The sequence below is a fragment of the Gloeocapsopsis sp. IPPAS B-1203 genome (genome assembly GCF_002749975.1).
Taxonomy (GTDB): domain Bacteria; phylum Cyanobacteriota; class Cyanobacteriia; order Cyanobacteriales; family Chroococcidiopsidaceae; genus Gloeocapsopsis.
The window spans coordinates 1-230686 of the sequence record NZ_PEIG01000001.1; the positions used below are offsets into that span (position 1 = coordinate 1).

Consider the following 230686-nt stretch of genomic DNA (forward strand, 5'->3'; position numbering starts at 1 on the left):
TCATGTTAGTGTTCCAAGCCGAGCACAACATCCTGATGCACCCGTTCCACCAGTTAGGAGTAGCAGGAGTATTCGGTGGTGCACTATTCAGCGCCATGCACGGTTCACTAGTCACCAGCTCGTTAGTGCGTGAAACAACCGAAAGCGAAAGCCAAAACTACGGCTACAAATTCGGACAAGAAGAAGAAACATACAACATCGTAGCAGCACACGGCTACTTTGGACGTCTAATCTTCCAATACGCTAGCTTCAACAACAGCCGCAGCTTGCACTTCTTCCTCGCAGCATGGCCAGTAGTCGGCATCTGGTTTACCTCCTTGGGCATCAGCACCATGGCGTTCAACCTCAACGGCTTCAACTTCAACCAGTCAGTGATAGACTCACAAGGTCGCGTGATTGGCACATGGGCAGACGTGCTCAACCGCGCTAACTTGGGTATGGAAGTCATGCACGAGCGCAACGCTCACAACTTCCCTCTCGACTTAGCAGCAGGCGATGCTACTCCAGTTGCTTTAACTGCTCCTAGCATCAACGGTTAATTGGTAGTCATTACCTCAAGATCTACAAAAAGCGCTCCTGTATATAGGGAGTGCTTTTTGTTGTTAATGCAGCAATCTCATATGCTAGAGGTTATCCAGAATAGTTAGGATAGTTGTGGAGTAATTAAGGAGAACGACAACGGTTTACGCACGTCCTTTAGCGCGTTTAATTGAACAACTACAGCGCTTACCTGGAGTTGGACCCAAAACTGCCCAGCGCTTGGCATTACACATTTTAAAAAGACCAGAAACCGAGATCCAAGCTTTGGCGCAAGCATTAATTGATGCCAAACAGCAAGTAGGCTTATGTTCAGTTTGTTTTCATTTGTCAGCTGAGCCAGTATGTGAAATTTGTCGCAATACGAATCGTGACGATCATACTATTTGTGTTGTCAGTGATTCTCGCGATGTCATTGCTTTAGAGAAAACGAGAGAGTATCATGGCAAGTACCACGTGTTAGGTGGTGTGATTTCACCTATGGATGGAATTGGACCAGAACAGCTGACAATTCAGTCTTTAGTTCGGCGAGTTAGCCAGCAAAAACCCAAAGAGATTATTTTGGCTATTAGCCCTAGTGTTGAAGGGGAGACTACTACTTTATATCTGGGTCAGCTATTAAAGCCATTTACTCGAGTTACGCGAATTGCTTTCGGTTTACCTGTAGGTGGCGACTTGGAGTATGCAGATGAAGTCACTCTTGCAAGAGCACTTGAAGGTAGACGAGAACTAGATTAAAAGCAAAGCTAAATACTCTTGTGTGGGTGCTTATACATTGTTAGAGCATCATCTTTTTTACTAAATGCTACCAATTTTACTAGTTTATAGGTGAAGTGAAATGGGAACCTTAGAGAAAATTCAATAGAGACGCTCTATCTTTAGTATCCATAAGATCTGCGTAAATGAAGACAAACCTACGTGAAAAAACTGATTTCCTCTGGCTCAGAATTAAGGATACTGTAAGTGTCAGTACTACTTGAGCAAAAGCTGATTTAGATAAAATTGGTATGTTTTTACGAACTTGGATGATAGCAAAGCTTGTCGTTTTTACATCTGATCAGCACAGAAGTTTAGTCGTACATAACGGAGACAGATTAAGCTTTCGAGGCAGCAATGACTTTTTGCCACAATATTTTGAGATAATGCCAAGCATAACTTAAACCGTGATTATTAGGGAGTTGGAGTGTTACTTCTTTACGATTGATGATCTCTACGTTGTACAAAGCAGAAAGTTCTCTAGTGAACCATTTTGATTTAGAGCCGCCAAAAATTTTGGTAGTTGACGACCACGCCGCAAGCCGGATGACTGCAGTTGCTCTTCTTGCAGTAGAAGGATACGAAGTTTTGGAAGCAGACAGTGGTGTCACAGCACTAGATCTGGTGATACGAAGTCAGCCTGACTTAATCTTGCTCGATGTTATGATGCCAGGAATGGATGGTTTTGAAGTTTGCCGTCAACTCAAGCAAGACGAACAGACTCGCTTGATTCCTGTCATTTTTATCACTGCTTTAAATGATAGGCGATCGCGTATTAGCGGAATCGAAGCTGGAGGAGATGACTTTCTGACAAAACCTTTTGATCGGCTAGAATTAGCAGCCCGTGTCAAATCACTTGTACGACAAAAAAGCTTAAACGAAGATTTGGATCATGCAGAACAGGTGCTGTTTTCCATTGCTCAGGCAATAGAAAGTCGAGATCCCAATACTGGTAATCATTGTCAAAGATTGGTGGAGTTGAGTAAAGCTTTTGGAGAATATCTCCAGCTTTCGCGAACACAAATGCGTAATTTGCAGTGGGGAAGTTATCTGCATGATATTGGTAAAGTCGGAATTCCTGATGCGGTATTGCTCAAGCCAGGAAAGCTAACGATAGACGAATGGGAAGTTATGCGCCAGCACGTCCTGATTGGGGAAAAAATTTGCTTGCCTTTACGGACAATGCAGGGAGTTATTCCAATCATTCGCCATCATCACGAGCGTTGGGATGGCTCTGGCTATCCTGATGCTTTGGTAGGAGATGCGATTCCGTATTTGGCTCAGGTGTTTCAATTAATTGATATTTACGATGCTCTCACTAGCGAACGTCCTTACAAACGAGCTTTATCGGGCGAAGCAGCACTGCAAGTCATTGAAGAGGAAACAACAAAAGGTTGGCGCAATCCTGAACTTGTTCAGCAGTTTACTGAGTTTATTCGTATTGCCTCTCATTAAAATACGAGAAAAGTGTTGATTGACGATAGATGTAGCTCAAGAAGACTTGATATTAAGCAGCAGCTTGATCTAATTAGCTGATATCATTAACCCGACGTATAAAATTTATAAGCTGGTGCTCATAGCCACTCAATAGCTCATTATGGTAGCGGTAGCAATTTTAGCAGCAGGACGTGGAACACGCATGAAATCTTCTCTCCCGAAGGTACTGCATCCTTTAGGAGGACGATCTATAGTAGAACAAGTTCTTCAAAGTTTACAGGCAATTTCACCAACACGATGTCTCGTTATTGTTGGCTACCAAGTAGATCAAGTAAAAGCCTCTTTAGCCAAGATAGACAACGTATTTCCATTTGAATTTGTAGAACAAACAGAGCAGCTAGGAACAGGTCATGCTGTTCAACAAGTCATACCGTATTTAGAAAACTTTACGGGTGATTTACTTGTACTTAATGGCGATGTTCCTCTGTTACGAACAGAAACGCTACAACAGTTACTACAAACTCACAAAGAACATCAAAATGCTGCCACAATCCTCACTGCACAATTACCAAATCCGCAAGGGTATGGGCGGGTATTTTGTGACGAAGGTAATATTGTCCAACAAATTGTAGAAGACCGCGACTGTTCTGCTGCACAAAAACAAAATTGTCGCATTAATGCTGGTGTTTATTGTTATCGGTGGTCAGACTTAGCTGATGTATTACCACGATTGCAATCTAATAATAATCAAAAAGAATACTACTTGACAGATACCGTCAATTTCTTAAATCCTGTAATGGCAGTTGATGTCGAGGATTATCAAGAAATTCTAGGAATTAACGATCGCCAACAGCTAGCAACTGCTTACAGTATTTTGCAAGAGAGAGTCAAGTCAAAGTGGATGGCTGCAGGTGTCACACTGATTGACCCAGACAGTATAACTATCGACGACACTGTACAAATTCAACCTGATGTCATTATTGAACCACAAACGCATTTACGAGGACAAACAGTGATTCAATCAGGTTGTCGCATTGGACCTGGTAGTTTAGTTGAAAATAGTTCTTTGGAAGAGAATGTCAGCGTGCTGTACTCTGTGATAACCGATAGTCGGGTTGCAGCAAATACTCGGATAGGTCCCTACGCTCACTTACGCGGTCATGCATCAGTTGGTGCAGGATGCAAGATTGGTAATTTTGTTGAGTTGAAAAATAGTCAGCTAGGCGATCGCACGAATGTGGCTCATTTATCTTACTTAGGAGATGCCACACTGGGAACGCAAGTCAATGTAGGTGCAGGTACGATTACAGCTAATTATGACGGTGTACAAAAGCATCCTACAAAAATTGGCGATCGCTCTAAAACTGGTGCTAATAGTGTTTTAGTTGCACCGTTAAATATTGGTAATGATGTCAACATCGCTGCAGGTTCAGCAGTAACAGAAGATGTTCCTGATGATTGTTTAGTCATTGGTCGGGCGCGTCAAGTTATTAAACCAGGTTGGCGGTTGAAAAGAAGGGGTCAGGATTTAGAGGGCAGGGATCGGGGAGAAAAAGAGTAAGATTCCTCTAGTAATGTGGGGTAGGCAAGATGCCTACCTATTAATACTAAAAACTGCAATAGGATGGAAGAATTACTAGAGCTTAGGGAACTACTACAGCAAGGCAAGGTTGACGAAGCTTTGCTATTAGTAGATGAGTTGGAAGACATGAGCCTAAGTGACAAAATTAATAAAATTGACAGTTATGGCGTCATACTACTAGTGCATCTAATTAAACAGCAGGCAGAAAAGCGGTCAACCCGCTCTTGGGAAATTTCAATTGAAAATGCAGCCCGAGAAATCAGCAAACTCAACAAATGTCGCAAAGCTGGTGGATATTACTTATCACCAAAATAATTAAGTGAGATCCTGCAAGAAGGATACCAAATTGCACTCAAGCGAGCATCTGTAGAAGTATTTGAAGGACGTTTTGAGGCTGAAGAAATAGAAAATATGGTTGATCGGCAAGCGATTTTGTTGCAGGCGATCGCATTACTTTAGCAATAGCTTGTCAAATCGTCACCGATCCATTCCAACGTATCGCCTACTTGTTCGCCTGTATGATAAGCAGCCAAGAGCACTTCACTTGTTTTTCCCCAGGCGATCGCACCTGTGGCGTCAATTGCAATCGCGCCTAAATCACGTTTATGTTGGAATGCTTCAGTAAACGAGCGTTGCATTGCTTCTGATAAAGCCAAACCATCAGTGACACGAATAACGATCCGTGGTGCTAGACATTCATCAATAATATCTTCGCCAATTCCAGTACAACTTACTGCAGCGTGGGCTGTTGCATAATTACCAGCAGGCATTGCTGAATCACTGACACGCCCAATGCGCTCAAAGCCTTTACCGCCAGTTGAAGTTCCTACTGCTAAGCGTCCTTGGGTATCGAGTGCAACAACGCCAATTGTGCCACGTCCTGCATTACTCGATTCTACTAATTCTTTTTCGGCAACGACTCCTGCCATTTTTTTCTCAAAATTATCTTGTCTTTCCTGAAGCCACTCTTGTAACCGCAACTCAGTCAAAGCATCATAACTAGGAATTTGCAGTTCGCGTAACAACTCTGCCGCACCATAGTCTGATAACACGCGATCTGCTGAAGTTTGCAAATTATTAGCAAGATCAATAGGGTGCTGTACTCGCGAAACATTAATCACACCACTAAAGCGCTGATAACTGCCATCCATCAGCGATGCACTCATCCTAATCTGACCGTCAGATTGCAATACCGAACCAGTACCAGCATTAAAGCGGGGATCGTCTTCTAATAATTGACAGCCAAGAACGACAGCATCAGTAGCCGCTGCACCCGCACGTAACAGTGCATAAACTTCTTCAATCACTGCGTAGAGCGATCGCCGAATAATTTCTACTCCACCTTTACTTTTGAGGGAACTACCAGCCCCGCCATGAATAATTAACTTTGGTTGCACTCGTCATCCTAAAATTTTAGATTGGTGATTTTAGATCTTAGATTATCTAGAGAAACGATTTAGTAATATCTGGTAAATATTGCTCAAATTTTCTAGTTATCAGGCTTGGTAAATGGTAAATGGTAATTGGTCATTAAATTTAGTGTCTGTGTAGCTAAATGCTGATTGCCAAGTGCTAAAAGCTTTCTTATTACCTATTACCCGTTACCTGTTACCAGATTAATCTGCACTTGAGCGCCGACGGCGACAGCGTTCAGAGCAATATTTTACATCATCCCAACAATCTGCCCATTTTTTCCTCCAAGTGAAGGGACGTTGACAAACTGGACACATTTTTGTGGGTAAGTCAGATTTTGTGCGGGTACGAGCCATGTTAGGTTATCGATACATTGTTACTTTAATTTTAAGAAATATTACTGAGCAAGTGTTATGTCAGCAACTGCCCGTTGTTCTGGAGTGCGAATAGTTTTAGTAGAGCCAGCAGGGGCTTTAAATGTAGGGGCGATCGCTCGTGTGATGAAGAATTCTGGACTAGAACAACTAGTGTTAGTCAATCCACAATGCGATCCCCTGTCGCCAGAAGCACGGCTGATGGCAGTTCATGCAGCAGATATATTAGAAAGTGCAGTTCAAGTCACAACGTTACCAGAAGCTTTATTTAACTGTACGCGAGCGATCGCTACAACTGCACGCGATCGTGACATAGGAATTACACTAGAACATCCGCGTCATGCACTGCCGTGGTTAATTGAACCACAAAACACTGCACTCATTTTTGGACCAGAATATCGCGGCTTGAGTAACGAAGAATTAAAATACGCGCAACGCTTTATCCGCATTCCTACAAGCGATCAATATCCATCACTCAATCTAGCTGCATCTGTAGCAATTTGTAGTTATGAATTGTTTCAGTGTGTTGTGCAGTCAAACGTTAAAGAAACACCTGACTCGGATACGGTTTCCTTTGATGCCTTAGAGGGATATTATCAGCAACTTGAGCAAATCTTGCTGGAGGTTGGTTATCTCTACCCACATACTGCTGCGAGTCGCATGCAAAAGTTTCGCCAAATTTTTAATCGCGCGCAGTTAACAACATCTGAAGTAGGAATGCTACGAGGGATACTCTCTCAAATACACTGGGCGTTGCAGCAGAAAACTGAGCAAGAAAGGTAAATCTGACATTATACCAGTACAAATGAACTATTTTGCGTTATTTTAAGCGCAATTGATGCCATTTCTTTATAGATTGGTATAAACTAAGTTGCCAACGCCACATATTTCCTAAAAATAAAGCGCAGTATTAGGGTGCTTGAGGAGTTAACTGTGAAACAGCTGTCTGCTACAGAGTTGAAAGTCTCACACAAAATCCCAGTTTCAGATGGTACAACCACAGCCCGACGGGAAGTCAGTCGTTCCTCGGCTAGCAGTCAGCAAAAGATGAGAAGTAGTAGAAATCAAGCAGCAACTACTAAAACGTCATCTGCACAGCCATCAGCTTCAACAACAGCTAGTAGCAATCGTAAATCAGTTGACTTGCCACTGAGTCCACAAGTTATTAATCGTAGTTCTAGGGTAAATCAACCAAATTATACAAATCAAAACGGCGTTCAGAATGTAGATGTTAGAGAACCATTCATGCGAGTAACACTACCTCAGGAAGTCAATGAGAAAAAACGCGTTGTTGTGAATAAAGCGTTTCCCAGCACTAGCACTCATGCAGTTATGCCTCGTTCGCACGGAGAAAAACGCACTCATCGCCGCAAAACCACCATCTTGACAAAATCAATACTTTATACGTTTAGGTTACTCATTTTAGGTGTAGGCATAGGAGCGATCGCAGGAACGTTGTTATCAGTATTAGATCCTACAAACCGCATTAAAGCAGAAACGCCAACTGCAGAAACACACTCAGAAGTCACAGAAGTAGCTATAGTTCCAGGCTCAAGGTTGAAGTTAACTCAAGAGATGAGTTCGTTGAAAACGACAGTAGAACAGTTAGCCGCAAAACAAAAAAATTTACTACCAGGAGTCTTTTTCGTTGATTTAGATACTGGTGGCTATTTGGACGTTAATGGTAACACAACTTTTGCTGCTGCTAGCATGATTAAAGTACCGCTCCTTGTGGCATTTTTCCAAGATGTTGATGCAGGGAAAATTCGCTTGGATGAAAGCCTAACGCTAAAGAAAGAGTTAATTGGCGGAGGATCGGGCGATATGCAATATAAGCCGCTAGAAACAAAATTTACAGCGTTGGAAACTGCAACCAAGATGATTGTGATCAGCGACAATACAGCAACCAACTTGCTGATTGAGCGCATGGGTGGAGTAGCAGCGTTGAATGAGCGGTTTTTGAGTTGGGGTTTGACAGCAACACAAATTCGCAATCTTCTGCCAGATTTGGAAGGCACAAATACGACAAGTCCTAAAGACTTAGCACATTTAATGGCATTAGTCAACGAAGGAGACTTGATGTCAATGCGATCGCGCGATCGCATGCTAGATATTATGCAGCGTACAGTAACTAACACTTTGCTACCACGCGGTTTAGGTGAAGGAGCAACAATTGCTCATAAAACTGGTGATATTGGTTCTTTGGTAGGCGATGTTGGTCTAGTTGATATGCCGAATGGTAAGCGCTATATTGCCGTAGCAATGGTAAAACGTCCCCACAATGATGGTCGCGCTCAAGAGTTAATTCGTCAAATTTCGCGGGCAGCCTACCAAGAATTGAACAAGCCCAACTTAGAGCAAATTCTCCGGACAACACCTTTTGTAACAACTTCTCCAGCAGCAAATTCAGCAGAAACAGGTAGTTCTTCTACTGTAACGCCTGAAACACAGCCATCTACTTCTAACTAACAAAGCAAGATCTCGCTTGTGGCAAATGCTTCCGCAATCAATAGACTAAGCTATTTCGCAGTAGAAATCTGCCAGAAAACGTCATAGGAACACCCGTTCCATCTAAAATTGTCTCTCCACTATTTTCTTGTCGCGCATGGATGTGAAGATGAGGTTCGGTTGTATTTCCTGAATTTCCTACCTGGGCGATCGGTTGATTTACGCTCACGAATTCTCCTTGATTGACAACAATGCTTCCACTCATCAAATGAGCAACTAATATTTCAACGCGATCGCAGGCGATTAGAACATAGTTTCCTGCAGGATGTTGTCGATCTGTTTCTGGTGGAATTAAGTCAGGGAAACTATTAATAGCATTTATAACTTTTCCTGTACATGGGCTGTAGACAGTGTCCTGAAAGATCGCATATTTTGTTAGTTCTGTTGGGTAAAGTCCATTTGCTCTAGTGCCAAAGCTATTAAGTTTTACAAGATCCAGTGCATATTGTTGAGCGCGGTTTGTATTGTGGTAATTAATAATCGAGCTATTTCCACCATGAGCTACATAATATGTACCGTCTTTTAATGGGAAAGCAAATTCAACAGGTTTGTCATGAAAAGAAAAGCCTTGCAAAGTCAGAAAACTGAAATAAGCAAATATTATTATGATGAAGAAATTAACACCCAAAGAAGATAAAGATTGATATTTTTTGATTGGATAAAAGGGTAAATGCCGAACTTTTTTATATGACCTAAGTACTGCTATGAAAAATAGAATGACAAGAATAAATCTTAAGTAGTAACTTAACCAATCCCATCGTCCTGAGAAGAAAATATAAATAGTGTAGAGCGTATTTACTAATATATTGAGTAACCAATCAAGCTTACTTTTGGCTTCACCCCTCCACAACATAGAGAAAAAAATAGTAGGAAGGAGGAGATGGGTAATTAAAAGCAATCCTATTTCAATCAGCATGTTACTTGAACGGCAATTCTGCACTTTAGATGTTTAGGCAAGAAGATATTACTTGAGACAAAGGAGCAACAGATGTTCAATGAGTTAAAAGTTGCTTACCTGCTTTCGCTTATTATTGCAATCTTGACCTTTGTCGCAGCTGCAGGTGGACTTGTTATTCAAGATCTGTATCGAGACAACTTGTTTGTTACTTCTGGATGGTTTGGAAATGATTTGGTAACGCTAGTTGTTGCATTTCCTATTTTAGTTATAGCTCTCATACTGTCAGCACGAGGTTCACAGCGGGCGCAACTCGTGTGATTGGGAATGCTGAACTATACGCTTTACAATTTTGCCTTTTACCTGTTTGGGGCAGCTTACAATCGCTTTTTCCTCATTTATGCAGCGCTATTCACGCTATCAATTTTTGCGCTGATCTTTGGGCTAGTAGGAGTTAATGTCAAAGAAATTAGTCAGAAATTCCGTGCTAAAACACCAGTGAAATTGATTAGTGCTTATATGTTGTTTGTCGCGATCGCCCTTGGTGGATTTTGGATTTCGCAGGCACTGAATTTCATTTCCACTGGGCAAGTTCCCCAGATAATTGTCACAGTAAATGGCTCTACTAATATTATTGCGGCTTTGGATTTATCAATGGTAGTGTCAATATTTCTCTTAGGTGCAATCTGGCTACGGCAACACCAGCCTTAGGGTTATGTGCTGGGAGTCATTGCCAATATCAAAGGTGCTGTTTATACGTTAGCATTGACTGCTGCTACGATATCTGCTGCTTCTGGTGTCGCAGATATGACATTAGTTCCTTTATGGGGATTTTTGTCGCTAGGTAGCTTCATTGCAAGCTTGTTGCTTAGAAACTTGCGCTCTCATGGTTAGTGGCTCAAGGCATATTTAATGACTGAGTGACTTCTTGCGGTGTATCAACAGTATCTAAAACAGACCAGATGTGCTGAAGTAGTGGTTCTAATCCTTGGCGAGTAGCAGCAGAAATGAGAAAAAGGTTGTTACTGTAATGTGCAAATTTCTGAGAAATTTCTCTGATCGTATCTTCATCAACAGCATCAATTTTATTCAACGCTAAAATTTGTGGGCGATCGGGTAGTCCGCGTCCGTATGCGTGTAACTCTTGCTGAATTGTTTGATAATCAGTGACAGGATCGGCAGCAGTAGCATCAACTAAATGCAGTAGTACGCGAGTACGTTCAATATGACGCAAGAAATCATGACCTAACCCTGCTCCCTGATGAGCACCAGCAATTAAACCTGGAATATCAGCAAAAACTGTGCCATCACCTGTTGGTTTACGAACGACACCCAAATTAGGGATTAGCGTTGTAAAGGGATAATCAGCTACTTTGGGGCGGGCTGCGGAAAGGGCAGCAATTAACGTTGATTTACCGGCGTTAGGAAGTCCGATAATTCCAACTTCGGCTAATAACTTTAACTCAAGGCGCAGCAGGCGTTTTTCTCCTGGTAAACCTGGAAGTGCATACTCAGGGGCGCGATTGCGATTACTCAAAAAATATTTATTTCCGAGTCCACCTTTACCACCAGCAGCGACGCACAGTGTTTGTCCTGGCGTGACTAAATCGCCTAATAGTTCGTTTGTTTCTGCGTCGTAGATAACAGTACCGCAAGGAACTTCAATAATGCGATCGCTTCCTGAAGCCCCTGTCCGATTATTTGGTCCACCACGCGAACCATTTTCAGCTTGGAAACGATGTGCATATCGAAAGTCTAGTAAAGTTTGTAGATTTTCCGCTGCAACTAAAATAACTGAACCTCCATTTCCCCCATTTCCCCCAGAAGGTCCTCCTGCTGGCACGTATTTTTCACGACGGAAAGCTACAATTCCATCACCTCCTGAACCTGCTTCAACTTCAACTTCTGCTTGATCGATAAATTGCATAGTTTTTGGGAATGGGTAATGGAAAAGCACTTAGCACTTAGCATTTAGCCTAACAAAAGCTAATAGCCAATAGCTAATCGCTATTTAATGACCAATTACCAGTTACCAGTGTTAATGACTAACAATATTCTGTGACATCTTCATGACACTCATCAGCAAGATAGGACAATGCACGAAAGCGTAATCCGACAAGTTGCTCATAAAGCGGGTTCAGCTTACACAGAGGGGGAATGTGGACAACTTTCTTGCCAAAAAGTTTGACATCGCGCTCAAACGGGCACTGCGGTGGAATCATTTTACACAAGAAGCGGGCAACTTTAGGATCGTGAATATCGAGTCCATCAAGCCAATCACGCACAGGATGCAAGACATCGATCTGTGTTTGTTCGGTGGTTGGTAAAGACGTTGCATCAACATTTGCGGGAAGATCGCATAACGTTTGACGCAAAGCAACCAGTACCGTTTCTTGTAACTCTAAAGCTTGGCAGAATTGATGAATAATTTCATCTTCGATCGAGGAGTAAGTACCATCGGCGATCGCTACCATCACAGCAGTCCGTAAAAAATTTTCTGCCGCAGTTGGATCGTCTTTTAAAACAGCAGCTAACTCTTCTGGGGTAATTTTTTCAAAGGATTCTAGTTTTGAATCAATAGTAAGCTCTTGAGTTAAAGCAGTAATGAGTTCTTGCTCTTGGGGATCGAAGTCACCATCCGCCCAAGCGATTGACAGTAATCCTCGTAACCAGGCTACGATTTGTTCGTTTGTGTAAGGAGATTTGACAACGCTTGTCATAGTATAAATAATAAATAATTTTCCGAGACTATCCTAGCGCTGGTAGTAGCCTATCTGGCTGTAAACTAGAAAACCGAGTTGCTGAATCTATAGGCATAAATTTGTGACGCTACCAGAGTTTGGATTATTTCTCATTTCGATCCTAGCGAGTGTGGCTGGGCAATGGCTGCTCAAAGCAGGCGCTATAAAACTAGGTAGAGTAGATGCGAATAATTTTGTTAGCCATGTGTTGGGGATAATTACAATTCCAGAATTACTTGCCGGATTAACGTGTTACGCTTTAGGCGCGATCGTCTATATTTTAGTGCTGACTCGCGTTAAACTCAGTGTTGCAGGTCCGGCGGTGGCTTTGGTATATGTCTTTTCGCTGCTGATTGGATATTTTGTCTTTCGAGAAGCGATTCCTTTCAGCCGAGTAGTTGGGTTAGGACTCATTATCTGTGGCGTTGTTCTCGTGATTTGGAAAAGTTAGAGATAGCGAGATAATACCTCAACGGTAGCTTGTCCAGTTTTTGCCCAACTGAAATTATTTGCTCTAGCACAACTTAGTTCAGAAAGATGCGATCGCAATCCAGATTCCGTTGCAATTGCTTGCATTGCAGCAGTAATTTCTGCAGTGTTATAAGGATCGACTAGTAGGGCGGCGTCTCCCGCAACTTCGGGTAATGAAGAAATATTCGAGGTAATGACTGGAGTTCCACACGCCATAGCTTCTAATACAGGTAGCCCAAAGCCTTCCCACAAGCTGGGAAACACAAGTGCGATCGCTTGATTGATAATTGTCGGTAAATCTTGATATTTTACATAGTCGAGAATTTTGATGCGATCGCTGATATTAAGTTCGGCGGCGGCTGTTTGTAGTGCAGGAGTATAGCGAGGATCGAATGGTCCTGCTAACCATAGTTCATAATCGCATGGCAATGCCGCAAAAGCAGTAATTACTCGATGTAAGTTTTTGTAAGGATCGTGGCGTCCAATGTAGAGGAAGTAGTTACTCGTCGGTAAATCAATAAAGCGAAAATGATTGACGTCATGCGCTAGCAGAATTGGGGTAATCTTATTTGCACTAATACCAAAAAAGTCTGTGATGTCTTTAGCTGTGGCTTGGGAGATGCAGAGAATATGTTCAGCTTGCTTTAAGACTTGTGGGACATAGTAACGGAAGTACGATGTTAGAGGAGAACGATTAGGAAAATGCAGTGGAATCAGGTCGTTCACATTAACGATGTAACGGCATTGAGTATATAAAGGTGCTTCTGGAATTGGAGAGAACAGAAGATGCGATCGCAGTTTTTTGTAAATTTGTGGCAGTTGAAACTGCGTCCATGATAAACGACGGATATGACCGCGCCAACCTTGCTCTGCAGTTTGATTAGAAGGAACTATATAGCAATTGTGTGCAGTAATCTGCTGATTAACGAGCAATGTATGATCAATTTGCAAATGAGGTATCAGATTTAATGCATAAGTACTTGTTCCAGTAGGGCGACTTAGCAAATAGGATAAATTTATGATTAATTTTCCTGGCATTACATTTATCAATCGCAATTTATTTTAAGTGGATATTTCTTAAAGTTTAATATTAGCAAGATAATTTTTAGATATTTCTTTTTTATTGTTGCTCTTATCAAAAACTTACTTGTTAGATAGATTCTCAGCAATATTTGCTCCCATAAAGGTCGGTGCTTTTGATAGTAATAAATTTGACTGCGTCGATATTCAACAGCCATTAAATCAGAAATATTTCGAGACGAATAACCCCTAATATGCAGTAAAGACACTTGGGGTGCATAAATTATTTTCCATCCTTGCTCTTTCACTCGCAGGCACAGATCAACATCCTCAAAATACATAAAAAATCTTTCGTCAAAACCTCCTACTAACTTAAAGATTTTCTTTCTAATGAAGAAGGCTGCACCAGTGACAAAGCTTACTTCGCTTTGAGTGCTTATATTTTGCTCATCTAGATTATTTTTACTTTTTATAAGAAACTCTTGCCAAATACTTAATACTGAATGATTTGAAGACTGTAGCGTTCCATCAAAGTTTAAAATTTTTGGACCAACAACTGCAATATTTGGTTCTTTTTCTAACAATTCGACTAAAGGGAATAATATATCATCTTTTATCAAAGTATCAGGATTTAAAAATAGTAGAAATTCACCTTGAGCTAGATTTACACCTGCATTACTTCCTGCACCAAACCCCGTATTTTCTTGTTTATGAATAGTGAGTCGAGGAAAATTCTGTTTGACTAAAGCGACGCTACCATCTGTAGAGCAGTTATCGACTATGATGATTTCATATTTAATACTCTGTATGTATTTCTGTATTGACTTTAAGCAATTTACTAATACTTCTCCAGCGTTATAATTAACAATAATGATAGAAACTCTTACTTGTTCCATTATGATTGGACTAAAATCATATTATGCTGAGATATCCGCGTTCAATAATAATGTGAATTTACCAAAATACGCGCTATGCTAGTTCAATTTGGCAGTCATCACCAATAAGAAATCGCAAAGCTTTAGGACGTCTTGCGGCTACTGTCAGTTGAGCACATTGTCCAATGACACTATCAATAATTCGTTGATGAATTCGATCAATTCTTGCGCCTTGGAGAACAACGCTGTGTTCAATGTCCGTTTCGATGATCGTTGCTTGATCGGCAATACTACTGTAGGGACCAATGAAACAGTTTTCTAAATAGCAATTACTACCAATGATGACTGGACCGCGTATTGTGCAGTTAATGACTTTAGAACCAGGACCAATTTGGACGCGCCCAATAACTTGACTATGCACATCTACTTCGCCAAGATTGGAGGTTTTGAGGTAAGTATCGAGAATCAGGCGATTAGCTTCTAAGAGATCGTCTTTTTTTCCTGTATCTAACCACCAGCCTTCAAGTTGACAAGCTGAAACTTGTTTTTGCTGATCGATTAAACATTGAATTGCATCAGTAATTTCTAATTCTCCTCGTGCAGACGGTTGAATGCAAGCGATCGCTTCATGAATTGTGTGAGAAAAGAAGTAAACACCAACTAAAGCAAGGTTTGAAGGGGGAACTTGTGGCTTTTCGATTAACTCTAAAACGCGCCCGTATTCATCGACTTTAGCAACACCAAATGCACTAGGATTCGCTACTGGACGCAGTAGAATTAAAGCATCGTGTTGTTTTTGGGTAAATTGCTGGAGAAAGTAGCTTAAGTCTCCTTGCTGAATTAAGTTATCACCCAAGTACATGATAAAGGGGTCATCCTTCAAAAAAGACTGGGCAATTTGAACTGCATGAGCAAGACCAGCAGGTTTATCTTGCAGGATATATGTAATATTGGCACCAAAGCGATCGCCGGTTCCTGTTTTATTTTTGACCTCGCCTCCCGTTTCTGGACTAATAACAATACCTATATCAGTAATTCCGGTAGCAACGATTTCTTCGATACCGTACCAAAGAATTGGTTTATTGGCGACAGGTACAAGTTGCTTTGCGCCAGTATAAGTCAGAGGACGCAAGCGTGTCCCTTTACCGCCGGAGAGAATCAGCGCTTTCATAACTATTTGTGTAAAGTTCTGCTAGCATTTTCCTAAGTCCTTGTCGCCAGTGAGGCGATGGAGTTCCCAGAACTTTGGTTATTTTCCCACACGCGAGAACCGAATAAGCAGGTCGTTGCGCCAAAGTAGGATATTCGGGGGTAGTAATAGGAATTACGCGCTGGATTTTGAGAGGAAAACCGAGTTGCTGGGCTTCTTCAAAAATCGCGATCGCAAAATCGTACCAGCTAGCAACACCACTGTTGGTATAGTGATAAATTCCAGTTGGAATATTAAGTTCAAGTAATTGGACGATCGCACAGGTAATATCGCCTGTCCAAGTTGGACTCCCAATTTGATCTGCGACTACACGAATTTCTTCGCGTTCTGTACCCAGTCGCAGCATAGTTTTGACAAAGTTATTACCGTAGCTACCGTATACCCAAGCCGTCCGTAAGATAGTGTATTGATTGCATTCGTCTTGAACTGCTTGTTCCCCACCGAGTTTTGATCGTCCATAAGCCCCTAAGGGATTTGTCGCATCGATTTCTTGGTACGGGTGACTTTGACGACCATCAAATACGTAATCTGTAGAAATATGAATCAGATGTGAATTGAATTGTTGTGATTCTGCGGCTAAGATACCAGGTGCGATCGCATTAATTATAGTTGCGAGTTCTGGTTCAGTTTCAGCTTTGTCTACGGCTGTATATGCCGCAGTATTGATAATGATCTGAGGTTGGACTTTGCGGATAATTTGACGCAGGCTATCAGGTTGTGTCAAGTCAATTGTAGGGCGTCCTACCGCAGTAACATCTGCTACGGGTGCGAGGTAGCGTTGCAGTTCTTGACCTAATTGACCTGTGTTACCAATCAGTAAAATTGACCATCTCATGCAGTTAATTTAAAACAGTCTTGCCATGCGGATATCATAGCGGATTGTGTGGGAACTTATTGTGAGCCTGGCGAATAAATTCGCGGCTCAATAGACTAAGTTCACCTCCGTGGACTAACAAAAGCAGCATAAACTTATGAAGATAGGTTTTGTTTGTGTAGCTGTGGTTTTAACCGAATCAGCTTTTTTCTGACTTGATCAAGCAAAGACTTCAGCTTGGTGAAACGGTTGACCTGCTTGGTCTTTCTGTGAAAGTATGGGTGGAGTTGAAATAGACCAATCAATTGCAAGATCTGGGTCATTCCACAAAATACAACGCTCGTGCTGTGGTGCGTAGTAGTCTGTCGTTTTATAAAGAACTTCAGCGCTAGGAGAGAGAACTAAGAACCCGTGGGCAAAACCTGGAGGAACCCACAATTGGCGTTTATTCTCAGCACTCAAGATACAACTAATCCATTGACCAAAAGTGGGAGAACTTTTGCGGATATCTAAGGCGACATCAAGGATCGTACCAGCGATCGCGCGGACTAACTTCCCTTGAGGTTGCTGAATTTGGTAATGTAATCCCCGCAGGACATTCTGTTGCGATCGCGAATGGTTATCTTGAACAAAGTGTAGCGATAGTCCCACTTTATCGGCAAAAGCTTTCTCATTGTAGCTTTCAAAAAAGAAGCCGCGATCGTCACCAAAGATTCGAGGCTCAATCATCAAAACTTCAGGTATCTCAGTCGGTAATATATTCATCTTCTTATTGTTGCGCTTCTCACAGACAGACCAACCCAGCTAAATACGCCATAGATGCCTGCAGCTAGAATAACTATGACATGCATTACAATACCAGCAGTCAGCATGCGGTAGGAATCAAATCCGAGTAAAGTAAAACCAAACACCCAACCCGCTTCTAAAGTGCCGATATTACCTAATGTACTGATGGGTAGTAACTGAGTTAAGTTAGCTAAACTCGAACCTAATACAACTTCTGAGAAAGACATGGAGAAGCCAAGGGACTGTAAAACGACCCAAAACAAGATAAATATTGCTAACCACAACAAAATTGAGTAGCTAAAAAGTTTTAAGTGAAGCGAAAGTTGGCGATAAATCAGCAACTCATTATAAAAACTTTTAATTAAATTATTGACCTTTATAAAAAAATTATTAATTCCTTTATAAGTAGTTACTCTTGCTCTCGAAGTACGTGCTAGTTGCTGATTTTTTGTCATGAATATGAATAAGCCTATAACAAGTGCGATCGCTACTAAACTCAAAACTAAAGAACTTAGCCAAAAGCTAGCGATTCTCCCCTGAAGTACAGCAACTCCAACCCCTATACTTACGATACTTGCTAGTGCTAAAGCATCATGAATGCGTGTTAATAATAGTGATGCTACTGAACTAATGTAAGGATAATTTGAATAGCGCTTCAGTAACAAAGGTAAACTTAATTCTCCCGATCTTACAGGCAAAATATGATTAAGGAACTGATATATACAAGTAATTTGAAAAATTAAAAAAAAGGGGATACTTGTTTTAACTGAAAGCAGTTCAAAAAAACGCAATGCTCTTAATATTTGAGTAATTCCTACCAAAAAGAATAGTTTTATTACACCTTCCAAACCAACCTGCGACAATGCAGACAAGACATCAGAAGGTTTTAAAATACTTCCCAAAACAACTATCAAACAGACAGTAAAAAATATACTCCAAACTTTTTTACTACGAACTAAACTATAAATCATTGTGTTATTTAGTTTGAGCTAAAATCACCGTCCACGGTAATAGAGATTTTACGCTTAATATCTCAAATTTCGTTTTTACTAGTTTGATAAAACCTCTACGCGACCAGTGTTGAATATGTCCAGGGCTGTTACCAAACTCAGTAAAATAAGCACCTCTTAAAAAATTGAGTGTTCTAAATATTGGTTCTCTAGGAACGCTTAGAATACAGTATGGTGCAGCAACGCTAGCTAGTTTTTCTAAGCCTAATTGAGGATGTTCTAAATGCTCTAAGACTTCACAACATACAACTAAATCTGCTTGGTCTGTAGCCTTTTGTAAGTCGTATATACTTTTTTTCTCAAACGAGAGTCGAGAATAATCAACTCTACTTTTTGCAATATCAAGAATTTTATCTGAGATATCTGTGCAGTGCAAAGAAGCGTTTGTTTGACTCAGTATTTGAGTGACATGACCTTCGCCACATCCTACTTCAAGAATAGATTTAGGATGTATTTGACTGATAAGTTCAATAATAGCTTGATCAAACTGATATAGTAAATACCTACCAACTGGATTCTTCATTTCATACTTGTTCGATCCAGTGCCAACAACTATACCGTCTTCTATTAATGGGAGGTGCTTTTGATTCATGGCAAATAGTCTTAATTAATGATACAGTTGCAGATTTTCATCAATCACTTCAGCAACCTGTTGTTCTACACAGTCCGAGTGAGAATATCGTGTTAATAGCTCTGCTAGTACTCCTAGAGAAATCAATTGAACAGATAGAATTGTGGACAATATACCAAAAAATAGCAGTGGGCGATTTCCAATTGGACCTAAACCAAGGAACCATAAAATGACGAGATAGATAATTATCGCACTTCCTAAAAGACCAAAAAAAAGTCCTATCTTACCGAATAAATGCCCTGGTTTATATAAGTAACGAGTAATCACAAGTACAGTTAATAAATCAATAAAACCACGCGAGTAACGTTCCCATCCATACTTAGATTTTCCATATTGTCTGCGAAAGTGACAAACTCCTACTTCTCCCACTCTAAATCCTAGACTATGAGCAAGAACTGGAATGTATCTATGTAGTTCTCCGTAGAGTTTTATGCAGTCTAAAACTTCTTTACGATAAGCTTTAAAACCACAATTAAAGTCATGTAGAGGAATACCAGCAATTTTTGCTGTTACCTTGTTATATACCTGTGAAGGTAATGTTTTAGAAATAGGATCATTTCTGTTTTGACGCCAACCTGAAACTAAATCAAAGCCTTGTTCCAACTTGTTTAAAAACTTAGGAACTTCAGCCGGATCGTCTTGGAGATCGGCATCAATAGTAAAAATAACACTGCCTTTTGCTTTTTTAAACCCAGCAAAAAGTGCTGCTGATTTACCAAAGTTTCTGCGGAGTTTGATGCCCTTAATTTGTGTAGGATATTGATGAATTAAATCTTTAATATGAAACCAAGAATGATCGACACTTCCGTCATCTACAAAAATAATTTCATATTTGCTAACCCTTTCTTGAAACATCACTCCGCGAATTTTTTCTGACAAAGTAGCAATCGTTGCTTCTTCGTTGCATACAGGAATGACAAAACTAATACCGATACCAGGTGACATATTAATTTAGTTCTTTAAATGGAGTTGTCTGATACAGTTTGTAAGTATTTTGTAGCTTGATCCAATTTGATTGAGGTGCACTAGCGTAGGCAAATAATGTTTGGTCTTCTGGTGAAAGGCGGACGTATCCTTTCCAACCCGAAAATTCGTAAGATGTATCTAGTGCTTTAGCAACATCTAGACGAGGAAAACCCGTGAGTGCAAAACCACGTATTATGTTGTTTTGATTTAAGATGGCAATGCAGTTGATGTCCCGATGTTGGCGATCGCCCGCCCAACCCTCTACTTTAGCTATGTCAGGTGTTAGCTTAGTTAGATTATCGAAAACCCCTGGCAATACCTGTGGAGTTGAAGGTTTTAGTAAATGAGAGCTAAGCTGTTGATTAAATGGACACAAGCTGTCTGCTTGAAAAGGTCGATGAAATGGAACTAAACGGTTTTGTTTTAGAGCATCTGTTAAATTTAGAAATTGCTTAGGAGCGGGACTAATAACCTGCTTGATAATGTTTTTATCAGTCACTCCGAGTTGAACTGACAGAGTTACCAACGGTTGTAAAGAAGCTGCACGCGCGATCGGTTGAGATGCTTCAGTTCCAACTCTGTACATCGACAGAATCAATACAGTTAGCCCTGCTAATAGTGGTGTTAGTAATTGCCAATAAGTATTACCATGTCGTAAAAATTTTTGCAACCCTATCGCAACAAGCACAGTCAGACTTAGCCAAAACAAACTTGGTAAAGAGGCATAGCGCGATTGAATTGCCGATGCCATACCAGCTCCCGAACGACTCACTGCTGCCATCAATGCAGTTCCGATGACATAACCTTGTAAGACTAGCCACGGTAGCCAAGAAGTGCGAATGATTTTAGCTTGTGGATTTAACCAGTAACCTGTACAGCAGATAGCAATTATCAAACCAACAATACCGATGCTACAGGCAGTAACAATATCAAGGGTAAAAACTGCACCTAAATATGTGGGAATGAATATCAGGATATCGCTAACGCTTCGTGATAAAGGCGGATGATAACCAGGAGTTTTGTAAGTAAGGAGATATATACTGCAAATGGCGATCGCACAACCGACGTACAACAACACAACCCGTATCGGTAAGCGCATCAAAACAACAGCAGCGCATAATACTGGTAATACAGCGATCGCAGTACTATAAGTCAGAGTGCCTAGTAAAGCAAAAAATAAGCTACCAATTGCCCAAAATATTTTTTGTGAGCATACAAGCTTTGTTAAGCAAAAGATAGAAGCAGTAACGAACAGATTTGCTCCTATCCAAGCCACACCACTAAAGCCTCGCATCCAATTATGTGCTGCAGCAGGTGTAAAGCAAAAAATTGAGATACACAACAGCACTACAACAAATAAACTGCGAGAACGTCGTAAATCATTGGGTAGCAGTGCCGCTAAAAGTATAGCTTGCCCTATGGCAAATAAAAATGTGATGCATGATAAACCTATATTTGAACCTTTTGTAACAATTATGTTGAAAGCATAAATGACTGCAGGAATTAAAACTAAATGCTCGTTAGAACGAACTAACCAGTCAGTAGGTCGAGATGAAAAGCCATCAGTTGAATAAAAATGACTAATGATGTCCCAGTAGTCATAGGTGGAAATTTCGCCTGATTGTGTAATCCAGTAAAAAATGTAGGCAGCTGGTAAAACAATGACGATCGAAGCGACAGCTAAATGGAATTGTTTTTTGCTGAAAGTCGGAGCAAGGCTGCTTTTGTAAGGCATACGATCTGTTCCACACACCTAAAAAACGTGGCGTAGCGTAACTGTATCCAAGTCTTCTGACTCACTCGCCGTACATTGGAGTTGAGCTATCTAGGGTTCATAATACATTGCTCAAGATAATATCAAAAATCGTATACAAAACTTACATTACAAACCTGGTATAGCTGCGAATTCTTCAGTTGAATGTGGGAACAGCTGCATCACAATATGCAAAACCTATGTTTTGCACAATCAGAAAGCTTTTTAAGCTATATATCTATTAAGTTGACAAATACTTATAGATTTACTATCAACTATTTAAACTATTTATTAAAGTTTTATGCTTTGTTTGGTTTAAGTATTAACCTCATTCACTAGCTGCTTTCTTAATACAGCTACTACCTAGTGACAACTATTTCAGGTGTAGTGGTTAACTGCGTAGCTTCTTTAGTTTCAGAATCATAAGCCCAAGCCTTAAGAATTACTGAACCTTCAGGAAGTGTAGCAGCATCAATATTTATATTCCAACCAGAGTTAGCAAAAGCAGAATTATTTAAAATCTTGACAATATCTGGTCTTTCTACATTGACAGGGGCTACTGCAACAACAGTATCATTATCTCCATAGGTGATAATGACGTTATCTGCTGGTCTTCCTTTGTTTGCAAGAATAGCCCACCCATAAACATTTATAGGGTTAGTTCCAGATACTTCTACTCTGGTAGCATTAGAACCATTAACAGCATCAAAAAAGCCTTGAGCACCTGTAGAAGTCGTTGTGAAATTAATTTCTCCTACATTAGTTACTCCAGGAATATTGGCAGTTGGTGACGGGTTAGCTGAATCTGGAGATGTAGTAGTGGTTTGATTAGTAGGACATGCAGCTAAAGTAAGTGATATAGCTGTAATTAATAAATTGGTTGGATGTAGCAACTTTTGAATTTTAAGCATGATTTCCTTGCTTACCTAATAAATTGGTTATGCTCTTAAAAAGTAGTTGATATAACTCTTTCAAGCAGCTAACAATATAAATTAAGTATGTATGCTCAAAGTGGCTTTTATTTTATGTTTATAAAAGTCTACTATATAAATTGATGAAATTATATTTTCTCCAAAACAAGCTATTTTTGTATCTGTAGTGACTCCATTGTTTTTCTGAGAATAACAATAAACTCTATTTGATTTTTTTGAAGTAACTCAATTTCAAGTGGTAATGATAAAGAATTTCGGCAATAAAGCAAGAGTTCTAAAAATTCGATTTGCGTCCAAACATGAAAATGGATGCTGTAGTTTATAGCAAGCAAGTTTTCAGCCCTAGTTGCAACGTTACTATCTGCTGCTTTTTCAACAAGTCTTGCCCATTCTTCGTAATGCGATCGCTCTGACCAGCTTCCTCCTTCTTCATAGTCGCGAATGATGTGTTCTAATGGAGTTATGGGGCGATCGCAATCAAATGTGTAGCGTTTATCTGGTACAGCCATATATAAAACTCCACCAGGTTTTAAAACTCTTAGCCAATTTTCTAGAGAAAATATAGGGTTTTGACAATGCTCGATCACATGATTCACGATGACAAAATCTAAAGAATCATTAGGTACAGTCGTCAAAACTTCGCCATCATCGATAATATCTGGTTCTACTAAGTTGTGTGCTGCGAGTTCTGGATATTGTTGTCTGAGTTCCTCTACTGATATCCTATCTACATACTGAATGTTTACTTCCGCTGGAACTTGTAGTGGTGAATGTAAAGCTCCAATTTCAATACCATGACCAGTTAAATATTTAGCAGCAATTTGTTGGCGTAAATCACTCTCTACACTAGCAGTACTAGTTGCTGGCTTATTCGTTGTAGATGCAAGTAAGTTTAGCTTACGTGCTAATGTACTAACTGGAGCAGTCAATGTTTTCAGTTTCATCTATAACTCGACTTTGTTGTATGGGTAGTATCACTTGTTTTATGGTGGTTAACAGCTAATAGTTAATAATGAATTATTAATCTACCAACCGTTGACCATTAACCGAAACAGCCTTTAAATTAGGTTTATTTTCACCCACTTACTTAACTGAAATTTAGGTTCAATTCTGTCTATGAGTTTAGATTACAAGTGAAATGGAAGGTTGATTAAGAGAATTAGATTTTAATGCTGTAATCTTCGCGATCGCGTGTTAAGTTTGGGTTGTAGCACGGATCGTTGTCAACTATTTCTTGCCATTTGCTCAGTAGATAATCAGCTTCTTTATGAAGTCTAGTAATTTTTTCTGGAGTATCTTCATAACCTCTACTTTTAGATTCATAGTGGTATAAAACTACATGAGGTAAATAAATATTCCTGTAGCCTAGATTGCTCATTTTGAGACATAGGTCGATATCGTTGTAAGCAACAGCTAAGGTTTCATCAAATCCGCCAATTTCTACAAAAACTTCGCGCCGACACATCAAACACGCACCAGTAATTGCAGAATAGTTATTGATAGTTTTAACCTGACATACGTAACCAGGGGTTGTTGCAGGAAAGTAACGGTGACTATGCGCAGCAACACCACCCAAACCAAGAACAACGCCAGCGTGTTGAATTGAATTATCAGGATACAATAAAAGAGCGCCTACTGCTCCGATTGATGCTCTTTGTGCTTGTTCTACCATTGCTTCGATCCAATCGGGTGTAACGACTTCAGTGTCGTTGTTTAAGAATAGTAGGTAGTCTCCTTCAGCTTTACTAGCAGCGTAGTTATTGAGTTGAGAATAATTAAAGGGAACATCAAGCGGATAACATTTGAAGTGTTCTGGCTGTTGTTCTAACCATTGCGAGATAATATTTAAGGTCTTTGCTTCAGTGCTACCGTTATCTATAACAATGACTTCGTAATTGGGGTAAGTACTTTTTTGAAAGATTGATTCTAAGCATTTATTTAAAATAGTGCCTAAGTTGCGGGTGGGAATAATAATACTGACACGTTTATAGTGAGAGATCTCATACCGCACGCTGTAGTTTCCTGGAAACTCAGGAAGTCCAGTGACTTTTCCAGGTTCATTGCGTCGCGTTAAGGCTTCGGCGATCGCCTTTTCTGCTGCAAGTTGGGCATATGATTTGACACTGGCTACACCCGCTGCAGTCGATTCAGGATGAATTCGCCAGTGATAGAGTATTTTCGGGATGTGAAAAATATTGGCTGTTTTTTCAGTTAACCGCAAAACGAGATCGTAATCTTGGCTACCTTCATAACCTACACGAAAGCCACCAATTTGCTCAATTAGCGATCGCCTGTAAGTTCCCAAATGACAAGTATACATCCGTGAGAGAAAAGAATCAGGACACCACTCAGGCTTAAAGAAAGGATCTTTCAGACGATTTTGTGTGTCAATCTTGTCTTCATCAGAGTAGATCATATCGGCTTCTGGATGCCGATTGAGGAGTAAAGCTACTTCATACAAAGCATCTGGCGTCAGACAATCATCGTGATCGAGTAAAGCAACAAATTCCCCTGTAGCTAGCTCTAAGGCAGAATTGGAAGCCTGCGAGATATGACCATTTTCTGCTCTAAAAACGACTTTAATTCGAGCATCTTTATTTGCATATTCCTCTAACACTGACTTAACGTACGGTTTAGTCGAAGCATCATCTGCAATACATAATTCCCAATAGGGATACACTTGCTCTAGAACAGATGCGATCGCCGCTTGTAGAAACTGCTCTGGAGGATTGTATACTGGCATAATAATGCTGATAACAGGTTTATAAGGAAAAATTCCCACTGTTTCAGCCATTTTTTTGAGATCTGCTGCTCTGGGAAAATTCTTACTTAACCATCGCGCATATTGTTCTTGATATGGTGCGGCGATTGTTTCAACTTCAGTCGTTGTTGGTGCAATGTCTAGCTTATAATAAATTTTCTCTAATGCTCGTGAGAGCACATAACGTGTACCTTTAACCCGTAATACTGCAAAATAATGCTTAAGCCGTGATAATAAACTGCGTGACTTGACACTAGTACTTGCAAGGCTGAGTAGCGTTGCTTCGTTACGTGTAGCACTGTATGCCCAGGCGTTGAGATGAATTTTTCCGGCTGGGAAATCAGTAAAATTTAGCTTCACACTCCAACCAGAATTTTGGTAAGCTGTAATACTGAAAGCTTGTGCAACATCTGCTCTTTCTGAATTAACTGGAACTACTGCAACCAGTTGACGGTTTTTACCGTGAGTGATGATAACGCAATCTGCGGCTTTTTCTTCATCAGGCAAAATTGCCCAGCCTCTGGCAATAAGCGGTGTGAGATGAGGCACTTCAATTGCGGTAGGGTTGACGCCATCAATGCTATCAAAACATCCATGTAATCTTTTTGGCGCAGCGTTAAATTTAATTTCCTTAAGATCGCGAACTCCAAGCAGATCGCTTGCAGCACTACTAACTGGTGCTAGGGCAGTATTCTGCATATTTGGTATATGTTTAATACGTACTAATTACTTTAAGCTAAAGTGGAAGTTTCGCAACTTCCATTGACTATTTATTAGTTGCTACTTTCATCCTTTTTTTCAGGCTGAACCATGCTGTCCGTAGCTTCCAAAATTTGCTCGTATGCATTGAGGCAATAGTAGCCTCAGCTTGTTGCCGTTCCACTTGAGTTTGGGCTAGTTGGGCTTGTGTTTGTCCAAGTTCTGCCTGCGTTTGGGCTAGTTGGGCTTGTGTTTGTCCAAGTTCTGCTTGAGTTTGGGCTAGTTGGGCTTGTGTTTGTCCAAATTCTGCTTGAGTTTGGGCTAGTTGGGCTTGTGTTTGTCCAAGTTCCGCCTGCATTTGCACTTGCGATTGCTCTAATTCTGCCTGTATTTGTGCTAGTTGCGTCTGCGATTGTCCCAATTCTGCTTGAGTTTGTATTAGTTGCGCGTGCGATCGCTCTAGTTCACTCTGAAGACGCTTGCCTTTTTTTTCTGATTGACATAAATCTACCCAATCCTGAAAAGCCCATACTTTATATGGAGAATTCCTGACTTTTTGCATCGTTTCTAATTGATGCTCTCGATCAAGTTGAATTGCTTTAGCATTCAGTTCTTGATATACATTCAAAGCTTCAGGAAAGTAATAAGCAACTAATGTAGCTCTATGCACGTTTGCTTCTTGCACGCGCAGTAGTGAACGTTCAAATATATCAGGTGCAGGGGTGGCTAGCGCCACTTGAAATTTGTGATTAATGGCTTCAATATTTTTTTCAAGTTGATTGGCTATACTGTAAACACTAGTTAGAATACAGCGATCGGGAAAGCGATCGTAAAAGTTTAAAATTTTCTGGTTATAGTGAATCCATAGTTTAACTGCTAAGTCGGGGTGAGAAAAAAAGATCGTATCATTCTCTCCTCCTCGACGATATAAAGAATCGACGACCTCCCAAGGAGAGCGATAAACTAGAATAAATTTTCCTTCTGGTAGTAAATCTGCCCAAAAATTGAGAAAAAGAGTCGTTCTAGGATCTTTCCATCCCCAATATGGACTTTTAGAATTTGTGGCAATAAGTTCTTTGGCTTGGTCTATATACTGTTGTTCGACCTCTACTGTTTCTGTTAATGTCCATCCAGCATCATCTATTCCCTGAGAGCGCAAAACTGTTTTGTGAAACTCGAAAAAATCAATATTTTCAAAATGACCTTTTGCATTGCTTTCGTTTGCTCCTAACAGTCTTTCACCAACATCTACTCCTGCACTTTGAAGTATTGCCGCTGTCAGTGATGTACCCGAACGATGCATCCCAGTAATGATAAAAGCAGTTTTGTCTGAATTAACTTCAAACGATTGCATAGACTTCTAACTATTTACGGATCAGATTTTAGAATAAAAATATTCTAGAACTTTCTCAACAAATTCAGTTCATTTTATCAGCGTTGGTAACTAAATTTGCTGATCCGAGTGACAGAAAGTAGTATGACGCGCTTTTACTACACTACGTCATCAAAGTTTTAGCCTTGAAAGGGAACTTGACGTCGTTCAAAGGCACAAATGGCTTATTGGTTCGGCAGATGCAACTTTCGCAATACCAGTTTTATTAGTTCTCTGGAAAGTGCTGCTACTTTGAGAATTATGTATCCATTTAGGGTTTATAAACCTGTGCCATTAGACTTCTTGCATGAATCAAAAAACTACCCTTGTCATTCTGAACTACTCTTGTCATTCTGAACGAAGTGAAGAATCTCAGAGATATTTCGCTTCACTCAATATGACATATGGAGTATTCGCGCCAGAGGTCTATTCAATAGAGTTCTTGCAAAAGCCGAAAAATTATAAATGTCATTCCCAGCGGAATGTAATGTAGCGCAGAATCTCGCGAGATGTTTCGCAAGGCTCAACATGACAGTTTAAATACTTATGTACTATGCTGCTAGTCTAAGGGCAACAAATGATTTGTACCAAAAAAGGGTGCCTGATTAGACACCCTTCACACAGTCATACAAGTATCTTTCTAACCTAAAACAAGTAGGCTATTATTCGGGTTGTCAAAACTCACGGGATCGCCAAGAAAAATATCCGTACTACCAAAACTTCCAGCATCGACAAAAGTTGCAATGAGAGTTGCATCTTCTGGAGTAGTACCGCCAGTTGAATCGTAGTAAAGTTGTCCGATATCACCTTCACCACCACTAATTGCGTAGATAGAAGCAGCGCCACCAGGTAACGTATCAGCTAATATTGCTGCCTCAAGAGAAGCGGCTGCGACAAAATCACTTGAACTTAACCCATTATCTTCAATAAATTGTAAACCTGTAAATGCCGATGGGTTCAGAACAATAATATCTCCCCCTTCTCCTCCGTCGAAGCCAGTAATGATATCACCGCCATCAGTGATAGCGTTATAGCCAAAGCTAGTAGGACCACCACCACTAGTCAGTACATCAACGCCAGCACCACCAATCAAGGTATCATTAGCAGCACTACCAACAAGGGTATCGTTGCCTAAATTACCAAACAGCAAGCTGTCCGTATCAAGCTCAGCAACAAGAGTAGCATTACTGATGAGATAGTCACCACCTTGACCACCATAAAGTGTATCTCCACCCGTAGTAGTAGTCAAAACATCATCTCCTAAGTTGCCATACAGGACATTACCACCACCTGTGGCATCTAAAATATCGCTTCCCTGTCCACCAAACAGGGTGTCACCGCCATTACCAGTAAGAGTATCGTCTCCTAGGTTGCCATATAGTTCAGCAGCGCCACTACCAGTGTCTGTGAGTTCATCATTACCCTGACCGCCGTAGAGAGTGGGGCTACCCTCTTCAGTAGATGCAGCAGTTAATGTATCATCACCTTGATTACCAAATAGGAGATCATTACCACTACCTGTCAGATCATCATCTCCTTCGCCGCCATAAAGCGTATCATCACCATTACCAATGAGATTATCGTCTCCTGCGTCGCCGTACAGCTGAGCAGCATAATCACCCGTGGCTGTGAGCACATCATTACCCTGACCACCGTAGAGGGTGTCATTACCTGCTGCTGTCAAGTTATCAATGCCTAGATTGCCAAAAAGCAGACTGCTACCACCTGCAAAACTTGTTAATTCGTCATCTCCTTGACCACCATACAGAGTTGCATCTCCAGTAGCAGTTAGAGTGTCGTTTCCTTCGTTACCGAAGGCTTGATCGCCTGCACCTACTGTAATCGTATCGTTACCTGCAAGACCATTAACGATATCTGGCTCTGCAGTAAGATTAGGAAAAGTGCCAAGGGTTGGAAAAGTGTCATCTCCAGTGGTTAAATTGATAACTGCCATTAAAGTTCACTCCTAATTAGGTTGTTGATATGAAATAACTGTGTTTCAGCGAAGTAACGCACGCGACAATGAACCTGAATGTCAATACTCCAGGTATCGTAATGAGGGGCTGAACCTACGGACGTCTCCAGGTTGCCTTACTTAACTAAAATCCAGAACAAACCTAACCGCCGTCATTGCGTGTATCCAAGCGCAAATTTACGGATAAACAATTTTCTTACGACTAGATAAATTCAGTACATCTACTGTGGCAGTCTTAAATTTCGCGTGCTTTCATCTACAGTTTTTTTATCTCCGTGAATTTACGGTGGACAAGAACTTTAATACCTTATTTAAAAAACGGGGTTTTCGTGCTATAGAATGCGATGCGTCAATATATCCAAAGCGCCGTAAACTTTCCTCACCCTGCAACATTAAGCTATGCACAATTTCTGCATCGGCTTGCTGCCATCGCCCAATTGTGGGTGGAATTATAATTTCTAAGTCAGGCATCTCGCGCTCAAGCGGAACTTGTAAAAACTTCCACAATTGCCGAACCGTTGGCAATGTTTGCAAGACTAACTCTTCATATTGAAGACAAATGTAGCGTTTTCCTAAAAACTTATGACCAAAATCAGCTGCAAAATTATTAACTTTAAGCCACAGTTCAAACGAGTCTTGAGGATTCATCTGTGTAATATCTCGACCTAATACTGCAGCCCCATGCTTGCGCAGCTGGTTTTGATTTCCCGAAAATGCCATATCACGACCATCGCGGACGATATGGATAAAGCGCATTTGAGGAAAATGACGATAGACGAAGGGTAATAAATAGATTGTGCGGGGATACTTCCAACCCCAATTGATGCTAGCTGGCATATGCGCGCAATGCTTTTCAATGCATTCTAAAAATTCTTCATCCATAGCTGCTTGCTCTGATGCTGTTAAATAAGCATCTTTGCCATTGTGGGCGATGTCAATCCACTTATCACAAAACTCAGTTAGAGCTAGGGCATCTTCCGATCCATTCAAGATTTTGCCCATATCCACACCTGCATTGTCAACTGCTCGCGTGAAGACTCGCGTTCCAGAACCCCCAGTACCGCCAATCACAATAGGGGTATTACTCGGAATCATGACTCATCTCCTGACACTAATTTGGATTTTAAGATGCCCTCCGACTGAAGTCGGGGCTATCCAGGCAAAGTGTACCTTCGTACACTAAAACAACATTTTTATGAGTAAGTCCACGGAGGCGAACTTTGTTTATTTAGCGGCGAATTTATTCGCGATTCTCGTTATGCAGGAGGTTTCAGGATTAGGATGAAGAAATAGAACTCGCATTTATTTGGCAATCGGAGACAATATTTTGACTGTTATCTAATACATTGCATTCAATATTGATAGGTAATGCAAAAAAACCTAATGAAGGTGGATTACCAACGACTGCTAATGGCAACATATCAAAGCGGCGATCGAGTTGCGTTATGCTGTGATCTCCTAATTCGGCAACTCCAGCAGAGACAGTATAATTTCCTGGAGACATATAACACTGCCAACTAAATTCAATAACTACCATACTTTTTGCTAAAGTAGGAGCTAAGTCTTTTTTAGAGTGAAAAGTATTAGTTCCAATAATAGGAATACCTTTTAAATCTTTGATAGCAAAACCTACAAATGGACGAGCAACTTCACGATAAAAATAAATTGCGATCCGTACAGTAATTATGTCTGCCCATTCTACAGTTTGAGTCGTTGTCCCTTGAGAATTGACAACTTCTACGCTAATGACTTCTGCACCACCAAAACCAATCCTCGATTCACCTATTTGATTGTCATTTTTTTCTTCATACTTTTGTTGAAAACTTGCTAAGTCGGTATTTTGATCGGCTTCTCGTTGAGCAATTAAGCTTTTGTATGATAAAGCAACTTGGCGAGGTTCGCCTTGAGATATCATCAAACTCTTGTCGAGTAAGATGGCGCGATCGCACAGTTGCAGAATACTTGTCAGATCGTGAGAAACAAATAAAATTGTTTTCCCATCTTGATAAAATTGCTCAATTTTTCTAAAGCATTTGCGCTGAAAAAGAATATCTCCTACAGATAGCGCTTCATCAATAATGAGTATTTCTGGATTGACATGAGTTGCTACTGCAAATGCTAGCCGGACAAACATACCGCTAGAATAAGTTTTGACAGGTTGATCGATGAACTCTCCAATGTCTGCAAACGCTGCAATTTCATCAAATTTATTTTCAAGTTCTTCTTGGGTCATCCCTAACAAACGACCATTAAAAAAGACATTTTGACGACCCGTAAACTCTGGATTAAAACCACTACCTAGTTCTAGTAACGCTGAAATTCGACCGTTGACTGTTACTGCTCCTGTCGTTGGTGTTAGAGTTCCTACAATAATTTGCAGTAAGGTACTTTTACCAGAGCCATTTTGTCCAATAATGCCCAAAGTGTGTCCTTTAGGAATCTCTAGGTCAATACCCCGCAATGCCCAAAATTCTTCTGCTCTACTTTTCCCTGGTAACAGTATTTCCTTAAGTCGGTCAACGGGGTGAGGATATCGCTTATAGCATTTCGAGACATTTTTTAATGAAATTGCAATTTCTTCAGCCATTGTTTCACTTTTACCCCTCAAAACTCCCACACATCAACTGCTAGTCAAACAAAATTACCAGGTTCGACTTGCAGCGATCGCATTTATTTCCCCAGTTCAATTAACTTAGTCATGCGACAAAATGATAACTCTACCTACCTCCAACATGATTTGATTCTAGAGTACGTCAGCAAATGCAGGACGCAAACGTCGATAAATCAGCAAACCAACATAAAAAATGACTGCGGATAACATCGTAGCCACTCCCAATTCTCCCCAGTGTCGCACTTCTCCTTGCAGGATAATGTCTCGATGAGTCTCGACAATTGCGGTCATTGGATTGAGCCAAAATACCCAATTTCTCCATCCTTCAGGAATCAGCGATGCTGGATAGATAATTGGTGTTGCATAAAACCACAAATTCATCACAACGACCAAGGTTTGTGGTATATCTCGGAGAAACACCGTCAGTCCAGCAGCTAAATATCCAATACCAGCTGTTAATAGTAATTGTGGTATCCATATCAGTGGTAGCAGCCAAAGCGTAACGTGAACCATCTGTGTTGTTATTGCCACGAGTAAAATCAACACTATCAATCCCAAGGAACTTTCAATAAAGGCAGCACAAACAGGGACTAAAGGCAATAGTGCTAGCGGAAACACCACTTTCTTGACTAAGTTTGATTGGTTAATAACACAGGTTGCTGCTGGTAAAAATCCATTCAAAAATGCGGTCCAGGGTAGCAATCCAGCAAATAGCCATAGTCCGTACATGAAGTTATTTTCTGGTAAACCCTCTAGACTCAGCCTGACCCGCAAAACAATGGAAAATACATAGGTGAAAATTAGTAACTGCGACAGCTGATTGAGTAAAGGCCATAAGTTGCCTAAAACTGAGCCTTTGTATCTTGCCTCTAGTTCTCGCAACACTAGTATTCTGAGTAAATCTAGCTTTGCCCACCATTGCTCACTAAATGGGAGTAATTTTTTAGTTTTACTAGCTTTTCGGACAACGCCTTTGATTGTTTGTCGCAATTTTCACATCCTCGCTCACTACCAACACACCACATTTTTTGAGACGATTTTGATTGAGTTTACCTCTTATACTGAATAAATCAGGTAGTTCGCTTAGGTTCTACTAAGCACAAGATTGTATCGGAAATTTTCTATAACGCAATACTTAATTAAGGTATATAGCATCAGTGTTGACAGCAAAAGTCATCACCAGTCAACAAAAATCATCGAAATCTAGTGACGACTAGCACTTGGAGCCAAAGATTCCGCTACACTGGGTCATGGTTCACTTGCGTTGTAAGTTGGCATGGAAATCGGACAACAAGTTAAGGTCTGTCGTTTAAGAGATCGAGTATCACCACTAGTTATCAAGCGCCTAGGCAAAATCGGTACTGTCAAAGGCTTTAAAATGCTTGATGGTAGTAATGTTGGCGTCGTCGTTCAATTTGAAGACCAATTTGCCACTTGGTTTTTTGAAGACGAACTCAAAGTTATGCAGTAGGGGTGATACTGGGGGTAGCTGTCCCTAGATATACATAACTAGAAAACCCCCTTAAATGAACACTGCTTAGGAAATATTGTAATGGCGCTGATATTGACCTTTTTAGGGAGTGGTGGCGATCGCCAAAAGATTGCGATCGCTGCTGCCAAAAAATTCGCAAACGAAGGCAAACGCGTCCTCTTGACAGGACGAGACACTGGACCTGGATTGAGTTTACTACTCAACACCTCACTCAGTTCTACACCACAGCAAATATCTCCCAACCTCGAAGCGGTACAACTTAAAACCTCTGGTTTGCTAGAACGCAGTTGGGAGGAAGTCAAGAAGTTAGAAGCGCAATACCTGCGCACGCCCATTCTAAAAGACGTCTATGGACAAGAACTGCCAGTTTTACCAGGAATGGATAGTGCGTTAGAACTTAATGCCCTACGCGAATACGATGCGAGTGGCAAATATGATGTTATCCTCTACGAGAGTAGCGGTGACTCTACCACACTGCGAATGCTAGGCATGGCAGAAAGCTTGAGTTGGTACGTGCGACGCTTTCGGCAATTGTTTACTAATTCTGATTTAGGTAAAGCAATTGCTGAATCGCCATTTATTCAACCTTTAATTAGCAGTTTTTTCAATGTTAATTGGACGGCAGATAACTTTGCTCAGCCTACCAATCAAATTAATAACATCCTAGAACAGGGCAAAGCTGCACTTGCTGATCCAAAACGTGTTGCTTCATTTTTAGTAACAACTGATGACCCACTTGATATTGCAAATGTTCGTTATTTATGGGGTAGTGCTCAACAAGTAGGTTTAATTGTTGGTGGTGTTATTCTCCACTCGGCTGATACGACAATTGCCAATTTATCAAATGAATTTGATCCGTTGCCCGTTACAGTTGTTACTGGTCATACTTTAGATGACACGCAACTAATGAACGCTTTACCTGATTTTGTCCAGCAGGCACAACAAGCTCCTAAACCTATAGAAATTATGGTTGCAGCGAGTCAAGTACGTCTATTCTTACCTGGATTTGATAAAAAAGAAGTCAAACTGACGCAATCAGGTCCAGAGATTACAGTAGAAGCAGGCGACCAGCGGCGCAACATTTTTTTACCTCCTGGTTTAAGTGGCAAACAAATTGCTGGTGCTAAATTTCAAAACAACTATTTGACAATATCTTTCTAGAAGCTGTCAAGTAAAATATTATGTCTAACTCAACTCCTCCACCCTTTCAACCTGCTGATGAACCACTCAATACAACACCAGATGCGGTGAATATTAATCCTAGTCAACCAGCACCAATAACACCAATAGAACGTAGTGCCAAAACTCGGCAACTACTAGGAATGAAAGGTGCTGCGTCAGGAGAAACATCAATTTGGAAAATCCGCCTGCAACTGATGAAGCCGATTACGTGGATTCCCTTGATTTGGGGTGTAGTCTGTGGCGCAGCTTCTTCGGGCGAATACACTTGGACACTAGAAAATGTCTTAAAAGCAGCAACCTGTATGCTACTTGCAGGACCATTGCTGACTGGTTATACGCAAACACTTAATGATTTTTACGATCGCGAAATTGACGCAATCAACGAACCCTACCGCCCCATTCCTTCGGGAGCAATTTCAGTTCCTCAAGTCGTCAGCCAAATCTTACTATTACTTGGTGCAGGGATTGCTTTAGCGTTTGTCCTCGATCGCTGGGTGAGTCATGACTTCCCGACAATTACAACGCTGGCGCTGGGTGGTTCATTTTTAGCATACATTTACTCAGCACCTCCTTTGAAACTTAAGCGCAATGGCTGGTTGGGGAATTATGCTTTAGGGGCAAGCTACATTGCTTTACCTTGGTGGACAGGTCATGCTTTATTTGGTGACTTGAACTGGACAATTGCAATTCTGACTTTGATCTACAGTATGGCCGGATTGGGAATTGCTGTTGTGAATGACTTTAAAAGTGTAGAAGGCGATCGCCAATTAGGATTAAAATCACTGCCAGTGATGTTTGGTATCAACACCGCCGCTTGGATCTGTGTTGCCACGATCGACTTATTTCAAGCAGGAATTGCCGCCTACTTGATTGGTATTGGTGAAAACTTGTACGCAGCAATTCTACTATTGCTATTAATTCCCCAAATTACTTTCCAGGATATGTATTTCCTGCGCGACCCACTTAACAATGACGTTAAGTATCAAGCAAGTGCCCAACCGTTTCTCGTACTAGGAATGCTTGTTGCTGGCTTAGCACTAGGTCATGCAGGTGTGTAAGAGGAGTGAAGATTGAGGGGCGAGGGGCGAGGGCATCCTTACAGTTGAATTCAGGGGTTTAAGAGCAAGAACCATTTTGCACTGCTTTTCCTTGAATAAGTCTGCGTTTGTCGTATCCATTTTAGGGTTGGTTCTTAAGTTCCCTCTGACCCCAAACCTCTGATCTCTTCTAATCTTCGTGACGTAACTGCCAGGCGGCACCAATTGCAGCCCCTGCGCCAGCAATGAAACCAGTACTAATTCCTTGTAAAGTATTCGTGACAGGATCTTGAGTTAAGCACTCGCTTGTCACATTAGCTGCCTTTAAACACTGTTTGCTTTCTGCCCAGCTTGCAGTTCCTCCTAAAATGACTCCAGCGGCACTACAAGAAACAATTAGTAATAAGAGACGCTTTGCTTTTCTATCCATAGATGGACGCTAAAAATAGTAAGTTGCGGTATATATTACCTAATTTACCCTGAAATTTCTAATTTCAATCAATTTGTAAGTCAAAAAGTAAGCGAGCATAAATATCTAAAGGATCGTTGATTGCTTGCAAGGTGGCGATCTCGTTCTGAAGTGTCTGCAATTCAGTTTTTAGAGGAACCGGAATAGATTGCTCAAATGAATAATCTTGAACCAGTAGCCGCAAACCACTTAATGCTAAAAGTCTTGCGTCAAAAGTACGGACTTCAGGATATTCTTGTAATTGCCAATCGTTGCCTAATTTGGCTTGCTTTGCGGCGTACTGAATTGCCATATCCAGACCACCGATTTCGTCAACTAATCCAACTTCTTTAGCTGCTACACCCGACCATACCCGCCCTTGAGCAATTTCTGCTACTTTTGACACTGGTAAGTTACGCGATCGCGCAACTCTGTTCAGAAAAATATCATACAATCGTTCTGCTGTTCGCTGCGATCGCGTCAGTTCTTGCTCAGATAGAGGACGAGCAATTGTTTGGCTATCAGCGTAGCGACCTGTTTTAATCGTGTCCCAGGTAATACCATTATCATTAGCAAGCTGTTGGACGTTAAATCGCAGTCCAAAGACACCAATCGAACCTGTCACAGTATTTGGTTCAGCAAAGATCCGGTTAGCATCAGTCGCAATCCAATAACCACCAGAAGCAGCGTAGTCACCCATTGAGACAACAACAGGTTTAACTTGGCGCGCGAGTTGTAGCTCGCGCTGAATTTCTTCGGAAGCTGTCGCACTACCACCGCGACTATTTACCCGCAAAACAACGGCTTTAACCTGATCGTCTTGGCGAAGTGTGCGGATTGTCCTCGCAAAGCGATCGCTTCCTACTTGTCCAGTACCACCTTGCCCGTTAACGATTGTTCCTTCGGCATAAACAACAGCAATCTTGTTACGATGATTGCGTTCTGCCTGCCTTCTACTCAACTGTGCATAGCTTGGTAAGCTGATTTGCCGAAATGTACGACTTTCTTTTGTTTCTCCTGTTAACTGCTTTAATCGTTGCAAAACCTCATCAAAATAACCAACTTGATCGACCAAACCACTTGCTTGTGCTTCATCGGGTAATAAAGTGCCTTGATTATCAGCGATCGCTTGTAATTGCGTTCTATTTACCTGGCGACTGTTACTGACTGCATTGAGCCATTCTCCCCAGACATCACTTAATAGGCGTTGCAATTGTTGGCGGTTTTCGGGACTTAATTGCGATCGCGTAAAAGGTTCAACCGAACCCTTAAATTTACCTACCCGAATTACTTGGACGCCAACTCCATATTTTTCTAAAGCATCAGCAAAAAATACAGGTTGACTACTTAATCCATTGAGTTCCATTGCACCCAAAGGGTTCACAATGATTGTATCGGCGACTGAACTCAAATAATAATCTTTCTGGCGCCATTCTGTATTATAAGCAACAATTGTTTTTCCAGAAGCACGAAATCTTTCTAATGCTTGACGTACTTCTTTCAACGTAGCAAAGCCAGCACTACTACTTTCACCAGTGCTGCGACTACCATCAAGATACAAGCCAACAATTCGATTATCCTGCTGCGCTTGTTCTAAAGCGTCTAATACTGCACGCAAATTAACCTGATTACTGTCTTCTCCCGATAAGGTTTGCAGAATTGCACTCGTGTTGGAACTCGCTTGCGCGTCAGTAATATTTAAAGACAAATCAAAAACAAGGACTGATTGCTCTTTTAGTTGTGGTCCGGTATCTCTAGATGCTACGACAACAAGTAACAACAGTAATCCACCAGTTCCTACACCAACAAAGATTAACAGTCCTAGTAACGTTCCGATAATACTGGCTATGGTTTGTTTGAAAAAGTTACGCATTGAAAGGAGCTATAGCGTGTTTCCACACTAGTTTAATCGAGTTGACAGAAGACTTAGAGAAGAGGGTATTTTGAGTTTTGTGTTTTGAATTTTGAATTAAAAGGATTGTCTCAACCCTCTTAAACTTATAACTCATAACTCTCTTAGTCTCCCGCCTACCCGCTTACCCTCTGCTAACTTCTCTCTGTCTCTTGCTGCGATCGCGCAGTTTTGAGAACTTCTACAAGCTGAGTTAAAGCGTACTCTAATTCAAAGCCAGGATCGCTAGCAACCCAACCATCAGGAGTAAGATATCGGGTTTCAAAGTGGAGATGAGGACCTGTAGAGTTGCCAGTGCTGCCAACCAGTCCAATCACAGTGCCTTGTTCTACTTTCTCACCAGGTTTGACAAAAGTTTCAGATAAGTGAGCGTAGAGTGTTTGGTGTGGAAGAGGGTCTAAAGGTGATTTTGCTGCATTTTTATTTTTAGATACTTCGTGTTCGAGGACAACCGTTAAACCATAGCCACCTAAAAAGTCAGACAGCCCAACCTTTCCTTTGTAAGCTGCTAGTACTGGTGTGCCCATCGGCGCACCTAAGTCTGTTCCGGCATGAAAACGGCGATCGCCTGAAATTGGATGAATTCGCCAGCCAAATAAAGAGGTTATTGGGGCAGGAATTGTCAGAGGAAACAGTAAACCAGTATTTCTTTGACTGAGTTGTCCTTGGCGTAGGGTTCGGTTGTAGTAAGTTTGCGTACTAGGAGAGATACTTTGATTAACAAGAGCGATCGCTTGTTGAATATATGCAGGTGGTCTTTGGGCATCACTTGCTTTTGTTACCTGCGTGCGACTAGCAATTTGATTACTTGCTGGTGTTCGCGTAGCAACTTGAGGACGATTAGGTGTACTGCAAACACTTGTAGTACCTTGCCCGCTGCGGACAACAGCACGGCATCCTGTAGAGCGTTCTGACAATACTACTGCACTAGGTGGTTCATAAACCTTAGTAGCACCAATACTGTAATCTGTTGGGTCGATGTGAGATTTACCAGAGTCCGACGTAGGGTTAGTAGCTGTTTTTTGGCTAGTAGTACGACGCGGTTGTGTCTGAACTGTGGGTACAGCAGGAGTTGATGCGTTAGGAACCGTAGAAGTAGCTGATGAAACTTCTGGCTTGACTGGAACTGCAGGAGAAGCTAGTTTTTGGCGCAATCTTTCGACTCTGGCTTGATGCGCATCGGCTGCTGGTGCTGTCGATAGGGCTGGTTGTGATTCCTTGATTGGAATAACTAGATCGATACTTTCCTGTGCAAATCCTGGTTTGTGACTGAGGAGGCTAACTATACCAAGAGTCAAACTTGGTAATAGCAGCGAGTGCCGCCGAAAATAAGATGAAGGCGTATTGGCATTTTCGTTCCGCTGGTTCATTCATTCCTCTCAGTTGCTGTTGGTTCGCCTTGGTGGAAAATTATACTGGTTTGTCTTGTCTCAGGGAAGAGGGGGTGATTAGTTTTGAGTTTTGAGTTTTGAGTTTTGAATTAAGAAAATACATTGATAAATCTGGGAAAAGTTTTGAATTGTTCGCTTTCCAAAGGCGCCGGAGGCAATTATTCTTAAGTTTTGTTAGCGTAGCGGTGCGTTAGCACGTTTTGAATTGAAGAAAATAACTCATAACTCAACACTCTTAATGAGTAACTCTCTTAGGCTCAACACTTCACACCTTCCCGTCTCCCAGTATCTCAGTTTTAAAAATCGGTTTCCTTGGTTTCCTCATAACCTAATCGAATTGCCCCGACTGGCAACAAGACTTCTGTACTATCTTGGTCTAGACGCACTCGCAAGTTGCCATTGACAGCGACGCCAATGATAATTCCTGAGTGCCCATTAATCGTAACAGTACGACCTATACTTGTCAGGAGTTGTTCGTAGGCTGGGAGGATTTCACTTCCTGCTTCGCATCCGGCTGTTATTCCCAAAATTGTTGCTGCTGCAAGCATTTCTAAAGAAGTTATGGCTGTTTCGGTTTGATGCATCACAAATGAGCGCAAATTTATTCCTGTTTTGGGAACAGAGTTAGCCCAATTAATGCCAACGCCGATAACAGCTTGAGTGATTTTTCCCTCACAAATTTTAGTTTCAGTTAAAATTCCACCAAGTTTGCGTCCACATAAAATCAAATCATTAGGCCACTTCAAGGTGACAGGAATACCGCGATCGCGTAAAGCAGTCGCAATTCCCCAAGCGCTACTCATTGTCAATTGATAGCTGCGAACAGCATCAATTTGAGGGGCGATCGCATAAGAAAGATATAACCCTCCTTCTCCAGAAGTCCATTGGCGCCCCCATTGTCCTCGTCCTGCAGTTTGCTGTTGTGCGATCGCAACTGTAGCTGGTTTAGCTCCCTGGCTCAACAGTTGCCATAAAATTGTGTTTGTTGAGGAAACAGATTTGTAGAGATGTATAGAATAGCGCTGCAATGCTTCTCGATCGACAGCTGTTAAAATTGCTTCCAACTGTTGCTGATTCAAACTCAGAACGTCTCCCTAGCTGTAAAGTAGGTTAACTAACATTGAATATTTAGTGAGGTAGGCTTCCAGTCTGCCATCTCGATGCAAGATTTGACTTGCTGAGTTATCCACCTACTAGTTGTAGTTATAACTAAATAATATTGTTTGATACATACTTTAGTAGACTAATCAATGCATACTTGGCACTGGCAAACTTGGGAAGGCTTACCCTATCTTACCTGTAGTATTTTAGAACCTTGGGCACATGGCTTTTTTACCCAGCAGTTTTGGTCGCGTTCTCCCGCAGAACTTGTGGAGGTATTGCAACCAACTGCAGAAGTTTATCGAGTAAAACAGGTGCATGGCAACGTTGTGCTAACTCCCTCAGAAATTACCCAAACAGCAAGTGCAGAAGAATCTTTACTACCAGCTGATGGCGTTGTGACAGAACAAGCAGTGCAGTCAGCGTGGGTAGCTAGTGCTGATTGTACTCCTGTGTTGATCGCTGATGCTCACACTGGGCAAGTTGCAGCAGTACATGCTGGATGGCGCGGCACAGCAGCTAAGATAGTTACCGTGGCGATCGCTCGTCTACAAGCTCAAGGTAGTCAATTATCCGATTTGCGTATTGCCTTAGGACCAGCAATTTCGGGTGCAGTCTACCAAGTTTCTACTCAAGTAGCGGCTCAAGTTGGCGCGACTGTGCATGAGTCTGATGATGAAGAGTTGATTTTAAATATATTGCAGCGCTTGCCCGATGCGCCAATACTGCCAGATCCTGAACCTGGACGCGTGCGATTAGACGTGCGACGCACAATCGCTCTTCAGTTGGAATATTTGGGGATTAACCCAGAACAAGTGGCGATCGCTCCCTATTGTACTTATCAAGAACCACAATGTTTTTTTTCTTACCGCCGCGATCGTAAAAAAAAGGTTCAATGGTCGGGAATTGTAAGTAAGAAGGCAAAATAAAAAAGATTTTGCTGTAAATTTTACTGTATAATTTGTTTTAGTTTATCAAAAAATTTAAGTAATAACCGAAACTAATGACTTACGTAGAGCATTCGTTATCCGTGCTTAACGAATACTTTGCAATTTTTTGGCTAATATTCACAATATTTTTATAATAAATTGGTGTTTATTTAGCTAAGCTATAAACATATTCAGGGATAACTAAATTAAACTCTATATACCGAACTAGACGCCTTTAGAGAACAACCTCTAGAGGCGTTTATAATTTGATAACCTAGTTAATTGCGAACAGATTTCTAAATTTAAAATGCCAAAGACTACATATCAAATATAGTAACCATCTTGGCAAAAGATTTATGCAAGTTAAATGCGTTACATTGATCGCATCAAATTTAGTATGACACTTGCCTGTTTTTGCAGCAGTTTCTAAATATTAGGTTAGCACGATTTTAGGTCATTCTACTTAGCTATTAAGGCTATAGCTAGCCTAACGCGAGGTCGTAAGTTAATTAAGGTGACTTTTTAAGATGACTAAATCCAGGTTGAAATTACCATAACTAGTGTGACGAAGGAAGTAACAAACACTACAGTAATAACTTCATGAATTTCATTATCAAAAATCATAATATTTCCTTTTAGGTTTAACTTACTTAGCTATTCCAGGGTAATTAATTTTCCTTTTTAAATAGCTTGTAGAAAACACTGAAAATTATATGAAGAATTATTTAAGTATTAGCGATATAATATCAAGTAAATTGAAGTTTTGCCAGGTCGTCTTCATGAGATTTAAATTTAGTTCAAATAGAAGTTTTACTAACTTGTAAATAAATTCAGAACGCTACTTAGTGTCTGATCCCTAATAACGACATTAAAGTTTTGTTGTGAGTTCGCTTGTAGCGATTTGCCGTTTGGAGAATTTGGAAGCGAGTCAATATGAACTTCCGCTGTTTGTGCTAATAGATTTTTAGAAGCAGGAGCAAGCATCCACAAGTCTAGTATGTCTATAACACAACTCCAATAAAGAGCAGTATTTCTTTTCTCTTCGTCAATATCAGTCCTTGCTAACTAAAAAAGGCAAAAAAGTAAAATAATAGAACTAAAGACAACCTAAATCACAAATCTGAGAGAGTATTTCCTTGAAAGGATCAAAGTTTTGAAATTGGGCGAGTATTGTTATCCATAACCGACTTGTGCTGGTTTGATGATGTTCAACAGCTGAACGTAATTTGGGTAAGAACTACTACAAGTCTTTCACAGGAATTTCGTAAGATTTTTTGTAAGAATAGGATGTGGAAGTAGCCCAAACGTGTGGACGGGCGGGGTTTTTATCCCACAACTCATATTTCGTTTGCTTCACCAACCTTAAAGTGAGGCAGAAAACTATGATGACTGAAGATTGCATAATAGAAGTCAGGTAGCAATCTGCGAGGCAATATTATGTCTGAGGCAGCAAAATCTCAGCAAACCGTTAATGATGTGACTACACTCTTACAAAAATATGCGGCAGGGAAACGAGATTTTAATAATGCTAATTTGAGTGATGCTCAGTTGTTTCAACAGAACCTTAAGGGTGTTGACTTTAGCTATACCGATTTGAGTCAAGCAAACTTAAGCAATGCGAATCTTAGAGGTGCTGACTTAAGCTATACCGATTTGAGCCAAGCTGATTTGAGTCAAGCTGATTTAAGAGGCAGTTTACTGCTTGCAGCAAATCTACGTCAAGCTAAACTCCAACATGCCAAACTAGAAGGGGCAGATTACGATCGCAATACGCATTTTCCGGAAAATTTTGACCCAGCGCAAGCGGGGATGAAACAGAGATAATGGGTAGTTGGTAATAGGTAAATGGTAATTGGGAATGGAAGGTTACAGATAATTGCAAAATGCTTGCATGACATTAGCAGCCGTTGCAGTCCAACCAACGATTCCACCTTGGGCGCAAATCATTTCTAGGGTAGATTGTTTGAATTGAGGAAAGTAGCTAGCGGTAGCATCTTCAACAAGTAAGCATTCAAAACCGCGATCGTTGGCTTCGCGCATTGTTGTTTGAACGCAGACTTCGGTGGTGACTCCTGTGATGATTAAATGTGTAATTTCTTGTTTGTGTAAGTGCAATTGCAAGTGAGTATTGTAAAAAGCGCCTTTACCTGGTTTGGAAATTACAGTCTCACCAGCAATTGGTTGCAGTTGAGGAGTAATTGCATTTCCTGGTTCACCCAAAACTAAAATACGTCCCATTGGTCCTGTGTCACCAATTTTTAACTGGCTATTTCCGCGACGCAACTTTGACGGCGGACAATCTGATAAATCAGGTTGATGACCTTCAATTGTGTGAAATACAGGTAATTGAAGTTTACGGAAGATTTCGAGTAAGTTTTTGATGGTGGGGATAATTGCGCTTAAATGGCTTACCTCATTGTGCAATGCTTCCCCAAATCCACCAGGTTCTAAGAAGTCGCGCTGCATATCAATAATTAACAGTGCCACTTTTTGTGAATCCGATGGAAGTTCATAATCGTAAGGTTGTGCAGCAATTAAGACCATAGCACTACTGGTTTTTCCCAAATTGCTAAAACAATGCAGCCAGTTTCACTAGTAACGGTGTGACTTGTACCAGGAGGATTAATAACTAAAGTTCCTGTCTGATGATTGCCATTGCGATCGCTTTGCGAACCGGATAACACGAAAATATGTTCAAAACCAACGTGTTCGTGTTTAGGTATAGTGGCACCAGGTTGATACCGTAATAGCGCTGCTGTTGCCCCCTGTTCGCCGTCTTGGTAAAAGCGATAAATATCTACCCCAGGACGAAAAGGTTCCCACCGTAAATCGTTATGCCATGCGGCAATATTGAGTAAGTTTTTGAGTAGTAAGACTTGTTGCATATTTATAGGGGTGAGGGGTGAGTGTCTGGTAACTAGTAACTAGTAACTTAATGTCCTGCCATGCGTTGACCGATGGTGGTAATATCAGCATCAGAGATTGCACTTTCGTAGACAAATTTGCCTTCACTAATGACAACTATGCGATCGGCAAGTGTCAGAAGTTCGTCTAAATCTTCACTAACTAGTAGTACTGCAACGCCACGATTACGGGCGGCGACAATTTGAGTGTGAATATATTCGACAGCACCAAAATCTAGACCAAAACAAGGATTTGCGGCGATGAGTAAGTTGATGCGATCGCTAGATAATTCACGGGCTAATACAGTACGCTGGACGTTACCGCCAGAGAGATTACCAACAGGTGCATCGACTGAAGGGGTTTTTATTGAAAAGGTACCTACCAAACTTTTAGCGGCTTCCCGCATCGCTTTGAGAACGAGTAACCAACCACCTGTAGCTTGCGGCGGAAGATCAAATGTGCGTAGTGCTAGATTTTCAGCAACACTCATATGAGGGACACACGCATTGCGTAACGGTTCTTCTGGAAGCGCAAATACACGATGACGAAACATCTCACTTCGAGTAGCAGTATAAGTTTCGCCGTTGACCAATATTTGCCCTACTGTCGCCGGACGTTGACCCGCTAAGACTTCGACTAATTCGCGTTGACCATTCCCAGAAACTCCTGCAATTCCAACAATTTCGCCACTGTGGACAGTTAAATTGACATTACTCACCGCAGTTAAACCATTATCTTTGTTGGCGTGGATGTTTTTGATTTCTAAAACCGGAGTTGTTGCAACCGATGGTGTCTTATCAAGCTGCTGCGTTTCGCGGCGTTCCCCTAGCATCATTGTTGCTAAGTCGGACAGTGATAAATCCTGGACTAAGCCATGACCAGCGAATTGTCCTTTGCGCAGTACTGTTACTTCATCAACAAATGCCATAACTTCGCGGAATTTGTGGCTGATCATCAATACACTCAAATTTCCCGCTTGCACTTCATTGCGGAGTAAACCCAAAACTTCATCAGCTTCTTGGGGAGTCAATACTGAGGTTGGTTCATCTAAAATCAGGATGCGACTTTGTAAATAGAGTTGTTTGAGAATTTCTAGCTTTTGCTTTTGTCCCGCAGCTAACTGCATCACCGGAGTATCAAGATCAACTTGAAACGGTGCGCTTTGCATAAACGCCTTGAGATGTTCGTACTCAGCTTTCCAGTTAATCAAGTTGCGATCGTCGTACCGCGACAATACCAAATTTTCTGCAACTGTCATTGCAGGGACTGAAGTAAAGTGCTGGTACACCATCCCGATACCATATTTGTGCGCATCACGAGGACTAGAGATCGGACGCGATCGCCTGTCAACTAACACATCACCTGTGTCAGGCGTATAAAACCCCATAATGCATTTAACTAGTGTACTTTTCCCCGCACCATTTTCTCCTAAGAGTGCGTGAAACGTTCCTGGCTTAACGTGTAGCGAGACATGATCTAACGCTGTCATAGCACCAAATCTTTTTGTCATGTTTACCACTTCTAAATCGGGTGGTAAGTTTGCTAGATTGGTAGGCTGTTGATTTTGAATTACAGAGTCTGTTAATCCTGACATCGGTTTTCCTCAACGAGTGCGAATAAATTCGCTGCTACATCAACAAAGTCCACCTCCGTGGACTTACGGTCAAAAGATTTGTTTGTAGTGTACGGTACACTTTGCTTGAGTAGCCCCGACTTCAATCGGAAGGCATCTGAACCCTGATTGCTTCGATAAACGCTTGCGAATCGGCAACTGCACCGAAAACGCCACCCTGCATTTTGATCATCTTTAAAGCAGCTAAGTAGTTACCATAGTCTGTTGCACCTGTGCAGTCGGATAACAGTAAACATTCATAACCGCGATCGTTGGCATCGCGCATTGTCGTATGAACGCAGACATCGGTTGTAATGCCAGTGAGAATAATGTTTTGAATACCTTTACGTTTTAGAATCAGATCTAAATCAGTTGCGTAGAATGAGCCTTTTCCTGGCTTATCGATAATGACTTCTCCTAGAAGCGGTGCAAGTTCAGGAATAATGTCCCATCCTGGTTCGCCACGAATAAGAATTTTGCCACAAGGACCTAGATCGCCAATACCAGCACCAATTTGTTGCGATCGCCAGCGTTTGTTTTCTGGTAAATCTGATAAATCTGGTCGATGTCCCTCACGCGTATGAATAACATGAAAACCTTTTGCCCGTGCAACCTCCAAAACTTTCCGAATCGGTTCAATGGGTGCGCGAGTCAACAATAAATCATATCCCATGCGATCGACATAGCCGCCAATTCCGCAAAAATCGGTCTGCATATCAATAATCAGCAGTGCGGTATTTTCAGGGCGCAAATCTCCATTAAAAGGATATGGATATGGATCGGCTTCAACAAAGTGTCCCATAGTTAGTTAGGTGGTAATGGGTAATAGGGAATAGGTAATGGGGAATGGGTAGTGGGTAATAAGTATTTTTCCAATTAGCAATTAGCAGTTACCAGTTACCAATCAACTTGTCATTTCTTTGAGAAGTTCTCCTTGATAAGTTCGTGTGGGAGGGGGAAAGCCACAAGCAGTTCCATCTTTGTGAATTACTTCGTCTTCCCAGGGGAGGCGATAGCAGCCGTTGACTAAATCTTGCATATATGTATATGGACAATCTTGTGCGCCGCCTTTGACTGCAACATAGCCGCGATGTCCAAATTGATAAATATTATTTTCTACACCCCAATGAATGCGGGCTTCACGGACTAGATCGGGGCGTACCTCGGCAGTGATAATTTCATCAGGGCGATCGCTTCCCATTACCAAGGGCGTACCGTCAAAATTAACGAACATACCTTCACCCATCGAGTCAAACGTTCCATCGCTACCGCACATACAAACTGAGGCGGTGTACATGAGATTGCAAAATGCATTGGCTTGGTTAGTAACTCGCCAGCTATGACGAATTGGTGCAGTGTAACCCGCAGTCCGAAGCATAATTTCTGCACCCTTGTAGGCACATTCGCGTGCCATTTCAGGGAACATGCCATCATGACAGATGATGAGTGCGATCGTGCTGCCGTGAGGACCAACGCATACAGGAATTCCTAAATTACCTGGTTCCCACGGTTCAACAGGTATCCACGGATGTAATTTGCGGTAATAAAGCTTGAGTTCTCCTGTATCATCAATAATAATGCCACTATTGTAGGGATTTCCGTGGGGATTGTACTCCATAATCGAAAAACAGCCCCAAATACGGTTATCTTGGCAAGCTTTTTGAAATGCGGCAACTTCAGATCCATCCAAACGACACATAATTTCTGGATTCGTGTCCATCGATAAGCCGTGGAGGGAATATTCGGGAAACACAACTAAATCCATCGTTGGCTGATTGCGGCGGGCTTTAGCAACCATTTGACAAATGCGATCGCACTGTGTTTTCAAATCATCTGGAGTCACAACATTGGGTAGTTGTAGCTGAACAAGACCGATAACAACTCCGTTGGGTGATTTATTGAGTCCACCAAGTCCACTCATATCAAATTTCCTTTTGTTGCAATATAGTTGCGCCAACCACCCCAAGAAGTAATTTCGCGCTGGTTTTCACAGAGAATTGGTTCGCCTAAAACTCCGAGAACTTCAGAACCGTCATCGAGGACAACTTTACCAATACAAAGTCCAGGAGGTTCTTGCAGTAGCACTTGTACAAGTCCGCTTGGGGGAATTTGCCAAATTTCTAGAGCGATCGCATTTCCGCCACTAGCAACACGCAGCATAGCAGGATGTTTATTATTAATTGACCAGAGACGATACACTGGTGCGGTTTTGGCTTCACGGTCAAAGATAGCGTTGACGGCGAGGAGGTTAGAGTTGAGTTCTAAGCCACGCATTAATGTGCCGTTGACGGCGAGGAGGAGGTGTTGCATGGAAACGAACCACAGAGGAGGGCACTGCGTTGGGCGGCTTTGCCGACTTGAAGCAATTGTCCGTAACGCAGAGGACACAGAGGAAGAAGTCTGGAGAGGGGCAAGGGTGAATTATGAATGAGGTTAACTCAAAACTAACTCTTACTCTGATAATTCAAAACTCAAAACGTGCTAAGGCACCGCTACGCTAACAAAACTCATTGCCCTAAAGCCCCTGGTGCGCCATTGAGGGTACGTTTGGGAGAACAGGTGAGAATCATGATCAGGAGGGTGAGAATGTAGGGGGATGCGTTGAAGAGGTAGTAGTAGGAATCGATGCCGACGGATTGTAGTGCAGGACCGATCGCTTGTGTGCCACCGAAGAGGAGAGAGGCGTATAAACATTGCATCGGTCGCCAACGGGCGAAAATGACAAGGGCGACTGCCATTAAGCCTTGACCGCCAGAAATGCGTTCGTTCCAACTTCCAGGGTAGTAGAGAGATAAATAGGCACCGCCAATTCCTGCGAGGAAGCTACCGACAACAATGCACAACATTCGGACTTTGAAAATGGAGATACCCATTGCTTTAGCAGCATCAGGACTATCACCAACAGCGCGGATATAGAGTCCCCAACGTGTTGAACGAAAGAACCATTGCATTAAAGGTGCGATCGCGACTCCGATCAGAAACAATGGACTAATCTGCAATGCAGATTGAACTTGTGGTAAATTGCTCCATGCCCCAAATTGTAGTGCGGGAAGTGCTGGTGCAGAAGGTTGAATGAAGGGTTTACCTAAGAAAAAGGCAATTCCGCTACCAAAGATAATCATCGCAATTCCTACCGCAACATCGTTGACTCTGGGTTGTTGCGATAACCAACCGTGAATCACGCCTAACATCATTCCGGCAACTCCTGCTGTTATGACACCTAACCAGGGCGAACCTGTCAGGTATGCGATCGCATAAGCACTCATTGCCCCTGTAAGAAGGGTTCCTTCAAGTCCTAAGTTGATTTTGCCGCTTTTTTCGGTGAGGCATTCGCCTAAACTGACAAAGAGAAATGGGGCGCTACCGCGTAGTGTTCCGGCGGCGATCGCAAGTGGTACTCCCCACCAGCCTAATGCTTCGGTTGCCATTTTCTGTCTCCTAACTTGGATCTCAAAGGGGAAAGGGTTTACAACGCTACACCGTCACTGCTGAACTGCGTTTGACTTGTGACTCCTTAAAAAACTTGCCGTAGAGTGATTCACTAAACAGAACGATTAAGAATACTAAACCTTGAAACACAAGAACTGTGGCATCAGGGAGATCGTGCGATCGCTGTAAACTTCCGCCACTAGCAAGTATTCCACCGAGTAAAATAGCAACTAAGGTTGCAGCTAAAGGATTATGTCGGGCAATAAAGGCAACTAAAATGCCACTATATCCGTAATTTGCATTTAAAGACTCATTGGCACGTCCGTGGACTGCGGCAACTTCAACCATACCTGCTAATCCAGCACAAGAACCTGCTAAAAAGCAAATCATCATTGTTAGTTTCCCGACAGGAAGCCCTGCAATACGGGCAGCGCGGATATTTCCACCTGCAACACGTGCTGCAAAACCAAATGTTGTCCGTTGAATTAAGAGATAGGCAACAACACAAGCAACGAGTCCGTAGATTAAACCGTAGTGAACGCGAGTTCCTGGAATGTCTCCCAACATATTAATCGCTGCGATTGGGTAGCTAGAGGGTTTATTCAGCGAACTAGGATCGCGCATAGGTCCGCCGACAAGATGATTTAAAAGAGCGATCGCAATATAATTCAACAGCAGACTACTAATTGTTTCATTCACACCGCGATAATGCCGTAATGCACCTACAGCCCCAATCCATAATCCCCCACAGAGAATTGCTGCGATCGCCATAGCAATTTGGACAACAGTCGGTGGTGCGGTTGACAGGGTTAATCCTGCAGCGACAGCCCCTAAACCACCGACAACAATCGCGCCTTCATTACCAATAATGATTAATCCTAAACGTGCCGGAAGTGCGGTACACAAAGAACTTAGCATCAAAGGAGCAGCCCGCAGTAAAGTATTCTGAAACGCCCGCCAACTGCCAAATGCTGAGCGATAAATTGAGGCATAAACACCAAAAGGATCGACACCAGCCAACGCACAAAAAATGCCAAATAGTAATAACGAAAATAGTAATGCAGCTAGTGGTATACAAATTGCTTCGAGTGTGCTGTGCCATTTGTGATGGTTAATCATAATTTTGGTAACTGGTAATTGGTCATTGGTCATTGAAAATGAGCGAGAAAAAAATACTACAATCGATACTGGTTAGTGGTTCTATCCCATTACCTATTACCGATTACCCATTACCTAACTACTCACATTTCCCACAACACCCGTGACTAACCAATTCATCTTTTCTAATTCTTGATCTTGCTGCTGAAAATCTTTACCAGCAGGGATAACAACTCTTCCCGTGTTATCTTTCATTTCTCCTCGGTAAACAATCATGCTACCATCCATAAATTCAGCTTTGGCAGCATCCGCGCCTTGCCTAGCATCTGCACTGACAGCATTACCGTAGGGCGACAACTTCAAAAAACCATCTTGCAAGCCACCGCGCACGAGATGAGGAATTCCTCCATTCATTAGCGTTTTACCTTCGCGAATCATCTCTACATAATTTGTGTAAACTTGCGTCCAATCCCACTCAGCACCTGTAAGATATCCTTTGGGTGCTAGCTCTGCTTGATTAGCATGGTAGCCGCTACAAAAAATACCGCGCTTTTCTGCAGTTTCCATGACGACTTTAGGACTGTCTACATGGCAAGTTACGACGTCAATGCCTTGATCTGCCATACTATTTGTCGCTTCTGCTTCTCTAACAGGTAATGCCCAATCTCCTGTAAAAATAACTTGCGTCGTTATTTTTGGATTGACGCTACGCGCTCCTAGTGTAAAGCTATTAATGTTACGCAAAACTTGGGGTATGGGTTTTGCAGCAACAAATCCTAATCTCCCTGTTTGCGAAGTGTGTCCGGCGACAACACCAGCGACATACTGCGCTTCATCTATGTAACCAAAATAGCTACCTACATTATCAGGATGTACGCCTTCTTGGTAAAGTCCCCCGCAGTGAAGAAATTGGACTTCGGGGTATTCTTGGGCAATTTTGAGAATATGTGGATCGTAGTAGCCAAAAGATGTTGGAAACAAAACAGTAACGCCGTCTTCCTCAATCATATTCCGCATTGATTCTTCTACTGCGGTTGTTTCGGGTACATTGGCTTCATCAACAACCGTCACACCTGGTAATTTAGCAATTCCTGCTGCACCTTCTGCATGAGCTTGATTGTATCCATAGTCATCTTTAGGACCAACATAAATAAAGCCAACAACAAGATTATCTCCGCCACCAGTTGCAGTTGCTTGCGTTTCTGGAGTTGGCGAACATCCAGTTCCTAGTTTGGCAGTTACTCCAAATGCAGTTGTTGCTAAAAGCCCACGCACAACTTGACGACGAGATAAATAAATTTTTTTACTCACTCTAACTCTCCTTCATGAAAGGATCGTGGATGAAGCTTGCCAGCGAAAAATTGCTTTCTTCTTTGTTAGGAGAGCTTATCAGCCTTTATTGGTGAAGGAAATACGAAAAAGTTCGCTAAAGGTTCGTTCAAAGTGCGAGGAATGTTGTCCAAGTAACAAAGGTCAGGTTAAGAAAACCCTAAAATTTGTATTGACAAAACTGCTGTAAGTATTACCAGGGATAGATGCTAGCAACTGATAATTGTTGATGAGGCGGACATTACACAACTATCCAAGTAGGAACTTCAGCACAACTAGGAATAATATACCTGCATATTGACGAAATGAAAACTGCATCAAAAATTACTTTTGCCAATTCTTGACACCAATTTAAAAAAATGCTGGTGTTCTCCACTCTCCTGAAGCCCTTCTACTTCCCTACATGTACAAAACAATTCTGGGTATGAATAGTGATGAAGCACTAGCGATTGTTGAAAAAGCTTTAGCTGAAGAACCTTTAAGTAAGTTACAAGCATCTGTATTTCGCTATGCATGGGAAGAACAACCATATCAAGAAATTGCTAAAGAACTCGGTTATGAGGTTGGCTATCTCAAACAAACAGGTTCACAATTATGGCAAGTTCTCAGTCGCGCTTTTGGTGAAAAAGTCTCTAAAAGCAATGTACAGTTAGTCCTTAAGCGTAAAGCAAGAGAGTTTGTTGATAGTCACTCTTCACAGCCTAAAAGTTCTATTCAAAATCCTCAATGTGATTGGGGTAATTCTCCTGATGTTTCTATCTTTTACGGGAGAAATGTAGAATTAGCAACATTGGAACAGTGGATTATCGGCGATCGCTGTCGTTGGATTGGCTTGTTTGGAATGGGCGGAATTGGCAAAACCTGTCTCGCAGTAAAGTTAGCCCATGAAATTCACAGTCATTTTGATTACATCATCTGGCGGAGTCTGCGGAATGCACCACCGATTTTAGACTTATTGGCAGATTTAATTCAATTTCTGTCGCAGCAACACGAAACTGATTTACCAAATACCCTTGATGGTTGCATTCTACGTTTATTACACTACTTGCGCGCTCATCGTTGTTTACTGATTTTCGATAATGGCGAGACAGTGATGCGATCGCCTAAGAGTGATGATTACAATCAGCTACTTAAATGTATTGCTCAAACTCTTCATCAAAGCACATTAATTCTCACAAGTCGCGAAAAGCCAAGCCCAATCGCGGTGGAAGAAGGAGAACTTTTACCTGTGCGATCGCTGCAGCTTTCAGGTTTAAATGAAAGTGCTATTAAGAAAATCTTTCACACTAAAGGGGATTTTACTGCGTCACATCCAGAATGGAAACTATTAATTGACCATTATGCAGGTAATCCTTTAGCTTTAAAAATTGTTGCTGCAGGTATTCAGATTTTTTTTGATAGTAGTATTAGCAACTTTTTAGAACTCCTGCCCCAAGGTACTATCCTTTTTAAGGACATCAGAAATTTATTAGCAAGTCAAATCAATCATTTGCCAGAATTAGAACAACATATTCTGTACTGGTTAGCAATTAACCGAGAACCTGTAACTTTATCGGAACTCAAAACAGATATCATTCCCCAGATAGCTTTAGGTGAATTATTAGATGCGATCGCTGCTTTAGAAAGAAAATGCCTAATTGATAAAGTTGCACCTACGTTCATTGAAAACGGTCGATTTACGCTCCAGCCTGTAGTCATGGAATATGTAACCGATCGCTTAATTCATCAATTTTGTGAAGAAATTACTCATAAAAATCTACATTGTTTTAATTCGCACGCGCTTGTTAAGGTAACAACAAAAGATTATGTACGCGAAACACAAAAACGCCTCATACTTCAACCAATTACAGATAAATTAATTAGTAATAGTAGTCAAGCAAAGCTAGAAACAAAATTTCAAAAAATTCTTTGTGAGTTGCGTGAGACTCAACAAACAACTGGTTACGCAGGTGGCAACATACTCAATATACTTTGCTATCTACAAATTAATCTTAGTGGTTGGGATTTTTCACAAATTAGTATTTGCCAAGCTTACCTATGTCGCAGTAATTTACAACAAGTTAATTTCACCTCAGCAAACTTTGCTAAATCTGTTTTTACTGATACCTTTAGTCAAGTTTTATCGGTTGCTTTTAGTCCTGATGGTAAGTTACTCGCGACAGGCGATGTCAACCATGAGATTCACGTCTGGCAAGTTGCTGATGGAAAGATACTTACTTCTTGTAAAGTCGATGCAGGTTGGTTGTGGTGTGTTGCTTTTAGTCCAAATGGTCGCTGGTTAGCAAGTGGTGCTAATTGCACCGTAAATTTGTGGGATGTACAGACAGGAGAATGCATTAAATCATTTCCAGGATACACTGACCGCGTATTTTCTGTTGCTTTTAGTCCTGATGGACATTTTTTAGCAAGTGGTAGTGAAGACCGTTTAGTACGAGTTTGGGATGTCAAAACTGGTGAATTATTGCATACTTTTGCCGGACATACCGATGAAGTGCGTTCGGTTGCTTTTGCACCACAACATTATGCACACAGTCGTCAAGGAATGTTGTTAGCTAGCGGTAGTTTTGATGGTACTGTGCGTGTTTGGAATCTTAATACAGGCGAGTTGCAAATTGTAGAACATCAACAAAAGGTGTGGTGTGTCGCTTTTAGTCCAGATGGTCGTATCATCGCAAGTGGCAGTAGCGATCGCACAATTAAACTTTGGGATATCAGAACCAGAACAAATATTAAAACTCTAACAGGTCACTCGCAGCAAATTCGCACCGTTGCGTTTAGTCGTGATGGACAAACCCTTGCCAGTGGCAGTGACGATCAATCAGTACGCTTATGGAACTATCATACAGGCGAAGTCTTACGAGTACTTAAAGGACATACTAGTTGGATATCAGCTGTCGTATTTAGTCCCAATACCTACCTATTAGCTAGCAGTAGTGAAGATCGATCCGTGCGTTTGTGGGATAGCCGGACTAATTTTTGTCTCAAGACTTTACAAGGACATAGCAATGGCGTTTGGTGTGTTGCTTTCAGTCCCGATGGTACTCAACTTGCAAGTGGAACCCAGGATCGCTTAATTCGCTTCTGGGATACAACCACAGGTAAACAGTTAACTAGCTTACAAGGACATACCGGCTGGATTTGGTCAGTTGCGTTCCATCCTGATGGAAATATCTTGGCGAGTGGTAGCGAAGACCGCACAATTAGATTATGGGATACTCAGACACGACAACATCTAGCAACGCTCAAAGGACACGCTGATGCGGTGTTTGCCGTCATATTTAGCCCTGATGGTAAAACACTGTTTAGTGGTAGTCTAGACGGTACTATCAAAATTTGGAATATACCTCAAGCGTCTCAGCAAACTTGGCAAGGACATCGCGGCGGTGTGTGGTCAATTGCTTTAAGCTTAGATGGAACGCTACTAGCAAGTGGTAGTCAAGATCAAACGATTAAACTTTGGGATATTAAAACAGGTTGCTGCATTAAAACGCTATCTGGACATACGAGTTGGATTCGTGCGTGTGCCATAAGTCGCGATCGCCAATATCTTGTCAGTGGTAGTGCTGACGGCGTGATTAAAGTTTGGCAAATCGAAACAGGGCAATGCATTCAAACGCTACAAGCGCATCAGGGTCCAGTATTATCAATTGTTTTTGAGCCTAGTGGCGAGAACTTTGCAACGTGTGGTACTGATGCAACAATCAAACTTTGGCAGTGGCATCCTGCCTGTACAACTTTAAAGACTCTACACGGACATAGTAAATGGGTTAGGTTCCTAGCTTATAACTCAGATGGACTTCTTGCAAGTTGTAGTCAAGACGAAACAATTAAGCTTTGGAATTTTAAGGGCGATCGCAATGTCAGCCACAAAACACTACAAGTTCCTAGACCTTATGAGGGCATGAATATTACAAATGTTCAAGGTTTAACTTCTGCAACTATAACTACACTAAAAATGCTTGGTGCTGTTGATTCAAATACTACAATAAAATCGATAGATTAGTAGAATCAGGATTATATTCTACCTGCCCAATCTTTTCCACCAGGAAGTTGAATTAATATCTCGTTAATTACTGTAGATAACTCTTTTTGCGAGTAATCGTATGTCAGTGTTAGCAGCAGAATTGCTTGTCTACTCATTCCCTCAAGCTCATCTACAATTGCTAAAGCATCTGCGTAACGTCCTTCTAAAATACTCTTTTTAAGGTCTATAAGTTCCTGCGTCATGTTGACTGCCTGCAAAACTCACAACTTATTGCCTAAAAGCATTTTCATTGTATTTCATTTTAACTTGGCAAATGAATTCGCCGCTGAATAAACCCTGTTCACCTCCGTGAACTACAAATAATATCGTTTCACTTTAAAGTTGCGACATCTGGGCAGCAGAGGAAGCAGAGGGGCAGAGGAGAACTTATTTGTAGTTGTCATATTGTGAAATGGTATAAGGCATGCTCTACCTCTTCAAAACTCTTCTTTTTAGTGTGTCTCGTCAGCTTTGTTTTGATAGACCCGACTTCAGTCGCAAGGTATCTACAATTTATATTTTATCATTTTAATATAATCATGATATCATCCTGATAACAATTACAGCATAGAGGTGACTCATGGAGCCGATAAGAGAAGTTCCAGCGTTTAAGGTTAGTGGATTTGTTGCCTTGGGCGTGGTTTTAGCCTTAGCGATCGCTAGCATATGGCAACTTTGGTCAGGAATACATGAGTTAACAGCAGTTTTGGGTAGAGATCTTAGAATTAATGATGCTACGTCGTCAACAAGCAAGCGCAATTATTGATGCCCGCAGGCAATTAGTTGAAGGTGCAGTTGGTATGGTAAACGAAGCGCTTAAGCGATTGAGCGAACAACAAATTATAGAATTAGATGAAGAACGTAAAGCGAGTATGATCAACAATTTACTCGTTGTTTTAACCTCAGACCAGAACGCTCAACCTGTGGTAAACACTGGTAGTTTGTATTCATGAGCCGGAAAAAAAGGTTTTTACTGCGATTGGATCACAGGCTTTATGAGGTCATGGAAAAATGGTCTGCTGATGAGCTAAGAAGTGTCAACGCTCAGATCGAGTATTTGCTGAAAGAAGCAGCACGTAAATCAGGAAGATGGCAAGAGGGCAAGCATCGCAATACTGATTCTCATAAGGAAGAATAAGGCTTCTTCCTCTTTTTCTTGCTTTGTACTCGATACCAAGTATACTTATTTAAGAATCTTTATCAATAACTGTTGTACTAAGTTCCACTTAGTACTTAAATCAAGTGTTAAACCTTGTAAAGGCAATTAATTAAAATATGCTATGTCAACCTACACTTAAAAGCATAAAGACACGCTACGCTATCCTACAGTGGCTAATGGCGGAGCTATGACATTACAAGATTTTAGAATCATCTTTGTCAGGCGGAAATAATACAATAAATAAACATATATTGTTAAACTTAGTAACAAAGCTGAAAACACTGGGGTATTGTAACGGCTATGGGTCGAATTGGGGTACTATTACTCAATCTAGGTGGACCGGATCAACTAGAAGATGTCGGACCGTTTTTGTTTAACTTGTTTTCTGACCCAGAAATCATTCGTCTTCCCTTTCCTTGGTTACAAAAACCCCTAGCTTGGTTTATTTCTACTCGGCGAACGAAGCTGTCGCAAGAAAACTACCGCCAAATTGGAGGTGGTTCACCGCTACGTCAGATCACCGACGAACAAGCCGCAGCATTGGAAACACAGTTACGCAACCAAGGACACGAAGCCAAAGTATACGTCGGGATGCGTTATTGGCATCCATTTACTGAAGAGGCGATCGCCCGCATCAAACGCGATACTATCGAACGCTTAGTAATATTACCTTTATATCCTCAATTTTCAATCAGTACCAGTGGTTCTAGTTTCCGGTTACTACAAAGACTGTGGCAAGAAGATCCGAAACTTGAAAAAATTGAATACACTGTGATTCCTTCTTGGTATAAGCAGCCAGGATATTTGCAAGCAATGGCGCAGTTAATCGCCCAAGAACTCGATCAGTTTCCTAACCCTGATGCAGTTCACGTCTTTTTCAGTGCACATGGTGTACCCAAAAGCTATGTTGAAGAAGCAGGCGATCCTTATCAACAGGAAATTGAAGAGTGTACTGAATTAATTATGCAGACGCTCAATCGACCTAATGCCCATACGCTAGCTTATCAAAGTCGTGTTGGCCCTGTAGAGTGGTTGCAACCTTACACAGAAGATGCACTCAAGGAACTTGGCGCGCAAGGTGTAGAAAACATCGCAGTTGTTCCAATTAGCTTTGTTTCTGAACACATTGAGACACTGCAAGAAATCGATATTGAGTATCGTGAAGTAGCAGAAGAAGCAGGAATTCATCACTTTTGCCGCGTTCCCGCACTAAACACTCACCCTGTATTTATTCAGGCGATGGTTGACTTGGTAGAAGAAGCGGTGAAGAACCCCAGCCTGAAGCTGTCGCAAGTGACTCAAATGAAGAAGAAAGTCAGAATGTACCCACAGGAACGTTGGGAGTGGGGGATGACGACGACAGCAGAAGTCTGGAACGGGCGTTTAGCGATGTTAGGCTTTTTAGCGTTAGTGATTGAGTTGATTACAGGACGCGGGTTACTACACTTTGTCGGAATTCTATAAAACTTTGTGTTGGATCATCCATAACCACGCCTGCTATTGGAGAGCTTGCCAACTGCATAATCCAGCCTTTCTGTCTAGCCCTGTTTACTCTGGTAGCAGGGTGTCGAGGATTTCTAGTGATTGGCTACAAGTAACAGAAGTCTTTTGTTAGGGCGTAGTTGGGATATTGTTGGTAGAGTGCGATCGCACTACTAAATTGTAGTGTGTATAAGTTTACAATTTTGTAAGCGTTCACGGCGTCTAACAAGTCACTGCACCGGAACGCCCTAACCTGTTGCTGAGTTGTAAAGATTATCTGCGTTCGGTGAGTTCATGAGGTTGTGATAGACTCGGCATCAGACAAGTAGTTTGTGCGAGCAATGCCTGTAGAAACAAAAGCTCAAGTAATATCTCTGCTTCAAGAATATCAACAGGAATTACATCGCTTTGGAGTTAGACGTTGTGGTGTTTTTGGTTCATTCGCGCGTGACACTGCAATCCACGATCAAAGCGATGTCGATATTTTGGTTGCTTTTGAGCCAGACCAGAAGACTTTTGATAACTTTATACACCTATCCTTTTTTCTAGAAAATCTTTTTGGCAGAGCAGTTGATCTCATCACTGTTGAGTCACTAAGTCCCTACATTGGTCCGCATATTTTGGATGAGGTGGAGTATGTCTCCCTCGGCTCGTGAGTATTTACAACACATTCTTGATGAAACAACCTACATCATGACGAGTTCAACGAGTTTAGACAAAACGCAATTTGTGCAAGATGAAACGCTCAAGCGTGCTTACGTTCGTAGTATTGAAGTAATTGGCGAAGCTGTCAAACAGTTACCAGATGGGTTGCGTCAAAAATACAATGCTATCGAATGGCGGGCTATGGCAGGAATGCGCGATCGATTGATCCACAACTATTTCGGCGTTGATTATGACATTGTTTGGGATGTTGTAATTAATAAAATCCCTGGATTGGACGCTGAAATCAAGCTAATTCTCAAGCAAGAATATTCATAGATTGAGGTATGGTGCTGAATACAGAAGGAAGAGTGTTTGCGGCACAGCCCAACAACCCCAATCCACCCGACCTGTAAGAGTTTGAGATTATCTGCCGCCGCTGAACACGACCATTATGCAGACGCTCAATCGACCTAATGCCCATACGCTAGCTTATCAAAGTCGTGTTGGCCCTGTAGAATGGTTGCAACCTTACACAGAAGATGCACTCAAAGAACTGGGTGCGCAAGGTGTAGAAAACATCGCAGTTGTTCCAATTAGCTTTTCTGAACACATTGAGACACTGCAAGAAATCGATATTGAGTATCGTGAAGTAGCAGAAGAAGCAGGAATTCATCACTTTTGCCGCGTTCCCGCACTGAACACTCACCCTGTATTTATTCAGGCGATGGTTGACTTGGTAGAAGAAGCGGTGAAGAACCCCAGCCTGAAGCTGTCGCAAGTGACTCAAATGAAGAAGAAAGTCAGAATGTACCCACAGGAACGTTGGGAGTGGGGGATGACGACGACAGCAGAAGTCTGGAACGGGCGTTTAGCGATGTTAGGCTTTTTAGCGTTAGTGATTGAGTTGATTACAGGACGCGGGTTACTACACTTTGTCGGAATTCTATAAGACTTTGTGTTGTCTTACCAACATTCTCGATAATCTGCGATAAACTGCTGCATCCGAATCGGTTTACGATGTAAAATCTGCTCGACATCTTTAGTAACTGTTGCTGCAAGTCCTAACCGCGCTGTTGTGTAGATGGCAATCATGACAGCAATAAACGGAAAGGTTAGACCTCGTTGAGACATTCTGATAAAAAATTGGAGAATAGACGGGTTAGTATAAATAACTGATTTGCCAAGTACCTTGGTGAAAAGCTCCGCGACTTGATAGTAGTCTAGTGCTTCATCTCCAGTTAGTGCATACGCTTGGTTATCGTGCCCAGATTCAGTTAATGCTTTTACCGCGACAGCGGCAATATCGCGCACGTCAACAAAACTTGTCTTACCTTTACCTGCGGGAATAAATATTTCATTGTGTTTGATATCCTCTTGATGCGTAGTGCTGAGGTTTTGCATAAAGAAACTAGCCCGCAAAAATGTGTAGGATACGCCGACTGATTTGATATATGACTCAATCTTCGCGTGAGGAACAATGAGGTTATCTTCTGCGCCTAGCAAAGATAAAAAAACAATATGTTGAACGCCCGCTACTATAGCTGCATCAATTGCAGGGTTGATATATCGTTTGACTTGTGCGATCGCCGGAGGACGTACTAGAAAAAGTTTGCTAACACCCTGTAATGCAGGACTCAATGTATTGTGCTGCTGAAAGTCAAAAATGACGTACTCCACTTGAGAAGTTAATGTATCATCAACATTTTTTAAATTTCGTACCGCAGCTTTGATGTGATACCCTTCATGGTAGAGCAAGCGCACCACTTCACGACCGACATTACCAGTTGCACCTGTAACTAAGATTTTACGATTCATTGTTGTTTGTACCAGCGGTGTAGATTTCTCATACTACGCACTGCTATCAATAACGATATCAAGGCGATTAAGCCTCCAACTTGCGGTGCATTCACTGCTAAAAAGATTAGGAGAATACACAAAGCATCTTGCAAAAAAGCAACCCACAAAGGAAAACCGCGTAGGTGGTAAAACCAACCAGCTTGGACGAGTTGTAATACAAAGGCAAGTAACGCGCCAACAGCACCAAATAACCAATTTGGAAGTGACGCGCCAGTTGTTACACTCACAGCTAAGATTGCACCCACAAACGGACTAAATAGGAGTTGGACTAATTGTAAAAGTCGCTGACTTAACCGTTGTTTACTACCAACAAGTTCGATTAAAGAGCCACTAATTAATAAACTCGCGATCGCAACTGAAGGAATATACGTAAGTAGTGGTAAGCCTAAGGAAAAATCATCATGCAAGACAGCCACAATCAACAAGGGCACGGCAATACGCATACTAGCTGCCGCTGCCGCAGATAGTGCGGCTAAAAGTTCGAGCATGAGGACAAACGCAAGTAGTAATTAGTAACTAGTAACTGGTAATTGGTCATTAAAATAGCAATTAGTTATTGGCTATTAGCTTTTTTAGGCTAAATACTAACAGAAGAAGTGCTTTTCTATTACCCATTACCTATTACCTATAATCATGCCCGCTGACTTAAATATCAAGTCGTTGATAAATTTGCTCTAGGTGTTTCAAATGTTGCTTAGGATGAAACACGTTTCGATTTCTTCTGGGGATAGCGACTGAGTTACCCGCGCATCATGAACAATTAAATTATGAAAATCGCCCTGCGGTTGATTCCAGGCTTGATGGGCGCACGATTGCACAACAGCATAAGCTTCTTCGCGACTCATACCCTTGTCTACGAGTGCTAGTAGTACTTTTTGGCTAAAAATGACTCCACCATAACAATTCATATTCCGTTCCATGTTTTGCGGATATACGAGGAGGTTTTGTACTAGGTCAATAATTTCCTTCAGCATAAAATGGGTCAAAATGCAAGCATCTGGTAGAATGACTCGTTCTACCGAGCTATGCGAAATATCGCGTTCGTGCCATAATGCAACATTCTCGATCGCAGCGACAGCATGAGAACGAATTATCCGTGCCATTCCGGTTAAACGTTCCGAACGAATTGGATTGCGTTTATGGGGCATTGCAGAAGAACCTTTTTGCCCTTTAGCGAAGAATTCTTCAACTTCTAAGACGTCTGTGCGTTGGAGGTTGCGAATTTCTACAGCAAAGCGTTCGATTGAGGCAGCTAGCAGGGCTAATTGTTGAACGTAATCGGCGTGAATATCGCGAGAAATAATTTGTGTTGATGCCGTATCAGGTTTTAAGCCAAGTTTCTCACAAGCGATCGCTTCTACTTGGGGGTCAATATTAGCGTATGTTCCAACCGCACCAGAAATTTTCCCTACTGCAATATCTTGCCGTAACCGCGTCAGCCGTTGTTGATGACGGATAACTTCTGCAAGCCAACCTGCGAGTTTAAATCCAAAAGTCATCGGTTCAGCATGAATGCCATGCGATCGCCCTACCATGACTGTATAGCGGTGTTTTCGCGCTTGGGTACGAATTGCACCAATTAAATCTTGCACACGCTGCAAGATGACATCAAGACTTGCAACAAGTTGCAGCGCTAAAGCCGTATCTAATACATCCGAACTTGTTAACCCTAGATGAATGTAGCGCCCTGCATCACCTACATACTCGTTGACATTTGTCAAGAATGCAATAACATCGTGGCGAACTTCAGCTTCAATTTCTAAAACACGCTGCGGATCAAAATCTGCCTTGGCTTTGATTTCTGCAACGGCATCGGTTGGAATATAACCCAGTTCTGCTTGTGCTTCACAAACAGCAATTTCTACCTGCAACCAAGTCTCTAACTTGTATGTTTCCGTCCACAATTCGCCCATTTCGGGCAGAGTATAACGCTCGATCACGCGTCCGCCACAATGAATACAACCGTCATATTTTACCGTTTAAATCGCTAACCTTGTCAGCTAATGTCGATTTGACTAATACTGAATTGGTGATTAAGTTTAAACAAGATTCAGCTTCAACAAAAAAATGTAAGTGTAGTTTTTGTTTGGGTCATATTCGACCTCAATGTGCTACTACGCTTAGCATACAAAAAAGCCTCCGGTGACGGAGGCGGTGTTTTCGCAGTTAAACTTTTGAAATGTTGGAATTTAACCAATCAAACCTCGAATACCGACAACCGCGATCGCACCAGCAATAGCAGATGCAGCTAATGAAGTCGCAGCAGCGCTAAATAACCACCAAGCCGCGCCAGCCACAGCTTTTTTGGTTTCTTCAGCTTGTTTCTGTGTCTGCTGCTTTAATAAAACAAGACGGCGTTGGACTTCTTCTTGCACTGCTTGCGCTCTTTGAATCACACTATTACGAGCTTCTTCAACTTGATTGATAATGCGATTGGCATCAGCTTCTGAGATATCCTCGCGAGAACTCAAAACAGAAACTAATGTTTCGCGATCAAATTGACTTAAGCGATTCTGTAGTGCTTCAAATCCTGCTTGTGGATCGTCAAATACTTTTTGGAAATCGGCTTTGATACCTTCATAATTCAATTCAGGACGATCTAGGGAATTGAGGTACTCCCGTGTTTTACCAAGAACACCATTAATCGTCGATTGCACTGTTTGCTGAACTTTTTGCACTTGCTCAACCAATTGATTGCGGACAGACTCTACTTGATCTACAATCTCGTTTGCTTCTTCTTCGGAAATATCTTCGCGTTGAGATAACAAGGCAACTAATGTTTCGCGATCAAATTGCTGTAAGCGATCGCCAATATTTCCTAAACCCGCACGCGGATCGTTAAGCAACACTTGTAAATCGCGTTTGATTCCCTCAGGATTGAGTTCCTCTTTGTTTGTATTTTTCAAGTAACCTTCTAAAGTAGCCCCAAAATCTTGCGCTTGCTTTTGCGCGCGAGTAGCTAAACGACGCGGTGCTTTAACAATATTGTTGATACTTTCTTGGACTCGATCGATTGCTTGATTAACTTGTTCTTCGCTCAAGTCTTCGCGCTGACTCAACAATTTCACTAAAGTTTCACGATCTACTTGTGCCAGGCGATCGCGTAGTGCTAATGAACCTGCTTTTGGATCGTCAAGTAATTTTGTCAAGTCTCGTTGAATACCTTCAGGATCAAGTTCCTCTAAATTAGTATTGCGTAGGTATTCACTAATTTTCGCAGTAGTTTCCTCGTACTGTTTCTTGGCTTTGTCTGCTGCTTGTTGTGGTGCTTGCAGAATCCTTTTACGTACCGATTCGATTTGATCGATATTTTGATTAATTTGCTCTTCGCTTAAGTCTCCTCGCTGCGATAATAATTGTACCAATGTATCGCGGTCAAATTGTGATAACCTTGCTCTTAAAGCACCTAATCCTGCTTGCGGATCTTCTACAAGTTTTTGGAAATCGCGCTTGATGCCTTCAGGATTTAATTCTTCTTTGTTGGTATTACGCAGATAATCTTCAACGTTTTGCCGGACTTCATCAGCTTTGGCTTGCGCCTGTTCTTGTACTTCTTTAGCACTATTGAGAACCGAATCGCGGGTACTTTCCAGTTGTCCTACAATATTATTTGCCTCTTCCTCACTTAAGTCATCTCGCTGTTTGAGCAGTTCTACCAATGTGTCGCGATCAAATTGCTTTAAGCGATCGCTCAATGCATCAAACCCAGCTTCGGGATCTTCTAATAATATTTTGAACTCTTGCTCAATTCCTTCTGGATTGAGTTCTTCTTTACCCGTAGAACGTAGATAATTTTCTACTCGCGATCGCAGATCTTCTGATTGTTCTTGTGACTCGGATTGTTGTACGGTATTGAGTACCTCTATGCGAAGACTTTCTATTTGTTCGGCAATATCGTTGATTTGAGACTCAAGCAAGTCTCCTCTTTGTTGCAGTTTTTGCACAACATAATCGCGGTCAATTTGTTCTAACTCACGGCGTACTTTTCCAGGGGCAGCATCTGGATCGTAAATAACGTCTTTGAATTCTTGTTTAATTGTTTCGCGATTAAGATGCCATGCATAAGAGTTTAGCAAGTAGTTATCTAAATCGTTACGAATTAAACTGAAGGCTTGAGGCATGTCGGCAACTTCCTCGCCAGCTTGTTTTGCTTTGTCTGCAACGTCACTGCTAGCTTCTTTGGCTTTCTCTGTAGTTTGACCCAGAACTTTTTGCAACTGCGCTGAAACTTTTTCAATATCTAAATCTGAAAGATCAGTTCTAGTCAGTAGTGCGCCAACCAAGGCTTCTACACCAAGTTGCATAGTTCTACCCATTGCCCCACCGCTTTGTTCCTGCTTCTGTGGTTGCTCCGACTTCTGTTCTGAACCAATAAGTTGCTGTAGTGTATTACCTATGTCGCTAGAACGCAGTTGTTCTGCGGTTGCATTTTGCAGGAAGTTAAGTACTTTTGCTTGAGGATTACTCTGTTGACCAAGTGTGTTCTGCCAAACACCTTCTAGCTGATCGGCGATCGCATTTACATCTTGTTTTGATAAATCTGTACGACTACTTACCAAATCAACAAAAGTTTGACGGTCAATGTTTTTAAGCACATCACCATCAGCAATTGATGGTAAGTCTGCATCTTTAAGAATTTTCTGAAATTGATTGCCAATTTCTTCAGCATCCAACTTAGGTAATTGCAAGTTAGCCAAAGAACTTTGCAACGTATTTTGAATTGCACTAGGGTCAAAACCTGAAGTTAATTCCCGACGAACGGCCGCTGTAATCTCTTCAGCAGTAGATACTGCTTGACCTTTTGCCACGTTAGCACCCACTGCAGTTGCTGCTGTTCCCATAAGTCCTTGCAAACCAGAGGTTGCTGTACTCACAACCGAACCAATTAGAGAACCTACTGCTGTTGAACCTAGCCAAACTAACAGTGAAAAAAACGTTGCCCAGATAACTACGCCAATAATCGCACCTAGCAAAGAACTCTCAACCAAGCTCAGTTTAACTGCTAGGAAACAAGCAACAAATAGCGCAATAGTAACTGTAATTAAAGTCCAAACTCCTACGACCCCTCCGATTTTGCGAATTCCTAAGTCTGAATCATCAGAACTTGTCCCTCCTCCTAAAGATGAAATTCCAAATGCAACTGAAAAGTTGGTCAGTAGCAGTTGAAATGCAAATGCCATCACGACACCCGCTACTAATGCAACTAAAAATTGAGGACCTGAAAACATGACAGATGCTTCTTCGGGAGTGAGAATTTCCTCTGTAACTATTGGTATCTGCGCTAATCCTGATTGAGTGATTTCTCTGCTAATTGCGATCGCTGCACCTTGAAGCATAATATTTACCTCATGAAGAAATAAGCGCACAAGTGATTGGTATTGCGCCGCTAGCGTAGTGTTATTATCCAGATTTATAGATTGACAAATTTTACTAATTAAATCATCTCTCTGAAGTTTGACAAGATGAAGGTTGCTTCTACAAACTTCGATAGAATTAAAGATAACTGTGTGTGTCCCTAAGTTATTTTACTTATAAAGTATTGTCGGAATAAGTTATAGGTGATGTAAAACGAAGATGGACTTAATTGTCATAATGAGTACGTAAATAAAATCTATGTAGGTAATCTGTATTTGATAAGTTTTGTTTAGTTATACATTTGTCTATCAGTCTTTTTTTATTAACCTAAAGCCTAAAAAAGCTTTATCAAATAGTTAATAACATAGTTGCATTTTTAAATTTTACTTAATATTTATTTAACCAAAAACAGCTAATATCGCAAAACTGTAACTGCACAAACATTACCAATTCGTGTTTCTTACTTTGTCATTGAGAGACTTCACAGCTAGTTTATGTTGTCGGGCTTGAAGCTGTTGGCATTTAGACAGTTGGGAGAAAGACTGTTGAAACTATGTTCGTCATTCTATCTAACTCCAATACTATGCCACGGAGACTAGATAAGGATGAGGACAACAGATATTGTTAATCCACAACCTTATTTTGTCGCACGCGACAAGCAGACTAAAAGCGCTTAAAAGTTATCGTGATTAGCGATCGCATCCTTAATTTTGTGCAATACGTCATCTACAGGCATAACACCTAATTCTCCCGCTGCACGAGTACGAATACTTAAACTATTCGCTTCGACTTCCTTTGCGCCAACAACTGCCATGACAGGAATTTTTTCCTTTTCAGCATTGCGAATGAGTTTACCAAGTCGCTCATTACTCGTATCTGCTGCCGCACGGATACCAGCTGCACGCATTTTTGTTGCTACATTCATGGCAAAATCTTGCTGCGCTTCACTTACTGGTAACAACCGCACTTGTGCTGGAGCTAACCATAATGGAAAATCTCCTGCATACTCCTCAATCAAAATCCCGATTAGTCGTTCCAAAGAACCAAAAGGTGCGCGGTGAATCATTACCGGACGTTTGCGCGTACCATCTTCAGCAACGTACTCTAAATCAAATCGTTCAGGTAAATTGTAATCAACTTGCACAGTACCAAGCTGCCACTCGCGTTCTAGGGCATCTTTAACAATAAAGTCAAGTTTGGGACCGTAAAATGCAGCTTCTCCGACACCCTCAAAGTGATCCATCCCCAAAGTTTCTACAGCACGACGAATCGCGTTTTCAGCTTTGTTCCATGCATCATCAGAACCAATGTATTTATCTGAATTTGGATCGCGGAAGCTGAGTCGGGCTTTAAAGTTTTGATCGAGTCGCAAACTTTTAATCACAGACAAAATCAAATCTACGACATTCAAAAATTCATTATCTAGTTGTTCTGGTGTCACAAACAGGTGTGCGTCATCCTGAGTAAAGCCGCGTACCCGCGTGAGTCCGCCAAGTTCTCCAGATTGTTCATAGCGATATACCGTGCCAAATTCTGCTAAACGCAGTGGTAGTTCTCGGTACGAACGTAACTCACTTTTATAAATCTGGATGTGGAAGGGACAATTCATTGCTTTTAAAACAAAGCCTTCCTCTTCCTTTTCACCCATCATCGGGAACAAGTCGTCTTTGTATTTTTGCCAGTGACCTGATATTTTGAACAATTCCACTCGACTAATGTGTGGAGTGACAACAGGTTGATAGCCTCGATTAATTTGTTCTTGCTTCAAAAAGTCTTCTAAAACACTACGCAGAATAGTTCCTTTTGGCGTCCACAATGGTAAACCAGGACCAACATCATCGCTAAAAACAAAGAGTCCTAATTCTTTCCCTAGCTTGCGGTGATCGCGCCGTAGTGCTTCTTCTTTACGGCGTTTGTACTCGGCAAGTTGTTCTGGAGATTCCCACGCCGTGGCATAGATTCGTTGCAACTGTGCTTTCGTTTCATCACCACGCCAGTACGCCCCAGCAACACTTTCTAGTTCTATTGCTTTGGGGCTAAGTTCACTCGTATTCTCAAGGTGGGGACCTGCACACAAATCCCACCACTCATCTCCTAAGTGGTAAATTGTAATCGGCTCTTGCTTGATATCATCAAGAATTTCTAGCTTGTATGGTTCGTTAATTGCTTTAATCCGTCGTTGGGCTTCTTCACGGCTAACTTCTTCGCGAACGACTGGCAATTTGCGGTTAATAATTTTCACCATCTCTTTTTGGATGGCTTTTAAGTCTTTTTCGGTAAATGGCTCTGGATTGTCAAAATCATAATAGAATCCGTTCTCAATCCAAGGACCAATCGTTACTTGCGCTTTGGGAAACAACTTCTGTACTGCCATCGCCATGATGTGAGACGCAGTGTGACGAATTTTCTTCAAAGTCTCCGATTCACTGGTACGCGGCAATTGAATCTTAGGTTGCTGCTGTGCGGGAGATTGAGCAGATGACATTTGTTGAACCATTGGCGGTAACTGAAATTAAGCGATCGCAATTCTCACTGCCTCTATCTTATCGGTACTTATCATTAACTCGCAGCAATTTATGCTCGTTCTTCCAAATTACATCCCTTGGCAGAATGTTAACAATTGTAAATAAAGTTAAGATTAAGAAATAGGAGAGTAATTTAGTGTTTGCTTTATGCTTAACTCCAATCTACCAGAGCCTGAATTGCTCAAAACCATATTGCAACCGCTGCTTGAGGACTTTCAGTATTGGTTTGGGCGATCGCGCCATCTTCTAGAAACCGAGCAAATCGCTTTTCTAGATGAGCAACAACAGTTTGACTTGCTTGAGCGCGTTAAGCAAGCACAGCAGGAGGTCAACTCAGCACAAATATTATTTAAAGTGACAGGGGGACAAGTGGGTATCGATATGGCAGTAATGATGCCTTGGCACCAGTTACTGACAGAATGCTGGAAAGTTGGAATGCGGTTTCGCTCGGAGCAGTCTCATAAATGAAAAAGAATATCAGACAACTCTTAAGATTTCTGAGATACTCATTATAAATGATGGTTGATTAGCTAAAATGCTGCCCTGCAAAATCAACTGTTTAGACAATAAAACCATAATAAATCTGCTGGCTGCCTTGGAGAATAATGCAATGTTACACCTGCTTTACATTTTAGCTTTTACAATTCTTGCCTTAATTGCCGTCAGTAACTTAATTCGCAATCTTTTAATGTTCAGCCGAGAACGTGACAGAACTTATCCAGCGAGATCGCCTCAAAACAGCCAAGGTAGCTATTCTGCTTCACCTCGTTCTGTACCGCATCCAGAGCTACTGGATACGGCAGGAAACATCATCAAAGATCCGCTGTTGGTCATTCGCTCAATCAGTGTCGAAGATGCACGTCAGCAACTAGACGCTCTCTATGAGTCTTCTCCTGGCTACAAAGGTGAAAACCAAGAGGAAGCATAACTCAATCTCAACTTATTTAAAAAGCAATTGGCAGTTAGCTAACAGCACTAACAGTTCATTTTGCTTGAGTTGAACTGTGACTTAGAGTTATCAAGCTATTGAGTCAATTCACATCAAATCAGAAGTATTTAGATTAGGACTTAGTGTTGCAATTTCCAGAAAAATTTCTTTGGGGTGCTGCCACCTCTGCTTATCAAATTGAAGGCGCGTGGAACGAAGATGGTAAGGGAGAAAGCATTTGGGATACTTTTACACACCGTCTTCATACAATACATAACAATGAAATTGGCGATATTGCCTGTAACCACTATCATCAAATGCCCGAAGATGTGGCTTTAATGAAAGAACTAGGACTACAGACGTACCGCTTTTCGATTTCTTGGTCGCGGGTATTGCCACAAGGCAAAGGTGCAATTAATCACAAAGGACTCGATTTCTACGATCAACTAGTAGATCAATTACTAGCAGCAGAAATTATCCCAAACGCTACGCTATTTCATTGGGATTTGCCTCAAGCATTGCAAGATCGAGGTGGTTGGAATAATCGCGACAGTGTCGAGTGGTTTTGCGAGTATGCACAACTAATGTTTCAGCGTTTAGGCGATCGCGTTCCATTGTGGTCTACGCACAACGAACCTTGGTCACACGCTTTTCAAGGATATAGCTTTGCAAATCATGCTCCAGGAATTGCCTGTGCTGCCCAAGCATATCAAACTGTACATCACTTATTGTTATCGCATGGCAAGGCAGTACAACTATTTCGTCAAGGAGGTTATAAAGGGGAAATTGGTATAGTTTTAAGCTTTCGGCATTACTTAAGCGCCAGTGACAGTGAAAGCGATCGCGCTGCGTGTCAACGCGCGTATGAAGACAAAGTATCAATGTTTCTGCAACCACTATTTCGAGGATATTATCCAGAAAATTTAATCGATTGGTTAGGTACGCAAGCTCCGCAAATTCACGATGGCGACTTAGAATTTATTCAGCAACCAATTGATTATTTAGGTGTGAATTATTACTACACATTGTCAGTATCTTTTGCATCGAGTGGTGGTTTACTCAAGCTCAAATCTGTGCCTTTTTCTGCGCCAGGTTGGGGTCATACTGAAATGGGCTGGGGTGTTAATCCAGAAGGCTTAAAAGCAGTATTGCTTGATATTAAAGAAAACTACGGCAATCCTAAGATTTATATTACTGAAAATGGCTGTGCATTGGAAGATCAACCGGATACCACAGGATTTGTTGCTGATTGGGGACGTATAAATTATTTGAGAGATCACTTACGAGCAATACACAAAGCAATTCAAACAGGAGCGAATATTCAAGGCTATTATCTTTGGAGTTTTCTAGATAATTTTGAGTGGTCGCATGGATACCGACCGCGCTTTGGTATTGTGCGCGTAGATTTTGAGACGTGTAAACGTACTCCGAAACAAAGTGCTTACTGGTATCAAGAAGCGATCGCCCGAAATGGCACAGAGTAGCCGCTAGGAATCTAGATAACTTTGAATAATCTCTACTGCCCGTCCAACTCCATCTTCTGCACGAATGCGATCGCCTAAAGCAAGAGCATTGTTCGTCATAGTTTCATTGCAAATCACATTTTGAATTGCTGCTACAAACTGATCGCGAGTGAGTTCTTTTTGAGGAATTGGCAAGGTTCCTACACCTAAATCTGCAACTCGTTGTCCCCAAAACGGTTGATCGACGCCGAAGGGAATCACTACTGAAGGAACACCTGCCCGTAAAGCTGCGGCTGTTGTACCTGCGCCACCGTGATGAACTACCGCACAACACAGAGGAAACAACCAGTCATGAGAAATGTTGCCAGTCATTGGAAATACATTATCTGGTAAATCAACACCTTGTAAACCTCCCCAATTCGACAAAATACCGCGCTGTTTTGTTTGCATCAAAGCGTCTAGTATCAAATTTGTGACGACTTCTGGACTTCGTTCGCTCATGCTACCAAAGCCAATGTAAATTGGTGGCACTCCTGATTCAATAAAATTAACTAAATCTATTGGTGGTTGCCACTGGGAATCTTCTAAAAACCAATAGCCCGTAACATAAGCCCAATCTGACCAATCTTTCGGCTTGGGAACTACAGTCGGGCTAAAACAATGAAGAATTGGTATTTGCTGCTGTTGTAAATGAGAGTAAAGACCTGCGAAAGGTACTGGTGGTAAGTTTAAATTCTGCCGCCAGTAATTAATTTTTTTTCGCACTGATTGCCAACGCAGTTGTTCGTGAATGACATACGTTAACCAGTTGTAAGCGCCACCAACATTGATGGGAGTTGTGTAAAGTGGATGGGGAAATGCTCGTGTACGAGTTAATGGATTTGTAAACGCCGCAAAGCACGGTACTTGTAGTTTTTCAGCAATATGATAGCCAGGTAAGGCAACTTGAGAATAAATAATGGCTTCTGTGTCTTGACAGCAGTTCCAGCAATCTTCTAAAAGTTGTTCTAGGCTATCACAGAAGATTTGCCAGTAATCAACATTTTTTGCTAAAGCTTGAATATATTCTTGAGGATTTGTGCCTACTGCTGCAAAGTCTAATCCATGACTGCGCACGAATTGTGCAAATCGAGCATAAGACACAATTTGTATTTGATGACCAGCTGCTTGTAACCCTAACCCTAATGCTATATAGGGCTGCACATCACCTCGACTACCAATCGCTAAGATCGTTATTTGCATATTATTTTCTGGTCATCTTGGATTAAAAATAGGTATACCGATTCTTAATTAAAAGAATTCACGGGCAAATCTAACGGGAGATAGAGGAAAACTAGTCAAACTTCGTGTTTGCTCATGATTGTGGTTTATGCTAAGACTTGTATGAAACATTTACATTTTTTTCAATCTATCTTGAACTTATATTTTTTGCTGAGTCCTAGCTATACAGAATAGTTGACAGAGTTTGTCGCCTATCTAAAGGAGGAGGCATTATTATGGTTATTTCGCTAAACATAAATAATTGTAAAGAAATTCTCAGAATTCACCCACGCCACTAGGAGAAATAATGCAGGGAATTCGCGTTGCTAATGCCCCTTGTTCTTGGGGTGATTTGGGAGTGCAAGGACTTGAGGGTGAAAGTATTGGTTATCAACAAATGTTGGACGAGCTAGTGGAAACTGGCTATGTTGGTACTGATTTAGGTGACTGGGGATATATGCCTACAGATCCAAATCAGTTAACAGCTGAACTTGAGCGCCGTAATCTCACAATCATCAGTGGCTATGTTCCAGTAGCTGTGAAAAATCCAGAATCACATCAACAAGCTGAAGCACAGGCTCTCAAAATTGCCCGATTGCTGTCGGCAGTGGCAAACACAAGTGATAGTCAAAAAAGCCGCCCTTTCATGGTGGTAATGGATGAAATTGGTGCTGTCCCTGTACGAACGCAAAATGCAGGAAGAGTTGAGCCAGGAATGGAGTTAAGCGACGAGGAGTGGGGTAAATGCATTGCAGGGGCTGAGCAGATTGCACGCGCAATTCGGGATGAAACAGGAATGCGGACAACGTTTCATCATCATTGTGCTTCTTATCTAGAAACACCAAAAGAAATTGCCCACTTTTTAGAGCAAACTGATCCCAATTTGATTGGCTTAACTTTAGACACTGGACACTATGCTTATGGTGCGGCTACAGATGATGCGCAGTCTGTATTAGAAGCTTTTGAGCGCTTTGGCGATCGCATCTGGCACGTACATTTTAAAGACTGTGACTTTGAACTTGCCCAAGCCTCCCGCAACCAAGGTTGGGATTATTTTGAGGCTGTGCGTCGCGGGCTATTCTGCGAACTTGGCAAAGGTGGCGTTGATTTTCCTGCGGTAGTTGCTTGGCTGCGCGAACATAACTATGACGGTTGGATTGTTGTCGAACAAGATGTACTTCCTGGCATGGGAACTCCTAAACAAAGTGCTCAGCGCAATAGAGAATATTTAAAGCAATTAGGATTGTAAAAAGTTAGCATCACCGCTCTTTGAGTGGAGTTATGAGTTATGAATTTTGAGTTTTGAATTTTAGAAAACATTTGTAACATTCTTAACTCAACATTCTTGAAAGCCTCCAATGCTTTATTCCCTGACTTTAGGTATGGGATTCAACTCAACACTCAAAACTCAACACTCAAAACTCTTTTCCCTTCTACTATGGAGAGTTCTATTGCCGACTTTTTGAATCGCTATGTTGTTGTCGCAAGTTGAGTAAAGAAACCGTTACATGGTTATGAGTATCACCTGTGGAGGCATCGGGTATCTTCTTTTTGAGTCTGCGAACAAATTCACGAATGACATCTGATTGAGTTCGCTCAACTTGCATGCAGTATTGCCTAAGTATTTCTAACTCATCATCGGAAAGCCTAACAAACAGTCCTTTTTTCATGATCTTGTGTTATCAAAATGATATACATTTATTATGGGTTACTATTAGTACGGTCTCCACCAACAAAAACTCAGCTAACAAAAATTGCCAGCTGTGTTGATGTGTCCTATCGCTAGTATAAATAGTGACTGACATGGTAGAGGCAGAATAATTAGCAAAACAGCGTTGTTTTTTGTATGCATGCGTCGGTATTAACCCGCAGACTGTAGTCAACTCCATCACAATTATCAACATTGTTTGGATTGAAACAGCACCTGAAAAATAACGAAAAGTAGTCCCCTGAGTATATTGCAATCTTGATTTGAATTTCTGTACGGAACCCAACCGAGGCAAAATTCAGGGCAAGAATCAATTTCCTCCAATATCAAGCCATTGGCAGCGATGAGTATATAACTTGGGCTATTGTCTGTAAGTGCGATTGCAGCGAACAGCCCCTTCTGTGTACCTAGCCTTTGCTTTCCCCGTTCGGCGAAGCTGTTGCCTAAGCTTAAGTGGTTGAGTGCTTAAAAATGCGGTGTTACCGCAAGGGTCAGAGGTCAGGAGAGTTATGAGTTATGAATGTTAAGTTTTGAGTTAAGAAACTTATGTTGCAAAAGTGTTGAGTTAGGCAAATTCTTTTAAGTCAAAACGTGCTAACGCACCGCTACGCTAACAAAACTCAAAACTCAAACTTTAATAATGTCCTAACCACATTGACCATTGCGATATCTCGCAGCCACGACAACCAAATTGCCAGCAAAGGTTTTTATTTCCGAATCACACAACTTGTTAAGTCAAGAGGATTGAAGAGGGTTATGAGTGCAAAGTGGTCAGTCAAGACACAATTACCAGTTCATTACACTGTATTTGAGAGTTTCGACCTATTCAATCCTGAAAACAACGCTCTGTTGTTCGACGGGCAGAATTCGAGCCTGCAGTCTTTGCGTCGAGTCGTTGTCGTCGATGATTATGTTGAACGTCTCCACGGAGAACGCATTCGCCAGTACTTTCAGTATCACGAAATTGAATACCGCCTGATCTCGCTTTCGGTGTCTGAAGATAATAAATCGATGGATACGGTTTTCCAGGTAATCGAAGAACTAAATGCTTTTGAAGTTGCACGGCGATCAGAGCCAGTGATTGCGATCGGCGGTGGCGTACTGATGGATATTGTTGGTTTAGCTGCTAACCTTTTTCGACGGGGAATTCCCTATATCCGTGTTCCTACAACTTTATTAGGAGTCGTCGATGCCGCAATCGGTGCCAAAACAGCGGTAAACTTCCAAGGTCATAAAAATCGGATCGGTACATTCTATCCTCCACTTGCCGCAATACTTGATACAACACTGTTACAAACTTTAAGTGACAGACAAATTAGTAATGGTATTGCGGAGATTCTCAAAATTGCACTTGTCAAAGATACAGAATTATTTGAACTATTAGAGAATTATGGTGCGGCAATGCTAAGTAGCAAGTGCCAAAATCCAGAAGCCATGCCAATTATTCGGCGTTCCGTACAAGGCATGTTAGAAGATTTAGAATCAAATCTCTGGGAGGAGAAACTCGAAAGACTCGTAGATTACGGTCACACTTTCTGCCCTACACTGGAGTTGAAAGCTGTACCAAAACTCTTACACGGAGAAGCTGTTGCGGTTGATATGGCAATTTCTGTGATGCTTGCCTATCAAAGAAGTTTAGTCACTTATCAAGAAGTCGAACGCGTTTATAATTTTATGCGCAGCGTGCGTTTACCATTACTACATCCGATTTGTACGCCAGAACTGCTATATGCAGCATTACAAAGTACAACAAAACATCGCAACGGGCTACAACGCTTTCCATTGACTGTAGGAATTGGTTCAGCACAATTTTTCCACGATATCACCTACGATGAAATCAAAACAGCCGTAAAAGCGATCGCACAATTAGAACCAGACGCAGCAATGCAAACTTCCTTGTAATTCATATCAACTTTATCGCTTTTGCATTCAAAGACATGACTACAGTCAACGAGACGATCGAATACAACGAGCACCTCAGTCAATATATTCGTAACTTATTTGTTGTTGAAGACGACACTTTACAACAAATTCGCGAACGACCAGCAAAAGAGGGTTTACCTCCCCACGACATTAATCCAGAAGAAGGGCGCTTTCTGCAACTACTAGTCCGTGCGAGTAATGGCAAATCAGCAATAGAATTTGGCACGCTTGTAGGATATAGCAGTATTTGGATTGCCCGTGGCTTAGCACCAGGAGGTAAACTATTCACGTTCGAGAAAGAACAGATGTGCGCGGACATTGCTAAGGATAATTTTGCCAAAGCTAACGTTGCTCACCAAATAGAGATTCTTTGTGGCGATGCTCATACCTTAGTTGATTCCGTTGCTGCTCAAGGACCTTTTGATTTTGTGTTCATCGACGCGGAGAAGACAGGTTACATTGATTACTTTGATTGGGCATTAGAAAATACGCGTCCTGGTGGGTTTATTGTTGCTCATAACGTATTCCTCCACCGCACCATCCTTGATTCAGACACAACTGATGAAGGAGTCAAAGCAATGCAGATGTTCCACAAACACGTTGCTACCTCTAACCGTGTTATGAGTACTGTATTTCCGGCAGGAGATGGAACTCTTGTTGCGGTAACTGCCTAAATCTGTTTTCTAGGTAATTATGGAATCAGTACAAACTCCCCGCAAGCAAGCTTTTGCTTTACTCAAGAGCCTTGGTACTCTGACTTTACTTTTATTAGTATTTCCATTTTCTTTGAGCGTTGTTGTCCTTACGCTGTTATGGAGTTCGCTAACCAGCTTATTTCAACAGCGTCGCGTACAGGCAAATCCGCGGAGGATTTTGCTCACTGGTGCCAAGATGACAAAATGCTTAACTCTAGCGCGATCGTTTCACGCAGCTGGGCATCGCGTTTTCATGGTAGAAACCAAAAAGTACTGGTTATCAGGCAATCAGTTTTCTAACTGTGTAGAAGCTTTGTACACCGTTCCTGCACCTCAACACGATACTGAGGGCTACATTCAGGGGTTACTGAACATTGTCAAGCAAGAAAAAATTGATATGTTCATTCCTGTATCTAGCCCAGTTGCTAGCTATTATGACTCTTTAGCCAAACCAGCATTGTCGCCCTATTGCGAAGTATTTGCGTTTGATGCTGAGACAACTAAGCTACTAGACAACAAGTTTACTTTTAACCAAAAAGCACATTCTGTAGGACTATCTGCGCCAAAAACATTCTTAATTACCGATCCAGATCAAGTTCTCCAATTTGATTTTGCTGCTGATGGAAGTCAGTACATTCTTAAAAGCATTGCCTACGACTCAATCAATCGCTTAGCTTTGCTGAAATTGCCCTGTGCTGCTGAAGAAATGGCTGGATATGTTTACAGTTTGCCAATCAGCGAGGAAAATCCCTGGATTATGCAGGAGTTTCTCAGAGGGCAAGAGTATTGTACTCACGCTGTTGTTAGAGATGGACAGTTACTGCTTTATGCTTGTGCCAAATCCTGCGATTTCTTGGTTAACTACGAGCACGACTACAATCCCGCAATTTTAGATTGGGTAGGTCGCTTTGTCAAAGAACTCAACCTGACAGGGCAAATTTGTTTGGACTTTATTCAAGCAGCAGATGGTACAGTTTATCCGATTGAATGTAATCCGCGAACAAGTACCTGTATCACTATGTTCCACGACCAACCAAAGGTAGTGGCAGATGCTTATCTCAGTAGTAGTACACAAGCACCAAAAGAACCTGTGCAGCCTCTACCTGATAGTAAGCCTACTTATTGGACATTTCACGAGCTTTGGCGGTTACTAAATATTAAGTCTTGGAGAGATTTTCAGTATCGGCTCAGCATTATTTTCAATGGTATAGATCCAGTTTTTCATCCTCGCGATCCATTGCCATTTCTCGGAGTCAATCACTGGCAAATTCCTTTGCTAATTCTCAACAACGTACGTCAATTAAAAGGTTGGGAACGTATTGACTTCAACATTGGCAAGCTGGTGCAGTTAGGTGGTGACTAATTGATTCAGTTATGGAAAATAGACTGCTCAAAGAGTAGAACTCTTGCAATCGAAAAATTATGAATGTTATTCCCAGCGGAATGTCATGTAGCGCAGAATCTCGCGAGATGTTTCGCTTGGCTCAACATGACAGTTTAAGTGCTTTTGCAAGAAGTCTATTGACTAGTGACCAGTTATTCCTCCATATATATTCACCCCACAAAAAACGTACAACCCCTCAAATCTTAATTCTTAGCGGAGTTTTAATGACAACTACACTCGCTCAAAAAACTAACAACATGGAAGCCAAAAAGAAAGTTTTTGGCATGATCCAAGCTTTCTGGGAAAGTCAGTGTTTATATGTGGCAACACGCCTAGATATCTTTAATATATTGTCTGAAGGATCGCAAAGTATTGAAACCCTAGCGGAAAAGACTGCAACTAAGGTTGACAAACTTTACATTATATTACGTGCTTTAGGGCACTTAGGAGTGCTGGAAGAACAGCCAGGAAGAGTTTTTGCGGCAACAGAAGTGTCTGAACTGCTAGTCACAAATGCTGGACCTTCGATTGGGCATTTTGCGATGCACATTATTGAACCAGCACAGTGGGATGCTTGGAAAGTGTTAGAAACGTGCTTACATACTGGTGAAGTGCCGTTTGAGCGTGCTAATGGCAAAACGGTTTATGAGTTTACACGAGATGAAGATTGGAGTGGCGATGTTTTTATCAAAGCTATGAGTTTCTTAACCGATCATGCTGTTGATGCATTGCTCGATGTTTTTGATTTTAGCCGCTTTAATACAGTTATGGATGTCGGTGGTGGTCAAGGCGGACTCATTTCTAAGATTGTTAAGCGCTTTGGCTGTAGAGGTATCTTATTTGATTTACCGTATGTTACAGAAACAGCACCCGCACACATTGAAAAACAAGGCGCTGCAGCTGATGCAGTTCAAATCGTAACAGGTGATGTTTTTAAGGGATTGCCTACTGGGGCTGATGCAATTGTAATGAAGTATTTCCTATCTTCGTGGAAAGATGAAGATGCACTCGCGATACTGCGTCATTGTAAAGCAGCACTACCAAAACATGGCAAGGTAGTTTTATTGCAGTGTATTGTTCCAGATTTAGGTGAGCCGACAGTTTGCCCTGATGGTATTATTCCATCACTATTTGCGACACAGATTATGGTGGCAGTTCCTGGTGGTGCGTGGCGTACTCAGAAAGAATATGAACGCTTATTCACAGCAAGCGGTTTCCAACTTGAAAATGTCGTGCATACGGGAACTAATCTCTCAGCATTGGAATTTGGTTTAGTAGGTTGAAATTCAGAAGCTAGGGGCAGGTATCCTGCCCCAATAGTATGCTAGCTTTCACTGCAAACAAGTGTTTGAGATTGCTCTAACTCTACTAAAAGTTGTTGCCAATTTAGTCCTGCTAAGTTATCTCGGATGATGTGGGCATCTCCAACACGTTCTACTGGACCAAGTCCCAAAACCCACATTCTGGCAGCTAATCCGGCGGCAACTCCTGAACCAGCATCTTCTACAACAAGACATTCGTGTGGCAGCAATCCCAACTGACTAGCAGCATACAGAAAGACATCAGGGGCTGGCTTATGATGTTCGACACTGTAACCGTCAGCGATCGCATTCAATCGCTCAGCAATTCCTAAGCGTTGACACACAAGGCGAGCGTTTTTACTCGATGAACCAATCGCAACTTTAATATCCGCAGCTTGAAGTTCATCTAATAAAGCAAGTGCCCCTGGAAGTAAATCGGCTGGCGTGAGATTTTGAATTAATTGCTCATAGTAACTGTTTTTGCGAACCATCATCTCTTGAAGTTCCGCTTCACTCACAGCGCAATCGCCTAACATATGTAATAGCGAATCGCGGCGTGACAATCCCCGCATTTGCTCGTTAGCTTGACGATTGAAGGCAATTCCAATTTCGTCTGCGAGTTGTTTCCAGGCTAAGTAATGATACTCTGAGGTATCTGTTAAAACACCATCCAAATCAAAAATGACGCCTCGCAGTGGAGTTATCGTACAGCGATCGCTCAGTGCCATATTTGGTTTGACTTGATTCAACCCCTCAGAAGATATTCCTGATACTTCCGGTTTTTGTGTTGTCATAATTACAGCATCGGGTGAGATGTCAAACTTGTACCACCGTTGACGCCATTGCAGCTTAAACTGCAAACGGGTCCAGTTTGATGGTAAATGAGATTGATCGACAATTGGTCCTGCTTCAGTCAAACGGACACCAGCAAAACCAAAGACAACAGCTTGCCATATTCCACCAGCTGATGCTGCATGAACGCCTTCACCTGCATTACCACGAACATCTTTGATGTCTACTAGTGCTGCCCGCATAAAATGTTCGTAAGCTGTCGTAGGTTCATCTAATTCACAAGCCAAGATTGCATGAATTGCAGGTCCTAAAGAAGAGCCGTAGGTGTGATCGGTACGGGGAGTATAATAATCCCAATTTGCTTGTAACAACTGACGCCGCTGTTGGGCGGTCATTTCAGTTTTCACCGGAGTATCTCGTAACAAGTACAGCAGCATTAAAATATCTGGCTGCTTCAAAATCTGCTTTTCATTTGTCCCTTCAACGCCGAGAATGGCTTGCATCGACTGCGTACGCCATTGATAATCCGTCCAGTCAATGTCTTCTAAATCAAAGAAGCCCTCAAATTGCTCAATAACGTTTGTCTCTGTCGGTTGAACTACTAGCATATGGCGGATAATATGCGACCAACGCTTTGTCCGCTCTGGTCTAATATCTAACTTCTGCGCTAATTCTGCTGCTCGTTCTGGATAATGTTGATGCAACCAATTATAGACAGCTAAAGCTCTTTCCAAGTGCCACTGCGCCATGCGGTTAGTAAAAGTATTATTATCAACGCGCTCGTGGTTTTCATCTGGACCGATGACATCGCGAATTTCATAGCATTGGCGATCGCCGTTCCATTCAACGCGGCTACCCCAAAAAACTGCGGTGTCGAGGACAATTTCTGCACCCTCGCGTTGCATCCAATTATCATCGTGTGTTGCTTGCCAATAGTGCCAAACCGCGTAAGCAATATCTGTATTAATATGAACTTCAATATCACCACACCAAATGCGTACAGGTTCCCCATCAGGACCAAATACCCAACGTGGAGTCACTTCATCACCTGTATTTGCACTTTCCCAGGCATACATTGCACCTTCATATCCTGCTGCTTGGGCTTTGCGTCTGGCACCTTCCAAGGTGTGGTAACGATAAGACAGCAAGTTACGGGCAATTTGTGGTTGTGTAAACGTAAAGAAGGGAACGATAAAAACCTCAGTATCCCAAAATACGTGACCGCGATAAGCAAAACCTGATAAGGTTTTTGCCGGAATGCTGACGCGGTTGTTGTGCCGTGGTGCGGCAGCGAGGATTTGAAACAGATTGTAACGAACAGCAATTTGGGCTGTGGAGTCGCCTGCGATTGCAATGTCGCAGTCTTGCCATAGATCGTCCCATACTGCACCGTGAGCTGCAAGTAAAGTTGTATAGCTTGGTAAACTCGCCAGTCTTTCTTGGGCTGCTGACACAGGTTGGTTTGCTTCGAGTGAAGTAAAAACAGTCACAATTTTTTCTAAGGTGACAGTCTTGCCTGGTTGTGCCTGAAATGTTGTTGTTAACGTTGGACTACCAGTCTCTCCTATCAATTTAACAGTTGTTGCTTCCGAACACGCTAATTGAAACGCCATCCCTAGCTCAATTTTTGAATGGCTACAGCGCTGATGTAACCAGGCGTTATTATTGCTACCCCCTTGTTCAAGCCAATCCCAATGTTTGACGCCGTGATTATCTACGTTACCATTGATGCTAGCTTCGACCGCGATCGCTCCCGTAAAGTCTACAGGCGTTATCTGGCAGTGCAGCACCAAAACATGGTCGTCTGCCATACTAATCATGCGTTCAAAGTGGAACTTTACGGTATGCCCACCAGGACTACGCCACAACACGTCACGGCTCACGATACCCCAGCGGAGGTCTAGCTGGCGCTGATAATCTAAGATCTCGCCTTGACTGAGACAAAAGCGATCGCTCCCTATGTATACTGTCAACGGCAACCAATCAGGACAGTTGACTAGTTCCGTATGCATAACCGGAACATCATCGTACACGCCATTAATTAGGGTCGCTGCACTGGTATTTGGGTAGCCCTCTTCAAAGCTGCCACGCGTGCCTAGATAACCGTTACCTAAGGTAAACAAAGTTTCCTTATGGTGCAGTTCTGCTGGGTCAAACTGAGTTTCAAAAACATTCCAACCGCTGTAGTCCATGACTAGATCATCTCGCTGTGGGTATCGTACAATACAAAAATATCTTTCTATAGCATTCCCCTTTAGATAGATATCCGCAGGGAATTTACGAAAACCGAAGTAAAACTATACAAAACGCAATAAAGTGTTATTAAAATTTGCAAGTGACAGTGGCTAGTGCACACCAGTGTTACTTAAATTGATCAGTAATAGTGAAAGATCGAACTAATCACTAATCACTCCTACACTTAAGCTTCAATAACAACTCTAAGGTTTCCGCGTTTTCTAGCAACGCGACACGCAGTAGTATTGCCCGAACGCTCAAATTCCAAGTCTAGTAAAGTAGGACCAACGCGTAAGTTGTGTACCGACAGAGTGTTGATTGATTCTGGTAAAGCAGGATCAATGATTCGCAAACAGTTGTTTTTAGCATCAGGGACTAAGTTCACCATCATTTGTAAAAGCTGAAAAATGCTTCCTGTTGCCCAAGCTTGTGGCGAACAAGCTACTGGATACTGTACTGGGTCATTATCATTTGTGCGTTCATAACCGCAAAACAGCTCAGGTGGGCGCTGATAAGGCTGGCGTTGAGTCATTTCTAGAATACTTTGAGAAAGCTCAAGAGCCTGATCGATTAATCCTAGCGATCGCACGCCCATAGCAATCATCGAGTTATCGTGAGGCCAAACTGAGCCAATATGATATCCCATGGGATTATATGCTGGGGACAAACTACTTAAAGTCCGAATACCCCAACCGTTGAACATGTCAGGTCCTCGCAACCGTTCAGCTACGCTGTAGGCTTTGTCTGGGGTGAGAATGCCCAAGTGTAGACAATGACCAGGATTAGAAGTGATGCTATCAACTTGCTTGCCTTCACCATCTAAAGCTAAAGCACAGTAATCTTGGTCTTTCATCCAAAAGTCACGATTGAATCGCTCTTTAAGAAGATTGGCATCTTCCTGCCAGCGTTCTGCTAGGTCGATCCGCTTTTTCATGCGCGCTATTTCTGCTAACCGCACTTTTGCTGCATAGACGTATGCTTGGACTTCACATAAAGTAATAGAACCACTTGCTAAGTGCCCGTGACGGTCTACGATACAGTCGCCTGAGTCTTTCCACCCTTGGTTAACTAAGCCACGACGAGAAGTCCGAAAATAGCTAAGATAGCCCGTTTTTGCGCAATTGCGGTCAATCCATTCCATTGCCGCTAGTGCGTTCGACCACAGTTGCTCTAGGGTTTCGTTATCGTGTGTCCAGGCGTAATACTCTGCGTAGAGCATCAACCACAAAGGAGTTGCATCTACTGTGCCGTAGTAAGGTGTATGGGGAATTTCTTGGCAACGTGCCATTTCACCCATACGTAACTCGTGCAAAATTTTACCTGGTTGTTCTTCGCGCCACTCATCTTCTATTTTACCTTGATAAGCAGCAAGAATGGTAAGTGTTTCCCGTGCGATCGCAGGGTTCAACATTAGCGTTTGAGATGCTGTAATCAGTGAATCGCGTCCAAATAGTGCGGAAAACCAGGGAACACCGGCAGAGACAACTTTGCAGCTACCAAATCTTTTACCGATCGATTGTCGCAAGAGATACAAATCTTGCTCAGCGCGTTCAATTGTTCGGTTAAAAATGACTTTATCCGAACGAATTTGCGTAATATGGTGTCGCCAACTTTGCTCTTCTAATAACTCAGCAGCTTTCGCCTGTACTAATGTCATGGGAGCACTGACAGTTGACGCTTGCTGACTGTTAGTCAACATTTGAAGCCGATAGCCCAACTTTTGTGTTTGATGAGAAGCTAGTTCTATTTGCCAAATTGCTGTGTAGCCTTTGAAGGATTTCGGCTGTAGGTATTGGAACTGAATTCGCGATTCCATCAACGTTCCATCCAAGCCTTGATAAGCTAGCGTTAGGGCGTCTTGGTAGCACAAGAGGTAAGCCCCATCACGAGATGATGCATCTTCTGGGGGTTTGGTTGTTGGTTCAGCAAGGCGTAAGAGCCTACCGCGTTTTTCCCGCTGAAAACCTCGAATTTCAAATAAATCAATAAAATCGGCATCAAAGCTCAGACTTAGCTCAAAACTAGCTGAGCTGGTACTATAATTCGTAATTTCAATTTCTTCAAACAGCGCTCCTCCTAGGGCAATTTCTCTGCGAATTCCCAGGGCATCAGATTTTAAACGATCCTCAATTGTTGGATTCGTACATAAAATCGACAGAGAAAAACCTTTATCAGCAGTACTACTCAGTAGTACCGGCGATCGCCCTTCAATTTGCAACTCTAGGCGACTGAGAAACCGAGTATCATTGCAAAAAAGCCCCATGCTTGCTTTTTGTTCGTCTGTTGCCCCCATACAACCAGAAATATTTCCTAGCGTATCAGTGACTAGAAATAAATCGTCATCTTTGACTGTAAGCGTTGGTTGCGGTCGCTCACTTAGGACACAAGGCCACTCAGGAATCGGTAACTGTTGTGCAGGAACAAAAATTCTCCCGTCTAGTTCGAGTTTGTCTGTTGTCATCAGCGTATCTGGTGTCATGCCAAATATTTCCGATTCCACAATGATTTACATTTCTCGGGCTGTTAACTGCTTCTACAGTGTTTAACCTATCAAACAACTGCTCATAGCAATCCTTACATAACCTGATTACACGACCGAAGTAAGTTATACAACTTACACTCAAGATGAAAAATTGACAAGATTCTTCATGATATCTGGTTTCTGTTTTAACTAATTAGCGACTGACCTGATTGAAAATAGGCGATAGTTAGCCTTTCACTTTACTTTATTTCTGAAATTCAACTCATTATTTATAAACTATTGTAAATATATTTAATAATAATAGCTAAATTATAGTTGGGTTCTACTAGCAAGCAAGGAGTCAAAAGCCAGAGGCGATCAACAGTGACTTTTGACTTTTCGACGTTTACATTTTGGCTGACACTACTTAGTTGTCAAGACATTACCATTTGAAACGCTTTTTCGTATTCATCTGTCATCGATTGAACACTAAAATGGTTCACAATGTAATCTCGGCAAGTCTGTCGGTCAAGCTTAATTGCTTCTGGAATTGCCTCAATCATTTTCTCCAGTGAGTGGCAGACAAAACCAGTTTTGCCATGAGCAATAACTTCTGGTACCGAGCCAAGTGCCATACCAATAACTGGCGTACCTGTTGCCATAGATTCAATCATCACCAACCCAAAAGGTTCGCGCCAGGTGATGGGAAAGAGTGTTACTGTAGCTCCACTTAACAACTGTACTTTCTGTTCGTGGGAAACTTCGCCTAAATACTGAATTTGTTCGCCATCGATTTCTGATTCTATCTGTTCATGATAAAAGTCACGGTCAACAGCATCAATCTTACCAGCCATTTTCAGTGGCAAGCCAGCTGCTCGTGCGATTTGAATTGCTTGTAGCGGTCCTTTTTCAGGGGAAAGCCTGCCAACAAAAGCAAGATATGCAGGTTGCGCTGGTTCAGCTTGAAACGGATAAACAGACGTATCAATACCGTTGTAAACCGTATGAATGTAGTTTAAACCTAGTCGAGGTTCTCTTTGTGCCTCACTGATACTGATATAGGGTTGCCAAGCAAAACGGCGGAACATCTTTTCGTTATCAGGGGTAAAGATCCCATGCATTGTGTGGACTGTTGGCGTTTTGCTAAAACTTGTGTATGGCAGTGCTGCACAACCAACATGCGAATGAATGATATCAAAATGATGGGCTGAGCTATAGACTTCAGTCAGCATCAATTGCTCATAGATACCAGGTTCTTTAATGCCAGGGTCCAGCCGTAAAGCTTGTTCGTGTACTGACACTAAATTTGCTGTTGTAATCGAGTCACCAGAGGCAAACAAAGTTACTTCATGACCACGGCGGACTAATTCATCTGTCAGCAAACTGACAATAAGTTCAATGCCGCCATAGCGAAAAGGCGGAACACGCTCCCATAAAGGAGCAACTTGGGCAATTTTCATTACAAGGTATGCACCAATAACAGGGTCATCAACCGGACTGGCGTTAAGTATAATGCCAGTATAATTTGCTTATACTTAACAAAGCATTACCGTCTCTATGCAGATATACCATTAGATGGATGTCGTAAGTATAAGTTTTTCAATAACAATCTAAATTTTCAGCATTGTAGCTTGAGTTGCCCTACTTTGAGCAGGAGGATATTTGTCATCACAGATGATGTAAAGAAACTGCAACAAAAGCGATCGCTCTTGGGTAATCGCTAACTTCTTCAAGTAAATCGCAATGATTAGCAACGCGATTGCACCAAGATCGGTAGGATAATTTGAGAAGAATGTTATTTCATCTGAAAATGGTAACGCTTCCACTACAAAAACTTACAGTAGTGGAAATTAATTCGTTTCCAGATCGCTATGATGGCGAAAGAGAGCGGTGGGAGATTCAGGCGCAGTGAGAGAAAAAGACCGCATGAGCATCAAAACTTCAGTGCTGAGTGAGCTGCTGCAAGCCGTACCTCAATTGCGCGCCCAGATTTATTTCAAATCTTCTTTAACGGCTCTGTCCCACGCTATGGAAGATCAAGTGTTGGCGGCGACTGTTGAGAATCCGTTACTAATTGCTAGCTTCCAAAGAGAAAGTTTTTATCGTCAAGAAGCAAATCGTTATCGGCGACTTGCCCGCCAAAGTAATCAAGTCTATGTTCTAGCAGCAGCAGAAACTGATTTTAGCAATGCCTCAGAAGACTATGAAACAATAGCTTTTGATCCACAGCAAGATGCCCTACGGCACGAATGGCATCTAGTCGTCATCGCGCGGCATTACACAACTTGTTTAGTGTGCCGCGAACGACAAAACCCAGCTCTAGAACTCTATTCAGCCGAACTGCCAGTAAGTTTTGACCTAGATCCAGCACGCCAATTTGAGGGAATTTGGACTTCAGATCGAGAAGTTAGTCACATTGCTGCGGACATATTACTACAACGGATTTTGGCATATAGACCTGAATTACAGGCTAAAATTAGTCAAGCACAGCGCTACTTTGGTCTTTTTCGCTTTTCTAGAAGTGCGGCTTCTTCCGCCAAATCAACACGCCAAGCGATCGCCAAGCAACACAGTTCGTCTGAGCAGGTTGACTCTGATCCTTTTGTCCAGCGATTGGTGACATATCTTCAAGCTAGTCAATACAAACTGCTCAAAGCCTACGGTTCAATTGCTTTGCAAGAGCGTAAAGAACGATTGGTAAACTCAATCACTGCAGCAATCCGTCGTGGTAGTGATACCGGTCAACCGCTACACCCTCAAGAAATTTTGAAGGTGGCAGTGCAGCAGTTAGGACAAGCAGTTTATGCAAGCCGATGTATTATTTATCGGGCACAATCAACAGATGCTACAGCGACAATTAGTCATGAGTTTGTCAGTTCCTCAGTATCTTTGCTCAGTGAACAAACGGTACCTTTACAGCACAACCCTTTGTTTCAAACAGTCATACAGCAGCAAGAGCGAGTTTATATTGCTGACGCACAAACAAACGAACAAATTAGCACTCAAGCTTTAGCAGCGTTTGTTGAGCAAGCAGCTATTCGTTCTTGGCTAATAGTACCGATACTGTATCAAGGTAAATTACTGGGAATTATCGAGTTGCATCACTGTGGCGCAACAACTTACCAATGGCAAAAAGATGATGTCGCCTTGGTAGAAGCGATCGCCACTCAAGTTGGTGCTACCCTGATTCAAGCTGAAGCTTACACTAACTTAGAAGACTTAAATCAGCAGCTAGAAGCTTTAGATCGCACCCGCAGCAACTTAATTGCGATTACTGGTCATGAGTTACGCACACCGCTATCGACTATTCAAGTTTGTTTAGAAAGTCTGGCAAGCGAACCTGATATGCCGCTCGAACTACAACAAGTTATGCTGAATACTGCTTTAGCAGACTCAGAGCGGATGCGGAAATTGATTCAAGATTTCCTGACATTATCAAATTTAGAAAGCGGGCGGATTCAGTGGCACTTAGAGTCTTTACCCTTAGAAGAGTGCATTAGTCTGGCAATTAGCCGTATTCGTACGCGGACAATCGCTGAAGATTTACCAGAAATAGTTATTCAAGTACCTGAAACATTACCACTAGTAAGAGTTGATGGCGATTGGCTTGTGGAAGTTATTGCTAAACTACTCGACAATGCTTGTAAGTTTACTCCAGCCGATGGTCAAATTGCGATCGCTGCCCATTGCTACGACAGCCAAATGCTTGAGGTTACTATAGCTGATACAGGGCGTGGTATCGAACCTAAGCGTTTAGAAGTTGTTTTTGACCGCTTCTATCAAGAGGAAGGTGCACTACGTCGTACAGCGGGTGGTACGGGTCTAGGATTAGCAATTTGTCGTCAAATTGTGAATAATTGGGGCGGTCAAATTTGGGCAAAATCTGCAGGTAAAAATCAAGGTAGTCAATTTCACTTTACAGTTCCTATTAGTGAAAATCGCCAAGAGCAGTAAGTTAGGGGCGAGGGGTGAGGAGGAGCCGCTTTTTTCGTGCGGAGGTGTCCCCCGTTGTAGCAAGTGGCGTCAAACTGGCGTTGAGGGGTGAGTGATTAGTTTTGAATTTTGTTCGCGAAGAAAGGTGCCGAGGCAATTATTTTGGGTTTTCTTAACTTATAACTCAACACTTCACAACTCATAACTCTCCAAGCTCAACTGTAACAGTTCCTAACATAGTAGTGAGACAGGGGCGATCGCGGTGCTACGATGCCCTAAAAACCTCAAGGAAGTTAACTTATGGCAGAAGAACTTTCGGGTCAAACACCAATTTTCGGTGGTAGCACCGGTGGCTTATTAACAAAAGCATATCGAGAAGAAAAGTACGTTATTACGTGGACTAGCCCTAAAGAGCAAGTATTTGAAATGCCGACAGGTGGTAGTGCCATCATGCGGCAAGGCCCAAACAAGCTAGAACTGCCACGTAAAGAGTATTGTATTGCTTTAGGAGGTCAGCAGTTACGAGCAAAAATGAGGATTACAGATTATAAAATTTACCGCGTTTATCCTAACGGTGAGGTTCAATATCTCCACCCAAGTGATGGTGTCTTTCCAGAAAAAGTTAATGAAGGACGTCAAAAAGTGGGTTACATTGACCGTAACATTGGCAAAAATCCCGATCCAGCTAAGCTAAAGTTTAGCGATACCAAGACCTACGAGGCTACAACACCAAGATCTAGCGAAGCTGGCAAAGGCACTCAAGATACGAAATCTGGCTCACTGCCTCGACAAGGTATTGAGATGTAAAGTGTCATTGTCCAATTCCTGATTGAATTAAGAATCAGGATGAGTTACTTTAACTCAGCCGTTTCGGGATGGGAACTAAATTGAGGTTGAACAGCAATCTCAAATGAGAAAACTAAGTGCAACTAAAGCAGTGCATCAATTGTGTTAAATTTCCTAGTTTTAATCATGGAAATTCTCCAATTGCCAACTCCTGAACCCTGACCTCTCAATCATGAGTAGGAGCCAGAAGTTAGAGTAGCTAAAAGCACAACTCTACCTTCTGGCTTTTGTGCTTGAAAAATTTAATGACAGCTTAATTCGTGGCTGATAACTCATCATTATGGTTTTTCCCGATTTTTCCCAGTTTTCAGCCTTGGCTCAGCAGGGCAACTTTGTGCCAGTGTATCAAGAATGGGTTGCTGATTTAGATACACCTGTTTCTGCTTGGTACAAAGTCTGCTGGAATCAGCCGTATAGCTTTTTATTAGAATCGGTAGAAGGTGGAGAAAATATTGGACGTTATAGCTTTGTCGGATGCGATCCTCTATGGATTTTAGAAGCAAGAGGAAATCGTACAACACAGCGTCATCGAGATGGTTCGGAGATTGTTTTTGAGGGCGATCCCTTCACAGCTTTGGCAGAGTGTTTAGCACCTTATCATCCTGTTAAGTTACCTCAACTTCCTCCAGGAATCGGTGGATTGTTTGGTTTCTGGGGATATGAGTTAATTCGTTGGATTGAACCGCGAGTTCCAGTACATCAAGCAAGTGAAACGGATTTGCCTGATGGATTGTGGATGCAGGTCGATCATCTTCTGATTTTTGATCAAGTCAAACGCAAAATCTGGGCAGTTGCTTATGCTGATTTACGCGAGGCGCAAGGTAATCTTCGGCAAGCTTATCAAAAAGCTGAAAGCCGTGTTGCTCAAATGGTCAATAAACTACAGCTTTCTTTATCATCCCAAAATACAGTTTTAGAATGGACTCCACCAGGTAATAGTAATAGCCCCAAGCTGGATTATACCAGCAATACCTCGCGCAGTGCCTATTGTGCCAATGTCCAAAAAGCAAAAGAATATATTCATGCAGGAGATATTTTTCAAGTTGTTCTCTCACAGCGACTCTCTACTCATTACTCAGGCGATCCGTTTTCGCTGTATCGTTCTCTACGCTTAATTAATCCTTCACCATACATGGCTTACTTTCACTTCCATGACTGGCAGATTATTGGTTCTAGTCCAGAAGTCATGGTAAAAGCAGAACGCGATGATAGTGGTAGCCTGATAGCAACGGTACGACCGATCGCCGGAACGCGCCCTCGTGGTAAAACACCGCAAGAAGATGCTGCGTTAGCTGAAGATTTATTACAAGATCCGAAGGAAGTTGCAGAACACGTAATGCTTGTGGATTTAGGACGCAACGATCTTGGGCGTGTTTGTCAAAGCGGTACGGTAAAAGTTGATGAATTAATGGTGATTGAACGTTATTCTCACGTCATGCATATTGTCAGTAATGTTGTGGGAAAACTTGCTTCTGGACAAAGTGCTTGGAATTTACTTAAAGCTTGCTTTCCTGCTGGAACAGTCAGCGGCGCACCAAAGATTCGGGCAATGGAAATTATTTATGAACTTGAAAAATGTCGTCGTGGTCCTTATTCTGGTGCATATGGTTATTACGATTTTGAAGGACAACTCAATAGCGCGATCGCTATTCGCACAATGATTGTCCGCAACCAAACTGTGAGTGTTCAAGCTGGGGCTGGTTTAGTTGCTGATTCTAACCCTAATCGAGAATATGAAGAAACCCTGAACAAAGCAAGGGGACTTTTAGAAGCAATTCGCTGTTTGCGAATCAAATAGGGCAGGCAAGATGCCTACCCTAAGGTTAATATTTAGTTTGGTAGATCCACTCAGGAATCTCGCATACTGTATTCTGTACCAGCTTTATCAGAGGTGATAACCAAGGTTGTACCCAAGATCAAAAACGTGAAGCAAGCAACGTAAAATGCCAAGGAACTGTTGTTAATGCTTGCACTTGCCGCATAGCGTTCGTAATCTTCTACGAATCTTGCTGCTGCCATGCCAGTATAGTGTAGAGATAAAATTCCAGCACCCATAACCAAAGCACTTATAATTAGCTGTGGCTTTTTGTTAACATTCTGAGTCTGGCGGCGGAATTTGATCGATAGCTTTAATGCTACTAGCGATACCACAACTGCAAGTGCTACTGAAAGTAAAAACAAAGTAGGATCGTAGCTAATTGTTGCACTCATTTGCATTGCTGCCATACCAAGGTAATGCATCACACCAATACCAACACCCATAAAAACTGCACTGGTTAGCAAAGTTGGTAAACCTACGCGAGGACGGCTCACAAGTGAGAGTGACAATCCAGAGGCAAATACTGCTGCTAATAATGAGATGATTGTCATCGGCAGATTATAACTGACTGGAATTTGTTGTGCTGAGCTATGTAATGAGAAAGCAAGCATGCCAATAAAGTGCATTGACCAAATGCCTGTTCCCATTGCGATCGCACCTCCTACAAGCCATACTTTGCGATCGGCACCTTTGGAAGTTGCTACTCGACCTGCAAGATCAAGTGCTGTGTAAGAAGCAAGTACAGCAATAAATGCTGAGACAATAACTAAATAAGGATTGTATATAACTGTCATGTTTCTATATTTTGTTTAGCAAATAGTGTAGGATATTCTCTATTTCGTAGGTAGTTCAGAGTTTTTAGATTCGCTGCTAACTACGTTTGGATAATGACTGAATCCGATATGTTTGCTAAATTTAGCATCTAGTTTTATAACTTCTCAATAGAAATTATACTGATGCATCTATTCTTTATTTTAAGGAAGATAGTTTGAGTTAGGTGAATCTACGCAAATCAAGTTAAGTAAATAAAAATAAATGTAACTATAGGTTAATAGTTAATGGCAGTAAAGCAACTATTAACTAGCATGAAATATACAATCAAGAATTACGTTCACCTATTTATTTTTGTTCATCGGGATACAACAATGAAATTTTACATTGTAGATGTATTTACACAGGAAAAGTATGCAGGTAATCAACTAGCAGTTTTCATTGAAAAAGGTGTACTTTCAACTCAACAAATGCAGAAGATTGCTAAGGAAATAAACTATTCAGAAACAACTTTTATTACGTCAACAGATATTCGAGAAGGAGGTTATGATGTACGGATTTTTACACCAGAGCAAGAATTACCCTTTGCTGGACATCCTACTTTAGGTACCGCTTATATATTACAAAAAGAAATTATTAAACTAGCAGTTAATCAGATTCTTTTAAACTTACAAGTTGGGCAAATACCTGTAACTCTTCATTATTTAAATGATAGTGTAGCAGAATTATGGATGCAGCAAAAACCACCAAGCTACCATCAAACTTTTGCAGCAGATGCACTGGCTCAAGTTCTTAATTTAGATTCAACAGAGATTGATGCTAGATACCCAATTCAAGAAGTTTCGACAGGAATACCATTTATCATTGTCCCTTTAAAAACACACTCAAGTTTAAAGCGTATTAAGATTAACAGAGATAAATACTTTGAACTAGTAAGTCATACCAAAGCAAAAGCAATTCTTGTCTTTTGCCCAGAAACCAACAAATCTGAAGATGACTTGAGTGTTAGGGTATTTGCTGATGCTGTTGGTGTTCCAGAAGATCCAGCAACAGGTAGTGCAAATGGTTGTTTAGCAGGATATTTAGTGAAATATGCCTACTTTGGTGCTGACTCAGTTGATTTACGAGTTGAACAAGGATATGAAATAGGTAGACCTTCGCTGTTATTATTAAAAGCGCAACAAACTAATACAGAAATAGAAGTTTTTGTTGGTGGTAGTGTTGTTATGGTTGCTAGCGGTGAGTTTATTTAAGCACCAATGAATTCAGTATTACTTGATTTAAAAGAACGTTTACATTCTCATTTGCAAGAAATAGTACGCGATCGCGATCCTTATTTAGCAACAGCAGGGCATTTTTTTATTCAAAAATACATCTATCAACAGTTAGAAAAATACGGAAGTGTAGAAAGTTTTGATTTTACTGTTAGAGGGAAAACCCATCACAACTTTATTTTGAATTTGCCTGGTAAACAAAGGGGCGATCGCGCTCCTATTCTCATTGGCGCGCACTATGATACTGTTCCAGGAACACCAGGTGCAGACGATAATGCGACAGGTGTTGCAGTTTTATTGGAATTAGCAAAAATCTTTGCTAGCGAACCTGCGAGATACCCCCTTCGCTTGGTTGCCTTCGATTTAGAAGAATACGGTTTAGTTGGTGGTTCAGGTGCTTCAGAGTACGCAGCTCATTTACGTCAACATCACCAACCACTACGTTTGATGATTTCATTAGAGATGTTAGGTTACTGCGATCGTACTCCAGGTTCACAACAATATCCTCTGCCAATATTAGAACGTTTATATCCCAATTGTGGCGATTTTATTGGCTTAATTGGTAACTTGCCTACAGTTCCTGATTTAATTCGCCTGAGTAACAGTATAAATAAAGCAGGAGTTTCGAGTCAGTGGCTACCTATATTCAATAAAGGTTTAATTGTTCCCCAAACTCGGTTGAGCGATCATGCTCACTTCTGGGATCAAGGCTATCCAGCAATAATGATTACAGATACAGCGCTGCTACGAAATCCTCACTATCACAAAGCTAGCGATACAATCGAAACGCTTAACTTAGATTTTCTTACAGGTATTTGTTATGGACTAGTACAAGGATTACGATATTTATGATGCTGATACAATAACCAAATTCATTGACCAGTATGTCTAAGGTTCATCAAAGAATGAGGGTAGACTATCTATTAATTATTTTAAAAAATTATCTAGCCTACCACTCGATCGTAGTTTAATTCTAAGAATTAGATATGGCTCTACAATGCTATTTTTATAGCAGCCTCCTAATTCAGATGATATACATCATAATGCAAACTACAGCGCTTGATTGCAAGCTTGCTGAGCTTGAATTATCTCTCTAGTAGCTCCACCACTAGGGCTTGCAGTGGGAATAGGCTCACAAGCCGAAGTTTCAGAGGTACCTGCTGGGTTGGTAATAGCTGAATCGTCTGGTGTTGGGTTTGTAGAGCTATCTGGTGTGGGAGCCGTTGTATCATCAGAACCTGGAGTTGTTACACCTTCAGGAGTTGTTACGCCACCTGGAGTAGTTCCTGTATCAGGAATCGTAGAACCATCTGGTGTGGGAACCGTTGTATCATCAGAACCTGGAGTTGTTACACCTTCAGGAGTCGGGCTTGCACCAGTACCAGGAGGAGTCGTAGAAGCATCTGGTGCAGGAATTGTGGTAGGTGTCTCTTCCAATTGAGCCTGCAACATTAGTTCTTTTGGTCTGGCTTGTGCAGATACACTGCTTGTTATTAAAAAAGCAAGAACAGAACTACCTGTCAAAGTTGCTTGAGCATATTGGTTTTTTTTCCTTGTATATTGCCTACTTTGTCTGAGGTTAGAAATTACTGCTTGGCATAGCACCTCTAAGTTGAGTCAATTCCTAGTACCTTAATGCAATTTCCTCATTCTGCCTACGAAGATTTTTGATCTAGACTTAAGTAGCAAAAGACACTAGCGGTAAGTTAGTTGTTTGATAGACCTCCTCATTAATCAAGACCCAGCCATTATTTTACTTACATTATTTTGTATTAAATAATACATTTTATCTAAAAAGCTGTTAGAAAAAGATTAGAAAAACAAATCACTCGTCGGCACTCAGAATAGAGACTTTCTGACGTTAGTTAAGACTATAATAGTTAAAAAAATGGGGCTGTAGCTCAGCAGGATAGAGCGAGCGCCTCCTGAACTATCGGGCACCATAGGGGAAACTTTATGTGTGAATGTGGTCAAAGTCGGTGAACCCTAAAAAGCTAGCATTTGATGTTATACACCTAGATTAATTTAGGTTATAGACGTCGAAAAACTTCATGGGAATACCGAGCCAAGCCCAATTGTGGATTTGAGGTTACATTTTTTTGATTAACTTCAATCCAAAATCTAAGATTGGGAAGGTGTAGAGACTAGACGATCGCCACCTAAGAGCGTTCATGCTTATGGTGAAGGTATAGTCCAGAGAGTGAGGAAACTTACACAAATCTGAAGCGCTAGGTCGCCGGTTCGAATCTGGCCAGTCCCGTTGCCTGCTAATCTAAATAATCGTGCTGTTGAGTAAAAGTAGCTATTTGAGGAAGCAACGTTATTCGTCCTTGAACAGACGTAAATCTAGAAGCAGGACAGCTAACAATGCAAGGAAAACCTCTGCATTCGCAGCGATGTCGTTTCAGTGTCTTATGCTAGTTCTACCACTGATTCTTTTGTTGAGTTATCAAGAAATCAAAGGTCGGTTTGAACAGCCTCAAGCCATATTGGTACTTGGCGGTTCTACTAGACGAGAAAAGTTTGCAGCGCAATTCGCGCGACAGCATCCAAATATTCCAGTTTGGATTTCTGGCGGAACCCCAAAAGACTACGCACAAGATGTGTTTACCAACGCTGGGGTTGATTTGAATCGTCTACATTTAGATTATCGTGCTGTAGATACGGTGACGAACTTCACCACACTAGTTGATGAATTTCAAGCTCAAGGAATTAGCAAAATCTATCTAGTGACTTCTGACTACCATATGCGTCGTGCCAAAATTATTGGCAGTATTGTCTTAGGAAGTCGAGGAGTAGAATTTCAACCTGTATCTGTACCATCAGACGAATCTCCCGAACCTGTAGAGAAAGCGATACGGGATGGAGCCAGAGCATTGCTTTGGTTAACAACTGGTCGTACAGGTGCTTCTCTTCCTAATTTAGGAAGAAAGGAGTAGTTAGTAGCTAGTGGTTAGTTTGGAGTTTTGAGTCCTAAAGAGTTTTCAGTTTTCAGTTTTGAATTGTTCGCGTAAGCGTGCTGGAGGCAGTTATTTTGAATTTTATTAACTCATAACTCAACACTTCACGACTTCTAGTATCCCCTGCTCTCCTGCTTTCATTGCACCTCTACTAAGCAGGTAGTTCTTGAATCAGAACAAAAGGTTGGACAATTAGGCTATTAAATCGTTTTGTGCGATCGCCATTCCAGTCTGATAGTTGACTAACTGAAGGTTTGTGAATCAATTGCTCCTCAATCCAGCTTTGTACTGAAGTAACATTATCGCTTGCAAGCGCTACGCCAACATCAACTAGATCGAGTTGTTCTGTGACAACAATCACCGCATCACGCTGCACATGAGGAATTAACCAATTCCATTCTGCTTCATCTAAACTTTCTACTAATTCTGCTCTTAAATCTTGCATTACTCAAAAAGTTATTTGCCTTTATGCTTATCTTACTATTTTAACAAGGATGGTAATTGATAGTGAGTTGTTTTTATAGTCATATATAGTGTTTCTATTTGAGTTACGAACAGCTCCTTGAGCTTGCTAACTGTTCATTGCTAATTAATAGGAGAAAACTTATTCATTGGCTTAACCATTAGCTATTAGCTCCTTTGCTAACACATTGTTAAGTTCACGAATCATTCATAAGCATTATATTTATACTTCTGCTTTCATCTCATCAATCTCAAACAAAGTTACAATGACTCCTGCTAAAGGAATTGCAATAAAGATACCTAAAATTCCAGCAACTCTTGCTCCTACTAACAAAGCAAAAAACACGACAACAGGATTAAGATTAAGTGAATCTTGCATTACACGCGGAGCGATTAAATTATCTTGAATTTGTTGTAAAATAATACAAGCAGTTAGAACGTTAAAAGCCAACCAAACACTTTGCGATAAAACAATTAGAGTAATGATGCTGACACCTAGAGTAGCTCCAATACCAGGAATAGCATCAAAAACTCCTACAATGATTGCTAAGACCAATGGAAAAGGAACTCTTAACACCACAAAAACCAAAAAACTAGCAACGGTTAAAAATACCATTAAGATGAACTGACCTCTGAAAAAACCTAAAAACTTGCGCTTAATTACACCTGTTAAACGCGATCGCTGCTGGTTTGGTACAAATTTTAAGAGCAGTCTCCATAATCTTTCGCCGTCAAGTAGCATAAATAAGGCAACAACTGCAATCAAAATCATGATGACTAGATTAGCTAAAAATACTTGTAAGGTAGCCAAACTAGAAAAAATTAATCCTAAAGCTTGATTGCGTATTTGTTCTTCAATTCCTTCTAAATTTACTTGTAAGTTACGTTCGCGTAAAAAAGCTTCAGCTTGACCAACTAATGGTGCTAGAGAATTCAAAAAAACTGTTATGCTATCAATTAATTGTTGACCTTGATATAGAACAGCTAAACCTACAGTAATCGTTAGACCAGCAATCACTACAAGGCTGAGTAAAAAAACAACGATAACAGCCAAACCATGAGGTAAAAAGCGTCGCAGCCATTGCACTGGGTAGCTTAATAAAAAAGCTAAGATTGCTGCTGAAGTAAAGATGATAATAACAGTTTGAAAATAGTCTAAAAGTAAAATTAAAGCCCAACCACAAGCAAACAGTAACAAAAAGCGAACTAGAGCCGAGTTGTTTAGTCTGTCCCAAAAATGTTTTACAGGTGGTTCACTCATGAATATAGGTCAGGCAATACTAAAAATGATAGTTAGCGACCTAAGTCGTGTAGAGAGGCGATCGCATTTGCACATTGTTGTGTTACTGCAAGAAGTTCTGCTTTGTCTGTTGAACTTGGTGGCGGTATAGCCTGACCGATTCGGACTGTAACTGGTACTGAGCGAGGTATTGCTGAACTTTGAATATTTTGAGTTCCCCATAAACTAACGGGTAGAAGTGGTGCGTTTGTTTTAGCGGCAATTAAAGCTGCACCGAGTTTTGGTTCTGTAATTCTGCCATCAGGTGTGCGAGTACCTTGTAAAAAAACACCAGCAGCCCATCCATCTTCAAGATACTTCACAGCTGCACGGATTGCACTGCGATCGGCAGAACCGCGTTTAACTGGATAAGCACCGTACAATTCAATTGCTTTACTAAAAACAGGAATACGAAATAACTCCTCTTTTGCCATGTAAGCAACAGGTCTTCTCACACAACATGAAAGAATTGGCGGGTCGAAGTCACTTGCATGATTACTGACAACTACTAAAGGTCCATTTTTGGGAACATTTTCTGTACCATAAACACGACCGCGAAAATAAATGCGGAGCATGGGGTTAACTACTGACCACTTGAAGGCGTAGTAGAGGAGCAGACTAACAAAAGGTTCGCGGCTTCGAGCCATAAGCAAGGGTGAGGGGTGAGGGGTGAGGGATAAGGGGTAAGGGGTAAGCTTAAGAGAGTTATGAGTTAAGAATAATTCTTTTAATAAATGCCTCCGGCACCTTTCTTCGCTTTCCAAAACTAGTCACTCACCCCTCGATCCTCACTCCTCATCCCTAATTAATTGCTAAGCAGAGAGATCTGCAGCACTACTAATATTCTTTAAGATTAATTCAGAGTGGGTGCGTTTGATCAAACCAGTTAGCACATTACCAGGACCAATTTCCACAACTTGCTCAATCCCCTCGTGACGGAAGCACTCAGAAGTTTCACGCCACCTAACAGCACCAGTCATCTGACGACGCAAGCGTTCTTTGAGCACGTCACCGTCAATAGATGGAGTTGGAGCAACGTTTGACAGTACAGGTACTTGAGCCGAATTAAAAACAACTGATTTGATAATTTCCTCAAAGTCAGCAGCAGCAGTAGCCATTAAAGGTGAGTGAAATGCTCCTGATACGTTTAGGGGAACAGCACGCTTTGATTTTACCTGTGATAGCACTTTGTTTACGGCTTCAGGTGTTCCCGAAATCACCGCTTGGGCGGGGCTGTTGTCATTTGCTAGAACAACATCGGGAGTTTGTTGAATTTGCTGTTCAAGTTGGTCGCGGTCGAAGCCAATCAAAGCTGCCATCATACCACCAGCAGCATTGTCCATCAATTCGGCTCGCCGCTTGATCAAGGTTAATCCTGCAGCCCAATCATAAACTCCTGCAGCGTATAGGGCGACATATTCTCCTAAACTGTGACCAGCAACAAGATCAGGATGTTGACCTTGTTGTTGCAGCAAGTCAGCAAGAATACTTTCAATCACATAAAGACAGGGTTGAGTGTAAAGTGTACGGGAAACTTTATCGTCCTCGCTTTGACAAATTTCAGTCACTGACCAGCCCAAGATTTCTTCAGCTTGGGCAAATTTTTGTTGAGCTGCGTCTAGTTCTAATAAATCGATTCCCATACCAATTTTTTGGGAACCTTGTCCTGGAAATACCCATGCAGTCTTAGTCATGTTTATAGCAGTTAGCGGTTAGCGATTAGCATCAAAATTTTCTGTGCCCCATTCAAAGATTGCAGCACCCCAAGTTAACCCAGCACCAAAACCAGAGGTTGCAATAATGTCACCAGGTTTGATTTTACCTGCACGCACAGCTTCATCAAGTGCTAAAGGAATAGAAGCAGCTGAAGTATTGCCATGATAGGCAAGATTGCTGATGACTTTGTGGTTGGGAATATGCAGGCGTTCGGCTACAGCGTCGAGGATGCGTTGATTTGCTTGGTGTAGTAGTAGCCAATCAATTTGCTCGACTTTGAGATTAGCGCGAAACAGTGCCTTATCGATGACCTCTGGAACACGCTGTACTGCAAAGCGATAAACCTCTTTCCCATTCATTGTAATCGGTTGGTAATTTCCTTTAGCAACATCAATTTCATTAATGAGTGGTTGAGGCTGTGGGCTATAGGCAAGATTAAGGCATTGATTTTGCGTGCCGTCACTTTTCAGTTCAAATCCTAGTAAGCGATCGCGCCCAGTGGCTTGCATCACTACTGCTCCCGCACCATCGCCAAACAAAACACACGTTCGTCGATCTTCCCAATCCACCCAGCGTGAGAGAATATCTGCTCCAATTAAAAGAATATTTTGGTAAACACCAGTTCTGATGTACTGTGCAGCAGTCACCAGTCCAAACACAAAACCTGAACAAGCTGCTGTCATGTCGAAGGCAACGGCTTGAGTAGCGCCTAAAGCTGCTTGAATCTGACACGCACTGCCAAATAAATCGTCAGGAGTTGAAGTTGCCAGAATAATTAAGTCAATGTCTAGTGGTGTAATTCCTGCCATGACGATCGCCTGCAAAGAGGCTTGAGTGGCGATCGCTTGCAAAGAGTCATTCGCTGCTGCTAACCGTCGCGAACGAATTCCTGTTCGTGTTGCAATCCATTCATCTGAAGTTTCCACGAGCTGACTGAGTACTTGGTTGCTTAGGGAATTAGTCGGTACTGCTGAACCACTCCCTGTAATTGCTACCCCAAAATTTTGCAACATTCTTCTCCATAGTTCAGATGTGGGTTGTGAAGATTTTAGAGAGTTAGTGATTGGCGATCAGTGGCTAGCAGCTAAAGCAAGTCTTTAGTCGATAGCTTTGCCAACTCCTTGTCCAATTTCTACTTCCTGCCTCTACTCTTCACCTAATTGGCTACTAATTGTTGATGGCTTGCCGCCTCTACTTTGTGATTGAATTCGCTCAAGTACTTGGTTATCGATTGCTTCTTTTGCTAAGCGAATAGCATTAAAAATTGACGGTGCTTGGGAACTGCCGTGACTGATGATACAAACTCCAGCTACACCAAGAAGCAATCCTCCACCGTGTTCTGCATGATCAATCCGCTGCTTGATCCGCTTTAGGTTTGATTTGAGTAGAGCTGTACCAATTTGTCCGTGCAAACCTTGAGGTAACTCTTCTCTAAGAATTTGAATTGCGACCTCTCCGACAGCTTCAGCAAACTTCAACAAGACATTACCAGCAAAACCATCACAGACAATCACATCAAATCGTCCGGAAAGGACATCTCGACCTTCCGCATTTCCGATAAACGAAATATTATTATTGACTTTCAGTAATTGGTGAGTCTTCACTGCCAAGTCGTTTCCTTTAGATTCTTCCTCGCCGATGTTTAACAACCCTACCTTGGGCTGCACGATTCCTAATACGTATTGACTGTAAATCGTTCCCATCAGCGCAAACTGCTCTAAAAACTTAGGACGACAATCTACATTTGCTCCCACATCAAGAATGAGTACTGGCTTACTGGCAATCATTGTTGGCAAAACTGCACCAATAGCAGGACGATCAATCCCTCGCAGGCGTCCCAAGCGTAGCAAAGCAGCTGCCATTGCGGCTCCGGAATGACCAGCCGAAACCACAGCATCTGCTTGTTTTTGTTTTACTAAGTCCATCGCTACATTAATTGAAGCCTTTGGTTTGCGTTTGATAGCACTAAGCGGCTCCTCATGCATTTCTACCGTTCCTTCTGCTGGAACGATGGCGATTTGGTCTAAACGATTTTGGTGTAAAACAGATTTAATTTGCTGGGGATCTCCCACCAAGACAACTTCTACTCCTAATTCCTCCCGTGCCCGCAGTGCGCCAGCAACAATTTCGGTAGGAGCATAGTCCCCCCCCATAGCATCAATTGCGATCCGTGCGCGAGTCGCTCCCATTGCTCAAAGTTCTAGAAACCTACAAAATTCTATCAGATTAAGCGTTATCGGTTGGGAATTAAAAGTTTTGGAGGAGATGAATATCTCACTCAGATACTTCTACAGCAGGGGTTAGAGCATTTTAGTTCAAATTAGAGAAATTCAACAAAGTAAGGAAAAAGATGTTGTAGAGTTATTTTTCACTCTGCAGCTCTTAAGCTACTTGTTTCTTTTCAAGCTTGAAACTCTTTACCTTAGTTGATCGACACGTAATAGAGTTAAAATCATCTCCTGAATTGGAATTGACACTTCAGGTTTTGAATTGAGCACTGCTGAGGATCAAGAATGCTGCAGCTATTCGGGTCAGGACTGGTTTCACTGTGGTTGGAAATGGCAGGGTTGCAACCTAAGCCTGTAGACGCTTTGGAATTTTTTACTCTAAATAGTCGTCCTGGTTTAGTTCTGACACCTGATACTCATCCTTTTGCAGCCAACACTGTACAAGAGTATCTGCGCCAATTGGAGACGACTGGGTTAGTTAGTAATGCTCAAGGCATCTGGCTGCAGTCTGGACCAGTACTACTTGCAAACAATCAAGGAACTGAGCCTTTACCTGCCGCTTCGATTACCAAAGTAGCAACTTCACTTGCTGCTTTAAAAACTTGGGGACCAAATCACCAATTTGAAACTCTTGTTGGAGCAACTGGACCAATCAATAATGGTGTCTTACACGGAGATTTAGTCATTCAAGGAGGAGGCGATCCCTTTTTTGTCTGGGAAGAAGCGATCGCACTCGGTAATAGTCTCAACCGCATGGGGATCAAGCAGATTACAGGAGATTTAGTCATTAGTGGCAATTTTGCCATGAACTATAAAACAAATTCTTTACAAGCTGGTCAATTGTTACAACAAGCGATCAACGCTACAGCTTGGTCGCGAGAAGCAACCGCGCAATACTTAACAATGTCTCAAGGAACACCCCGCCCACAAGTCGAGATCGCGGGTACTGTTCAAGTCGCATCTTTACCAAATCCCAAACAAATCTTACTCATACGTCACCGTTCGTTACCCTTGTCGGAAATTCTCAAGGAAATGAACATCTATAGCAATAACGAAATGTCGGAAATGCTAGCCCAAAATCTGGGAGGGGCGCAAGTGGTACAATCTACGGCAGCTACTGCTGCGGTAGTACCGCCACAAGAGATTCAATTAGTGAATGGTTCAGGCTTAGGAGTCGAAAACCGCATTTCACCAAGAGCCGCTTGCGCAATGTTAATGGCAATTCAACGCGAGTTACTGCCTTCCCAACTGAGTGTTGCCGATTTATTTCCCGTCTCAGGGCGCGATCGTCGCGGCACAATGGAAGCACGACGCATTCCCCAAGCTGCTGTGATTAAAACAGGGACTCTTCGTGATGTTAGTGCTTTAGCCGGAGTTATCCCTACACGAGATCGCGGTCTGGTTTGGTTTGCCATCATCAATCGCGGCACTAATGTCGAAGGCTTACGTACTAGACAAGATCAACTCTTGCAACGCCTTTTAACACAATGGCAAGCTGCCTCTACAACTCCTGCGGCAATTACGCCTAGATCTTTAAACAACACTCCTACCCCACTTGGTGCAGCAAGTCGCAATGAAATCTTGTCTGGAGGTTAAACATAAATGTAAGCAATTAAGCTAATTGCTAATTGCTAATCGCTTAGTTAAGGAATGATCTCAGTTACAACTCTATTACCGCTACCACTCCTAACAACAAGACTTTCATCTTGAAGTTTGCCTACGGCTTTATCACCAGTAAAACTTACAGGCGGTTGACTTTGACGGTAAACAACATTACCTTGGGCTTCAACTAACTGAGTCGGAATTGTCCAAGTTAGCCTTTGAGAGTTAATGGTCTGACCTTTCTGTCCAGATCCTGCAACATCACCATTAAGATAAGCAATCTGCTTTTGCAAATCCATTCGCCCTTGTTTTGCTGTCATCGTCATTTTTTCTTGATGATGTACAATTCGGACTGGCTGATCGGTGGTAACAACTTCTGTATTCAGATCCCAGACGGCGGAGTTGCTGGCAACTTGTACGGGTGGATTGACAAGTGCAAGTTGGGCATTTTGTTTTAAGGTAGCGACGTTAGTTTTTAAACTGAACTCACCAGAATTAGCAGTTGATCTTGCTGTAATTTTTTTGTCTTGATAACGGTCAATTGCGATCGCGCGATCGGCAATAAATTTTTCCTCCTCAATCAACCACGTCAAATGTTCAGTTCGCAGTTGTGTGGCAGGATTAGTTGTATTAGCAACAACTTTCCCTTGTAACTCAACGTGCTGTTTGCGGGTAAACACCCGTGCTTCTTGGGCTACGGCTTGCACCTGTTTATGACTACCAGTGATTTGGTTGCGGACGATCAATAAATCTTTTTCGGGAAGCCATTCTAATTCATTCCCACGCAGTACTAAACCACTTTTAGGATCTGTCGCAACAATTTGCCCTTTGAGGAATAGCTGTTTCCCATCTTGATGAACTTCCCCTTCCTGGGCTTTGATTTGATATACAGGCTTACCATCTTGGAATAGCTCGCCTGTAGGATTTTTGACCTGTGCTACTTGTTGATCTTGACTGTATAACGCTTGCGCAGCATTAACTTTCCAGACAGTCCGCCCTTGTTCGTCTGCTTGTTCCAAATCAACGTTATTGAACGTTAATTCAGTGTCAATTTTTTGTACTGTCGTCGTGTCTTCAGATAGCTTGTTCGCAGTTTGATTTTGACTTTGACAACCCATAGCTGCTAGTAGCAGCACTACTACTAGACGTTGTGCCGTGAAGCCACGGTGAATAGAAGATAAGAGATAGAAACGATTCATATTTCTATCTTCGCTCGTTATTCTTCACTCTTGCGAAGTTGGAATAATATTTGGTATTCCATCAGGCGCAAGTCCCTCTTGTGAGGGTTGTTCAATAATATTCATTGTGGGAATGGGACGATAGAGATAGTCTTGTCTTGGAGTTTTCTGAATATCGTCTTTGATCGACTCTAAATCAATGTAGCGATCTGAAACATTAATCAAGCTATCGCTTGTCATTGTCCGTAAACTGACAACTTCGACTCGCGCCCCACGATAGCTAACCGCATTTGCCGCATAAGCGAGATCGCCATCGCCACTAACCAATACTGCGGTGTCGTAGGAATCGACTAATGCCATCATGTCCACAGCAATTTCAACGTCTAGGTTTGCTTTCTTCGAGCCATCCGGTAGCTGGACTAAATCTTTAGCAATGACTCTGTACCCATTACGCCGCATCCACAATAAAAAACCTTGTTGCTTTTCGTTGGTACGGTCTACGCCTGTATAAAAAAACGAGCGCAACAACCGAGAACCACCAGTCAGCCTGCATAAGAGTTTTGTGTAGTCAATTTCGATACCTAACTGCAGCGCAGCGTAAAACAAGTTAGATCCATCAATAAAAATGGATACCCTGCCTCGATTCTCTAGCACCTGTTCGGGCGTGAAAATCGCATCCGATTCAAAATTTAACATGATTTGTTATGCCTCGATGTTATTAAACTTTTTTATTTATAAAAAATGATTGTTTTAGATAAAGTATGTTACACCAGACTGTTATATTTTACTGACAATTTATATTAAGACTTGATTATGTTTTGCCATTATAAAGTTGTCAGTATTAATATATTCAGTAAATTACTAAATTGTTTGTAGCAACTCAAGCCTTTGAAAAACAGGTTTTGGAGTACCTAATTTTTGCTCTACGCTTAATAGTCCCCACTGAGAGTGGGTCTTAAATGGTGTCAAAGTAGCAATTTGTGTTTTTTCATTGAAATTTATTGCAAAACCAAGTTGTTGATAAATCTCGCTTGACACGTTTGGAATAATTGGTGATAGCAAATATGCTGCTAATCTAATAGATTCCAATACAGTGTATAGCACTTGCTCTACTTGTTGCTGATGTCCTTGTTTATAGAGTGTCCAAGGTGCTTGTTCGTCAATAAACTTATTACCAGCCCGTACTAAAGACAAGATAGCATCACAAGCTTGGTTAAAAGCTAACGCTTCATAATTCTGTTTGACTTTTTCTCCTAAAGCTGAGCCAATTGCCTTTAATGGATGGTCTGAGGATATATCCTCACTAGAACAATCAGGAATATTTCCGTTACAGTATTTTTTCACCATATTTAAGGTGCGGTTTAGCAAATTGCCTAAATCATTGGCTAAATCTGCATTTAGTACATTAATGAAGCGAGTTTCGTTAAAATCTCCGTCTTTTCCAAATTCGATTTCTTTAAAAAAGTAATATCGTACGGCATCCGCACCATAACGCTCAACCAAAGCAATGGGATCAAGAGTGTTGCCAAGGCTTTTACCCATTTTTTGACCATCTTTAGTCAAAAATCCATGTCCAAAGACTTGGTGAGAAATAGGTAGCTTTGCAGATATTAGCATTGCAGGCCAGTAGACGGCATGGAAGCGGAGGATATCTTTGCCAATTAAATGTAAATTAATTGGCAGCCATTGACTAAGAACATTTTTTAAACTGGGTTCGTCGTCTGTATCGAGTAATGCAGTAAGATATCCAACCAAAGCATCAAACCAAACATAAATGGTTTGTTTTGGATCGACTGGTACGGGAAAGCCCCATTGTACGTTTACCCGTGAAATTGAAAAGTCTTGTAGTCCCTGACTCACAAAACTAAGGACTTCATTACGGCGACTTTCGGGTTGAATAAAATCTGGATGTTGTTGGTATAGTTCTTCTAACTGGGACTGATAGCGCGACAGGCGAAAAAAGTAATTTTCTTCATCACGCCACTCAGCTTGCTTATTGGTGTGGATTGGACAGCGATGTCCATCTAGTAGTTCGCGTTCTTCTTTGAACTCTTCACAAGCAACGCAATACCAGCCTTGTTGTCTACTTTTGTATATATCTCCTTGATCCCAGACGCGTTGAAAGAAATCTTTGACGATCGCTTCGTGTTTGACGCTTGTTGTACGGATGAAGCTATCGTATTGAATATCTAGTTTTTCCCATAAGGCAACAAATCCCGCCGCAATTTCATCGCAGTATGCTTGTGGCGATCGCTCTTTGCTTTGTGCCGTACGCTGAATCTTTTGTCCGTGTTCATCGGTTCCTGTCACTAACATGACAGACTTGCCTTGTAACCGCGCAAATCTTGCTAGGATATCGGCCGCGATTGTTGTGTAAGCACTACCGATGTGTGGTAGGTCATTCACATAATAAAGTGGTGTTGTCAGCGCGAATTTTGTTGTTTTACTCGCAGATATCATGCAAAGTTTATAAATAAATTTGAAATTTTCTTTATCATACCTCAGAGTCTCTGAGTGTGTATTTTTGTTACCAAATTCTATTAGGTAATGGGGTCTCCTAGCGCTAGGATTAGGAAATAACAGAGTAAAATGAAGCAGTTATAAATAATAGCGAACTATCAAGATAAATGCTGTATAGAAAACGTAAAAATAGATGATTATATCAATTTTAAGGAATTTATCCTTAAAAAGATACCAGAAAATGATATCTCTTCCAAGCTTCTAACTAAAGATAAACAAGTTTGTGACAGTTCTTACTTCTGGTACTCACCGCCAAACATAAATAAATGTAACAATTTAGTTAAGTAAAGCTAATTAGCTTTACTAACATCCTAAAAAGCACAATCGATATTGCAACGCATGAGTGCAAACAACGCCTTGCAGGTTTCTCAAGGGTTTCTCACTGCGGTGGGAACTCAAATGTTTCGTTATTACGAGGATCGCATTCCTCGTGGTGGTCCTGTACTCTTGGTGAGCAATCATCGCAGTTTCATGGATGCACCAATTCTTATGACAACTCTAGAACGACCAATTCGCTTTGCCTGCCATCACTATATGGCTCAAGTGCCAATTATGCGAGAAATTGTCACAGATTTGCTAGGATGCTTTCCGCTAGAGGCAAAAGGAAAAAGACAACAAGGCTTTTTTGAGCAAGCGTTAAGCTTGTTAGATACTTCCCAAGTCGTTGGCATCTTTCCTGAAGGGACGAAACCGATGGTAACGTTCACACAGCCCGATCATTTAGGCAAGTTTCATCGTGGTTTTGCGCATTTAGCTTTACGGGCTACTACATCTAGTGTCGAGTCACCAGGACAAAATTTGACGATTTTACCAATAGCGATCGCATCATTAGAGGAAGTGAACACTTCAGCAGTACCTTTAAAGTTACTCAGTTTATTTGATCCTTCTGAACCTTTATTTAACCAGTCTAGTTGGCATCCATTAGTCATTTATCGTCGTGTCGCAGTTTTAGTTGGTCGTCCGTATTGGATTTCACAGCATCAGCAGATGGAATACCAAGGCAAGCAGGCAAAAGAAATAGTGGCTGAACTAACTCACTACTGTCAAGACGAGATAGCACAACTGTTACGTCAAGGATTTTATTAGGGATTAAAGATATTGCAATGGTTACTTTATGGTAGGAATCTAGCACTCGGATTTTTTTGTGTATTCGATACGTCATAAATTTTTAACATTTAATGACTGAATAAAGATTAAAGTTCGATATCATTCCTGTCCCTTGACCTTTGACTTATTCACAGCAGATTTTTAAGTTGATTCAAATTTAACAATGTCAGAAATAAATAGAAAACCTGTTTTTTTGACACCTAACAAAGTTCAACCGCATTATCCTTTGTTTGTATTTTTACCTGGTATGGATGGAACTGGGAGATTGCTGCGATCGCAAACTGAAGGTTTAGAAGTTGCGTTTGATGTGCGTTGTTTATCAATTCCTCTGGATGATTTAACCAGCTGGGAAGATCTTACTCAACAAGTTGTTGATTTAATTGAGCTAGAAATTGCCAAAAATCCTCAACGACAAGTTTATTTATGTGGGGAATCATTTGGTGGTTGCCTGGCAATCAAAGTTGCACTATACTCACCACAGCTTTTTGACAAGATTATTTTAGTCAATTCAGCATCTTCTTTTCATCGTCGCTCTTGGTATAGTTGGGTATCGCAGTTAATTAATGTCGTACCTCGTTGGTTGTTTCCCTTTGGCGCATTAGGACTTCTAGCAGTCCTCGCCTCCCTTGATAGAATTGCTCCAGCAGATCGCCAAGATATGCTTCATACAATGCGTTCTGTTCCACCAGAAACAGTTTTGTGGCGGATAACTTTGGTAAAAGAGTTTGATGTCAGTGATGTACAGTTACGCCAGTTAACTCAACCTATTTTAGTTGTTGCTAGCAAGCGCGATCGCCTCTTGCCATCTGTTGCTGAAGCACACCACCTCTGTCAAGTTTTAGATAATGTCAAAACGGTATTCTTACCTTACAGTGGACACGCTTGCTTAGTAGAAGAAGAGATTAACCTTTACGACATTATGCAGATAGAGGATTTTCTAGATAATGCGAGTCAATCAGAATTACCGTATGTAGTTGATTATTAAAACGATAACGACGAGTGTTAATCGGGTTGCAAGTGAGAAAAGGAATTTCCACTAGAATTTGGAGTTTTCTCTTCTGCTTTGACTTCAAACGTTGCGTTACAAGCTTGGGGTTGTTCTAACACTTGCAAGCAAAGTTCGGCAATTGAATCGCGGCTAACCTTACCCTTAATATTGTCGCCCTGATCGAAAGTTAATGATTGTACTCCAGTTTCCTCGGTTAGAGCACAAGGACGAATAATTGTGTAAGGAATACCACTGTGTCTTAGAGATTCTTCTCCGCGTAATTTCCAAGTTAAAATGCCACCTAGTTGATCGTTTAATCTTACCGCTGGAGGTTCTTCCTCTAAGTTAATTCCTGGGCGCCCAGGACGAGTTACTCCCGCTGAGCTAATTAAGATAAACTGTGGTAACTTAGCACCACCATAAGCTTTGATTGATTCGACTTGTAACGCAAAGCCACCAGGCGTAAACCGTGGGTTGAGTTCGCCATCATACTCAAACTTACTTAACATTAATTGCAACGAAGCAATTCTACTTGCATCAATTGCAGGCGCATCTTTTAAGGTTTTGGCACGAAATACTGCAGTTAAATCAGCAAAGGGAATACAGACATCCATCCCAGTATTGCTAACTGTATCGAAGGAATAGGAATAAGCTGTACCATCCCACTTAGTATCTATACGAATGAAGCACTTATAACGTTTGCCGTCACCTCTAACACGTAGTTTAATACCTTGATAGCCAGATAAATTTAATGCTGGCTCAAAGTTTTTAGTTCTGACAGAAGCAAAGCCACCTGAATTTGCAGTAGATACATGACCAGTAAACAATGCAGTATCTTCAACAAATCTAATTTCACTTTGACTCACACCACCCATGACAACATCATCCACTGCACCCCAAATGCGTTTTAACTCCTCGGAGGGATGTACGAAATCAAAGATTAGCTTTTCATCAGCTGGAATTGTCGTAAGATGTTTTGCCGCTACTTCGACTAAGTTCTTGACACCTAAGTATTCTACAGCTTCTGGAGTATCGCCAACGATTTCAGGTTGGTAAAACTTGATACCTTGATTGTATTTCGCACGATCTGGGGTGTCTCCTTCCACAGGTTGAACGCGCACTGCAGTACAACAAATAACTGCTGTGACATCTGCCATCATTTCTAAGCTGAGAGTTTCTGGCTTTGTGATGTCGCCAACATAGAGTTCAACACGATCGCCGAGTATTTCCTTTGCTTTTTCAGCATTGCGGACAAGCGATCGCACTGTGTAACCGCGATCAACAAGCCGTTGCACTACGCGCCGACCAACACCACCTGTCGCCCCAGCGACCAACACGACTCCCACTCGTTTTTCTCCTGTTGGCACTACTTGAGAATCTTGAGATCCTGGAATCAAGCGCTGTAACCACCCGATAAAAGGAATCACCTCAAAAAAGGTAAGGGTTTGTACAAACTTACCTAAATCCCATTGAGAACGATTTGTTTGAGTCATAGTTAACGTCCTCTTTGCTGTTTTTAGTCTAACTGTTTGTACACGAGTCAGGGTTTAATCATGTTTTACCTCATTACCAATTTGCTTGACACTTCAAACAAGTGTATATACACTTAAATTTATGCAAGACCAATCAATCAAAACCGTTGCTACTGAGTGCACCTGCTTAAATCTGCGCAAAGCATCGCGTGTTATTACGCAATTGTTCGATCAAGCGCTACAACCGAGTGGAATTTTGGCAAATCAGTTTACACTGCTAGCCGCCCTCAGCCTTGCAGAAAGTGTATCAATTACGCGCTTAGCGCAAGAGTTGGTGATGGATCGAACAACACTAACACGCAATCTTAAACCCTTAGAACGCCAAGGTTTGATTCGCATTGAACCAGGTCAAGATCAGCGAGTGCGAGTTGTGAGTTTAACCGAAAAAGGTCAAGCAGCTTTAGTCAAAGCACTTCCGTTATGGAAACAAGCACAAACTAAGGTCATTGAGGAATTGGGTCAAGACCGTTGGCAGGCGTTATTATCCAATTTGTCTGACACAGTATCCTTACTCCGCGAAAGTTAATTTTTTTGAAAAACTGCGTGTATATACACTTAATTATCAAGGAGTTCAGGTGAAAATGAGTCAACATTCAATTACCCAGCGCTGGTTCTTTCTTGTGCTGTCACTTTGGGGAAGTGCGGTTTCACTAGGAGGGTACTATGGTTTTTTCTCCAAGATTGACTTAATTTGGATTGCGCTACTCGTAGTGACGGGAATAACAATTCCAGTTGCAGTGTACTACTTCAACGTAGATTTTCATACTTACATTCAATCGCTCGATTTGAAGTATTTAACCGTTTTCCACCTATGGCGGATTCCGGCTGGGCTGTGGTTTTTGTATTGTGGAAGTCAAAATCTGCTTCCAGAAAGGTTTGTAAATAATGCTGGTTATGGTGACTTAGCTGTAGGGTTATTAGTCCCTGTAGTTCTCTTACTAAGATTTCGCGGTAAGTATACGATGTTTCACATTTTTAGTGTCTTAGACTTTGCGATCGCCGTAGGCACAGGTTTAACATTTAATTTATTGCAAGTACCACTAATGGAGAATATCGCGACATTTCCAACAGTGATGATTCCGCTTTTTGGCGTTTGTATTACTGGCGCACTCAGTATCATGACTTTAGATCGACTGATTGGGAAAAGGCGATCGCTTTTAGCAACCTAATCACAATCCCATCGCCCTGTAACTTGCTATTCGTAAATAGGGCGTTTTTGCCTGTTAAGATGTAACTGATTCACATATTTATAAATCGTCAATCGTGACTGTTAAGCCAGACTGGTTGCGAGTCAAAGCGCCTCAATGGGAGCGTGTTGGCAGCGTTAAAGAAATTTTACGGGATTTAGCACTCAATACGGTGTGTGAAGAAGCCTCTTGCCCAAATATTGGCGAGTGTTTCAACGCGGGTACTGCAACATTTTTAATTATGGGACCAGCGTGTACCCGTGCGTGTCCGTATTGCGATATAGATTTTGAGAAAAAGCCTAAAGCCCTCGATCCTACTGAACCGGAACGACTTGCAGAAGCAGTACGCCGGATGCGACTGAATCATGTTGTGATTACCTCGGTGAATCGCGATGATTTACTTGATGGTGGGGCATCACAGTTTGTAAGGTGTATTAAAGCAATTCGCGAAGTGTCGCCACAAACGACGATTGAAGTACTCATTCCTGATTTGTGTGGCAACTGGGATGCTTTAGAGATAATTTTACAAGCGCAACCAGAGGTATTAAATCATAATACAGAAACGATACCTCGGCTGTATCGACGAGTACGTCCGCAGGGAAATTACGATCGCACTTTAGAATTACTGCGTCGTTCTCGCGATCTAGCTCCTTGGGTTTATACTAAATCAGGTTTGATGGTTGGGCTAGGAGAAACTGACGCGGAAATTCGCGCTGTAATGGAAGCTCTCCGCGCTGTTGATTGCGATATTCTGACACTAGGACAATATCTACAACCGAGTCAGAAACACCTGAATGTTGCTCAGTTCGTTACGCCAGAACAGTTTGATGCTTGGAAACAGTTTGGCGAAGAGTTAGGTTTTCTGCAAGTTGTCTCTTCCCCCTTAACTCGCAGTTCTTATCATGCAGAACAAGTCAGAGAATTGATGCAACGCTATCCACGTAGTCGATTTTAGTTAGTGATTAGTAGTGAGTTTGATTTCTCCACAGATAATGGGAGAATTCCTCCAAAATTAATTGCAGTTTTGGGTGCTGGTGCTTGGGGTTCAACTTTGGCAGACCTCGCATCTGCAACAGGGCATAATGTGCGTTTATGGTCGCGTCATCTTGACCGTAGTCTAGCAGAAACCGTTGAAGGTGTAGATATTATCGTTTCGGCAATTTCGATGAAAGGCGTGCGATCGGTTGTCGAACAAATTCAATCTTTACCATTTGCACCAGAAACAATTTTTCTGACAGCGACTAAAGGTTTAGAACCAACAACGACTTTAACTCCAGCACAAATTTGGCAAGCTACATTTCCCCACCATCCAATTGTCGTTCTTTGCGGTCCCAATTTATCAAAAGAAGTTCAGCAAGGTTTGCCTGCTGCAACGGTTGTAGCAAGTACAAATATTACTGCAGCAGAAGTTGTGCAAACGGTGTTTTCTTCTAGTCGGTTTCGTGTTTATACCAATACTGATCCGATTGGAGTAGAACTCGGTGGGACAATCAAGAATGTCATTGCGATCGCCGCTGGTGTCTGTGACGGCTTACATTTGGGAACAAACGCTAAAGCTGCGCTTGTGACACGGGGACTTACTGAAATTATTCGGATTGGTGTTGCTTGGGGTGCAAAAATTGAAACTTTTTACGGTTTATCAGGATTAGGAGATCTACTTGCAACGTGTAATAGTCCTTTAAGTCGTAACTACCAAGTTGGTTATCAGCTAGCGCAAGGTAAAACTTTAGCAGAAATTCTCGAACATCTAGAGGGAACAGCCGAGGGTGTGAACACGACGCAAGTTTTAATCAAAAAAGCGCATCAGCAACACATTTCTGTACCAATTACAACTCAAGTTTACAGATTATTACAAGCAGAAATTACACCACGACAAGCATTAGAAGAATTGATGTTACGCGATATCAAACCAGAATATAACTTTTGAGAATTGCAATGATATCTGTCAAAACAGCTTGCTTGATTCAATTATCTGCGATCGCACTACAAATCTTCATTCGATAGCGGAGGTAACAAAGGTTCTAGCTGAGTCAACAGCCTCACAAGTTCTGAGTTGACGATATTCTAGAGAATATCTTGTTGAATCTCATCGTAGCGATGAATAAGAATGTTTCGTAAGCCGACAATCCTGCGCCAGTCAATTTCTGAATGTGTGCATCGAAAAGCTTCAGATACTCTACCTGCTGCTTCGCCAAGAATTTCTAGTTGTCTCTCTACTGCACTTTGAATTAACAAGCTTTCCTGATAGTTCTCAAAAGAGAGGTTAGCAGTAAATTCCTGGATGCGACGAACTGCCGATATCATATCCCAGAGTGCAGCAGCATCACGGTTGCTTGCTTGCATAAATCACCTGGTGAGTTTTCAAAATCTCAGATCTACGATAGGGATTTTTTAATCCGCGTTTATCTACTAAATCCACTTTTCGTTGAAACATCGTTTCAAGCTCTTGCTGCATGTCTAGCCAGTCAAACAAACTCCAACCATGATGAGGAGCTAGTGTTATTAAAACATCAACGTCGCTATCAAATCGAAAGTCATCGCGTAAAACTGAGCCAAACAAAGCAAACTCAACAATTTTCCATCGCTGACAGTAATCGGCAATTTGTGATGGTGAAGCCTGAAGACGCTCACTAATTATAGTTATAGTTTGGATTGCTGTAGTCATTATCTCTTTATTTACTTAAAGTACTTAAAGTTATATGCATTATCTGCTTAGTCTTTGCCATCACTCGGATTAACTTCCCATAGGCAAATAATGTAGTGTTTTGTGTTGCCAAGAAGTACTAATGGTAAATGGCTTATATAGAGCGGGATTATTAGGCTGCGCTTATTGCAGCACTTTTTTTAAGAAGAATCGGCTGTGTCCTTCCGGAAAGTCTGGTAGCTCACCAAACACAGTGTATCCAAGTTTTTGATAAAACTCTGGTGCTTGAAAGCTAAACGTATCTAAATAGGCATATTGACAGCCGCGCTTAACTGCTTCCTGCTCCGCAGCAGCTAGAAGAGAGGTACCGCAACCTCCTCCTCGGTAAGTTTCATTTATCCAAAAAACATCAACATACAACCACTGCCAATATGTTGAGCCAACTAAACCACCAACTAAGTTATCATCTTCATCTCTTAAGAACACAGTTAATTGCCGAAAATTGCCGTCACCAGCACAACGACTGTTGAATTGGATCAATTGTTGAACAATAAATTCAGTCTCATCATGCTTTGGTTGCTCGGCTATCTCCATCTTGAGTTGTGGCTTCATCGCAATTTCTGGTGTACGCAAAAGCTTTCCCCATTGTAGAATCACCGCAATCGCCCGATTGACATCTCAAAAAAAGCGATCGCTTCTGCATGTTAGTGTCTTCATTCTATGCATAGACGAAAACCAATGTAAATCATTGACTTAAGTTGATAGTTAGTGAGTAGTATCCATAAAAATCAATGATTACGATTAATAAACTTCACAATAGACAATACTAATAAACAAAAGTTATAGAAACTATCGTAGATTCCACTGAAGCAATAATTTATTTTTAACCCTCAAAAAGTTAAAATTTTATTTAGATCAAATAACTAAATAACGAAAGCATCACTTAGTACTATTGCAGTTTCATAAGCATCATGCTTTAGAGTGAAAATTTTTAGTCGTTTCGAGAATTAAAGGTAATTCCAATGGAATTTCTTATCCAGAGTGTCTGGGTTGTACCTTGCTATGCCTTAATTGGCGGTCTTTTGGCTGTACCTTGGTCGCCAGGAATACTACGGCGTACGGGACCAAGACCCGCAGGATATGTCAATTTTATAATGACATTTCTGGCATTTTTACATAGCTTACTTAGCTTGCCAGCAACTTGGCATCAACCACCCCAACAAATATTTATACCTTGGTTGAATACTGCGGGTTTAGATTTAACGATCGCAATAGAAGTCTCTTCAGTTAGCGTCGCAGCACTTGTTGTTATTACTGGTATCAATGTACTAGCGCAAGTTTACGGCTTTGGCTACATGGAAATGGACTGGGGTTGGGCAAGGTTTTATTCCCTACTCGGTTTATTTGAAGCTGGATTATGTGCCTTAGTATTGTGCAACTCGTTATTTTTCAGCTACGTACTCTTGGAAATCCTCACTTTAGGAACTTATCTGTTGGTGGGTTTATGGTTTAGCCAACCGTTGGTAGTTACAGGTGCAAGAGATGCCTTCTTGACAAAGCGTGTCGGTGACTTATTTCTATTGATGGGAGTGTTGGCGCTGCTACCTCTTGCAGGAACTTGGAACTTTACCGAACTTGCAACTTGGGCGGCTACTGCAAACGTCGATCCGACAGTGATAACACTTATTGGTCTAGCATTAATTGCCGGTCCAATGGGTAAATGCGCGCAGTTTCCGTTGCATCTATGGTTAGATGAAGCAATGGAAGGACCTGTTCCTAGCACAATCTTACGGAATTCAGTCGTTGTCGCTAGTGGTGCTTGGGTATTAATTAAATTACAACCCGTATTAGCGCTATCCCCTGTTGTCATGTCTGCATTGGTAGGGATTGGTGCAGTGACTGCGGTTGGTGGTTCTTTAATTGCGATCGCCCAAATCGATATCAAGCGCTGCCTATCATATTCAGTTAGTGCATACATGGGCTTGGTTTTTATTGCCGTTGGTACACAACAGAGTGAAGCGGCGTTGTTATTGGTACTAACTCATGCTGTAGCGTCTGCGCTGTTGGTGATGAGTACGGGTGCAATTGTTTGGAATAGTGTCACCCAAGATGTGACGCAACTCGGTGGCTTGTGGTCGCGTCGTCCTGTGTCTGGTATGGCTTTTATTGTCGGTACGTTAGGGTTAATTGGTTTTCCACCACTAGGTAGTTTTTGGGCATTACTCAAACTTGCATCTGCGCTATGGGAAACACAACCCTGGCTAGTGGGAGTCATTATCGTCGTCAATGCTTTAACCGCATTTAGTTTAACTCGTGAGTTCGGTTTGGTATTTGGTGGTAGATCTAAGCAAATGAGTGAGCGATCGCCAGAAATTCATTGGCCTATGGCATTACCTATGATTATCTTGCTCGCTTTCACGTTACATCTTCCTTTAGTATTACAAAGCTTATCACTGTTACCTAGTTGGGAACTACTCAATAAAGATGTAGCTTTACTCTTAATTTGGTCGAGTATCTTTGGCTGTAGCATCGGTGGTTTGATCTACCTTGGTAATACAATTACTAAACCAGTACGTCTGCCGTGGAAAGGTTTGCAAGACCTCATTGCTTATGATTTTTATACACCAAATCTCTACCGTCTCAGCATTGTTTTTAGTGTTGATTTAATTTCAAAAATCACTGATATTGTTGACCGCTTTGTTGTCGATGGCATTGTTAACTTAGTTGGATTGATTTCAATCTTTGGTGGAGAAGGATTGAAGTACAGTACTTCTGGTCAAACACAATTTTATGCTTTTACTGTGTTACTGGGTGTAGGTTTATTTGGAGTTTTGATGAGTTGGCAATTTTGGGGAGATCAGTTTTTGAACTTGATGTATTCATATATTTCCTTAATTCTCAATTTCTGAGTTCTATTATGTATCTGCAGACATCTTGTCTGCAACAAAACTAGAAAAACATCATCAAAAATTTTAAGGTAAATATCTTATGCTCAGTGTTTTAATTTGGTTGCCTATTTTAGGTGCAGCACTTATAGCATTCCTTCCTAAAAATATTTCTACAGAACGCATTCGCCTTGCAGCACTTCTTGCCGCTGGTTTCACCTTGGCATGGAATATTTTTCTACTACTCAAGTTTGATATTACGAGTCCAGGAATGCAGTTTTTAGAAAACATTCCTTGGAATGAAACATTAGGGTTAAGCTATCAACTTGGAACTGATGGCTTATCAATTCTGATGCTGGTACTTAATAGCTTGCTAACCTGGATTGCAATATATAGCAGTGCCAAGCAAACTGAACGCCCGCGACTTTTCTACTCATTGATTTTGCTAGTTAGCGGTGGGGTAGCAGGTGCATTTGCTGCACAAAATCTCTTGCTGTTTTTCTTGTTCTACGAACTCGAACTAATTCCTTTCTACCTACTAATTTCAATTTGGGGTGGTGAAAAACGAGCATACGCTGCCATCAAGTTTTTAATTTACACTGCTGTATCTGGTGCATTAATTTTAGCCGCATTTCTAGGTATGGTGTGGCTTACTGGTGCTTCCAGCTTTGCTTACGATACTCTGACAACACAGGCTTTATCTTCAACACTGCAGGTAATACTGCTAGCAGGCATCATTCTCGGTTTTGGTATCAAAATTCCCTTAGTTCCCTTTCACACCTGGCTACCTGATGCTTACGTCGAAGCTTCTGCACCGATCGCAATTTTGCTGGGTGGAGTTTTAGCTAAGTTGGGAACCTATGGAATTTTACGCTTTGGTATGGGTTTGTTTCCTGAAGCCTGGGCAACTATCGCGCCAACTTTGGCAATTTGGGGTGCAGCGAGTGCTATTTATGGGGCATTAGCGGCGATCGCACAAAAAGATATCAAACGCATGGTAGCCTTTAGTTCAATCGGTCATATGGGCTACGTATTGTTAGCAGCGGCGGCTAGTACTCCCCTAGCGCTTGTTGGTGCGGTTTCACAAATGGTTAGCCACGGTATCATTCTAGCAATCTTATTTCACTTAGTCGGAGTCGTCGAAACTAAAGTTGGTACTCGCGAGTTAGATAAGCTAAATGGATTAATGAGTCCAGTGCGCGGTTTACCAGTGATTAGCGCCCTCCTCGTTTTAAGTGGTATGGCTAGCGCGGGTATTCCTGGAATGACAGGATTTATTGCCGAATTTATTGTATTTCAGGGCAGTTTCTCTGTTTTTCCGATCCAAACGATTTTGTGCGTTGTTGCAACAGGTTTAACCGCAGTTTATTTTGTCATTTTGCTTAATCGTACCTGTTTTGGAAAACTCGACAACAATCTCGCTTACTATCCTAAAGTCTTTTGGTCTGAAAAAATCCCAGCTTTCATTTTGGCAGGCTTAATTATCTTTTTAGGAGTACAACCAACTTGGCTAGTGCGTTGGAGTGAACCCACAACAACTGCAATGGTGGCAACAATTCCTGCACTGGAAGAAGGGGTTAGAAGCGTTAGCGCAGCGGGACGAAGTCCGGAGCGAGGGGTGAGTGAGTGGCTAGTGGCTAGTGAATAGTTCAGAGAAATTGCACAAATACTACTTCTAATCTCAATTACCAATTACCAATTACTGATTACCAGTTACCATGACCGCAACAATTCAACCTCCAACTACTAAACTACCACCATCGCAACACGAATTTGCTCAGGTTATTCACCGCTTAGAAGCTGGTGGGGCTATGTTACCCGATACACCAGAAAACTTGATGCAAATTATCGGAATCTATAAAGCTTATGCTGTGCCAATGGATTTTTATTGGCGGGACTTGCTGTATATTGCTGAACGTGTCTTTCTAGAGCCTTTTCCGTTTTTTAAATACTTCATTCCCAAAGAGTATTTGGAATTGCACAATCACTATGCAGGTGAAGACGCTGATTTAAGAATTTGGCAAAAAGGCAAAGCCACTGCGCATCCTGAACTACTTGCGTTTATAGAGAAGGGTGAAACCTTCAAAATGCCCAAACTGTTGCATCATTTGTTTCACGATCGCATCAATATGGAATTTGCGGAAGAGTGTATGCGCTCAATGCTGTGGCATCGGGGAATGTATGCGCCTTACAATAAGTTTGATTCTTACTTAGATAGCGAAGAGTACAAAGCGAACGCAGATAAAGCAATTAAAGCCTACTTCCAGGGTAATCCCTTGATGTTGGGGATGTATAAACTGTTTCCTGATATGTTTTTGGAACAGTGTCGCCAGATGTCGTATTACAGCAATCTAGGCTTATTCTGGGAAGTGATGGCACCAGTATTTTTTGAAATGAGCGATCGCTACGATGCTGGTGATTTTAAAACTGTACCCGATGCAATGAATTTCTTGGTAAATGGCATCTTTGCAGTTGCAGGGCGTCCAATTTATCATCATGTCTATATTCGTGGCGAACGCTACGAGATTATTCCTAAATCAAAAGGCTTTACATGGCTATACGAAGCTGCATTACCGTATGTCGAAGCCGTTTTCTATCGTACTTCACCATTTAGAGGAACAAAGTCATACAATGCGCAAGCAAGACAAGTTCCCGACGATCAAAAAGATTTTCACTATGGTATTCTCTACGCTGATGTCTTCCCTGTTGGCACTGCGGGTATTCCTCCCACATTGTTGATGCAAGATATGTTGCATTTTCTACCACAATACTTGGTTGATTACTATCACCAACACTGTCGCGGTGAAGAAGATATGCTAATCCAATTAGGCATCACTTTTCAACGTTCCATGTATTGCGTAACATCTGCTGTTATTCAAGCATTGCGGACTGCATTGTTGTATCCTTTAGACGACCCAAATCCAAAGCACTTACAAGCAAATCGCGACTTTTTTGAAGCCCAATTAAATCGCTTTACGCGCTCAGAGTACGGTATTCGCGATGCTGCACGTTTACGAGATATTCAACAGCAAGATTATCGATAGAAAACTTTCAGCTGCACTCAGAAAATCAAATATATTTGTGTCCCCTCTATTTTATTGAGGGGTCATCATATCATAAAAAATCACTATTAGCCTTTTTGCGAATACTTTTCAGTGTATGTACAGTTGTCAATTTCAAAATATTTTTAATAGTATTGGAATCATTTACAAAGCTCTTTTGAAAAACCTATATATGTGGAATATTGTTACAAGTGCGTTAACGGGCGCTATTGCTACTCAAACAGGAGAAATTACAAGTAAACTCATATCCGAAATGTTGAATGAGGCTGAAATATCTAACCATACCTCAAAAGTGACACAAGAAGTCATATTTATACTAAGTAATATTCAAGGAATGAATCAAGCTCACAGCAGAGACTTAAAGAGAGCAACACCAATGTTTAGTTTACGAGATGGAACCATTGTGAAGTTCTATCAAAATCTAGCTTTTGACCATATATTTTTATCAGATGTGGATGGTAAGTTAATTTATGGGGGTTATATTAGCAGAATACAGGCAAATGATCTTACACAAGCTCTAAATACAATTAGAGTAAATTTTACTTAAAAGTATATTCGATAAATTATGAATTTCAAGAATTGGATTTTATATCAATTTAGCTAAACTTTACTTAAACTCTAATTAAAGAGCAAATTCTATCAAATACAATAATGCAGAGTAAGCAATATAGCTTACCCTATTGTTGTATCAACTAAAATATAGCTATTCCCCGCAATAGAGGGCTTATATGCAGCCTACAACCGAACGACTACGCTGGACAACAGCTGACTTAGAGTTGTTGCCGGATAACGGCAATCGCTATGAGATAATTGACGGGGAGTTGTTTGTGGCAAGAGCGCCGCACTGGAATCATCAACGGGTTTGTGGCAATATCTACCAAGAACTTAATATTTGGTCACAAGAAACAGGTTTAGGACAAGTAGCGATCGCCCCTGGGATTATCTTTTCTGATGCTGATAATGTAATTCCCGATGTTGTTTGGGCGAGTAATAAGAGATTAGCCACTTTGTTAGATGATGCTGGACATCTGACTGCTGCACCAGAATTAGTTGTAGAAGTGTTATCCTCTGGTGGTGAAAACGAACGCCGCGATCGCGAAGTGAAATTAAAACTGTATTCATCAAGAGGCGTACAAGAATATTGGATAGTTGATTGGCAAAAACAACAAATTGAAGTTTATCAGCGCGAAAAAGCTGCTTTAACCTTGATTGCAACGCTGTTTGCAAATGATGAACTTACTTCGCCAATACTCATAAATTTACAAATTCCTGTCAAACAAATATTTGCTTAATCTAAAAGCTACCTGTGAATCATTGCGATCGCACGTTTAACCAGTTCGTTTCGATCTATCTTTTGCTCAATCTGTCGCGCTTCGTATATCCCTTCTGCGGCTTCAATTGAGGCTTGATCAATAGCGCTATCCACCGCACCTGCAATCACTTCACGCAACTCTTTGTTGTTAAGGTACGTTCCTTTGCCTGATGGACGTGTATTAAGATCTTTAATTTCCCTAAGACTGTTGCGAATCGATATATCCCAAGACTTGGTAGTACGCTGCTCAACTTGTTGTTTAATCAGGTGCAGCAGTAAAACTTTAGCATAAGAACGAACGTTTCTAGCAACGCCTTTTTTTCCCATTTCTTCCAAGTCTTCAACCAAAGCATAAGCACCTTCAATATCTTTATGAATAAGAAGTTCTTTGAGTTCTAATAATTCTTCCATATCGTCTTATTTCGGGTTGTGCTTTTGTTGGTGCAAAAATTACCTTAAAAGGGTGAGTCCTACCCACCCTTAATAATCTATCCCATCAGAATAACGGTATCAATGACGTGAATAACGCCATTATCAGCTTCAATATCGGGCGCAATTACCGTAGCATTTTTCACCTCAAACCCATCACAACAATCAATCTTAATCGGTGAACCTTCAACAGAAGTCACCGAATCAACTTTGGCTAAATCAGCCTTCATCAGCTTACCTGAAACAACGTGAAACGTCAGAATCCTAGTTAATTGAGGAATATTCTGTACCAATGTTTGCACTGTACCAGGTGGAAGTTTCGCAAAAGCGTCATCATTCGGTGCAAAAACCGTAAAAGGGCCAGGACTTTTGAGCGTTTCTACTAAACCAACCGCTTGTACAGCTGCTACTAAGGTATTAAACGAACCTGCACTTACCGCAATATCAACAATGTCTGCCATGAACTTACCTTGTTCAGAACTATTTTATCTTTTGTATTAGTAATTAATTTAGCTTACTTGTTATGACAGTATTCGTAATGTATTAAATTTGCATAAGGAATTAATTTATATTTCTCATTAGACAAAATAAAAACCTTTATTGTTGAACGTTGTAGCTGATTACCAGCCTAAAACACAAGTATTTATTGTACTTATTACCCTCGCAGCACCTAATAGCGATCGCCAACCAATTTTGCAATAAAACTACACTATTACGTTGTTTAGGGATTATTGATAAATAAAACTTAAGAGTACTATTTGCTGAGAATAGGCACGCAAAAATTACCTCTAGAAATCCCTATGCATAGCATTTAATTTTTCATTAATAACTTGTGGTTTTAGGTGAACCAATTATTAATTAAAGATGATAAAGTTACATTTAACGCACAGCTGACTGTGAGAAAGAACAGCTAGTAAATGTTTTGACATTAACTGAGAGAGACATTAGCTGCAAGTTTTTTACTAAAAGTTGTAGCAGTATTCTAGTGGGTGCATCTCGTAACTCAGTGAAAGTAATAAATTTTTAGGATTTCCTACTAAATAGGAATTTTAATAAATAGCTTATTGAGGTCATAAAGTTTTCTTGGAGAGAGTATGAGCGAATTTCCAAAGCAATCTCGTCGTAAGTTTCTTTTAACGGCTGGAGCATCTACGGTAGGGTCAATTTTCCTTAAAGGATGTTTAGGAAACCCGCCTGGAACAACGGTTAGCACAACTCAAGTTCAACAAGTAGCGGCTACAAATATTGATCCGGCACAGGCTCCAGAAACTCCCAGAATTAAGTTAGGCTACATCCCAATTGTAGAAGCGGCTCCCTTAATTGTGGCAAAAGAAAAAGGTTTTTTTGCTAAGTATGGAATGACTGAAGTTGAAATATCAAAACAAGCAAACTGGGGTTCAGCTAGAGATAACGTTGAAATTGGTTCAGCAGGTGGTGGCGTGGATGGCGGACAATGGCAAATGCCGATGCCTTATCTCATTTCTGAAGGTAGAATTACCAAAGGCAATGTCCGAATTCCAATGTACGTTTTATGTCAGCTAAATACACAAGGAAACGGAATTGCGATCGCCAATAAACATCAAGCCCAAGGTATTGGACTAAAACTTGCAGGTAAAGAATCATTATTCGCGCAATTAAAATCAGCAGGAACTCAATTTACAGCAGCTTATACTTTCCCGCAAGCTAATCAAGATTTATGGATTCGCTACTGGCTAGCAGCAGGTGGCATTGATCCAGATAGTGAAGTGAAATTATTGACAGTCCCCGCCGCGCAAACCGTCGCCAACATGAAAACAGGAACAATGGATGCATTTAGCACCGGCGATCCTTGGCCTTACCGTATTGTGACAGATGGTATTGGTTACATGGCGGCATTAACCGCAGAGATGTGGAAAAATCACCCTGAAGAATATCTAGCAATTCGGGCGGAATGGGTAGACAAACATCCCAAAGCAGCAAAAGCTTTATTAAAGGGAATCATGGAAGCCCAACAATGGTGTGATAACTTTGATAATCGCCAAGAACTGACACAAATTCTTTCGAGCAGAAACTACTTTAATGTCCCAGCGGAAGTGCTTTTAGATCCGTTTATGGGCAAGATCGATATGGGCGATCGCGTGATCGATGACCGCTCAATGGCAACACTCTACTGGAAAGACGAACGCGGAAGTGTTTCTTATCCTTACAAGAGTCACGATCTTTGGTTTTTAACCGAAAGCGTCCGCTGGGGCTTTTTACCGCCCGATACATTAACAAATGCTAATGCTTTAATCGATAAAGTCAATCGCGAAGATTTGTGGAAAGAAGCAGCACAAGAACTGAGTATCGCCGCCGCAGATATTCCCACTAGCACTTCACGCGGTGTAGAACAATTTTTTGATGGTATCTCATTCGATCCAGCAAATCCTAACGCTTATCTTCAGAGTTTAAAAATTAAGCGAGTCAATGTTTAAGGGTAACGGGTAAACGGTAATAGCTTCAAGATTTCCAATTACCAATTACCAATTACCAATTACCAATCACCAATTAGGAGAACAAAGTTAATGACAACGTTACGCACCCGTCCAGCTAGAGGTTTACAAAATCCTTGGATATCGCGGATTAATAAACAATTTCCCGATCTTATACCGCCAATCGTTGCGATCGCCATCTTCCTAATAATCTGGCAACTATTTTCTTTAACACCTGGTGCAACTCTACCTGGACCGATTCAAGTTGTTCAAGATACCTGGATACTGATTTTTTGGCCTTTCTTTGACTTGGGTGGAACAAATGTAGGTTTATTCTGGCAAATTCTTGCTAGCTTACAACGAGTCGCAATTAGTTATGTATTAGCGGCAATTGTTGGCATTGGCTTAGGCATTTTGATCGGCACAAGTAAATTAATGTCCAAAGCGCTAGACCCGATTTTTCAACTCTTACGAACAGTACCACCGCTAGCATGGGTTCCCATTTCCCTCGCCGCATTACGCCAAAACGAACCCGCAGCATTATTCGTAATCTTCATCACCGCAATATGGCCTATCTTAATCAACACAGCGGTAGGCGTGAAACAGATTCCCCAAGACTACAACAACGTTGCCAAAGTACTGCAACTCACCCGCAAAGAATATTTCTTCAACATTCTCATTCCCGCAGCGTTACCCTACATTTTCACAGGTTTACGAATCGCGATCGGCTTAGCTTGGCTAGCAATTATCGCCGCAGAAATCGTTATGTCCGGTATCGTCGGCATCGGCTTCTTCATTTGGGAAGCATACCAAAACAATAACGTTAGTGAAGTGATTTTAGCCCTCGTTTACATCGGTATTGTTGGCTTACTCCTCGACAAATTAATGGCATGGATTGAAACCCTAATCGTACCCCAAGGACAAAAAACTTAATCCCAATTACCAATTACCAATTACCAATTACCACTATGTCTGTATTCGTTGCTGTCGATAACATTGATAAAGTCTTTGATTTAGCTGGCGGTGGGCAATACGTAGCCCTCAAAGGAATTGACCTGCAAATCAAAAAAGGCGAATTTGTTTCCTTAATTGGTCACTCTGGCTGCGGTAAATCAACGCTATTAAATATGGTGGCGGGATTAGATTTACCCTCCGATGGTGTCGTCACCCTTGAAGGACAACGCATCACCAAACCAGGACCCGATCGCATGGTTGTCTTTCAAAATTATTCATTGCTACCGTGGCGTACCGTCCGCGAAAATATCGCCTTAGCAGTAAATGCAACGATGAAAGATTTACCCGCAGGCGAACGACGTGCGATCGTCGAACAACATATTGATATGGTAGGGTTGCGTCCTCATGCAGATAAACCCCCAGAGATGCTATCCGGCGGACAAAAACAACGAGTAGCGATCGCCCGCGCTTTAGCAATTCGTCCCAAATTACTCTTACTCGATGAACCTTTCGGGGCGCTAGATGCATTAACACGGGGGAACTTGCAAGAACAACTCATGCAAATTTGCGAGGAAAACCACGTTACCGCAATTATGGTGACGCACGATGTCGATGAAGCCGTATTGCTATCTGATCGCATTGTGATGTTAACCAATGGACCCGAATCAAAGATTGGTCAAATTCTCGAAGTTGATATCCCGCGTCCGCGCAAGCGCATGGAAGTTGTCGAACATCCTAGCTACTACAGCTTGCGCAGTGAGATGATTTACTTCCTCAACCAGCAAAAACGGATTAAAAAAATTCGAGCACGGAAAACGGCGGCGATTTCCCGTCACGGCTTAGAAAAAGTCAATCTCGAAATCGGTTTTGTTCCCCTCACAGCTTGCGCCCCTTTAGCAGTAGCGAAAGAAAAAGGCTTTTTTACAAAGCATGGTTTGGACGAAGTGACTCTGGTACGCGAAACAAGTTGGCGGGGAATTGTTGATGGTATCAGTGGTGGCTATTTAGACGCCGCGCAAATGCCTTCAGGAATGCCAATGTGGTTAACTTTAGGAGGCGAAAACCGTCCGTTACCTGTTGCAACATCGCTAACAATGACGCGTAACGGTAACGCGATTACTCTCGATAAACGTTTTTACGAGCAAGGCATTTACACCTTATCTGATTTCAAAGCATATCTGCATTCAACTGCCAATCAACAGCATCGCATGGGCATGGTGCATCCAAGTTCGATGCATAACTTACTACTACGTTACTGGCTAGCCGCAGGTGGTATCGATCCCGATCGCGATGTTTCTCTCAAAACAATTCCTCCCGCACAAATGATCGTAGATTTACAAGCTGGAACAATTGACGGTTACTGCGTCGGAGAACCTTGGAATATCCGCGCTGCGGAAGAAGGCGTTGGTTTTACTATAGCTACTGACTTAGAAATTTGGCTAGGACACCCTGGTAAAGTTCTCGGCGTCCGCGAAGATTGGGCAGCAGCGTATCCTAACACGCATATTGCCCTAGTTAAAGCACTCTTAGAAGCTTGTCGCTACTGTGGAAATCCAGCGAATTCTGAAGAAGTCCGCGAAATTGTGGCGCGGCGGGAGTACGTCAGCACAGATCTTGCTTATGTTCAAATCGAAGATCCGAATACCTCAACGTGTAGTCTCGATCGTCCGATGCGAGAGTATGCGCATCACCAATTTTATGCAGACTCAGCGATTAATCGTCCCAGTCGTACCGAACAACTGTGGATTATGACGCAACTGGCGCGTTGGGGTGATACTCCATTTCCCAGAAACTGGGTAGAAATCGTCGAACGCATTTGCAAAGTTGGTGTGTTCAGTACTGCTGCTAGAGAATTGGGTTTAGATATCAGTTACACTCGTCAGCCGATCAAGTTATTTGACGGTAGTGTCTTCAATGCTGACGATCCAATTGGCTATCTCAACGATTTAGCAATCAAACGCGATTTCTCGATCGCTGAAGTTGTGCTTGATGCGCGACGTCCGCTTGTCGCCGCTTAAGCCTCAAAAATCAATCCAAAATCCGAAATTTACAATCTGGAATTACAATGTTTAAGCGCACTTTTGCCTATACCGAGACAGCAAGTCAAACCGTGTCAGTTGCAACGCAACGCGAACCATTTTTGGTGATGGAAGATGTCTCGAAGGTTTATCCCACATCAAAAGGTCCTTATACGGTTTTAGATGGTGTTAATCTCACGGTTGCTGAAGGTGAATTTATCTGTGTTATCGGTCACTCAGGTTGTGGTAAATCAACACTCCTCAACATGGTTGCAGGGTTTAATCACCCAACTTCAGGAGAAGTGCGGCTTGGTTCTAAACCAATTACCAAACCAGGTCCCGATCGCATGGTAGTCTTCCAAAACTACGCTTTACTTCCTTGGCGGACAGCGTTTGAAAATGTTTACTTAGCAGTTAATGCAGTTCACCCTAATAAACCTCAAGCCGAAAAAAGAGCGATCGTCCGCGAACACTTAGCAATGGTAGGACTTAGCGAAGCTGCGGATAAAAAACCACCACAACTCTCAGGTGGTATGAAACAGCGGGTCAGTATTGCACGGGCTTTGGCAATTCGTCCGCAAGTATTGATTTTAGATGAACCTTTTGGCGCGTTGGATGCGATTACTAAAGAGGAACTACAAGAAGAATTGCTGAAAATTTGGAACGATCATCGCTGTACAGTTTTGATGATTACGCACGACATTGATGAAGCTTTATTTTTAGCAGATCGCTTGGTAATGATGACAAATGGTCCTCACGCAAAAATTGGGGAAGTTATGGAAATTCCCTTTCCCCGCCCACGCGATCGCGCCCGCATTATGGAAGACCCGCAATACTACAAGTTACGCAACTACGCGCTTGATTTCCTCTACCATCGTTTTGCTCACGATGAGTAGTGGTTGTATTTAATACGTGCTTCGTGTTTTTTTTACCGCCATTATATTCCTAGTTCGCAATATAGTGGCATTTCCTCAATCTTATGCTGTTTTAAGGATATTCATGCAATCTCCTCAAGCCCTTACTCCTGTTGCAGAATATTTCAAAGTCTTATCTGAAGTGAGTCGATTAACAGTTTTAAGCAGTCTCACTTCAGGGGCAAAAAATGTCACCGAAATTATTACAATAACTGGACTCGGACAAGCGAATGTTTCTAAACATTTGAAAGTGTTACTACAAGCAGGTATTGTAACTCGCACTCCTCAAGGTGGTAGTGTCTATTACCAAATTGTCGATCCAATCGCTTTCGAGTTATGTGAATTGGTGTGCGATCGCCTTTCGATTCGGATCAATGAACAAGCAAAACAAATCGCAGCATTGCAGAGTTTACGCGAGCGCTCGTCTTATAGTAATCGTGTGTAAGTTACGAGATTTTTTGGAAACGAACCACAGAGGAGCCACTTTCGTGCGGAGGTTCCCGCGCCCTGTAGAACTCCGCGTGAGCCATGGCAAAGTTGCGGGGGTGCCCCCCGTTGTAGCAACTAGCGTAGCAATGGGAAACGCAGAGGAAGAAATCTTAAAGGTTAGTGTAGCTGGATTCTCATCTTGAGAAGGAGAGCTATCCATCAGAGGCTGAAGTTCCTCAACTACCAGCAGCTGCCATGGACACTCCCCTGTTGTATGGTCAACTGATGAACCAACTGAGTCAATGGGTAAACGCTAAAGACGTGCGTCATCTGCAAGGAGTCTCTGAAGCCGTTGGGGCGATATTGCCGTCTCAGAAGGCTTGTCTGGTCTATTGGTTGCCGTACCTGAGTCATCGAGACTGTAGTGCTTGAGCTAGTCTAGAGCGGATTCATTATTTGCTTGAAAATCTGCACATTTGCGCGGAGCGCTTCTACACCACTAAGGGGTTCTGAATTAGAACGTGTGCGCGTGCAGTACCTCCGCGTCACAGATATAGGCGATGCCCGAATAATCGTCGAAAAACTTCACTGCGACTTCATCCGAAATCTTCAGAGCCATATCCCGATTGGCGGTGAGTACCTCGATCTTTATGTTCGAGTAGGTGTCGGAAACGCTGGGTTGTCCCGGCGAGCGCACGTTGCGACTGCCTTTACCGCCAGCGGCCACCACCGTATAACCGGTAGCCCCGGCTTCGTCGATGATCTTGACGATCTGTTTGAGCAGCACCTTTTCCGTGACGATGACGAGCTTGCTGGCTTTCTGGGTCATGTGGGTTACCTCCTGACGCGTTCTGTTGCGACAATTCAAGGCAAGACTCTATGGTTTTGCTTTGAACCATATTTTTAAGTTTATGCCAAAGAGCGGCGCATCCACTCCCCTCTGTTGAGCAAGATTGACTCAGATTAGCGGAAGCATTTTATAAAAAACACTTATCCTTTTGGCGCTATGACCACCATTCAACATCAGATTGCAGGGGGCACTAGGGACGAGGATGCCGTTTGCAGTACCGTCCACTGGTAGAGTAATCAAACTTCGATTCACCATCCAACAGCGGAGCAGCTTTGGAATATCATCACCCTCACCGCAGATGTTTTAGTAGTCGGCGGCACGGGGGAAGCCGATCGACGTGGGGCGATTCCTCCCATATGCAAACTAATGCGTGGCAATTGACGGACTAGTCATGCAGAATTCACACGAAATTGAATCGAAAAAACCAAACATCAGCTGGAGTAGCATCAGCCGGCGGCTGATTCCTCCGCAACCGCCAGAATCAACGAGGGTTCATAGGAATCAGGTGCGGTATAACCGAGCAGGTTTAATTTATAAGTTTCGGTTATCAAAAGATTTGGCAAGTTTGAAGCAATACTTTGTCAAAAATGCTGCTTGTTAGCTAGGCATTGCATAAACTTAAAGATATGATGTTTGCTTGAAGTATAGGCTTATATCTATAAAATTCAGCGCAAGCAGCTCAAAGACACAACTACTGTTTTGAAGCCACTACACAGATCACACAGGTGGATTTTCGGCAGGTGTTCCGTGCGATACAGGCAAGCAACCTGTAAGCGATACACACAAGCAGTATGAAGCGAAAACCATGAATAAGTTTGAATCGAGGCAGTCACAGCTAAACTTGGATACGAATGAGGGGTGGGTCGTGCAGGTGTATGGCAGTAATCGCCGCTTGCTCTGTGTTTTAGAACCCTCCCACGGTTGGATCTTCTTGATCGGTTGCAGTGTTGGTTTACTGCTTTCAGTAATTTGGATTAACGCCGCTCGCTACAGTCCCCCCTTAGATCCGACCCCACCAACAGAGTCACCCGCATTGCAGGTGGATTGATACGACCCATCGTAGGGGCGAGGTATTCTCCTTGAGACATCGTAATTTGGTCTCAAGGCGACCATGGTGCGACCCCTCACAGCGGCGGATTAGCTAAGGCAACATCTGCACGAGTTTTGGATGGGTCGATGGAATCGGTTGGCGAGAAGAGACAGACGCTCTCTGGTTGCACTTTCTCAGGTGCGATCGCGGATCTCAGTGCCCCGCAGATCCAACCAGGTCAGCTAAACCAATCTAGTCAAGGCGGTCGTTTTTGCGACTGGGGTGTTGTAAAGGTCTAGCCAGGTAAGTTGTGCGAGATTTTTGAGCAGCGCAATATCAGCTACTGAGGTGTTGAACAGTAAAAGTTCTTCAAGTTCATGCAAGTGAGCTAGGGGGGAGATGTCTTCGATGGGATTGTTGCCCAGAAAGAGCGATCGCAATTTACATTAACCAGAGGCGGAGATCGCCAAACAAAAGAAAAACTTATGATTTGAATTTGACATTGCGTTTCAAATCCATGTTATGGAGCGCAAAAATCTGTCCATTTTAGGATAGGCTTAAACACATAGAGATTCATGTTTTGATAGATCAGGATCTATGGAGGATGGTGCAGGACAGCTATCACCTTCCAGCCCCGTTAGGAGAGCGGCCATCTCTAAACACCCTATCGACAGGTTCTCGCGTAACGCCTGTGCTATATGAGGTGAAGCACTTCACCCTTACTTTCTTCAACTTTTTAAAGCTCACTTATCACAATAATCGCCGCTCCTTGTTAGAGGAGGCGGAAGGAGGTTTTAGTGGATTTCTTGTCCGATTTTTTGACGAAATTCGGGGCGCAGTTGCAGTCACCAACGCTCGCCTTTCTGATCGGTGGTATAGTCATTGCCGCCCTTGGTAGCAAACTGGAAATTCCAGATGCGATTTATAAGTTCATTGTCTTCATGCTGCTCATCAAAGTCGGTCTGAGCGGCGGCATTGCGATCCGCAATTCCAATCTGACGGAGATGCTGTTGCCCGCGCTGTTCGCCGTGATAACGGGGATGCTTATCGTATTCATCGGGCGCTACACGTTGGCCAAGCTGCCGGGCATCAGAACCGTGGATGCCGTTGCGACTGCGGGCTTGTTCGGTGCCGTAAGTGGCTCTACCCTCGCCGCCGGCATAACGGTACTGGAAGCGCAAGGCATCGAATACGAGGCCTGGGCCGGCGCACTCTATCCCTTCATGGACATCCCAGCGCTCGTAACTGCGATCGTCGTGGCCAGCATTTATACCAGTAAGAAAAAGTCTCTCAGCGAGCAGCACCGTACCGCAGGCGCATCTTTCAGTACCGCAGACGCATCTTTCAGTACCGCAGGCGCATCTTTCAGTACCGCAGGCGCATCTTTCAGTACCGCAGACGCATCTTTCAGTACCGCAGGCGAGTATCCCAGCAGGCAGGAGTATCCCACAAGCAGGCAGGAGTATCGTAGCCAGCAGCGCATTACCGCAAGCGGGTATCCCAGCAAGCAGCGTGAACGGGTCAAAATATGGCCCATCGTGAAGGAAAGCCTCGAGGGTTCTGCCCTATCGGCACTGCTACTCGGCCTCGCTCTAGGTCTGCTAACCCGACCGGAAAGTGTCTTTGAAAGCTTCTACGAACCCCTCTTCCGCGGCCTACTTTCAATACTGATGCTGGTAATGGGTATGGAGGCCTGGTCAAGGGTTGGCGAGCTGCGCAAGGTAGCCCAGTGGTACGCCGTATATGCCTTGGTGGCGCCGCTGCTGCATGGGTTTATCGCCTTCGGTCTCGGCATGATTGCCCACTACGTCACGGGGTTCAGCCCTGGCGGTGTCGCGCTCCTGGCCATCATTGCCTGCTCCAGTTCAGACATCTCAGGACCGCCCACTTTACGAGCCGGTATCCCGTCGGCCAATCCCTCCGCCTACATAGGCGCGTCCACAGCCATCGGCACGCCGGTTGCGATTGCCATAGGAATACCGCTCTTCATCGGGCTCGCCCAAGCCCTGATGGGCAGCTGAATCCCAGATGGGTCGCTCGCTGACGGTGGCGCAAACGGTTCTGGAACACTCAGAGTGCCAGTGTCGCTTTCGAGGACTATCAAGCCGAGTTGGAGAAGACATCTGAGCAGATTCCACTCGAGTGTTCGGTCACACGCCTGGCAGACCGAGGCTTTAACCATAAGCACCTGTTGCAATGGCTGCAGGTCCATCAGTGGGAGTGGGTCATGGGTGTGGTCAGCGCTATGGCGGCATTGCGATCCGCATTTTCAGGATGACTTGTCGGCGGGCTTTGACGTGTCTCAATCTCGCCTTTAAGACGCCCAACGGCTGAGGTCACTGGTCATGCTCCTCGACACACCTGATTGCCGTCCTCGTGGGGATGCCCTTCTCAACTTGACTGGCACGGTGAGCGGGGTTGAGTTTTCGGCAACTGGAGCTTGGAGAGATTGCTCGGCGGTGCGATCAGCGACTGAGCTTGCCTACTTTTACCCCACTGCCCCAGCGAAGCCCCCCGAAAGCCTATGCCCTGAAGCACTACCAGCAAACCCGAGACGCTCGCATTGAGTTCTCGCCAGTGGTGCCGTTCTCATGACCAGACCCTTGACCGTGGACGACATTTTCTGCACCACTATGGAAAGAAATAGTGAGAAATTTGCCTGAACAATTCTTAACTGTTATAAATAAAAAATAGTAATTAATTAGGATTTCTACTGACATGAAACATGACAGCTTGAGGAATTCCAGCCCAAAGTGGTGTATTGATGTTTGCTTGTCTTAAGCCTTCAGCAGTCCAATTATTGCTGTTTCTTAAAACTGAATAATGACCTTTCGCCTCATAATAGCTAGCTTCTGATTCATCACTACGCACGAATAATATTATTTGACCCTGAGGGGTTAGTTGAAAAGAGTTTTGAATAAATTGTACAGTGTTTAGATAGTTTGAGTTATTGACTCCTACGCATTGAATATCATGTCTTTGGGGTATTTCTTGATAACCTTCTACTCGCATGACGGAACCACGGGAAAAGAATAAGGCTTGTACACCGAGTGGAAGGATTTCCTGGATTTGACTAGGATTTGTTGGATAAAAGTCGCGATCGCCCCAACCAAAACCTAAATATTGATAATTTCCTGAAGGCTCTTTCCCAATTTCTTTGATGTTCAAGAATTTTTGCCAATTATAAGTATTATTCTGGACGGGTACAATAATATTAGTATGAATACCAACTTGATTTACGCAAATCATTACATCATTTTCTTGAGAAGAAATTCCCCGTTTTCTTGGAAGTAGTGAAACAACTAATAGTAAAGCAAAAAGACCTGTAAGAGTAGCGAAAGAGAAGAAAAGAACCTTTCTCAAAAACATTTTAACGGTGAGGAAGTTATCAAAAACTAAGTCTCAGTAAGGGACTTATAAAAGTGAATAGCACTCTTCAATTGGCAACTAGCTAAATGCTAACAGCTTTAGTTTAGCTGCGGCTTTAATCGCCAAGCATCTCTTGAGTAAGAATACGCGATCGCACTCATAACCATCAATACGCGATCGCACTCTTATTATTCCTATTCCGGTTGAAGATCTGGAGATTGAGGAGATGCATCTAAATTATCACCCGTTTGTGATTCTCCAGTTGCTTCGGGTAGTTTTGGGGAAGCAGGTTGTGTTGGAACTACGATTGACGGTGCTTCTTCTGTCGGTGACGGTTCTTCGGATGGTGGTTCTGTCGTAGGTTGTGGCGTGTCTACCGCAGAAGGCGACTCTGGTAATGGATCTGGAACAGGAGATTCAGCAGGAGATGGTGATGGTGTTTCTGTTGGTGTTGTCGATTCTTCTGGTTCAACGCGGTTACGCGGACGCCAACGAAAAGGCGCTGGTTCTTCTGGCGGTGTAGCTTCTGTTTGTGGGGATGGTGAGACTTCGGTGTCGTTTTCACCAGTTTGTTGAATATTACTTGGTGGAACAATCGCAGGTGCAGTTGGTTGAGTATCTTCTTCAGATAACACGTTAGCAACAGCAACCGCAGTAATACCTGCGATCGCAGCGGCTCCAATACCGAGTACAATTCCAGATAACCCTCGTTTACGTTGAGGAACAACCCGTGGTGGGGGTTCAATTGATTGTGGTTGGGGAATCATTGCAACTGTTGCGGCGGTATGAGTAGATGCTGGTTGTATTTGGATATCTGCTGCGGTGAAAGACTCTGAAGGTAATAAAGCTAGCCATTCTGCAATTGTTGCAGGGCGAAACTTGGCTTCTACTGCCATACCACGCATGACAGCTTGGTTAATTGCAATACTCAGTTGCGGTTGGATATCGCGGGGTGTTGGCATCGAAACGCGATCGCGCAAACTAGCTGCAACAGGAACCTTTGCTGTTAATAAAGAATACAATGTTGCTGCTAAACCATAAACATCAGTCGCAGGAGTACGCGGTGCGTGAGGTAGATACTGTTCAATTGGTGCGTATCCTTCAGAAACAATATTAGTATGCGTTTGTGTATGACCTGGAGTAAATTCGCGGGCAATGCCGAAATCAATTAAAACAACTTCCTGCGTGCCCTGACGTAATATAATATTTTGTGGTTTAACGTCCCGATGTAATAAATTATTTTTATGTACTACTTGTAAAGCTGCTGCAATCTGGCGAATATAGTGGATCGCTGTTGCTTCTGAAAGCGGATTATTAGGAAAAACAACTTGATCCAATGTTTGTCCAGGAACGTAGTCCATGACCATGTAAGGCAATGCGTCTTCTATAAAAAAGTCGCTCACACGTACAATATTAGGATGGACACAAGTCGCTAATCTGCGGGCTTCATCTTGAAATTGCCGATAGAAACTGACATATTCAGGATGCTGTCGCAGTTCCTCGTTGATCGTTTTAATGACGACAACTTGACCCAAGTACTGGTGAGTCGCTGTGAATGTAATCCCGAAGCCACCGCGTCCAATTTCTTGATCTAGGGTATATTTCCCTCGTTGCAATTTTTTTCCTACTAGCATAGTCAAGCCTCCCCACCGAACGATAAAGTATAAATACTGACTTCTACTTTATCGCTCCTCCTTAAAAGCGATGACCGAAACCGAACTGTAAGCGACTTTCTCCTTGATCATTAAATCCAAAATCAGCACGAATTAAACCAATCGGTGAATTGACTCGCACACCAGCACCATAGCCAAAGCCCGAGCCTGGTTTATCGCGGACTACCGCTGGTTCTCCGAGTACTGTATCTCCTGAACCTAAATCTGAAGCAAAGTCAGCAAAAACTACTCCTCCAAGAAAATCGAGGATTGGAAAGCGGTATTCTGCCGAAGCTAACACAAACGATCGCCCACTGCCAACTTCCCCGCTACCATAACCGCGTACTGAATTTAAACCACCCAAATTGAACGCTTCATACGGTGGTAAATCGCCAATTGTTGTCCCCCCTTGAACATTAAAGGCAAAAACTTCGGGTTCATCTTTGCCTCCGATGAAATCGACAGGAACATACTGACTATAATTAGCCCGCAGGCGACTCATTGAAATTGCCCCTTGACCGATGGGAATTGACTGTTCCGCGTTCAGGCTGAGTACAGAACCTTCCGTTGGATTGACAAGGTTATTCCGAAAATCTTTCGTCGCAGCAAAAGATATCGTTGTCAAATCGTCGATTCCTGTACCACTCAAGGTTAAAGGATTACCCAACTCATCTTCAGGGGAAATATTCCCTGCGCGATCGCGAATACTAGTGCGTTTGTAGTTTAATCCCATTGAAGCTTGCCAGTCATCAATCGGGCGCTGTAAAGTTACACTTGTGCCAAATTGTCCTTCTCTTGGGCGATCGTCGTTTGGCAAAGAAACATCACCATCGAAAGTTTGAGATATCCCGCGACGGCGAAACGCATTGAGTTGATACCCGAAGCGATCAGGGTTACTCTCCCGATAGGGACTAGTGAAATTTGTATCAAATTGAATGTCGCGACGACTGATTTGAACATCAGCACCGATTGAATCATTAAGACCACTAAAGTTAAAGTCTTTATAACTGACTGTCGCAAACAACCCACTATCATCATTGTAACCGCCACCCAAGTTGGCAGCACGCGCTGGAGTTTCTGTCAAGTCATAGATCACATCAACTTTTGTCGCATCACCATCTAAGGCGACGCGGACATTTTGAAATAATCCTAATTGATAAAGCTTTTGTAAATCTTGTCTCACTGTTTCTTCGCGGAAAACTTGCCCTGGTTTGACATTTAATTCGCGACGGAGAAAATCAGGTTGCGTTCTTCCTTGAATTGGCTTACCTTTGTCATCAACAAACCTGCCATCTTCATCAGAAAAGCGGAATCGAACTTCGCTAATAACTCCTTCCACAACTTCCATCGTTAGTACGCCTTGTGGGTTAGGGCGAATTGCGATAACTCGTGCCAAAGTGTAGCCATTTTGGGCATACCACTCGTTAATTTGGTCAACACTTTGATTTAATGCTGATGGACTAATTGGATTGCCGATTTGCGGTTTTATGCGTTCTACGGCTACATTTTGTCGTAAGGCTTTTGCACCCCTAAGTTGCAGCGAACGCACGATAACAGGTTCCACCTGAAACACCACATTTAAACCAGTTGCAGTCGGGTTACTACTAACTGTGGCATTTCTAAATAAATTTGTCGCTAAAATCGCGGCGACATCTTGTTGTAGCTGACTTTCACTTGTTTCTCCTCCGACACGAGTGTTAATCGCATTGCGGACAATTTGTTGTAATTCTTCGCTTGCGCCCACAATTTGAACATCTGTTGCAGTGACAAACAAATCGTTACCTTCTGCTGGTAACTGTTGCGAGTTCGCTGCTAAGCGCGTTGGATTTGCCGATGATTCTCGCGTAGGGAGAACAACCGCATTTTGATATTCTTGATAATACTGCACATCACCTTTGGGAACAATAGCTTGAGGGCTAGCCGTCGCAAGTGATGTATAAATTAGCTCTATGGCAGTCAATCCAGCCAAAGTAAAAATTGCAGTATAAGAAACACGCATAATTATTAGTCTAATTAATTTGTCTATAAGTGGTTAGTAGTGTTTCCATTACCTATTACCAATTACCCATTACCCAGTTACAGACACTTACTAGTGTTATTTTGTTTCTAGATGAATAATTTATCAGCATTTTCCCCAGGTTCTAGAATAAAGTTACTTTGCCTCAGTAATGGTCATGGCGAGGATATTATTGCTGTACGAATTCTCCAGGAATTACAGAAGTTAACTTCAATTGACATTGCTGCTTTACCTATAGTTGGTGAAGGACACGCCTACTCTCAATCGAGTATTCCCATAGTTGGGGCAGTACAAACAATGCCTTCCGGTGGATTTATTTATATGGATGGGCGACAAGTTTGGCGAGATTTAAGGTACGGTTTGCTAAAACTCACTTTGTCTCAAATTAAGGTAGTCCGTAGTTGGGCAAAGGGTGGTGTAATTTTAGCTGTAGGTGATATTGTACCGTTACTTTTTGCTTGGGCAAGTGGGGCAAATTACGCTTTTGTCGGCACAGCAAAATCAGAATATTACCGACAAGATGAATCAGGATGGCATCAACGGCGATCGCCACTTTCGCGTTTAGAAAATCTGTCGGCTTCAGTTTACCATCCTTTAGACCGTTATTTGATGAGTCACCCGCGCTGTAAAGCGGTTTTTCCCAGAGACACACTAACAACAAAAACATTACAAAAGTGGGCAATTCCGGCGTTCGATTTGGGAAATCCAATGATGGATGGATTAGAAGCGCAAAATTTATTAAAGCTAGATACAGATCCGCAGCGGTTAACAATTCTCTTACTTCCTGGTTCGCGCCCTCCTGAAGCTTATGAAAATTGGCAACAAATTCTCATTGCTGTCGCCGAATTAATTGCCGCATTCCCGACGCGATCGCTATTATTTCTCGCGGCGATCGCACCCACATTATCTTTAGAACCATTGTGTCAAAGTCTTATCAATAGAGGTTTTTCTCAAGATAACTTGACATTTAAGCAAAAAAATGCATCTGTTGTGTTAACTCAAAATGCTTACAACGATTGCTTACATCAAGCAGATTTCGCAATTGCAATGGCGGGAACAGCCACCGAACAATTTATTGGTTTAGGAAAATGTGCGATCGCCTTTCCAGGAAATGGGCCACAATATACTTATGCCTTTGCTGAAGCCCAAAGCCGTCATCTTGGTTCATCATTAACTTTAGTCGAACACCCAAAACAAGTTGCGGATGCAGTGCGATCGCTACTTCAAGATCCCCAAAAACTTGAACAAATCGCCAAAAACGGCTACCAACGCATGGGAAAACCAGGCGCAGCCCATCGCATCGCCCAATGTTTAGTTCAACAATTCAACTACCCAAATAAAGAATTATAAAGATACCATCTAAAATAAATTACAGCAGGTAAAGTCTTACGCTTTAACGCTTCAGACATTCCCTCACCTCGGACTCCGTCCCGCTGGGCTTCGCCTCGCTGGGCTTCGCTAACGCTAACGCTAACACCCCTCACTCCTCACCCCTCTCTTGATCGCCCTCGAAGTTCACAACCTACATAAAACCTACAAGCAACGCAAAAAGCTCATTGAAGCTGTACGTGGCGTTTCTCTAAACATAAATTCTGGTGAAATTCTTGCATTTCTTGGTCCCAATGGCGCAGGAAAAACGACTTGTATCAAAATGATCGCGGGTTTAATCAAACCTGATGTAGGATCGGTAAAAATTGCAGGTTCTGATCCGCATCGCAATCCGCGATCGCTACGCTTGGTAGGTGCAGTTTTAGAAGGAAACCGCAATCTCTATTGGCGACTGACTCCTGAAGAAAACTTAGAGTATTTTGGAACATTACGCGGACTTCATCGCCGTGTAGCGCATAAAAACGGACTGCAATTATTAGAAAGATTCGACTTACTATCAAAACGCCGCGCCCCAGTACAAACACTCTCACGCGGGATGCAGCAAAAGTTGGCGATCGCAGTTGCATTAGTTCACCAACCGCGATTGTTGTTACTCGACGAACCCACGTTGGGTTTAGATGTAGAAGCTAGCCAAAATGTCAAAGTTTTAGTACGCGAGATTGCACAAGAAGGCTGTGCAATTTTGTTAACAACACATCAACTTGATGTCGCAGAAGAAATCTCAGATCGCGTCGCGATTATTCAACAAGGTAAAATTTTAGCCGAGGAACGAACGCGCGAAATTATCCGGCGCTTTTCGGGTTCAACTTACATTATCGAGATAGCAGGTGAATTAGATTCCGTACAAACGAGTAAACTTGAATCTCTAGGTGTCATAGTCCAAGCCGATAGAATTATTTATGAGGGAACCTCAGAAGGTTTGTATCAAGTTCTAGCTGTTCTCAACCCTCTACCTTTAATCCAAGTCAAACAACAAGCTGATTTGACGCAAGTCTTCCTCAAAATTGTCCGAGAAAACCGTAATGTTTGAACTATTTTTAGCTGAACTCAAACGCAGTTGGATTGAGTTTACGCGCTATCCTGTTGATGCGATCGCCGGAGTTTTTATCATTACATCCGTATTTTATGGCTTATTTCTCAGTGCCCGTTACATTGCAGGTCCTAATTTACAATTTGGCGATCGCCTGGATGCGATCGTTGTCGGATATGTGCTATGGACCTTAGTAATATTTATTGTTACGAGTATTGTCAGTATCCTGCAAATTGAAGCACAAACGGGAACTTTAGAGCAAGTCATACTAACACCCTATGGTGTACCGCGAGTATTTTTGGCACGAGCGATCGCCAGCTTAACTATCAACATTGTCATAATTACAGGAATTTTACTACTAATTCTCTTACTAACAGGACGACGTTTGTATTTTCCCCCGACTTTAATTTTGCCACTGCTGACAGTTTTGTTCGGTGCTTATGGTTTAGCCTTCCTCATGGCTTCTTTAGCTTTACTATTTAAACGCATTCAGCAATTACTTGGGCTGACACAATTTGCCTTATTATTTCTCCTGACAATTCCCTCAGAAACCTGGAGTGGAACGTTATGGATTATGCGATCGCTGTTACCAATGACAATGGGTGCAGGAATTCTCCGCGATTTAATGGCACGTAATCTAAGTTTAAACTTTGTTGAAATTTCACTTGCCTTTCTCAATGGATTAGGATACTTAGCCTTAGGTTTAATCGTATTTCGTCGTGCAGAAGTAGAAGCAAAGCGCCGAGGAATTTTAGGAGGATATTAGATACTTTTTCACACCTAATTAAATGCGGTGTAGATAATCTGCTGGTACGCTATCTACTAACCAAACACTATTATCAGAACAGTAAAAAGTATAACCTGCTTGCTGCATTGCACCTGCATCAATAGCAAACACAACTGGGTGTCCGTGTCTAGCACCAACTTTACGCGCTGTTTCAATGTCTGGTGATAAATGCACGTGATGTCGCGACATTTTGTTTAATCCATATTGCTGAATCAAATCTACAGCTTTATGTCCACCGTGATACAGCACATTGGGAGGAATAGCAGGTTTTAATTGTAAGTCAATTTCTACACTATGCCCTTGATTGGCTCGAATTAAATTACCAGTAACATCAAAAGAAAAGCGTTGTTTGTCATTTTTAGCAACAACTTCATCTAACTCACTACGGCTAATCGGAAAGGCATTTTTAGCACAAGCCGTTAATAATTCATCTACGTTAACCCAGCCGCCAGGAGCTAACTTTAAACCAAGACGTTCCGGTTGATGACGCAGATGCTTGCTGAGATATTTACTAATTTTAACCTGACGAGTATTATTCATCGAAGTTAGGCATATACAAATTTAATATGCAGCCTACAAGCACGGTCGTGCTACCTACTATCAAATATCTAAAATTACCATAGCTTGCCAACCATTAGCAGTTTTTTCTAATTGAAAACGGTGTAGCGTTACAGCTTTGACATCTACGCGCTGATGATGTTTATTAGGATCAAGCTTTTCTCCTTTTGTAACTGCTTGAAGCTGGTATATTTCTTTTTGTTCTAACTTAACTTTTTGTGGACGCAGTAGTAATAATTCACTATCTTTGTAATAAATAAATTCTTGAAGAAAGTTGAATAGCAACATATCTAGCGCGTCATTTTCCAAGTTAAATGTGCGAGTTTCTTGGAGTGCGATCGCATCAATATTATCAATCATTGTATTAATTGTTGCATCACCCGCCGCGATGAATAATTCTTCTAAGTTTTCTCCCCAAACGTGAAAAGCAATGTCTGCGATCGCAACATCTTCTAAATACTCATAAGGCATATATCTTCTCACATCTTTTCAACTGATCGATAATTTCTTGTTGATATTTTTTGACTTGTCTACCAATAAAAACTAACTCTGTAGCATCTTGCTCAAATGGTTCTAAATCCCATCGTCCAGCTACAAAATTAAATAGATAAATTTGCTCGGTAAACCTTATAAAACCTTTTGCTCGATACATGTCTTTTTCTATTAATTTATCGGCAAAATCCTCAAAACATGCTCGCTTTAAAGTAGCCTGCGTTTTATAACTAAATGACTCAAACTCAGGTTGATGAACATGATGAGGTTCTGGTTGTAGTCGCTCTCTCACAATACCAAATAACAAATCTGGATCGACTTGACAGCGTTGAGTATGTAAAATTTCAGCAACTTCGTTATACGAGTGCAACTTTGTTTCGATTGCTTGCAATTGTTCTTCTGTTACTAAATCAACTTTATTGAGTAATATTGTATCTGCGGCTTCAATTTGCATTCGTGTCGTGTGACCAACACTAGGATATCTCACCATCGCATCAGCATCAACGACAGTCACTACACCATCCAATCGGACTTTAGTTAAACTTTCTTGAATATCAAATACTAATGCATCAGGTTCTGCTACACCCGTTGTTTCCACCACAATCATATCAGGATTAACTGTCTCGATGATTTCGTCAACTGCAGCTTCAAATTCCCCAAGTAGCGAACAACAAACACATCCACCACCCAGATCTGCCATTGCCACATTTTTACCTTGAATGATCTTGGTATCAATCGCAATTTCACCAAACTCGTTCATCAAAATAGCAATTTTTTGAGGAATCGAATCAAGAATGTGACGTAGCAAAGTCGTTTTACCGCTACCTAGTGAACCTGTAATAACTGTAAGTGGAATGCGCGGTTCCATAGTTTATATCTGTTTTTATAACAGCTTGCTAAAAATCAAAAGTCACCTAGCCTTTGATATTCCCAATAGGTGTAAAACGCACGACTCTTTTGCTAATTCCGGCTAATTCTGCGGCTTCAATCACTTCATCAACGTCTTTGTAAGCGCCTCCAGCTTCTTCTGCTAAACCAGCCCACGAGGTACTGCGGACGTAAATACCCCGCGTTTGCATCTCTTTTTGCAGTTTTTCACCTCGAAACGTTTTTCGCGCCTTGGTTCGACTCATCGTACGTCCACTTCCATGCGCCGTGCTAAAGAAACTTTGTGCGCCACTGGGTACACCTAATAACAAGTAAGAACCAGTTTCCATACTGCCACCAATAATCACTGGTTGACCGATATGTTGGTACTTCTCAGGAACACCCATCATTCCAGGCGCAAATGCACGAGTTGCACCTTTACGATGTACTAAAAGCGATCGCTCTTTACCATCTACTACATGACGTTCTAGTTTAGCCGTATTATGCGCTACGTCATATACCACATGCATTCCTAAATCTTCTGCGGAACGCCCAAAAATCTCCGAAAAAACTTCACGAATCCGGTGTAAGATCACTTGACGATTAGCAAACGACATATTTAAACCGCACTTCATCGCCGAAAAATAGGCTTGTCCTTCAGGCGAATCAAATGGCGCACAAGCTAACTCGCGGTCCAAAATTTTGATGCCATACTTGCTTTCCATCACCTTGAGGAAAACTTGCAGATAATCAGTCGCTACTTGATGTCCAAAACCACGACTACCACAGTGAAACATCACAACGACCTGATCTGGTTGAGTAATACCCATTTTTGCTGCTAATTCGGTATCAAAAATATCCTTCTTTTTAGCAACCTGAATTTCTAGATAATGGTTTCCAGAACCTAAAGTTCCAATTTGATTAAAACCACGATCAATTGCTTTTTCACTAATCTTGGCAGCATCCGCACCTGCAATACAACCTTGTTCTTCTATCAGTTCTAAATCTTCATCCCAACCATAACCATTTTCAACGCACCACTGTGCACCTCGTTCGACGACTTTGCGAAATTCATTACGGGATATTTTGACAAAGCCACTGCTTCCTACCCCTGCAGGAACTCGTTCATACAGCCGATCGACAATTTTTTTAATATACGGTTTTACCTCGTCATACGTCAGGTTTGTCACTACCAAACGCATTCCACAATTGATATCAAACCCGATACCACCAGGAGAGATAACGCCGCCATTTTCGACATCCATAGCCGCAACTCCACCAATAGGGAAGCCATAGCCAAAGTGTCCGTCTGGCATACACAAGGCATATTGAGTTATCCCTGGAAGTGTTGCTACATTAGTAACTTGGTCATAAACAGCATCATCCATTTCCTGGATTAATTTTTCCGTTCCATAAATACGTGCTGGAACGCGCATTCCTTCTTTGTACGAGAGAGGAATTTCCCAAATCGTATCCGAGATTTGGCTTAATGATTTAATATCAGCCATTTTTTAATTAAAGAATACTTGAAAAATAATTTAAATTAGATTTAATTTGACTTTGACGTTGTGTTGTTGAAGTGCATTATTCTCACAGATAATTTAAAATTCATTGACGATTTTTAATAGAAAGTAGAGCTAAAGTTTTCTACTTGCAGAACTCTACTTTCGGAAACTACATTCACAAACAACACCTATATAGCAATCCAATTTGAGTTTTCATTTTTGAAAACAAACCATAAAGTATACAAAAAAAACTCTTGCATGAATGCTTGACGAATAAATTAGCAGCCGAACAAAGGAAAATCTACCAGGGTGAACTTATTGATAAAAGTCTTGTTTAAGTGTACAAAGGTACACTTTGTTTGAGTAGCCCCTGACTTCAGTCAGAAGGCGTTTATGATTGTACTTGATTACGAATTTGGTTCTTCTGCAGGACGTTGTGTTGCAGGAGGATAATCTACAAATTCTTGCGTTCTTGTCGTATTTGTAGTAGCTCCTTCGGGTAGAAGATCTTCAGGAGCGACGGTTTTGTCCGCAGCAACATCCATGACACCTTCAGCATTTGTATTCGGTTTGTCAGAAGTACCTTTATGATTGGCATGACCGCTAGACATATCAATTTTCTCGCATTACATAACTGAACACACATTCAGCTTAAGATCGGGGAATATAGTGCATACCCTATCTAAGGACTTAGATTCAATCAGCCGCAGTGCTCTTATGCGATCGCATCTCAAATAGTTTTACTCTCCCACAACAGTTGCGCCCATTTGAGCTTCTTGCCAAAGCTTAGACAGTAAACACTCAACTACATAGTACAAAGTAGTCACAAAAATACCTTCTTCAGTCTCTGTATCGGATGTTAGCCAAGTACCTTGAAGAGAGACTTCGATATAATCTGCGTCACAAGCACACAGCGTAATTGTATCCTCTTTGAAGCGTCGAGCCTCAGTCTCTAGAGAATCCAACCCTGGTAAATCAGCAGGTAATAAAAACGAAGCCATGCTAGGTTCAACACAGATGCGTTTACCGACTCGGAGTGCCAAAGTAACTCGCAGTGCTACCCATTCCTCTAGTGGTTGCGTTAAGTACTCTAAACAGAAATTCTTATCAAGATATGTTAGTTTCAGCATTGTGCTTTGAAGTTCCTCCTATTTCAGGTGGAAATGGCTCAGATCGCCAAAAATGTTCGGCAAAAGCAACCGTGGGGTGCATTGGTGCTTTTGGTTTAGTGTGTAGAGGCATACCAGCTTCAAGAGGAGTGCGATCGCTTTTACGTTGGTTACACCTCTCGCAAGCCGTGACAACATTATCCCAAGTGTGTAAACCACCTCTAGATACTGGAAGGACATGATCGAGTGTCAAATGTTTGCGGCTGCTACAGTATTGACAAGTATGGTTGTCGCGTCGCAGCACTTCGCGCCGATTGACTGGCGGAACTTTCCAAATTCGCTCGACACTAGCAACTGTTAATCGAATATAAGCTGGAACTGCAAGTACAATACTTGGCGATCGCACGAACCAGCTTGTCTCTTGAACTAAATCTAGTGCTTCAGCTTTACCTGCAATTAATAGTTGAACAGCTCGTCGGACGTTAACTTTACTGATCGGAAGATAATTTTTGGAAAATACAACTACTGACTGGTCTAATACTTGATTTGCAATCATAATAACCTAGCTCCTATATAAAAACCCCCACTTCTGTACGCGAGAAGCAGGGGCTGGGAAAGACCTTTAAATCCTTTTATCTTTGTGTAGGTATAATGTGCCATCTACACCTCCCGCTCAGCTTCTTTAGTTGTAGTGCAGTTAATAGCACATTACACAAATCTGCTAAATTTTCACCCTTAACTTTTCTAGCTTGCCAATGATTTAAGCGATCGCCTCTTATTTTTTGGATAAACTTGCTACTTGTGCCTAATCTTTTCAGTTCAATAACTTTTAATTCCCACAGATCAACACTTAGGGTAAAAATCACAGAAACAGAAGTAGAGTCGGTACGTTTCACAGGAAGCTTTCTCTTGCGTGGAGGGCTTGACGAACTTTGGTTAGGATACAGCCTAATCTTGGCGCATACTGCAAAAAACTACAGGCTGGATGCCTACAGTTGAGAGTAATATTTGAACATTACTTTAAACATACTACACTTGTATTACTAACCTGTCTAGATATTTCAGGAGAAAAAATGCATACACTCACACGCACGGCAACTACAGAAATGGAAGTCACCAGCATTCGCTTGGAAAAAGAACTAAAAGATCGCCTCAAAGAACTTGCTGGTAATCAAGGTTATCAAGCGTTGATCCGAGATATTCTGTGGAAATACGTACAGCAGAAATCTAGTGACTATGTGCACTCACCAGCTGATATCCGAGCTAGTATTGCAGCAACAGCTCAGAAAGAAGAACACTGTGTGATTACAGGACAATCAATTCAACCACAAGAATCTATGCTATTGGGGTTAACTACCTACGGAGATTTGGTTCCCATCAGCATGAATAGTTTACTTATGTAGTACTTTACTGAGAATAGCTTGAAGTTTTTAGTAACTCATAGGTAGTGGCGGGCAACATACTTCCCGCCGCTCTAAAATTTCACGGAAAAACTTTATTTAAAATTTTATGTAAAAACTTTACATCTCTTAGGGAGAAACATTTTCTCATAAGCATTTTAGCTAGTTGGTTCTGATTAAATAGTTGCTCATAATCAGCGAATCTACTGATTCTCTATAGCTGCAGGCAGGATATTGTGGAGCAATAAATTCTCAGCGTTGGTTTCATCAATTCTTCTATGTTTTTTAATTATTCGTTGTCTAAATCTTTCTCAGTAGGGGCATCCTAAATAGGAAAGTATTAGCTGTGAGGTGAGCAATTGTGTCAACTCATTCATGGGCAACAGTCAATAGTGTATTGCTAAGCATAAAAATCAAGGGATGTCTAAAGTATCGTTCTGTCAATCTGTGCGACTACTACAACAGAGCAAGCCAAAAATGCAGCCGCTTTTATCGTCGCAATCTCATTGCCCAGATGAAACTAATTGCTCGCAAAAATATTCAGTTAGATTGATGCAGCATCAAATAGAATCCGCCCATCTGGGAGAACAAATCAATCAGATTATCTTGCATGACTCTGATAACGAAACGCGGCTACCGAAAATAGCACAAATTCTAGGAGAGGCTTTTCAGGTAGACTGGTGTACTATTATCACGACAGCTGACGAGCAAGATACAGCTCAAATAGTTGGTCATTGGTGCTCAAATGAGAATTTGACAGTTCCCCAGCAACCATTATTATCTTCACTACAACAATTCGCATTGGCGTCTGCATCCCACCTATTTGTATTTGACGATGTTAAGGCAGCAATGCCTAATCTCACAGCACAGCTACCACTTGAAGTAGGAGCAATTTTGGGTATACCGCTTTGGTGTGAAGGTAAAATCGGCGGTGTTATCAGTTTTCTGCGTGCACAACCTTATCATTGGAGTGATGAAGAACAAGCAAGTGCTTTGGCTGTGGCAACATCGGTAGCAATTGCCATTACTCAAATCTTACAAAATCGGTTGATCGCTTCTTTACAGCAGCAAGTCGCAACTTCAGCACAATATCAAACATTGATCAACCAAATCACAATGGCTAGCCGCAGTTCCTTAGAATTAGATCGCATTTTTCAGCTAGCACTCTCCCAAACAGCTCAAACACTCAAAGTAGATCGCGGTTGTATTCTTACTTTAAAGTACGCAGATCCTTTATTCAAAGTCCGTCAACGGCAGAAGAAAATTCCTCAAGCCATAGCTACAGTTGTCAGTGAATGGCAAGGCTGTCATGCCGACTTAGCGACGAATCGTAGTTCTATCAATCAGTTCTCGCTTTCGGAAAGTTGGTTGTGTCAGCAAGGACTACTAAACTTTCCCCAACCAATTGTTATTAATAGTCAAGAAAAGTTCTCTCAACTGAACCACCAGCAAGAAACTCCTGATGTCTTTGATGTTCATTCTTGGCAATCTTTAGCCATGCTACCACTAGAAAATCAGGGTACAGTGCTGGGATTTATTGTATTACAGCATTCATACGCTCATCTTTGGCAAGAAGACGAGCTAGCTTTACTCGAACTGGTCAGCACTCAAATCAGTACTGCGATTATTCAAAGCCAAACTCTGCGCCAAGTCCAATCTTTAGTAGAAGAACGCACGGCTCAACTACAACGCAGCTTGGAAGTTCAGGCAAAATTATATGAAAAAACTCGCCAGCAAATTGACCAGTTGCGGCAACTCAATCAATTAAAAGATGAGTTTGTGAGTACCATGAATCACGAACTACGAACGCCGTTAACGAGTATGAGCTTAGCGATTCGGATGCTACGTCAACCTGGATTACCCACAGAACGACAAGCTAAGTATTTAGATATTTTAGAGCAACAGTGTTCTCAAGAAATCAATTTAATTAACGATCTCCTCAGACTTCAGGAACTTGAATCGCATAAAGCACTCTTGAATGTAGAAACAGTCAATCTTGCCGCTCAACTTGAGCATATCGCGTGTTTGTTTGCAGATAAGTGGAAAGATAAAGGACTAGCTTTCACTGTAAATCTTCCTAAAACACCTCTACTACTCCAAACTGATGCTGAAAGTTTGCATCGTATTCTACAAGAATTATTAACTAATGCCGGAAAATATTCTGAACCCAATTCTACAGTGATTATCAACGCACGGCATCAAGATAATCAGATCGTCCTACAATTAATTAATCATGGTCCTGGTATTGCTGCAGAGGATGTTACCCACATTTTTGATAAGTTTCGTCGCGGTCAAGGTGTGACCCAACAAGCAATTCAAGGCACTGGTTTAGGGCTGGCTTTGGTAAAGTGTTTAGTACAACACATTGATGGTGCGATCGCAGTTTCTAGTACTATCAGTCAATCTGGTAATAGTGAAATTTGCTTTACGCTGACGTTACCATTAACTTTGAACCAAGCTCAAACTTAGGACAACAGTGACTCAACACAACCCTAACCTGGAACTAGTCTCAAATACCGCTGCGCTCAACAATGCGACAAGTTTGGGAGCAACAGAAGCATTGTTACAGGCGGTGAAAGTGCGAACTGAGCGCTTAGCTGAGCGACACCGGAGAATTTCTGCTCGTATTCAAATTCCTCATTCAATTGAGCAAGTTTGGCAAGTCCTCACCGACTATGAGACATTAGCCGACTTTATCCCAAATTTAGCTCGTAGCCATCGCCTTGAACATCCCGCAGGTGGTATTCGCCTAGAGCAAGTTGGTACCCAACGCTTGCTTAATTTCAACTTCTCCGCACGAGTGATTCTTGACCTAGAAGAAAAATTTCCTCAAGAAATCAATTTTCAAATGGTTGAAGGTGACTTCAAAGACTTCTCTGGTAGTTGGTGCTTGCAGCCTTGTCTGCTTGCAGAGCAAGCAGGAACGAATCTAGAGTACATTGTTCGGGTTCTACCGAAGCGTACCATGCCAATTTCGATCATTGAGCGCCGTTTAAGTAGAGATATGCAAACAAATTTGATTGCTATTCATCAAAGAGTCACAGAACTATTTACTTCTTAAATCCTGAAAATAAGTAAGTAAATCAAAATTGGGGAAACAGAGTTGCCGGATGCATCCCTAGTCTTTCCCTTGCCTTTATATCGTAAGGTACACTTCGCCTTAACAACACCATTTTGACGCCTTTAACTGGGCTTTAAATACCCCCAGGGGAATTCGAATCCTCCTAGCAAGTCACTAAAATGCCCTTGGTAACAGCATTAGAGAATTCTTAAGAAATTTGTGCCTAAAATCTGACTAAAAAGTACTAGGAGATTACCTTTGTTGACGTACCAGCAGCCTGCTCAACCGATGGTACTTGAACATTTACGTATTGGCACAAGCTAGTAGGTTCAGGAATGACTTCACCATGCAGCAGCATTCCCTCCAAATGAAATGCGATCGCCTCTTGTATCTGTTGTAAAGTCTCCTCTACGGTTTGACCTGTCGCAACACATCCAGGTAAATCAGGAACGTAAGCCCCGTAATTACTCTCTGCTTTTTCAATCACGATTGCGTATTTCATAACTTCAACCTTTTAATCCAGCTTGTCTCAAAATACTGTTGAGCAATCCAGGGGATAAATCATCAGATGGCTTTCCAGGTATCGTGACCGTCCCAGGCTTATTTGAATGGTGGTAATGTCGGTGACTCCCTCTGGTACGTACTAGTAACCCAACCATCAGCCTCTATCAGCTTGATGACCTCACGTACCTTCAACTACATATTCTCCTATCTTCAATATTGCCACAATATCACATCATATAGATATTGTACAGAATCATTGCTTGTATTAATATGATAGTGTACATAACCTATAAAGTAATTTATGTCTATGTCTGGTCGTGGTGGTTCGCGTGAAGGGTCAGGTAGACCGTCTCCCTGGAATAACAAAAAGACTGTTGCTATCCGAGTACCTGAATGTTTTGCCCAAGAATTACTAAACTACGCAAAACGTTTAGATCGGGGTGATAATACCAACAGTATAGATAACGTACATAATCAAAAAGTATTATCTATGCTTAAAGAAACCCTTAATTACCCAACCAATAGTTTTGGTAAAGGTAAAGCCGTTATCAAGGAAGTAGTATCAATTATGGAAAACGTACAGAATCAATAATCAGGAAAAGGCTAGTGAATAACATTTGGTAACACTAGCTCAAAACGCTTACCAGTGGTTTGTCACGATTGCCTAGAGTATCAACTAGCGTGACTGGCTTAGTCATTCCCCACAGATGTAGCTCTGCATATCTAAACCTAATATCTTCTAGAGGACGACGGCGAGGCAGTCTACGTTGCTCACCATAAATCCGTTTAGTTTCTGTAATTTCTGGAGTTGAATTGTCTGTTCTTCGTCCATGCGTGGTTATCTCCTTTACCAGTGTTACACGAGTTTTCTACACAAGTCGTACGAAATAAGGGACTAGTTAACTAGTCCACAATCGTACACAACACGATAACAACACTTCTGCAAAGTAGTCCAAGCTGCTTAAGTTGTCTGGTAAATACTGTATCAAGCGACAGCAATGCATTAGTATTAGGAGCGCATGTTTTCAAGAGAGGACAAATAATTTATCAGTGTGCTTCTAGTCGCTCGGCTAACCACACTTTGATAATTGATTGGCGTGACACTCCTAGACGCGAGGCTTCTTGATCAAGTGCGTCAATCATCCACACGGGAAAATCAACGTTGACTCGCTTGAGCAAATGACCAGGACGCTCGGCTGTTGATAAATCTAAAAATTCGGTAACGTCTTCCCCAGCATCAAATTTTTCGTCAAACTCACTTGCCTTCATAAATTGCTACCTCTTCTGCTCTCGCACGGCGTACTGAAATAATCCGTATTTTCAGGCTGCGATAGGTGATGACTGCTGACCAGCACTTATCCGCGATTTTCCCAACGATTAAATATCGCGGCTCGTCCTCGGTTCTTGCAGGAATCTGGATGCAATTGGCATCACTCCACAGTGATTGAGCTTCTGTAAAGTCAATGCCATGCTTCTGTTTATTTGAATCGCTCTTTTTCTCGTCAAACTCAAAGTCCAACCTGAAAAGTATAAAAAATGTATAACTTTTATACCTTAATTATACTCTTCAGCCGAACGGTTACACGAATTCTCAAGAAAAAAATTTCTGATCTAGGGTTAAAGACTGTTACCTCTGCTAAAAACACTGCTGTATATAGCTTTCAGAAGTCACCCGCGCTAATTTCAGTTTCAGAATATATAGAGCAATATAAAGTGCAGTTTTTTAATGATGGTAGAAGTGAGACTTCATGGAAAGGAGATTACTGGAAGATATTTAAGCGATTACCTCAAGACGTAACGCTAACTGTTGAGGTTCTAGAACAGGTAATTCTCTCAACCCCACCCAATACTAAAACCAGAAAACGGGCTTGCATGGCGATCGCTGCCCTAGCTCGGTTTGCTCAATTAGAATACAATCCCTCAGACTTGTCTGGTAACTATTCGCCTAATCGGGTATCTCCCAGAGATTTACCTGACGATCTAACAATTGCTCAGTGGTGGTACAAAATTACTAATCCTGGCTGGCGGTGGGTCTATGGAATGAATTGCGACCTATGGATTAAGACCCCATGAAGTTTTCCGACTTGATTTAGAGCGGCTGACAAACGGTTCTAATATTGTGTCGGTTCTGGAAAATACCAAGACAGGAGCGCGGTTAGTTTGGGCTTGTTACCCAGAATGGTTTGATGAGTTTCAACTCCAAGATGTCAGGCTACCCAATATTAGATTAGACCGACCCAATACCGCGATCGGAGAAAGCTGTAGTCACTACTTTGGGGACTTCAAGTTACCCTTCCAACTTTATACCTTGAGACACCGCTGGGCAGTGCGGACGTTGGAATTTGGATTAGATATCAGCTTGGCAGCCCAACAAATGGGTCATAGCGTTCAGGTTCATTCAAATAATTACCATCACTGGATTACTGAAGATGTACATCAGCGAGCTTTCAATGTCCTGATGCTCAGACCAGAGCGCCCCAGACCGCCAAAACTTGAATTAAAATTTCTGACTAAAATCTGACTAAAAAATAGCAGGGATTAAGCGGTTATCAACGCCTATTAATGGTATTGTGCAAAAGTTACAATTCCCTAAAAGCAGTCAAGGAAGGCAATTTTAACCTTCCTTGAACTAATCCAAAACGTATTGTTTTTATACCCCCAGGGGAATTCGAATCCCCGTCGCCTCCGTGAAAGGGAGGTGTCCTAGGCCTCTAGACGATGGGGGCGTCTGATTTGCACTTTTATTAGGATAGCGAGCTTACCGTGATTTTGTCAACACTCTTATGAAAAAAGATGCTTTTACGCCAAATCAGATGAATTTCGTAACCGCATCAGTTGCCGGCGCATTTGCGGCGAGGCTTCTAGCTCAGAAATTTCCTGTGCTTCTACGTGTGCCTGCAAAGGTTCCATATACTCATCAGCTCCACTAGCAAACGCCTCGATCAGCAACTCTAGTAAGTCTTCGCGATTACGTAAAATACATTTTTCTTCAATTAGTCGAAATTTGAGCTGAACGTTGCACTCGTAAACGCCGACTTCGACTTTGCTTTGTTGGGGTGGTATTGCATCAGATTTCATACTTTTAAATATCCAATTTTTTGTAGTAATTAAGTAAATAACTGATATATCGGTCTTAATCTAAATTCACTGGATGTTTATTTTCAACACAGATTAATAAATCTCAGCCACCTCACTTTAACTTTTCTTGACAAATTTTAAAAACCGGAAAATTAGAATCAATATGGTCAATCACTATTATTCAGCCTTTAAGCTGAAATACAATAAAGTTTCTGTAAGGAGTTTGTAAGAGTTGTCTAATTTTTTATATATGACGGTGCCAATGGTTTCTAAGTTTCACTTAGCAGACAAGTTCCATTAGCACGCTTGTATTTATTAACACCTAGCTAAATCAGAAAATAAATTCCTTATTAAAGAAATATATAGAGGAAATTTCAACTGAAGTACAATTGTAAGCTGCTCTAAACAAAAATTAGGTTGATCTAATGTTAAAAATTTGCTAGTCAGAATGTAGTAAGTAACGCAGAAATACTGAGATTTTTTTTTACTATTCTCTCTTTATTGCTATTTTGGAAAAGTAGCATTATGCGAAGTTACAGGAGATTACCAATGAGCAAAGTCATTCAAGGTAAAATTTTTGTTGTTGACGACAATATAGATACAGATCAGATTATTCCTGCAGAGTACTTAACACTAGTCCCTTCTAAGCTTGATGAGTATGAGAAGTTGGGAAGTTATGCTTTAATTGGGTTGCCTGATCGATATGGCAAGTTTGTTGCTCCAGGGCAAGCGAAGACAGAATATCCAATTATCGTGGCAGGAGAAAACTTTGGTTGTGGCTCCTCGCGAGAACACGCACCGATCGCCTTGGGTGCTTCCGGTGTTAAAGCAGTTGTAGCACAATCTTATGCACGGATTTTTTTTCGTAACTGTGCAGCTACGGGTGAACTCTACCCTTGGGAATCAGTAGAACGTCTGTGCGATGAGTTCCAGACTGGTCAAGAGGTCACGATTGACTTTGACCAAAATCAAATTACTAACCATTCCCTAGATAAAGTATACGTTCTTAAGTCTTTAGGTGAAGTTAGACCAGTTATTGATGCAGGCGGCATTTTTGCCTATGCCCGCCAAACAGGAATGATTTCACGTTAAGCGCGATCGCCTTTGGCGCTCTCGAAAAGCGCACTCGCTGAAATTATGGGCATAAACTTATGCAGATCCGGTCTAAAATGAGTTCAGTGTGATTCCTCTGTTCAATCATCCACCTATGGAAGATCAGCTTCTTAAGTCCACAACCCGCCATGTACGCATCTTTTCTGCTGAAGTGGATAAAGATGGTGAACTAGTGCCTAGTAACCAAGTTCTAACACTGGATGTAGACCCAGATAACGAATTCAACTGGAATGAAGATGCTCTCCAACAGGTGTACCGCAAGTTTGATGACTTGGTAGAGTCTTATAGTGGTGCCGATTTAACTGATTACAATCTTCGCCGGATTGGGTCAGATTTAGAGCATTTTATCCGTCATCTCTTGCAAAGTAGTCAAATTGGCTACAATCTTCAAGGGCGCGTCGTTAATTACAGTATGGGTATTCCGCAAGTTGCATTTGATGATAGCAAGTAAGCTGTCATGTAAGTACCATAAAGCACAATGTTCAGCTTGAAAGTTCATAGTCACGATCGCTATTGAGATAGTGAACTCTTATTGTATTGCTATAAAATTGGTATCCAGGGATAGCATCTTGCTCCCTGGATTATTTAGTTAAGCTTTCAAGCTAAGTTATGAAGATCTTAATAACGTAAGCTGTTGTATGAGTTTACCACCACTTACGGTCGCCCTCTTCGTCAACTCGTGCTTGCCTAATCACATCTGAAATTTCTTCTGCATCTTTAACATGATGTAGAGCCTTTTCTTCTCCATCTGGCTCATCTACTACAAAATACGCAGGAACTTCAATATGATCTCCAGTAATATCTGGAGAATCTACCGCAAGCTGCTGAGATTTTTCTTCTATCGTTTCGGGTTGCTCTGAAATAACATCGCCAGGGTTTACGGCACGATGAGTATCTTTTTCCTGTTCGTTTGCCATAAATTTGGAAGAGTAACTTTACATTAAACTAATTTTCATTACAGATTAAAGAACAACAAAGGCGATCGCATCTTTCCAGCGACATAATTTAATATATAAGTAAGCGAGTGAAAATAAACGTAACTTAAAGATTGTTGGTTAATGGTTAATAGTCAATAGAGCAACAATTAACTATTGACCGGCATGAAATGGGCGATCAACAATCACGCTCACTTAATTATAAAAAATGCTGTTTTTATTTGGCTTCTAGCGCTACTTTTTCCTATTTATGTATAACTTTCACTAGAATAAATTACTTTTACGTGAGTTATAAACCATTACTATACTATTAGTAGTCAATCTTACCTTATTTCTAATAACTCACATTCAGCTCAACTGATTAAAAAATATCTTTACTTAATCAAGCTTATATACAACATTAGGTGGAATAAGGCTAATTTTTAGTACTGGAAAATAGTACTTTTGATTGAGATTAAGAATACTCTACTCTTTTGATTAAAATATTTATTGCAATAATTACAATGTGCTGCTGAAATAAATATTTACTTGAGAAAATAGACAACAAGTAAATTAACAGATATATTATTGAGAAAATAATACATTAGCTAATTATTTTCTCAAGCAAGAACAAGAAACTATATTTGGCAAATCAAAGTCTTTATTATGGGAAACTAATACTATTCAGCTTCACTTAATATAAAAGAATAATGACTAAGGTAATAACCAAGATTAATTAAGAATTTCAGGTATCGTGCGAGAAAAGCCTATCCTATAATTAGAAAAATTGTATCAAAATATCGAAATTTCAGATTGTGAAACTTGTTCGACAGCAGAATACCAGAGGCAGAGAAATTTTGCATGAAGCTCTTGATGTGGCAATTTAGAGAGTAATCAGTTTGTAATAGTAGGACTGCTGTACAAAATTCCCAATGACTGATTGGTGCGAAAACTATGCAAAATGAAGCAGCAAGGCTCCAATGTCCAAATGAACAGTGCAAAGCTGCCAATAATGAAAGTGATAAGTATTGCCAGCAATGCGGTACATTTATACCTAAACTCTACCTGTGGGCAGTAGGGTCGGGTATTGAAGAGTATCGAGTTGGAGAAATTGCCGCTGAGCGGTATTTGCTGAAAAGTAAGCGACTATTTCTTGACACCAAGCCAGGCTTACCACCGGAAACACAGCAGTATGAAATTACGACCGCAACAAAACCCTATTTAAGGTTAATTCCCTACCGCCTTCAGGTTCCTCAAGTATATGGTTTTTTGCCAGGACAGGCTAATTCTGACATATTCTTGTTAGAAGCACCGGTTTATTCTCAAGCAACACCTCTGGCAGGACAATTGCTACCAACGCTATATGATGCTTGGCAAGATGCACGTCACTACGACAATTACATTGGCTGTGGCAAATTGCGCAACTGTGGCAACCTCTCAGCAGTGAAGGAGTCGTGTCTAGTTTACTGGATCTACAGCTACTGCGTGTGGAAGGCTCTTTGGTACGATTATTGCAACTGCGAGCAGATCAGAATTCTCAACCAACCCTAGCCGACTTAGGTCAGTTATGGCTAGAGTTAGTAGACCAGGCACGACCAAATATTGTTGAGTTTCTCAATCAATTATGCTGTTCTATGTTGAAGGGAGTCTTAAGTACAGATGCTCTTGTGACAGCATTGGATCGAGGTATTACTGAACTAGGGCGATCGCAAGCTCGAAAATTAGTTATTAGCACTTACACAGATCCTGGACCTACTCGGCAACGCAATGAAGATGCATGTTACCCTGCCAGTGGTAATACAATAACATCACCAAAACCAGCACTAGTGATAGTTTGTGATGGAATCGGTGGTCATGAAGGAGGTAATGTTGCTTCGCAGTTGGCAGTAGATGTATTACAACAAGTCAAACAACTGCCATTAGATGATATCAACTTAGATGCCACAGCACTTACTAACGACTTAGAACGTTTTGTCCGACTTGCTAACGATCGCATTAGCCAGCGCAACGACAACGAACATCGCTTTGGTCGTCAGCGTATGGGAACTACACTAGTTATGGCAGTAGAGCGTGCGCATGAAATGTATATTACGCACGTAGGAGACAGTCGCGCTTACTGGATTACTCGCACAGGTTGCCATCAATTGACCTTAGATGATGATGTGGCTTCTCGTGAGGTACGTTTGGGCTATTCACTTTATCGCAATGCTTTAGCACAAGCATCGTCTGGTTCTTTGGTACAAGCTCTAGGAATGAGCTCTTCAACAGCGTTACATCCAACTGTACAACGGTTTGTACTTGATGAAGACTGTATTTTTTTGCTATGTTCTGATGGTTTAAGCGACTACGATCGCATAGAAGAATATTGGGATACCGCAATTTTACCTGCCATCAATGGCAATATTCAGGAAGCAGATGCTGTTGCACGATTAGTTGAAATTGGGAATACGCAAAATGGCCACGATAACATTACTGTTGCGCTTGTAGGTTGTAAAGTTGAATACTCTGAGCCAGCGATACCGCTATCTGTTACTTTATTTGAGGATGTTGTTCATTTTCAGGAACACGACAAAACAACAAAAGCGATCGCATATCGTAAAGAACAAGATGCTACAGTCAATCTTACCCCTTCAAGTTCCGATAAATTGCGACAATCGCACTCAATTAAACGTCTCTTGCTACCAATGTTACTCGGAGCTATCTTGCTGTTGACGGGTGGAGGATTGCTTGCTTATTTTTTATTAGGACTCAATCGCACAAAGCAACCACTAAATTACCCAACAACACCATCTTCGATCGCATCACCCACAAAACCACCGATAACTCAATCTATTACAGCTAGCACGCTATCAGTTGGCACTTTAGTCCAAATTAATCGCCAAATTGATCTTGAGCAAAATCCAAATGCGATCGCTGCTTCCACCTCACAATCTCAAATTGCCCAAGTTCCTACAAACGGAATCTTGAAAGTAACGGGTAGAAAAGAAAACCTTGAACAAGGAGATCTACTCAGGCTAAAATTTCTTTGCGTTATTGACAATACAGCAGGACTCGACGTCAACCCCAATACGCAATTACAGCAAAATACACTTTCCCCTTTGATTCAATTAGGACAAGAAGGATGGATTCATCAAACAACACTGCTACCAAGTGTTGAAAAAACTCTAGGTCAAACAAAAAGCAATTCTTGCCCTGTTTCAACTAACCCAGCAACGTCCACTCCCTAAGAATCTCTCAAACAATGCTCCACTCTCAACGTTACTGAAAAAAAGTGAAAAGGATTCTTCGCGAGGCAAGAAAACGCGATCGCCTCGTTCTATGGTTGCAACGTAAGTGAGTAGGTGAAAATAAATGTGACTTGAGGGCTGTTATCAGTCGATGATCAATGGTCAGTGAAGTAACAACCATTAGCCAGTATATAAGTGTGCGATCAACAATTATGACCACGTATTTAAATAGATTTAAGTCACTAACAAAAAAGTAGGATTGAGATTGCTGGCAACAATTACATAAACGTTCTTATTCCAATTTCCTGACTTGATTCATGAACTATTTCTGGTTATTCATGCCTAGCAAATGTACTGTCATCATTTGCTAGTTGCTGGCGTGACGAGGAGCTAGTTGCTCTTTTACAAGAGCAGCACGTTGATTTTTTGCTGGATTGTAAGCAAAAGAAAAAGCAAGTTTGATCTATTTCTTACGAAAGATTCCTCATTTTGGCATACCATTATTATCTACCAAAGGTTAGTAAAATATCCATCATCAGGAAGTACCTTTGACATTAAAAACATAGTTAAAGTTTGATAGTTCTAAAATTTAAATATTTGATTTTGTTGAAGATAAATAAAATCACAACATAGACAATATAGCTATTTCCACTGATTACGGAAAGGGCTACGAAGCAAGTGTAGCTACACATACCAGCATTTTTCTGTCAACGTATTTCAGGAGTTCTACCATGGCACAAGAATTCAATCCAGCGCAAGATGAGAGTAAGTATACTCCTTCACCAGCGCAATTGGATTTATTAGAAGCACTTTTATCATCAGAAAATGCTACATATCCATGGAATCCTGCAGATCCAGAAGCAGCGGTTTATTTTGAAGAACAAGATCAACTTGCGATTGAATTACTATCACAAGAAGAAATTAAAACACGTTCGCAACAATTTCACTCAGAGCTGGAGAAAACTTGGTATAAAGTAACATTCAACAGAAATAATTTCTCTAATGCTAGTTGTAAACGAGATTGGCAACACTTCTTCACTGCTTTCGTACCGCAAGGTTGGTTAGAAGCGATCGCTTGTCAAGCCCAACAAGTTTGCCATAATCAAAGTTCGCTAGCAGAAAAATTGGTAGACTGCGTTCGTGGTTTACTCCCAAGTTTAGTTGAAGAAGATTTGCTAGTACTAGCTCGCCCTTTCGCATCTGCTACACACAGCGCAAAGCAAGAATCTGAAAATGCTATTAGTTACGTGCAACAGCGTAAGTGGGATGAGTTGTCAGAAATTGAACAAGCAAAAGCAAGTTTGGCGATCGCCCGTTACGCTTTAGCCCAAACGAAACTAGCACACAGTCCTTCTACCAATGGACAGCAATATTGACAAAACCTGGTCTGTTTTCGACGCACAGTTATTGTTTCAGCCATCAGGTTCAGATTATCGAAGATTTTACAAGCGTTTTCCAAACCGAGTAGCAAAGTTTTGCGATCGCGTTGGTGAGAGTACCCGCGCTTTTAATATTGCTGCTGTTAAAAATGCATACGAAACAACACCAACAACTGCTAGAAGTAAACCACTAAGAAGACCTGTAGCGTTCCACAACGCATGAAGTACCGCAGCGCTCAAATACCCTGTTCCTAGAATTCGCCAGCGCTTACGTGACTTGAGCACACTCAAACCAATGAAATAGCCAAAATAGCCGCTGTAAGCCATATGTCCAGCTATTGATCCTAATATTCGAGGAATCAATAGTTGGAAACCAACAAGTTCACCCACACCACCCTGAGCTGCTACACTGCGAGTAATTTCTGGAACATATTGCCTCAATGTTTCTACCAAAGTAAAGCTCATAGCGGAAGCTGTACCTAGTAAAATTCCGTCTAACGGTTCTGCAATACCAATGCGTTCTCGCCACGGAGATTGCAAACGTCTTCCGATGATATAAGCCCAAAGTACTGGTAACGCTTTAAGCAGTTCTTCCATCAATCCAGCACCAAAAAACATCCGTATCAATAGTTCAGGGAAGCTTACGGATTCAGCAGTTAAAGGAATCTGACCAGGAAGTAGTCTACGAAAAACAAAAATAAATAACGGTAAAATAGGACTTAGTAAAATTAGCAGAGAAGCGATCGCGACTCCTAAAATTACCCACCAAGGCTTACGCTTACCACAAAGCTGATAAACGAAGTAATAAGCAGCACCCGCCAGGTAGATTGCAACAAGTATCTGATTAAAGTATGCTGTTTCAGGTCTGCCTACCGTGGCAAACATCAAAACAACAAAGATAACTGTGAGTACTCCTGGAATGAGATATGCCTTACTTGTTAAATCCTTTGCCGTAGCTGCAATGGGAAATAACTGAGTAAAGCTGACTGAGTGTTCTGAAGATGAAGTTTCAATGAGTTGCGGTGTTTCTTCTGGAGTAGATTGTAGTGTGTGTTGAATATGAGTTGTATATTCAAAAACAAATTCGGCGCCGTTATATCCCAGCGTAATGCGATCGCCTGCGCGCAACTCTTGACATCGCTCCAAACGACGTCCATTGACGTAAGTACCATTGGCACTATTTAAGTCACAGACAAGCCAACGCCGTTGAATGCCACTATTCAACATTGGTCGGAAAACTACATGACGGCGAGATACCATGCCATAAATACTAGAATCTAGTATGATCTGACAACTATGGTCGCGCCCAACAACAACCTCTTGAGTTCTAGAGAGGGGATAGCGACGACCAATATCTGGTTCCCCTACACTGTTACGAGGTAATTGCTGCAAAAATCCCTCAGTGTCTTGTCCGGTCATGAGTTGGAATACGGTGTTGGCAACAGCATACAGCAGTTATGACTGACTGCGATCAAAATTGCCATAGTTGACTCACTACTGATGTAGTAGTGAGCTTATCCATAATTGAGGATGCTACCTAAATTGCCTAAGGCTTCTACTTACTGTTTGCAGCATTGGTATCACGCACCGCGGCATAAAACAAAAAGCCCGTTAGAGGAATACTCATTGCTAGAATAACACTTGTCACAGTTACTCCTAAATCTGGCTGCCCAGAAGAAAGTTCAAACACTGAACCTACTCCGGCGATCGCTGCTATGCATGAGCCACCAAGAAATAGCCCACTTTTAGGGGTCATTGTATTCATTTTGTAATTTTCCTAAGCGAATGGTTTAACAGCTTTTGCCGAGAAGCCGTGCTTTGATAGCTCAGCATTCAGTGCGATTTGATTTTCTACTCGATCAACAAATAATACTCCATTGAGGTGATCGATTTCATGTTGAATGCAACGCGCTAATAACTCATTAGCTTGTAATGTCCGAGGACGTCCGTTTTCATCCTTGTAGCTAATTTCAACAACTTGAGGACGTACAACATCCAAATAAACGCCAGGAATACTCAAACACCCTTCTTGCATCACGCACAGTTCTGGGCTAAGTTTCTTAATCGCTGGATTCACTAAAATTAGTGGGGGGTTGGCTGGGTTGTCTGGTTCGCAATCGATAACAATGACTTGTTTTTGAACTGCTACTTGCGGTGCTGCTAAACCAATACCATCTGCACTATACATTGTTTGCAGCATTTCTTTGGCAAGGAGGCGAAGTTCTTGATCGACTTTCGCAACTCGCTTAGCCGACTGGCGTAAAGCGCGATCGCCTAAGAATCGAATATCTAATGGAGGGTTTTTTAATTTTTGTTTTTCAACAACAACTTCAGAAGGCATAGAATTGTAACTCGCTTTTTTCCGCTAATCTCATTTTTATTTTATCAAGCCGCGATTCTCTCCATTCTCGCTTGTTCTCAAGAGAAATATCATGTGGATAACAGAATTTCGCTCAATTGCTTTCTCTTGGGATCTTGCTTGATACATAGTTATGCTGCCTGAGTTGTTGCTTGTGCCAGTAGCTTGAAGCTTATCCGGTGGTATTCAATCTCAAGCTACTGCAATGTTTTTGTCGAATAGTGTTTTGAAGGATTTAGTTGGGCGATCGCAGAGCGAAATTCCTAAAATAAACCAAGAGTCAAAGATTGATCAATTGGGAAAATAGCACCAATTCCCAACCAGAACGTGACTAAAATGCCAAATAAAAAAACAATCGTGGCAATTGGGCGGCGAAATGGATTTTGAAATTTATTGACACTCTCGATAAATGGAATACATATTAGCCCCAATGGAATAGAAACCATTGCCACAATGCCCAATAGTTTGTTAGGGACAACGCGAAGAATCTGAAAAACTGGGTACAGATACCACTCTGGAAGAATCTCTAGTGGAGTGGCAAAGGGATTAGCAGGTTCTCCCATCATAGCTGGATCAAGTACTGCCAAACCTACACATAAAGCCAGAGTTCCAAGTATGACTACTGGAAAGATGTAAAGGAGTTCATTCGGCCATGCAGGTTCTCCGTAGTAGTTGTGCCCCATTCCCTGCATCAGCTTTGCCCGTAGTTTTGGATCGCTTAAATCAGGCTTCCTAGAAATTCCTGCCACAGCTTAGCTCCTTCTTCCTCAAGTGGTGTATGTTCAGGTACGAAAACTTTGCAGGACAAATCATCCCACCTTGCTTAAGCTGGTTGAGTTAAATCTTCCTCAATTAGGGAGACAAGTTTGTCTCCTGCAAATTGCTGCTAGTATATCCCTATGGAGACAAGTTTGTCTACTTTGCTATGGTAACTTCCGAATCGAGTGCTGCCCGTCAGCAAATCTTAGAAACAGCCTCACAACTCTTCTACCAAAAAGGTATTCAGAATGTTGGTATCAACGAAGTCGTTGCTACATCAGGAGTTGCGAAAAGAACTTTATACAGACATTTCCCCTCAAAAGACGACTTAATTCTCGAAGTCATGCAATATAGAGCTAAGCAGTGGTTAAGCTGGTTTGAAGACGCCGTCACTAGCAAAGGTGGCACAGCTAAAGAGCGGCTTCTTGCAACTTTTGATGTTCTTCAGGAATGGTATGCTAATCCTGACTTCCGAGGTTGCCCTTTCATCAATGCCGTTCTGGAAATAGCAGATGCATCTCATCCGGCTCACCAAGTCTCGGTTCGGTTGAGAGAGACGATCCGCACGTACATTATGCAACTAGCCACTGAAACAGGGGTGCGCGATCCTGCTTCGTTCTCACAGCAGTATTTGCTTTTGATTGGAGGAGCTAGTCTAATGGCAACAATCGAGGAAAATCCCATTGGAGCGCAATATGCTCGGAAAGTTTTGTCTGTTTTGATTGATGCTATCTAGTAATAGCGGTATTAAAGGAAATCATTGATGTTTGTTTTTGACCACGTATCAATCACGGTCAAATTTCATACCTGTCTAGCTGTTTATTGCGAGAGTATTGCCCAGAGGAAGGTTTTAAAATAGTTAAGATGAAGGATCAACTTGATTGGCAAAATCTCCTTGAGAAATTGAGCCAAGCCTCTGATGAAGATGCGGTCGAGGCTGCTAAGTTGCTTTCCCAGCAAGACCACGAACAAAGCATTCTATCTCTGATTCAGTTTGCGAGATCAAAACAGCCGCCATACAGGAGAGAACTTGCGCTTTACGCCTTGGCTTGGATGCACAACTCTCAGTTTATTGACACCTTCATTCAAGTACTAGGAGATCTTAGCGAGGTGGAGAATGTGCGTGGTCAGGCAGCAGAGGCACTGGGAATGTTATTTGATCAAAATTCTGGACAGATATACTACCACAAAGCCGAAAGTGCATTGCTTGAGCATATTTCAGACTCATCCCCTGTTGTTCGATTTTGGTGCTGTTATGGATTAGGGAATATGAGGTCACATCGTGCTGTTGAGCAACTTAAAGCGATTCAAGCACAAGATCATGTACTGTGTCCTGGGTGGTGGTATGTGTCTAAGGAAGCTGAGGATGCTTTAGCGCGTATTGCGGGGCAAGGCAATAATGACTCCACTTTGGCTAACCTTGCGACTTTTGCTGAGGAAGATCGTGTACTTGCTGAATTGGGAATGAGTGATTATACAGCAATGCTTGAGCAAGAAGACTAGCTTTGAATAGAGCAATGTGTTAGTTGGTATGGTTTAAGTCGCTATCTGCGATCGTGATGTACTTTAACTATCAAACTTAAGTTGAATTTCAGCGAGATTGCGACTAAAGATAACATGATGGTGGAAAAGCAATCATCATGTTGAAATATGCGATCGCAGTGGGAATGTTTACTACAAAATGTTGGTGAATGGCACGGTTCCTTTACTCGTTTTTCACCGCAAGGGGAGTTACTCGAAGATACTCCTACAGTCGTTTCCTTAGAAGGGATCGACAACAATCAAACAATGCGCCAAATTATTCGACGTACTTTACCCAATCAAACTGTTGACGAGAAAGTTTTACAATACAGCACATTAGGGAAGCAGATTTTATTTTTTGAAAATGGGGCTTTTTCTCAAGGCTCGATCCAACTTGCTCCTTATTCTGAGTTTGGTGCAGAACATGGTTTAATTGTTGGCGATCGCCGCTTACGCTTAGTACAGTTATTTGATAAAACTGGGAAACTCGATAGAATTACCCTCATTCGCGAGAAACTCCCTAATGCAACAACACCAGAACGCCCAGTCCTAAAGGTTGAGGACTTAGTTGGAGAATGGCACGGTGAAGCTGTAACGCGATATCCAGATGGGCAAGTGGCTGATACTTATCCTACAAAGCTACGTGTAGAAAAAATAAGTGACACCCAAATTGTGCAACACCTAAGCATTATGCAGCAAGGTACGCAGCATACCATTAGTTCGACTGGGAAAATTTCAGGTTCGGTTTTATCGTTTGAAACAGGTTCGCAATGGAATCAAGTATTACTACTTCCTGATGGTGCTTCTGCTGCTTCTCCTCAACAAGTCCGCATTGGGCAAGTCTTTTTCTTGGAACTTGGTTGGCTAATTGATTCAGATCGGCGTCAAAGAATTATCCGTCGTTACAACGAAAAAGGTGAATGGTACAGCTTAACCTTGGTAACAGAAACACAAGTGAATTAGCGAACGCGCCGACTTGTCAAAGGTGTAGCTGAAAGTCGCATCCAAGCAAATAATATTGGTGCAAACAGCAAAGTCCATAATGCAGCGACAAAGAACAGTAACGCTTCTAGCACTAGTTGATCGTCAAGCAAGAGTGGAACTAGCAAAAGCAGAATCAACACACCTAGCCCAATCAATAGCTTAAATGCTTGTCCAGTACGCGAAATTGGTGCAGGAGAAAATCGAATATAACGATATTCAATCAAACCACCAACAATGAAACCGGCAACCGTTCCCATAACGTGCCAAACTCTTGCCGAATCTCCGGCAAAGGGAATTGCAACAAGCACTGCAACAAATATTAAACCTCCCGCAAATTGAAAAAATTTGAACGATCTCGCCGCAAAAAAGGCATCGAGTGTTGGTAAGGCTCGTAAATAAGCAACAGTAAGTACTGCGCCAATCAACACACCACCAATCACATCTCCTAAATAGTGAACGCCAAAGTACAAGCGGGATAGCATGACACCCGCAACTGCGATCGCTGTAATAACTTTTGGCATCCAATTTAAAGTCGCTAGCATTCCCCACATTGAAGTTGCTAAGGCAGTGTGCCCACTAGGGAAAGAGGACGTAAACTCATCCTTCCAGACAATAATTTGCGGATCTTCTGGGCGTGGTAATCCGATTAAGGTTCCAATAACTAAGTCAATTGTCATGGAAAAGACAACAATGCCAACTAAACTATAGGTCAGTCGCCGACCAGAAATCCAAAATGTCAACGCTGCTAGCAGCAATACACCTTGAGTATCGCCAAGATAGCTAAACAACTCAAATACCCAGTACCAGCTAGAGCTAAAAGCCTCTTGTATCCTGACAATAAGGTCAGTTCTCCATAACAAGTTTCCCAACACGTTTTCGTCAGTAGTAAATTGCCAATGTATAGCAATTATCTAACTTTTGTTGCAGAAGTAGTTACTTAATTTACATCAAAGAACATTGTCGCTGGAGTGCTTGAGTTAGTAGTACTTGATACTCGCGCTGATTGACTCGATAAGCCCCAAACCGCTCTAAGTGAGGATTCATCATCTGGGCATCAAAGAAGACAAAACGGCGATCGCGCAGTCGTTCTACCAACTTCACAAGTGCAACTTTTGAGCCATCAGAGATGCGGTAGAACATGGATTCTCCAATAAAAGCTCCTCCGATAACAATTCCTAAAACTCCCCCTGCTAACTCATCACCTTGCCACGTTTCAAAGCTATAAGCCCAACCACTTTGGTAGAGTTGCCAATAAATTTTTTGTAACTCTGGAGAAATCCAAGTTTGTTCTCGATTTGCACACCCAGCAACAACACCAGAAAAATCGCGGTTTACTGTAACAGTAAATCTTTCAGAGTTGAGTACTCGTCGTAGTGACTTAGGATAATAAAACCGTTCGTCTAAAGGAATTAGCGTGCGATCGCGGCTAGTATACCATCCCAAGACATTTGCTTCATCAGCCATCAGAAAATAGCCTTGAGCGTAACCCTCAATGATCGCAGAAACATCATATTCCATGAAGCGTAAGCAACAAGTCAACCTGTACTATACGTAAATATATTTAAACATCGCACCTTTCTTAAGAGAAGCGCATAAATATTCTTATGCAATTACCTTCTCTGCCAATAACATTGCAGTTTGGACGGTTGGTATTATTTTAGAATCTAAATAATGCTTGAATAATTGACTAACTATTCTTCAGCCGAGCGTTATCATGTCTGAGCCAATTCCACCGATTACTCTGCCTCCAGCAGAAAACCCGCAAACTGAAGGGGAATGGTTGCAACAGGTTTTGCAGCGGTGGCTTGATGAAGAATTTTTACCAGAACCAGTGAATCAGCAAATCGCCCAACGTGCTGCTCAAATCTTTGTCCGGCAAAGAATGGAAGGCGAAAATGACTTAGGTTCGTTGGTGCTTGCAATTGTGACTGAAATGCAAGCTTTTGATTTTTCGCAAAGTTTTTATGGTGAGTTTGCGATCGCTAATGCGGTTAGCGACCTCCTTTTAGATAGTTTAGGTATTGATCGCTGTTGTGGTCAATAAAGAAGAGGTCGGGGGTCAGAGATCAGAGATCAGGGCTTAAGAGTATTTGACCTTTAACCTGTCTCTCACTTCATCATTCCCCGTTGCTCCTACTCTATTACCAGCTAGATTTGACAACTCCAGGAAGTAATCCTTGGTGCGCCCATTCGCGCAATACGTGACGAGATAGACCAAAATCCCGATAGACTCCTCTAGGACGTCCTGTCACCCAGCAGCGGTTATGCAAGCGTGTTGGGGCGCTATTGCGTGGTAGCTGTTGAATTTGCCGATGAATTTCTAACTTTTCGCGTTGTGAAGTTGCTTGCTCAAACTGCTCAACTAAAGCTTCCCGCTTTTGGGCATATTTTGTGACAAGCTTTTGGCGCTTTTTCTCGCGCTCAATCATGCTTTTTTTAGCCATTTACAGTTTTTTTTGATTCCTAATTAAAGACACCATTCTCCATTGTAACTTTTTGTAGGGCATTGACAACAATTTGAGTTCACCGACCTCTGCTATATTGTGTATCTCTAGTAATAAATCAATGAGACTGGAATCTTAGACTATAATAAGTCGCCAGGAAGCTACGAATGGAACTATCTTAAAATGCGATCGCTTCTCTTGATGAGCCTAAGCATTGTTACTTGGCTCGTTCCATTACCATCATCAACCGTGCAAGCAATACCACAGCCTTCGACAGAGCCATTGGAATTAAGCTTGTTAGAACCAGGCGCGCCTTTAAGTAATAGATACGTCATTACAGCAAACACAATTTCTCAAAGCGATCTGACTGTTCCCAGTTTATGGTGGGCAAGAGAACAGTTTGCCAGTCAACTCTTAGAAAATTGGATTGCATATCCTGCTGATGGTACCAATGCTGGACGTATTGACTTGATTGTTAACCGCCGTCTTTGGAGTTCTCTAGATTACCTGCAACGTTACGAGTTTGTGAATCGCTTTGGTACGGTAGGAAGAGATTATGGTTACAACATTCGGGTATTTAACTATCGACAGGAACTGTTGGCAACATACACTTGCGAGTTCACAGTAACTCCCCAATGCCAAATCGACTACCTCAGTACAACTGGAAGATCGGGATTGCAACGATTAGGTGAAAGTCAAAATGGTGGTATGCGGCAACTAAATACAGAATTGGAGTAGAAAATATAACTTGAGGTGTTGGGCTTTACACTCTCACGATTAAAAGTGGTGCTCCTTCGTGTCTTTGAGGAGCGTTTGCGTCTTCTACAGTGATAGCAACTGCTGTGACCAAGCCTTGATTACGATAGACCTGAGGAACCTCAATATTTTCTGAAGCATTGCCGTTAGCATCCACTGCAAATACTGCCGTCAATACTGCGTCTTTGTCATCAGTTGTAAAGGGAGCACCTTGGGGTAAAACTGTCCATAAGGCGTAAACTTTGCCAGGCGGTAATGTAGGCAAGTTTTGAGCATTTAGCTCAGCTTCTAGAGTACTGGGATTGACTGTCAGCGTAGCTGATGCAGAGAGATTTGTATCCTGGGGCTGAAGTACAAAAGTTAAGGGTTCAGACGGTTGCACTTCAGTTTGTACAGCGTGCAGAGATTGCCATAGACGATAATTACTAATACCTAAAGCAGCAATTAACACTGCTGCAGCAACTCCCATTGCTTGAATCCAAGAAAACGAACGCTGTGGACGTGCGATGCTTAAGGGTTTATCTTGTTGCTGCTTATTCGCCTCCAAGATGGCTGCACGTAGATGACTTGGAGGTGCTACTTCAGGAGGAGCATATGATATTTCTAATGCTTTTTGCATCTGGGCAACTTCTTGAGCGATCGCAGGGTCATTTGCCAAAAGTTGCTCAAACTCTTCTATTTCCTCTGGACTCAAATCGCCAAGGACATACCCAGCAATTAGTAACTGTAACTGTTCTGACGGCATCGACCAAACCATAGTTGGGGCTATCTAATGTAATCCGTGAGAGTTTGACGCAGTTTGAGAAGACCCCGCCGCGCTCTAGCTTTCACAGTACCTAGAGGAATTTCTAGTCGCTTGGCAATTTCTGACTGGCTAAGACCATCATAGTAAGCCATGTGCAGAATTTGCTGTTGACTGTCTGATAACTGGGAGAGTGCTGCTTGTACCTCCTGAGATTGTTCGCTACGAAAAACTTGTTCAAAAAGAGAATCAGTAACATGCTGTGCTTCGCTGTCTCTCCACTGTCCAAAAAACTCGCGGGCTTTACTACGCGATCGCACTCGATCAATGGCTCGCGAGCGTGTCAAAATTGCCAAGAATGTTCTTAATGATCCTCGACTTGGATCGTAAGAAGACGATTGAGCAAGCTTGAGAAAAACATCCTGAGTCAGATCTTCTGCTTCTTGTGGATGACCAAGGATTTTGAGTGCTATTCCATAAACTAATCCAGCATGGCGATCGTAAAGAATGCCTAAAGCAACATCCTGACCAGCTTGTAGTGCGCGATATAGTTCTACATCTGTTTGGATTAATTTTTCAGTGTTGCCAGGTTGCTCAGAAGGCATTGTACCTACTAAGAAAGTGTACTGTATGAGGTGATTGTACGATTAATCTCATCTAAATCGAATTGAAGTGGAAAGACTTATACCATAAATATATTCACCTACAGCTTGATTGATGGATGAGATGTTTCTGGTTGAAGTGTGTAGTTTGTAAGTCGCCAATCATGAGTTGTCGCTAGTGAAGTGCCAAGTGAACCATCAGCTTGTTTGTCAAGCTTCATCCAAAGCGTACCATGCTCGCCACAAACAAATTCTTCAATCCAAGAGTTACCATCCACACATACCTCTTTAGCAGCTACCAATAACGCTCCTTGGTGAGATATTTTTACGCATCTTTGGTTTTCTAATACTCCTGTATGAGATAAAAAGTACTTGAGGCTGCCTACGCGCCATAATCGGCGATCGCATTTAGGACAATAAAACCGCTGTACATTTTTCTGCTTACTACGTTTACTAGGCATTAGAAACCTCTTATCTAGAATAGTGCTTTCAACAACCTAGTTTTTACACTGCGTAGTTAATCATTAATTGCGTTCTTGCCTGACTTCATGAGGAACTTCTCAGCATGAGGAAGTCTTGTTTAGACAATTACATTTATGTTGATTAGTCAATCAAATGTTAGATTTGGACTAGCTATCTTTCCTATCCATGACTAACTCAAATTCCTCAAACAAGCTTTCTGATCATAAACTCATGTTTTTTCACCAATAGAAGCCTTATCTCTCACAGCAAGCCAAAATTGATTACTAAACACTGAGGCAGCGCTAACATCAGGTTCAATTAATGAGCTATATTTTGCTGTGCAAAGCTAGATTGATAATCAAGCTAAAAGCCCTATAAAAGAGTCTCAACACTTTATTCTGTTTGTGTGGTAATTAGTAAACTAGCAAGATATCAAGATAGTATTACTCCCCCTTAAACACAATAAGCTTATATCAGAAAACTCTTTCCTATAAGGCTTTTAGCTCAACTCTTGTATTATTTCAATAAACTGTTGTTGCACTAGTGCACCTCTTAAAATGCATTACAAATAGATTGCATCACCTAGCAATATTTGCAACTCACTTTTACTGTTTTAAACGATGCATCTGAAGTCTCAAATTACAATTTCTTTTCACTTTCATCATCAAGAGATGAACTACTATATTCATCCTTAAAAAAGTTGGAATTTGATTGCGCAGCTTCTGAGTACTTTTTTAGTGACAACTTCAGTTTAAAATTGGCTATCTACCTCTGGAAGTGATGGTAGCAGCAATACCAATTAAATTACCTTTACGGAAGTTACCCATAAAAGTAGCTCTTCCTGTTGATAAATCTACGGTATACAAAGATCTCCCAGCAGCAATAAATCCGACATTCTCTCCATTACGAGTAGTCACAATATCAAATCCGGCAATTGGTGGTAGGTTAAAACCTAGCGATCCTACTGTCGCTAAAACACCATCGTTGGGTGGACTCTGAATAACTAAAGAATCAGAATCATAATCTAAATTATAAAGTGTGGTACTGCTAACTCCTGGTCTAGAGTTAGTATATGCAGAAGCAGTTACTCCTATTGCTTGAGGGGGATTGTAATTAAGAGGTTGATCGACGACGACTTCTCCAGTATCAACGTTGATTCTAAAATTCTCACCATTGTTTGCCACCAATCTCAATCTGTCAGCAACTGGATTGAAATCAACGCCGGATTGAAAGCCGCCACTAAAGCTTACGGATAAAGTGCTTACCAACCTAGCAACACCAGTGTCACTATTAATTGTGTATATCTTATCAGTGTCTGTAATTGCGTAAAGTTTACCATTCGCAGGACGGATGTCTATTCCTAAAACGTTTCCGTCAACTCCTTGAATTTTGGTCTGGTTAGAACGGCGAGAATTGTATTCATACGTAACTAATGTATTATCGGTCTTTAGCCCAATGATTTTGTACGCTGGTCTACTCAGCGCTGGGGCAAAAGTAAAAACCTGAAAACCTGCGGCTAAAAGTACTACTACTGCAGCTTTACCCAATCGATTAATCATTACCCCTCCATCAACTTCTCTTTGTCGTAGTGAATTGGTTTGAACGACTCTAGTACGTCGCCAACAACGAATTGGATGCACTCACCTCAAAAAAATTTCTACATTTTTCTTGAAGTCTTCACTAGAGACAAGCTAAGCGATAGATTCTACAAGGGTTCTATAGAAATGATCTATGTTCTGATTGTTTGCCACAGAGCATCATATTGTTGCTGTACGCTAGCAGTAAGTGGTAGCAAAAACTCACTGCGTTGCAATTGAGCATTAGTAAGTCGGATTTGCTCTCGATGCGTTCCTGATAATTCTGTGGTGATGGGTGAAGTTCCATGACTACGTAACGAAATTTGCTGTGCAATTTGGGGCTGCCAACAAAAATCGATCCATTGTGAAGCTAAAGTTGGTAAAACTGTACTGACGGGATTTACCCACAAATCTGCCCAAAGTGCTGTTCCAGATTGAGGAACAACTGCTGCAATTTCGCGATACCGCTGCATTACCGGTAAGACATCAGTTGACCAACCAACTGCTACCCAAGTATCACCGATAATTAACGGCTCAATATATCGATTAGAACTGTATAGTCGCACTTGTTGATGTAAAGCTTGCAGTTGCTGTTCTAAGTTTGGGATTTCATCAAGGTTTTGCGCATTATAAGATTGACCTAATCTTTTCAGTGTTAAACCAATAATTTCCCGCGACTGATCGATGACAGAAATTCGCGATCGCAGTTCAGGACGCCATAAATCATTCCAATCGGTCGGTGTCCAACCCAAAGACTGAAATTTATCTCTGTTATAGAGTATAACTGTACTACCCCAACGATAAGGCGCTGCCCAGATTTGTCCTTGGGCATCAAGTACACCTTGCTGATTGCGTCTGACTAATTCTTGCCAGCGAAGCGGTAAAGCATTCCAATTTTGTAGTTGAGTAATATCTAAAGGTTGAATTAGTTGCTGTTCAATGGCTGCTGTTAGCCAATAGTCTCCCAAAGTAATTAAGGCAGCAGGATTTGGCGACTGAGATTGCTGAGTCACAAAGGGAAGCGATCGCGACTGCGGTGTCTGATTGGCTTGCTCGTGCCAAGCTTGTAATTGGTCAAATATTTCTTGTAATTGAGCAATAGGTGTAAACTTTACTTGTGGATTTTGCTGTATCTGTTGATGAAAGCGATCAACAATAAGAGGTGGTATTGAACCACGCAAAAATTGCACTTGCAGAGTTTCACTTGCCCGTGCATTACACCCTGATAACAGTTGTGATAGTGCTAAAGTCCCTGTCCCGAATAAAAAAGTCCGTCGATCCATAATTGAATTGTTACACGCTGCGCTGCTCTACACCAAAGCCTACCAAATCAATTATGGTGGGTATTTCATCAACATTGTCGGGTCGCTGATAAGTCACAATTGTACGCAACCGCAAGTTTGGTGCTACCATGCGCATTTGATCTACTGCGACTGAGCGTCGGTAATAAGTTGTCATCTCTAAGGTTTGACGTGTAGGTTGATATGTAAATCGCCCTACTGCTGTTCCTGCTTCAGAATAACCTTCATCTCGCAAATAAAATCCTTGAATCACCTCTGTTTGCGGTTCTGTGACAACTTGTGCAGCTACAGGAGGCGGTAGCTTAATTGCTGTACTTTCAGCTGAAATGTATGCATCTGGAACAAATAAAGCTTGCAAGCTCATTGATACAGTTTCACCAGTTTCTGAGCGAGTATCGAATGAAATCGCAAATCCTGGTAAATCTTCTTGTTGGATTGTTGTTAACTGTACTTCTACTTTTATTCCTGCTTGAGCTGACAGTGCTAGAATTTGTTGCTTATCTGTTGCCGTAATTGGTTCTACTTGATACTCAGTATACGACCGTTCTATACTGCCTTGCGGCATTGAATGATAAGTACGTTCTATAGTCCATTTTCCGCTACAAATAGTAAAAAAATCTGAGAAACTAAGCATTATTTGCTAAATAGATCGCTGCTTATCTATTTTCTCTCAATCGCCTAGAGAAGAAGGATTTACTTTTATAAATTGTGCTGTCTTTGTTGATATTCTAATAGAGTGAGTATTATTACTAATTAGGCTGAGTCTTTCAGGCGATCGCTTCTTAAAATTTTACTTACTTCAGAGTAAATGTTTATATTGCATAAATCCATAAAAATCAGCATTTATCAGGATTTTATTGACAGAATTCGCTGAGAAGTTAACCGATCTACATCAATCAAGAAGTTACTGCTTTATGCTGATATTTATTTCTATTGAGAATCGCAGATTAATGTATCGCTTCAAAATCAACATTATCAAAAGTTAAATGTTTCATAAGTAGCGTTAACTTTGCTATTTTGTTGCCTAGCATAGAGAGATATATTCCTTCGGGCAATGAGGCAGTTAATTTTATGGAACCGTTACAAAAACAAGTCGTTACCTTAAGCCACAAAGTCGATACGTTATATCAAGCAATTGAAGCACTCAACGGTAGAGTTTCTGAAGCATTGTCAGAGTGTCGCTTAGCCCCTACACAAGAAACACAGCATTCTCTACACAACATAGAGGTACGTTACCCAAGTCAGGGATATAAAGCTTCAAAATCAACAATGGGACATAAAGACGTACTAGAAGACAGTAACAGTCTCGACAATCAGCGTCAAAGTGGTGAGAAGGAACTTGCACCAGAAATTCAAATTCAGCGCCTGACAGCACAGCTGACAGCTGCATACAATCGAATTGCAGCTTTGGAAGAGCAACTACTAGCACAAAGAATCCATTAAAACCAGCGCTAATTGCTAACAGCTAACAGCTAAGAGCTTTTGAGTAACGGTCTAGTAAAGCTTCGATTATCCGTAAAAGTTGAATTTGGTTCCAATCTTGAGTTAAGCAAGCAGCAATGCAGCAACCGCCAGCTGCGACACCCTCCTTGACATAACCCTGTTCATAAACCTGTAGTTGAGGATAGCGAGAATTTTTAAAACTTAGTTCTGTAGCAAGCAAAGGGACCCTACCAATAAGTTGTGCTAACTCAACGGTATTCCCAGTAGGATCTTCTGCAACCCAACGAGTAGTTCCGACAACGACTTCTTCAGGTTGCCACGAGATCTTAAACGTTTCGGCTAATGCTGGCATCAAGGCGTACACAGCCAGCATTTGTGTACCACCAGCAAGAAGCACACCTTTAGAACGACTCAATGCGATCGCCATTCCAGCTACCGCAATTTGCATCGGATCGCCCACTGCGGCGATTAGTGCTAGAGGATCTTGCAGTGATATTTCGTCTGTGAGTTGGGCACGTTGTAATCCTAATTGAACCAGTGCCCACTTTTGTTCGTGATTGCAAACGGGGTGACTGCTATTCACTTTTCCAGCGGCGTCAATACCCAATCCTGTCAAAACTGCAAGTGCTGTTGTTGTGCCGCCGACAACGCACTCGCCCAAAATAATATAATCCTGCGAGTGACGTGCTAGTTGCTCGCCCCAGAAGATACCTTGCTCCCATAAATGTTTAACTGTTGCTAGTTCCAATGCACAGCCTTGACTTAAGCATTTGGCGACAGTACCGCCCAAATCGATTGTCGGTACGCTAGGGAGGTGAGGTAATCCAGCATTAAAAAGATAAATCGGTAACGCAAGTGCTTCTGCAACAGCACGCGAAATAAAGACGGGAGAAGCACCTGCTTGTAGCGGTGGTAAAGGATATTGCGGCTGAGGCTGCGGACCATTAAACAGAAATTCTGCATCTGCGATCGCGGTATATTCTCGTGCTTGTGGAGTACTACCAGCAGCAGAAATTCCAGGAATTAATCCTGTTTCGGTAAAACCCAAAACACAAGCTAATACAGGAGAACAACCACGATACCGCCGCAGCCACTCTTTACCTTGTTCTTCTTGGGTGTAAACACGAATCATTTTATTAAACAAACAAAGTTCTCTCTAGCCACTAGCCACTAATTACTAGTCACTCACTCCTCTCCTCTATTCCTTACTCATAATCCATCAAAACCTGCACCCATTGTGGAGGGCGTGGGATAGAATTACCCAAACGATCGAGAAGGAACCAGGCTGCTAGGTGAACGACAAATAAGTAAACGATATTTTGAACAAACACGAGAGCGATCGCGCCTGCTTCAATCAACAAAACACTCGGTTGAACTAGTATTCCTAATCGCAAAAATGCCCATTCTGCAAATCTTGTCACTTGGGTAATTGTATATACCCAAAGATCTTCACCTGATAAAACCGATAATATCCAGAATCGAAAGAAGAACCCAATTGTTCCCAACAACGCACCTAGGACGATTGAAACGATCCAAGGAGCGCGACGATGCCATGCCGCACCAAGCAATACCCCCATCAAAGCAAACGGCATAATGTACAAAATACCGCGAGTTGGTCCTAAAAGTACCGATAGCAGCAATCCTGAAACTCCAGTTGCCATCCATGCCGCCCTAGCTCCCCATCGCAGGTAAACTAGTGCAATAGGTACAGGGAAGAAGATTCGTAAAAGTGGTCCTAGCGATATGTAGTAATTGATAAACCAAATTAAGCTTGCGGCACTAGCGAGAAATGCAGTTTCTACCATTTTTAAAGGAGCAGAATTGCTTCGGGCTGCTAATGGTTGACTCACAGATACTTCTGTATGTGGTAAAGCATTTTTCTCGTTGCGACTGACAGAATCACTCATGTAATTTCTTATAAAAAGATAACCATAACTTTATTCAAAAGGAATTGGGGATTAGAGATTAAGGATCAAGCTTATCTGACCTCTAAGCCGTAGCCTCTGATCCCTACATTATCAATCGTTCTAGTGCTTTTAGACTCGGAATAGAGAGTATTTGTTGTTGACGCAGGATTAACCCTTTTTTTTCTAATTTTGTGAGTACTCTTGTCACTGTTTCTCGTGCCAAGCCACTCAAACTACTTAATTCTCGATGCGGTAAGTTAGGAATTTGGATTCCTGTTTCATCTTGTATTCCTTGTCCTTCTGCCAAGAATAATAGAGTATCGGCGACGCGTGAAACACTGTCAGACTCCCGCAGTCGTAAGCGGCGATTAACTTGCCGCAAGCGTCGTGCCATCAGTTGTGATAATCGAATTCCTGCCAAAGGTTCGGTTTGAATTAAAGCAACAAAATCGTGTGCGGGCATACTGCCAATAATAGTAGGAGTCAGTGTAATTGCATCTGTTGAGCGGGGGGCTTCATCCAAAGCAGCCATTTCACCAAAGATCTCTGCTTTACCTAAGATGTTAAGCGTGACTTCCTTGCCATCGAGATTGTAAGTCCGGATTTTTACCCAACCATCGAGAATAAAATAAACTGAATTGCCCCAGTCATTTTCTAGTAAAATAACTTGATTTGCTGGATGTGTCCGCGTAACAAGATGAGCAGTCGCTTTCTCCACAGCTGTTGTAGGCATTCCTCGAAAAAAAGGTGCCGAGTAGATTGATGGATTGACAGGTTTGTGGGAGGTGTATTGGTCATCCATAAATTGATTTTGCGAGCGGCTTGCTGTGGATTTGCATTTGAATAATAAAGCTGGGAATTAAAGTTTAATCTGAGTCACAGCGATGCGTCCTGAGAAACAAACATCAACGTCGCTTCCAGGAGTGCGATCGCGCATAGCATATTCTCCTACATAAAATAAATTTTCTCCCTCAACACGATATTTTAATGGTAGTGGTTGCTTGCATGGTTCACAAAATACGACCTCTGGATCGGGTGCTCCTGGCTCTAAGTGAGGCAAATTCACATTCCAAAAAGTTCCTGATACCCAAGGGCGCTGTAGCAAATCTGCTAAAACATGAGCTGTCCAACGGGCTGCAACATCCCATTCAACATTTTTTTTACCTTTACGATAATGAGAAATCGCAATACCTGGAACTTGATGAAACGCTGCTTCCCTAACTGCAGCGACTGTTCCAGAGATGTAAGTGTCTGCCCCCATATTTCCTCCAGCATTAATTCCTGACAAGACAGCCTTGACATCGCAAAATAAATGTGATACGGCAACACGTACGCAGTCTGCTGGATTCCGGCGATCGCATATTCGGTTTGAGATCTTTGCTCGATATGAATTGGTTGAGTTGTCGTAACTTGATGACCACAACCAGAAAGATGCGCTTTGGGAGCAACTAAAACTCCTTGACCATTCACTGCTTTAAGTAACGCTCGAATTCCAGGGGCATCAATCCCGTCATCATTTGTGAGGACTAAAGTCATTTGGTAGGGCTATACAAGAGAGGTTATTGTTTTTTAAAGGTTGAAAATTTAATATTAACGTTTTGTTGACTTGTTACATTTGCAGTTTTTCAATAATTTTTGACTGAGTTTTTTACTAATTTGTTAGAAATCTCAGAAATTAAATTCATGGAGCAGTTAGTGAGTTTTTAACCTCTGACTTCTGACCTCTGAACCGAAGGTCTGCGAAGCGCGTCCCCTAACGCCTTCTGTTGCGGTAGTATTTTGAGATGAAAGCAATTGGTAGTTGGTGAATAGCTTAAACAAAACATGTGAACTCGTAAATGGATAACTTACTGCGTTTAAATTTAGTGTATGTCGGTTTTCTCACAAGCTAAAGGCTAACAGCTAATTGCTTTTTTATTCGTCGTCTATCGGGTTTGTTCCGATGAAACTCCTCAATCAATTTTTTAGTTCAATAAAGTACTTATCACGTTTGGTTGTGTTACTCATGGTGCTGTTACTCTCATTAACACTAGGGATAGCACCTGTCAATGCGACTGGCGTGTATCAAATGCCACAAGTAACCGCAGGCGATCGCAACTGGGTGATCGATCAAGCTGAAGTCATCAGCCGAATTAACGAAGGCAAAATTGGTGACGCTTTGGCAGATCTAGCGCAAGAGACAGGTAATGAAGTTAGATTAGTCACAGTTCGTCGCCTCGACTACGGTGAAACCATTGATAGCTTTACACAAAAGTTGTTCGCCAAATGGTTTCCGACACCAGAAGCACAAGCCAATCAAACTCTACTGGCAATCGACACGCTGACAAATAACACTGCAATCCGCACTGGGGACAAAGTCAAGACATTGTTATCTGATGATACGGCTCAAAGTGTGGTGACAGAAACTGTGCCAGCACCGCTCCGCGAAGGTGAAAAATACAATCAAGCCTTCTTAGACGCCAGCGATCGCTTAGTTGCCATTTTGTCAGGAAAAGAAGATCCAGGACCGCCACAAATTGCTCAAACAGTAAGTGTCGAAGGTACGTTTAAAGCAAAAGACGAAACTGACACGAACAACGCGACGATTTGGGTTATTGGTTTATTACTTGCTGCAACAGTTATTCCTATGGCAACTTACTACTTATATGTCAGATAGTTAGTCCTGAATATATTCTTGCCCAGATATTAAAGCATTCTCAGCTCGGACAAACTCGCGACCAAGATAAGCCGCATGGTCTAATAGAGTCACTGGACAGGGCTGAGTTTGCTCAAAAATTTTGACGCAAAGTTCTTTGGCAGTTTTACCAGAGTAAACTGTAGTGTGAGTTCGTTCAACCTTACCACGTGCTGGAATAACTTTACCTGTTTCAGGATCAGCTGCTAAACCGCGATCGTCAATGATATTTGTAAAATGTTTAGCACAAATAGATCGAGCTTCGCGATCCAAATAGATAATGAAGTATCCTGATGGGTCAAGGTCAATATGACGCTGTGAAAGTTTGTTATCGATTGCTGCTAAAGATTCAATCGTTTGGTTCATCGTGTGTTAACTACTTTACCAATTTTTACCCTATAACCAGTGTAATTCTTCTATCTTTTTCTGTTGAATTAAAGTAGCATTACTCAGTTGCGAATGTTAATCGTTCGATTTGTTCAGAACTTAACACCACTTGCTGTGCATCAAGGTTTTCTTGCAGTTGTTGCAGTATGCTTGCTGCAATAATTGGAATAATTGCCGGTGTACCTTGCATCATCGACGCTAGGACAACTTGATTGGGTGTCACTTCCAGATCGCGTGCGATCGCCTTGAGAACACTTAACTGGATTTCTGTCTCGCGACTTTAATACTCATCAGGAAGTGGGCGATCGCTGCGAGTATATGCTCCTAATATTAGCAGTGAACTTATTGCTTGTGCTTGTGTTGCAATTGCTCGACAAACGCTGCATGTTCGGGTGACTGCAATCCCTTGTGCACTACTGTCAGCAACGTTGCCATGTCTCCTTCGAGTAGTGATAAAACTGCTAACCATAGCCCTGGAAATACCTTACTTTGAATGATGCCATCATCTGGTTCCTGTAGGATATACTCTTCATCCTGTAACACGAACCAATCTAATTTTTGGTCTAGCACCTGCCAAACAATATATTCTTGAACACCATTGCGACGATAGACGGTTTTCTTATCATATAAATCATAAGCTGCACTACTAGCAGCAACTTCGGCGATGAGTTCGGGTGCGCCTTCGATATAGCCATCCTCGCTTAAGCGCGATCGCCCTCCTGCGGCTGCGTCAATCAAAAGTACAGCATCAGGTTGGGGTTCATTATCCCAATCAAGCCGCAACGTTGGATTATCCCCCATCCGTACACCTGGTGTCATTGCTTTATAAACTCCAAGCCAAGTGATTAAATTTCCATGCGGTTCAGCATGAGGTTCAAATCGTAGCGGCGATGGCAAGTAAACGACTCCTTCAATCAGTTCAGCTTTTTTCAAGTGTGGCATGGCATGATAGCGCCGCTCAAATTCGTACTGAGTGAGGCGATCGCCACTTTCCAGCGGTGGTAAGTTCTGTGTAGAACTCGATTGAAGGTGGGGTAAGTTTTTCACCATCATCACATCCTCAGCATTGCTGGATACCGTTTACTGTAGCAAATTTCAGTTCGACGCCTGCCGTATTCTCGTTCGATATTGCCGTCTTGCAGAAGTTTATCAGCTAAACTTTTTCCAGTTTATACTCAAACTTTTTGACTGTAAGGCAATTCTGCATTGATTGCCGCAATCTCTTCCCATTGATTCGCTTCGCGGATGAAAAGGAGATTTATAAAAGCGGTGCAAACTGTAATTTGGGGTGGCAGAAAAGCCGCGACGTTTTTTGTGACGTCTGCCCGCACCAGGATTGTAGATGTCGAATACTGAGGATAGATTGGTGTTCTAGTTTGCTAAGGCTCTTACTTGGAGCTTAGATTTTCAGCTTTTTTTACCGTAAAAATACTGCGGCAATAGTAAAAAATTAAACTCATAATATTTATAAACAAAATTTTGCAGCTATCAAGGCTTTCTTAGTTAAGTTTCCGATTATGAATCAACTACGAAACGTAGCGCTATCCATTGGGGTAGCAGCTACAGTTACTATGACTTCTTTTACTGCTCAAGCTCAGACCTGTGCTGATCGCAGCCAGACACCATTGACTAAAAGTAGACTCGACCAAATTGCTACTAACCAAGGCATAACCCTATCTCGTGTGGGAGTAGAATTTGAGGAATTTGCACTAAATACGATCAGAGCAGGTAATCCAGTACCTCAGAATAACAGACTTTTTCCTTCACCACTAAGGCAAGCCAAAGCTGGTATACGTAATGTAGAACCAGATGGAGTAGTACCGCTCGTAGTTCATATAATTCCTTTTCTTAACCCTCAAACCTACGCAGATAGCGTCTTTTACGAGTCAAAGGCAGTCAAAGGTACTTTGTTGCCTCCGAGTTATGAGAACTATCAAATTCTTGGTTTTTTGGATGTTCTTGATAGTAGTCCTGCACGTGCTGAAGGTGAAAACCCAGCAATTTTTTTCCTCACCACATCTGATATACATAAAATTAGTAAAAAAACAATTGCTGAAGCTAACCGTAGAGATATTGGAGTTTGGCATTCCATAGCGTGCGAAGTTACACCACAATCGGGCGATCTTCAGATGGGTGGCTTTAGATTGTTAAATCGTAGTGTTTATTTTTGGGATGGAAGAGTACCCACCAGTTACGGTGGTCCTGGAAGCATTGGCAGGCTATAAAAGTATCTCGAATAACTTAATGCCTGATGTGAGCTAGAACGCATCGATTACCTAGCGCAACACTAACTGCAAACATTAACATAAGGAACAATATCAAATGAAATCAAAAACAAAAAAGTGCCTTTACTTTATATTCGGCTTATGTTCTGTGGCTATCGTCTGCCCCATAATTTTTTATTCTGTAGCGAAAGCTCAGGAAAATTCGGATTGCATTACAGTTGAGCCATCGGGACAGGTCACGATTATAAATGGTTTGTGTAGTCCAAGTAGTCAAGAACAAGAATTAGGAACTATGGCTAAAGCCGAAGAATTTTTCCAGCGCGGGCGTGAGTTGGATAAAAAAGGTCAATCTCAAGAGGCAATTGCTGAGTACACTAAAGCAATCGAGCTTGATCCTAACTATGCGCAGGCTTATTTTTACCGAAGTAATCTTCTGGCTTTAGAAGGACAACCCCAAAAGGGAATTGAGGATGCACAAAAAGCTGCGGCGATCCTTGAATCTAGAGGAGAGTCAGGCGGGGCAGCAGCGATGCGGGAACATGCAGAAATGATTCGCCAAGGCATTGAAGACGGTGAATGGTGAATTTTGACTTCTGGAGGCAGAACCAATAAAGTATGGTGCTCCAGAAGGTTCTAGTATAATGGGATCTCAAATAATGCCAATATATTTTCTCAGAGCAGAAGAGACCCCTCTAGCGCAACATAGAGGGCTGGAAACAATTGATCGAAATAGTCTATTTATTTTAGTTCAAGCACCTGTTGAACCAGTTGCACAAGCCTTAAGCACTTTAAGGCAGATGAATGTCTGGATGCGCGATGCCTATGAGCGTGAAATAGACATCCACAATGAAAGCACCTTTGTTTTTCAGTTGCGGGGACATCCGTGGAGCATAGTTTATAAGCCTTATGTGCGCTCGGAGCGAGTTTATTTAACTGAAGAAGATGCTCGCAGTATTTCTGAAATACTAAATACTTCTGCTATTTATTACACTCGTAGCGATACTTGTGGCACGCTTGAATACCATCTTTACCGTAATGGTGTTTGTGTAGAAAAACTGTTTTTTGAAGAAGAAGTCTCACTGGAATTTCAGTCTCAGTTACGTTTCCTTGAAGCCAAGGATATTCGGAATGCTTACACATTTACAATCAACTTCATCTGCGAGCAGGATGCTTATGTGCCAAATATAGTTAAGGTGGAAGATTTAAAAGCAGGTCAACGTACAAATTTACGCTTTGAGGACTTGATGCCTAATGAAGTGGAACGAATGGACTACTTAGCACAAGAGTAACTATAAAAAATAAAGCGCCTGTTCCTTATGTTTGGTTTATGTTTTGTAGCTATACTTATATGCTTCCTTCCCGCTTTTGGTTGTAAGGTAACTCCGCATTAATTGCCTCAATTTCTAGTTTTTCGTACTCATTTGCTTCGCGGATATACGAACACAAAATTTGCTCTAGACGACGATTATAAAAGCGGTGCAAACTGTAATTTGGACTAGCAGGAAAGCCGCGACGTTTTTTGTGACGTCCTCCCGCACCAGGGTCAAAAATTTGGATATTGTTAGAGATCGCCCACTCAATTGGCGCATAGTAGCAAGCATCAAAGTGCAAGCAATCAATTTCTTGGAAACTTCCCCAATAACGTCCATACAAGCGATCGCCTTTGGTTAAACAAAACGACATTCCTAACGGTTGACGGGGATCGCGATCGCTATATGCTGCAAAAAACACCACTCGATGCCGATAATTTGAGTGTAATTGCTCAAAAAACTTTTTTGTTAAGTATTTGCTACCCCACCAGCCAAATTTGTCGCAGGTATCAGCATAAAAGTTGTACATCAACGGAAACATCGATTTGGGAATTTCATCCCCTATCAGTGGTTGCAGGCGTAAGCCATTTGTTGCAACGGCTTTGCGTTCGCGTTTGATATTCCGCCGTTGATTTGCATTGAATACAGCTAAATAATCATCAAAAGTTTGAAAACCTAAATTTTGCCAGACATAACTGTGATTTATCCAAGTCGTGAACCCATGACGTTCTAGTACACTTTGCCACTGGGGATCGACGTAAAGAAAATGACAACCAGAGATGTGGTTTTTGGCACAAAAAGCATCAATCGCATCAACCATTAACTCGGTGAGTTCGTCTTCATCTTCTCCTGGAGCAATTAAAAAGCGATAGCCTGTCGCTGGCGTAAACGGTGACATTCCCAAGAGTTTGGGATAATATCGCACGCCGATTCGTTGTGCTAAATCTGCCCATTGGTGATCGAAGACAAATTCACCGTAGCTGTGTCCTTTAAGATACAACGGTGCAGCAGCAATCAACGTGCAATCGCGCCACACTGTCAAATGATTGGGCAACCAACCTGCTTGAGCGATCGCACTACCCGAACTTTCAAGATTGTGCAGCCAATCCCATTCAAAAAATGGTGTTGTGAGGGGCATTGCTAAGGCATCCCATTCAGTCTGAGGGACTTCAGCAATATGATTAATCCAAGCGACAGAATAACGAGGCTGGAGTTGTTTCACCATTGTTAAATAAGAGGTCGGAGGTCAGAGGTCGGAGGTCAGGGGTTAGAGGTCAGGATTGGTCGTGAGTTGAGTTACAATTTCTTTTTCTGATTCCCGATCTCTGATCGCTGACCCCTCCTAAATAGGGTAATCTAATCTTCTAAACGCTGCCGCCGATAGTGTAAAAAGACTTCTTGGTTGATGACCTCAGCTGAGAGTAGTTCTAGGCGAGGAGCCAGTTGCTCTGAAACAAATCCTGTTCCTTCTACGGGGGTAGGAGCATCAGCGCCACCTAGAATGAGCGGACAGACAGTGAGCCAAAATTCATCGATCAAATCATCTGCAATTAGAGAAGCGACTAATTCACCACCACCAATTACTGCTAAACGTGATATGCCTAAACTGGCAAATTGTTCTAAGGCACTAATCCAATCAATTCCATTCGCTGCCGGTGCTTCACAAACCAAGATCCGCGCAAATTCTACACCTTCGTGCCAGCGTCGAGCACCAGGAGTTGTGGTGAGTAACCAGCGACTGACTTCTTGGCGAAAAAAACGTATTTGAGGATCAATTTCAGCTGATAAGGAAGCTACAATTTGCAATGGCTGTGGTGGTAAATTGTGCTGTAAGCGTTGTTGCAAGAGCTGGGGGTTAGAAATACTCATTGTAGTGCCATACGTCCGTAGAGTTCCGGCACCAAATAGTACAGCATCCGCCGCAGCTAGTTGTTTTTCTAAATGTGTTTGATCGACCGAGGAGGAAAAACGAGCAGGCGATCGCTTGACATCCGCGATTTTGCCATCTGCACTCATTGCTAAAACTACTGTAGTTTGAGGTCTTTTTTGATTGCTATGCGCCATGACTTCTACTTACTTAAGAACTGGTTGCGCAAGTGCGATCGCTTGCTTGTGCTGCTATTTTGCTAATACGTTAGTTGTAACAGTCAGGATGATAAAATTCCATACTGATTGCGGAGATACAGGTTATTATTTATACATCAATTAATAAAAATACTCTGTAACCTGATGGTATAGCAAAAGCTGACTTAGGATTAGACGTCATAATGTAAAGCATTGTACTTTAGCCAATATATGAGATAAAACATCTGGTGTGAGGTAAAAATGCTTTTCTCCACAGAACGATGTTTTTACTATTAATAAAAACATGTTTTGTTTAGCGGTCTGTAAGTAGGCAATTATTGCTATTGCGCTGTTGGGTTTTCCTTCCCAGTGAGAATCATTATGGCTAAGCCAGGTCAATCTTCGTTTCGCCGCATTTTATTGTCGAGAATTTTATTATTGAGTGTACCAGTTCTCTTAATTGGCGAGGCTGTCGCTTATCGAAAAGCACGTTCTATTTTATTGGAAACTGCACGCCACAATCTTACTGAAAGCGCAATCAGAAAGAGTGAGAGTATTGAAGATGCGATCGCCGCTCTAAAAGCTATCTCAATGATTGCTAGCCAAACACAGATTCTACAAGCAGGAACAGCAACGCAAGGGCAGCAGTATCTCAATCAATTGGCAGGGCAACTTCCAGATTACGTTCAGTGTGTGCGCCTGGTAGAGTCAAAAACTCAAAAACAAGTTGCAAGTACCTGTGGAAATGCTTGGGCTAATACGGATGCTTCGCTACCGGAAACACACGTGCAATTGCCTACGAGTACTAACCAGGTTAGTGTCAGTGCATTTTTACCTTCAGTGCCTACTGAATCTCAGAAACTACCATTAGATAGTAATAATACACGCGGTCATCTGCATCTACGCTTATCTACTCCTGTGTACACTCCCATAGGTCAACCTCGCTACACCTTGAGCATTCAAGCAACTTTAGAACAAGAACGGACGGGGCGTGGTTCATTAACAGGTTATACCGTTGTCATTGCTCAGAATGGCACAATTTTGGCACATCCGCTCGCAGAGTGTGTGGGACGAAATATTCAGCAAGAACCTGATGCTCAACGACTGCAAAGAATTGTGGCAAATGCGATCGCTGGACGTCAGGATATGCAAAATGTCTCTTTCACAAATAATGGTACAAAATTTTTGGCTGGCTACAGTGCAATTTCTAGCCCAATTGCCAACGAACCAAACCAGTCATGGACAATCTTAGCTATCACTCCTCTAGACAATGCGCTATACGGTCTACGCGAAATTAAAATTATTCTGATTGTTCTGACAGTCGGGTTACTTGGTGCGAGCTTACTTGCAACACGCTATTTAGCTCGCGATTTAGCGCGACCATTAGAAAGATTACGCGACTATGCCTTAAATCTCCAAAGTCATCATGTTGTAGAACGAGTACCCCACAATTTCAAAATTCGGGAATTTCAACAACTTGCAGAAGCTCTAGAACGAATGGTAGAGCGATTGACTGCATCTGCAGAAGAAATCGAAACAGCGTGGGAAGAAGCTCAAGCAGCTAATCAGCTCAAAAGTGAGTTTTTAGCTACGACATCTCACGAACTAAGAACTCCGCTGAATGCCATTATCGGTTGTATTCGCCTTGTTCGCGATGGTTGCTGCGATGACCGTGAAGAAGAAATGGAGTTTTTGCTCAGAGCTGATGAAGCCGCAATACACTTACTGAGTATCATTAATGATGTCCTTGACGTTGCCAAAATTGAAGCGGGTAAACTTTCCGTTATTTTGGAACCAACTGATTTACGGCAACTCCTCAAAGAAGTCATTAATTTACAAACAGTTCATATTCAACAAAAAGGCTTACAGCTTGTTGTACCTCAAGGAATGGAACCAATTCCTGTGCAAGCAGATCCAGCAAAGCTTAAGCAAGTATTACTCAATGTTATTGGGAATGCAATTAAGTTCACAGAGCAAGGCAGTATTACAATCAGCACTCGACTAGAGTCAGTTGCGGAAGTATCATCTAGTAGTCAATCACGCGTAACAATCACTGTAGAAGACACTGGAGTAGGTATCGATCCGACACTACAGCATAAACTTTTTCGCCCCTTCGTGATGGTGGATGGGACAACAACACGCAAGTTCGGCGGAACTGGTTTAGGACTTGCCATTTCGCGCAATTTAATTGAGTTAATGGGGGGAAGTATTATCTTGTATAGTGCTGGCACTGGTAAAGGAACAATGGTTGCCATTACTATGCCTGTGATGGATTTATCACCGTTTCACTCACATCATGTTGTTGAAGAATCGCGAATATTTGAACACTCGCATCCTGCTAGCTCTTAACCATTTCGGTTTCTTGGCTACTAAGTGCTAAAAAAGCAGCTTGCGCAGCAGCTTGTTCTGCTGCTTTAATTGATCTCCCTGTACCTTGACCTAGTTCTCGCCCTTGCAGCCACACTTGAGCAGTAAACCGATCTTGAATATTACCGCGATGGTTAATTTCTTGTACGCGATACTCTGGTAAAACTTTATAGTGGGCTTGCGTCCATTCTTGCAAAGCAGCTTTGTAGTTGAGTCGAGCTGGATCAGAACGAATTTGAGCTGCTAGCTGTTTGAAATGAAGATCTAGCCAAGGGCGTACCAACTCTAAATTATGAGTGCTGAGATATAAAGCTCCTAAAACTGCTTCAAAAGCATCGGCTAAACGCGATTCTTCTCCTGCTTTGTCTCCTGTCGCACTACCCGCAACTAACAAGTACAATCCTAAGTCATATGCATCAGCTAAAGTGGCTAAAATGCGATCGCTCACTAAAACTGAACGAACTGCTGCAAACTCTCCTACAGGACACTCAGGATACGTTTCCCACAGAACTTCAGCAGCAACAAGTCGCACCACTGCATCTCCAATAAATTCTAACTGTTCGTAGTTTGCCTGCGCGGAAACACTAGGATGAGTTAATGCTAAATCTAAAAGACGCCATTTTAATGGCGCTTGTGCTGATAGCCCTAGTTTTTGGACAAGATTTTGTAATTGTTTTTGACGACGTGGATAACTTAAGCTCATTGGAGGAAGTAGGCTGCAGCGTTGAGGGAGTAAATCAGGCAAAAAACAAGAAGCTATCAATCAATTCTCTACTGATTACTTATATTTTCCCATCTTCCTTTCTTCGCATCCTTAAGAAACACTTATCTGCCACTTAATATTAAATCCAGTTAATTACTCACAATTAAAGTAATGAGTATTTAGCAGCTAGCCACTCTTCACTCAATCATAGCCTGGTTATTTAACCAGAGATGATATAAGCTCGGGAGGGGAAAGAGCAAGACATAAGCCGGGTTCTGTTGCTTCCTAACAACAATGTTGCTAGCAAAGTGCGGTTATCTATCTGGGACGTCTGTTACCAGACGCCTCTAGCGGTTCTCCAATAACGGAACTGGTAAAAGACCAACCATAGTTCCTCCGACCTTGCTCCCAACTGGGGTTTACCGAGCCAGCGCCTCTCGACGCTGCTGGTGCGCTCTTACCGCACCTTTGCACCCTTACCTTTAAGAGGGGTTAGGAGTTAGGGGTTAGGGGTTAGGGTTTAATTTGTACCTCGCTCCTCACTCCTCGCTCCTCGCTCCTCGTCTATCGGCGGTATGTTTCTGTGGCACTATCCTCACGGTCGCCCGCACTGGGCGTTACCCAGCAAGTTTGGTCTTTCGGGAGTCCGGACTTTCCTCAGAACAGCAGTTAAAGCTGTTCCGCAACCGCTGCGCCTACTCTTTCCCTAAATCCAGTGTAATCTTTGATGGAGTTGTTATCTACGCGATCGCCTTTGGAGAAGATTAATTTTGTTACCATCGAACCCTTCAGGATCGTCAACAACTGTAGAATAGTTCTCAAACCAACCACGCCGCCAGAAAAAGGTCACTAGTAAAGCAGCGATCGCTCCCATTGTTACTAAACACAGTGGATATCCCCAATACCAGTTGAGTTCTGGCATGTTCCAAGGCGATCGCTCGGTATTAAAATTCATCCCATATACTCCAGCAATAAATGTTAACGGGATAAATATAGATGAAATAACTGTCAGCAACTTCATAATTTCATTCATCCGATTGCTGACAGCAGATAAATAAACATCCATTAAACCTGCAGCTAATTCGCGATAGGTTTCTACCATATCCAAAACTTGTACTGCATGGTCGTAACAGTCACGTAGATAAATTCTGACGCTTTCGCTGATCTGCGTGCTGCCATCTCGAATTAAAGAATTAATTGCGTCTCTTTGTGGCCAAATTGCTCGCCGCAACGTTAATAAATCTCTTCTTACTCGATAAATTTTTTCTAAGGTTTTACGTGTTGGGTTACTAACAACTTCTGCTTCTAAATCTTCAATTTCTTCACCATAATCTTCTAATACAGGGAAAAAACCATCAATAATTGAATCTAAAAGCGTATAAAGTAAATAATCTGCTTGCTGTTTGCGAAGTGTTCCTTTATTCTGACGAATGCGCTGTCTTACAGGTTCAAAGCAATCATGTTCTGGTTCTTCCTGAACTGTCAGGAGATAATTTTTTCCTAACACAAAGCCTACTTGTTCGCTGTAAAAGCCAATTTTGTGTTCTTTAGGAACAACCATCCGCGCAATCACAACCAACTGGCTTTCATGATCTTCTACTTTCGGACGTTGCGGAACGTTCACGACATCTTCCAATAGCAAGGGATGCAGCTTAAATACATTGCCCAACCTTTGCAAAATATCTTCATTTCCTAAACCTTGGACATCAACCCATGAAACCGAATCACTATCTAGATAAGGAACACATTCTTCTGGCGTAGTAATTTGTTTACGAGTAGCATGGACTTCATCATAGTCAATCAGTACAATAACAGGAGCAGGCGCATCTTCTTCAATACTCAAAGTTCCTGGTAAACTACCAGGTTGCTCGTAGAAGAAATCTTCGCGGGATTTTGTGTCAGGAGAAGATTGAATTTGTATTTTGACCATGCAAAAGAGGGGGTATACCCTTGATTTAAGGTTGATACAAATGGAGAGCAGAGGAGCGGAGGATCAGGGAAGATACTATTGCATGATACTAGCCGCTATTTTCTACTTTTGTAAAAAAGCAGCTTGTTGTTTTCAACAAACTGCTTGTAGTTATTAATTTATGGTACTAGGGTGAAATTACATCATGCCCATACCACCCATACCACCCATACCACCCATGCCGCCCATGCCGCCCATATCAGGAGCCGCAGCAGCTTTCTTTTCAGGTTTTTCAACGACTAATGCTTCTGTTGTGAGAACCATTCCAGCGATTGAACCAGCATTTTGCAAAGCTGAACGCACAACTTTAGCAGGATCGAGAATTCCCGCAGCAATTAAGTCTTGAAATTCGCCAGTTGCAGCGTTGTAGCCAATATTAAACTCGGTTTCTCGTACTTTTTCGACGATTACAGATCCTTCGACACCAGCATTGTCTGCCATCTGGCGCAGAGGAGCTTCGAGCGATCGCTTAACAATTTCTGCTCCAATTTTTTCTTCGTCGTTTAAGCTGTTTTTAACTTCTTCTACTTTAGTAGAAAGGTGAATCAGCATTGTTCCACCGCCAGGTACAATACCTTCTTCTACAGCTGCTTTTGTTGCGTTGAGTGCATCCTCAATCCGCAGTTTACGATCTTTAAGTTCGGTTTCTGTTGCTGCACCAACTTTAATGACTGCAACTCCACCTGCTAACTTAGCAATTCGTTCTTGCAGTTTTTCTTTATCATATTCTGAGTCAGATTCTGCAAGTTGCCGACGAATTTGACCAATACGCTTTTCGACGTCGCCTTTGTTGTCACCACCAGCAACAATCGTTGTTGCTTCTTTATCAATTGTAACTTTACGTGCTACTCCCATCATTTCTAAGGAAGCATCATCTAAACTCAGTCCAACTTCTTCTGAGATGACTTGTCCGCCTGTCAGAACGGCAATGTCACGCAGCATTTCCTTACGGCGATCGCCAAATCCTGGTGCTTTAATCGCACAAACGTTCAGTACTCCCCTGGCTTTGTTAACAACCAAGGTTGCTAGAGCTTCGCTGTCAACGTCTTCGGCGATAATGAGTAATGGTTGACCTGCACGAGCAACTTTTTCTAGTACAGGAATTAAATCTTGAATTGTACTGATTTTCTTATCAGTCAGCAGAATGCGAGGATTTTCAAAATCAACGACTAGTCTTTCGTTGTCAGTGATGAAATAAGGTGAAATATATCCTCTGTCGATTTGCATCCCTTCCACAACTTCTAGATCAGTTGTGAGTGATTTTGATTCTTCAACGGTAATCACACCATCTTTGGTGACTCGCTCCATCGCTTCTGCAATCATGGCACCGACTTCATCATCGTTACCTGCAGAAACGGTTGCAACTTGAGCGATCGCACTGCCTTCCACTGGCTTGGCTGCTGCAGCAATTTCCTCAACTAACATATCGACGGTTTTTTCCATTCCTCGACGCACGGCAACAGGATTTGCACCTGCTGCAACGTTTTTTAAGCCTTCCCGAATCATCGCTTGGGCTAAAACGGTGGCGGTGGTTGTACCGTCTCCTGCAACGTCCTTTGTCTTGGATGCAACTTCTTGAATAAGACGCGCACCAGTGTTTTCTAGTGGATCTTCAAGTTCAATTTCTTTGGCAACAGTAATACCATCGTTAACAATCTGAGGTGTGCCAAATTTCTTTTCTAGTAAAACATTACGACCTTTTGGTCCCAAGGTAATTTTGACAGCATCAGCAAGAGCGTTAACACCTCGTTCTAACGCCCGCCGCGACTCTTCATCAAATGCAACGATTTTTGCCATGTTTGTTTTCTAGCGCTTCCAATTTTCCAATTTAGCACTCTCAGACGCAGAGTGCTAACCCTGCAGAGAAAAAAAGGCTCGTTTTGTGGTAAGCAAAGCTTAAGTATTGTGTAAATAACTGATAATATCAAGTTCGGTTAATTTTATGATGAAAGTGGCTAGTGACTAGTAACTCGAAGTTAGTCAAGTTATTTAAGCCAGAAATGATATTAAGCTTGGCGCTAAGAGTATGTGGAAACATAGTCGTTGAAATTAACCTTGTCTTGAGAGTCATAGTTATGGCATTCAATTTCCAGACTTAGTACTACAGACGGTTTCGTTTTTTAAAACTAAGCTCAAAAAATAGGAGATTTCTGCTCTACTTCACTAGAGTGACCAACAATTCATCAAACCCAAGTTGCTGCTTCTTCCCAACCTAGACCTTTGCGCGCGATCGCAGGTTCACTTTCTGTGAGATCTAAGATTGTAGAAACTTGGTATCCAGGTTCAGAACCATCATCAACAATAATATCTACTAGCTTATCTAGACAGTCAAATAGTTCTGCTTGTGAAATACTAGCTTCTGTTTGTGCAGAAGAACTGAATTGACCATTGTCATCTTGAGGTAAGTGCGCCGATGTTGAAATAATTGGATTTCCCAACGCATTCAATAAAGTTTGCGACACTGCATGATCGGGTACGCGAATTCCAGTTGTTTTCCGTTTAGAATTTTGTACCAAGCGGGGAACTAACTTGGTTGCTGGGAGGAGAAAGGTATATGGTCCTGGAATCAAGTGCCGCATAATGCGATAAGCTGTATCGCTAACTCTGGCATAAGTTGCAACGTTGGATAACGAAGGACATAAAAATGTCAGCGGCTTATCGTTGGATTGTTGCTTAATTTGTCGGACGCGTTGTACTGCTGATTTTGAATTCAAATCGCAGCCGATCGCATAAACTGTATCCGTAGGGTAAAGCATCACTGCTCCATCACGGAGCATACCAACAATTTGTTCAACTGTACGTACTTGCGGAGATTCGGGATGAATAGTGTAAGTTTTAGCCATTGCGATTTCAAGTATTAAATGCTGGCAGTATTCTTAACAAGTATCACCTGTTACCTCTTACCTATTACCTTTTACCTATGACAAAGCTAGCGTATTTAGAGTGTCCCACTGGCATTGCAGGAGATATGTGCTTAGGAGCACTTGTTGATGTTGGTGTTCCTTTGGAGTATCTAATAGAACAGCTTAAGAAATTAGGTATTGCTCAAGAGTATGAGTTACAGGCAGAACCAGTTCATCGTAATGGGCAATTAGCAACCAAGGTTCACGTAAAATTGCAACATCACCAGAACGAACACACTCACCATCACGGACGACATTTACCAGAAATTGAGCAAATTATTACAGATGCTAAATTACCATCGCGGGCGCAAAAGTCGAGCCTTGAAGTATTTCGCCAACTGGCAATAGCTGAAGGAGCGGTACATGGTATTGCACCAGAAAAAGTACACTTTCATGAAGTAGGTGCAGTTGATGCAATTGTTGATATTGTTGGTACTTGTTTAGGGTTAGATTGGTTGGAAATTGATAAATTGTACTGCTCGGCGTTGCCTACAGGAGGTGGTACAGTAAAAGCAGCACATGGACAATTGCCAGTACCTGTACCAGCAGTATTAAAGTTATGGCAAATGCGGGGCTGTCCAGTTTACAGTAACGGCATTGAAAGAGAATTAGTGACACCCACTGGAGCAGCGATCGCAACGACCCTTGCAACTGATTTTGGCACTCCACCTGCTATGACGATACACAAAATAGGATTAGGCGCTGGTTCAATTGATCTGCCAATTCCTAATATTCTACGCCTGTGGTTAGGTGAAAGTAGTCAGGAATCAGGGGTTAGAGATCAGGGAGTTAACATTAGCGATCTAAGTTCTTGTGTAGAGACAATTGCAGTATTAGAAACGCAAATTGACGATCTCAGTCCCCAAGCGATTGGGTATATTTTTGAGGCTTTATTTGTCGCTGGCGCTGTTGACGTATTCGCACAGCCAATTTGCATGAAAAAGTCACGTCCTGGAGTATTACTCAGTGTTTTGTGTCATCCACAACAATTGAACACTTGTGAGGCAATTTTATTTAGAGAAACAACAACTTTAGGTATTCGCCGGTGTCTGCAGCAACGCACCATCTTACCTCGGCAAATTCAAACTGTTGATACTAAGTATGGCTCAGTACGAATTAAAGTTGCTTGGATAGAACAAGGAACACAAAAAGAAATTGTGAATGTTCAACCAGAATACGAAGACTGTGCTGGGTTAGCAAAACAGCACAACATTGCTTGGAGAGAAATTCATCGTATGGCACTGCAGATTTGGTACATGCAGCAAGATGAGCATGAGTAGCAATTTGCTCGTAACTTACGTACGTCAAATAAAGAGAATGTCATGCATATAGCGTCAGAGATGCCCTAATTTTAGTAATTATATTGCTATACAAAAAAGTCAGGCAAGCTGGTGGACATGGCACCCGAACCTCCTGACTTTAATTTAATTGCGATCTGCTCAGTCAGATTTGAGGCAATTAATCTACTGTATCACCTACAGCATCACCTGCTTTGTACAAGCTGCGTTGAGTAGCTTTACCAGCTTCGTAAGCTTTATCTTGGACATAGTCAGATGCGTTGTCAGCTGTCCGTTGAGCTTTATTTGCTACGTCTTCACCTGTTGCTTTCGCATTTTTTACAGCACGACTAGCACTTCTATTTACATCTCTAGCAGCCGCACGGGTGTTATCTTGAATATCTTCAGCAGTACGGCTAGCGCTACGAGCTGCATCGTCAGTTACATCAAGAGCATTTTCCTTGATATTCTCAGTACCACGCTTTGTTGCTTTCTGTAAACCTTTGGCAGTATCTTGAGCTTTGTCTTGAGCTGCTGCTGTACTACGTTGTACATTCTTACCAAAGTCTTCTAGGTTTTCACCTTTTTTATCTAAGGTACGCTGAGTATTTTCGGTCAAGCTACCTGTTTGATCAATAACGTTCCGTTCTGCATTCTTTTTCAAAGCAGCTGCTCGATCAGACGCAGCTTTTTCTAATCCTCTTGCTCTGGGATCTACATCACTAAACTCATTCATCGATCCTCCCTCAAAGCGGGACTCTACTGCTTCGTCAGGAACTTCCGGTCTAGGATTAGAGCTGTTTCTGAGCTGAGTTCTACTTTCAGATTGCATTCCAGATGGAACTGCTTGTCTATCGCCTGATAAGCCAGGTGTGCGAGCTTGCACCGAGTTACAAGCTGTGCTGGCAAATAGCACAAAGCTTGCTGCTACAGCAATTAATATTTTGCTCAGTTGAATTCTTTTAATTGCAGTAATGATTCTGCTCATACTGAATACTCCGTGCGATTCTGTTTAGATGAAAAGTTAACTGAATGCCCTAACTACTTGTAAGCCTGATCTATTGTCTAAATTTTGACTTAAACTTCAAATTGAAGTTAGGGCAAGTTGTTTGCGAATTGCTCTTACTTGCTTCTCAGTGCTGGATTACTTGTTGCTTCTGGTCTTCTGCTGGCTTCATTTGCTTTATCACCAACAAACTCAGAGGCTTCTCCAAAAGCTTCTTGCACTTTCTCTAAACGCTTCTCAACACGCTTTCCTAAGTCGGGATCGCGTTGAATTAGCCCGCCAGAAGCAGGTTGTTTGAAGTCTTCCGCAGTTTTGACTGGCAATTGTGACTCCTTACTAAGCCTACCTTCTGGTGTTTCTGCGCCAGGATAAAGGATTTCAGAGTCGTTAGTTGCGACTAGTTGTTCATTGAACTGTACGCTAGCTTGATTGCGCCCCGACTTAGCAGTTTTATTGTTTACCTTAGGGTCTGGAGATAAATTATAGTCTGTGTACGCATCTCCACCACCTTTATAAGGATTGTTAGCGCCACCAGCCTGAACTGCCGGATTATCGGGGTTAGCACCGCGCACGTCACCAGGACTACATGCTGTGCTAAATACTACTAAAATTCCAGCAAGTAATACTGTCAGAATTTGCCGTAGTTTCAATTTTTTGATAGTTTCCACTAACCTATTCACAAAGTCCTCCTTTCGTCTTCAAGCAACCGAACTTTTAAAGTTAACAATTTTTTAACCGTCGCGTTGGGTTTTCATAACAGTTTTTGAACACCCATTGCGCTGCAATCAACACACTAGATATACAGCAAAATGAGCCGCTTTATTGATTTTGATAGTTAACTTTAACCACTAATTGATGATGGTAAAAAACAATTAGCGATCGCTGCCTCTAGCAAAGGTCACATTATTAGTTCACTAACACGCCGTTGTTATCTAACTGTAGAGAGATTTTGCTCAACTTACGTTTCTCTGTGTTAAGACTTGTTGAGCAAAAAAAACATTACTTGTATTATTTGAACTATTACTATAAGCAAAATGTAAATAATACTGAGATCTGAGGTCGACTACACTTAAAAACTGAGTGTGCGAGAAAATGATTTTAGCGGTAGGAGGCATCTAATTCTTAAGTTACTAAAGAACTCTTTGGCATACCTTAAACCACATATTCGCTGGTTTATTGTTGGTGCAACACTATTCTTTCTTCTACAAACGTTAATTCGTCACTGGCAAGAAGTTACTACGATTCAAATTTCTGTTGCAGGATGGGCAATTTTAGCAGGTGCTTTATGTGTAACTTTTCTTGCACATGTATGGTCAAGTTTCGTGTGGACTTGGATTTTAAGAGAGCTAAATCAACAAGTCAATAACCATCACTTTATTCGTGTTTACTTAAAAACAAATATTGCTAAGTATTTGCCTGGTAACGTTTGGCATTACTATGGTAGAATTACCGCTGCTAAAGATGCAGGTGTTTCTACTAGCGTAGCCACTTTAAGCGTACTACTAGAACCCCTACTCATGGCAGCATCTGCTTTAATAATTGTTTTATTAGGTGTTTCCTTAGAAGTGGGGGATCGCCATCTTCCATTAATATTATTATCCATTTTAGGTTTAGCATCTGTTTTGATTGCCATTCATCCGTGGTTTTTAAATACAGCGATTCGCTTTTTAGGCAAATTAAAGCTAAAGAAGAACCACAATAATACAACAGACCTGCATAGCAGTATGGTAGTCAATTATCCCTTGAAACCTTTAATAGGTGAACTAGGTTTTGTTCTACTGCGAGGCACAGGTTTTTTACTCACACTGCTAGCTTTTACTTCATTGCAATTAGAGCAATTACCTTTAATAATGGGGGCTTTTAGCTTAGCATGGTTACTTGGTTTAATTGTTCCTGGAGCACCTGGAGGGTTGGGAGTTTTTGAAGCAACTGCGATCGCGCTATTAGAACATCGATTATCTCCTGGTATTGTCATTAGTGCGATCGCTTTTTATCGGTTAGTGAGCATTCTTGCTGAAACTTCTGCTGCTGGATTTGCTTGGCTAGATGAACGTCGTTTAGATTTTAATTAAGTTTTACAGGAATATTGTCTATATAAATTGCACACATTACATTAAAAATATCAAGAAAATTTGTTATCTTATTTCGCTCTTTTTCGGAAAAATTTTCATAGTATCTAATCAATTCTGCAATACAGGTTTCAAGATGAGCGCGGCAACCTTTACAAATCAATAAAATTTTAATTAAAAGCATGACTAGCGTTAATGGAGTTCCTTGAGATATCAGAGTAAGGAACATTGGAGAAGGCTCATGATGGTTTTCAGTTATTAAGTATTCGATTATTTTATTACAAGTTCTCAGAATTAATGCATCTGTTGGCTCTTTTTCATTGTAATTAGCATTCAACGTAGTTAGTTTTTTTGATAAGTTGATTCCTGAAGTATCTCCTACTTCACTATTAGTACTTGAATGAACTAAAAACTTTTCTAGTCTTTCTTTAAACTGACGATAGTTGAGATTTTTTGTTTGTTTGAGAAAAAGATTGGCATTGTTTGCATAGCTGGTAGGATCGCGCTTGGCTACAATTAACTTAATTAAACGTAGTACTTCATCTGGTAAGTTAGTAGGGTTTTTATGCTTATCTATCTTAGAAGACTGAGAAGACGCCATATACATTGCTAAATCAAATTTAAATTGATATTTTAGCCTGCTTGCCTCATTTCTTGCAGCTTCTCGTTGTTCTATTGGTTTTTTAATGTCGTTAGATTGAGCCATCAACATATGTGATGTATAACTCTTGTTCCAACGCACTTGTCCTTGCACCTGACACTTATCAGCAAATGCTTTAACTTCTGTGTAACTCTCACTACTTACAAAATCTTTTACCCACATTCTGAGATGGATTTGCGTAGGTGATGTAGTAGGTTGATTATCTGAAATATTTTCAAAAATGGCAATTAAATGTTCTACATATTGTGTTTTTTTTGTGATTTTCCAATTATTGAGGAGGATGTAGCAACACCGCTTAATTGTATTATAAAATTCTTCTTTATTATTACTAGCAATAATTTCTTGTACTGCTTGAAGATGATCTAAATTGGTTATTTTTGGAGGAAATATGAATAAATCAGTGAATTGCTGTAGTACTATCTCTGCTGAATACTGCTTAACGTTTTCTAACAAAAAGCTATAAACCGTCTCTTGAGATTGTGTCAGACTACGAGGTTGTTTATCTGACTGATCAACCACATTGTTAGTAGATTTATAGCTTGCTGAGCGTGGGGAATTCAACATACAGGTTTTTAAAGGTAAAGATCCTCCTCTATATAGAGAGGTAGCTTGTTTTACGTATATTTTCTTATCTTAGAAGTTGAGTTATTAATAATTTGAGACTTCGATACACAATTTAAATGAAACTTGATTGAAAATATGGCATATCTACCTGATGTAGTTCATCAGTAAAATTAGTGATTTATTAACTTATCAATTACTTTACTGTTTTCTAAAGTTGAGTACAGTCAGCGATCTTGCTTAGCTGTTATTTTACTTGAGGCTGAAAAATGTAGCTTCTTTACTCAGTCATCGGGTGTCGGGTAAGGGAATTGAACTGAAATAAACCGTTAACTCGAGTAGTTTGGATTTTTTCAAACAGCGGAAGACTGAATTTATTGTCGCTTCTCGATTGAGCGCGTCGATCGTCCACACAAGGAAGTCAAAGTAGGCTAATGATATAGGCGATCGCGTTGTATCTTCAAGTTCGCCAATCATTCAAGCATTGAGTGCTACATCACTTGTTGGTGGGTATCCATTACATATCCAAAGTTAGCCTCTAAAAGCTATCATCTTCAAAATAGAAGCCCCTAATAAAGGAGCTTTCAGCTAACTATGTCAAAGTTTTTAGGTATGGGGGCAGAGAGACTTGAACTCTCACGACCTTTTACGGTCAACGGATTTTCATTCTCCTGTAGCTTTCGCTACTACCTTACTAGGTTTTGAGAATTGGACTCTCTCTTTACCCTCGGCTTAACGTTAGGGTAGCTCCCGTCGAGTCTCTGCACCTTCCGAAATGAGGGGTTAGGAGCGAGGAGCGAGGATTTAGGGTTTGATAGTTACTTTTCCCTAAGATCTTCATGCTTCATGCTTCCTCTTTCGGCTTGGCTCAGGATTGCCATATCTGGAATAGATTTAGGTTTCCCTGAGTTTGAGAGCGGTCACTTGACAAGTTTCTTTGTCAAGGCTCAATTGTTTAAGTCCGTAGCGTCTACCATTCCGCCACGCCCCCTTTTGAGATTTAGGTTGTTGAGTTAACAACCGTCCCGTTTGTCTATTGCACCATTAAATTGCAATCTATGCAACAACTTTAGCAAAAAAAATTGGCGATCGCCTATGAAGTTCTCCCGATTAATGAGCGTAGCAGCTAGGGAGAAAAGCGGTAGAATAGCTAAAAACAAACGATTTACGCGGGTTCAATGGATAACTTACTACAGTACCTTAACCAAAACCAACCGATTGCGATCGCGCTGCTGTATCTTGTATTGGCGGGAGCGTATCTGCTTGTCGTTCCTCTAGCCATCATGTTGTATCTCAAGCTGCGTTGGTATAACGCTACGTCGTTTGAGCGGGGCTTTATGTATTTCTTAGTGTTCTTTTTCTTTCCAGGGTTATTACTACTAGCGCCGTTTATGAATTTTCGCCCTCAGCGTCGGCAGATTTCTAGCTAAACCATGAATAGAATTACGGTTATTGGTATTGGACTTGGCGTGTTTGTGGCGGGTGGTGTTGTCTATGTCATCTTGCAGGTAGTTGGTTTAGATAGCTTAACAGCAGGTGTTTGGAGTCAAGTTTTGTTGGTTGGTGCTTTAGTGGGATGGTTAGTTACTTATCTCACCAGAGTGTTGCGACAAGACATGACGTATCACCAGCAACGGCAAAATTACGAAGAAGCATTTTTGCAAAAAAGGTTAGATGAACTCACACCAGAAGAATTAGCCAAACTGCAAGCGGAGATTGAACAAGAAAACAAATCTCGCGATTCCTCCTCAAAGGTGTAAAGTGTTGGGTGTTGTCATTTGATCGCCGACACTATCGTTGAAAAATGAACTCAATTTCTGATTGCTTCAAACGCTTGCGATCGCGCGGTGCTTGTGCTTTAATTCCCTTCGTGACAGCTGGCGATCCAGACTTGGAGACAACTGCTGAAGCTTTGCGGGTTTTAGATGCTGCTGGAGCAGATATGATTGAACTCGGAGTACCATACTCCGATCCTCTAGCAGATGGACCTGTAATTCAAGCCGCAGCAAGTCGGGCGCTGCAAAAAGGAACGCGCCTTGAACAAGTTTTAGAAATAGTACGTCAAGTTAGTCCTACGCTGCGATCGCCCATTATTTTATTTATGTATTACAACCCGATATTGAATCGAGGAGTTGAGACATTTTTACAACAAATTGCGGATGCTGGTGTCGCTGGTTTAGTTGTGCCTGATTTACCGCTAGAAGAAGCTGAAGGGCTGCTGAAACCTGCTCAAGAGGCGGGGATTGAAGTTGTATTATTAGTGGCTCCCACGAGTTCCCCAGAACGAATTGAGGCGATCGCCCGTGCTTCGCAAGGATTTATTTATTTAGTCAGTGTGACAGGCGTTACGGGAATGCGATCGCAAATGGAAGCACGAGTTCCTGAATTACTCAAACAAATCCGCAGTTACACCGACAAGCCCATTGGTGTAGGTTTTGGCATTTCCGCACCCGAACAAGCGCGACAAGTACGTGAATCGGGCGCAGACGCTGTGATCGTCGGAAGTGCGATAGTGAAACGCTTAGCAGATGAAAACCCCCAAGCAGGATTGCAAGCAATTGGGGAGTTTTGCCAAAGTTTAAAAGCAGCAATTAGCGATTAACACTACTCATATCCGCATAGCGATCGCCTGCTGCAACTCCTTTGGGAGCAACTTCAGTAATACGTTGGAGTTCGGCTGATGTAAGTGTAATATCAACTGCGGCAACGTTTTCCTCTAGATATTTCTGCCGTTTTGTGCCAGGAATCGGTACAATATCGTTTCCTTGGGCGAGTAACCAAGCAAGTGCTAATTGTCCTGGGGTGACGCCTTTTTCGGCAGCAATTTCCTTGACTCGCTCCACGAGTTGCAGATTTTTATTAAAATTCTCACCTTGAAACCGAGGTAGATTCCGGCGGAAGTCATCAGGTGCAAAATCATCAGGGCTGGTAATTTGTCCTGAGAGAAATCCGCGTCCGAGGGGACTATAAGCAACAAACCCGATTCCTAATTCACGAATAGTAGGTAAAATCTCGTCTTCAACTTCTTCACGTTGCCATAGCGAGTATTCTGATTGTAAAGCGCTAATGGGGTGCGTAGCGTGAGCGCGGCGAATTGTTGTAGGTGCGGCTTCTGAAAGTCCAAGATAGCGAACTTTACCTTGTTGGACTAATTCTGCCATTGCGCCGACAGTTTCTTCGATGGGTACATTGGGATCGACGCGGTGCTGATAATACAAATCAATGTAGTCTAATCCTAAGCGTTGTAATGAGGCATCACACGCTTGACGGACGTATTCAGGACTACCATTAACGCCGCGAAAACTACTATCTTCGCCACGGATAATACCAAACTTGGTTGCAAGAATAACTTCTGCACGGCGATCGCGAATTGCTTTACCAACAAGTTTTTCGTTTGTACCAGAACCGTACATATCTGCTGTATCAAGGAAGGTGACACCGAGATCTAACGCGCGGTGAATTGTAGAAATTGCTTCAGCTTCATCTCCAGTACCATAAAATTCCGACATTCCCATGCATCCAAGTCCCTGTTCAGACACAGTGAGTCCTTGAGTTCCCAGATTTCGTGTTTTCATGTTGTCTCTCAGATTTATTGCAATTAATGTGCGTGAGTCTCTCTTTAGCGCTCCCTAAATCCACGCCAGTTGCACTCAACGGGGGACACCCCCAAAGGCGCACTGGCTCCCCAAAAATGGGGGACTTTTACTAGTGATTAGCTCTTAGTGGAGTAGTTAGGTGAATTAGTTTGTTGTGCTTCTAACTCCTGATAGTGTTGAATTTTCCACTGAATCACCTTCAAATTCTGCTGCAGTTCAGCAATGCGTTTTTGGACTTCAAGTTCATGCGCTTCTAAAATTGCGCGGCGATCGCTGATTGCTTCTGGTTTTTCCCGTAACAAAGTAGCAAACTGGTGCATTTGACGAATTGGCATTCCTGTAGCCCGTAAGCGAGTCAAAAATTCAATTCGAGCAATATCTGCTGCTGAGTAACGGCGATGTCCATTGCTTCCCCTATTAACTGGCTCAAGTAGCCCATTACGCTCGTAATAGCGCAGTGTATGCACACTCAAACCTGTTCGTGCTGCAACTTGTCGAATGTCCGTGTCCATGAATATCACCTTAGAACTTAGAGTGCGCTCTAAGTCAAGCCTTTTTCAGAAAAAGAGGAGCGAGGGAGTAGGAGCGAGGAGCGAGTAAAAAGATTGAATTAAACCTTTCTTCTTGATGTTTTATCTTCCTCTAACCTCTCGCCCCTTCTTTGTAAAGCGCAATAGCACGCTCAATTACAGACTAACGATGACTTGTAAAATATACAGGTTATGCAAAAATTGCATAGCAGGTTTATAGAGAAAACAGGCTAACTGACAAAGCCCAGAGAAAACGCGTAGTTTAGAGAAAGATTATGGCTGACCGTAGAGTTCATGTAGAAGAGGCAAACCGCAAACAAAGGCTAAAGCAACATCATCGCTTGTTTTTATGGCTTTCTCTCGCCGCAGGCTTAATTTTTTTACAGGGATATATGATCGCACCACTTATCCCTCGTCTGGCACAAATTTTTCAAGTTCCAGAGCAAGAGATCGGCTTTATTGTCCCAGCTTATATGCTTGCTTATGCTCTAGCAGCCCTCTTTTATGGAATCCTTTCGGATCGTTTCGGGCGCTGGCCCGTGATGCGTGCTTCGGTTTGCATCTTTATTATTTGTACCGCACTGACTGCAACAGCTCAATCTGCCTCGCAGATGGTTTTCTGGCGTCTTTTAACTGGACTAGGTGCTAGTGGAGTTATACCACTAACGTTTGCCTTGATTGGAGATTTGTTTCCCTTTCGCGAAAGAGGACAGATGTTGGGTATGGTGTTTGCTTATATGGAAGGAGGTATGGCTTTTGGCTCTGCGGGGGGAGCGATTCTTGAACCCTTTATAGGTTGGCAGGTACTATTTGTTGGGACTGCGATCGCAGCAGCAGTTATTTTGTGGCGCTTGCACCGCTATGAAGCACTGTTTGATACTCCACAGGCTGCTGAGCCACTACGCTCGATTCGTCAGGTTTTTGCAGGCTACCGCAGTGTGTTATCAACTTGGCGTGGAAAGCGAACTTATATCTATGTTTTTTTGAACGCGATCTTTCACTCAGGGGTTTATACCTGGCTAGGACTTTACTTATTGCAGCGCTACAACTTGGGAGAGGCAAGAATCGGGCTAGCAATTTTTGGATACGGCATTCCAGGTTTGATTTTTAGTCCGATGATTGGCAAAGCGGTGGATCGTTGGGGACGCAGATGGCTTATCCCACCAGGACTGGGCATAGCTGCGATCGCAGGGTTTATGATGATCTTCCAAATTCCCTTGACCTTGACTACTACCGCTATTTTGATTTTGTCTCTTGGCTATGACCTGACTCAGCCTTTATTTGCAGGAATTGTAACAGACCTAGGTTCCGCAAGAAGTCTAGGACAAACAATGGGGTTCAAAGTTTTTACACTATTTACTGGATTTGGAATTGGTAGTCTCATATTTGGTGAGGCGCTTCGTTGGGGCTTTGGTCCAACACTGGCTATTTTTAGTACAATCCAATTGCTAGCAGCCGTTGTCGCAATTCCGTTGTTTCGCTCAGAGGCTCCTAAGAAAGAGGCGGAAATTAAAGCAGTAGAAGCTTGGGATGAGCAAGAAGAATAGACAAACTTGATATCAGGGTCGAATGATACGATGCATATCAAGTGATGGTGGAGTGATTTCTGTTTGGCTGATCATGTCATGAATTTGCCCTCGATGGTGCGTTTGGTGATTGAAAAAATGCGCTACGAGTAAATCAACAGGATCGTTACAGACTCTACCAGAATTATTTGTATACTGAATTGAGCTACTTAAAAACTCCTCAGTTAAACTTGCAGCAAAGTTTTCAATCCGCTGATCTTCGGTTTGACGCACTTGCCATAATTCGTCAAAGTCGTTGTAGAGAATTGCGTCTAGATTAGTTGATGACATGGCTTTGCCCTCGAAACGCCCTAACCAAATGCGATCACCTACCATAATATGATTTAGCGTTCCGTGAATAGTTTTAAAAAATGCTGGACGAATCTGTTTGCGTTCATCATCACTTAATTGACCGCAAGTGTCGTACAGTTTGCGATTTGCTAATGTGTTGTATTTTGCTAATAATTGAAAATGCTGGGTGAGCATAGATTCTCCTTTAAGACATTGGCGAATGAATTCGCTGCTAGACAAACGAAGTCCACCTTCGTGGACTTACAATCAATTAAAACTCTTACTAAGAGTGTGCGCAGGCACACTTTGTTTATATAGCCCCGACTTTAGTCGTAGGGCATCTACAATTCATATTGGTTCAAAATAAAATTAAAGCTATGGAAGAACTGCTAACTCTCAAAGAAATGCTGCTTAAGGGTGACATTTCTGGTGCATTAGTGATGGTTGAAGAACTTGAAGAAATGGGTCGTAATGACATTATTAAAACAATTCGGAGTCATGCCGTTATTCTGTTGTTACACCTGATCAAACAGCAAGCCGAAAATCGGACAACTCGTTCTTGGGAAGTTTCAATTCGTAATTCTGTGCGAGAAATTCAGCGAGAAAATCGAGCTTACTATCTTACGTCAGAGGAGTTGCTTGAAACCTTGGAGGAGGCTTATTTAAATGCAATTGACGAGGCTTCATTAGAAGTTGAAGAAGGGCGCTATGAACCGGAAGAATTAGAGCAACGAGTGAATAAAGTAGAAATCTTACAACATGCGCTAAATTTAATTGCACCGTTGAATAGTTAGATATTTTGTTGATTGTTGTCGGCGATCGCCTTATTTAGTACGCTTTGCTAAAAAGTTCAGCATTGCAGTAGCTACAGCATCTGGCGCGTCAATTAAGAAATCATGACCGCCGCGCTTAAGAATCACAAGTTCAGCATTAGGAATACCTTGAGCAAGTTCTTGAGAAAACTTCAGTGGTGTTAGAATATCTTGCTGACTTACTAAAACTAGCGTAGGGCAACTAATTTGTGGTAAACGGTCTAAAGTATCGCTATTTATAATCGCTCGACTTTGATGATATAGCCCTTGTGGAGTCGGCGGAAAAGGATACTCCATTTGAAACTTGAGTGCTGCTTCGATAGCGCCTGGAGTTGCATAAAAATCTTCACTCACTGCCCAGGGTAACACTACATAAAAATAAGCTTCGGGATCTAGAATGCGTGGCAGATCGCCTAGTGTTTCGATAATGCTACAGAATCGGCGATCGCATGACGCAAAAGTCGCCAACAAGATTAAACTATGTAGCTTTTCTGGGTGTGCTAATGCTAATTCTTGGGCAATTTGACCTCCCATCGAATGACCAGCAACATGAATTCTACTCACACCGATGTGTTCTAGTAGTATTGCCGTATCATCTGCCATTTGTTTGATACTGTAGGGACTATCAGGCGCAGAACTTTGTCCGATACCACGATTATCTAAGCGAATGACTTGATACTGGGCGACAAGTGACGGCATTAATAAATCCCAGTGCGCATAATCGCAGGCGAAACCAGGAATTAATAATAAAGGCTCGCCTGTTCCCTGAATGTCATAGAATAATTCAATTCCGTTAGCCTGAAGTTTTGGCATAGGTGATTTTGAATTAGTTTTACTGAATTGTGTTTGCTGATTGGTTAAATAACAAGTTCCTTGATTTTTCAATATCGAGTGCTTGATCTTTAAATGCTTCTGCTTTCTCGTAAGCATGAATCGTCGCTGGACGTGCTTTAATGGTTCCAAACCAGCGCTGCAAGTGAGGGAAATTCTCTAGCTTTTGTCCTTGACGTTCATACGGTACAATCCACGGATAAGCAGCAATGTCAGCGATTGAATAGTTATTACCTGCCAGAAAAGTGCGATCGCTTAACCGTTTATTCATGACTGCATACAAACGTCCTGTTTCATTGACGTAGCGGTCTATTGCATAAGGAATCTTTTCGGGTGCATACTGACTAAAATGATGATTTTGCCCTGCCATTGGTCCTAAACCGCCCATTTGCCAAAATAACCATTGCAAGATTTCAGCACGTTGGCGGATATCTGTTGAAATCAGTTTTCCCGTTTTTTCGGCTAAATACAGTAGAATTGCTCCTGATTCAAACACTGAAATGGGTTCGCCGCCATCTGCTGGGGCGCGATCGACAATTGCCGGAATTCGGTTATTTGGGGCAATTTTAAGAAAATCGGTCTTAAACTGATCTCCCGTACCAATGTTGACAGGAATAATTGTATAAGGAAGTTCGACTTCCTCTAGAAACATTGTAATTTTGTGACCGTTGGGCGTTGTCCAGTAATAAACGTCAATCATTGATATCTCTTAATTGAGTACAAAGTTTGATGGTTGCGATATACAATTTACAGTGATTTCAGCTTTATTATTTTTTTATCTTTAACTGAAAATTTTCGTCATAATCTGCTAAAGCAGGATAAGCGATCGCTGGCGTTTTATCAATCGATAAAAGTCTTTTTTGGTAGGTTTCTAAATAATGCTGTCTTTGTTCTTCACCTACACGATTTACTGCCCAAGCGATAAACGGTGGTAATACATCAAATCCAACAAAACGAAAGATCCCATGATGAATTGGAAACAAGATATCGTCAATAAATCCATTTAATCCTGTTTCGGTGTACATAGTTTCTGAACCACCAGTAGTCAATGACAACATTGCTTTCTTACCTTGAAACGTACCATTGTCATACCATTTTCCACTACCATAAATACGTTCCATTGCGAATACTCGATCAACCCAGCCTTTGAGAATTGCTGGCACAGAAAACCACCACAGGGGAAACTGAAAAATGAGCACATCGCACCAATCTAGTTTCTCCATTTCTGAGCGAATATCGAGTGCAAAACCGTCGATTTCAGTTGCATACAATTCTTCAGTTTGTTGTTTGAAGTACTCTGGATTCTTTTGGGATGTAAAATTACGACGATCTGAGACAGGATCAAATTTCATCCTATACAAATCAGAAATTTTAACTTCATGTGCTGCATTTTCTAGTACTGCTTTGGCATGACGGGTTAATGCACCATTAAAGCTTTTTGGTTCGGGATGTGCGTGAACAATAAAAACTTTCATGCAGGTATACTCCTTACAATCCACTCGCATATTGAATCGGTAAATTCAGTTTTTCCTCTTGCTGTAATTCTTGCGCTGCACGGTAAGCCCAGTAAGGATCGCGTAACATCTCGCGCCCAAGGAGGACAATATCTGCACGTCCATTGCGGATAATGTCATCAGCTTGCATTGCGCTTGTAATTGAACCTACCGCTGCTGTCGCGATTTCAGCTTCGTGGCGAATTTTCTCTGCAAAAGGCACTTGCCAACCCGCACCGAAGGGATAGTTTTTGTAATCAGGAGAATTAAAACCCGAACTACAGTCGATTAAGTCCACACCTTCAGCTTTCAGCTTTTTAGCAAGTTCCACCGAGTCTTCGATTGTCCAACCGCCTTCTATCCAATCAGAACACGATAACCGTGCTGTTAATGGTAAACGTTCTGACCAAACTTCGCGCACTGCTTGCGTTGTTTCAATCGCAAAGCGAATACGGTTGACAAAACTGCCGCCATACTCATCAGTACGTTGATTGGCAAGAGGTGAGTAAAAGCTGTGTGCTAAATAGCCGTGGGCAAAATGGAGTTCTATCCATTCATAACCCGCTTCTAAAGCCCGCAATGCGGCGGTGCGAAACGCATTTTGAACTTCTTGAATATCTTCTTTAGTCATTTCTTTCGGAACCCGCCATAGCTTATTACCAAAAGCTAGGGGACTCGGTGCAATAGTTGTCCAACCACCTTCTTCATCTTTAAGCGAATGATCGCCTTCCCAAGGACGTGCGGAACTTGCTTTTCTACCAGCGTGGGCTATTTGAATTCCTGGTACTGCACCGTGCGCTTTGATAAATTGGTTGATGCGTTGTAGCGGTTCGATGTGCTTGTCTGCCCAAATTCCCGCATCACCTGGAGAAATTCGTCCCCGCGCTTCGACTGCGGTAGCTTCGGCAATAATTAATCCTGCACCACCTACTGCACGCGAACCTAGGTGAACTAAATGCCAATCGGTTACTACACCATCGTGCGAACTATACTGACACATTGGGGAAACACCAATACGGTTGTGTAATGTGACGTCTTTGAGTTGATAAGTATCAAATAACTGTGGCATTATTTTCCTCTTGAGCAATTAAAAGCGGATGCAAATTTTACCGAAGTGCGAACCACTTTCCATATATTTCAGCGCTTCTGGTACTTCGTGGAAAGGATACACGCGATCAACTACAGGGCGTAATTTGTGTAATGCGATCGCCGAATTCATCGCCGCGAACATCTCACGCGAACCGACATAAATGCCTTGTACACAAACGTTTTTCATCACAATTGCTGCGGTAGCAACTTCGCCTTTACCACCGCTTAAAACCCCAATCAAACTAACTTGTCCGCCGTGACGTACTGCGCGTAGCGATTCTGATAATGTTCCTGCGCCACCGACTTCAACGACATAATCAACACCTTTACCGTCGGTGAGTTCGCGCACTCGATTACCCCACTCTGGAAGTTGTTTATAATTAATTGTTTCTGCTGCGCCCATTTTGCGGACACGTTCTAGTTTCTCGTCGCTGCTTGATGTAGCGATGACTTTCGCACCTGCAATTTTGGAAAACTGCAAGGCAAATATTGAAACTCCGCCAGTTCCTTGCACCAATACTGTATCGCCTGCTTTTAAATTACCAGCATGAAAAAGCGCATTCCACGCTGTTACAGCTGCACAAGGTAACGTTGCAGCTTCCTCATCGGTAAGATGTTCGGGTACGTGAATCACGCCATCTTCATGTAGCACCACGTACTCAGCTAAAATTCCATCAATCGCACCACCTAAAGCCGATTGCGTAATTTCTTGCGTCAGTTCACCACCTAACCACTTTTGAAAGAAAATTCCGGCAACGCGATCGCCTACTTTAACTCGCGTTACACCTTCGCCTACTGCGACAACTGCGCCTACACCGTCAGAAAAAGGAATTCTTGGTAAAGGTAATTTGGGATCGTACAAACCTTTAACTACCAATAGATCGCGGTAGTTTAAGGAAGCCGCACGCATTTTCACGAGAACTTGTCCGTAACTCAGTTGAGGATCGGGGCGTTCGGTTAGTGTCAGCGCATCAATGCCAAACTGTTGAATTTCGTATACCTTCATCGTCCTTTACTGTTTATTAACCTTGACGTTAACGTTAATATAGATTGAAAAAAATTACTGGCTGTTGATTTGCTCAATACATTTTTGAATCTTAGTAATATTTGTCTCTAACTCTGAACGAAACTGCGCGAGTGCGGTCAGTTTATCATCGGTTTCTTGAAGATGCGCTTGCAGGATGGTTAACACCTTTTGCTTGGCTTTGAGTTCTGTTGGATCTTCAAAGTACAAGTCAATAACACTCGCAATCTCTTCGAGAGTTAGTCCGAGTGACTTGAGGCAATCAATTTTTTGGAGTCGCAAAAACTCAGCTTCCGTATAATAGCGAAAGCCACCTCCCTCTCGTTCACTTGGATGCAATAATCCTAGATTTTCGTAATAGCGAATTGTTCTTGGAGTTACGCCAGCTTTTTGTGCCAGTTCTCCGATTCGCATTTTTTCAGTCACTTTATTTACTGATGCACCAGATTGACGTTAACGTTAACTTGAGATTACTCGTTTTTTTCTTTGGTGTCAAGCACTTAGAAATTGCAGATGTACAGATAGAATCTGCCTTCACAAGTTGACAAACTTTTATTGATTTTGAGCTAATTTCCAGCATTCGGTGGCGATCGCCCAATCTTCTTGAGTATTGATAATTAAAACACGCACTTGAGAATCGGCAGTAGCAATATCGGTATCGCCTGGAGAATCAGCATTTTTGTCTAAATCGAGCTGTAAACCGAGAAAAGCAAACGATTCACACGCTAAAGCACGAACTTGGGCTTGATTTTCACCGACACCCCCCGTAAAGACTAATGCATCCAAACCCCCCAGAGTTGCTAGCATTGCACCAATGTGTTTGCGTAATGAATGCACATACATATCAAACGCGAGTTGGGCGCGAAAGTTACTTGATGCGATCGCACTTTGAATTTGGCGCATATCTTGAGATATACCAGAAATTCCTTTTAAACCAGAAGCGTAATTTAAAATTTCATCTAATTTATCTGCATCAAGTTCGCGATCGCGCAGCAGGTAAATCAAAATTCCTGGATCAATCGAACCACAGCGACTCCCCATCATTAACCCTTCTAGCGGAGTAAAGCCCATTGTTGTGTCAATACTCACTCCACCACGAATTGCTGATAAAGAACAGCCATTGCCCAAATGACAAATAACAAGACGTAAAGAGTGTAATTCGCAATTTAACAGCGTTGCAGCCCGATGCGCACAATACTGGTGACTAATACCGTGGAAACCATAGCGACGAATCCCTTGCTCAAACCATTCGTAAGGTCCTGGATAAAGTGCTGCGCTTAGTGGTATTCGACTATGAAAAGCAGTATCAAACACTGCAACTTGTGGTAGAGATGGTAGCAGTTGTTCAATCGCTTCAATGCCCTCAAGATTTGCTGGATTGTGTAAGGGAGCAAAATCAGATAACAGTAAAATGGTATCTTTAACTTCTGGAGTAATCAACGTTGCTTCGCGGTAATCTTGACCGCCATGTACGACACGATGACCTGCAATATCAATCTCAGCAAGATTTTCAATTGCCTGTGTTTTACCGCTCACCAAAGTATCTAATAAGTAAGAAATAACATCAGGGCGCGAGTTGGTTTCGAGTTCGGTTTCTAAAACTGCACCTTGAGCATTAATTTTGATTGCAGCTACTCCATGATGCCGACTCCAGTCTACTTTAGCTTCCCACAGAGGATGTAGAGGTGAATTGGGTAAAGTGTCACTGAGTTCATACAAGCAATTTTTTTGGCTACTAGATCCTGCGTTCAGTACAAGGATTTTCATAGAAACAGCCTTTTTTTCTTACATGACTACTGTAGCGATTGAGAAGCTTGAAGATGTGTTGTTAATAGTACACAAATGTTTCTTGCTTAGCTAACGAACGATTATGAATAGTCATAACAATTGTTTGAAAAGTTTAACGCAAAAATACTCAAGCTCAAGATAAAATCAGACTAATTTGCATTTAGTTGAAGTTAAGCCGAGATAAATACTTTCTTATCTGAAAGTTAGAGTTGAGTAATACAGCAGGTGTTTATGCTACTGTCAATTGACAGAAAAATAAAGTACACCACTGATAGAGCGTGTAAAATAGCTTTAGTCTGTCCAATACGATAGAAGGGGCGATCGCGCTGATGCTACGATCTGTTCCCAAAAGACTGACAGCAGGATTTTTCGTTGTCTTAGCATTTGCATTAGGCAATGCAGCAATTTCTTATCGCAGTACACAAAAACTGATTGCTAACGAACAAGCGATCGCCCACAGTCATCAAGTTTTAGCAGAACTAGAAACAACACTTTCAAAACTTAGAGATGCAGAAACAGGACAACGAGGCTACTTACTTACAGGAGACACTCAATATTTAGCACCCTATGTGTTGGCAAGAACTCAAACACGGGCACAAATTGCTAAACTCAAGCAATTAACAGCAGATAACTCTCAACAAGAAATTGCGCTGCTAGAACAAAAAATAGCTGCCAAACTTGCAGAACTAGAACGCACAATTGACTTAGAGCAAAAGAATGACTTTGATGCCGCAAGAAACATGGTGCTATCTGGTCAAGGAAGGCAGTTAATGAACGATATTCGCCAAATTATCGGCGAAATAGAAAAAAACGAGCGTTTAAGGTTACAACAACGCGCTCGACAATCAGACATCGGCTTTCGTGATGAGACAGTAACATCCTCAATTGCTACCTTACTGAACATCGGGCTGCTGATGCTGTTGTATTACTTGATTCATCGCTACACCAAACAACGCCAACAAGCAGAAGATTCGCTGCGAGAAGCTAACCAAACGTTAGAAACACTGATTCAATCATCACCACTCGGAATTGTGGCACTGACACCAAGTGGCAACGTGAGTTTATGGAATCCTGCGGCTGAAAGAATTATTGGCTGGAACAATCGCGAGATTATTAACCAGTACTTGCCACTTCTCGACAATCAACAACTTCGCCAGCGCATATTACAAGGTGAGGCAATTCATGATATTGAACTAAGCTGTTATAAAAAAGATGGTCAAGCGATCGCGATTTCGCTTTCTACTGCACCACTGCGCGATGCTACCGATCAGATTAATGGCATTATGGCAGTCATTGCCGATATTAGCGATCGCTATGCCGCAGAACAAACAATTCGCGAACAAGCAGCATTACTCGATATTGCTACCGATGCAATTTTTGTACAAGATTTAGACAACCGAATTTCATTCTGGAATAAAGGTGCAGAACGTTTGTATGGTTGGCTAACTCAAGAAGCTTTGGGGAGAAATGTTTATGAACTTTTGCACGCACAACCAGTAGTAGAAATTTCAGTTTCGCAAGAAAACTTGATCGCTTATGGTGAGTGGCAAGGTGAGTTGTGGCAAATAGATAAAAATGGCAAACAAATTATTGTAGCAAGCCGTTGGACATTAGTCCGCGATGTACAAGGAAACCCTAAATCAATTTTAGTTGTTAATACAGAAATCACTGAGAAAAAAAAGCTAGAGGCACAACTTTTACGCGTGCAACGAATGGAAAGTATTGGAACCTTAGCAGGTGGAATCGCCCACGATCTCAACAATGTCTTGACACCGATTTTAATGTCAGTACAACTTTTGCAAATGAAATTCAGCGATTCTCAAAGCCAAAACTTGCTCAATTCGTTAGAAAGTAATGTCAAACGAGGCGCAGCGTTAGTCAAACAAGTGCTATCTTTTGCGCGTGGTTTTGAAGGCGATCGCGTTACCTTACAAGTCAGACACTTAATATCAGAAATTACTCATCTTATTCAAGAAACTTTTCCTAAATCAATTGAACTCTTTACAGATATCTCTCCTAATTTATGGGCAATTTTTGGTGATGCTACGCAGCTTCATCAAGTGTTGATGAACTTAGTCGTTAATGCCCGCGATGCAATGCCTAATGGAGGTATTTTAAGTATTCAAGCAACAAATGTTCTTATTGATGAACAGTACGCCCAGATGAATCTGGAAGCAACAGTTGGGTCGTATGTCGCAATTACAGTTACTGATACTGGCGTTGGCATTCCACCAGAAATTATAGAGCGGATCTTTGAACCATTTTTTACAACTAAAGAAGTCGGTAAAGGTACTGGATTAGGTCTTGCCACAGCGATTGGAATTGTCAAAAATCATGGTGGTTTTGTCAATGTTTACAGTGAAGTAAGTAATGGCACACAATTTACTGTGTACCTACCAGCAACAGAAGGAACCGAAACACAAACAACTCAGGAAGGAGAAATTCTTTCAGGCAATGGTGAATTAATTTTGGTTGTGGATGACGAAACAGGAATTCGGGAAGTTACCAAACTCTCTTTAGAAACATACAATTATCGTGTTTTAACTGCTAGCAATGGAGTTGAAGCGTTAGCAATATATGCTGATCGCCAAGATGAGATTTCTGCTGTTTTACTTGACATGATGATGCCTTCTATGGATGGCGCGATTACAATTATGACATTGCAGAAGATGAATCCTTTAGTAAAAATTATTGCTATTAGTGGACTTAGTTCAAATGAAAAAATTGCGGCAACAACAGGCTCAGGTGTACAAGCTTTCTTACCAAAACCTTGTACAGCAAAAGAGTTAATAGAAACTCTCCATAGTGCAATAGAGTAGAATTTAAAAAAACCTAGAAATAGTAAGAGAAAAGAGAAAGCGATCGCCGCAGGTAATAGTTTAAAAGGGAGTAGAATTACTCATGAAAATATAAGAATAATAGCTTTTGAAAGCCAGTAGAAATGAACATGAATTAAAGGTTTATGAAAAAATATGAGTTTTGAACTGATTTTTCTTAACTCAACACTTAATAACTTCTCATCAACTGTTAACCATTAACCAACATAAAAAGTGTAATATGTAATTTTACCCATCTATTTAATAGATATTTTCCTAAAGATCATTTCCCAGCTACCGCTTAATAGTTAGTATAAGTGTGAAGAGACGACAGGCGTGAACCATCCACTATGAAAATATTGATAGTAGAGGATGACGAATTTATTACTGAAGCACTGCGCTTAGTTTTGACGCAGCAACATTATGCAGTAGAAACAGCGCACGATGGTGAAGCAGCTTGGGAGTTAGTACAAGTGTTTGCTTACGATTTGATTTTGCTTGATGTCAAGTTACCAAAATTAGATGGTATTAGTCTCTGTCGTCGCTTACGATCGCGTGGCTATCAAATGCCGATATTGTTAATTACAGGACAAGATAGCAGTCACGATCGCGTCGTTGGTTTAGATGCAGGTGCAGACGATTATTTAGTCAAACCATTTGATCGCGATGAATTGGTGGCGCGAGTCCGTGCTTTGTTGCGTCGTGGCGATCTCATTTCAGCACCAGTACTAGAGTGGGGTAAACTGCGTCTCGATCCGAGTAGTTGTGAAGTGACATACGATCAACAACTGATTCATTTAACGCCCAAAGAGTACGCGCTTTTAGAGCTTTTTCTGCGCAATAGTCGTCGTGTATATAGCTGTAGTGCAATTTTAGAGCACCTATGGTCTTTTGATAAAACTCCTGGCGAAGAAGCAGTAAGAACCCAAATAAAAGGCTTACGACAGAAATTAAAAGCTGTAGGTGCAAATGACTTGATTGAAACAGTCTACGGCATTGGCTACCGCTTAAAACCACTTGAAGCCGCGTCAATATCATCGGTATCGGAAATTGGCAAGCAAACGCAACAACAAACTTTGTTTGCGATCGCAGGAGTGTGGCATCAATTTAAAGAGCGCGTTAGTCAGCAGGTAACATTAATAGAACGAGCAATTATTGCTCTACTACAAGAAAAACTCACCGATGAACTACGGGCAACAGCAGAATACGAGGCGCATACATTAGCAGGTTCTTTGGGAACATTTGGCGTGGGTGAAGGTTCGCGTATTGCCAAAAAAATTGAACGCATATTTCAAGGAAATCAGCCGATCGAACACGAAACAGCAGGACACTTATGTCAACTAGTAACAGCTTTACGACAAGAAATACAGCGTCCTGAAACCGAAGTTGTGAAAACACATCGAGAAGAGACATCGGCCTTAGTGTTAATTATTGACAGCGATCGCTTGCTGACAGAAGAATTAGCGGTCGCCGCACACCAACAAGGAATCCGTGTAGCAGTTGCCAACAGTATCATCACTGCGCGCGAAGCAATTTATCGCGAAAATCCTCAAGTTGTGTTAATTGATATTGCAATTTCCTCGACAATCGAAGACAGTTTGCAACTAATAACTAAATTCCACGCTCAAACTCCATCAGTTCCTGTTTTAGTTTATACAGCACGCGATAGTTTTGGCGATCGCCTAGCAGTCGCCAAGTATGGAGGACGCTATTTTTTCCAAAAGTCAACTCCACCTGCACAAGTGATTGCTAAAGTCTCTCAGATATTACAAAGCAGCGATCGTACTGTTGCCAAGGTTATGGTAGTTGATGACGATCCACAAATTCTGGCTACTGTCCGTAGCTTGCTCGAACCTTGGGGCATGAAAGTAACAACTTTAGCCGATCCGCGTCACTTTTGGGAAACCCTAGCAAGTGCCCTTCCAGACTTACTGATTTTAGATATCAAAATGCCCCACATTAGTGGAATTGAACTTTGCCAAGTTGTACGCAACGATCCACTTTGGGGTAGCTTACCAATTGTATTTCTGACAGCATACAACGACACTGATGCTGTTAATCAAGTGTTTGGTGCAGGTGCAGATGATTTTGTCAGTAAGCCAATTGTTGGTCCAGAATTAGTGACTCGAATTGTCAATCGTTGGGAACGAATTAAACTGTTGCGTAATCTTGCAGAAATTGATCCACTCACAGGAGTATCCAATCGCCAAAAAGCAATTCAAGAATTTGAGACATTCCTCAAGCCAGGTAAAGCAGACAATCAATACCTTTCTTTGGCAATGATTCGCCTAGATTCCTTACAGCAAATCAATCTTATGCATGGTTATGCTAAAGGAGATGCACTCTTACGTCGTGTTGGACAACTTCTGCAACAATTCTTTCATGACGAAGCAATTATCTGCCGTTGGGCAGGAGCAGAATTTCTAGTAGGAATGTATGGTACAAGTCATAGCGATGGAAAAGCAAGATTGAGTGTAGTACAAGAAATGCTGTATCAAGAATTTATCGCTGATGGCACTGAATTTCAACTGAATTTCAGTATCGGCTTCGCACGTTATCCTGAAAATGGTACTGATTTACAATCACTTTACTCAGCAGCAATGACCGCACTTACACCGATGCAAATTGCTGCAACTTATGCTTAAGAATGCGAATAAACAAAGTCCACGGAGGTGGACTTACTAATAAAAGTTTTGTCTTAGTGTACAAAGATATACTTTGCTCTAGTAGTTCCGACTTTAGTCGGAGGAAGTTTGCAATTCGTGCTTTAAGCCGTAAATTTCTAAAATCATGAATGCTAAGACAGCGATCGCACTCAATGCAATTAAGTCTTTACCTGCTAACGTCAGTACGCTGCCAAATGAAAATAACAGAATGACGCTGGCAATAATCCAATCAACTTCGATTAAGACGATCATCCATACAGCGATCGCATTAATTGGGCGGGAGGAAGCAACTATGTAAACGGCAATTCCTACTAAAAGCAACCCAATTCCCAAAATTTTCAATTGCTCAGGTAATGTCAGCCCAAACATTATAAATGTATTAGACACTAACAGTTGAGCAATCGGTTCACTTAATAATAGCAAAATGATACCACTAAGAACACAGGCGAAACTATCAAGTTTCAAGGTTGTTTCCAAAGATGGTGTTACAACTTTTTTAAGCATGACTGTCTTGAGGATAGAAGGTTTAAACAGCGGTTGATATTGTTATTGTTCGCCGCTTACTCTGAATTATTGAAACTATTCTGAATAGAATCAATTACCACACAGGTAATTAAACTTAGGAATGTGTTGTTAGATGATAAATAGCTAGATGCCACTTTGGCGATAATGAGGCGATCGCCAAGGTTGAAGTCAGCTTGATTTAGCCGTCATTAGCAATTCGCAGTTTCATGAGGCAATAACTTCATCTCGGACAATGTGTAACCGGATAATTTTAGGACGGCTTTGCTCATCAGGAAAATGGCAATGAACTGCATCGCGTACCATCTCCCGCAGAATTTTCAAGTTATCTGCCTGAGTGAATATCGACTCACCCCATGCCCTAGCAGTATAACCACCATCGGGATCATCTTCAACCAAAAACACAATTTCAGTCATTGCTGATAATTTCTAAAACGCGTAATTCATTGTAAAGTTTGCCTGATTCGATTATCAGCGATCGCCTGTGCTGTTGTTGCTATGAGGATGGGTGATCGCTCCTCTAAAAATCAATGTATGGATCTCTTTGTCCCGAAATAATTGCTATAGCATTTACAAGTGAACGAGTAGCTTCTACACAAAGTGCAGTTTCTCGGAAATTTGCGTTTCGTTTATGTTGAAGAGTTACAGTAAGCTGATAAGCGTCTTTTACGTATTTGCGTAGTGATTCATTTGAGCCACCTAGTAGCTGGGTAGCAATATAGTCTTCTAGCATTCTTTTAGCGTCAGTTTTACTTGGGTTTACCTCATCTAAAGAAGGGTGTAAGTTTGGGTCATATACTGCTTGTGCCAAAGATATTATTGCTTCTCGGCAAAGTAGACCTACAGCCTGGTAGTCCTCTTCGTTTTTTGCATTAGCTAAAGCCTGTACTATTTTATCTATATTACGGTCAACTCTTGCCCATCCTGTTGGTTCTACAAGCTGTTGTGCTTCTCTTTGCTGTAACGACAGCGTTAAGCTGTCAATCACTGGTTGATAAAGGTTAGTAATGTAATACCGAGTTGATAGTGCTTCTCAGCGCCCAATAGCTTAGCTCACGACGGCAAATGATCCTTCACATCATAATCAAAGGCATGATCGCTCTTCTACTTCCTCAAGCGATCGCCAGCGTGAAGATAACGACTGATGCTTTGCGCGATCGCCCTCCTACCCCCTAGCCGCGATCGCGCCTTGCTAGAAGTTTGCATTTACAAATGCACTGAGATCATGCCAGCTATTTTGGGATCAGAAAGCACTAATTGCTGGAGAAAGCCAGTATCAAGTACGAACAGCTTCTAGAATCCGAGAAAAGTAAAAGCGAGTGCGTGTCATTGCTTGGCGTTGAATTGTCAACCCTTGGCTATTGAGAATTTTGACAACATCAGCTTCTTTGTGTAGATAAGCACGAGTAGCTTTACTAGGTCCTGGAAAGAAACTACCAATCTTTTTTAGCAAACTTAAAGCAGGAGTCTTAGGGGCAAAGCTGAGAATCAAGCGCGATTCGGCTAATGAACACAAATGCGAAATCATCTCTGCGGCTTGCTCTTGCGGATAGTGAATTAGCACATCTAAACAAACTACTGTATGGTATTTACCACTAAGGTGTTCCAGGTCTTGTACAGCAAAGGTAAGATTATTTGTATCAGCTAATTCTGCTACAGCGCGTTTAGCTTCGCCTATCATCTTTTCTGAAATGTCACTTGCGTAAACTCTGGCACCAGCTTGCGCTAAAGGAATACTCAAACTCCCGACACCACAACCTGCATCACAAATTGACATTCCGGCTAAATTATCGTCTTGTAGCCAGTTGAGAACTGTTTCGACGGTTTGTTGATGTCCATTACGGATATCAAGTTGTACTTTATTGACTTCACCACCGCAATAAATTCGTCGCCAGCGATCAAACCCTGTAGAGTTGAAGTAATCTTTGACTATTGTTTTATCGTCTGCTGCGTTCATAAAACCAAATTTATCATGAGTTCCCAACGCTTTAACTTACCACGGGTTAGGGGGGAAGAGAGCACAAGGAGGACAGGGTAGACGGGTAGTTGGGTAGGCGGGTAAGAGGGAAAAATAGCATTTCGTCTCTCCCACACTCTTACACTGCCACACTCCTACTCTCCCACACACCCATACTCTCTAATCTGTGCCAAGTCAGTTCTCTTGTTGTATCATCAAATCGCCAGCGTAATAGTTGGGCTACATTACTATCAATGAATTCTGGCAGGTGAATTGCTTTACGGGGTGCTGTTGTAGCAAGCGCGATCGCACTTTCAACATCACAAATACCCCAATGTACTAAATTTTGAACTCCTACAAGTAAGGGTAGTGTTGTTCCTGCTAGTGTACCGTCAACTAATTTTGCTGTACCATTAGTAACCGTAATTTGGCGTATATCCCAAGGGTATGTGCCATTGGGTAGCCCTAAAGGTGCTAAGGCATCGCTGACTAGAAAGATTTTTTGTTCGTAACCGCTTGCTTGAAGCAAAATTTTGAGCATTGTAGGACAAACGTGCTGTCCATCAGCAATTAAACCACACCAAACACCAGGATGGACGATCGCCGCACCTAACAATCCTGGTTCGCGATGATGAAGTCCTGGCATCGCGTTAAATGCATGAGTTACCATTGTTGCGCCCCTGTCAAATGCACGTTGGGCTTCATCTGCAGTTGCTTGCGAGTGACTAAGGCTAATTGTGATATCAAGTGAATGTAAATAAGCGATCGCTTCACCAGTGGTATCTAATTCGGGCGCTAAAGTGATAACTTTAACGATTGATGTATAGTCACCAATGACGCGCTGGATGTTTTCAAGAGTCAGCGGTAGTAAATATTCTGCTGGATGCGCACCGCGCTTATGGTAATTCAAAAATGGTCCTTCTAAATGCACTCCCAGAATTTTGGCTTGTTGTGGTTCATGCCTTTGCATAAATTCGGCAATAATAGCAAGCGATCGCTGAAAATTCTCGACAGAAGTTGTCACTAAAGTTGGTAGAAAACCATCAATTCCTTGTCGCCACAAGAACTTGCAGATTGCTTCTAGTTTGGGAAAATCCCCTGCTTCAATTTCGGGAAAAGCAAGCCCCAACGCACCATTGATCTGTAAATCAACGCCTCCTAAAGAAATCCAATCTCCAGCAACGTCTAAAACCTGTGCTGGGATTATTTCACTCATCGGTAAGATCTGAGTTATCCTACCGCGATCGATGCATATTTGTTGCAAGTTTGAATAACCTGGTAGCCTTGCATTGATAATATTCAAGGCGATCTTTTTTGTACCTGCCATTGATTCTTGCATCACCCTTGTTAGAAAATAACTAAACCTAAATGCAATCCCAGTTTACAGCTAGCTCCTAGCTCCTTTTATGACTCAACCGCTCATTGGTATTATTATGGGCAGCGATTCCGATTTGCCCACCATGAAAGAAGCGATCGCAGTTTGTACCGAATTTGACGTCGATTGTGAGGTGGCGATCGTCTCAGCACATCGTACGCCTGAGCGCATGGTAGAATATGCCAAATCTGCCCATCAGCGAGGTATTAAAGTCATCATTGCTGGCGCGGGTGGGGCGGCGCATTTACCAGGAATGGTTGCTGCTTTAACTCCTTTACCTGTAATCGGAGTTCCCGTACCTAGCCGTCATTTACAAGGAGTTGATTCGCTCTATTCGATTGTGCAGATGCCTGCAGGTATTCCTGTTGCTACAGTTGCGATCGGCAATGCAAAGAATGCTGGGTTACTAGCAGTGCAAATTCTTGCAACCTACAATTCTGAGTTACTCCAACAAGTGCAAGCATATCGTGCTGCTTTGAAAGCAACTGTAATAGAAAAACAAGCTCAGCTTGATGAATTAGGCTATCAAAAATACTTATCTAATTTGTAATAAAACGTATCAGTCAAAAACGATGCATTTTCTGCATAATTTTGACATAAAGAACACAAACAATTGTTTTTTCCTAGTTTCTTTATGCTTTTCTGCTGTTGGCGGGTATTTACTAACCTTTGGTTTTTGTTCCAAGCTAGCAAAAGTAAACTCCGAGCAACTGTAATTAATTATACAGATTGCTAGCTTAAAAAAATACAAGATCATAGTCTCAAAACTATCAATAATTCTTCATAAGAACTCATCTCATGACCTGATCGGTTCTGGAATTATTGGCATTTATGTAAGTACTTCAACTGCTAGTAGATGACACCTATTGTTGCAGTTTGTACGGCTAGCTCAGCATCAAGCATAAATAGCTCTTTCATTAAAGCAATGACAATGTGTTTTCGCAGTTAAGGATCGGTTCAAGGAATGAAGCTAAAACTAAAGCACAAAAAGAAATGGAGAAATGATAGAAAGCGACCGCATGCAAGCCGGTACGCTAGCTCCTCTGAGAGGACAAGCACATTTTTTACGCAGTTGCAGAAGGCAATCAAGCGGCTGTCTCCTACTTGGCGAGCCTGCATTCCGCTGTCAATTTTTATTGTATTAGCCTGGGGTTATGCTGCTGTTGCCCAAGATGCTCCTACAGCTAGTCCTGATCGCACAACACAAGACTTACTAGATCTCAGAGTAGGCTTAGACACTTTGTGGGTGTGTGTTGCGGCTTTTTTGGTATTCTTTATGAACGCTGGTTTTGGCATGCTAGAAACTGGCTTCTGTCGTCAAAAAAACGCGGTCAATATTCTCGCCAAAAACTTGATTGTCTTTGCGTTATCTACAGTTGCTTTCTGGGCGATCGGCTTTGCCCTGATGTTCGGTGATGGCAACGCTTTCTTTGGCACCAATGGCTGGTTTTTGACAGGCGCAGACAATAGCCCATCAACAGGAGATGCCTATCAAGGTGTTTTTAGTGCTTTAAACTGGACAGGCGTTCCTTTGGGAGCAAAGTTTTTGTTTCAGTTGGTATTCGCTGGAACTGCTGCGACGATTGTTTCTGGAGCCGTTGCTGAGCGTATTAAGTTTATTGACTTTTTGATTTTTAGTCTTTTACTAGTAGGAATTGCTTATCCAATTACAGGTCACTGGATTTGGGGCGGCGGTTGGTTGGCTGATGCTGGCTTTTGGGACTTTGCAGGTTCAACCGTCGTTCACTCAGTTGGTGGTTGGGCAGCGTTAATGGGAGCAGCAATCTTAGGTCCTCGCTTGGGTAAATACCAAGATGGTGTTTCAGTTGCCATGCCAGGACACAACATGAGTATTGCCATGTTGGGTTGTCTTATTTTGTGGTTAGGTTGGTTTGGGTTTAATCCTGGTTCTACGATGGCCGTTAGTCCTAGCATTGCTCATATTGCTCTAACAACCAATATTGCAGCTTCAACAGGCGGTATTGCAGCGACAATCGTTGCTTGGGTATACCTTGGTAAACCTGACTTATCAATGATTATTAATGGTATCTTGGCAGGTTTGGTAGGAATCACTGCAGCTTGTGCATTTGTGAGCTTGCCTTGGGCAGCTGTGATTGGGTTCATTGCTGGGGTTATTGTTGTTTTCTCCGTTACTTGGTTCGACAAAATCCACATTGACGATCCTGTGGGTGCTACCTCGGTTCACCTTGTTTGCGGTATTTGGGGAACTCTTGCAGTTGGTCTATTTGCCGAAGGTCCTGGGGGCGCTTTGAACATCTATGAAGAAGGTGCAGGTCCCATCCGTGGCTTGTTACTTGGTGGCGGGTTTGGAGGTTTATTACCACAAATCATTGGCGTTCTCTCAGTTGGTGGTTTTACTGTTTTAATTACAACTATCTTTTGGTACATCCTAAAAGCGACTTTAGGTATCCGAGTTACACCTCAAGAAGAAGTTGAAGGTTTGGATATTGCTGAACATGGCATGGAAGCCTATAGTGGATTCCTCAAAGAAGCAGACGCAAGTGGGATGGCTGACCCTAGTATTTACGGTGGAACACGACGTCCAGGCGATGTTTCTAGTACTTACTAAGGTTTGTTAGCGTACTACTTGTAATTTCTCCATAAGTTGATAACCGTCGCACTGCGGCGGTTTTTTATTGAACAGGTAGATGGCTGACTCTAGCACTCAATAACCCAAAATCTAAAATCCAAAATGGTGTAAGCATTTGTATGATCGATCTGTGAGATGCTCCAGAAAACGAGAGGCAACACCTGCATGGATACAAAAGCTTTTAAGCGATCGCTCCAACATTCGGAAAACTACCACCGCAAAGGATTTGGACATCAAGTAGAAGTCGCCACGCAGCTACAATCTGAATATCAAAGCAATTTAGTGCAAGAAATTCGCGAGAATAACTACACGCTGCAACAGGGTGATGTCACAATTTATCTAGCTAAAGCCTTTGGTTTTTGCTGGGGTGTAGAACGTGCTGTCGCGATGGCTTACGAAACTCGCCAGCACTTTCCGCAAGAAAGAATTTGGATTACCAACGAAATTATTCACAATCCTTCAGTCAATCAACGTTTGCGGGAAATGCAAGTTGGCTTTATTCCTGTAGAGGATGGCAAGAAAGACTTTTCGATTGTTGCATCAGGAGATGTTGTGATTCTCCCTGCTTTTGGTGCAAGTGTTCAAGAAATGCAATTGTTGAATGACAAAGGTTGCACAATTGTCGATACTACTTGCCCTTGGGTTTCCAAAGTTTGGAACACAGTAGAAAAGCACAAAAAAGGCGAACACACCTCGATTATTCATGGTAAATACAACCACGAAGAAACTCTGGCAACAAGTTCTTTTGCCGGTAAATACCTGATCGTGTTGAACTTGGCACAAGCTGAGTATGTTGCTAATTACATTCTCAATGGCGGTGATAAAAACGAATTTTTGGCAAAATTTAGCCGTGCTTGTTCTGCCGGATTTGACCCCGATCGCGACTTAGAACGAGTTGGAATTGCTAACCAAACAACCATGTTGAAAAGTGAAACTGAGCAAATTGGTAAACTTTTCGAGCATACAATGTTGAAAAAATACGGTCCTATCGAGTTAAACGACCATTTTCAAAGCTTCAACACCATTTGTGATGCAACTCAAGAACGTCAAGATGCCATGTTTGAGCTTGTAGAAGAAAAACTAGACTTGATGGTTGTAATTGGTGGTTTCAACTCTTCTAACACGACACACTTGCAAGAAATTGCCGTTGAACGCCAGATTCCTTCATATCACATTGATAGTGTCGATCGCATTGGTCCAGGAAATCGTGTAGAACACAGACAACTTAGCGGCGATTTAGCGGTGACTGAAAATTGGCTACCAGCAGGTGCGATCGCAATTGGCGTGACTTCTGGAGCCTCTACTCCTGATAAAGTTGTGGCAGATATTATTCAAAATATCTTTGATATCAAACGCAGTTAAGATTGATTTTGTCCTCTATGTGACACAATCGCTAGATAATAGTGATGCAGCATAGAGGAGCAAGTGGCAGCATATGATTAGGTCTTGGATGGTAATTGGGGCTGTAGCTTTTCTTGTTGCGCTTGCTGCTAATTTTTTTACGAAAGGCGATCGCCAATGGTTCAAACGCTTGCGTCGTCCTGGATGGTTGACGTTTGAGCCACTAATTCCCATTATTTGGACTATTATTTTTATCTGTGGTGCTTGGTCAGCATATCTTGTTTGGGAAGCTAATCCTGGTGCTAATTTTACTTGGCTATTAATGGGGTGTTATTTATTACTAGAAATAGTGACTATTGCTTACACTCCAGTCATGTTTAGAACACGCAGCCTCAAAGTGGGAACTATTATCGGTGGTACTGGTGCAATTATCGGTCTTTTATTAGCACTCACTGTCTTACCAATTTCTGGTTGGGCAGCATTATTACTTGTTCCTTATCTCCTTTGGAGTCCAATCGGTACATATACTACTTGGGCTATGATGCACCTTAATCCTGCTGATATTTAGTATTCTTCTACTGCATACACGTAATTAATTTAAATGTCATTCTTCTTTGCTAAATCTTTAATTTAGCTTACAATTTATCATTTTCTTTATATAAAATTTTTATTCTAAAAGTCTCTTATAACTTAAGCTCAAAGCAACAACTTTGAGAAATATATTTTTAAGTTAACGTCAACTATCTCTATTTTTTCCACAACTTTTGTTAGAAAAGTAGAGATTTTTTTGTCAAAATTCAACTGTATTTCTACTAATATTTAGGTCAGACAACTTATGGCAACCGTTAAAGGTACACCTAGTAACGATACACTTACTGGCACTCCATTCGCAGATTCAATTTTTGGATTGGCTGGTAACGATAGACTTTTGGGATTGGCTGGTAACGACTTTCTCGATGGCGGAGTTGGTAATGACTACTTAGAGGGAGGTCATGGTAATGATACTTTATTTGGCGGAGTGAACAACAACCCTGATATTTTTTTACCAGGTGGTAACGATACCCTCGATGGAGGTATAGGTAATGATGTTTTGAGTGGAGGTGATGGCAATGATGTTTTATCCGGAGGTGCGGGAAATGATGGTTTAGGTGGAGATGATGGTAGCGATATTTTGTATGGCGGTGATGGCAATGACACTCTCAACGCTGGCACTGTCTATGTAGAAAACAACTATTACCTTGGTGATTCTGCTACAGATTTTCTTTATGGTGGTGATGGCAACGATACATATATCGTAGGCGATCAATTTGATGACGAAATTATTGAAGCAGCCAACGCAGGGATAGATACTGTTTTTGCGTATACCAACTATCAATTAAGTGCAAACGTAGAAAACTTAATTCTACAAGGGCGAGCAACGACGGGAATAGGAAATAACCTGAACAACTCAATTACAGGTAATTTCAGCAACAATATTCTTAGCGGTGGTGCTGGCAACGATATTATCAATTTTGGCTCTGGCTCGATCTACATTGGCGATGATATATTGTATGGCGGTGATGGTAACGATACTCTCTACGCACACAGTTACAGTCGATTGTTCAATGGTTACAACTACTCTCAAGATGAAGACATTTTGTATGGAGGTAGTGGTGATGATGTTTTGTATTCTGATGTGAATTGCGTTTTGTACGGAGGTAGTGGTAACGATACACTATACGGTTACTCGTATGGTTCTCTTCAAGGAGGTGTTGGTGACGACGCTTATTTTGTTAGTCGAGAAATCGTTACAGCCTACGATCCTTTCGACGGATTTCCGTACGAGGTTATCCTTACCGTAGGTATTGGAGAAACAGCAAACGCGGGAACAGATACTGTTTATGCTTCCTACGATTACACGCTACTCAATAACTTTGAAAATCTAGTTTTGTTGAATGATGCAACAATAGGCAATGGTAATAGTTTAAATAATGCGATCGCTGGGAACAGTCTTAATAATATCCTGGATGGGAAAGCAGGTAACGACACACTCCAGGGACTATCAGGAAATGATACTTTGATTGGTAGTGATGGTGATGACATTCTCATTGGCGCACAGGGTAATGATAGATTGATCGGCGGTAGGGGTATTGATGAGCTTTATGGTGGTGCAGGCAATGATACTCTTACCTTTGGCGCTATCGATAAACGCCTAGATGGAGGCGGTGGGATAGATACTTTAGCTGTAGACGTGAGTGGTATTTTTGTTGACTTGACGATTTTGCCCAACGACAGAATTACAGGAATTGAAATTATCGATTTAACAGGTACGGGGAATAATAGCCTGAAGCTCACGCGCTTGGATTTATTAGATTTATCAAATACGACAAATCAACTCATTGTCAAAGGGAATGCAGGTGATGCTGTTACTTCCACAGGACAAGGTTGGCTTATTGGTGGTACAAGTACGGTGAACGGTATTGCTTACAATCGCTATACATCTGGTGCTGCAACACTCTTAGTCGATACAGATATCACACAGACTATTTCTTGAATTGTTATTAATTCTATAACTGAGGGGGTGGAGCTTGCTATACAATTTAGCTCCATCCGAGTGCAAGTAAGTGCAGTATTTGCCCCGTACTCAAAAAAAGCTGCATGCAATCGACAATGGTTAAATTAATTATTCAAATTCCTTGTTATAACGAGGAACGCACGCTAGGAATAACGCTTGCAGCCCTACCCCGCAAGTTACCTGGAATTGATTGTATTGAGTGGTTAGTGATTGATGATGGCAGTCGCGATCGCACTCTTGAAGTAGCTAAAACCAATGGTGTCGATCATATTGTTCATTTTCCAACAAACCAGGGACTCGCTAAAGCTTTCATGGCAGGTTTGGAAACTAGTCTCAAAGCTGGGGCAGATATTATTGTCAACACTGATGCAGATAATCAATACTGTGCTACAGATATTCCTAGACTAATTCAACCAATTTTATTACACCAAGCAGAAATTGTTGTTGGTGCTAGACCAATTTGGCAAACTAAACAGTTTTCTTTATCTAAAAAACTGTTGCAAAAATTAGGTAGTTGGGTAGTTCAAATTGCCAGTAACACTAAAGTTCCTGATGCACCGAGTGGTTTTCGCGCATTTAGCCGAGAAGCTGCCTTACAACTTAATGTATTTAATAACTACACCTATACATTAGAAACAATTATCCAAGCAGGGCAAAAAGGCATTGCGATCGCGTCAGTACCAATTCACACCAACCCAGTCATGCGCCCCTCACGATTGGTTAAAAGTACGCCGAGATATGTTATGCGATCGCTTTTTACTATTCTGCGGATTTTCATGATTTATCAACCATTGCGCTTTTTCCTCATTTTGGGTAGCCTGCCATCTAGTGTTGGAGTTTTGTTAGGAATTCGTTGGTTACTGTTCTTTTTCTTTGAAACTTCTACACGTACGCGAGTACCAAGTTTAATTCTTGCAGCTATCTTGATTTTGATTGGTTTTCAGCTGTGGATGTTTGGTTTAGTTGCAGACTTAATGGCAGCAAATCGCAGACTAGTAGAAGAAGTTCAGTTACGGATGCGGCGGATTGATGCAGAGAAGAGGAGTGAGGGGTGAGTGGAGAATGATGATTTGCTGCAACTTTCAATTGGTATAAGCACAAACCTTTTTTCTAGTACTATAAATTGCAACTAATTATGTCTCACCGTGATTTATTTGCCCGTAGTGCTTTGGCTAATATTCCTAAAATTTTGACATTACTTGATCGCAATCCACATAGCCCAACTTATGGCTGCTTTGATCGTAACTTTTGGCACTACAAAATTATTGACTTTCCTAGCGGCATGGCACAGGAATTTGTGTTACCGCTTGCCTTAGCTTACAGTACAAATGTACGAGAAAATCCTTTCTACCACCAGCAAGTTATTCGCGAATGGGTAAAAGCAGGAATTATTTATGCTGCACAAAGTGCGCACCACGACGGTTCTTGCGACGATTACTTTCCTTACGAACGTGCAAGTGGAGCTGCAGCTTTTTCTTTACTAGCTTGCATTGAGAGTTACACGCAACTAGGGTTAAAGAATCATACACTGTTGCATTTTTTTTCGCGGCGGGCAGATTGGTTAGCAAGTTATCAAGAAAGTGGGCAATTAAGCAATCATCAAGCGTTAATTACACTATGTTTATTGCGACTTTCTGAGTTATTCCAAACATCTCGGTGGCATCAAGCGATCGCTCAACGTTTAGAACTCGTACTATCGTGGCAAAGTTCTGAAGGATGGTTTCAAGAATACGAAGGCTGCGATCCTGGCTACCATACAATGACAATTTCCT

At 41.8% G+C, this 230686-nt stretch carries 225 protein-coding genes, 1 tRNA gene, 1 other RNA gene and 7 pseudogenes (1 of these 234 cut by a window edge); 103 read left to right on the top strand and 131 right to left on the bottom strand.

Features of this window, described 5'->3' with window-relative positions; all coding sequences use genetic code 11:
• The 5 genes and pseudogenes from CSQ79_RS00005 to CSQ79_RS00025 all read left to right on the top strand — a co-directional run.
• A partial coding sequence (locus tag CSQ79_RS00005; protein ID WP_502693895.1) for a photosynthetic reaction center family protein occupies positions 1-539 on the top strand: 539 nt, incomplete at its 5' end.
• Positions 540-675: 136 nt separating this feature from the next.
• A pseudogene (recR, locus tag CSQ79_RS00010) lies at positions 676-1275 on the top strand (recombination mediator RecR); the annotation flags it as partial.
• A 465-nt stretch (positions 1276-1740) separates the two neighbouring features.
• Positions 1741-2748, top strand: coding sequence for a response regulator (locus CSQ79_RS00015; protein WP_099699177.1), 1008 nt, complete (start codon positions 1741-1743; stop codon positions 2746-2748).
• Between the two features lie 142 nt (positions 2749-2890).
• Positions 2891-4291, top strand: coding sequence for a bifunctional UDP-N-acetylglucosamine diphosphorylase/glucosamine-1-phosphate N-acetyltransferase GlmU (glmU, locus tag CSQ79_RS00020; protein WP_099699178.1), 1401 nt, complete (start codon positions 2891-2893; stop codon positions 4289-4291).
• Positions 4292-4354: 63 nt separating this feature from the next.
• Positions 4355-4771, top strand: a pseudogene (locus tag CSQ79_RS00025) (DUF29 family protein).
• On the opposite strand, the gene CSQ79_RS00030 reads toward CSQ79_RS00025, so the two are convergent.
• Both CSQ79_RS00030 and CSQ79_RS00035 read right to left on the bottom strand, forming a co-directional pair.
• Positions 4768-5709, bottom strand: a complete 942-nt coding sequence (locus CSQ79_RS00030) for an isoaspartyl peptidase/L-asparaginase (RefSeq protein ID WP_099699179.1) — start codon at positions 5707-5709, stop codon at positions 4768-4770. The pseudogene CSQ79_RS00025 and the gene CSQ79_RS00030 sit on opposite strands and share 4 nt — an antisense overlap.
• 219 nt (positions 5710-5928) lie before the next feature.
• Positions 5929-6081, bottom strand: coding sequence for a DUF2256 domain-containing protein (locus CSQ79_RS00035; RefSeq protein ID WP_099699180.1), 153 nt, complete (start codon positions 6079-6081; stop codon positions 5929-5931).
• A 57-nt stretch (positions 6082-6138) separates the two neighbouring features.
• Between CSQ79_RS00035 and CSQ79_RS00040 the strand changes: the two genes are divergently transcribed.
• Positions 6139-6882, top strand: a complete 744-nt coding sequence (locus CSQ79_RS00040; protein WP_099699181.1) for an RNA methyltransferase — start codon at positions 6139-6141, stop codon at positions 6880-6882.
• A 150-nt stretch (positions 6883-7032) separates the two neighbouring features.
• Positions 7033-8568 (top strand): serine hydrolase, encoded by a 1536-nt coding sequence (locus CSQ79_RS00045; protein WP_289500089.1) that lies wholly within the window; start codon positions 7033-7035, stop codon positions 8566-8568.
• Between the two features lie 37 nt (positions 8569-8605).
• Here CSQ79_RS00045 and CSQ79_RS27205 read toward each other — a convergent pair whose 3' ends face one another.
• Complete coding sequence (locus tag CSQ79_RS27205; RefSeq protein ID WP_289500090.1) at positions 8606-9181, bottom strand: M23 family metallopeptidase; 576 nt, start codon at positions 9179-9181, stop codon at positions 8606-8608.
• 414 nt (positions 9182-9595) lie between these two features.
• Here CSQ79_RS27205 and CSQ79_RS00055 point away from each other — a divergent pair, with 414 nt between their 5' ends.
• Together CSQ79_RS00055 and CSQ79_RS00060 are read left to right on the top strand one after the other, a co-directional pair.
• On the top strand, positions 9596-9823 hold the full coding sequence (locus CSQ79_RS00055; RefSeq protein WP_099699183.1) for a hypothetical protein: 228 nt from the start codon (positions 9596-9598) through the stop codon (positions 9821-9823).
• A 6-nt stretch (positions 9824-9829) separates the two neighbouring features.
• Positions 9830-10213 carry a hypothetical protein gene (locus CSQ79_RS00060; protein WP_099699184.1) on the top strand — a complete coding sequence of 128 codons (384 nt, stop codon included), beginning with the start codon at positions 9830-9832 and terminating at the stop codon, positions 10211-10213.
• A 187-nt stretch (positions 10214-10400) separates the two neighbouring features.
• Here CSQ79_RS00060 and obgE read toward each other — a convergent pair whose 3' ends face one another.
• Together obgE and CSQ79_RS00070 are read right to left on the bottom strand one after the other, a co-directional pair.
• Positions 10401-11429, bottom strand: a complete 1029-nt coding sequence (gene obgE, locus CSQ79_RS00065; protein WP_099699185.1) for a GTPase ObgE — start codon at positions 11427-11429, stop codon at positions 10401-10403.
• 118 nt (positions 11430-11547) lie between these two features.
• Entirely contained in the window at positions 11548-12222 is a 675-nt protein-coding gene (locus tag CSQ79_RS00070) for a Mo-dependent nitrogenase C-terminal domain-containing protein (RefSeq protein ID WP_099699186.1), read from the bottom strand.
• A 103-nt stretch (positions 12223-12325) separates the two neighbouring features.
• Here CSQ79_RS00070 and CSQ79_RS00075 point away from each other — a divergent pair, with 103 nt between their 5' ends.
• A complete protein-coding gene (locus CSQ79_RS00075; RefSeq protein WP_289500091.1) occupies positions 12326-12694 on the top strand; it encodes an EamA family transporter in 369 nt (122 codons plus the stop codon).
• Here the strand turns inward: CSQ79_RS00075 and CSQ79_RS00080 are convergent.
• From CSQ79_RS00080 to CSQ79_RS00160, 17 genes are all read right to left on the bottom strand, one after another.
• Positions 12691-13752: a glycosyltransferase family 4 protein gene (locus CSQ79_RS00080; protein WP_099699187.1), complete on the bottom strand. Its 1062-nt coding sequence runs from the start codon at positions 13750-13752 to the stop codon at positions 12691-12693. The two genes, CSQ79_RS00075 and CSQ79_RS00080, sit on opposite strands and share 4 nt — an antisense overlap.
• Before the next feature lie 8 nt (positions 13753-13760).
• The gene (locus tag CSQ79_RS00085) at positions 13761-14630 is read right to left on the bottom strand and encodes a glycosyltransferase family 2 protein (protein ID WP_099699188.1); all 870 of its coding nucleotides are present in this window, start codon (positions 14628-14630) and stop codon (positions 13761-13763) included.
• A gap of 73 nt (positions 14631-14703) precedes the next feature.
• Entirely contained in the window at positions 14704-15780 is a 1077-nt protein-coding gene (locus CSQ79_RS00090) for a glucose-1-phosphate thymidylyltransferase (protein WP_099699189.1), read from the bottom strand.
• Positions 15752-16654, bottom strand: a complete 903-nt coding sequence (rfbD, locus tag CSQ79_RS00095) for a dTDP-4-dehydrorhamnose reductase (RefSeq protein ID WP_099699190.1) — start codon at positions 16652-16654, stop codon at positions 15752-15754. Before rfbD ends, CSQ79_RS00090 begins: the two co-directional genes overlap by 29 nt.
• 198 nt (positions 16655-16852) lie before the next feature.
• Positions 16853-17398 carry a dTDP-4-dehydrorhamnose 3,5-epimerase gene (rfbC, locus tag CSQ79_RS00100; protein ID WP_099699191.1) on the bottom strand — a complete coding sequence of 182 codons (546 nt, stop codon included), beginning with the start codon at positions 17396-17398 and terminating at the stop codon, positions 16853-16855.
• Positions 17395-18390, bottom strand: coding sequence for a lysylphosphatidylglycerol synthase transmembrane domain-containing protein (locus tag CSQ79_RS00105; protein ID WP_099699192.1), 996 nt, complete (start codon positions 18388-18390; stop codon positions 17395-17397). Before CSQ79_RS00105 ends, rfbC begins: the two co-directional genes overlap by 4 nt.
• 4 nt (positions 18391-18394) lie before the next feature.
• Positions 18395-19021 carry a class I SAM-dependent methyltransferase gene (locus CSQ79_RS00110; RefSeq protein WP_099699193.1) on the bottom strand — a complete coding sequence of 209 codons (627 nt, stop codon included), beginning with the start codon at positions 19019-19021 and terminating at the stop codon, positions 18395-18397.
• A 15-nt stretch (positions 19022-19036) separates the two neighbouring features.
• Entirely contained in the window at positions 19037-20005 is a 969-nt protein-coding gene (locus CSQ79_RS00115; RefSeq protein ID WP_099699194.1) for a glycosyltransferase family 2 protein, read from the bottom strand.
• Position 20006: 1 nt separating this feature from the next.
• A complete protein-coding gene (locus CSQ79_RS00120; RefSeq protein ID WP_099699195.1) occupies positions 20007-21761 on the bottom strand; it encodes a hypothetical protein in 1755 nt (584 codons plus the stop codon).
• A 377-nt stretch (positions 21762-22138) separates the two neighbouring features.
• On the bottom strand, positions 22139-22690 hold the full coding sequence (locus CSQ79_RS00125; RefSeq protein ID WP_099699196.1) for a hypothetical protein: 552 nt from the start codon (positions 22688-22690) through the stop codon (positions 22139-22141).
• Between the two features lie 170 nt (positions 22691-22860).
• Positions 22861-23655: a methyltransferase domain-containing protein gene (locus tag CSQ79_RS00130; RefSeq protein ID WP_099699197.1), complete on the bottom strand. Its 795-nt coding sequence runs from the start codon at positions 23653-23655 to the stop codon at positions 22861-22863.
• A 215-nt stretch (positions 23656-23870) separates the two neighbouring features.
• Positions 23871-26171: a glycosyltransferase family 2 protein gene (locus tag CSQ79_RS00135; protein WP_099699198.1), complete on the bottom strand. Its 2301-nt coding sequence runs from the start codon at positions 26169-26171 to the stop codon at positions 23871-23873.
• Between the two features lie 67 nt (positions 26172-26238).
• Positions 26239-27525 (bottom strand): sulfotransferase, encoded by a 1287-nt coding sequence (locus CSQ79_RS00140; RefSeq protein ID WP_099699199.1) that lies wholly within the window; start codon positions 27523-27525, stop codon positions 26239-26241.
• Positions 27526-28183: 658 nt separating this feature from the next.
• Complete coding sequence (locus CSQ79_RS00145; RefSeq protein ID WP_099699200.1) at positions 28184-29497, bottom strand: calcium-binding protein; 1314 nt, start codon at positions 29495-29497, stop codon at positions 28184-28186.
• Between the two features lie 288 nt (positions 29498-29785).
• Entirely contained in the window at positions 29786-30613 is an 828-nt protein-coding gene (locus tag CSQ79_RS00150; RefSeq protein ID WP_099699201.1) for a sulfotransferase family protein, read from the bottom strand.
• Positions 30614-30794: 181 nt separating this feature from the next.
• On the bottom strand, positions 30795-32105 hold the full coding sequence (locus tag CSQ79_RS00155) for an ABC transporter ATP-binding protein (protein ID WP_099699202.1): 1311 nt from the start codon (positions 32103-32105) through the stop codon (positions 30795-30797).
• A 156-nt stretch (positions 32106-32261) separates the two neighbouring features.
• Positions 32262-33107 carry an ABC transporter permease gene (locus CSQ79_RS00160; RefSeq protein WP_099699744.1) on the bottom strand — a complete coding sequence of 282 codons (846 nt, stop codon included), beginning with the start codon at positions 33105-33107 and terminating at the stop codon, positions 32262-32264.
• A gap of 298 nt (positions 33108-33405) precedes the next feature.
• Here CSQ79_RS00160 and petP point away from each other — a divergent pair, with 298 nt between their 5' ends.
• The 3 genes from petP (at position 33406) to chlG (ending at position 35861) form a co-directional block, all read left to right on the top strand.
• On the top strand, positions 33406-33600 hold the full coding sequence (petP, locus tag CSQ79_RS00165) for a cytochrome b6f subunit PetP (RefSeq protein WP_099699203.1): 195 nt from the start codon (positions 33406-33408) through the stop codon (positions 33598-33600).
• Between the two features lie 81 nt (positions 33601-33681).
• The gene (locus CSQ79_RS00170; protein ID WP_099699204.1) at positions 33682-34782 is read left to right on the top strand and encodes a Get3/ArsA fold putative tail anchor-mediating ATPase NosAFP; all 1101 of its coding nucleotides are present in this window, start codon (positions 33682-33684) and stop codon (positions 34780-34782) included.
• A 20-nt stretch (positions 34783-34802) separates the two neighbouring features.
• Positions 34803-35861 carry a chlorophyll synthase ChlG gene (gene chlG / locus CSQ79_RS00175; RefSeq protein WP_289500093.1) on the top strand — a complete coding sequence of 353 codons (1059 nt, stop codon included), beginning with the start codon at positions 34803-34805 and terminating at the stop codon, positions 35859-35861.
• Positions 35862-36030: 169 nt separating this feature from the next.
• On the opposite strand, the gene CSQ79_RS00180 is transcribed toward chlG, so the two are convergent.
• The 4 genes from CSQ79_RS00180 to CSQ79_RS00195 form a co-directional block, all read right to left on the bottom strand.
• A complete protein-coding gene (locus tag CSQ79_RS00180) occupies positions 36031-36270 on the bottom strand; it encodes a hypothetical protein (RefSeq protein WP_099699205.1) in 240 nt (79 codons plus the stop codon).
• Positions 36271-36334: 64 nt separating this feature from the next.
• The gene (gene sppA, locus CSQ79_RS00185) at positions 36335-38161 is read right to left on the bottom strand and encodes a signal peptide peptidase SppA (protein ID WP_099699206.1); all 1827 of its coding nucleotides are present in this window, start codon (positions 38159-38161) and stop codon (positions 36335-36337) included.
• Positions 38162-38334: 173 nt separating this feature from the next.
• A complete protein-coding gene (locus CSQ79_RS00190) occupies positions 38335-39570 on the bottom strand; it encodes a M23 family metallopeptidase (protein ID WP_099699207.1) in 1236 nt (411 codons plus the stop codon).
• Between the two features lie 317 nt (positions 39571-39887).
• A complete protein-coding gene (locus CSQ79_RS00195; RefSeq protein WP_289500094.1) occupies positions 39888-40670 on the bottom strand; it encodes a biotin--[acetyl-CoA-carboxylase] ligase in 783 nt (260 codons plus the stop codon).
• A gap of 171 nt (positions 40671-40841) precedes the next feature.
• Between CSQ79_RS00195 and pgeF the strand changes: the two genes are divergently transcribed.
• Together pgeF and CSQ79_RS00205 are read left to right on the top strand one after the other, a co-directional pair.
• Positions 40842-41621 (top strand): peptidoglycan editing factor PgeF, encoded by a 780-nt coding sequence (gene pgeF, locus CSQ79_RS00200; RefSeq protein WP_099699209.1) that lies wholly within the window; start codon positions 40842-40844, stop codon positions 41619-41621.
• Positions 41622-43058: 1437 nt separating this feature from the next.
• Positions 43059-43445, top strand: coding sequence for an Alr5209 family pentapeptide repeat protein (locus CSQ79_RS00205; protein ID WP_099699210.1), 387 nt, complete (start codon positions 43059-43061; stop codon positions 43443-43445).
• A 42-nt stretch (positions 43446-43487) separates the two neighbouring features.
• Here the strand turns inward: CSQ79_RS00205 and CSQ79_RS00210 are convergent, their stop codons facing one another.
• From CSQ79_RS00210 to CSQ79_RS00235, 6 genes are all read right to left on the bottom strand, one after another.
• Positions 43488-44165 (bottom strand): cysteine hydrolase family protein, encoded by a 678-nt coding sequence (locus CSQ79_RS00210; RefSeq protein ID WP_099699211.1) that lies wholly within the window; start codon positions 44163-44165, stop codon positions 43488-43490.
• On the bottom strand, positions 44156-44506 hold the full coding sequence (locus tag CSQ79_RS00215; protein WP_099699212.1) for a cupin domain-containing protein: 351 nt from the start codon (positions 44504-44506) through the stop codon (positions 44156-44158). Before CSQ79_RS00215 ends, CSQ79_RS00210 begins: the two co-directional genes overlap by 10 nt.
• A 47-nt stretch (positions 44507-44553) precedes the next feature.
• Positions 44554-46119 (bottom strand): ABC transporter ATP-binding protein, encoded by a 1566-nt coding sequence (locus CSQ79_RS00220; RefSeq protein ID WP_099699213.1) that lies wholly within the window; start codon positions 46117-46119, stop codon positions 44554-44556.
• Between the two features lie 121 nt (positions 46120-46240).
• Complete coding sequence (gene biuH / locus CSQ79_RS00225; RefSeq protein WP_099699214.1) at positions 46241-46939, bottom strand: biuret amidohydrolase; 699 nt, start codon at positions 46937-46939, stop codon at positions 46241-46243.
• Between the two features lie 102 nt (positions 46940-47041).
• Entirely contained in the window at positions 47042-48058 is a 1017-nt protein-coding gene (locus CSQ79_RS00230) for a formamidase (RefSeq protein ID WP_099699215.1), read from the bottom strand.
• Positions 48055-48447, bottom strand: a complete 393-nt coding sequence (locus CSQ79_RS00235; RefSeq protein ID WP_099699216.1) for an allophanate hydrolase-related protein — start codon at positions 48445-48447, stop codon at positions 48055-48057. The genes CSQ79_RS00230 and CSQ79_RS00235 overlap by 4 nt, the downstream gene beginning before the upstream one ends.
• Between CSQ79_RS00235 and CSQ79_RS27210 the strand changes: the two genes are divergently transcribed.
• On the top strand, positions 48446-48568 hold the full coding sequence (locus CSQ79_RS27210) for a hypothetical protein (RefSeq protein WP_289500095.1): 123 nt from the start codon (positions 48446-48448) through the stop codon (positions 48566-48568). The genes CSQ79_RS00235 and CSQ79_RS27210 overlap by 2 nt on opposite strands.
• Positions 48569-48644: 76 nt before the next feature.
• Here CSQ79_RS27210 and CSQ79_RS00240 read toward each other — a convergent pair whose 3' ends face one another.
• The 3 genes from CSQ79_RS00240 to CSQ79_RS00250 form a co-directional block, all read right to left on the bottom strand.
• The gene (locus tag CSQ79_RS00240) at positions 48645-49565 is read right to left on the bottom strand and encodes an ABC transporter permease (protein ID WP_099699217.1); all 921 of its coding nucleotides are present in this window, start codon (positions 49563-49565) and stop codon (positions 48645-48647) included.
• 46 nt (positions 49566-49611) lie between these two features.
• Complete coding sequence (locus CSQ79_RS00245; protein WP_099699746.1) at positions 49612-50685, bottom strand: ABC transporter permease; 1074 nt, start codon at positions 50683-50685, stop codon at positions 49612-49614.
• A gap of 114 nt (positions 50686-50799) precedes the next feature.
• Positions 50800-51975 carry a BMP family ABC transporter substrate-binding protein gene (locus tag CSQ79_RS00250; protein ID WP_099699218.1) on the bottom strand — a complete coding sequence of 392 codons (1176 nt, stop codon included), beginning with the start codon at positions 51973-51975 and terminating at the stop codon, positions 50800-50802.
• Positions 51976-52396: 421 nt separating this feature from the next.
• On the opposite strand from CSQ79_RS00250, the gene CSQ79_RS00255 reads away from it, so the two are divergent.
• The gene (locus CSQ79_RS00255; protein ID WP_289500096.1) at positions 52397-55996 is read left to right on the top strand and encodes a WD40 domain-containing protein; all 3600 of its coding nucleotides are present in this window, start codon (positions 52397-52399) and stop codon (positions 55994-55996) included.
• 11 nt (positions 55997-56007) lie between these two features.
• Here the strand turns inward: CSQ79_RS00255 and CSQ79_RS00260 are convergent, their stop codons facing one another.
• Positions 56008-56220 (bottom strand): hypothetical protein, encoded by a 213-nt coding sequence (locus CSQ79_RS00260; RefSeq protein WP_099699219.1) that lies wholly within the window; start codon positions 56218-56220, stop codon positions 56008-56010.
• Between the two features lie 377 nt (positions 56221-56597).
• Here CSQ79_RS00260 and CSQ79_RS26980 point away from each other — a divergent pair, with 377 nt between their 5' ends.
• The 7 genes and pseudogenes from CSQ79_RS26980 to CSQ79_RS00290 form a co-directional block, all read left to right on the top strand.
• Entirely contained in the window at positions 56598-56783 is a 186-nt protein-coding gene (locus CSQ79_RS26980) for a hypothetical protein (protein WP_143755397.1), read from the top strand.
• Positions 56746-56970: pseudogene (locus CSQ79_RS00265) on the top strand (SPFH domain-containing protein); the annotation flags it as partial. The gene CSQ79_RS26980 and the pseudogene CSQ79_RS00265, both read left to right, overlap by 38 nt.
• Positions 56967-57155: a type II toxin-antitoxin system antitoxin gene (locus CSQ79_RS00270; protein WP_099699220.1), complete on the top strand. Its 189-nt coding sequence runs from the start codon at positions 56967-56969 to the stop codon at positions 57153-57155. The pseudogene CSQ79_RS00265 and the gene CSQ79_RS00270, both read left to right, overlap by 4 nt.
• 321 nt (positions 57156-57476) lie before the next feature.
• The gene (gene hemH / locus CSQ79_RS00275; RefSeq protein ID WP_099699221.1) at positions 57477-58640 is read left to right on the top strand and encodes a ferrochelatase; all 1164 of its coding nucleotides are present in this window, start codon (positions 57477-57479) and stop codon (positions 58638-58640) included.
• A 359-nt stretch (positions 58641-58999) separates the two neighbouring features.
• Positions 59000-59314, top strand: a complete 315-nt coding sequence (locus CSQ79_RS00280; RefSeq protein ID WP_099699222.1) for a nucleotidyltransferase family protein — start codon at positions 59000-59002, stop codon at positions 59312-59314.
• Positions 59295-59639 carry a HepT-like ribonuclease domain-containing protein gene (locus CSQ79_RS00285; protein ID WP_099699223.1) on the top strand — a complete coding sequence of 115 codons (345 nt, stop codon included), beginning with the start codon at positions 59295-59297 and terminating at the stop codon, positions 59637-59639. The genes CSQ79_RS00280 and CSQ79_RS00285 overlap by 20 nt, the downstream gene beginning before the upstream one ends.
• A 112-nt stretch (positions 59640-59751) precedes the next feature.
• Positions 59752-60252 (top strand): annotated as a pseudogene (locus tag CSQ79_RS00290) (ferrochelatase); the annotation flags it as partial.
• 14 nt (positions 60253-60266) lie between these two features.
• Here the strand turns inward: CSQ79_RS00290 and CSQ79_RS00295 are convergent.
• The 5 genes and pseudogenes from CSQ79_RS00295 to thrS all read right to left on the bottom strand — a co-directional run bounded on the left by CSQ79_RS00295 (position 60267) and on the right by thrS (position 69012).
• Complete coding sequence (locus CSQ79_RS00295) at positions 60267-61118, bottom strand: SDR family oxidoreductase (protein WP_099699224.1); 852 nt, start codon at positions 61116-61118, stop codon at positions 60267-60269.
• The gene (locus CSQ79_RS00300) at positions 61115-61648 is read right to left on the bottom strand and encodes a DUF4126 domain-containing protein (RefSeq protein WP_099699225.1); all 534 of its coding nucleotides are present in this window, start codon (positions 61646-61648) and stop codon (positions 61115-61117) included. Before CSQ79_RS00300 ends, CSQ79_RS00295 begins: the two co-directional genes overlap by 4 nt.
• Positions 61649-61805: 157 nt before the next feature.
• A pseudogene (gene purB, locus CSQ79_RS00305) lies at positions 61806-63100 on the bottom strand (adenylosuccinate lyase).
• A 249-nt stretch (positions 63101-63349) separates the two neighbouring features.
• A complete protein-coding gene (locus CSQ79_RS00310) occupies positions 63350-66496 on the bottom strand; it encodes a hypothetical protein (RefSeq protein ID WP_099699226.1) in 3147 nt (1048 codons plus the stop codon).
• A 692-nt stretch (positions 66497-67188) separates the two neighbouring features.
• Positions 67189-69012, bottom strand: a complete 1824-nt coding sequence (gene thrS, locus CSQ79_RS00315) for a threonine--tRNA ligase (protein ID WP_099699227.1) — start codon at positions 69010-69012, stop codon at positions 67189-67191.
• 175 nt (positions 69013-69187) lie between these two features.
• On the opposite strand from thrS, the gene CSQ79_RS00320 reads away from it, so the two are divergent.
• The 3 genes from CSQ79_RS00320 to CSQ79_RS00330 all read left to right on the top strand — a co-directional run bounded on the left by CSQ79_RS00320 (position 69188) and on the right by CSQ79_RS00330 (position 71452).
• Positions 69188-69508, top strand: coding sequence for a DUF2605 domain-containing protein (locus tag CSQ79_RS00320; RefSeq protein WP_099699228.1), 321 nt, complete (start codon positions 69188-69190; stop codon positions 69506-69508).
• A 142-nt stretch (positions 69509-69650) separates the two neighbouring features.
• Positions 69651-69968: a DUF2973 domain-containing protein gene (locus CSQ79_RS00325; protein WP_099699229.1), complete on the top strand. Its 318-nt coding sequence runs from the start codon at positions 69651-69653 to the stop codon at positions 69966-69968.
• Positions 69969-70111: 143 nt separating this feature from the next.
• Positions 70112-71452, top strand: coding sequence for a GH1 family beta-glucosidase (locus CSQ79_RS00330; RefSeq protein WP_099699230.1), 1341 nt, complete (start codon positions 70112-70114; stop codon positions 71450-71452).
• 3 nt (positions 71453-71455) lie between these two features.
• On the opposite strand, the gene CSQ79_RS00335 is transcribed toward CSQ79_RS00330, so the two are convergent.
• The gene (locus CSQ79_RS00335; protein ID WP_099699231.1) at positions 71456-72673 is read right to left on the bottom strand and encodes a glycosyltransferase; all 1218 of its coding nucleotides are present in this window, start codon (positions 72671-72673) and stop codon (positions 71456-71458) included.
• A 325-nt stretch (positions 72674-72998) separates the two neighbouring features.
• Here CSQ79_RS00335 and CSQ79_RS00340 point away from each other — a divergent pair, with 325 nt between their 5' ends.
• A complete protein-coding gene (locus tag CSQ79_RS00340) occupies positions 72999-73940 on the top strand; it encodes a TIM barrel protein (protein WP_099699232.1) in 942 nt (313 codons plus the stop codon).
• Between the two features lie 199 nt (positions 73941-74139).
• Here the strand turns inward: CSQ79_RS00340 and CSQ79_RS27215 are convergent, their stop codons facing one another.
• Positions 74140-74361, bottom strand: a complete 222-nt coding sequence (locus CSQ79_RS27215; RefSeq protein WP_228054993.1) for a ribbon-helix-helix domain-containing protein — start codon at positions 74359-74361, stop codon at positions 74140-74142.
• A 794-nt stretch (positions 74362-75155) separates the two neighbouring features.
• Between CSQ79_RS27215 and CSQ79_RS00350 the strand changes: the two genes are divergently transcribed.
• From CSQ79_RS00350 to CSQ79_RS00365, 4 genes are all read left to right on the top strand, one after another.
• Entirely contained in the window at positions 75156-76301 is a 1146-nt protein-coding gene (locus CSQ79_RS00350) for a sedoheptulose 7-phosphate cyclase (protein WP_099699233.1), read from the top strand.
• Positions 76302-76336: 35 nt separating this feature from the next.
• Positions 76337-76996 carry an O-methyltransferase gene (locus tag CSQ79_RS00355; protein WP_099699234.1) on the top strand — a complete coding sequence of 220 codons (660 nt, stop codon included), beginning with the start codon at positions 76337-76339 and terminating at the stop codon, positions 76994-76996.
• 19 nt (positions 76997-77015) lie between these two features.
• The gene (locus CSQ79_RS00360) at positions 77016-78380 is read left to right on the top strand and encodes an ATP-grasp domain-containing protein (RefSeq protein ID WP_099699235.1); all 1365 of its coding nucleotides are present in this window, start codon (positions 77016-77018) and stop codon (positions 78378-78380) included.
• 245 nt (positions 78381-78625) lie between these two features.
• Entirely contained in the window at positions 78626-79684 is a 1059-nt protein-coding gene (locus CSQ79_RS00365; RefSeq protein ID WP_099699748.1) for a methyltransferase, read from the top strand.
• Between the two features lie 41 nt (positions 79685-79725).
• On the opposite strand, the gene pgmB is transcribed toward CSQ79_RS00365, so the two are convergent.
• The 4 genes from pgmB to CSQ79_RS00385 form a co-directional block, all read right to left on the bottom strand.
• Complete coding sequence (gene pgmB, locus CSQ79_RS00370; RefSeq protein WP_099699236.1) at positions 79726-82686, bottom strand: beta-phosphoglucomutase; 2961 nt, start codon at positions 82684-82686, stop codon at positions 79726-79728.
• A gap of 227 nt (positions 82687-82913) precedes the next feature.
• Positions 82914-85208, bottom strand: coding sequence for an amylo-alpha-1,6-glucosidase (locus CSQ79_RS00375; RefSeq protein ID WP_099699237.1), 2295 nt, complete (start codon positions 85206-85208; stop codon positions 82914-82916).
• 416 nt (positions 85209-85624) lie between these two features.
• Positions 85625-86650, bottom strand: coding sequence for a glycosyltransferase family 4 protein (locus tag CSQ79_RS00380; protein ID WP_099699238.1), 1026 nt, complete (start codon positions 86648-86650; stop codon positions 85625-85627).
• A 150-nt stretch (positions 86651-86800) separates the two neighbouring features.
• Positions 86801-87016, bottom strand: a complete 216-nt coding sequence (locus CSQ79_RS00385) for a hypothetical protein (protein WP_099699239.1) — start codon at positions 87014-87016, stop codon at positions 86801-86803.
• A 100-nt stretch (positions 87017-87116) separates the two neighbouring features.
• Here CSQ79_RS00385 and CSQ79_RS00390 point away from each other — a divergent pair, with 100 nt between their 5' ends.
• The 3 genes from CSQ79_RS00390 to trpE all read left to right on the top strand — a co-directional run bounded on the left by CSQ79_RS00390 (position 87117) and on the right by trpE (position 91767).
• Positions 87117-89144: a DICT sensory domain-containing protein gene (locus CSQ79_RS00390; RefSeq protein WP_099699240.1), complete on the top strand. Its 2028-nt coding sequence runs from the start codon at positions 87117-87119 to the stop codon at positions 89142-89144.
• Between the two features lie 279 nt (positions 89145-89423).
• Positions 89424-89930: a photosystem I reaction center subunit II PsaD gene (locus tag CSQ79_RS00395; protein WP_099699241.1), complete on the top strand. Its 507-nt coding sequence runs from the start codon at positions 89424-89426 to the stop codon at positions 89928-89930.
• A gap of 319 nt (positions 89931-90249) precedes the next feature.
• The gene (trpE, locus tag CSQ79_RS00400) at positions 90250-91767 is read left to right on the top strand and encodes an anthranilate synthase component I (RefSeq protein ID WP_099699242.1); all 1518 of its coding nucleotides are present in this window, start codon (positions 90250-90252) and stop codon (positions 91765-91767) included.
• A 50-nt stretch (positions 91768-91817) separates the two neighbouring features.
• Here the strand turns inward: trpE and CSQ79_RS00405 are convergent, their stop codons facing one another.
• Positions 91818-92582: an MHYT domain-containing protein gene (locus tag CSQ79_RS00405; RefSeq protein ID WP_099699243.1), complete on the bottom strand. Its 765-nt coding sequence runs from the start codon at positions 92580-92582 to the stop codon at positions 91818-91820.
• Between the two features lie 351 nt (positions 92583-92933).
• Between CSQ79_RS00405 and CSQ79_RS00410 the strand changes: the two genes are divergently transcribed.
• Both CSQ79_RS00410 and CSQ79_RS00415 read left to right on the top strand, forming a co-directional pair.
• A complete protein-coding gene (locus CSQ79_RS00410) occupies positions 92934-93812 on the top strand; it encodes a PhzF family phenazine biosynthesis protein (RefSeq protein WP_099699749.1) in 879 nt (292 codons plus the stop codon).
• 6 nt (positions 93813-93818) lie between these two features.
• The gene (locus CSQ79_RS00415; RefSeq protein WP_099699244.1) at positions 93819-94685 is read left to right on the top strand and encodes a M28 family peptidase; all 867 of its coding nucleotides are present in this window, start codon (positions 93819-93821) and stop codon (positions 94683-94685) included.
• 198 nt (positions 94686-94883) lie between these two features.
• Here CSQ79_RS00415 and CSQ79_RS00420 read toward each other — a convergent pair whose 3' ends face one another.
• Positions 94884-95285, bottom strand: coding sequence for a hypothetical protein (locus CSQ79_RS00420; protein ID WP_143755398.1), 402 nt, complete (start codon positions 95283-95285; stop codon positions 94884-94886).
• A 962-nt stretch (positions 95286-96247) separates the two neighbouring features.
• Here CSQ79_RS00420 and CSQ79_RS00425 point away from each other — a divergent pair.
• Positions 96248-96772 carry a YdcF family protein gene (locus tag CSQ79_RS00425; protein WP_099699246.1) on the top strand — a complete coding sequence of 175 codons (525 nt, stop codon included), beginning with the start codon at positions 96248-96250 and terminating at the stop codon, positions 96770-96772.
• A gap of 172 nt (positions 96773-96944) precedes the next feature.
• On the opposite strand, the gene CSQ79_RS00430 is transcribed toward CSQ79_RS00425, so the two are convergent.
• The 6 genes from CSQ79_RS00430 to plsX all read right to left on the bottom strand — a co-directional run bounded on the left by CSQ79_RS00430 (position 96945) and on the right by plsX (position 102439).
• Positions 96945-97238: a DUF2288 domain-containing protein gene (locus CSQ79_RS00430; RefSeq protein WP_099699247.1), complete on the bottom strand. Its 294-nt coding sequence runs from the start codon at positions 97236-97238 to the stop codon at positions 96945-96947.
• A gap of 240 nt (positions 97239-97478) precedes the next feature.
• Entirely contained in the window at positions 97479-98516 is a 1038-nt protein-coding gene (locus tag CSQ79_RS00435) for an AI-2E family transporter (protein WP_099699248.1), read from the bottom strand.
• A 32-nt stretch (positions 98517-98548) separates the two neighbouring features.
• Positions 98549-99181 (bottom strand): lysophospholipid acyltransferase family protein, encoded by a 633-nt coding sequence (locus CSQ79_RS00440; RefSeq protein ID WP_099699249.1) that lies wholly within the window; start codon positions 99179-99181, stop codon positions 98549-98551.
• Positions 99182-99346: 165 nt separating this feature from the next.
• Positions 99347-100228, bottom strand: a complete 882-nt coding sequence (gene fabD / locus CSQ79_RS00445; protein ID WP_099699250.1) for an ACP S-malonyltransferase — start codon at positions 100226-100228, stop codon at positions 99347-99349.
• A gap of 18 nt (positions 100229-100246) precedes the next feature.
• Positions 100247-101260, bottom strand: a complete 1014-nt coding sequence (locus CSQ79_RS00450; protein ID WP_099699750.1) for a beta-ketoacyl-ACP synthase III — start codon at positions 101258-101260, stop codon at positions 100247-100249.
• A 135-nt stretch (positions 101261-101395) separates the two neighbouring features.
• Positions 101396-102439: a phosphate acyltransferase PlsX gene (plsX, locus tag CSQ79_RS00455; protein ID WP_099699251.1), complete on the bottom strand. Its 1044-nt coding sequence runs from the start codon at positions 102437-102439 to the stop codon at positions 101396-101398.
• 324 nt (positions 102440-102763) lie between these two features.
• On the opposite strand from plsX, the gene CSQ79_RS00460 reads away from it, so the two are divergent.
• Positions 102764-104074 carry a D-alanyl-D-alanine carboxypeptidase gene (locus tag CSQ79_RS00460; RefSeq protein WP_099699252.1) on the top strand — a complete coding sequence of 437 codons (1311 nt, stop codon included), beginning with the start codon at positions 102764-102766 and terminating at the stop codon, positions 104072-104074.
• A 47-nt stretch (positions 104075-104121) separates the two neighbouring features.
• Here the strand turns inward: CSQ79_RS00460 and lptC are convergent, their stop codons facing one another.
• From lptC to metG, 3 genes are all read right to left on the bottom strand, one after another.
• Positions 104122-105279, bottom strand: a complete 1158-nt coding sequence (gene lptC / locus CSQ79_RS00465) for an LPS export ABC transporter periplasmic protein LptC (protein WP_099699253.1) — start codon at positions 105277-105279, stop codon at positions 104122-104124.
• Positions 105280-105303: 24 nt separating this feature from the next.
• Positions 105304-105954: a LabA-like NYN domain-containing protein gene (locus tag CSQ79_RS00470; RefSeq protein ID WP_228054639.1), complete on the bottom strand. Its 651-nt coding sequence runs from the start codon at positions 105952-105954 to the stop codon at positions 105304-105306.
• Positions 105955-106119: 165 nt separating this feature from the next.
• Positions 106120-107718 (bottom strand): methionine--tRNA ligase, encoded by a 1599-nt coding sequence (gene metG / locus CSQ79_RS00475; protein ID WP_099699255.1) that lies wholly within the window; start codon positions 107716-107718, stop codon positions 106120-106122.
• 399 nt (positions 107719-108117) lie between these two features.
• Between metG and CSQ79_RS00480 the strand changes: the two genes are divergently transcribed.
• Positions 108118-108864, top strand: coding sequence for a lysophospholipid acyltransferase family protein (locus tag CSQ79_RS00480; protein ID WP_099699256.1), 747 nt, complete (start codon positions 108118-108120; stop codon positions 108862-108864).
• Between the two features lie 184 nt (positions 108865-109048).
• Positions 109049-109870: an alpha/beta fold hydrolase gene (locus tag CSQ79_RS00485; RefSeq protein WP_099699257.1), complete on the top strand. Its 822-nt coding sequence runs from the start codon at positions 109049-109051 to the stop codon at positions 109868-109870.
• A gap of 17 nt (positions 109871-109887) precedes the next feature.
• Here CSQ79_RS00485 and CSQ79_RS00490 read toward each other — a convergent pair whose 3' ends face one another.
• Complete coding sequence (locus CSQ79_RS00490) at positions 109888-111366, bottom strand: CIA30 family protein (RefSeq protein WP_099699258.1); 1479 nt, start codon at positions 111364-111366, stop codon at positions 109888-109890.
• 121 nt (positions 111367-111487) lie between these two features.
• On the opposite strand from CSQ79_RS00490, the gene CSQ79_RS00495 reads away from it, so the two are divergent.
• The 4 genes from CSQ79_RS00495 (at position 111488) to CSQ79_RS00510 (ending at position 114519) form a co-directional block, all read left to right on the top strand.
• Positions 111488-111931, top strand: coding sequence for a MarR family winged helix-turn-helix transcriptional regulator (locus tag CSQ79_RS00495; protein WP_099699259.1), 444 nt, complete (start codon positions 111488-111490; stop codon positions 111929-111931).
• Between the two features lie 55 nt (positions 111932-111986).
• Positions 111987-112574, top strand: a complete 588-nt coding sequence (locus CSQ79_RS00500; protein ID WP_289500113.1) for a DUF8737 domain-containing protein — start codon at positions 111987-111989, stop codon at positions 112572-112574.
• 91 nt (positions 112575-112665) lie between these two features.
• Positions 112666-113547 (top strand): lipoyl synthase, encoded by an 882-nt coding sequence (gene lipA, locus CSQ79_RS00505; RefSeq protein WP_289500401.1) that lies wholly within the window; start codon positions 112666-112668, stop codon positions 113545-113547.
• A 45-nt stretch (positions 113548-113592) separates the two neighbouring features.
• Positions 113593-114519, top strand: a complete 927-nt coding sequence (locus tag CSQ79_RS00510; protein ID WP_099699751.1) for an NAD(P)H-dependent glycerol-3-phosphate dehydrogenase — start codon at positions 113593-113595, stop codon at positions 114517-114519.
• 137 nt (positions 114520-114656) lie between these two features.
• Here the strand turns inward: CSQ79_RS00510 and CSQ79_RS00515 are convergent, their stop codons facing one another.
• The 3 genes from CSQ79_RS00515 to CSQ79_RS00525 form a co-directional block, all read right to left on the bottom strand.
• Positions 114657-114935: a HepT-like ribonuclease domain-containing protein gene (locus CSQ79_RS00515; protein WP_289500116.1), complete on the bottom strand. Its 279-nt coding sequence runs from the start codon at positions 114933-114935 to the stop codon at positions 114657-114659.
• A complete protein-coding gene (locus CSQ79_RS00520) occupies positions 114916-115257 on the bottom strand; it encodes a nucleotidyltransferase family protein (protein ID WP_099699262.1) in 342 nt (113 codons plus the stop codon). The genes CSQ79_RS00515 and CSQ79_RS00520 overlap by 20 nt, the downstream gene beginning before the upstream one ends.
• Before the next feature lie 162 nt (positions 115258-115419).
• Complete coding sequence (locus CSQ79_RS00525; protein WP_289500117.1) at positions 115420-115893, bottom strand: GNAT family N-acetyltransferase; 474 nt, start codon at positions 115891-115893, stop codon at positions 115420-115422.
• Between the two features lie 365 nt (positions 115894-116258).
• Here CSQ79_RS00525 and CSQ79_RS00530 point away from each other — a divergent pair, with 365 nt between their 5' ends.
• The 5 genes from CSQ79_RS00530 to CSQ79_RS00550 all read left to right on the top strand — a co-directional run bounded on the left by CSQ79_RS00530 (position 116259) and on the right by CSQ79_RS00550 (position 122475).
• Positions 116259-118145, top strand: coding sequence for an NAD(P)H-quinone oxidoreductase subunit F (locus CSQ79_RS00530; RefSeq protein WP_099699263.1), 1887 nt, complete (start codon positions 116259-116261; stop codon positions 118143-118145).
• A 79-nt stretch (positions 118146-118224) separates the two neighbouring features.
• Positions 118225-119769, top strand: coding sequence for an NADH-quinone oxidoreductase subunit M (locus CSQ79_RS00535; RefSeq protein ID WP_099699264.1), 1545 nt, complete (start codon positions 118225-118227; stop codon positions 119767-119769).
• A gap of 70 nt (positions 119770-119839) precedes the next feature.
• Positions 119840-121165 carry a CO2 hydration protein gene (locus tag CSQ79_RS00540; protein WP_099699265.1) on the top strand — a complete coding sequence of 442 codons (1326 nt, stop codon included), beginning with the start codon at positions 119840-119842 and terminating at the stop codon, positions 121163-121165.
• A gap of 190 nt (positions 121166-121355) precedes the next feature.
• Complete coding sequence (locus CSQ79_RS00545) at positions 121356-121730, top strand: hypothetical protein (protein WP_143755399.1); 375 nt, start codon at positions 121356-121358, stop codon at positions 121728-121730.
• Between the two features lie 181 nt (positions 121731-121911).
• Positions 121912-122475, top strand: coding sequence for a Uma2 family endonuclease (locus CSQ79_RS00550; RefSeq protein WP_099699267.1), 564 nt, complete (start codon positions 121912-121914; stop codon positions 122473-122475).
• An 8-nt stretch (positions 122476-122483) separates the two neighbouring features.
• On the opposite strand, the gene CSQ79_RS00555 is transcribed toward CSQ79_RS00550, so the two are convergent.
• Positions 122484-122906: a DUF29 family protein gene (locus CSQ79_RS00555; RefSeq protein ID WP_099699268.1), complete on the bottom strand. Its 423-nt coding sequence runs from the start codon at positions 122904-122906 to the stop codon at positions 122484-122486.
• 77 nt (positions 122907-122983) lie between these two features.
• Positions 122984-123385, bottom strand: coding sequence for a fasciclin domain-containing protein (locus tag CSQ79_RS00560; protein WP_099699269.1), 402 nt, complete (start codon positions 123383-123385; stop codon positions 122984-122986).
• A gap of 633 nt (positions 123386-124018) precedes the next feature.
• Here CSQ79_RS00560 and CSQ79_RS00565 point away from each other — a divergent pair.
• The 6 genes from CSQ79_RS00565 (at position 124019) to CSQ79_RS27220 (ending at position 130121) form a co-directional block, all read left to right on the top strand.
• A complete protein-coding gene (locus CSQ79_RS00565) occupies positions 124019-125377 on the top strand; it encodes a CmpA/NrtA family ABC transporter substrate-binding protein (RefSeq protein WP_099699270.1) in 1359 nt (452 codons plus the stop codon).
• Between the two features lie 90 nt (positions 125378-125467).
• Positions 125468-126307: a nitrate ABC transporter permease gene (ntrB, locus tag CSQ79_RS00570; protein ID WP_099699271.1), complete on the top strand. Its 840-nt coding sequence runs from the start codon at positions 125468-125470 to the stop codon at positions 126305-126307.
• 35 nt (positions 126308-126342) lie between these two features.
• Complete coding sequence (locus CSQ79_RS00575) at positions 126343-128346, top strand: ABC transporter ATP-binding/substrate-binding protein (protein WP_099699272.1); 2004 nt, start codon at positions 126343-126345, stop codon at positions 128344-128346.
• Positions 128347-128393: 47 nt separating this feature from the next.
• On the top strand, positions 128394-129242 hold the full coding sequence (locus CSQ79_RS00580) for a nitrate ABC transporter ATP-binding protein (protein ID WP_502693896.1): 849 nt from the start codon (positions 128394-128396) through the stop codon (positions 129240-129242).
• A 97-nt stretch (positions 129243-129339) separates the two neighbouring features.
• A complete protein-coding gene (locus CSQ79_RS00585) occupies positions 129340-129705 on the top strand; it encodes an ArsR/SmtB family transcription factor (protein ID WP_099699754.1) in 366 nt (121 codons plus the stop codon).
• Positions 129706-129944: 239 nt separating this feature from the next.
• Positions 129945-130121: a hypothetical protein gene (locus tag CSQ79_RS27220; protein ID WP_289500126.1), complete on the top strand. Its 177-nt coding sequence runs from the start codon at positions 129945-129947 to the stop codon at positions 130119-130121.
• Positions 130122-130203: 82 nt separating this feature from the next.
• On the opposite strand, the gene CSQ79_RS00590 is transcribed toward CSQ79_RS27220, so the two are convergent.
• Positions 130204-130518 carry a P-II family nitrogen regulator gene (locus CSQ79_RS00590; protein ID WP_099699273.1) on the bottom strand — a complete coding sequence of 105 codons (315 nt, stop codon included), beginning with the start codon at positions 130516-130518 and terminating at the stop codon, positions 130204-130206.
• 412 nt (positions 130519-130930) lie between these two features.
• Between CSQ79_RS00590 and CSQ79_RS00595 the strand changes: the two genes are divergently transcribed.
• The 3 genes from CSQ79_RS00595 (at position 130931) to CSQ79_RS27225 (ending at position 131868) form a co-directional block, all read left to right on the top strand.
• Positions 130931-131140 carry a hypothetical protein gene (locus tag CSQ79_RS00595; protein WP_143755400.1) on the top strand — a complete coding sequence of 70 codons (210 nt, stop codon included), beginning with the start codon at positions 130931-130933 and terminating at the stop codon, positions 131138-131140.
• Between the two features lie 204 nt (positions 131141-131344).
• Complete coding sequence (locus CSQ79_RS00600; RefSeq protein ID WP_099699275.1) at positions 131345-131587, top strand: hypothetical protein; 243 nt, start codon at positions 131345-131347, stop codon at positions 131585-131587.
• A 128-nt stretch (positions 131588-131715) separates the two neighbouring features.
• Positions 131716-131868, top strand: a complete 153-nt coding sequence (locus CSQ79_RS27225) for a hypothetical protein (protein ID WP_289500128.1) — start codon at positions 131716-131718, stop codon at positions 131866-131868.
• On the opposite strand, the gene CSQ79_RS28560 is transcribed toward CSQ79_RS27225, so the two are convergent.
• On the bottom strand, positions 131812-132009 hold the full coding sequence (locus CSQ79_RS28560; protein WP_354000882.1) for a leucine-rich repeat domain-containing protein: 198 nt from the start codon (positions 132007-132009) through the stop codon (positions 131812-131814). The genes CSQ79_RS27225 and CSQ79_RS28560 overlap by 57 nt on opposite strands.
• Before the next feature lie 357 nt (positions 132010-132366).
• Here CSQ79_RS28560 and CSQ79_RS00605 point away from each other — a divergent pair, with 357 nt between their 5' ends.
• Together CSQ79_RS00605 and CSQ79_RS26985 are read left to right on the top strand one after the other, a co-directional pair.
• Positions 132367-133590 carry a sodium-dependent bicarbonate transport family permease gene (locus CSQ79_RS00605; RefSeq protein ID WP_099699276.1) on the top strand — a complete coding sequence of 408 codons (1224 nt, stop codon included), beginning with the start codon at positions 132367-132369 and terminating at the stop codon, positions 133588-133590.
• A 324-nt stretch (positions 133591-133914) separates the two neighbouring features.
• Positions 133915-134136 (top strand): hypothetical protein, encoded by a 222-nt coding sequence (locus CSQ79_RS26985; RefSeq protein WP_143755401.1) that lies wholly within the window; start codon positions 133915-133917, stop codon positions 134134-134136.
• Positions 134137-134266: 130 nt separating this feature from the next.
• On the opposite strand, the gene CSQ79_RS00610 is transcribed toward CSQ79_RS26985, so the two are convergent.
• The 3 genes from CSQ79_RS00610 to CSQ79_RS00620 form a co-directional block, all read right to left on the bottom strand.
• The gene (locus CSQ79_RS00610; RefSeq protein ID WP_289500130.1) at positions 134267-134818 is read right to left on the bottom strand and encodes a DUF2459 domain-containing protein; all 552 of its coding nucleotides are present in this window, start codon (positions 134816-134818) and stop codon (positions 134267-134269) included.
• A gap of 314 nt (positions 134819-135132) precedes the next feature.
• Positions 135133-136572, bottom strand: a complete 1440-nt coding sequence (locus tag CSQ79_RS00615) for a serine/threonine protein kinase (protein ID WP_099699278.1) — start codon at positions 136570-136572, stop codon at positions 135133-135135.
• A 61-nt stretch (positions 136573-136633) separates the two neighbouring features.
• Positions 136634-138589 (bottom strand): BamA/TamA family outer membrane protein, encoded by a 1956-nt coding sequence (locus CSQ79_RS00620; protein WP_099699279.1) that lies wholly within the window; start codon positions 138587-138589, stop codon positions 136634-136636.
• Between the two features lie 111 nt (positions 138590-138700).
• Between CSQ79_RS00620 and CSQ79_RS00625 the strand changes: the two genes are divergently transcribed.
• The 3 genes from CSQ79_RS00625 to CSQ79_RS00635 all read left to right on the top strand — a co-directional run bounded on the left by CSQ79_RS00625 (position 138701) and on the right by CSQ79_RS00635 (position 141792).
• Positions 138701-139957 carry a lipid-A-disaccharide synthase-related protein gene (locus tag CSQ79_RS00625; protein WP_099699280.1) on the top strand — a complete coding sequence of 419 codons (1257 nt, stop codon included), beginning with the start codon at positions 138701-138703 and terminating at the stop codon, positions 139955-139957.
• Positions 139958-140105: 148 nt separating this feature from the next.
• Positions 140106-141026, top strand: coding sequence for an ABC transporter ATP-binding protein (locus CSQ79_RS00630; RefSeq protein WP_099699281.1), 921 nt, complete (start codon positions 140106-140108; stop codon positions 141024-141026).
• The gene (locus CSQ79_RS00635) at positions 141019-141792 is read left to right on the top strand and encodes an ABC transporter permease (protein ID WP_099699282.1); all 774 of its coding nucleotides are present in this window, start codon (positions 141019-141021) and stop codon (positions 141790-141792) included. Before CSQ79_RS00630 ends, CSQ79_RS00635 begins: the two co-directional genes overlap by 8 nt.
• 18 nt (positions 141793-141810) lie before the next feature.
• Here CSQ79_RS00635 and CSQ79_RS00640 read toward each other — a convergent pair whose 3' ends face one another.
• From CSQ79_RS00640 to CSQ79_RS00675, 8 genes are all read right to left on the bottom strand, one after another.
• The gene (locus CSQ79_RS00640) at positions 141811-142353 is read right to left on the bottom strand and encodes an RNA 2'-phosphotransferase (protein WP_099699283.1); all 543 of its coding nucleotides are present in this window, start codon (positions 142351-142353) and stop codon (positions 141811-141813) included.
• Between the two features lie 60 nt (positions 142354-142413).
• Positions 142414-142842, bottom strand: a complete 429-nt coding sequence (locus tag CSQ79_RS00645; RefSeq protein WP_099699284.1) for an archease — start codon at positions 142840-142842, stop codon at positions 142414-142416.
• The gene (locus CSQ79_RS00650; RefSeq protein WP_099699285.1) at positions 142832-143731 is read right to left on the bottom strand and encodes a CobW family GTP-binding protein; all 900 of its coding nucleotides are present in this window, start codon (positions 143729-143731) and stop codon (positions 142832-142834) included. The genes CSQ79_RS00645 and CSQ79_RS00650 overlap by 11 nt, the downstream gene beginning before the upstream one ends.
• 46 nt (positions 143732-143777) lie before the next feature.
• On the bottom strand, positions 143778-145238 hold the full coding sequence (locus CSQ79_RS00655; RefSeq protein WP_099699286.1) for an RtcB family protein: 1461 nt from the start codon (positions 145236-145238) through the stop codon (positions 143778-143780).
• A gap of 404 nt (positions 145239-145642) precedes the next feature.
• Entirely contained in the window at positions 145643-145846 is a 204-nt protein-coding gene (locus CSQ79_RS00660; RefSeq protein ID WP_099699287.1) for a hypothetical protein, read from the bottom strand.
• A gap of 129 nt (positions 145847-145975) precedes the next feature.
• Positions 145976-146365 (bottom strand): alr0857 family protein, encoded by a 390-nt coding sequence (locus CSQ79_RS00665; protein WP_099699288.1) that lies wholly within the window; start codon positions 146363-146365, stop codon positions 145976-145978.
• The gene (locus CSQ79_RS00670) at positions 146343-146900 is read right to left on the bottom strand and encodes an HNH endonuclease (protein WP_289500138.1); all 558 of its coding nucleotides are present in this window, start codon (positions 146898-146900) and stop codon (positions 146343-146345) included. Before CSQ79_RS00670 ends, CSQ79_RS00665 begins: the two co-directional genes overlap by 23 nt.
• A gap of 76 nt (positions 146901-146976) precedes the next feature.
• Positions 146977-147240 (bottom strand): hypothetical protein, encoded by a 264-nt coding sequence (locus CSQ79_RS00675; RefSeq protein ID WP_099699290.1) that lies wholly within the window; start codon positions 147238-147240, stop codon positions 146977-146979.
• A gap of 177 nt (positions 147241-147417) precedes the next feature.
• Between CSQ79_RS00675 and CSQ79_RS00680 the strand changes: the two genes are divergently transcribed.
• From CSQ79_RS00680 to CSQ79_RS00690, 4 genes are all read left to right on the top strand, one after another.
• Entirely contained in the window at positions 147418-147747 is a 330-nt protein-coding gene (locus tag CSQ79_RS00680; RefSeq protein WP_099699291.1) for a ribbon-helix-helix domain-containing protein, read from the top strand.
• A gap of 358 nt (positions 147748-148105) precedes the next feature.
• Complete coding sequence (locus CSQ79_RS27230; RefSeq protein WP_289500140.1) at positions 148106-148297, top strand: hypothetical protein; 192 nt, start codon at positions 148106-148108, stop codon at positions 148295-148297.
• On the top strand, positions 148297-150213 hold the full coding sequence (locus CSQ79_RS00685) for a sensor histidine kinase (RefSeq protein WP_289500142.1): 1917 nt from the start codon (positions 148297-148299) through the stop codon (positions 150211-150213). The genes CSQ79_RS27230 and CSQ79_RS00685 overlap by 1 nt, the downstream gene beginning before the upstream one ends.
• A gap of 7 nt (positions 150214-150220) precedes the next feature.
• Entirely contained in the window at positions 150221-150805 is a 585-nt protein-coding gene (locus CSQ79_RS00690; RefSeq protein WP_099699293.1) for an SRPBCC family protein, read from the top strand.
• 244 nt (positions 150806-151049) lie between these two features.
• On the opposite strand, the gene CSQ79_RS00695 is transcribed toward CSQ79_RS00690, so the two are convergent.
• Complete coding sequence (locus CSQ79_RS00695) at positions 151050-151307, bottom strand: type II toxin-antitoxin system HicB family antitoxin (protein WP_099699294.1); 258 nt, start codon at positions 151305-151307, stop codon at positions 151050-151052.
• Positions 151308-151311: 4 nt separating this feature from the next.
• Positions 151312-151501 (bottom strand): annotated as a pseudogene (locus CSQ79_RS00700) (type II toxin-antitoxin system HicA family toxin).
• Between the two features lie 115 nt (positions 151502-151616).
• Between CSQ79_RS00700 and CSQ79_RS00705 the strand changes: the two are divergent.
• Positions 151617-151901: a hypothetical protein gene (locus tag CSQ79_RS00705; RefSeq protein ID WP_289500145.1), complete on the top strand. Its 285-nt coding sequence runs from the start codon at positions 151617-151619 to the stop codon at positions 151899-151901.
• A gap of 455 nt (positions 151902-152356) precedes the next feature.
• On the opposite strand, the gene brnA is transcribed toward CSQ79_RS00705, so the two are convergent.
• Together brnA and CSQ79_RS00715 are read right to left on the bottom strand one after the other, a co-directional pair.
• Entirely contained in the window at positions 152357-152578 is a 222-nt protein-coding gene (brnA, locus tag CSQ79_RS00710; RefSeq protein ID WP_099699296.1) for a type II toxin-antitoxin system BrnA family antitoxin, read from the bottom strand.
• Positions 152565-152828: a BrnT family toxin gene (locus CSQ79_RS00715; protein ID WP_099699297.1), complete on the bottom strand. Its 264-nt coding sequence runs from the start codon at positions 152826-152828 to the stop codon at positions 152565-152567. The genes brnA and CSQ79_RS00715 overlap by 14 nt, the downstream gene beginning before the upstream one ends.
• A 194-nt stretch (positions 152829-153022) precedes the next feature.
• Between CSQ79_RS00715 and CSQ79_RS27235 the strand changes: the two genes are divergently transcribed.
• Both CSQ79_RS27235 and CSQ79_RS27240 read left to right on the top strand, forming a co-directional pair.
• A complete protein-coding gene (locus tag CSQ79_RS27235; protein WP_289500146.1) occupies positions 153023-153382 on the top strand; it encodes a hypothetical protein in 360 nt (119 codons plus the stop codon).
• 46 nt (positions 153383-153428) lie between these two features.
• Positions 153429-153830: a site-specific integrase gene (locus CSQ79_RS27240; RefSeq protein WP_289500147.1), complete on the top strand. Its 402-nt coding sequence runs from the start codon at positions 153429-153431 to the stop codon at positions 153828-153830.
• Between the two features lie 132 nt (positions 153831-153962).
• Here CSQ79_RS27240 and CSQ79_RS00725 read toward each other — a convergent pair.
• Positions 153963-154035: transfer RNA gene (locus CSQ79_RS00725), tRNA-Glu, on the bottom strand.
• Positions 154036-154108: 73 nt separating this feature from the next.
• Positions 154109-154387, bottom strand: coding sequence for an Npun_R1517 family heterocyst differentiation transcriptional regulator (locus CSQ79_RS00730; RefSeq protein WP_099699298.1), 279 nt, complete (start codon positions 154385-154387; stop codon positions 154109-154111).
• 549 nt (positions 154388-154936) lie between these two features.
• Between CSQ79_RS00730 and CSQ79_RS00735 the strand changes: the two genes are divergently transcribed.
• Together CSQ79_RS00735 and CSQ79_RS00740 are read left to right on the top strand one after the other, a co-directional pair.
• Positions 154937-155479 carry a LeuD/DmdB family oxidoreductase small subunit gene (locus tag CSQ79_RS00735; RefSeq protein WP_099699299.1) on the top strand — a complete coding sequence of 181 codons (543 nt, stop codon included), beginning with the start codon at positions 154937-154939 and terminating at the stop codon, positions 155477-155479.
• A gap of 115 nt (positions 155480-155594) precedes the next feature.
• Positions 155595-155951, top strand: a complete 357-nt coding sequence (locus CSQ79_RS00740) for an NAD(P)H-quinone oxidoreductase subunit M (protein WP_099699755.1) — start codon at positions 155595-155597, stop codon at positions 155949-155951.
• Between the two features lie 193 nt (positions 155952-156144).
• On the opposite strand, the gene CSQ79_RS00745 is transcribed toward CSQ79_RS00740, so the two are convergent.
• The gene (locus tag CSQ79_RS00745) at positions 156145-156417 is read right to left on the bottom strand and encodes a hypothetical protein (protein ID WP_099699300.1); all 273 of its coding nucleotides are present in this window, start codon (positions 156415-156417) and stop codon (positions 156145-156147) included.
• A gap of 951 nt (positions 156418-157368) precedes the next feature.
• Between CSQ79_RS00745 and CSQ79_RS27245 the strand changes: the two genes are divergently transcribed.
• The 3 genes from CSQ79_RS27245 to CSQ79_RS00755 all read left to right on the top strand — a co-directional run bounded on the left by CSQ79_RS27245 (position 157369) and on the right by CSQ79_RS00755 (position 161017).
• Positions 157369-157965 (top strand): hypothetical protein, encoded by a 597-nt coding sequence (locus CSQ79_RS27245; protein ID WP_289500150.1) that lies wholly within the window; start codon positions 157369-157371, stop codon positions 157963-157965.
• The gene (locus CSQ79_RS00750; protein ID WP_289500152.1) at positions 157869-159641 is read left to right on the top strand and encodes a PP2C family protein-serine/threonine phosphatase; all 1773 of its coding nucleotides are present in this window, start codon (positions 157869-157871) and stop codon (positions 159639-159641) included. The genes CSQ79_RS27245 and CSQ79_RS00750 overlap by 97 nt, the downstream gene beginning before the upstream one ends.
• Positions 159642-160372: 731 nt before the next feature.
• Positions 160373-161017, top strand: coding sequence for a hypothetical protein (locus CSQ79_RS00755; protein WP_099699301.1), 645 nt, complete (start codon positions 160373-160375; stop codon positions 161015-161017).
• Between the two features lie 66 nt (positions 161018-161083).
• Here the strand turns inward: CSQ79_RS00755 and CSQ79_RS00760 are convergent, their stop codons facing one another.
• The 4 genes from CSQ79_RS00760 to petD all read right to left on the bottom strand — a co-directional run bounded on the left by CSQ79_RS00760 (position 161084) and on the right by petD (position 164128).
• Positions 161084-162439, bottom strand: coding sequence for a PrsW family glutamic-type intramembrane protease (locus CSQ79_RS00760; RefSeq protein ID WP_099699302.1), 1356 nt, complete (start codon positions 162437-162439; stop codon positions 161084-161086).
• 136 nt (positions 162440-162575) lie between these two features.
• Positions 162576-162785: a hypothetical protein gene (locus tag CSQ79_RS00765; protein WP_099699303.1), complete on the bottom strand. Its 210-nt coding sequence runs from the start codon at positions 162783-162785 to the stop codon at positions 162576-162578.
• 12 nt (positions 162786-162797) lie between these two features.
• Positions 162798-163361 (bottom strand): peptide deformylase, encoded by a 564-nt coding sequence (gene def / locus CSQ79_RS00770; protein ID WP_099699304.1) that lies wholly within the window; start codon positions 163359-163361, stop codon positions 162798-162800.
• Positions 163362-163642: 281 nt separating this feature from the next.
• On the bottom strand, positions 163643-164128 hold the full coding sequence (petD, locus tag CSQ79_RS00775; protein WP_099699305.1) for a cytochrome b6-f complex subunit IV: 486 nt from the start codon (positions 164126-164128) through the stop codon (positions 163643-163645).
• Between the two features lie 176 nt (positions 164129-164304).
• On the opposite strand from petD, the gene CSQ79_RS00780 reads away from it, so the two are divergent.
• The 3 genes from CSQ79_RS00780 (at position 164305) to CSQ79_RS00790 (ending at position 166622) form a co-directional block, all read left to right on the top strand.
• Positions 164305-164874: a TetR/AcrR family transcriptional regulator gene (locus CSQ79_RS00780; protein WP_099699306.1), complete on the top strand. Its 570-nt coding sequence runs from the start codon at positions 164305-164307 to the stop codon at positions 164872-164874.
• 128 nt (positions 164875-165002) lie between these two features.
• Positions 165003-165641, top strand: a complete 639-nt coding sequence (locus CSQ79_RS00785; RefSeq protein WP_099699307.1) for a HEAT repeat domain-containing protein — start codon at positions 165003-165005, stop codon at positions 165639-165641.
• Between the two features lie 147 nt (positions 165642-165788).
• Positions 165789-166622, top strand: coding sequence for a DUF3598 family protein (locus CSQ79_RS00790; protein WP_099699308.1), 834 nt, complete (start codon positions 165789-165791; stop codon positions 166620-166622).
• Here CSQ79_RS00790 and CSQ79_RS00795 read toward each other — a convergent pair.
• Both CSQ79_RS00795 and aat read right to left on the bottom strand, forming a co-directional pair.
• Positions 166619-167512 carry a phosphatase PAP2 family protein gene (locus CSQ79_RS00795; protein WP_289500156.1) on the bottom strand — a complete coding sequence of 298 codons (894 nt, stop codon included), beginning with the start codon at positions 167510-167512 and terminating at the stop codon, positions 166619-166621. The two genes, CSQ79_RS00790 and CSQ79_RS00795, sit on opposite strands and share 4 nt — an antisense overlap.
• A gap of 73 nt (positions 167513-167585) precedes the next feature.
• Positions 167586-168161 carry a leucyl/phenylalanyl-tRNA--protein transferase gene (gene aat, locus CSQ79_RS00800; RefSeq protein WP_099699310.1) on the bottom strand — a complete coding sequence of 192 codons (576 nt, stop codon included), beginning with the start codon at positions 168159-168161 and terminating at the stop codon, positions 167586-167588.
• 196 nt (positions 168162-168357) lie between these two features.
• Here aat and CSQ79_RS00805 point away from each other — a divergent pair, with 196 nt between their 5' ends.
• Entirely contained in the window at positions 168358-168687 is a 330-nt protein-coding gene (locus CSQ79_RS00805) for a DUF8822 family protein (RefSeq protein WP_099699311.1), read from the top strand.
• A gap of 97 nt (positions 168688-168784) precedes the next feature.
• Here CSQ79_RS00805 and rpsN read toward each other — a convergent pair whose 3' ends face one another.
• Entirely contained in the window at positions 168785-169087 is a 303-nt protein-coding gene (gene rpsN, locus CSQ79_RS00810) for a 30S ribosomal protein S14 (RefSeq protein ID WP_099699312.1), read from the bottom strand.
• Between the two features lie 183 nt (positions 169088-169270).
• Between rpsN and CSQ79_RS00815 the strand changes: the two genes are divergently transcribed.
• A complete protein-coding gene (locus tag CSQ79_RS00815; protein ID WP_099699313.1) occupies positions 169271-169825 on the top strand; it encodes a hypothetical protein in 555 nt (184 codons plus the stop codon).
• Between the two features lie 25 nt (positions 169826-169850).
• Here the strand turns inward: CSQ79_RS00815 and CSQ79_RS00820 are convergent, their stop codons facing one another.
• The 6 genes from CSQ79_RS00820 to CSQ79_RS00845 form a co-directional block, all read right to left on the bottom strand.
• Complete coding sequence (locus CSQ79_RS00820; protein ID WP_099699314.1) at positions 169851-170600, bottom strand: anti-sigma factor; 750 nt, start codon at positions 170598-170600, stop codon at positions 169851-169853.
• An 8-nt stretch (positions 170601-170608) separates the two neighbouring features.
• Entirely contained in the window at positions 170609-171190 is a 582-nt protein-coding gene (locus tag CSQ79_RS00825) for a sigma-70 family RNA polymerase sigma factor (protein ID WP_099699315.1), read from the bottom strand.
• A 98-nt stretch (positions 171191-171288) separates the two neighbouring features.
• The gene (locus CSQ79_RS00830; RefSeq protein WP_099699316.1) at positions 171289-171648 is read right to left on the bottom strand and encodes a hypothetical protein; all 360 of its coding nucleotides are present in this window, start codon (positions 171646-171648) and stop codon (positions 171289-171291) included.
• 762 nt (positions 171649-172410) lie between these two features.
• Positions 172411-173289: a DUF4394 domain-containing protein gene (locus CSQ79_RS00835; protein WP_289500160.1), complete on the bottom strand. Its 879-nt coding sequence runs from the start codon at positions 173287-173289 to the stop codon at positions 172411-172413.
• An 89-nt stretch (positions 173290-173378) separates the two neighbouring features.
• A complete protein-coding gene (locus CSQ79_RS00840; RefSeq protein WP_099699317.1) occupies positions 173379-174509 on the bottom strand; it encodes an extracellular solute-binding protein in 1131 nt (376 codons plus the stop codon).
• Positions 174510-174519: 10 nt separating this feature from the next.
• Entirely contained in the window at positions 174520-175161 is a 642-nt protein-coding gene (locus CSQ79_RS00845; protein ID WP_099699318.1) for a phycobiliprotein lyase, read from the bottom strand.
• A 437-nt stretch (positions 175162-175598) separates the two neighbouring features.
• On the opposite strand from CSQ79_RS00845, the gene CSQ79_RS00850 reads away from it, so the two are divergent.
• Entirely contained in the window at positions 175599-175970 is a 372-nt protein-coding gene (locus CSQ79_RS00850) for a hypothetical protein (protein ID WP_099699319.1), read from the top strand.
• A gap of 22 nt (positions 175971-175992) precedes the next feature.
• Here CSQ79_RS00850 and cobT read toward each other — a convergent pair whose 3' ends face one another.
• From cobT to surE, 4 genes and pseudogenes are all read right to left on the bottom strand, one after another.
• Positions 175993-177102, bottom strand: a complete 1110-nt coding sequence (gene cobT / locus CSQ79_RS00855) for a nicotinate mononucleotide-dependent phosphoribosyltransferase CobT (RefSeq protein ID WP_099699320.1) — start codon at positions 177100-177102, stop codon at positions 175993-175995.
• A gap of 73 nt (positions 177103-177175) precedes the next feature.
• A complete protein-coding gene (locus CSQ79_RS00860) occupies positions 177176-177877 on the bottom strand; it encodes a DUF2232 domain-containing protein (RefSeq protein ID WP_099699321.1) in 702 nt (233 codons plus the stop codon).
• 103 nt (positions 177878-177980) lie between these two features.
• The gene (locus CSQ79_RS00865) at positions 177981-178679 is read right to left on the bottom strand and encodes a Crp/Fnr family transcriptional regulator (protein WP_099699322.1); all 699 of its coding nucleotides are present in this window, start codon (positions 178677-178679) and stop codon (positions 177981-177983) included.
• A gap of 57 nt (positions 178680-178736) precedes the next feature.
• Positions 178737-179413 (bottom strand): annotated as a pseudogene (gene surE / locus CSQ79_RS00870) (5'/3'-nucleotidase SurE).
• Positions 179414-179882: 469 nt separating this feature from the next.
• Here surE and psb32 point away from each other — a divergent pair.
• Positions 179883-180533, top strand: coding sequence for a photosystem II repair protein Psb32 (gene psb32 / locus CSQ79_RS00875; protein ID WP_354000883.1), 651 nt, complete (start codon positions 179883-179885; stop codon positions 180531-180533).
• On the opposite strand, the gene CSQ79_RS00880 is transcribed toward psb32, so the two are convergent.
• From CSQ79_RS00880 to CSQ79_RS00895, 4 genes are all read right to left on the bottom strand, one after another.
• Entirely contained in the window at positions 180534-180917 is a 384-nt protein-coding gene (locus CSQ79_RS00880; protein WP_099699324.1) for a DUF4346 domain-containing protein, read from the bottom strand. It lies immediately after the preceding gene.
• A 79-nt stretch (positions 180918-180996) separates the two neighbouring features.
• On the bottom strand, positions 180997-181203 hold the full coding sequence (locus tag CSQ79_RS00885; RefSeq protein ID WP_099699325.1) for an aldo/keto reductase: 207 nt from the start codon (positions 181201-181203) through the stop codon (positions 180997-180999).
• Positions 181204-181280: 77 nt separating this feature from the next.
• On the bottom strand, positions 181281-181991 hold the full coding sequence (locus tag CSQ79_RS00890) for a Uma2 family endonuclease (RefSeq protein ID WP_099699326.1): 711 nt from the start codon (positions 181989-181991) through the stop codon (positions 181281-181283).
• Between the two features lie 122 nt (positions 181992-182113).
• Positions 182114-182269, bottom strand: coding sequence for a hypothetical protein (locus CSQ79_RS00895; protein WP_354000884.1), 156 nt, complete (start codon positions 182267-182269; stop codon positions 182114-182116).
• A gap of 186 nt (positions 182270-182455) precedes the next feature.
• On the opposite strand from CSQ79_RS00895, the gene CSQ79_RS00900 reads away from it, so the two are divergent.
• From CSQ79_RS00900 to CSQ79_RS00910, 3 genes are all read left to right on the top strand, one after another.
• Positions 182456-183163 carry a hypothetical protein gene (locus CSQ79_RS00900; protein ID WP_099699327.1) on the top strand — a complete coding sequence of 236 codons (708 nt, stop codon included), beginning with the start codon at positions 182456-182458 and terminating at the stop codon, positions 183161-183163.
• 292 nt (positions 183164-183455) lie between these two features.
• A complete protein-coding gene (locus CSQ79_RS27250; protein ID WP_289500168.1) occupies positions 183456-183746 on the top strand; it encodes a tetratricopeptide repeat protein in 291 nt (96 codons plus the stop codon).
• 58 nt (positions 183747-183804) lie between these two features.
• Complete coding sequence (locus CSQ79_RS00910; protein ID WP_143755402.1) at positions 183805-184452, top strand: hypothetical protein; 648 nt, start codon at positions 183805-183807, stop codon at positions 184450-184452.
• Between the two features lie 55 nt (positions 184453-184507).
• Here the strand turns inward: CSQ79_RS00910 and CSQ79_RS00915 are convergent, their stop codons facing one another.
• A complete protein-coding gene (locus tag CSQ79_RS00915; RefSeq protein ID WP_099699330.1) occupies positions 184508-185698 on the bottom strand; it encodes a GNAT family N-acetyltransferase in 1191 nt (396 codons plus the stop codon).
• A 131-nt stretch (positions 185699-185829) separates the two neighbouring features.
• Entirely contained in the window at positions 185830-186537 is a 708-nt protein-coding gene (locus tag CSQ79_RS00920; RefSeq protein ID WP_099699331.1) for a RibD family protein, read from the bottom strand.
• Positions 186538-186918: 381 nt separating this feature from the next.
• Here CSQ79_RS00920 and CSQ79_RS00925 point away from each other — a divergent pair, with 381 nt between their 5' ends.
• Positions 186919-188886, top strand: coding sequence for a HAMP domain-containing sensor histidine kinase (locus tag CSQ79_RS00925; protein WP_099699332.1), 1968 nt, complete (start codon positions 186919-186921; stop codon positions 188884-188886).
• On the opposite strand, the gene rnc is transcribed toward CSQ79_RS00925, so the two are convergent.
• The 5 genes from rnc to CSQ79_RS00950 all read right to left on the bottom strand — a co-directional run bounded on the left by rnc (position 188876) and on the right by CSQ79_RS00950 (position 194419).
• Positions 188876-189607 carry a ribonuclease III gene (gene rnc / locus CSQ79_RS00930; protein ID WP_099699333.1) on the bottom strand — a complete coding sequence of 244 codons (732 nt, stop codon included), beginning with the start codon at positions 189605-189607 and terminating at the stop codon, positions 188876-188878. The genes CSQ79_RS00925 and rnc overlap by 11 nt on opposite strands.
• A gap of 248 nt (positions 189608-189855) precedes the next feature.
• Positions 189856-190310, bottom strand: an RNA gene (rnpB, locus tag CSQ79_RS00935) — RNase P RNA component class A.
• 33 nt (positions 190311-190343) lie between these two features.
• A complete protein-coding gene (gene corA, locus CSQ79_RS00940) occupies positions 190344-191537 on the bottom strand; it encodes a magnesium/cobalt transporter CorA (protein WP_099699334.1) in 1194 nt (397 codons plus the stop codon).
• Positions 191538-191714: 177 nt separating this feature from the next.
• On the bottom strand, positions 191715-193373 hold the full coding sequence (groL, locus tag CSQ79_RS00945) for a chaperonin GroEL (protein WP_099699335.1): 1659 nt from the start codon (positions 193371-193373) through the stop codon (positions 191715-191717).
• A gap of 386 nt (positions 193374-193759) precedes the next feature.
• The gene (locus CSQ79_RS00950; RefSeq protein ID WP_099699336.1) at positions 193760-194419 is read right to left on the bottom strand and encodes an L-threonylcarbamoyladenylate synthase; all 660 of its coding nucleotides are present in this window, start codon (positions 194417-194419) and stop codon (positions 193760-193762) included.
• A gap of 77 nt (positions 194420-194496) precedes the next feature.
• Here CSQ79_RS00950 and larC point away from each other — a divergent pair, with 77 nt between their 5' ends.
• On the top strand, positions 194497-195759 hold the full coding sequence (larC, locus tag CSQ79_RS00955; protein ID WP_099699757.1) for a nickel pincer cofactor biosynthesis protein LarC: 1263 nt from the start codon (positions 194497-194499) through the stop codon (positions 195757-195759).
• 178 nt (positions 195760-195937) lie between these two features.
• Here larC and CSQ79_RS00960 read toward each other — a convergent pair whose 3' ends face one another.
• Positions 195938-196744 carry a hypothetical protein gene (locus tag CSQ79_RS00960; RefSeq protein ID WP_099699337.1) on the bottom strand — a complete coding sequence of 269 codons (807 nt, stop codon included), beginning with the start codon at positions 196742-196744 and terminating at the stop codon, positions 195938-195940.
• 134 nt (positions 196745-196878) lie between these two features.
• Positions 196879-197442: a DUF6658 family protein gene (locus CSQ79_RS00965; protein ID WP_099699338.1), complete on the bottom strand. Its 564-nt coding sequence runs from the start codon at positions 197440-197442 to the stop codon at positions 196879-196881.
• A gap of 462 nt (positions 197443-197904) precedes the next feature.
• Between CSQ79_RS00965 and CSQ79_RS00970 the strand changes: the two genes are divergently transcribed.
• Complete coding sequence (locus CSQ79_RS00970) at positions 197905-198834, top strand: lysylphosphatidylglycerol synthase transmembrane domain-containing protein (protein ID WP_099699339.1); 930 nt, start codon at positions 197905-197907, stop codon at positions 198832-198834.
• Here CSQ79_RS00970 and CSQ79_RS00975 read toward each other — a convergent pair.
• Both CSQ79_RS00975 and CSQ79_RS26990 read right to left on the bottom strand, forming a co-directional pair.
• Positions 198827-200056 carry a Sll1247 family protein gene (locus tag CSQ79_RS00975; protein WP_099699340.1) on the bottom strand — a complete coding sequence of 410 codons (1230 nt, stop codon included), beginning with the start codon at positions 200054-200056 and terminating at the stop codon, positions 198827-198829. The two genes, CSQ79_RS00970 and CSQ79_RS00975, sit on opposite strands and share 8 nt — an antisense overlap.
• A 285-nt stretch (positions 200057-200341) precedes the next feature.
• A complete protein-coding gene (locus tag CSQ79_RS26990) occupies positions 200342-200530 on the bottom strand; it encodes a hypothetical protein (protein WP_143755403.1) in 189 nt (62 codons plus the stop codon).
• 740 nt (positions 200531-201270) lie between these two features.
• Between CSQ79_RS26990 and ndhL the strand changes: the two genes are divergently transcribed.
• Genes ndhL through trpA form a run of 3 tightly spaced genes read left to right on the top strand, consistent with a single transcriptional unit; the run spans position 201271 to position 202655 of the window.
• Positions 201271-201483: an NAD(P)H-quinone oxidoreductase subunit L gene (gene ndhL / locus CSQ79_RS00980; protein ID WP_041919346.1), complete on the top strand. Its 213-nt coding sequence runs from the start codon at positions 201271-201273 to the stop codon at positions 201481-201483.
• 3 nt (positions 201484-201486) lie between these two features.
• Complete coding sequence (locus tag CSQ79_RS00985; RefSeq protein WP_099699341.1) at positions 201487-201813, top strand: DUF3007 family protein; 327 nt, start codon at positions 201487-201489, stop codon at positions 201811-201813.
• 44 nt (positions 201814-201857) lie between these two features.
• The gene (gene trpA / locus CSQ79_RS00990; protein ID WP_099699342.1) at positions 201858-202655 is read left to right on the top strand and encodes a tryptophan synthase subunit alpha; all 798 of its coding nucleotides are present in this window, start codon (positions 201858-201860) and stop codon (positions 202653-202655) included.
• Here the strand turns inward: trpA and CSQ79_RS00995 are convergent.
• Both CSQ79_RS00995 and CSQ79_RS01000 read right to left on the bottom strand, forming a co-directional pair.
• Positions 202645-203628 (bottom strand): aldo/keto reductase, encoded by a 984-nt coding sequence (locus CSQ79_RS00995; protein WP_099699343.1) that lies wholly within the window; start codon positions 203626-203628, stop codon positions 202645-202647. The two genes, trpA and CSQ79_RS00995, sit on opposite strands and share 11 nt — an antisense overlap.
• Positions 203629-203765: 137 nt before the next feature.
• A complete protein-coding gene (locus CSQ79_RS01000; protein WP_099699344.1) occupies positions 203766-204161 on the bottom strand; it encodes a MerR family transcriptional regulator in 396 nt (131 codons plus the stop codon).
• A 293-nt stretch (positions 204162-204454) separates the two neighbouring features.
• Between CSQ79_RS01000 and CSQ79_RS01005 the strand changes: the two genes are divergently transcribed.
• The gene (locus tag CSQ79_RS01005) at positions 204455-205726 is read left to right on the top strand and encodes an MFS transporter (protein WP_099699345.1); all 1272 of its coding nucleotides are present in this window, start codon (positions 204455-204457) and stop codon (positions 205724-205726) included.
• 12 nt (positions 205727-205738) lie between these two features.
• On the opposite strand, the gene CSQ79_RS01010 is transcribed toward CSQ79_RS01005, so the two are convergent.
• Entirely contained in the window at positions 205739-206230 is a 492-nt protein-coding gene (locus CSQ79_RS01010; RefSeq protein ID WP_099699346.1) for a DinB family protein, read from the bottom strand.
• Between the two features lie 182 nt (positions 206231-206412).
• On the opposite strand from CSQ79_RS01010, the gene CSQ79_RS01015 reads away from it, so the two are divergent.
• Positions 206413-206829, top strand: a complete 417-nt coding sequence (locus CSQ79_RS01015; RefSeq protein WP_099699347.1) for a DUF29 family protein — start codon at positions 206413-206415, stop codon at positions 206827-206829.
• A gap of 30 nt (positions 206830-206859) precedes the next feature.
• On the opposite strand, the gene CSQ79_RS01020 is transcribed toward CSQ79_RS01015, so the two are convergent.
• The 7 genes from CSQ79_RS01020 to CSQ79_RS01050 form a co-directional block, all read right to left on the bottom strand.
• Positions 206860-207660 (bottom strand): alpha/beta fold hydrolase, encoded by an 801-nt coding sequence (locus tag CSQ79_RS01020; RefSeq protein ID WP_099699348.1) that lies wholly within the window; start codon positions 207658-207660, stop codon positions 206860-206862.
• A gap of 19 nt (positions 207661-207679) precedes the next feature.
• Positions 207680-208378, bottom strand: coding sequence for a glutathione binding-like protein (locus CSQ79_RS01025; RefSeq protein ID WP_099699349.1), 699 nt, complete (start codon positions 208376-208378; stop codon positions 207680-207682).
• A gap of 67 nt (positions 208379-208445) precedes the next feature.
• On the bottom strand, positions 208446-209153 hold the full coding sequence (locus CSQ79_RS01030; RefSeq protein ID WP_099699350.1) for an NAD(P)H-dependent oxidoreductase: 708 nt from the start codon (positions 209151-209153) through the stop codon (positions 208446-208448).
• Between the two features lie 13 nt (positions 209154-209166).
• Positions 209167-210240, bottom strand: coding sequence for an NADH:flavin oxidoreductase/NADH oxidase (locus CSQ79_RS01035; protein WP_099699351.1), 1074 nt, complete (start codon positions 210238-210240; stop codon positions 209167-209169).
• Between the two features lie 18 nt (positions 210241-210258).
• Positions 210259-211266 (bottom strand): zinc-dependent alcohol dehydrogenase family protein, encoded by a 1008-nt coding sequence (locus CSQ79_RS01040; protein WP_099699352.1) that lies wholly within the window; start codon positions 211264-211266, stop codon positions 210259-210261.
• A gap of 54 nt (positions 211267-211320) precedes the next feature.
• The gene (locus CSQ79_RS01045) at positions 211321-211698 is read right to left on the bottom strand and encodes a helix-turn-helix domain-containing protein (RefSeq protein WP_099699758.1); all 378 of its coding nucleotides are present in this window, start codon (positions 211696-211698) and stop codon (positions 211321-211323) included.
• A 138-nt stretch (positions 211699-211836) separates the two neighbouring features.
• The gene (locus CSQ79_RS01050) at positions 211837-213051 is read right to left on the bottom strand and encodes an acetate/propionate family kinase (protein ID WP_099699353.1); all 1215 of its coding nucleotides are present in this window, start codon (positions 213049-213051) and stop codon (positions 211837-211839) included.
• Positions 213052-213401: 350 nt separating this feature from the next.
• On the opposite strand from CSQ79_RS01050, the gene CSQ79_RS01055 reads away from it, so the two are divergent.
• Both CSQ79_RS01055 and CSQ79_RS01060 read left to right on the top strand, forming a co-directional pair.
• Positions 213402-215891 carry a CHASE3 domain-containing protein gene (locus CSQ79_RS01055; protein WP_099699354.1) on the top strand — a complete coding sequence of 830 codons (2490 nt, stop codon included), beginning with the start codon at positions 213402-213404 and terminating at the stop codon, positions 215889-215891.
• Between the two features lie 347 nt (positions 215892-216238).
• Complete coding sequence (locus CSQ79_RS01060) at positions 216239-218533, top strand: response regulator (protein WP_099699355.1); 2295 nt, start codon at positions 216239-216241, stop codon at positions 218531-218533.
• A gap of 93 nt (positions 218534-218626) precedes the next feature.
• Here the strand turns inward: CSQ79_RS01060 and CSQ79_RS01065 are convergent, their stop codons facing one another.
• The 5 genes from CSQ79_RS01065 to nagA form a co-directional block, all read right to left on the bottom strand.
• The gene (locus tag CSQ79_RS01065; RefSeq protein ID WP_099699356.1) at positions 218627-219058 is read right to left on the bottom strand and encodes a hypothetical protein; all 432 of its coding nucleotides are present in this window, start codon (positions 219056-219058) and stop codon (positions 218627-218629) included.
• 225 nt (positions 219059-219283) lie between these two features.
• Positions 219284-219493 carry a 2-oxoisovalerate dehydrogenase E1 subunit beta gene (locus CSQ79_RS01070; RefSeq protein WP_099699357.1) on the bottom strand — a complete coding sequence of 70 codons (210 nt, stop codon included), beginning with the start codon at positions 219491-219493 and terminating at the stop codon, positions 219284-219286.
• Positions 219494-219596: 103 nt separating this feature from the next.
• The gene (locus CSQ79_RS01075) at positions 219597-220064 is read right to left on the bottom strand and encodes a hypothetical protein (protein ID WP_099699358.1); all 468 of its coding nucleotides are present in this window, start codon (positions 220062-220064) and stop codon (positions 219597-219599) included.
• Positions 220065-220352: 288 nt separating this feature from the next.
• Positions 220353-221033, bottom strand: a complete 681-nt coding sequence (bchM, locus tag CSQ79_RS01080) for a magnesium protoporphyrin IX methyltransferase (protein WP_099699359.1) — start codon at positions 221031-221033, stop codon at positions 220353-220355.
• A gap of 139 nt (positions 221034-221172) precedes the next feature.
• Complete coding sequence (nagA, locus tag CSQ79_RS01085; protein WP_099699360.1) at positions 221173-222360, bottom strand: N-acetylglucosamine-6-phosphate deacetylase; 1188 nt, start codon at positions 222358-222360, stop codon at positions 221173-221175.
• 79 nt (positions 222361-222439) lie between these two features.
• On the opposite strand from nagA, the gene purE reads away from it, so the two are divergent.
• From purE to CSQ79_RS01120, 7 genes are all read left to right on the top strand, one after another.
• Positions 222440-222958, top strand: a complete 519-nt coding sequence (gene purE / locus CSQ79_RS01090) for a 5-(carboxyamino)imidazole ribonucleotide mutase (RefSeq protein WP_099699361.1) — start codon at positions 222440-222442, stop codon at positions 222956-222958.
• A gap of 414 nt (positions 222959-223372) precedes the next feature.
• Positions 223373-224998: an ammonium transporter gene (locus CSQ79_RS01095; RefSeq protein ID WP_099699362.1), complete on the top strand. Its 1626-nt coding sequence runs from the start codon at positions 223373-223375 to the stop codon at positions 224996-224998.
• A gap of 186 nt (positions 224999-225184) precedes the next feature.
• On the top strand, positions 225185-226381 hold the full coding sequence (locus CSQ79_RS01100; RefSeq protein ID WP_099699363.1) for a 4-hydroxy-3-methylbut-2-enyl diphosphate reductase: 1197 nt from the start codon (positions 225185-225187) through the stop codon (positions 226379-226381).
• A 73-nt stretch (positions 226382-226454) separates the two neighbouring features.
• Positions 226455-226928: a TspO/MBR family protein gene (locus CSQ79_RS01105; RefSeq protein ID WP_099699364.1), complete on the top strand. Its 474-nt coding sequence runs from the start codon at positions 226455-226457 to the stop codon at positions 226926-226928.
• A 267-nt stretch (positions 226929-227195) separates the two neighbouring features.
• Positions 227196-228893, top strand: coding sequence for a calcium-binding protein (locus CSQ79_RS01110; RefSeq protein ID WP_099699365.1), 1698 nt, complete (start codon positions 227196-227198; stop codon positions 228891-228893).
• 116 nt (positions 228894-229009) lie between these two features.
• Positions 229010-229969, top strand: coding sequence for a glycosyltransferase family 2 protein (locus CSQ79_RS01115; protein WP_099699759.1), 960 nt, complete (start codon positions 229010-229012; stop codon positions 229967-229969).
• Positions 229970-230049: 80 nt separating this feature from the next.
• Positions 230050-230686: the beginning of a hypothetical protein gene (locus tag CSQ79_RS01120; protein WP_099699366.1), read on the top strand. 959 nt of this gene lie beyond the right edge of the window; the window shows 637 of its 1596 coding nt (coding positions 1-637); its start codon is at positions 230050-230052; its stop codon lies off the right edge, out of view.

What these genes read in the sequence shown, in the direction of transcription:
- CSQ79_RS00390 (WP_099699240.1), top strand. Translation starts at nt 87,117, where the DNA reads ATGAGCATCAAAACTTCAGTGCTGAGTGAGCTGCTGCAAGCCGTACCT.
- pgmB (WP_099699236.1), bottom strand. Translation starts at nt 82,686, where the DNA reads ATGGACTACAGCGGTTGGAATGTTTTTGAAACTCAGTTTGACCCAGCA.
- CSQ79_RS00070 (WP_099699186.1), bottom strand. Translation starts at nt 12,222, where the DNA reads ATGACAAGCGTTGTCAAATCTCCTTACACAAACGAACAAATCGTAGCC.
- brnA (WP_099699296.1), bottom strand. Translation starts at nt 152,578, where the DNA reads ATGAAGGCAAGTGAGTTTGACGAAAAATTTGATGCTGGGGAAGACGTT.
- CSQ79_RS00135 (WP_099699198.1), bottom strand. Translation starts at nt 26,171, where the DNA reads ATGCAGAATACTGCCCTAGCACCAGTTAGTAGTGCTGCAAGCGATCTG.
- CSQ79_RS00355 (WP_099699234.1), top strand. Translation starts at nt 76,337, where the DNA reads ATGACTACAGTCAACGAGACGATCGAATACAACGAGCACCTCAGTCAA.
- hemH (WP_099699221.1), top strand. Translation starts at nt 57,477, where the DNA reads ATGGGTCGAATTGGGGTACTATTACTCAATCTAGGTGGACCGGATCAA.
- CSQ79_RS00375 (WP_099699237.1), bottom strand. Translation starts at nt 85,208, where the DNA reads ATGACACCAGATACGCTGATGACAACAGACAAACTCGAACTAGACGGG.
- CSQ79_RS01005 (WP_099699345.1), top strand. Translation starts at nt 204,455, where the DNA reads ATGGCTGACCGTAGAGTTCATGTAGAAGAGGCAAACCGCAAACAAAGG.
- CSQ79_RS01110 (WP_099699365.1), top strand. Translation starts at nt 227,196, where the DNA reads ATGGCAACCGTTAAAGGTACACCTAGTAACGATACACTTACTGGCACT.
- CSQ79_RS00745 (WP_099699300.1), bottom strand. Translation starts at nt 156,417, where the DNA reads ATGGCAAACGAACAGGAAAAAGATACTCATCGTGCCGTAAACCCTGGC.
- CSQ79_RS00360 (WP_099699235.1), top strand. Translation starts at nt 77,016, where the DNA reads ATGGAATCAGTACAAACTCCCCGCAAGCAAGCTTTTGCTTTACTCAAG.
- CSQ79_RS00490 (WP_099699258.1), bottom strand. Translation starts at nt 111,366, where the DNA reads ATGACTCAAACAAATCGTTCTCAATGGGATTTAGGTAAGTTTGTACAA.
- CSQ79_RS00145 (WP_099699200.1), bottom strand. Translation starts at nt 29,497, where the DNA reads ATGGCAGTTATCAATTTAACCACTGGAGATGACACTTTTCCAACCCTT.
- CSQ79_RS00415 (WP_099699244.1), top strand. Translation starts at nt 93,819, where the DNA reads ATGAATTCAGTATTACTTGATTTAAAAGAACGTTTACATTCTCATTTG.
- CSQ79_RS00235 (WP_099699216.1), bottom strand. Translation starts at nt 48,447, where the DNA reads ATGCAACACCTCCTCCTCGCCGTCAACGGCACATTAATGCGTGGCTTA.
- CSQ79_RS00535 (WP_099699264.1), top strand. Translation starts at nt 118,225, where the DNA reads ATGCTCAGTGTTTTAATTTGGTTGCCTATTTTAGGTGCAGCACTTATA.
- CSQ79_RS00635 (WP_099699282.1), top strand. Translation starts at nt 141,019, where the DNA reads ATGTTTGAACTATTTTTAGCTGAACTCAAACGCAGTTGGATTGAGTTT.
- CSQ79_RS00645 (WP_099699284.1), bottom strand. Translation starts at nt 142,842, where the DNA reads ATGCCTTATGAGTATTTAGAAGATGTTGCGATCGCAGACATTGCTTTT.
- trpA (WP_099699342.1), top strand. Translation starts at nt 201,858, where the DNA reads ATGAACTCAATTTCTGATTGCTTCAAACGCTTGCGATCGCGCGGTGCT.
- purE (WP_099699361.1), top strand. Translation starts at nt 222,440, where the DNA reads ATGACTCAACCGCTCATTGGTATTATTATGGGCAGCGATTCCGATTTG.
- CSQ79_RS00705 (WP_289500145.1), top strand. Translation starts at nt 151,617, where the DNA reads ATGTCTGGTCGTGGTGGTTCGCGTGAAGGGTCAGGTAGACCGTCTCCC.
- CSQ79_RS00540 (WP_099699265.1), top strand. Translation starts at nt 119,840, where the DNA reads ATGACCGCAACAATTCAACCTCCAACTACTAAACTACCACCATCGCAA.
- rfbC (WP_099699191.1), bottom strand. Translation starts at nt 17,398, where the DNA reads ATGAATATATTACCGACTGAGATACCTGAAGTTTTGATGATTGAGCCT.
- CSQ79_RS00430 (WP_099699247.1), bottom strand. Translation starts at nt 97,238, where the DNA reads ATGCAAGATTTAAGAGCAGAATTAGTAGAAAGTTTAGATGAAGCAGAA.
- CSQ79_RS00485 (WP_099699257.1), top strand. Translation starts at nt 109,049, where the DNA reads ATGTCAGAAATAAATAGAAAACCTGTTTTTTTGACACCTAACAAAGTT.
- CSQ79_RS00350 (WP_099699233.1), top strand. Translation starts at nt 75,156, where the DNA reads ATGAGTGCAAAGTGGTCAGTCAAGACACAATTACCAGTTCATTACACT.
- CSQ79_RS01015 (WP_099699347.1), top strand. Translation starts at nt 206,413, where the DNA reads ATGGAAGAACTGCTAACTCTCAAAGAAATGCTGCTTAAGGGTGACATT.
- CSQ79_RS00230 (WP_099699215.1), bottom strand. Translation starts at nt 48,058, where the DNA reads ATGAGTGGACTTGGTGGACTCAATAAATCACCCAACGGAGTTGTTATC.
- CSQ79_RS01070 (WP_099699357.1), bottom strand. Translation starts at nt 219,493, where the DNA reads ATGACTGAAATTGTGTTTTTGGTTGAAGATGATCCCGATGGTGGTTAT.
- thrS (WP_099699227.1), bottom strand. Translation starts at nt 69,012, where the DNA reads ATGGTTCAACAAATGTCATCTGCTCAATCTCCCGCACAGCAGCAACCT.
- CSQ79_RS00830 (WP_099699316.1), bottom strand. Translation starts at nt 171,648, where the DNA reads ATGCCTAGTAAACGTAGTAAGCAGAAAAATGTACAGCGGTTTTATTGT.
- CSQ79_RS00040 (WP_099699181.1), top strand. Translation starts at nt 6,139, where the DNA reads ATGTCAGCAACTGCCCGTTGTTCTGGAGTGCGAATAGTTTTAGTAGAG.
- CSQ79_RS00550 (WP_099699267.1), top strand. Translation starts at nt 121,912, where the DNA reads ATGCAGCCTACAACCGAACGACTACGCTGGACAACAGCTGACTTAGAG.
- CSQ79_RS00515 (WP_289500116.1), bottom strand. Translation starts at nt 114,935, where the DNA reads ATGCAAGCAAGCAACCGTGATGCTGCTGCACTCTGGGATATGATATCG.
- CSQ79_RS00790 (WP_099699308.1), top strand. Translation starts at nt 165,789, where the DNA reads ATGCGATCGCAGTGGGAATGTTTACTACAAAATGTTGGTGAATGGCAC.
- CSQ79_RS00245 (WP_099699746.1), bottom strand. Translation starts at nt 50,685, where the DNA reads ATGATTAACCATCACAAATGGCACAGCACACTCGAAGCAATTTGTATA.
- CSQ79_RS00920 (WP_099699331.1), bottom strand. Translation starts at nt 186,537, where the DNA reads ATGGCGCATAGCAATCAAAAAAGACCTCAAACTACAGTAGTTTTAGCA.
- CSQ79_RS00545 (WP_143755399.1), top strand. Translation starts at nt 121,356, where the DNA reads ATGTGGAATATTGTTACAAGTGCGTTAACGGGCGCTATTGCTACTCAA.
- CSQ79_RS01115 (WP_099699759.1), top strand. Translation starts at nt 229,010, where the DNA reads ATGGTTAAATTAATTATTCAAATTCCTTGTTATAACGAGGAACGCACG.
- CSQ79_RS00180 (WP_099699205.1), bottom strand. Translation starts at nt 36,270, where the DNA reads ATGGATAGAAAAGCAAAGCGTCTCTTATTACTAATTGTTTCTTGTAGT.
- CSQ79_RS00500 (WP_289500113.1), top strand. Translation starts at nt 111,987, where the DNA reads ATGAGTCAACATTCAATTACCCAGCGCTGGTTCTTTCTTGTGCTGTCA.
- nagA (WP_099699360.1), bottom strand. Translation starts at nt 222,360, where the DNA reads ATGGCAGGTACAAAAAAGATCGCCTTGAATATTATCAATGCAAGGCTA.
- CSQ79_RS27220 (WP_289500126.1), top strand. Translation starts at nt 129,945, where the DNA reads ATGGACACTCCCCTGTTGTATGGTCAACTGATGAACCAACTGAGTCAA.
- CSQ79_RS00815 (WP_099699313.1), top strand. Translation starts at nt 169,271, where the DNA reads ATGCGATCGCTTCTCTTGATGAGCCTAAGCATTGTTACTTGGCTCGTT.
- CSQ79_RS00755 (WP_099699301.1), top strand. Translation starts at nt 160,373, where the DNA reads ATGGCACAAGAATTCAATCCAGCGCAAGATGAGAGTAAGTATACTCCT.
- lptC (WP_099699253.1), bottom strand. Translation starts at nt 105,279, where the DNA reads ATGAATCGTTTCTATCTCTTATCTTCTATTCACCGTGGCTTCACGGCA.
- CSQ79_RS00035 (WP_099699180.1), bottom strand. Translation starts at nt 6,081, where the DNA reads ATGGCTCGTACCCGCACAAAATCTGACTTACCCACAAAAATGTGTCCA.
- petP (WP_099699203.1), top strand. Translation starts at nt 33,406, where the DNA reads ATGGAAATCGGACAACAAGTTAAGGTCTGTCGTTTAAGAGATCGAGTA.
- CSQ79_RS00085 (WP_099699188.1), bottom strand. Translation starts at nt 14,630, where the DNA reads ATGGAACAAGTAAGAGTTTCTATCATTATTGTTAATTATAACGCTGGA.
- CSQ79_RS01030 (WP_099699350.1), bottom strand. Translation starts at nt 209,153, where the DNA reads ATGAAAGTTTTTATTGTTCACGCACATCCCGAACCAAAAAGCTTTAAT.
- rpsN (WP_099699312.1), bottom strand. Translation starts at nt 169,087, where the DNA reads ATGGCTAAAAAAAGCATGATTGAGCGCGAGAAAAAGCGCCAAAAGCTT.
- ntrB (WP_099699271.1), top strand. Translation starts at nt 125,468, where the DNA reads ATGACAACGTTACGCACCCGTCCAGCTAGAGGTTTACAAAATCCTTGG.
- CSQ79_RS00615 (WP_099699278.1), bottom strand. Translation starts at nt 136,572, where the DNA reads ATGCTAGTAGGAAAAAAATTGCAACGAGGGAAATATACCCTAGATCAA.
- glmU (WP_099699178.1), top strand. Translation starts at nt 2,891, where the DNA reads ATGGTAGCGGTAGCAATTTTAGCAGCAGGACGTGGAACACGCATGAAA.
- CSQ79_RS00210 (WP_099699211.1), bottom strand. Translation starts at nt 44,165, where the DNA reads ATGGTCTTAATTGCTGCACAACCTTACGATTATGAACTTCCATCGGAT.
- CSQ79_RS00590 (WP_099699273.1), bottom strand. Translation starts at nt 130,518, where the DNA reads ATGACCCAGAAAGCCAGCAAGCTCGTCATCGTCACGGAAAAGGTGCTG.
- CSQ79_RS00395 (WP_099699241.1), top strand. Translation starts at nt 89,424, where the DNA reads ATGGCAGAAGAACTTTCGGGTCAAACACCAATTTTCGGTGGTAGCACC.
- CSQ79_RS00125 (WP_099699196.1), bottom strand. Translation starts at nt 22,690, where the DNA reads ATGCTTAAAATTCAAAAGTTGCTACATCCAACCAATTTATTAATTACA.
- sppA (WP_099699206.1), bottom strand. Translation starts at nt 38,161, where the DNA reads ATGCGTAACTTTTTCAAACAAACCATAGCCAGTATTATCGGAACGTTA.
- CSQ79_RS00460 (WP_099699252.1), top strand. Translation starts at nt 102,764, where the DNA reads ATGCTGCAGCTATTCGGGTCAGGACTGGTTTCACTGTGGTTGGAAATG.
- CSQ79_RS00105 (WP_099699192.1), bottom strand. Translation starts at nt 18,390, where the DNA reads ATGATTTATAGTTTAGTTCGTAGTAAAAAAGTTTGGAGTATATTTTTT.
- CSQ79_RS01025 (WP_099699349.1), bottom strand. Translation starts at nt 208,378, where the DNA reads ATGATTGACGTTTATTACTGGACAACGCCCAACGGTCACAAAATTACA.
- CSQ79_RS00260 (WP_099699219.1), bottom strand. Translation starts at nt 56,220, where the DNA reads ATGACGCAGGAACTTATAGACCTTAAAAAGAGTATTTTAGAAGGACGT.
- CSQ79_RS00295 (WP_099699224.1), bottom strand. Translation starts at nt 61,118, where the DNA reads ATGAATCGTAAAATCTTAGTTACAGGTGCAACTGGTAATGTCGGTCGT.
- CSQ79_RS26990 (WP_143755403.1), bottom strand. Translation starts at nt 200,530, where the DNA reads ATGATTGGCGAACTTGAAGATACAACGCGATCGCCTATATCATTAGCC.
- CSQ79_RS00625 (WP_099699280.1), top strand. Translation starts at nt 138,701, where the DNA reads ATGAATAATTTATCAGCATTTTCCCCAGGTTCTAGAATAAAGTTACTT.
- CSQ79_RS00665 (WP_099699288.1), bottom strand. Translation starts at nt 146,365, where the DNA reads ATGCTGAAACTAACATATCTTGATAAGAATTTCTGTTTAGAGTACTTA.
- CSQ79_RS00285 (WP_099699223.1), top strand. Translation starts at nt 59,295, where the DNA reads ATGTCTCCCTCGGCTCGTGAGTATTTACAACACATTCTTGATGAAACA.
- CSQ79_RS00565 (WP_099699270.1), top strand. Translation starts at nt 124,019, where the DNA reads ATGAGCGAATTTCCAAAGCAATCTCGTCGTAAGTTTCTTTTAACGGCT.
- CSQ79_RS00300 (WP_099699225.1), bottom strand. Translation starts at nt 61,648, where the DNA reads ATGCTCGAACTTTTAGCCGCACTATCTGCGGCAGCGGCAGCTAGTATG.
- CSQ79_RS00985 (WP_099699341.1), top strand. Translation starts at nt 201,487, where the DNA reads ATGAATAGAATTACGGTTATTGGTATTGGACTTGGCGTGTTTGTGGCG.
- CSQ79_RS00310 (WP_099699226.1), bottom strand. Translation starts at nt 66,496, where the DNA reads ATGCTTCAAGGTGCAGCGATCGCAATTAGCAGAGAAATCACTCAATCA.
- CSQ79_RS01045 (WP_099699758.1), bottom strand. Translation starts at nt 211,698, where the DNA reads ATGCGAATCGGAGAACTGGCACAAAAAGCTGGCGTAACTCCAAGAACA.
- CSQ79_RS00735 (WP_099699299.1), top strand. Translation starts at nt 154,937, where the DNA reads ATGAGCAAAGTCATTCAAGGTAAAATTTTTGTTGTTGACGACAATATA.
- CSQ79_RS00910 (WP_143755402.1), top strand. Translation starts at nt 183,805, where the DNA reads ATGGGATCTCAAATAATGCCAATATATTTTCTCAGAGCAGAAGAGACC.
- CSQ79_RS00995 (WP_099699343.1), bottom strand. Translation starts at nt 203,628, where the DNA reads ATGAAAACACGAAATCTGGGAACTCAAGGACTCACTGTGTCTGAACAG.
- CSQ79_RS00610 (WP_289500130.1), bottom strand. Translation starts at nt 134,818, where the DNA reads ATGATTTGCGTAAATCAAGTTGGTATTCATACTAATATTATTGTACCC.
- corA (WP_099699334.1), bottom strand. Translation starts at nt 191,537, where the DNA reads ATGGTCAAAATACAAATTCAATCTTCTCCTGACACAAAATCCCGCGAA.
- CSQ79_RS00805 (WP_099699311.1), top strand. Translation starts at nt 168,358, where the DNA reads ATGTCTGAGCCAATTCCACCGATTACTCTGCCTCCAGCAGAAAACCCG.
- CSQ79_RS00740 (WP_099699755.1), top strand. Translation starts at nt 155,595, where the DNA reads ATGGAAGATCAGCTTCTTAAGTCCACAACCCGCCATGTACGCATCTTT.
- CSQ79_RS00380 (WP_099699238.1), bottom strand. Translation starts at nt 86,650, where the DNA reads ATGAAAATTGCCCAAGTTGCTCCTTTATGGGAGCGTGTTCCGCCTTTT.
- CSQ79_RS00640 (WP_099699283.1), bottom strand. Translation starts at nt 142,353, where the DNA reads ATGAATAATACTCGTCAGGTTAAAATTAGTAAATATCTCAGCAAGCAT.
- CSQ79_RS00820 (WP_099699314.1), bottom strand. Translation starts at nt 170,600, where the DNA reads ATGGTTTGGTCGATGCCGTCAGAACAGTTACAGTTACTAATTGCTGGG.
- CSQ79_RS00495 (WP_099699259.1), top strand. Translation starts at nt 111,488, where the DNA reads ATGCAAGACCAATCAATCAAAACCGTTGCTACTGAGTGCACCTGCTTA.
- CSQ79_RS00865 (WP_099699322.1), bottom strand. Translation starts at nt 178,679, where the DNA reads ATGGATGACCAATACACCTCCCACAAACCTGTCAATCCATCAATCTAC.
- CSQ79_RS00950 (WP_099699336.1), bottom strand. Translation starts at nt 194,419, where the DNA reads ATGGCTAAAACTTACACTATTCATCCCGAATCTCCGCAAGTACGTACA.
- plsX (WP_099699251.1), bottom strand. Translation starts at nt 102,439, where the DNA reads ATGGGAGCGACTCGCGCACGGATCGCAATTGATGCTATGGGGGGGGAC.
- CSQ79_RS00530 (WP_099699263.1), top strand. Translation starts at nt 116,259, where the DNA reads ATGGAATTTCTTATCCAGAGTGTCTGGGTTGTACCTTGCTATGCCTTA.
- CSQ79_RS00255 (WP_289500096.1), top strand. Translation starts at nt 52,397, where the DNA reads ATGTACAAAACAATTCTGGGTATGAATAGTGATGAAGCACTAGCGATT.
- groL (WP_099699335.1), bottom strand. Translation starts at nt 193,373, where the DNA reads ATGGCAAAAATCGTTGCATTTGATGAAGAGTCGCGGCGGGCGTTAGAA.
- CSQ79_RS00685 (WP_289500142.1), top strand. Translation starts at nt 148,297, where the DNA reads ATGCAGCATCAAATAGAATCCGCCCATCTGGGAGAACAAATCAATCAG.
- CSQ79_RS01065 (WP_099699356.1), bottom strand. Translation starts at nt 219,058, where the DNA reads ATGCTTAAAAAAGTTGTAACACCATCTTTGGAAACAACCTTGAAACTT.
- CSQ79_RS00470 (WP_228054639.1), bottom strand. Translation starts at nt 105,954, where the DNA reads ATGTTAAATTTTGAATCGGATGCGATTTTCACGCCCGAACAGGTGCTA.
- CSQ79_RS00925 (WP_099699332.1), top strand. Translation starts at nt 186,919, where the DNA reads ATGGCTAAGCCAGGTCAATCTTCGTTTCGCCGCATTTTATTGTCGAGA.
- CSQ79_RS27245 (WP_289500150.1), top strand. Translation starts at nt 157,369, where the DNA reads ATGCAAAATGAAGCAGCAAGGCTCCAATGTCCAAATGAACAGTGCAAA.
- CSQ79_RS00140 (WP_099699199.1), bottom strand. Translation starts at nt 27,525, where the DNA reads ATGCAATCGTTTGAAGTTAATTCAGACAAAACTGCTTTTATCATTACT.
- CSQ79_RS00840 (WP_099699317.1), bottom strand. Translation starts at nt 174,509, where the DNA reads ATGGATCGACGGACTTTTTTATTCGGGACAGGGACTTTAGCACTATCA.
- CSQ79_RS00620 (WP_099699279.1), bottom strand. Translation starts at nt 138,589, where the DNA reads ATGCGTGTTTCTTATACTGCAATTTTTACTTTGGCTGGATTGACTGCC.
- CSQ79_RS00765 (WP_099699303.1), bottom strand. Translation starts at nt 162,785, where the DNA reads ATGAATACAATGACCCCTAAAAGTGGGCTATTTCTTGGTGGCTCATGC.
- CSQ79_RS00205 (WP_099699210.1), top strand. Translation starts at nt 43,059, where the DNA reads ATGTCTGAGGCAGCAAAATCTCAGCAAACCGTTAATGATGTGACTACA.
- CSQ79_RS00425 (WP_099699246.1), top strand. Translation starts at nt 96,248, where the DNA reads ATGCTAGTTCTACCACTGATTCTTTTGTTGAGTTATCAAGAAATCAAA.
- CSQ79_RS00220 (WP_099699213.1), bottom strand. Translation starts at nt 46,119, where the DNA reads ATGTCAGGATTAACAGACTCTGTAATTCAAAATCAACAGCCTACCAAT.
- CSQ79_RS00670 (WP_289500138.1), bottom strand. Translation starts at nt 146,900, where the DNA reads ATGATTGCAAATCAAGTATTAGACCAGTCAGTAGTTGTATTTTCCAAA.
- CSQ79_RS00340 (WP_099699232.1), top strand. Translation starts at nt 72,999, where the DNA reads ATGCAGGGAATTCGCGTTGCTAATGCCCCTTGTTCTTGGGGTGATTTG.
- CSQ79_RS00190 (WP_099699207.1), bottom strand. Translation starts at nt 39,570, where the DNA reads ATGAACCAGCGGAACGAAAATGCCAATACGCCTTCATCTTATTTTCGG.
- CSQ79_RS00900 (WP_099699327.1), top strand. Translation starts at nt 182,456, where the DNA reads ATGAATCAACTACGAAACGTAGCGCTATCCATTGGGGTAGCAGCTACA.
- CSQ79_RS00555 (WP_099699268.1), bottom strand. Translation starts at nt 122,906, where the DNA reads ATGGAAGAATTATTAGAACTCAAAGAACTTCTTATTCATAAAGATATT.
- CSQ79_RS00055 (WP_099699183.1), top strand. Translation starts at nt 9,596, where the DNA reads ATGTTCAATGAGTTAAAAGTTGCTTACCTGCTTTCGCTTATTATTGCA.
- CSQ79_RS00270 (WP_099699220.1), top strand. Translation starts at nt 56,967, where the DNA reads ATGAGCCGGAAAAAAAGGTTTTTACTGCGATTGGATCACAGGCTTTAT.
- CSQ79_RS00120 (WP_099699195.1), bottom strand. Translation starts at nt 21,761, where the DNA reads ATGCCTTACAAAAGCAGCCTTGCTCCGACTTTCAGCAAAAAACAATTC.
- CSQ79_RS00520 (WP_099699262.1), bottom strand. Translation starts at nt 115,257, where the DNA reads ATGACTACAGCAATCCAAACTATAACTATAATTAGTGAGCGTCTTCAG.
- CSQ79_RS00845 (WP_099699318.1), bottom strand. Translation starts at nt 175,161, where the DNA reads ATGCTTAGTTTCTCAGATTTTTTTACTATTTGTAGCGGAAAATGGACT.
- CSQ79_RS27210 (WP_289500095.1), top strand. Translation starts at nt 48,446, where the DNA reads ATGGAAACGAACCACAGAGGAGGGCACTGCGTTGGGCGGCTTTGCCGA.
- CSQ79_RS00850 (WP_099699319.1), top strand. Translation starts at nt 175,599, where the DNA reads ATGGAACCGTTACAAAAACAAGTCGTTACCTTAAGCCACAAAGTCGAT.
- biuH (WP_099699214.1), bottom strand. Translation starts at nt 46,939, where the DNA reads ATGGGACACTTTGTTGAAGCCGATCCATATCCATATCCTTTTAATGGA.
- CSQ79_RS00730 (WP_099699298.1), bottom strand. Translation starts at nt 154,387, where the DNA reads ATGAAATCTGATGCAATACCACCCCAACAAAGCAAAGTCGAAGTCGGC.
- aat (WP_099699310.1), bottom strand. Translation starts at nt 168,161, where the DNA reads ATGGAATATGATGTTTCTGCGATCATTGAGGGTTACGCTCAAGGCTAT.
- rfbD (WP_099699190.1), bottom strand. Translation starts at nt 16,654, where the DNA reads ATGAGATGGTCAATTTTACTGATTGGTAACACAGGTCAATTAGGTCAA.
- CSQ79_RS01050 (WP_099699353.1), bottom strand. Translation starts at nt 213,051, where the DNA reads ATGAAAATCCTTGTACTGAACGCAGGATCTAGTAGCCAAAAAAATTGC.
- CSQ79_RS26985 (WP_143755401.1), top strand. Translation starts at nt 133,915, where the DNA reads ATGCTCCTCGACACACCTGATTGCCGTCCTCGTGGGGATGCCCTTCTC.
- CSQ79_RS01105 (WP_099699364.1), top strand. Translation starts at nt 226,455, where the DNA reads ATGATTAGGTCTTGGATGGTAATTGGGGCTGTAGCTTTTCTTGTTGCG.
- CSQ79_RS00595 (WP_143755400.1), top strand. Translation starts at nt 130,931, where the DNA reads ATGCAGAATTCACACGAAATTGAATCGAAAAAACCAAACATCAGCTGG.
- psb32 (WP_354000883.1), top strand. Translation starts at nt 179,883, where the DNA reads ATGGTGCTGTTACTCTCATTAACACTAGGGATAGCACCTGTCAATGCG.
- CSQ79_RS00760 (WP_099699302.1), bottom strand. Translation starts at nt 162,439, where the DNA reads ATGACCGGACAAGACACTGAGGGATTTTTGCAGCAATTACCTCGTAAC.
- CSQ79_RS00915 (WP_099699330.1), bottom strand. Translation starts at nt 185,698, where the DNA reads ATGGTGAAACAACTCCAGCCTCGTTATTCTGTCGCTTGGATTAATCAT.
- CSQ79_RS01060 (WP_099699355.1), top strand. Translation starts at nt 216,239, where the DNA reads ATGAAAATATTGATAGTAGAGGATGACGAATTTATTACTGAAGCACTG.
- CSQ79_RS00480 (WP_099699256.1), top strand. Translation starts at nt 108,118, where the DNA reads ATGAGTGCAAACAACGCCTTGCAGGTTTCTCAAGGGTTTCTCACTGCG.
- CSQ79_RS00150 (WP_099699201.1), bottom strand. Translation starts at nt 30,613, where the DNA reads ATGATTCCGAGTAATACCCCTATTGTGATTGGCGGTACTGGGGGTTCT.
- CSQ79_RS00110 (WP_099699193.1), bottom strand. Translation starts at nt 19,021, where the DNA reads ATGAATCAAAAGCACCTCCCATTAATAGAAGACGGTATAGTTGTTGGC.
- CSQ79_RS00090 (WP_099699189.1), bottom strand. Translation starts at nt 15,780, where the DNA reads ATGAAAGCGCTGATTCTCTCCGGCGGTAAAGGGACACGCTTGCGTCCT.
- CSQ79_RS00115 (WP_099699194.1), bottom strand. Translation starts at nt 20,005, where the DNA reads ATGTCACCTGGTATCGGTATTAGTTTTGTCATTCCTGTATGCAACGAA.
- CSQ79_RS01095 (WP_099699362.1), top strand. Translation starts at nt 223,373, where the DNA reads ATGAAGCTAAAACTAAAGCACAAAAAGAAATGGAGAAATGATAGAAAG.
- CSQ79_RS00215 (WP_099699212.1), bottom strand. Translation starts at nt 44,506, where the DNA reads ATGCAACAAGTCTTACTACTCAAAAACTTACTCAATATTGCCGCATGG.
- CSQ79_RS00325 (WP_099699229.1), top strand. Translation starts at nt 69,651, where the DNA reads ATGTTACACCTGCTTTACATTTTAGCTTTTACAATTCTTGCCTTAATT.
- trpE (WP_099699242.1), top strand. Translation starts at nt 90,250, where the DNA reads ATGGTTTTTCCCGATTTTTCCCAGTTTTCAGCCTTGGCTCAGCAGGGC.
- obgE (WP_099699185.1), bottom strand. Translation starts at nt 11,429, where the DNA reads ATGCAATTTATCGATCAAGCAGAAGTTGAAGTTGAAGCAGGTTCAGGA.
- CSQ79_RS00655 (WP_099699286.1), bottom strand. Translation starts at nt 145,238, where the DNA reads ATGGCTGATATTAAATCATTAAGCCAAATCTCGGATACGATTTGGGAA.
- def (WP_099699304.1), bottom strand. Translation starts at nt 163,361, where the DNA reads ATGCCTTCTGAAGTTGTTGTTGAAAAACAAAAATTAAAAAACCCTCCA.
- CSQ79_RS00890 (WP_099699326.1), bottom strand. Translation starts at nt 181,991, where the DNA reads ATGATGGTGAAAAACTTACCCCACCTTCAATCGAGTTCTACACAGAAC.
- CSQ79_RS00015 (WP_099699177.1), top strand. Translation starts at nt 1,741, where the DNA reads ATGATCTCTACGTTGTACAAAGCAGAAAGTTCTCTAGTGAACCATTTT.
- CSQ79_RS00240 (WP_099699217.1), bottom strand. Translation starts at nt 49,565, where the DNA reads ATGGCAACCGAAGCATTAGGCTGGTGGGGAGTACCACTTGCGATCGCC.
- CSQ79_RS00410 (WP_099699749.1), top strand. Translation starts at nt 92,934, where the DNA reads ATGAAATTTTACATTGTAGATGTATTTACACAGGAAAAGTATGCAGGT.
- rnc (WP_099699333.1), bottom strand. Translation starts at nt 189,607, where the DNA reads ATGAGCTTAAGTTATCCACGTCGTCAAAAACAATTACAAAATCTTGTC.
- CSQ79_RS01055 (WP_099699354.1), top strand. Translation starts at nt 213,402, where the DNA reads ATGCTACGATCTGTTCCCAAAAGACTGACAGCAGGATTTTTCGTTGTC.
- CSQ79_RS00365 (WP_099699748.1), top strand. Translation starts at nt 78,626, where the DNA reads ATGACAACTACACTCGCTCAAAAAACTAACAACATGGAAGCCAAAAAG.
- CSQ79_RS00130 (WP_099699197.1), bottom strand. Translation starts at nt 23,655, where the DNA reads ATGAAACTGAAAACATTGACTGCTCCAGTTAGTACATTAGCACGTAAG.
- CSQ79_RS27250 (WP_289500168.1), top strand. Translation starts at nt 183,456, where the DNA reads ATGGCTAAAGCCGAAGAATTTTTCCAGCGCGGGCGTGAGTTGGATAAA.
- CSQ79_RS00060 (WP_099699184.1), top strand. Translation starts at nt 9,830, where the DNA reads ATGCTGAACTATACGCTTTACAATTTTGCCTTTTACCTGTTTGGGGCA.
- CSQ79_RS00440 (WP_099699249.1), bottom strand. Translation starts at nt 99,181, where the DNA reads ATGGCTCGAAGCCGCGAACCTTTTGTTAGTCTGCTCCTCTACTACGCC.
- CSQ79_RS00860 (WP_099699321.1), bottom strand. Translation starts at nt 177,877, where the DNA reads ATGAGTGATTCTGTCAGTCGCAACGAGAAAAATGCTTTACCACATACA.
- CSQ79_RS01035 (WP_099699351.1), bottom strand. Translation starts at nt 210,240, where the DNA reads ATGCCACAGTTATTTGATACTTATCAACTCAAAGACGTCACATTACAC.
- CSQ79_RS01000 (WP_099699344.1), bottom strand. Translation starts at nt 204,161, where the DNA reads ATGGACACGGACATTCGACAAGTTGCAGCACGAACAGGTTTGAGTGTG.
- CSQ79_RS00420 (WP_143755398.1), bottom strand. Translation starts at nt 95,285, where the DNA reads ATGTTGCAGGCTCAATTGGAAGAGACACCTACCACAATTCCTGCACCA.
- metG (WP_099699255.1), bottom strand. Translation starts at nt 107,718, where the DNA reads ATGATATCTGCGAGTAAAACAACAAAATTCGCGCTGACAACACCACTT.
- CSQ79_RS00780 (WP_099699306.1), top strand. Translation starts at nt 164,305, where the DNA reads ATGGTAACTTCCGAATCGAGTGCTGCCCGTCAGCAAATCTTAGAAACA.
- CSQ79_RS00680 (WP_099699291.1), top strand. Translation starts at nt 147,418, where the DNA reads ATGCATACACTCACACGCACGGCAACTACAGAAATGGAAGTCACCAGC.
- bchM (WP_099699359.1), bottom strand. Translation starts at nt 221,033, where the DNA reads ATGAACGCAGCAGACGATAAAACAATAGTCAAAGATTACTTCAACTCT.
- CSQ79_RS27215 (WP_228054993.1), bottom strand. Translation starts at nt 74,361, where the DNA reads ATGAAAAAAGGACTGTTTGTTAGGCTTTCCGATGATGAGTTAGAAATA.
- CSQ79_RS00335 (WP_099699231.1), bottom strand. Translation starts at nt 72,673, where the DNA reads ATGCAAATAACGATCTTAGCGATTGGTAGTCGAGGTGATGTGCAGCCC.
- CSQ79_RS00155 (WP_099699202.1), bottom strand. Translation starts at nt 32,105, where the DNA reads ATGGCTGAAGAAATTGCAATTTCATTAAAAAATGTCTCGAAATGCTAT.
- CSQ79_RS00580 (WP_502693896.1), top strand. Translation starts at nt 128,394, where the DNA reads ATGTTTAAGCGCACTTTTGCCTATACCGAGACAGCAAGTCAAACCGTG.
- CSQ79_RS27225 (WP_289500128.1), top strand. Translation starts at nt 131,716, where the DNA reads ATGGAATCGGTTGGCGAGAAGAGACAGACGCTCTCTGGTTGCACTTTC.
- CSQ79_RS00975 (WP_099699340.1), bottom strand. Translation starts at nt 200,056, where the DNA reads ATGTTGAATTCCCCACGCTCAGCAAGCTATAAATCTACTAACAATGTG.
- pgeF (WP_099699209.1), top strand. Translation starts at nt 40,842, where the DNA reads ATGCATACTTGGCACTGGCAAACTTGGGAAGGCTTACCCTATCTTACC.
- CSQ79_RS26980 (WP_143755397.1), top strand. Translation starts at nt 56,598, where the DNA reads ATGGAGCCGATAAGAGAAGTTCCAGCGTTTAAGGTTAGTGGATTTGTT.
- CSQ79_RS00600 (WP_099699275.1), top strand. Translation starts at nt 131,345, where the DNA reads ATGAATAAGTTTGAATCGAGGCAGTCACAGCTAAACTTGGATACGAAT.
- CSQ79_RS00785 (WP_099699307.1), top strand. Translation starts at nt 165,003, where the DNA reads ATGAAGGATCAACTTGATTGGCAAAATCTCCTTGAGAAATTGAGCCAA.
- larC (WP_099699757.1), top strand. Translation starts at nt 194,497, where the DNA reads ATGACAAAGCTAGCGTATTTAGAGTGTCCCACTGGCATTGCAGGAGAT.
- CSQ79_RS00695 (WP_099699294.1), bottom strand. Translation starts at nt 151,307, where the DNA reads ATGAAATACGCAATCGTGATTGAAAAAGCAGAGAGTAATTACGGGGCT.
- CSQ79_RS00880 (WP_099699324.1), bottom strand. Translation starts at nt 180,917, where the DNA reads ATGAACCAAACGATTGAATCTTTAGCAGCAATCGATAACAAACTTTCA.
- CSQ79_RS00960 (WP_099699337.1), bottom strand. Translation starts at nt 196,744, where the DNA reads ATGAGCAGAATCATTACTGCAATTAAAAGAATTCAACTGAGCAAAATA.
- CSQ79_RS00660 (WP_099699287.1), bottom strand. Translation starts at nt 145,846, where the DNA reads ATGTCTAGCGGTCATGCCAATCATAAAGGTACTTCTGACAAACCGAAT.
- CSQ79_RS01010 (WP_099699346.1), bottom strand. Translation starts at nt 206,230, where the DNA reads ATGCTCACCCAGCATTTTCAATTATTAGCAAAATACAACACATTAGCA.
- CSQ79_RS00080 (WP_099699187.1), bottom strand. Translation starts at nt 13,752, where the DNA reads ATGCCAGGAAAATTAATCATAAATTTATCCTATTTGCTAAGTCGCCCT.
- chlG (WP_289500093.1), top strand. Translation starts at nt 34,803, where the DNA reads ATGTCTAACTCAACTCCTCCACCCTTTCAACCTGCTGATGAACCACTC.
- CSQ79_RS00825 (WP_099699315.1), bottom strand. Translation starts at nt 171,190, where the DNA reads ATGCCTTCTGAGCAACCTGGCAACACTGAAAAATTAATCCAAACAGAT.
- CSQ79_RS00650 (WP_099699285.1), bottom strand. Translation starts at nt 143,731, where the DNA reads ATGGAACCGCGCATTCCACTTACAGTTATTACAGGTTCACTAGGTAGC.
- CSQ79_RS01100 (WP_099699363.1), top strand. Translation starts at nt 225,185, where the DNA reads ATGGATACAAAAGCTTTTAAGCGATCGCTCCAACATTCGGAAAACTAC.
- CSQ79_RS01020 (WP_099699348.1), bottom strand. Translation starts at nt 207,660, where the DNA reads ATGCCAAAACTTCAGGCTAACGGAATTGAATTATTCTATGACATTCAG.
- cobT (WP_099699320.1), bottom strand. Translation starts at nt 177,102, where the DNA reads ATGATTCGTGTTTACACCCAAGAAGAACAAGGTAAAGAGTGGCTGCGG.
- CSQ79_RS00435 (WP_099699248.1), bottom strand. Translation starts at nt 98,516, where the DNA reads ATGAGTGAACCACCTGTAAAACATTTTTGGGACAGACTAAACAACTCG.
- CSQ79_RS00405 (WP_099699243.1), bottom strand. Translation starts at nt 92,582, where the DNA reads ATGACAGTTATATACAATCCTTATTTAGTTATTGTCTCAGCATTTATT.
- CSQ79_RS00560 (WP_099699269.1), bottom strand. Translation starts at nt 123,385, where the DNA reads ATGGCAGACATTGTTGATATTGCGGTAAGTGCAGGTTCGTTTAATACC.
- CSQ79_RS00575 (WP_099699272.1), top strand. Translation starts at nt 126,343, where the DNA reads ATGTCTGTATTCGTTGCTGTCGATAACATTGATAAAGTCTTTGATTTA.
- CSQ79_RS00170 (WP_099699204.1), top strand. Translation starts at nt 33,682, where the DNA reads ATGGCGCTGATATTGACCTTTTTAGGGAGTGGTGGCGATCGCCAAAAG.
- fabD (WP_099699250.1), bottom strand. Translation starts at nt 100,228, where the DNA reads ATGACTAAGACTGCATGGGTATTTCCAGGACAAGGTTCCCAAAAAATT.
- CSQ79_RS01040 (WP_099699352.1), bottom strand. Translation starts at nt 211,266, where the DNA reads ATGAAGGTATACGAAATTCAACAGTTTGGCATTGATGCGCTGACACTA.
- CSQ79_RS00320 (WP_099699228.1), top strand. Translation starts at nt 69,188, where the DNA reads ATGCTTAACTCCAATCTACCAGAGCCTGAATTGCTCAAAACCATATTG.
- CSQ79_RS00280 (WP_099699222.1), top strand. Translation starts at nt 59,000, where the DNA reads ATGCCTGTAGAAACAAAAGCTCAAGTAATATCTCTGCTTCAAGAATAT.